This window comes from Oryzomicrobium terrae, assembly GCF_008274805.1.
Classification (GTDB): Bacteria; Pseudomonadota; Gammaproteobacteria; order Burkholderiales; family Rhodocyclaceae; genus Oryzomicrobium; species Oryzomicrobium terrae.
Window position 1 is genome coordinate 1 of record NZ_CP022579.1, and the last position, 228,584, is coordinate 228,584.

The 228,584-nt window shown below is 67.9% G+C and carries 199 protein-coding genes, 1 pseudogene and 2 riboswitches (1 of these 202 running past the window's edge); of the genes and pseudogenes, 128 read left to right on the forward strand and 72 right to left on the reverse strand.

What is annotated here, in order from left to right; translation table 11 throughout:
• From dnaA to OTERR_RS00025, 5 genes are all read left to right on the forward strand, one after another.
• Complete coding sequence (gene dnaA / locus OTERR_RS00005) at positions 1–1,428, forward strand: chromosomal replication initiator protein DnaA (RefSeq protein WP_149424479.1); 1,428 nt, start codon at positions 1–3, stop codon at positions 1,426–1,428.
• Between the two features lie 223 nt (positions 1,429–1,651).
• A complete protein-coding gene (gene dnaN, locus OTERR_RS00010; RefSeq protein ID WP_149424480.1) occupies positions 1,652–2,770 on the forward strand; it encodes a DNA polymerase III subunit beta in 1,119 nt (372 codons plus the stop codon).
• Positions 2,771–2,840: 70 nt separating this feature from the next.
• On the forward strand, positions 2,841–5,330 hold the full coding sequence (gyrB, locus tag OTERR_RS00015) for a DNA topoisomerase (ATP-hydrolyzing) subunit B (protein ID WP_149424481.1): 2,490 nt from the start codon (positions 2,841–2,843) through the stop codon (positions 5,328–5,330).
• Positions 5,331–5,452: 122 nt separating this feature from the next.
• On the forward strand, positions 5,453–6,043 hold the full coding sequence (locus tag OTERR_RS00020; protein ID WP_149424482.1) for an IMPACT family protein: 591 nt from the start codon (positions 5,453–5,455) through the stop codon (positions 6,041–6,043).
• Positions 6,044–6,320: 277 nt separating this feature from the next.
• The gene (locus OTERR_RS00025; protein ID WP_223115966.1) at positions 6,321–6,761 is read left to right on the forward strand and encodes a lytic transglycosylase domain-containing protein; all 441 of its coding nucleotides are present in this window, start codon (positions 6,321–6,323) and stop codon (positions 6,759–6,761) included.
• Between the two features lie 172 nt (positions 6,762–6,933).
• Here the strand turns inward: OTERR_RS00025 and OTERR_RS00030 are convergent, their stop codons facing one another.
• The 5 genes from OTERR_RS00030 to flgB form a co-directional block, all read right to left on the reverse strand.
• The gene (locus tag OTERR_RS00030; protein WP_223115967.1) at positions 6,934–7,905 is read right to left on the reverse strand and encodes an AraC family transcriptional regulator; all 972 of its coding nucleotides are present in this window, start codon (positions 7,903–7,905) and stop codon (positions 6,934–6,936) included.
• An 86-nt stretch (positions 7,906–7,991) separates the two neighbouring features.
• Positions 7,992–8,873, reverse strand: a complete 882-nt coding sequence (locus OTERR_RS00035) for a DMT family transporter (RefSeq protein ID WP_149424483.1) — start codon at positions 8,871–8,873, stop codon at positions 7,992–7,994.
• 5 nt (positions 8,874–8,878) lie between these two features.
• The gene (locus OTERR_RS00040; protein ID WP_223115968.1) at positions 8,879–10,018 is read right to left on the reverse strand and encodes a LysR family transcriptional regulator; all 1,140 of its coding nucleotides are present in this window, start codon (positions 10,016–10,018) and stop codon (positions 8,879–8,881) included.
• A 49-nt stretch (positions 10,019–10,067) separates the two neighbouring features.
• Positions 10,068–10,520 carry an OsmC family protein gene (locus tag OTERR_RS00045; protein ID WP_054619866.1) on the reverse strand — a complete coding sequence of 151 codons (453 nt, stop codon included), beginning with the start codon at positions 10,518–10,520 and terminating at the stop codon, positions 10,068–10,070.
• 275 nt (positions 10,521–10,795) lie between these two features.
• Entirely contained in the window at positions 10,796–11,242 is a 447-nt protein-coding gene (flgB, locus tag OTERR_RS00050) for a flagellar basal body rod protein FlgB (protein ID WP_054619865.1), read from the reverse strand.
• A 147-nt stretch (positions 11,243–11,389) separates the two neighbouring features.
• Between flgB and OTERR_RS00055 the strand changes: the two genes are divergently transcribed.
• A complete protein-coding gene (locus OTERR_RS00055; protein ID WP_149424484.1) occupies positions 11,390–12,091 on the forward strand; it encodes a pseudouridine synthase in 702 nt (233 codons plus the stop codon).
• A gap of 227 nt (positions 12,092–12,318) precedes the next feature.
• Here the strand turns inward: OTERR_RS00055 and OTERR_RS00060 are convergent, their stop codons facing one another.
• On the reverse strand, positions 12,319–13,263 hold the full coding sequence (locus OTERR_RS00060; protein ID WP_149424485.1) for a ZIP family metal transporter: 945 nt from the start codon (positions 13,261–13,263) through the stop codon (positions 12,319–12,321).
• 8 nt (positions 13,264–13,271) lie between these two features.
• Complete coding sequence (locus OTERR_RS16485) at positions 13,272–13,394, reverse strand: hypothetical protein (protein ID WP_281290339.1); 123 nt, start codon at positions 13,392–13,394, stop codon at positions 13,272–13,274.
• Between the two features lie 142 nt (positions 13,395–13,536).
• Here OTERR_RS16485 and OTERR_RS00065 point away from each other — a divergent pair, with 142 nt between their 5' ends.
• Entirely contained in the window at positions 13,537–14,496 is a 960-nt protein-coding gene (locus OTERR_RS00065) for a LysR substrate-binding domain-containing protein (RefSeq protein WP_054619863.1), read from the forward strand.
• 151 nt (positions 14,497–14,647) lie between these two features.
• Here the strand turns inward: OTERR_RS00065 and OTERR_RS00070 are convergent, their stop codons facing one another.
• The 4 genes from OTERR_RS00070 to OTERR_RS00085 form a co-directional block, all read right to left on the reverse strand.
• Positions 14,648–17,212 (reverse strand): DNA topoisomerase III, encoded by a 2,565-nt coding sequence (locus OTERR_RS00070; RefSeq protein WP_149424486.1) that lies wholly within the window; start codon positions 17,210–17,212, stop codon positions 14,648–14,650.
• A gap of 178 nt (positions 17,213–17,390) precedes the next feature.
• A complete protein-coding gene (locus OTERR_RS00075; protein WP_054619861.1) occupies positions 17,391–17,861 on the reverse strand; it encodes a Smg family protein in 471 nt (156 codons plus the stop codon).
• An 82-nt stretch (positions 17,862–17,943) separates the two neighbouring features.
• Entirely contained in the window at positions 17,944–19,068 is a 1,125-nt protein-coding gene (dprA, locus tag OTERR_RS00080) for a DNA-processing protein DprA (protein WP_054619860.1), read from the reverse strand.
• A 13-nt stretch (positions 19,069–19,081) separates the two neighbouring features.
• Positions 19,082–20,137, reverse strand: coding sequence for a LysM peptidoglycan-binding domain-containing protein (locus tag OTERR_RS00085; RefSeq protein ID WP_149424487.1), 1,056 nt, complete (start codon positions 20,135–20,137; stop codon positions 19,082–19,084).
• Positions 20,138–20,359: 222 nt separating this feature from the next.
• Between OTERR_RS00085 and def the strand changes: the two genes are divergently transcribed.
• From def to htpX, 3 genes are all read left to right on the forward strand, one after another.
• On the forward strand, positions 20,360–20,863 hold the full coding sequence (gene def / locus OTERR_RS00090) for a peptide deformylase (RefSeq protein WP_054619858.1): 504 nt from the start codon (positions 20,360–20,362) through the stop codon (positions 20,861–20,863).
• A 149-nt stretch (positions 20,864–21,012) separates the two neighbouring features.
• Complete coding sequence (gene fmt / locus OTERR_RS00095; protein WP_054619857.1) at positions 21,013–21,954, forward strand: methionyl-tRNA formyltransferase; 942 nt, start codon at positions 21,013–21,015, stop codon at positions 21,952–21,954.
• A gap of 69 nt (positions 21,955–22,023) precedes the next feature.
• The gene (gene htpX / locus OTERR_RS00100; protein ID WP_054619856.1) at positions 22,024–22,872 is read left to right on the forward strand and encodes a zinc metalloprotease HtpX; all 849 of its coding nucleotides are present in this window, start codon (positions 22,024–22,026) and stop codon (positions 22,870–22,872) included.
• A gap of 109 nt (positions 22,873–22,981) precedes the next feature.
• Here htpX and OTERR_RS00105 read toward each other — a convergent pair whose 3' ends face one another.
• Positions 22,982–23,821, reverse strand: coding sequence for a S1/P1 nuclease (locus tag OTERR_RS00105; protein WP_187775268.1), 840 nt, complete (start codon positions 23,819–23,821; stop codon positions 22,982–22,984).
• A gap of 213 nt (positions 23,822–24,034) precedes the next feature.
• Between OTERR_RS00105 and rsmB the strand changes: the two genes are divergently transcribed.
• From rsmB to OTERR_RS00150, 9 genes are all read left to right on the forward strand, one after another.
• Positions 24,035–25,444, forward strand: a complete 1,410-nt coding sequence (gene rsmB, locus OTERR_RS00110) for a 16S rRNA (cytosine(967)-C(5))-methyltransferase RsmB (RefSeq protein ID WP_082396521.1) — start codon at positions 24,035–24,037, stop codon at positions 25,442–25,444.
• A 76-nt stretch (positions 25,445–25,520) separates the two neighbouring features.
• Positions 25,521–26,072, forward strand: a complete 552-nt coding sequence (locus OTERR_RS00115) for a DUF4390 domain-containing protein (protein WP_425466018.1) — start codon at positions 25,521–25,523, stop codon at positions 26,070–26,072.
• Entirely contained in the window at positions 26,069–28,240 is a 2,172-nt protein-coding gene (locus OTERR_RS00120; protein WP_149424489.1) for a sensor histidine kinase, read from the forward strand. The genes OTERR_RS00115 and OTERR_RS00120 overlap by 4 nt, the downstream gene beginning before the upstream one ends.
• A 30-nt stretch (positions 28,241–28,270) precedes the next feature.
• Positions 28,271–29,533 carry a sigma-54-dependent transcriptional regulator gene (locus OTERR_RS00125; protein ID WP_054619852.1) on the forward strand — a complete coding sequence of 421 codons (1,263 nt, stop codon included), beginning with the start codon at positions 28,271–28,273 and terminating at the stop codon, positions 29,531–29,533.
• A 39-nt stretch (positions 29,534–29,572) separates the two neighbouring features.
• On the forward strand, positions 29,573–31,003 hold the full coding sequence (gene trkA, locus OTERR_RS00130) for a Trk system potassium transporter TrkA (RefSeq protein ID WP_149424490.1): 1,431 nt from the start codon (positions 29,573–29,575) through the stop codon (positions 31,001–31,003).
• Positions 31,004–31,158: 155 nt separating this feature from the next.
• Positions 31,159–32,613 carry a TrkH family potassium uptake protein gene (locus tag OTERR_RS00135; RefSeq protein WP_149426373.1) on the forward strand — a complete coding sequence of 485 codons (1,455 nt, stop codon included), beginning with the start codon at positions 31,159–31,161 and terminating at the stop codon, positions 32,611–32,613.
• A 323-nt stretch (positions 32,614–32,936) separates the two neighbouring features.
• On the forward strand, positions 32,937–34,019 hold the full coding sequence (gene hemE, locus OTERR_RS00140) for a uroporphyrinogen decarboxylase (RefSeq protein ID WP_149424491.1): 1,083 nt from the start codon (positions 32,937–32,939) through the stop codon (positions 34,017–34,019).
• A gap of 336 nt (positions 34,020–34,355) precedes the next feature.
• Positions 34,356–36,374, forward strand: a complete 2,019-nt coding sequence (locus OTERR_RS00145) for a primosomal protein N' (protein ID WP_149424492.1) — start codon at positions 34,356–34,358, stop codon at positions 36,372–36,374.
• A 57-nt stretch (positions 36,375–36,431) separates the two neighbouring features.
• Positions 36,432–37,634, forward strand: a complete 1,203-nt coding sequence (locus OTERR_RS00150) for a hypothetical protein (protein WP_149424493.1) — start codon at positions 36,432–36,434, stop codon at positions 37,632–37,634.
• Between the two features lie 128 nt (positions 37,635–37,762).
• Here OTERR_RS00150 and OTERR_RS00155 read toward each other — a convergent pair whose 3' ends face one another.
• From OTERR_RS00155 to can, 4 genes are all read right to left on the reverse strand, one after another.
• Entirely contained in the window at positions 37,763–38,530 is a 768-nt protein-coding gene (locus OTERR_RS00155) for an MOSC domain-containing protein (RefSeq protein WP_149424494.1), read from the reverse strand.
• Between the two features lie 38 nt (positions 38,531–38,568).
• Positions 38,569–39,498: an ROK family protein gene (locus OTERR_RS00160; RefSeq protein ID WP_149424495.1), complete on the reverse strand. Its 930-nt coding sequence runs from the start codon at positions 39,496–39,498 to the stop codon at positions 38,569–38,571.
• Between the two features lie 107 nt (positions 39,499–39,605).
• Positions 39,606–40,556: a CDF family Co(II)/Ni(II) efflux transporter DmeF gene (gene dmeF, locus OTERR_RS00165; RefSeq protein ID WP_149424496.1), complete on the reverse strand. Its 951-nt coding sequence runs from the start codon at positions 40,554–40,556 to the stop codon at positions 39,606–39,608.
• Positions 40,557–40,567: 11 nt separating this feature from the next.
• Positions 40,568–41,236 carry a carbonate dehydratase gene (can, locus tag OTERR_RS00170; protein ID WP_054619844.1) on the reverse strand — a complete coding sequence of 223 codons (669 nt, stop codon included), beginning with the start codon at positions 41,234–41,236 and terminating at the stop codon, positions 40,568–40,570.
• Between the two features lie 163 nt (positions 41,237–41,399).
• Here can and OTERR_RS00175 point away from each other — a divergent pair, with 163 nt between their 5' ends.
• Positions 41,400–41,750, forward strand: a complete 351-nt coding sequence (locus tag OTERR_RS00175) for a DUF1840 domain-containing protein (protein WP_149424497.1) — start codon at positions 41,400–41,402, stop codon at positions 41,748–41,750.
• Between the two features lie 16 nt (positions 41,751–41,766).
• On the opposite strand, the gene ptsP is transcribed toward OTERR_RS00175, so the two are convergent.
• The 7 genes from ptsP to gshA form a co-directional block, all read right to left on the reverse strand.
• Positions 41,767–43,509: a phosphoenolpyruvate--protein phosphotransferase gene (gene ptsP / locus OTERR_RS00180; RefSeq protein ID WP_149424498.1), complete on the reverse strand. Its 1,743-nt coding sequence runs from the start codon at positions 43,507–43,509 to the stop codon at positions 41,767–41,769.
• Positions 43,510–43,552: 43 nt separating this feature from the next.
• Positions 43,553–43,831, reverse strand: a complete 279-nt coding sequence (locus OTERR_RS00185) for an HPr family phosphocarrier protein (RefSeq protein WP_054619841.1) — start codon at positions 43,829–43,831, stop codon at positions 43,553–43,555.
• A 46-nt stretch (positions 43,832–43,877) separates the two neighbouring features.
• The gene (locus OTERR_RS15955; protein WP_054619840.1) at positions 43,878–44,291 is read right to left on the reverse strand and encodes a PTS sugar transporter subunit IIA; all 414 of its coding nucleotides are present in this window, start codon (positions 44,289–44,291) and stop codon (positions 43,878–43,880) included.
• 38 nt (positions 44,292–44,329) lie between these two features.
• Complete coding sequence (locus OTERR_RS00195; RefSeq protein ID WP_149424500.1) at positions 44,330–45,520, reverse strand: FAD:protein FMN transferase; 1,191 nt, start codon at positions 45,518–45,520, stop codon at positions 44,330–44,332.
• 83 nt (positions 45,521–45,603) lie between these two features.
• Positions 45,604–46,176, reverse strand: a complete 573-nt coding sequence (locus OTERR_RS00200) for a gamma-glutamylcyclotransferase family protein (RefSeq protein WP_187775269.1) — start codon at positions 46,174–46,176, stop codon at positions 45,604–45,606.
• Between the two features lie 13 nt (positions 46,177–46,189).
• The gene (locus OTERR_RS15960; protein ID WP_187775270.1) at positions 46,190–48,721 is read right to left on the reverse strand and encodes a tetratricopeptide repeat protein; all 2,532 of its coding nucleotides are present in this window, start codon (positions 48,719–48,721) and stop codon (positions 46,190–46,192) included.
• A gap of 404 nt (positions 48,722–49,125) precedes the next feature.
• Positions 49,126–50,421, reverse strand: coding sequence for a glutamate--cysteine ligase (gene gshA / locus OTERR_RS00205; protein WP_149424502.1), 1,296 nt, complete (start codon positions 50,419–50,421; stop codon positions 49,126–49,128).
• A gap of 223 nt (positions 50,422–50,644) precedes the next feature.
• Between gshA and OTERR_RS00210 the strand changes: the two genes are divergently transcribed.
• A complete protein-coding gene (locus OTERR_RS00210) occupies positions 50,645–51,115 on the forward strand; it encodes an Sbal_3080 family lipoprotein (protein ID WP_054619836.1) in 471 nt (156 codons plus the stop codon).
• Between the two features lie 154 nt (positions 51,116–51,269).
• The gene (gene ubiB, locus OTERR_RS00215) at positions 51,270–52,790 is read left to right on the forward strand and encodes a ubiquinone biosynthesis regulatory protein kinase UbiB (RefSeq protein WP_054619835.1); all 1,521 of its coding nucleotides are present in this window, start codon (positions 51,270–51,272) and stop codon (positions 52,788–52,790) included.
• A 189-nt stretch (positions 52,791–52,979) separates the two neighbouring features.
• Here ubiB and corA read toward each other — a convergent pair whose 3' ends face one another.
• Positions 52,980–53,942: a magnesium/cobalt transporter CorA gene (corA, locus tag OTERR_RS00220; RefSeq protein ID WP_054619834.1), complete on the reverse strand. Its 963-nt coding sequence runs from the start codon at positions 53,940–53,942 to the stop codon at positions 52,980–52,982.
• A 533-nt stretch (positions 53,943–54,475) separates the two neighbouring features.
• Positions 54,476–55,054, reverse strand: coding sequence for a TMEM165/GDT1 family protein (locus OTERR_RS00225; RefSeq protein WP_054619982.1), 579 nt, complete (start codon positions 55,052–55,054; stop codon positions 54,476–54,478).
• Between the two features lie 372 nt (positions 55,055–55,426).
• On the opposite strand from OTERR_RS00225, the gene rocD reads away from it, so the two are divergent.
• From rocD to OTERR_RS00275, 10 genes are all read left to right on the forward strand, one after another.
• A complete protein-coding gene (gene rocD / locus OTERR_RS16490) occupies positions 55,427–57,643 on the forward strand; it encodes an ornithine--oxo-acid transaminase (RefSeq protein ID WP_149424503.1) in 2,217 nt (738 codons plus the stop codon).
• Positions 57,640–59,118 carry an aldehyde dehydrogenase family protein gene (locus OTERR_RS00235; protein WP_149424504.1) on the forward strand — a complete coding sequence of 493 codons (1,479 nt, stop codon included), beginning with the start codon at positions 57,640–57,642 and terminating at the stop codon, positions 59,116–59,118. Before rocD ends, OTERR_RS00235 begins: the two co-directional genes overlap by 4 nt.
• 103 nt (positions 59,119–59,221) lie before the next feature.
• Complete coding sequence (locus tag OTERR_RS00240) at positions 59,222–61,144, forward strand: PrkA family serine protein kinase (protein ID WP_054619833.1); 1,923 nt, start codon at positions 59,222–59,224, stop codon at positions 61,142–61,144.
• 117 nt (positions 61,145–61,261) lie between these two features.
• Positions 61,262–62,539 (forward strand): YeaH/YhbH family protein, encoded by a 1,278-nt coding sequence (locus OTERR_RS00245; RefSeq protein WP_054619832.1) that lies wholly within the window; start codon positions 61,262–61,264, stop codon positions 62,537–62,539.
• A gap of 43 nt (positions 62,540–62,582) precedes the next feature.
• Positions 62,583–64,148 carry a SpoVR family protein gene (locus OTERR_RS00250; RefSeq protein ID WP_082396515.1) on the forward strand — a complete coding sequence of 522 codons (1,566 nt, stop codon included), beginning with the start codon at positions 62,583–62,585 and terminating at the stop codon, positions 64,146–64,148.
• A gap of 302 nt (positions 64,149–64,450) precedes the next feature.
• A complete protein-coding gene (locus OTERR_RS00255; protein ID WP_054619831.1) occupies positions 64,451–65,902 on the forward strand; it encodes a high affinity choline transporter 1 in 1,452 nt (483 codons plus the stop codon).
• A 55-nt stretch (positions 65,903–65,957) separates the two neighbouring features.
• Positions 65,958–67,055 (forward strand): VanZ family protein, encoded by a 1,098-nt coding sequence (locus OTERR_RS00260; protein ID WP_054619830.1) that lies wholly within the window; start codon positions 65,958–65,960, stop codon positions 67,053–67,055.
• 128 nt (positions 67,056–67,183) lie between these two features.
• The gene (locus OTERR_RS00265; protein ID WP_149424505.1) at positions 67,184–67,492 is read left to right on the forward strand and encodes a (2Fe-2S) ferredoxin domain-containing protein; all 309 of its coding nucleotides are present in this window, start codon (positions 67,184–67,186) and stop codon (positions 67,490–67,492) included.
• Positions 67,489–68,142: an alpha/beta hydrolase gene (locus OTERR_RS00270; protein ID WP_149424506.1), complete on the forward strand. Its 654-nt coding sequence runs from the start codon at positions 67,489–67,491 to the stop codon at positions 68,140–68,142. Before OTERR_RS00265 ends, OTERR_RS00270 begins: the two co-directional genes overlap by 4 nt.
• Before the next feature lie 4 nt (positions 68,143–68,146).
• On the forward strand, positions 68,147–69,115 hold the full coding sequence (locus OTERR_RS00275; protein ID WP_149424507.1) for an ATP-binding cassette domain-containing protein: 969 nt from the start codon (positions 68,147–68,149) through the stop codon (positions 69,113–69,115).
• 16 nt (positions 69,116–69,131) lie between these two features.
• On the opposite strand, the gene OTERR_RS00280 is transcribed toward OTERR_RS00275, so the two are convergent.
• Complete coding sequence (locus OTERR_RS00280; protein WP_149424508.1) at positions 69,132–69,593, reverse strand: MEKHLA domain-containing protein; 462 nt, start codon at positions 69,591–69,593, stop codon at positions 69,132–69,134.
• Between the two features lie 76 nt (positions 69,594–69,669).
• Here OTERR_RS00280 and OTERR_RS00285 point away from each other — a divergent pair, with 76 nt between their 5' ends.
• The 5 genes from OTERR_RS00285 to purU all read left to right on the forward strand — a co-directional run bounded on the left by OTERR_RS00285 (position 69,670) and on the right by purU (position 74,453).
• Positions 69,670–70,497 carry an ABC transporter permease gene (locus OTERR_RS00285; protein ID WP_149424509.1) on the forward strand — a complete coding sequence of 276 codons (828 nt, stop codon included), beginning with the start codon at positions 69,670–69,672 and terminating at the stop codon, positions 70,495–70,497.
• Between the two features lie 22 nt (positions 70,498–70,519).
• Positions 70,520–70,903: a divalent-cation tolerance protein CutA gene (cutA, locus tag OTERR_RS00290; protein ID WP_054619978.1), complete on the forward strand. Its 384-nt coding sequence runs from the start codon at positions 70,520–70,522 to the stop codon at positions 70,901–70,903.
• A 5-nt stretch (positions 70,904–70,908) separates the two neighbouring features.
• Positions 70,909–72,792 (forward strand): protein-disulfide reductase DsbD, encoded by a 1,884-nt coding sequence (gene dsbD / locus OTERR_RS00295; protein ID WP_149424510.1) that lies wholly within the window; start codon positions 70,909–70,911, stop codon positions 72,790–72,792.
• A gap of 101 nt (positions 72,793–72,893) precedes the next feature.
• On the forward strand, positions 72,894–73,502 hold the full coding sequence (gene thrH, locus OTERR_RS00300) for a bifunctional phosphoserine phosphatase/homoserine phosphotransferase ThrH (RefSeq protein ID WP_149424511.1): 609 nt from the start codon (positions 72,894–72,896) through the stop codon (positions 73,500–73,502).
• 78 nt (positions 73,503–73,580) lie between these two features.
• The gene (gene purU, locus OTERR_RS00305) at positions 73,581–74,453 is read left to right on the forward strand and encodes a formyltetrahydrofolate deformylase (protein WP_054619824.1); all 873 of its coding nucleotides are present in this window, start codon (positions 73,581–73,583) and stop codon (positions 74,451–74,453) included.
• 65 nt (positions 74,454–74,518) lie between these two features.
• Here the strand turns inward: purU and OTERR_RS00310 are convergent, their stop codons facing one another.
• The 4 genes from OTERR_RS00310 to OTERR_RS00325 all read right to left on the reverse strand — a co-directional run bounded on the left by OTERR_RS00310 (position 74,519) and on the right by OTERR_RS00325 (position 78,174).
• The gene (locus OTERR_RS00310) at positions 74,519–75,316 is read right to left on the reverse strand and encodes a phosphodiesterase (protein ID WP_149424512.1); all 798 of its coding nucleotides are present in this window, start codon (positions 75,314–75,316) and stop codon (positions 74,519–74,521) included.
• A gap of 103 nt (positions 75,317–75,419) precedes the next feature.
• Positions 75,420–76,937, reverse strand: a complete 1,518-nt coding sequence (locus OTERR_RS00315) for an ammonium transporter (RefSeq protein ID WP_149424513.1) — start codon at positions 76,935–76,937, stop codon at positions 75,420–75,422.
• Between the two features lie 16 nt (positions 76,938–76,953).
• A complete protein-coding gene (glnK, locus tag OTERR_RS00320) occupies positions 76,954–77,292 on the reverse strand; it encodes a P-II family nitrogen regulator (protein WP_054619821.1) in 339 nt (112 codons plus the stop codon).
• Positions 77,293–77,313: 21 nt separating this feature from the next.
• Positions 77,314–78,174 (reverse strand): TorF family putative porin, encoded by an 861-nt coding sequence (locus tag OTERR_RS00325; protein WP_054619820.1) that lies wholly within the window; start codon positions 78,172–78,174, stop codon positions 77,314–77,316.
• Positions 78,175–78,655: 481 nt separating this feature from the next.
• Between OTERR_RS00325 and OTERR_RS00330 the strand changes: the two genes are divergently transcribed.
• From OTERR_RS00330 to argC, 24 genes are all read left to right on the forward strand, one after another.
• Positions 78,656–78,901 carry an accessory factor UbiK family protein gene (locus OTERR_RS00330; protein ID WP_054619819.1) on the forward strand — a complete coding sequence of 82 codons (246 nt, stop codon included), beginning with the start codon at positions 78,656–78,658 and terminating at the stop codon, positions 78,899–78,901.
• Positions 78,902–78,967: 66 nt separating this feature from the next.
• The gene (locus tag OTERR_RS00335) at positions 78,968–79,528 is read left to right on the forward strand and encodes a YceI family protein (protein ID WP_223115969.1); all 561 of its coding nucleotides are present in this window, start codon (positions 78,968–78,970) and stop codon (positions 79,526–79,528) included.
• On the forward strand, positions 79,525–81,009 hold the full coding sequence (locus OTERR_RS00340; protein WP_054619817.1) for a YifB family Mg chelatase-like AAA ATPase: 1,485 nt from the start codon (positions 79,525–79,527) through the stop codon (positions 81,007–81,009). The genes OTERR_RS00335 and OTERR_RS00340 overlap by 4 nt, the downstream gene beginning before the upstream one ends.
• Positions 81,010–81,070: 61 nt before the next feature.
• Positions 81,071–82,279 carry a multidrug effflux MFS transporter gene (locus OTERR_RS00345; protein ID WP_054619816.1) on the forward strand — a complete coding sequence of 403 codons (1,209 nt, stop codon included), beginning with the start codon at positions 81,071–81,073 and terminating at the stop codon, positions 82,277–82,279.
• Positions 82,280–82,902: 623 nt separating this feature from the next.
• A complete protein-coding gene (locus OTERR_RS00350; protein WP_054619815.1) occupies positions 82,903–83,094 on the forward strand; it encodes a Flp family type IVb pilin in 192 nt (63 codons plus the stop codon).
• 103 nt (positions 83,095–83,197) lie between these two features.
• A complete protein-coding gene (locus tag OTERR_RS00355; protein ID WP_054619976.1) occupies positions 83,198–83,380 on the forward strand; it encodes a Flp family type IVb pilin in 183 nt (60 codons plus the stop codon).
• A 369-nt stretch (positions 83,381–83,749) separates the two neighbouring features.
• Entirely contained in the window at positions 83,750–84,349 is a 600-nt protein-coding gene (locus tag OTERR_RS00365; protein ID WP_054619813.1) for an A24 family peptidase, read from the forward strand.
• Between the two features lie 55 nt (positions 84,350–84,404).
• Positions 84,405–85,772 (forward strand): ATP-binding protein, encoded by a 1,368-nt coding sequence (locus tag OTERR_RS00370; protein WP_246154229.1) that lies wholly within the window; start codon positions 84,405–84,407, stop codon positions 85,770–85,772.
• Positions 85,773–85,857: 85 nt separating this feature from the next.
• Positions 85,858–86,694: a Flp pilus assembly protein CpaB gene (gene cpaB / locus OTERR_RS00375; protein WP_246154232.1), complete on the forward strand. Its 837-nt coding sequence runs from the start codon at positions 85,858–85,860 to the stop codon at positions 86,692–86,694.
• Positions 86,695–86,723: 29 nt separating this feature from the next.
• A complete protein-coding gene (locus OTERR_RS00380; RefSeq protein WP_082396511.1) occupies positions 86,724–88,400 on the forward strand; it encodes a type II and III secretion system protein family protein in 1,677 nt (558 codons plus the stop codon).
• Between the two features lie 10 nt (positions 88,401–88,410).
• Positions 88,411–88,704: a hypothetical protein gene (locus tag OTERR_RS00385; RefSeq protein ID WP_054619811.1), complete on the forward strand. Its 294-nt coding sequence runs from the start codon at positions 88,411–88,413 to the stop codon at positions 88,702–88,704.
• Positions 88,705–88,723: 19 nt separating this feature from the next.
• Positions 88,724–90,184: a pilus assembly protein TadG-related protein gene (locus tag OTERR_RS00390; RefSeq protein ID WP_054619810.1), complete on the forward strand. Its 1,461-nt coding sequence runs from the start codon at positions 88,724–88,726 to the stop codon at positions 90,182–90,184.
• A gap of 5 nt (positions 90,185–90,189) precedes the next feature.
• The gene (locus OTERR_RS00395) at positions 90,190–90,657 is read left to right on the forward strand and encodes a TadE/TadG family type IV pilus assembly protein (protein ID WP_149424516.1); all 468 of its coding nucleotides are present in this window, start codon (positions 90,190–90,192) and stop codon (positions 90,655–90,657) included.
• 8 nt (positions 90,658–90,665) lie between these two features.
• The gene (locus OTERR_RS00400; protein ID WP_082396510.1) at positions 90,666–91,232 is read left to right on the forward strand and encodes a TadE/TadG family type IV pilus assembly protein; all 567 of its coding nucleotides are present in this window, start codon (positions 90,666–90,668) and stop codon (positions 91,230–91,232) included.
• A 28-nt stretch (positions 91,233–91,260) separates the two neighbouring features.
• The gene (locus OTERR_RS00405) at positions 91,261–92,448 is read left to right on the forward strand and encodes a CpaE/TadZ family protein (RefSeq protein WP_223115971.1); all 1,188 of its coding nucleotides are present in this window, start codon (positions 91,261–91,263) and stop codon (positions 92,446–92,448) included.
• 23 nt (positions 92,449–92,471) lie between these two features.
• Positions 92,472–93,827: a TadA family conjugal transfer-associated ATPase gene (locus OTERR_RS00410; RefSeq protein WP_054619808.1), complete on the forward strand. Its 1,356-nt coding sequence runs from the start codon at positions 92,472–92,474 to the stop codon at positions 93,825–93,827.
• A 26-nt stretch (positions 93,828–93,853) separates the two neighbouring features.
• A complete protein-coding gene (locus OTERR_RS00415; protein ID WP_054619807.1) occupies positions 93,854–94,834 on the forward strand; it encodes a type II secretion system F family protein in 981 nt (326 codons plus the stop codon).
• 27 nt (positions 94,835–94,861) lie between these two features.
• Entirely contained in the window at positions 94,862–95,806 is a 945-nt protein-coding gene (locus OTERR_RS00420) for a type II secretion system F family protein (RefSeq protein WP_054619806.1), read from the forward strand.
• Between the two features lie 20 nt (positions 95,807–95,826).
• Entirely contained in the window at positions 95,827–97,122 is a 1,296-nt protein-coding gene (locus OTERR_RS00425) for a LytR C-terminal domain-containing protein (RefSeq protein WP_054619805.1), read from the forward strand.
• A 140-nt stretch (positions 97,123–97,262) separates the two neighbouring features.
• Positions 97,263–97,778 (forward strand): outer membrane protein assembly factor BamE domain-containing protein, encoded by a 516-nt coding sequence (bamE, locus tag OTERR_RS00430; RefSeq protein WP_054619972.1) that lies wholly within the window; start codon positions 97,263–97,265, stop codon positions 97,776–97,778.
• Between the two features lie 41 nt (positions 97,779–97,819).
• Positions 97,820–97,895: riboswitch (SAM riboswitch) on the forward strand.
• 74 nt (positions 97,896–97,969) lie between these two features.
• Positions 97,970–101,644 (forward strand): methionine synthase, encoded by a 3,675-nt coding sequence (metH, locus tag OTERR_RS00435; protein ID WP_054619971.1) that lies wholly within the window; start codon positions 97,970–97,972, stop codon positions 101,642–101,644.
• 219 nt (positions 101,645–101,863) lie between these two features.
• Positions 101,864–102,601: an acetoacetyl-CoA reductase gene (phbB, locus tag OTERR_RS00440; protein ID WP_054619970.1), complete on the forward strand. Its 738-nt coding sequence runs from the start codon at positions 101,864–101,866 to the stop codon at positions 102,599–102,601.
• A gap of 167 nt (positions 102,602–102,768) precedes the next feature.
• Positions 102,769–104,112: a ferredoxin reductase family protein gene (locus tag OTERR_RS00445; protein ID WP_054619804.1), complete on the forward strand. Its 1,344-nt coding sequence runs from the start codon at positions 102,769–102,771 to the stop codon at positions 104,110–104,112.
• A gap of 114 nt (positions 104,113–104,226) precedes the next feature.
• A complete protein-coding gene (gene argC, locus OTERR_RS00450) occupies positions 104,227–105,186 on the forward strand; it encodes an N-acetyl-gamma-glutamyl-phosphate reductase (protein ID WP_054619803.1) in 960 nt (319 codons plus the stop codon).
• A gap of 96 nt (positions 105,187–105,282) precedes the next feature.
• On the opposite strand, the gene OTERR_RS00455 is transcribed toward argC, so the two are convergent.
• The 3 genes from OTERR_RS00455 to OTERR_RS00465 are packed head-to-tail and all read right to left on the reverse strand — an operon-like array spanning position 105,283 to position 107,559.
• Positions 105,283–105,756 (reverse strand): GNAT family N-acetyltransferase, encoded by a 474-nt coding sequence (locus tag OTERR_RS00455; protein ID WP_054619802.1) that lies wholly within the window; start codon positions 105,754–105,756, stop codon positions 105,283–105,285.
• A 4-nt stretch (positions 105,757–105,760) separates the two neighbouring features.
• Complete coding sequence (locus OTERR_RS00460; RefSeq protein WP_054619801.1) at positions 105,761–106,969, reverse strand: exo-beta-N-acetylmuramidase NamZ family protein; 1,209 nt, start codon at positions 106,967–106,969, stop codon at positions 105,761–105,763.
• An 8-nt stretch (positions 106,970–106,977) separates the two neighbouring features.
• Positions 106,978–107,559 carry a DOMON-like domain-containing protein gene (locus OTERR_RS00465; RefSeq protein WP_054619800.1) on the reverse strand — a complete coding sequence of 194 codons (582 nt, stop codon included), beginning with the start codon at positions 107,557–107,559 and terminating at the stop codon, positions 106,978–106,980.
• Positions 107,560–107,673: 114 nt separating this feature from the next.
• Here OTERR_RS00465 and OTERR_RS00470 point away from each other — a divergent pair, with 114 nt between their 5' ends.
• From OTERR_RS00470 to murB, 4 genes are all read left to right on the forward strand, one after another.
• Positions 107,674–108,120, forward strand: a complete 447-nt coding sequence (locus OTERR_RS00470; RefSeq protein ID WP_149424518.1) for a hypothetical protein — start codon at positions 107,674–107,676, stop codon at positions 108,118–108,120.
• A 176-nt stretch (positions 108,121–108,296) separates the two neighbouring features.
• The gene (locus OTERR_RS00475) at positions 108,297–109,196 is read left to right on the forward strand and encodes a radical SAM protein (RefSeq protein WP_054619798.1); all 900 of its coding nucleotides are present in this window, start codon (positions 108,297–108,299) and stop codon (positions 109,194–109,196) included.
• A 2-nt stretch (positions 109,197–109,198) separates the two neighbouring features.
• Complete coding sequence (locus tag OTERR_RS00480) at positions 109,199–109,759, forward strand: PACE efflux transporter (protein ID WP_082396508.1); 561 nt, start codon at positions 109,199–109,201, stop codon at positions 109,757–109,759.
• Between the two features lie 14 nt (positions 109,760–109,773).
• Positions 109,774–110,841 carry a UDP-N-acetylmuramate dehydrogenase gene (gene murB / locus OTERR_RS00485; RefSeq protein WP_054619969.1) on the forward strand — a complete coding sequence of 356 codons (1,068 nt, stop codon included), beginning with the start codon at positions 109,774–109,776 and terminating at the stop codon, positions 110,839–110,841.
• Here murB and OTERR_RS00490 read toward each other — a convergent pair.
• Positions 110,838–111,533 carry a hypothetical protein gene (locus OTERR_RS00490; RefSeq protein WP_187775271.1) on the reverse strand — a complete coding sequence of 232 codons (696 nt, stop codon included), beginning with the start codon at positions 111,531–111,533 and terminating at the stop codon, positions 110,838–110,840. The two genes, murB and OTERR_RS00490, sit on opposite strands and share 4 nt — an antisense overlap.
• Before the next feature lie 100 nt (positions 111,534–111,633).
• Positions 111,634–112,491, reverse strand: a complete 858-nt coding sequence (locus OTERR_RS00495; protein ID WP_246154236.1) for an N-acetylmuramoyl-L-alanine amidase family protein — start codon at positions 112,489–112,491, stop codon at positions 111,634–111,636.
• Between the two features lie 118 nt (positions 112,492–112,609).
• On the opposite strand from OTERR_RS00495, the gene OTERR_RS00500 reads away from it, so the two are divergent.
• The 5 genes from OTERR_RS00500 (at position 112,610) to metW (ending at position 118,005) form a co-directional block, all read left to right on the forward strand.
• Complete coding sequence (locus OTERR_RS00500) at positions 112,610–114,442, forward strand: M61 family metallopeptidase (protein WP_149424519.1); 1,833 nt, start codon at positions 112,610–112,612, stop codon at positions 114,440–114,442.
• Entirely contained in the window at positions 114,439–115,083 is a 645-nt protein-coding gene (locus OTERR_RS00505) for a c-type cytochrome (protein ID WP_054619796.1), read from the forward strand. The genes OTERR_RS00500 and OTERR_RS00505 overlap by 4 nt, the downstream gene beginning before the upstream one ends.
• Positions 115,080–115,472, forward strand: a complete 393-nt coding sequence (locus OTERR_RS00510) for a cupin domain-containing protein (protein WP_054619795.1) — start codon at positions 115,080–115,082, stop codon at positions 115,470–115,472. The genes OTERR_RS00505 and OTERR_RS00510 overlap by 4 nt, the downstream gene beginning before the upstream one ends.
• A gap of 684 nt (positions 115,473–116,156) precedes the next feature.
• A complete protein-coding gene (gene metX, locus OTERR_RS00515; protein WP_149424520.1) occupies positions 116,157–117,323 on the forward strand; it encodes a homoserine O-succinyltransferase MetX in 1,167 nt (388 codons plus the stop codon).
• A 7-nt stretch (positions 117,324–117,330) separates the two neighbouring features.
• Complete coding sequence (metW, locus tag OTERR_RS00520) at positions 117,331–118,005, forward strand: methionine biosynthesis protein MetW (RefSeq protein WP_082396507.1); 675 nt, start codon at positions 117,331–117,333, stop codon at positions 118,003–118,005.
• Positions 118,006–118,130: 125 nt separating this feature from the next.
• Here the strand turns inward: metW and scpC are convergent, their stop codons facing one another.
• The gene (scpC, locus tag OTERR_RS00525; protein WP_054619966.1) at positions 118,131–119,681 is read right to left on the reverse strand and encodes a succinyl-CoA:acetate CoA-transferase ScpC; all 1,551 of its coding nucleotides are present in this window, start codon (positions 119,679–119,681) and stop codon (positions 118,131–118,133) included.
• Positions 119,682–120,134: 453 nt separating this feature from the next.
• Between scpC and OTERR_RS00530 the strand changes: the two genes are divergently transcribed.
• Both OTERR_RS00530 and OTERR_RS00535 read left to right on the forward strand, forming a co-directional pair.
• Complete coding sequence (locus OTERR_RS00530; protein WP_149424521.1) at positions 120,135–121,658, forward strand: AmpG family muropeptide MFS transporter; 1,524 nt, start codon at positions 120,135–120,137, stop codon at positions 121,656–121,658.
• A 20-nt stretch (positions 121,659–121,678) separates the two neighbouring features.
• Positions 121,679–122,398: a uracil-DNA glycosylase family protein gene (locus OTERR_RS00535; protein ID WP_149424522.1), complete on the forward strand. Its 720-nt coding sequence runs from the start codon at positions 121,679–121,681 to the stop codon at positions 122,396–122,398.
• 166 nt (positions 122,399–122,564) lie between these two features.
• Here OTERR_RS00535 and OTERR_RS00540 read toward each other — a convergent pair whose 3' ends face one another.
• The 4 genes from OTERR_RS00540 to OTERR_RS00555 all read right to left on the reverse strand — a co-directional run bounded on the left by OTERR_RS00540 (position 122,565) and on the right by OTERR_RS00555 (position 124,507).
• Positions 122,565–122,867 carry a YqjK-like family protein gene (locus tag OTERR_RS00540; RefSeq protein ID WP_054619791.1) on the reverse strand — a complete coding sequence of 101 codons (303 nt, stop codon included), beginning with the start codon at positions 122,865–122,867 and terminating at the stop codon, positions 122,565–122,567.
• A 10-nt stretch (positions 122,868–122,877) separates the two neighbouring features.
• Entirely contained in the window at positions 122,878–123,282 is a 405-nt protein-coding gene (locus tag OTERR_RS00545) for a phage holin family protein (RefSeq protein ID WP_149424523.1), read from the reverse strand.
• An 8-nt stretch (positions 123,283–123,290) separates the two neighbouring features.
• Entirely contained in the window at positions 123,291–123,602 is a 312-nt protein-coding gene (locus tag OTERR_RS00550; RefSeq protein ID WP_054619789.1) for an ElaB/YgaM/YqjD family protein, read from the reverse strand.
• Between the two features lie 113 nt (positions 123,603–123,715).
• The gene (locus OTERR_RS00555; RefSeq protein ID WP_149424524.1) at positions 123,716–124,507 is read right to left on the reverse strand and encodes an exodeoxyribonuclease III; all 792 of its coding nucleotides are present in this window, start codon (positions 124,505–124,507) and stop codon (positions 123,716–123,718) included.
• Positions 124,508–124,585: 78 nt separating this feature from the next.
• On the opposite strand from OTERR_RS00555, the gene pyrE reads away from it, so the two are divergent.
• On the forward strand, positions 124,586–125,230 hold the full coding sequence (gene pyrE / locus OTERR_RS00560; RefSeq protein ID WP_054619787.1) for an orotate phosphoribosyltransferase: 645 nt from the start codon (positions 124,586–124,588) through the stop codon (positions 125,228–125,230).
• A 16-nt stretch (positions 125,231–125,246) separates the two neighbouring features.
• Positions 125,247–125,909: a hypothetical protein gene (locus tag OTERR_RS00565; RefSeq protein ID WP_149424525.1), complete on the forward strand. Its 663-nt coding sequence runs from the start codon at positions 125,247–125,249 to the stop codon at positions 125,907–125,909.
• 75 nt (positions 125,910–125,984) lie between these two features.
• Here OTERR_RS00565 and gatB read toward each other — a convergent pair whose 3' ends face one another.
• Genes gatB through gatC form a run of 3 tightly spaced genes read right to left on the reverse strand, consistent with a single transcriptional unit; the run spans position 125,985 to position 129,200 of the window.
• Positions 125,985–127,442, reverse strand: a complete 1,458-nt coding sequence (gatB, locus tag OTERR_RS00570) for an Asp-tRNA(Asn)/Glu-tRNA(Gln) amidotransferase subunit GatB (RefSeq protein ID WP_054619785.1) — start codon at positions 127,440–127,442, stop codon at positions 125,985–125,987.
• Positions 127,443–128,909, reverse strand: coding sequence for an Asp-tRNA(Asn)/Glu-tRNA(Gln) amidotransferase subunit GatA (gatA, locus tag OTERR_RS00575; RefSeq protein ID WP_149424526.1), 1,467 nt, complete (start codon positions 128,907–128,909; stop codon positions 127,443–127,445).
• Between the two features lie 3 nt (positions 128,910–128,912).
• Complete coding sequence (gatC, locus tag OTERR_RS00580) at positions 128,913–129,200, reverse strand: Asp-tRNA(Asn)/Glu-tRNA(Gln) amidotransferase subunit GatC (protein WP_149424527.1); 288 nt, start codon at positions 129,198–129,200, stop codon at positions 128,913–128,915.
• A gap of 237 nt (positions 129,201–129,437) precedes the next feature.
• Between gatC and OTERR_RS00585 the strand changes: the two genes are divergently transcribed.
• From OTERR_RS00585 to OTERR_RS16495, 6 genes are all read left to right on the forward strand, one after another.
• Positions 129,438–130,481, forward strand: a complete 1,044-nt coding sequence (locus OTERR_RS00585; protein ID WP_054619782.1) for a rod shape-determining protein — start codon at positions 129,438–129,440, stop codon at positions 130,479–130,481.
• 142 nt (positions 130,482–130,623) lie between these two features.
• Complete coding sequence (gene mreC / locus OTERR_RS00590; protein WP_054619781.1) at positions 130,624–131,565, forward strand: rod shape-determining protein MreC; 942 nt, start codon at positions 130,624–130,626, stop codon at positions 131,563–131,565.
• 21 nt (positions 131,566–131,586) lie between these two features.
• Positions 131,587–132,108 carry a rod shape-determining protein MreD gene (gene mreD, locus OTERR_RS00595; RefSeq protein ID WP_054619780.1) on the forward strand — a complete coding sequence of 174 codons (522 nt, stop codon included), beginning with the start codon at positions 131,587–131,589 and terminating at the stop codon, positions 132,106–132,108.
• 33 nt (positions 132,109–132,141) lie between these two features.
• On the forward strand, positions 132,142–134,043 hold the full coding sequence (gene mrdA / locus OTERR_RS00600) for a penicillin-binding protein 2 (protein ID WP_054619779.1): 1,902 nt from the start codon (positions 132,142–132,144) through the stop codon (positions 134,041–134,043).
• Positions 134,027–135,130, forward strand: a complete 1,104-nt coding sequence (rodA, locus tag OTERR_RS00605) for a rod shape-determining protein RodA (protein WP_149424528.1) — start codon at positions 134,027–134,029, stop codon at positions 135,128–135,130. The genes mrdA and rodA overlap by 17 nt, the downstream gene beginning before the upstream one ends.
• Positions 135,127–136,158 carry a septal ring lytic transglycosylase RlpA family protein gene (locus OTERR_RS16495; protein WP_149424529.1) on the forward strand — a complete coding sequence of 344 codons (1,032 nt, stop codon included), beginning with the start codon at positions 135,127–135,129 and terminating at the stop codon, positions 136,156–136,158. The genes rodA and OTERR_RS16495 overlap by 4 nt, the downstream gene beginning before the upstream one ends.
• 209 nt (positions 136,159–136,367) lie before the next feature.
• Here the strand turns inward: OTERR_RS16495 and OTERR_RS00615 are convergent, their stop codons facing one another.
• The 4 genes from OTERR_RS00615 to OTERR_RS00630 are packed head-to-tail and all read right to left on the reverse strand — an operon-like array spanning position 136,368 to position 142,418.
• Positions 136,368–136,709 (reverse strand): P-II family nitrogen regulator, encoded by a 342-nt coding sequence (locus OTERR_RS00615; RefSeq protein WP_054619776.1) that lies wholly within the window; start codon positions 136,707–136,709, stop codon positions 136,368–136,370.
• Positions 136,706–139,816, reverse strand: a complete 3,111-nt coding sequence (locus OTERR_RS00620) for an efflux RND transporter permease subunit (protein ID WP_149424530.1) — start codon at positions 139,814–139,816, stop codon at positions 136,706–136,708. The genes OTERR_RS00615 and OTERR_RS00620 overlap by 4 nt, the downstream gene beginning before the upstream one ends.
• Before the next feature lie 3 nt (positions 139,817–139,819).
• Positions 139,820–140,995 carry an efflux RND transporter periplasmic adaptor subunit gene (locus OTERR_RS00625; RefSeq protein WP_149424531.1) on the reverse strand — a complete coding sequence of 392 codons (1,176 nt, stop codon included), beginning with the start codon at positions 140,993–140,995 and terminating at the stop codon, positions 139,820–139,822.
• A 4-nt stretch (positions 140,996–140,999) separates the two neighbouring features.
• Complete coding sequence (locus tag OTERR_RS00630) at positions 141,000–142,418, reverse strand: TolC family protein (protein ID WP_149424532.1); 1,419 nt, start codon at positions 142,416–142,418, stop codon at positions 141,000–141,002.
• Between the two features lie 580 nt (positions 142,419–142,998).
• Here OTERR_RS00630 and OTERR_RS00635 point away from each other — a divergent pair.
• From OTERR_RS00635 to lipA, 5 genes are all read left to right on the forward strand, one after another.
• On the forward strand, positions 142,999–144,090 hold the full coding sequence (locus OTERR_RS00635) for a D-alanyl-D-alanine carboxypeptidase family protein (protein ID WP_054619964.1): 1,092 nt from the start codon (positions 142,999–143,001) through the stop codon (positions 144,088–144,090).
• Positions 144,091–144,164: 74 nt separating this feature from the next.
• Positions 144,165–145,049 (forward strand): D-amino acid aminotransferase, encoded by an 885-nt coding sequence (locus OTERR_RS00640; RefSeq protein ID WP_149424533.1) that lies wholly within the window; start codon positions 144,165–144,167, stop codon positions 145,047–145,049.
• Positions 145,050–145,197: 148 nt separating this feature from the next.
• The gene (locus OTERR_RS00645; protein ID WP_223116022.1) at positions 145,198–145,410 is read left to right on the forward strand and encodes a YbeD family protein; all 213 of its coding nucleotides are present in this window, start codon (positions 145,198–145,200) and stop codon (positions 145,408–145,410) included.
• Between the two features lie 65 nt (positions 145,411–145,475).
• Positions 145,476–146,129: a lipoyl(octanoyl) transferase LipB gene (lipB, locus tag OTERR_RS00650; protein WP_246154539.1), complete on the forward strand. Its 654-nt coding sequence runs from the start codon at positions 145,476–145,478 to the stop codon at positions 146,127–146,129.
• Between the two features lie 68 nt (positions 146,130–146,197).
• Entirely contained in the window at positions 146,198–147,139 is a 942-nt protein-coding gene (gene lipA, locus OTERR_RS00655; RefSeq protein ID WP_054619771.1) for a lipoyl synthase, read from the forward strand.
• Between the two features lie 88 nt (positions 147,140–147,227).
• Here the strand turns inward: lipA and OTERR_RS00660 are convergent, their stop codons facing one another.
• On the reverse strand, positions 147,228–148,952 hold the full coding sequence (locus OTERR_RS00660; protein WP_187775272.1) for a patatin-like phospholipase family protein: 1,725 nt from the start codon (positions 148,950–148,952) through the stop codon (positions 147,228–147,230).
• Between the two features lie 219 nt (positions 148,953–149,171).
• Between OTERR_RS00660 and OTERR_RS00665 the strand changes: the two genes are divergently transcribed.
• On the forward strand, positions 149,172–150,488 hold the full coding sequence (locus tag OTERR_RS00665) for an enoyl ACP reductase FabMG family protein (RefSeq protein ID WP_149424536.1): 1,317 nt from the start codon (positions 149,172–149,174) through the stop codon (positions 150,486–150,488).
• Between the two features lie 106 nt (positions 150,489–150,594).
• On the opposite strand, the gene OTERR_RS00670 is transcribed toward OTERR_RS00665, so the two are convergent.
• Positions 150,595–151,539, reverse strand: coding sequence for a VTT domain-containing protein (locus tag OTERR_RS00670; RefSeq protein WP_149424537.1), 945 nt, complete (start codon positions 151,537–151,539; stop codon positions 150,595–150,597).
• Between the two features lie 414 nt (positions 151,540–151,953).
• Here OTERR_RS00670 and OTERR_RS00675 point away from each other — a divergent pair, with 414 nt between their 5' ends.
• Positions 151,954–152,298, forward strand: a complete 345-nt coding sequence (locus OTERR_RS00675; protein ID WP_149424538.1) for a carboxymuconolactone decarboxylase family protein — start codon at positions 151,954–151,956, stop codon at positions 152,296–152,298.
• 232 nt (positions 152,299–152,530) lie between these two features.
• Here OTERR_RS00675 and OTERR_RS00680 read toward each other — a convergent pair whose 3' ends face one another.
• Positions 152,531–153,685, reverse strand: a complete 1,155-nt coding sequence (locus OTERR_RS00680) for a methyltransferase (protein WP_149424539.1) — start codon at positions 153,683–153,685, stop codon at positions 152,531–152,533.
• 264 nt (positions 153,686–153,949) lie between these two features.
• On the opposite strand from OTERR_RS00680, the gene ahpC reads away from it, so the two are divergent.
• Together ahpC and ahpF are read left to right on the forward strand one after the other, a co-directional pair.
• Positions 153,950–154,519: an alkyl hydroperoxide reductase subunit C gene (gene ahpC, locus OTERR_RS00685; protein ID WP_054619765.1), complete on the forward strand. Its 570-nt coding sequence runs from the start codon at positions 153,950–153,952 to the stop codon at positions 154,517–154,519.
• Positions 154,520–154,707: 188 nt separating this feature from the next.
• Positions 154,708–156,270, forward strand: coding sequence for an alkyl hydroperoxide reductase subunit F (gene ahpF, locus OTERR_RS00690; protein WP_054619764.1), 1,563 nt, complete (start codon positions 154,708–154,710; stop codon positions 156,268–156,270).
• 1,386 nt (positions 156,271–157,656) lie between these two features.
• Here ahpF and OTERR_RS00695 read toward each other — a convergent pair.
• The 5 genes from OTERR_RS00695 to OTERR_RS00715 form a co-directional block, all read right to left on the reverse strand.
• Positions 157,657–158,046, reverse strand: coding sequence for a cysteine rich repeat-containing protein (locus OTERR_RS00695; RefSeq protein WP_149424540.1), 390 nt, complete (start codon positions 158,044–158,046; stop codon positions 157,657–157,659).
• Positions 158,047–158,128: 82 nt separating this feature from the next.
• Positions 158,129–158,728, reverse strand: a complete 600-nt coding sequence (locus tag OTERR_RS00700; protein ID WP_149424541.1) for a hypothetical protein — start codon at positions 158,726–158,728, stop codon at positions 158,129–158,131.
• A gap of 399 nt (positions 158,729–159,127) precedes the next feature.
• Positions 159,128–160,054 carry a ParB/RepB/Spo0J family partition protein gene (locus OTERR_RS00705; RefSeq protein ID WP_149424542.1) on the reverse strand — a complete coding sequence of 309 codons (927 nt, stop codon included), beginning with the start codon at positions 160,052–160,054 and terminating at the stop codon, positions 159,128–159,130.
• 203 nt (positions 160,055–160,257) lie between these two features.
• On the reverse strand, positions 160,258–161,466 hold the full coding sequence (locus OTERR_RS00710; protein ID WP_246154237.1) for a ribonucleotide-diphosphate reductase subunit beta: 1,209 nt from the start codon (positions 161,464–161,466) through the stop codon (positions 160,258–160,260).
• Positions 161,463–164,333 (reverse strand): ribonucleoside-diphosphate reductase subunit alpha, encoded by a 2,871-nt coding sequence (locus tag OTERR_RS00715; protein WP_149424543.1) that lies wholly within the window; start codon positions 164,331–164,333, stop codon positions 161,463–161,465. The genes OTERR_RS00710 and OTERR_RS00715 overlap by 4 nt, the downstream gene beginning before the upstream one ends.
• Before the next feature lie 189 nt (positions 164,334–164,522).
• Positions 164,523–164,776: riboswitch (cobalamin riboswitch) on the reverse strand.
• Positions 164,777–164,912: 136 nt separating this feature from the next.
• Between OTERR_RS00715 and OTERR_RS00720 the strand changes: the two genes are divergently transcribed.
• The 8 genes from OTERR_RS00720 (at position 164,913) to OTERR_RS00760 (ending at position 174,758) form a co-directional block, all read left to right on the forward strand.
• Positions 164,913–165,767, forward strand: coding sequence for a DNA ligase (locus OTERR_RS00720; protein ID WP_149424544.1), 855 nt, complete (start codon positions 164,913–164,915; stop codon positions 165,765–165,767).
• Positions 165,768–166,136: 369 nt separating this feature from the next.
• The gene (locus OTERR_RS00725) at positions 166,137–167,726 is read left to right on the forward strand and encodes a glycosyltransferase family 2 protein (protein WP_223115972.1); all 1,590 of its coding nucleotides are present in this window, start codon (positions 166,137–166,139) and stop codon (positions 167,724–167,726) included.
• A 5-nt stretch (positions 167,727–167,731) separates the two neighbouring features.
• Complete coding sequence (locus tag OTERR_RS00730; protein WP_149424545.1) at positions 167,732–168,811, forward strand: bactofilin family protein; 1,080 nt, start codon at positions 167,732–167,734, stop codon at positions 168,809–168,811.
• Entirely contained in the window at positions 168,808–169,812 is a 1,005-nt protein-coding gene (locus OTERR_RS00735) for a hypothetical protein (RefSeq protein WP_149424546.1), read from the forward strand. The genes OTERR_RS00730 and OTERR_RS00735 overlap by 4 nt, the downstream gene beginning before the upstream one ends.
• A complete protein-coding gene (locus OTERR_RS00740) occupies positions 169,797–171,665 on the forward strand; it encodes a polysaccharide deacetylase family protein (protein WP_149424547.1) in 1,869 nt (622 codons plus the stop codon). The genes OTERR_RS00735 and OTERR_RS00740 overlap by 16 nt, the downstream gene beginning before the upstream one ends.
• Positions 171,662–172,858, forward strand: coding sequence for a non-hydrolyzing UDP-N-acetylglucosamine 2-epimerase (gene wecB, locus OTERR_RS00745; protein ID WP_223115973.1), 1,197 nt, complete (start codon positions 171,662–171,664; stop codon positions 172,856–172,858). Before OTERR_RS00740 ends, wecB begins: the two co-directional genes overlap by 4 nt.
• Positions 172,828–173,922: a YaiO family outer membrane beta-barrel protein gene (locus OTERR_RS00755; protein WP_187775273.1), complete on the forward strand. Its 1,095-nt coding sequence runs from the start codon at positions 172,828–172,830 to the stop codon at positions 173,920–173,922. The genes wecB and OTERR_RS00755 overlap by 31 nt, the downstream gene beginning before the upstream one ends.
• 5 nt (positions 173,923–173,927) lie before the next feature.
• Positions 173,928–174,758 (forward strand): hypothetical protein, encoded by an 831-nt coding sequence (locus OTERR_RS00760; protein WP_149424549.1) that lies wholly within the window; start codon positions 173,928–173,930, stop codon positions 174,756–174,758.
• 38 nt (positions 174,759–174,796) lie between these two features.
• On the opposite strand, the gene OTERR_RS00765 is transcribed toward OTERR_RS00760, so the two are convergent.
• The 9 genes from OTERR_RS00765 to OTERR_RS00805 all read right to left on the reverse strand — a co-directional run bounded on the left by OTERR_RS00765 (position 174,797) and on the right by OTERR_RS00805 (position 182,392).
• Positions 174,797–176,428, reverse strand: coding sequence for a fatty acid--CoA ligase (locus OTERR_RS00765; protein WP_149424550.1), 1,632 nt, complete (start codon positions 176,426–176,428; stop codon positions 174,797–174,799).
• 62 nt (positions 176,429–176,490) lie between these two features.
• Positions 176,491–176,997 carry a CinA family protein gene (locus OTERR_RS00770; RefSeq protein WP_149424551.1) on the reverse strand — a complete coding sequence of 169 codons (507 nt, stop codon included), beginning with the start codon at positions 176,995–176,997 and terminating at the stop codon, positions 176,491–176,493.
• Positions 176,998–177,023: 26 nt separating this feature from the next.
• A complete protein-coding gene (locus OTERR_RS00775; protein ID WP_054619749.1) occupies positions 177,024–177,512 on the reverse strand; it encodes a phosphatidylglycerophosphatase A family protein in 489 nt (162 codons plus the stop codon).
• Positions 177,513–177,563: 51 nt separating this feature from the next.
• A complete protein-coding gene (gene thiL, locus OTERR_RS00780; RefSeq protein WP_149424552.1) occupies positions 177,564–178,565 on the reverse strand; it encodes a thiamine-phosphate kinase in 1,002 nt (333 codons plus the stop codon).
• Positions 178,566–178,613: 48 nt separating this feature from the next.
• Entirely contained in the window at positions 178,614–179,204 is a 591-nt protein-coding gene (gene nusB / locus OTERR_RS00785) for a transcription antitermination factor NusB (protein WP_149424553.1), read from the reverse strand.
• Positions 179,201–179,686, reverse strand: a complete 486-nt coding sequence (gene ribH / locus OTERR_RS00790) for a 6,7-dimethyl-8-ribityllumazine synthase (RefSeq protein ID WP_054619747.1) — start codon at positions 179,684–179,686, stop codon at positions 179,201–179,203. Before ribH ends, nusB begins: the two co-directional genes overlap by 4 nt.
• Positions 179,687–179,705: 19 nt before the next feature.
• On the reverse strand, positions 179,706–180,836 hold the full coding sequence (gene ribBA / locus OTERR_RS00795) for a bifunctional 3,4-dihydroxy-2-butanone-4-phosphate synthase/GTP cyclohydrolase II (RefSeq protein ID WP_054619746.1): 1,131 nt from the start codon (positions 180,834–180,836) through the stop codon (positions 179,706–179,708).
• Entirely contained in the window at positions 180,833–181,444 is a 612-nt protein-coding gene (locus tag OTERR_RS00800; protein WP_054619745.1) for a riboflavin synthase, read from the reverse strand. Before OTERR_RS00800 ends, ribBA begins: the two co-directional genes overlap by 4 nt.
• Positions 181,445–181,603: 159 nt before the next feature.
• A complete protein-coding gene (locus OTERR_RS00805) occupies positions 181,604–182,392 on the reverse strand; it encodes a hypothetical protein (protein WP_149424554.1) in 789 nt (262 codons plus the stop codon).
• Between the two features lie 131 nt (positions 182,393–182,523).
• Here OTERR_RS00805 and OTERR_RS00810 point away from each other — a divergent pair, with 131 nt between their 5' ends.
• Complete coding sequence (locus OTERR_RS00810; RefSeq protein ID WP_149424555.1) at positions 182,524–184,452, forward strand: ATP-binding cassette domain-containing protein; 1,929 nt, start codon at positions 182,524–182,526, stop codon at positions 184,450–184,452.
• A 488-nt stretch (positions 184,453–184,940) separates the two neighbouring features.
• Here OTERR_RS00810 and OTERR_RS00815 read toward each other — a convergent pair whose 3' ends face one another.
• Positions 184,941–186,563: an ABC-F family ATPase gene (locus OTERR_RS00815; RefSeq protein ID WP_054619742.1), complete on the reverse strand. Its 1,623-nt coding sequence runs from the start codon at positions 186,561–186,563 to the stop codon at positions 184,941–184,943.
• Positions 186,564–186,782: 219 nt separating this feature from the next.
• Here OTERR_RS00815 and argS point away from each other — a divergent pair, with 219 nt between their 5' ends.
• From argS to OTERR_RS00845, 7 genes and pseudogenes are all read left to right on the forward strand, one after another.
• Positions 186,783–188,519: an arginine--tRNA ligase gene (argS, locus tag OTERR_RS00820; protein WP_149424556.1), complete on the forward strand. Its 1,737-nt coding sequence runs from the start codon at positions 186,783–186,785 to the stop codon at positions 188,517–188,519.
• Positions 188,520–188,534: 15 nt separating this feature from the next.
• Positions 188,535–189,221: an SPOR domain-containing protein gene (locus OTERR_RS00825; RefSeq protein ID WP_149424557.1), complete on the forward strand. Its 687-nt coding sequence runs from the start codon at positions 188,535–188,537 to the stop codon at positions 189,219–189,221.
• 12 nt (positions 189,222–189,233) lie between these two features.
• Complete coding sequence (locus OTERR_RS00830; protein WP_054619739.1) at positions 189,234–189,899, forward strand: thiol:disulfide interchange protein DsbA/DsbL; 666 nt, start codon at positions 189,234–189,236, stop codon at positions 189,897–189,899.
• Positions 189,900–189,901: 2 nt separating this feature from the next.
• The gene (locus OTERR_RS00835; protein WP_246154239.1) at positions 189,902–190,735 is read left to right on the forward strand and encodes an SDR family oxidoreductase; all 834 of its coding nucleotides are present in this window, start codon (positions 189,902–189,904) and stop codon (positions 190,733–190,735) included.
• A 515-nt stretch (positions 190,736–191,250) separates the two neighbouring features.
• A pseudogene (locus OTERR_RS16665) lies at positions 191,251–191,565 on the forward strand (methyl-accepting chemotaxis protein); the annotation flags it as partial.
• A gap of 51 nt (positions 191,566–191,616) precedes the next feature.
• Positions 191,617–191,994, forward strand: coding sequence for a CZB domain-containing protein (locus OTERR_RS16670; protein WP_246154409.1), 378 nt, complete (start codon positions 191,617–191,619; stop codon positions 191,992–191,994).
• Between the two features lie 50 nt (positions 191,995–192,044).
• The gene (locus tag OTERR_RS00845) at positions 192,045–192,833 is read left to right on the forward strand and encodes a DUF2189 domain-containing protein (RefSeq protein WP_054619737.1); all 789 of its coding nucleotides are present in this window, start codon (positions 192,045–192,047) and stop codon (positions 192,831–192,833) included.
• A 42-nt stretch (positions 192,834–192,875) separates the two neighbouring features.
• Here OTERR_RS00845 and OTERR_RS00850 read toward each other — a convergent pair whose 3' ends face one another.
• Positions 192,876–193,613, reverse strand: coding sequence for an SDR family NAD(P)-dependent oxidoreductase (locus OTERR_RS00850; protein WP_149424559.1), 738 nt, complete (start codon positions 193,611–193,613; stop codon positions 192,876–192,878).
• A gap of 114 nt (positions 193,614–193,727) precedes the next feature.
• Here OTERR_RS00850 and OTERR_RS00855 point away from each other — a divergent pair, with 114 nt between their 5' ends.
• From OTERR_RS00855 to OTERR_RS00875, 5 genes are all read left to right on the forward strand, one after another.
• Positions 193,728–194,588 (forward strand): helical backbone metal receptor, encoded by an 861-nt coding sequence (locus OTERR_RS00855; RefSeq protein ID WP_149424560.1) that lies wholly within the window; start codon positions 193,728–193,730, stop codon positions 194,586–194,588.
• Between the two features lie 115 nt (positions 194,589–194,703).
• On the forward strand, positions 194,704–195,738 hold the full coding sequence (gene ubiU / locus OTERR_RS00860) for a ubiquinone anaerobic biosynthesis protein UbiU (RefSeq protein WP_149424561.1): 1,035 nt from the start codon (positions 194,704–194,706) through the stop codon (positions 195,736–195,738).
• A gap of 10 nt (positions 195,739–195,748) precedes the next feature.
• Entirely contained in the window at positions 195,749–196,696 is a 948-nt protein-coding gene (locus tag OTERR_RS00865) for a U32 family peptidase (protein ID WP_246154241.1), read from the forward strand.
• A gap of 14 nt (positions 196,697–196,710) precedes the next feature.
• Positions 196,711–197,193, forward strand: a complete 483-nt coding sequence (ubiT, locus tag OTERR_RS00870) for a ubiquinone anaerobic biosynthesis accessory factor UbiT (RefSeq protein WP_149424562.1) — start codon at positions 196,711–196,713, stop codon at positions 197,191–197,193.
• 232 nt (positions 197,194–197,425) lie between these two features.
• On the forward strand, positions 197,426–199,471 hold the full coding sequence (locus OTERR_RS00875; RefSeq protein ID WP_149424563.1) for a methyl-accepting chemotaxis protein: 2,046 nt from the start codon (positions 197,426–197,428) through the stop codon (positions 199,469–199,471).
• 309 nt (positions 199,472–199,780) lie between these two features.
• Here OTERR_RS00875 and OTERR_RS00880 read toward each other — a convergent pair whose 3' ends face one another.
• The 4 genes from OTERR_RS00880 to OTERR_RS00895 form a co-directional block, all read right to left on the reverse strand.
• Positions 199,781–201,808, reverse strand: a complete 2,028-nt coding sequence (locus OTERR_RS00880; RefSeq protein ID WP_187775274.1) for a methyl-accepting chemotaxis protein — start codon at positions 201,806–201,808, stop codon at positions 199,781–199,783.
• A 433-nt stretch (positions 201,809–202,241) separates the two neighbouring features.
• Complete coding sequence (locus OTERR_RS00885) at positions 202,242–204,275, reverse strand: methyl-accepting chemotaxis protein (RefSeq protein WP_149424565.1); 2,034 nt, start codon at positions 204,273–204,275, stop codon at positions 202,242–202,244.
• Positions 204,276–204,620: 345 nt separating this feature from the next.
• Positions 204,621–206,447 (reverse strand): PHA/PHB synthase family protein, encoded by a 1,827-nt coding sequence (locus OTERR_RS00890; protein WP_149424566.1) that lies wholly within the window; start codon positions 206,445–206,447, stop codon positions 204,621–204,623.
• A 67-nt stretch (positions 206,448–206,514) separates the two neighbouring features.
• Entirely contained in the window at positions 206,515–207,573 is a 1,059-nt protein-coding gene (locus tag OTERR_RS00895; RefSeq protein ID WP_149424567.1) for an MBL fold metallo-hydrolase, read from the reverse strand.
• Positions 207,574–207,788: 215 nt separating this feature from the next.
• Here OTERR_RS00895 and OTERR_RS00900 point away from each other — a divergent pair, with 215 nt between their 5' ends.
• From OTERR_RS00900 to phnE, 18 genes are all read left to right on the forward strand, one after another.
• Positions 207,789–208,217: a MerR family transcriptional regulator gene (locus OTERR_RS00900; RefSeq protein ID WP_054619727.1), complete on the forward strand. Its 429-nt coding sequence runs from the start codon at positions 207,789–207,791 to the stop codon at positions 208,215–208,217.
• A gap of 81 nt (positions 208,218–208,298) precedes the next feature.
• Positions 208,299–208,760, forward strand: coding sequence for a PaaI family thioesterase (locus tag OTERR_RS00905; RefSeq protein WP_054619726.1), 462 nt, complete (start codon positions 208,299–208,301; stop codon positions 208,758–208,760).
• Positions 208,761–208,832: 72 nt separating this feature from the next.
• On the forward strand, positions 208,833–210,005 hold the full coding sequence (locus tag OTERR_RS00910; RefSeq protein ID WP_054619725.1) for an isovaleryl-CoA dehydrogenase: 1,173 nt from the start codon (positions 208,833–208,835) through the stop codon (positions 210,003–210,005).
• 63 nt (positions 210,006–210,068) lie between these two features.
• Positions 210,069–211,250 carry an acetyl-CoA C-acetyltransferase gene (locus tag OTERR_RS00915; protein WP_054619724.1) on the forward strand — a complete coding sequence of 394 codons (1,182 nt, stop codon included), beginning with the start codon at positions 210,069–210,071 and terminating at the stop codon, positions 211,248–211,250.
• A 97-nt stretch (positions 211,251–211,347) separates the two neighbouring features.
• Positions 211,348–212,289 carry a DMT family transporter gene (locus OTERR_RS00920; RefSeq protein WP_187775275.1) on the forward strand — a complete coding sequence of 314 codons (942 nt, stop codon included), beginning with the start codon at positions 211,348–211,350 and terminating at the stop codon, positions 212,287–212,289.
• Positions 212,290–212,485: 196 nt separating this feature from the next.
• Entirely contained in the window at positions 212,486–213,094 is a 609-nt protein-coding gene (locus OTERR_RS00925; protein WP_149424569.1) for a 2-hydroxychromene-2-carboxylate isomerase, read from the forward strand.
• Between the two features lie 69 nt (positions 213,095–213,163).
• The gene (locus tag OTERR_RS00930) at positions 213,164–214,786 is read left to right on the forward strand and encodes a carboxyl transferase domain-containing protein (RefSeq protein ID WP_149424570.1); all 1,623 of its coding nucleotides are present in this window, start codon (positions 213,164–213,166) and stop codon (positions 214,784–214,786) included.
• A 19-nt stretch (positions 214,787–214,805) separates the two neighbouring features.
• On the forward strand, positions 214,806–215,597 hold the full coding sequence (locus OTERR_RS00935) for an enoyl-CoA hydratase/isomerase family protein (RefSeq protein ID WP_054619720.1): 792 nt from the start codon (positions 214,806–214,808) through the stop codon (positions 215,595–215,597).
• A gap of 76 nt (positions 215,598–215,673) precedes the next feature.
• Positions 215,674–217,719, forward strand: a complete 2,046-nt coding sequence (locus tag OTERR_RS00940) for an acetyl/propionyl/methylcrotonyl-CoA carboxylase subunit alpha (protein WP_149424571.1) — start codon at positions 215,674–215,676, stop codon at positions 217,717–217,719.
• Between the two features lie 88 nt (positions 217,720–217,807).
• Positions 217,808–218,713 (forward strand): hydroxymethylglutaryl-CoA lyase, encoded by a 906-nt coding sequence (locus OTERR_RS00945; RefSeq protein WP_187775335.1) that lies wholly within the window; start codon positions 217,808–217,810, stop codon positions 218,711–218,713.
• Positions 218,714–218,877: 164 nt separating this feature from the next.
• Positions 218,878–219,075 (forward strand): DUF1289 domain-containing protein, encoded by a 198-nt coding sequence (locus tag OTERR_RS00950; protein WP_149424573.1) that lies wholly within the window; start codon positions 218,878–218,880, stop codon positions 219,073–219,075.
• Positions 219,072–219,257 carry a DUF1289 domain-containing protein gene (locus tag OTERR_RS00955; protein ID WP_149424574.1) on the forward strand — a complete coding sequence of 62 codons (186 nt, stop codon included), beginning with the start codon at positions 219,072–219,074 and terminating at the stop codon, positions 219,255–219,257. Before OTERR_RS00950 ends, OTERR_RS00955 begins: the two co-directional genes overlap by 4 nt.
• Positions 219,257–220,189 carry an MBL fold metallo-hydrolase gene (locus OTERR_RS00960; protein WP_149424575.1) on the forward strand — a complete coding sequence of 311 codons (933 nt, stop codon included), beginning with the start codon at positions 219,257–219,259 and terminating at the stop codon, positions 220,187–220,189. The genes OTERR_RS00955 and OTERR_RS00960 overlap by 1 nt, the downstream gene beginning before the upstream one ends.
• 159 nt (positions 220,190–220,348) lie before the next feature.
• Positions 220,349–220,930 (forward strand): DJ-1/PfpI family protein, encoded by a 582-nt coding sequence (locus OTERR_RS00965; protein ID WP_149424576.1) that lies wholly within the window; start codon positions 220,349–220,351, stop codon positions 220,928–220,930.
• Positions 220,931–221,062: 132 nt separating this feature from the next.
• The gene (locus OTERR_RS00970) at positions 221,063–221,419 is read left to right on the forward strand and encodes a ribbon-helix-helix domain-containing protein (RefSeq protein ID WP_149424577.1); all 357 of its coding nucleotides are present in this window, start codon (positions 221,063–221,065) and stop codon (positions 221,417–221,419) included.
• 496 nt (positions 221,420–221,915) lie between these two features.
• A complete protein-coding gene (locus OTERR_RS00975; RefSeq protein WP_149424578.1) occupies positions 221,916–222,809 on the forward strand; it encodes a putative selenate ABC transporter substrate-binding protein in 894 nt (297 codons plus the stop codon).
• A 356-nt stretch (positions 222,810–223,165) separates the two neighbouring features.
• Positions 223,166–223,999, forward strand: coding sequence for a phosphonate ABC transporter ATP-binding protein (locus OTERR_RS00980; RefSeq protein ID WP_149424579.1), 834 nt, complete (start codon positions 223,166–223,168; stop codon positions 223,997–223,999).
• A gap of 2 nt (positions 224,000–224,001) precedes the next feature.
• Positions 224,002–225,717: a phosphonate ABC transporter, permease protein PhnE gene (phnE, locus tag OTERR_RS00985; protein ID WP_149424580.1), complete on the forward strand. Its 1,716-nt coding sequence runs from the start codon at positions 224,002–224,004 to the stop codon at positions 225,715–225,717.
• Between the two features lie 60 nt (positions 225,718–225,777).
• Here phnE and OTERR_RS00990 read toward each other — a convergent pair whose 3' ends face one another.
• Positions 225,778–227,541 (reverse strand): sensor domain-containing diguanylate cyclase, encoded by a 1,764-nt coding sequence (locus tag OTERR_RS00990; RefSeq protein WP_187775276.1) that lies wholly within the window; start codon positions 227,539–227,541, stop codon positions 225,778–225,780.
• 50 nt (positions 227,542–227,591) lie between these two features.
• Positions 227,592–228,584 carry the 3' portion of a M20 aminoacylase family protein gene (locus OTERR_RS00995; RefSeq protein WP_149424582.1) on the reverse strand. Its footprint extends 189 nt past the window's final position, so the window shows 993 of its 1,182 coding nt (coding positions 190–1,182); its start codon lies beyond the right edge, outside the window — the gene reads right to left on this strand; its stop codon occupies positions 227,592–227,594.

Sequence of the window (228,584 nt, forward strand, 5' to 3'; positions counted from 1 at the left end):
ATGAGCGAATTCTGGTCAAACTGCCTGTCCCGCCTGGAGCAAGAACTCCCGGCGCAGCAATTCAATACCTGGATCAAGCCGCTGCGGCTTGAGGGGAGCGCCAATCCCGAGGAAGGGCTGCGCCTGTTCGCACCCAACGGCTTCATTCTCAAGTGGGTGCGGGACCGCTACCTGAGCCGCATCGAGGAATTCGGTCGCGAGTTCTTCAATACCGAAATTTCGATCGACCTGACCATCGGCCAAGGCAGCACTCCGGTGGCCCGCCCTGCCCCGGTCGTCCCGCCGCTGAGTGGCAGCAATGGAGGCGGCAGTGATGCGGTGGCGCCGGGCGCCAGCGAATTGCCGGCCTCGGCATCCCGACCGGCTGCCGCGCTGAAAATGCCCTCCCGGGAAAAGACCGGCTACGAGAAAACCCGCCTCAACGCGGCGTTTACCTTCGACAACCTGGTCGTGGGCAAGGCCAACGACCTGGCCCGGGCCGCTGCCATGCGCGTCGCGGAAAACCCGGGTAGCGACTACAACCCCCTGTTCATCTACGGCGGCGCTGGTCTGGGCAAGACTCACCTGATCCACGCCATTGGCAACCGCATCCTGGCCGACCGGCCGGACAAGGTACTGCGCTACGTGCACGCCGAGGACTACTACCAGGACGTGGTGCGCGCCTATCAGCAGAAATCCTTCGACGTTTTCAAGCGCTACTACCGCTCGGTGGACGTGCTCTTGATCGACGACGTGCAGTTCCTGAACGGCAAGAACCGTACCCAGGAAGAATTCTTCTATGCCTTCAACGCCCTGATGGAGGCGAAGAAGCAGATCATCATCACCTGCGACACCTACCCCAAGGACATCACCGGCCTGGAAGACCGGCTGATCACCCGTTTCGACTGGGGTCTGACCGTACAGATCGAGCCGCCCGAGATGGAGATGCGGGTGGCCATCCTGGAAAAGAAGGCCGAGGCCGAAGGGGTGCGCCTGGACAAGGAAGTAGCGTTCTTCATCGCCAAACACCTCAAGTCCAACGTGCGCGAGCTGGAAGGGGCGTTGAAGAAGGTGCTGGCCTATTCCCAGTTCCACGGCCGGGCCATTGGTCTGGACATGGCCAAGGAAGCCCTGAAGGACGTGATCGGCGCTTACAATCGCCAAATCACGGTGGAAAACATCCAGAAGACGGTGGCCGAGTACTACAAGATCAAGGTCGCCGACCTCTACTCGAAGAAGCGCACCCGGATCATCGCCCGCCCCCGCCAGGTGGCGATGTGGCTGGCCAAGGACCTTACCCCGCACAGCTACCCGGCCATCGGCGATGCCTTCGGTGGACGCGACCACACTACGGTGCTCCATGCCGTTCGCACCATCGAAGATCTGAAAATGAAGGACAATCAGCTCAATCACGATCTGCACGTGCTCTTGCAAGTGCTCAAGGGCTAATTGCAGCTCCCAGGCAGGGGATAAGCAGGCGGGAAGCCTGTGGAAGAAATGGGGATTACTTCCCCTTTTTCCCCGTCGCAAAAGTTGTTCTACTTGGCTCCACAGCGTCGTACAGCCGTTATCCACGGTGTTTTTTTCGATCTAAGCCAAGGATAATCAAGCGGTTTTTTGTGTTATCCACAGAGTTGTCGTTCGGTTAACTAATCATTAGGGTTTTATTTATATGCTTCTCATAAAAGCGTCTCGCGAGACCTTCCTCGCGCCTCTGCAGTCGGTATCCGGCATCGTCGAGAAGCGGCACACCCTGCCGATCCTGTCCAACGTGCTGCTGGAAAAGCGCGGCGATCAGCTGACCTTGCTGGCCACCGACATCGAAATTCAGATCACCACCTCCACCGGCGGTGCCGAAGACGGAGCCGACGGCGCGGTGACCGTGGGGGCCAAGAAGCTGCAGGACATCCTGCGCTCCCTGCCCGAAGGCACCGATGTTTCCCTGGTGCTCGAAGACAAGCGCCTGACGGTGCGTGGCGGCAAGAGCCGCTTCGCCCTGCAGACCCTGCCGGCGGAAGATTTCCCGCGCATGGCCCTGTCTGAAGGCGACACCCGCACCTTCACCGTCACCCAGAAACAGTTCCGCCAACTGCTCGCCCAGACCCAGTACGCCATGGCTGCCCAGGACGTGCGCTACTACCTGAACGGCCTGCTGCTGCTGGTCGATGGCGGCGAGTTGCGCGCCGTAGCTACCGATGGCCACCGCCTGGCCTACGCCAGCATGGCCCTGGAAGGTGAAGGCGTCGCTGCCCTGCCCCGCCAGGAAATGATCCTGCCGCGCAAGACGGTGATCGAACTGAACCGTCTGCTTGCCGATTCCGACGAGCCCCTGGAACTGGCCCTGACCCCCAACCAGGTGCGCTTCACCTTCGGCAACGTGGTGCTGGTCTCCAAGCTGATCGACGGCAAGTTCCCCGATTACGAGCGGGTCATCCCCGCCCAGCTGCGCAACACCCTGACTCTGGAGCGCTCCACCCTGCTCTCCTCCCTGGTGCGGGTGAAGATCCTGACCAACGAAAAGTTCTCCGGTGTGCGCCTGGTGGCCGCCGATAACGCCCTCAAGCTCAACGCCGCCAACGCCGAGCAGGAAGAAGCCCAGGAAGAGCTGGAAGTGGCCTACAGCGGCGAGCCCCTGGATGTGGGTTTCAACGTCAACTACCTGCTCGATGTGCTCAACAACACCCATGCCGAGACCATCGAGTGGCATTTCAACGACGCCAACTCCAGCGCCCTGATCACCCTGCCGGGCAACGAGCGCTTCAAGTACGTCGTCATGCCGATGCGCATCTGATCCGGCGCGTGCAGCGATTTAAGGTCCGCCGCTCGGCGGGCCTTTTGCAGTTTTTAGTGGAACAGGAACAATGAGCGAAGAAAACCCGCAAATGAACAACCCGCAGGAAGCCTCACCGGCCTACGGCGAATCCAGCATCCAGATCCTTGAAGGCCTGGAGGCCGTGCGCAAGCGCCCGGGGATGTACATTGGCGACACTTCCGACGGCACGGGTCTGCACCATCTGGTCTTCGAGGTGGTGGATAACTCCATCGACGAAGCCCTGGCCGGTCATTGCGACGACATCGTCGTCACCATCCACGCCGACAACTCCATCTCCGTCACCGACAACGGCCGCGGCATCCCCACCGGGGTGAAGATGGACGACAAGCACGAGCCCAAGCGCTCCGCCGCCGAAATCGCCCTCACCGAACTGCACGCCGGCGGCAAGTTCAACCAGAACTCCTACAAGGTTTCCGGCGGTCTGCACGGCGTTGGCGTCTCCTGCGTGAACGCCCTCTCCAAGTGGCTGCGCCTCACCGTGCGCCGCGACGGCAAGCGCCACTTCATTGAATTCAACCGGGGTGTGCCGGTGGAACGGGTCATCGAAGTGCGCGACGGCTTCGAAGTCTCCCCCCTGAAGATTCTCGGCGACACCGACAAGCGCGGTACCGAAGTGCACTTCCTGGCCGACGACGAGATCTTCGGCAATGTGGAATTCCACTACGAAATCCTGGCCAAGCGCCTGCGCGAGCTGTCCTTCCTCAACAACGGCGTCAGCATCCGCCTGGTGGACCAGCGCAGCGGCAAGGAAGAGCTGTTCGCCTTTGCCGGCGGCGTGCAGAGCTTTGTCGAGTACATCAACCGCAACAAGTCCGTCCTGCACCCCAACATCTTCTACTCCGCCGGCGAAGCCAAGGTGGCCGACGGCGTCACCATCGGCGTCGAAGTGGCCATGCAGTGGAACGACACCTACCAGGAACAGGTGCTCTGCTTCACCAACAACATTCCCCAGTCCGACGGCGGCACCCACCTCACCGGTCTGCGGGCGGCGATGACCCGCATCATCAACAAGTACATCGAAGAGAACGAGATCGCCAAGAAGGCCAAGGTGGAAATCACCGGCGACGACATGCGCGAAGGCCTGGCCTGCGTCCTCTCGGTGAAGATGCCGGACCCCAAGTTCGCCTCCCAGACCAAGATGAAGCTGGTCTCCTCCGAAGCCCGCCCGGCGGTGGAAGAAGTGGTGGCGGCCAAGCTGGCCGAGTTTCTGCTGGAACGTCCGCTCGACGCCAAGACCATCACCGGCAAAATCGTCGAGGCCGCCCGCGCCCGCGACGCGGCGCGCAAGGCCCGGGAAATGACTCGGCGCAAGGGCGTGCTCGATGGCGTCGGCCTGCCCGGCAAACTGGCCGACTGCCAGGAGAAAGACCCCAGCCTGTGCGAGCTGTACCTGGTCGAGGGCGACTCCGCCGGCGGCTCCGCCAAGCAGGGCCGCGACCGTAAGTTCCAGGCCATCCTGCCCCTCAAGGGCAAGATCCTCAACGTGGAAAAGGCCCGTTTCGACAAGCTCATCTCCAGCCAGGAAATCGCCACCCTCATCACCGCCCTGGGCACCGGCATCGGCAAGGACGAGTACAAGCCCGAGAAGCTGCGCTATCACCGCATCATCATCATGACCGATGCCGACGTGGACGGCGCCCACATCCGCACCCTGCTGCTCACCTTCTTCTACCGGCAGATGCCCGAACTGGTGGAGCGCGGCCACATCTACATCGCCCAGCCGCCGCTGTACAAGGTCAAGCACGGCAAGACCGAGCGCTACCTCAAGGACGACCACGAGTACCACCAGTTCCTGCTCAAGATGGCCCTGGAAGAATCGCGGCTCATCCCCAAGGCCGGCGCCGAGCCCATCACCGGCGCGGCCCTGGAAGAGCTGGCGCGGGAATACCTGCTCTCCGAGGCGGTCATCAACCGCCTCTCCAACCTGATCAACCCCGAGGTGCTGCACGCCATCGTCGCCAAGGACCTGCAGGTGGACGTCTCCAGAGAGGCCGCCGCCCGTGCCTCCGCTGAGGCCCTGTCGGCCCACGTCAACCACGGCACCCAGATCGTCGCCCACTTCAACGAGGCCGACGAGCGCTGGCAGCTGCGCGTCGAGCGCATGCACCACGGCAACCTTAAGGTCGGCGTGATCGACGAGGACTTCGTTCGCTCCGGCGACTACACCCAGCTGCGCAAGGCCGCCACCCTGCTCTCTGGCATGTTCGGGCCTGGTGGCAGCATCGAACGCGGCGAGAAAAAGCAAGCGGTCGCCGACTTCGCCGAAGCCATGGCCTGGCTGCAGAACGAGGTGGAGCGCGGTATTTCCAAGCAGCGCTACAAGGGCCTGGGCGAAATGAACCCGGAGCAGCTGTGGGAAACCACCATGGACCCCACCGTGCGCCGCCTGCTTCGCGTGGGCATCGAAGATGCCATCAGCGCCGACGGCGTGTTTACCACCCTCATGGGCGAACTGGTGGAACCCCGCCGGGCGTTCATCGAAAGCAACGCGCTGTATGCCCGGAACATCGACGTTTGATGGTTGTAGGCACCCCGCGAATGCCTAGATCGTTCTCAAAACACTAGGCGTTGTAGGGCCCACTTGAAAATGGCCGCTCAGGATGAGCGGCCATTTTTCTCGATTACCCCCTTCTTTCCGCGATGCCCCAAACCCTTGCCGCTGCCGTCCACAGCGATCTGCTGATCAAGAAAAGCCGTTTCATCGGCTGCGTGCAGCCGGTGGCCGATCGGGCCACGGCGCAAGCTATGGTTGCCAGGTTGCGTGCCGAGCATGCGGGGGCGGCTCATGTCTGTTGGGCGCTGCTGGCCGGTGGGCAGTCGGCGGCGGTGGATGATGGGGAGCCCAGCGGCACGGCGGGGCGGCCGATGCTCGATGTGTTGCGCTACCAGAACCTGGAAGGCGTGCTGGCCACGGTGGTGCGTTACTACGGCGGCGTGAAGCTGGGGGCCGGCGGTTTGGTGCGGGCCTATACGGATTGCGTGGCCCAGGCGCTGCGCGGTGCCGAGAAGGTCGCCATCGTCCGGCAGCGGGACCTGCGCTGCCAGGTGCCCTATTCCCTCGAAGGTCTGCTGCGTCGGGAGCTGGAGGCCGCAGGGGCAACGCTGCACGCGGTACGGCATGGGGATCAGGTCGAATTCGCCTTCGCCATGGCCGAGACTTCGGCCGAAGCGTTTGTCGGGGCGCTCAGTGAGGCCGGTCAAGGGCGAATCGTCTGGCTGCCGGCGGCGTGACACTGCACCGCTGGCGTTGGCGGAGGGAGGCGTGCTGCCAAGGCGGGCTGGGGTGTACTGGAAAAATAGCGAACTTTCCAGTATTATCAATGGGTTGCCCCGGGACAATTCTCTTCCCTCAACCACCCCGGGCCAAACTCCCATGAAGGCCCACTGCGCATCCCCGAGATAGGTAAGAGTTCGCCCGCCCTGCGGTGACGACACCATGCCCGGCAAGTTTTACGACTTGCATCTTGCGCGGCCTGGGTTGTGACCAACACCTTGACGAGGAGCCCCCATGACCCCGCGCCAATGGTTTTTCCGGGTGATGCTTACCCTGTTCTGTTGCTTTCCCCTGGCGGCCCAGGCCTGCTTCGAAGAAGCAGCGGAACAACACGATGTGCCAGTCGATGTTCTCAAGGCCATCGCCAAAATCGAATCCGGCGGCAATCCGAACGCGGTGGCCCGCAGCAAGAACGGCACGATGTACATCGGCCTGATGCAGATCGGTACCGGCTGGCTGCCGACCCTGGCCAAGTTCGGGATCACCCGGGAAAAGCTCAAGGACCGCTGCACCAACGTCCAGACGGCAGCCTGGATTCTGGCCGGTTACGTGGCCCGCTATGGCGACCTCTGGGCGGCGGTGGAGGCCTACCACTCCGGCTTTCCGCGCAAAGCCCAGCTGTACAGTAAACGGGTGCAACGGCTGATGCCGCCCTCGGCACTGGCCCAGGAGTGATCCGGCCCTAGTCCGGTAGTCCTGCACCGGCCGTCGCCTTGGCCACTGCGCTCAACGAGCAGGGACAGGGGCAAAGTGCTGGGCAGCCCGTCAGCCGATCCGATTAACCACTGCCACAACGGCCACGCCTTGGCGTGGCCGTTGTCTTTTCATGGTCGCTTTCGCTTTAAAGCTACAGGGGCCGCACCGGCACGCACAGCTGGCATTCCATGACGCCGCTGACGGCATCGTAGTAGGCGTCGGCCGGGTAGTACTCGAAGAACGGCCGGCTGTCAGGCTGCATGCCGCTGCTGGGCAGCCAGCGGCGCAGCAGCTCGGTCCAGGCGCCGCCGATGGCCGGGCCGTCGCCACGGAAATCGGCCACGGCATAACGTCCCCCCGGCAGGGTAGCGATGCTGACGGGGGCGTGGGCGACGAAGTCCTCCGGGACCACCACGCAGGCATCGTAGCGGCACTTGCCGGGCGGGGTGACATCCGGGTCGTCGTAGCCGATGCCGTAGCAGGAGGCCCGCTCCAGCCCGTTGGCGTGGCGCCAGGGCAGGAACTGCTCTTGCCAGAAGCGGCTGATGCTCGGGCCGTAGGGGCCGATGTGGCGCATATAGGCGACCCGTACCGGGGACAGGGTGGCAATCGTGACGTTCATGATGGGCTCCTTGAAAAGGGGTTCGCCATCATGGCCGGTCCCCTCCCCCGGTACCTGATCGCGCTTGCTTTCCACCTGATCGAGATTGCGCCGCGCCGCCAGGCTGGCTTCCCGGCGGGCGGGGGCGCTCCTGCGCCAATCGCTCGGGGTCATGCCGAAATGCTGCTTGAAGGCCCGGGAAAAGGCCTCGCTAGAGCCAAAGCCCACATCCAGGGCGATGTTGAGCACCGGCGTGTGGCGCTGGTGGTTCAGCATCAGGGCTCCGGCTTCGAGGCGCCGCCGGCGCACGTAGTCGCCCAGGGTTTCGCCCATCCAGGCGAGGAACAGCCGGTGGAAGTGGTAAGGCGAAAAATTCGCCACGTCGGCGATGCTGGCCAGGTCCACCGTACCGGCCAGGTGCCGGTCGATGTGATCGATCACCCGGTTCATGCGCTGGGCGTACTCGCGCCACGAATGCCGCGAGTCGGCGCCGGAGGATGCGCCGTTGCTTTGGAAAGTCATGCTTGTCGCCTGGCCGTGAAAGGAAACACCGCCATGGCAATGGCGGCCCGGGCGGCGATTTTATTCCAACGGTGTGGAAACGGCCGTTACCGGCTGGCCCGGCGCGGGCTGCGGATCACCAGGGCGATGCCGCCCAGTACGGCGAGCGACGCCAGCATCAGCCGCAGGGTGATGGCCTCGCCGAGAAAGGCCGCCGCGCCCAAAGCGGCGAGCACCGGCACGCTCAGTTGCACCGTGGCGGCGCTGGTGGCGCGCAGCAGCGGCAGGGCCCCGTACCACAAGGCGTAGCCCAGGCCCGAGGCCAGGGCGCCGGAAGCCACGGCATAAGCGGCACCGGCGGCACCGGCGGCATCGACGCTGGCGCTGGAAAGCTGGGCCAGGCTCAGGGCCAGGGCGAAAGGCACGGCGCGCAGGAAGTTGCCGGCGGTGCTGGCGGCCGGGTTGGCGACGCCGCGGCCGCGCAGCGAATAGACCCCCCAGGCAACACCGCTGGCCAGCATCAGCACGGCACCCTGCAAGGGTGGGGCGGACAGCCCGGGCAGCAGCAATCCCACCAGACCGGCGGCAGCCAATGCCATGCCGGCGGATTGGCGGGCACCGAGGCGCTCGCCGCGCCACAGGCCGTAGCCGATCATGGTGGCCTGCACCGCGCCGAAGAGCAGCAGCGCTCCGGCCCCGGCGGGCAGGGTGCGGTAGGCGAAGGAGAAGGCGGCGGCGTAGGCGAACAGGGCCAGGGCCGAGGCCCAGCTGCCATGGGGCGGGTGATCAGCACTGCCGCCTGTATGGGCAGATCCGCCGCGCAGGCGCACCACCAGCCACAGCATGAGCGCGCCGGAAGCGAGGCGAATGGTGGTGAAGCTGGCGGCGTCGATGCCGGTTTCGCGCAGGGCCAGGCGGCAGAGCAGGGAATTGGCGGCGAAGGCCAGCATCGCCAACGTTGTCAGCAGGAGCACTCGGGCCAGGGACATGGCGCCTATTCCAGCACGGATTCGGTGGGGTGGAGGGAGGGGCCGGGAATGGTGGGCGCTGCCGTCGCGGGTGGAGCCTTGGCAGTGGCGGCTCCATCCCTTATGTCCGTCATTTCTGCCAGCAGCCAGGCGCGGAACGCGGCGACGATGGGCCGCTCCAGGGCGGCGGGCGGGCACACCAGATGGTAGGCGAGGGGCGCGTGGAGGGCCTGGGGAAAGGCCACGGCAAGCTTGCCGGCGTCGCGTTCGGCCTGGGTCAGGGTGGCGCTGGCGAGCAGCACGCCCTGAGCGGTGGCAGCGGCTTCCAGGGCGAGCAGGCCATTGCCGAAGCGCTGCTCGCGCAACGGCGCCACCAGAGGCACGCCGGCCTGGCACAGCCATTCGGACCAGCCGAAGCGCTCGGCCGAGCGCAGCAGGGTGCTGTCGCTCAACAGGGGCACGGCCAGCAAGTCGGCGGGAGTGGCCAGGCGCGGCAGCAGGGCCGGGGCGCAGAGGGGCACCAGGTCGAGATCGAGCAGGGGTGTGGCGTGCAGGTCGGCGTAGCGGCCGTAGCCGAGGCGTACCGACAGGTCGATGCCGGCGCGGCGGAAGCTGGCCGCGGTGACCGGGCCGCCGGGGGCGGAATCCACCGAACTCAGGCTGGCCTGCAGGCGCACCTCGGCCTCGGGGCAGCGGGCGTAGAAGCGGTGCAGCCGCGGCACCAGCCACTTGGTGGCGAACAGGGGTTCGGCGCAGACCGTGACCACGACCTGATCCTCATCGTGGGCGCGCAGTTGCTCCGCCGCCTCGGCCAGGGCGGCAAAGCCCTCCTGCAGGCGGGGCAGGACCGCTGCCGCTGCCCGGGTGAGGATCACCTTGCGGTGTTGGCGCACGAATAGCTCCACCCCCAGCTGGGTTTCCAGGGCCTTGACCTGGTGGCTGACGGCGGCGGGGGAGACGTGCAACTGCTTGGCCGCTTCGGCAAAGCTGCCGGTGCGGGCGGCGGCCTCGAAGTACGACAGGGCGATCAGGGGCGGCAGACGCCGCACCGTCGAGTTGCCGCGGGCCTGGAGTGGTCCGTCGTCCCGGCAGCCGGCACCGGTCGGCGGGGTGGTTTGCTCGGCGTCGGTCGGCATTGGAGGGGATGCGGGCGTGGGGCGTTCCATGGCGGCATCCTACGCGAGCCTGGCGGCGCCGGTTAAGCGCTCCTTAGGCTTAGGCTGCAGGGGTAACCGTGACCTGGGCGGTGATCGAGTGGGCGATGAAGCAGTTGCGGTGGGCCCCGTCGTGCAATTTGGCCAGGGCGGCGGCGTCGGGCTGCTTGTCGCCGCTGAAGCTCACCTGGGGCGCCAGCTCGATCCGGGTCACCGCCAGGCGGCCGGCCTCGTTCTTTTCCAGATGGGCCACCGGCGCATCCCGGTAGCTTTCGACCTGGTAGCCCTGGATGGCGGCGATGGCGAGAAAGGTGAGCATGTGGCAGCTGGCCAGGGCGGTCAGCAGCAGTTGTTCCGGGTCGGCGCAGGCGGGGTCGCCCTGGTACTCGGCAGAGGCGGAGACGTTCACCTGCTGGCCGCCGTTGAGGGTGGCCAGGTGGTTGCGGGAATAGGTGGCGGGGTCGGCGGCGTTGGCTGCGCGCTGCCACGCGATGCTGGTGCGGTGTTCGGACATGGGGACTCCTGGCAGGGCGAGGCGGGCGTCGGGGGACGGGCCTGGCCTGCGCTGACCCCTGTATCGTAGGTGCGCGGCGGTACGGCGTAAAACGATGTTTTCTAAGCGCCTGGCTTAGTTTTTCTCATGCGAAGCAGCGGCGGCAGCATCAAGGTCGGCGTCAGTCGTCGGGTTTGATGCGGCTGGGGCCGGGATTCATTAGTTTTTCTCGGCCACATCGGTGCGCTCCGTGCGGCATGGCCGGTGGCGGCCCGAGCCAGCGGGTGGCGGCGTGCTTAGGTCAGCGAGGTGAACATCTGGATCATTTCCTTGAACTCGCTGCCGACCTGCTGCACGGCGAATTCGTAGCGCACGGCGTTTTCCGAGAACTTGGAGCGTTCCACGTCCATTTCCACCGTGTTGCCGTCCACCGAGGCCTGGTAGGGCTGGTGGTAGCGCAAGGTGTCGGGGAACGGGGCAGTGTTGCCGTGGGCGGGGATGTGGCTGGCGGCGGTGAGGTTCAGCGCCACCGGGGTATGGTGGGCGTTGGCCAGGGCGTCGTGCAGGGCGCTGGCGAAATCGATGTCCACCGCCTTGTACTGGGGGGTGTCGGCGTTGGCGATGTTGGAGGCGATGATCGACTGGCGCTTGGCCAGGACGCCGAGGGCGGATTCCTGGAACCCCGGGTCGGCCTGCTTGCCGAGGGGGATGAAGGGGGAGCCCTTGAGCGGATCGAGCGACATGGCGCGAGACGGGCGGCGGCCCGGCGGATGGCAAAGAGTGGCGAGTGTAGCGAGGCAGCCTGTCAGCGCCCTGTCGGCGGGCACGCGGGTTCGTCGGCGCCCCCGCTTGTTGGTAAGCTTGCAGCCCGCAATGATTTTGGAGTCACCATGCAACTTGATCGCCTCTTGCAGAGCCAGGGGTTCGGCAGCCGCAAGGAATGCCGCCAGCTGGTGCGTAACGGCTGGCTGACGATCAACGGGGAGACGGTGGAAGACCCGTTTCGCGAGGTGGAGGCCGCGGGGTTCACCTACGAGGTGGACGGCGAACCCTGGGAATACCGGGAAACGGCCTACCTGATGCTCAACAAGCCGGCGGGCTACGAATGCTCCCGGGAGCCGATGCACAACAAGAGCGTTTTTGCCCTGCTGCCCGATCCCCTGGTGGGGCGCGGCGTGCAGCCGGTGGGCCGGCTCGACAGCGACACCACCGGGCTCTTGCTGCTGTCCGACAACGGCCAGTTCATCCACGCCCTGACCTCGCCCAAGCGCAAGGTGGCCAAGACCTACCGGGTCACCCTCAAGCACGCCGCCGATGCGGCCTTTACCCAGAAGCTGCTCGACGGCGTCTGGCTCAACGACGAGAGCGAGGCCACCCGGGCTGCCGGGGCCGAGCTGGCCGATCCCACCACCCTGCTGCTGACCATTACCGAGGGCAAGTACCATCAGGTGAAGCGCATGGTGGCCGCCGCCGGCAACCGGGTCGAGGCCCTGTGTCGCGTCGCCCTGGGCGGACTGGCCCTGCCCGCCGACCTGGCCGAAGGGGAATGGCGTTGGCTGAGCGAGGCCGAACTGGCCCAGCTGCAGGGGTGATCCGGGGCTGACCGAGGGGGGGAGCGGCGCCTCCCGCCCGCCGCGTTTTCCCCTCCAATCTTTAGTAACCCGGCCAAACCCCGCGCCCTGTCTTGTTCTCCAGGCAGCCACCTTGTAGAACAAGCATCCACGCGGGTTTCCCGAGATGCCGCGCCAGGATCGAGTCCTGGCGCGGCTTTTCATTGGGGGGCCGAAGCATTCGTCGACGCCACCATCCCCTGCCCCGTTCAGGAGCCCAGGGCGGTGTCGAGCAGCATCATCACCGCGAAGCCGCCCACCAGGCCCAGGGTAGCCAAGGTCTCCCGGCCGCGGCGGTGGGATTCGGGGATGATCTCGTGGCTGATCACGAACAGCATGGCGCCGCCGGCCAGGGCCAGGCCCCAGGGCAGGGCCTGCGCCGCGCTGCCCACCACGGCGGCGCCCACCGCCGCCATCACCGGCTCCACCAGGCCGCTGGCGATACCGGCCAGGGCGGCCCAGCCGCGGCTGACCCCGACGCTGGCCAGGGCCATGGCCACGACGAAGCCTTCCGGAATGTCCTGCAAGGCGATCCCCATGGCCAGGGCCGTGGCACCGGCCTCGCTGCCACCCTGGCCGACGCCGATGGCCAGGCCTTCGGGCAGGTTGTGCAGGGTCACTGCCAGGACGAACAGCATCACCCGCTGCAGTTGCGGATTGGCAAGGGTGGCGGCCCGGGGGCCATCCGCCTCTGCTTCGTCGAAGTGCACGTGGGGGATCAGCCGCTCCAGGACGAGCAGCAGCAGCGCGCCGCCGACCAGACCGAAGGCCACCAGGGTGCCGGCGCCCCAGGGACCGTGGCCGAGGGCCTTGGCCGATTCCAGGCCGGGCAGTACCAGGGAGAAGGCGGTGGCGCCGAGCATCACCCCGGCGCCGAAGCCGAGCAGGCCGTCGTGGGCCGCCTCCGGCAGGCGCCGGGCGAACAGCACCGGCAGGGTGCCGGCGGCGGTGGCCAGGGCCGCCAGGGCGCCGTCGCGCAGGGCGGCGCCAACCATGGGACGCTCGGCCAGCCAGGCCAGCAGCAAGTCGCCGCCCTGAGCGAGGAGCAGGCCGGTCCCGGCGATCCAGAGGGCGATACCGAGCAGCTGGCGCGGCTTGATCTCGATGGCGTCGCCGCTGGCCAGGGTGGCAATGGGGCTGGACAGGGTGGGCATGGCGGGCCTCAGTGCCGGATCAGGGTGAGGTAGGCTTGGGCGGCGCTGGGCGCGGGGGTATCGAGCCAGCGGCCGGCGAGGCGGTCGAGGGTGGCGAGTACGGCATTGGCGCGGCGGATCGGGTGGCTCATAGCGATGCTCCATCAATTTGTGAGCTTATGATAGGAACAGGCGATATATTGCTCAAATTGAACGTTGAGATAATTGCGATAGAATCAACCTATCAATAGCGGCTGTCCGGATGCCCCGGCCCGCCCCAGCAAAGGAACCGCCATGCTTACCCTGACCGACATGCGCTACCTGGTTGCCCTGGCCCGGGAACGCCACTTCGGCCGCGCCGCCGCGGCCTGCCGGGTGTCCCAGCCGACCCTGTCGGTGGCGATCAAGAAGGTGGAAGAGCGCCTCGGGGTGATGCTGTTCGAGCGCAACGTGCAGGAGATCCGCATCACCGAGGTGGGCCAGCGGCTGGTGGACCAGGCCGAGCGGGTGCTGGCCGAGGCCCTCAAGCTCGAAGAGCTGGCCAACCAGGGCAAGGACCCGCTCAAGGGCCCGCTGCGCCTGGGGGTGATCTACACCATCGCCCCCTACCTGCTGCCGCCCCTGATCCCCGCCCTGCACGAGCGGGCGCCGGAAATGCCCCTGTTCCTCAAGGAGGATTTCACCGGTCACCTGATTCCGGCCTTGAAGCGTGGCGAACTCGACGTGATCGTCATCGCCCTACCGGTGGGGGCGCCGTTCAACGAGCCGGGCCTGGTGGCCCAGCCGGTCTATGACGAGCCCTTCCGCGTGGTGGTGCCGGCCGGCCACCCCTGGGCCACGCGCGAATCGGTGGGCCGCGGCGAGCTGAGCGGCGAGCACCTGCTGCTGCTCGGCCAGGGCAACTGTTTCCGCGACCAGGTGCTTGAAGCCTGCCCGCACACCATGGGTGAAGGGGGCGAAGGCGGCACCCTGGAGGGCAGCTCCCTGGAAACCATCCGCCACATGGTGGCCTCCGGCGCCGGGGTGGCGGTGATGCCGTCCACCGCCGCCGACCCGTTGCGCGACAAGGAGCCCCTGGTGAAGGTGCTGCCCTTCAGTGAGGACGTGGCCGGCACGGGGGCTGAGGCCTTCCGCCGTGTCGGCCTGGTGTGGCGTGTCACCTTCCCTCGCCCGCCAGCCCTGGACGCGGTCAAGGCGGCCGTGCTGGCCTGTGTCAGCCAGGGACTGCCCGGCGCAGCGCCGGTGCGCCCCTAGGCGGTTGCCGGCCTTCCCGCGCCCCGCCAGGGTGGAGGGTTCCTTTGAAACCGACCCCTTGAAACGCCGCGCCCCGCTTCATTGAGCGGGGCGCGTGGCTGGAACTCCGCGACTGGCGCGGGGGTTCAGCGGGTGGGGCGGGAAAGCAGCGTCAGCCTTCGGCCTTGGCCGGGGCCTTCTTCGCTGCGCCCTTGGCGGGAGCCTTGGCGGCGCGGGGCGCCTTCTGCTCGAACTCGAAGCCCACCTTGCCGTCGTCGCCGACCTTGAGGAAGGCGGAGAACTTGCGCCGGGTACGGGCCGAGACGAAGTCCTTCAACAGGTCGGTCTTGCCCGTGGCGAGCAGCTTGTGCATCTGGTCCCGGTCCACCGGCTGTTGCAGGATGATCTTGCCGGAGCGGAAGTCGCAGGTGCGCTCCGGCCCGACGCTCTTCTCGCAGACGTAGGCGTTGCCGTGCTCGAACACCCGGCTCTTGCACTTGGGGCAGGCGCCCAGAGGTTCCTGGCCGGAGAAGTCCACCGGAGCGTCGCTGCCCTCTTCCCCCGCCGGGCCGTTGCCGAAGTCGAATTCCGGCTCCAGCTTGTCGTTGAGCTTGACCGCGGCGACGAAGGGCCGGCCCATCTTGTTGCGGAAGCCGATCAGCGGGCCGACCTCGCGCTTTTCCAGCAGGATCTCGATTTCGGCCGGTTCGAACTGGCGGCCGGCGACGATCTTCCACAGGGCGAAGTCGCAGGCGGTGCACTGGAACTTCTTGTAGGTCTCTTTCACCTTGCCGCCGCAGCGCGGGCAGGGGGTGGCCAGCTCGCCGAAATCGCCGGGGATGGTGTCCGCCTCGTAGGATTTGGCCCGTTCGACGATGCGCCGGGTCATCTCGGTGATTTCGTCCATGAACTCGGCCCGGGAGAGGTCGCCGCGCTCCATGCGCGCCAGCTTCCATTCCCATTCGCCGGTCAGTTCCGGCGCGGTGAGTTCGGCCACGCCCAGGCCGTTGAGCAGGGTGAACAGGGAGAAGGCCTTGGCGGTGGGCATCAGCACCCGGTCTTCGCGCAGCAGGTAGTTTTCGGCGATCAGGTTCTCAATGATCTGGGCGCGGGTGGCCGGGGTGCCCAGGCCGCGGCCGGCCATGGCGGCGCGCAGTTCCTCATCGTCCACCATCTTGCCGGCGCCTTCCATGGCCGACAGCAGGGTGGCTTCGGAATAACGCGCCGGTGGGCGGGTCTGGGTGGCCTTGATGCGCACTTCTTCGGCGGCCACCGTCTCGCCCGGGGTCACCGGCACCAGGGTGGCGTCGTCCTCGCCGGCCGCTTCCTTGCCGTAGATGGCCAGCCAGCCCGGCTGGGTGAGGATCTTGCCCTCGGTCTTGAAGGCGTGGGTGGCGCCGCCAGCGGTGACCCGGGTGATGCGGGTGGTGACCAGGTATTCGGCGGCGGGGAAGAACACCGCCAGGAAGCGCTTGACCACCAGGTCGTAGAGCTTCTGCTCGGGCTCGGACAGGTGCTTGGGGGCGGCCTGGGTGGGGATGATGGCGAAGTGGTCGGAGACCTTGGCGTTGTTGAAGATGCGCTTGTTCGGCTTGACCCAGTCGGCGTGCAGGATCTTGCGCGCGTGGGGGCTGAAGCGGTGAATCAGGGCCTCGTCGTGGCCCTTGCCCAGGTCGTCGCCGGTGAGCATGGCCAGGGTGGCCTTGACCGTGCCCAGGTAGTCCTCCGGCAGGTAGCGGGAGTCGGTCCGGGGATAGGTCAGCACCTTGTGCTTTTCGTAGAGGGCCTGGGCCAGGCCCAGGGTGGCCTTGGCCGAAAAGCCGAAGCGGCTGTTGGCCTCGCGCTGCAGGCTGGTCAGGTCGAAGAGCAGCGGCGAGAGGCGGGTCTCGGGCTTGGCCTCCTCGCTCACCTGGCCGGGTTTGCCCTGGCAGGCGGCGCGGATGGCTTCGGCCTGGGCGGCGTTCCAGATGCGGTCGGCGCGGGCGTGCTCGTCGTCCTGGTCCTTGCTCTTGAAGGTCTCGTCGAACCACTTGCCGGCGTAGCTGCCGGCCTGGGCGGCGAAGTCGGCGTCCACTTCCCAGTAGTCCCGGGGCTTGAAGGCGCGGATGGCCTTCTCGCGCTCGACCACGATGGCCAGGGTCGGGGTCTGCACCCGGCCGACGGTGGTGAGGTGGAAGCCGCCGGTCTTGGAGTTGAAGGCGGTCATCGCTCGGGTGCCGTTGATGCCCACCAGCCAGTCGGATTCGGAGCGGCACACGGCGGCATCGCGCAGGCCGTTCATCTCGCTGCCGGCGCGCAGCTTGGCGAAGCCGTCACGGATTGCCTGGGTGGTCATCGATTGCAGCCATAGCCGCTGCACCGGTTTGTCGGTCTTGGCGTGCCGGGCGATGTAGTTGAAGATCAATTCCCCTTCGCGCCCCGCGTCACAGGCGTTCACCAGGCCATCCACGTCCTTGCGTTTGATCAGCTTGGTGAGCAGCTTGAGGCGCGATTCGGTCTTCTCGATCGGCTTCAGTTCGAAATGGGGCGGAATCACCGGCAGGTTGGCGAAGGACCATTTGCCGCGCTTCACCTCGACCCCTTCGGGCAGGGTTAGTTCAAGCAGGTGGCCGATGGCCGACGAAATGACGAAATCCTCGGATTCGAAATAGTCGTCGTGCTTGGTGAACCCGCCCAACGCCTTGGCGATGTCGTTGGCGACGGAGGGTTTCTCGGCAATGATCAGCTTTTTGCCCATGGGGGACCTTCGGGTGCGGGCCGGGCCGGAAGGCCATGCCACATGAATTCGGAGAGACGGGAAATACGGAATTGCGGCCGATGATATGCGGCTGCCTGGGGGCTGGCAACCTGAACCGGCGACGCCGGGCGGGCGGAAAGAGGCTGGCGGGCGGCCCGAGGGGGCCACCCGGATGGGGTTAGTGCAGGACTTCGTCCTCGGGATCGGCCAGCAGCGCCTCGATCAGCAGGGTGTCGAGTTCCACCGACTGGCTCCACAGCACCATCAGCACGATCACCTTGAATTCGGGCAGCGACATACCCTCCTCGCCCTTGGCCAAGGCCGTCGCCCGTTCCAGGATGACTTCGCGCTGGGCGGGGGAAACGATGCGGGAGTTTTCCAGGAAGAGCAGAAAGCCCAGGCATTCGGCACCGAGCCGTTGTACTTCGTCGGCGGTGAAGATGCGCTGGCTGGCGATGCGGCCTTGGGGAGCATCGGCCGGCTCGGCGAGTTCGCCCTCTGCGTTGAGGCCGCCGAGCCAGGTCAGGGCTTCGTCGATTTCGCCCTGTTCGAACCCCACCGCCGAGAGTTTCTTGGCCAGGGTCCCCGGTTCGGGGCGGGCGCTGAACTCCATATAGTGTTGGAAGAGATAAACGAGGATATCGAACATGGCAGAGTCGGCTGAGGTGAAGCGAGAAATACTGAAGCGCTGAAGGCGTGGCCGCCGTACAAACCCGAGCCCTGGAGAAGGGTCAGGCGAGACGCTGGTAGCGTCCCCCGGGCAGCCGCGCGATGCGGCCTTCCAGTTCCAGCGTCCCCAGCATCGCAAGAACCCCCTCGCCCGTCAAGTTCGGGTCCTGTTCTGCGAGGCGGACGAACAATTCGTCCAGGGTTGCCGGCGCATGTCCCAGAGCGCTCAGCAGCGGCACTTCGGTGGTGCTGGTCGCGGGGGCGGTGAACAGATCCGGGGTTGCCGTGACGCTGCCCGAAGCGGTAGGCGCAGGGTGGGGCCAGCGCAGCTCTTCCATGATGTCGGCCGCGTCGTCCACCAGCTTGGCGCCGTCCTTGATCAAACGATGGCATCCCTTGGACAGGGGGGAATGGATCGAGCCGGGTACGGCAAATACGTCACGACCCAATTCACCGGCCAGCCGGGCGGTGATCAGGGAGCCACTTTCGAGAGCGGCCTCCACCACCAGGCAGCCAGCCGCCAAGCCGGCGATGAGGCGGTTGCGGCGGGGAAAGTTGTGCGCCAGGGGCGGCATGCCGAGGGGAAACTCGCTGATCACCACGCCCCGCTCGGCAATGGCCCGGGCCAGTTCCCGGTGTCGTGCCGGATAAATGCGGTCGGCACCGGTGCCGACCACGGCCACGGTGGGGCCATTGACCGCCAGGGCGCCGCGATGGGCGGCGCCATCGATACCCAGGGCCAGGCCGCTGACCACGGTGATGTTCTGGCCGGCCAGGTAGGCGGCGAAGGTTTCGGCATCGCGGATCCCCTGAGGGGTGGCGTTGCGTCCACCGACGATGGCGATGGCCGGGGTATTGAGCAGGGCGGCGTTGCCCTTTACGTAGAGTAAGGAAGGCGGATCTGGGGTATTCAGCAGGGCCCGGGGATAGTCGGCATCCGCCAGGGTGACCAGAGCATTGCCCGGTTGCTCGTGCCAGACCAGGGCCGCGTCGATGGCAGCCTGGGTATCGGTATCGAACAGATGCCGCGCCACCTGATCCCCGGCGATTCGGGCGATGGCACCGAAGCCGGCGTCAAACACCGCTTCGGGCAGGCCGAAGGCGGCGAGTAGGTCGCGTTGGGTCTTGGGACCGACCCCGGGTGCCAGGGTCAGCCGTAGCCATGCCGCCAGGGAAGGGTCGGCCATGGCGCCTCCTGGGTTAGGGATTGCGCAGGGTGTCGTTGGCCTCGACCGGCTGGGTGGCGTCGAGCACCAGTGCGTAGGCAACCCGGTCCATGACGCGGAAGACGAAGGCCAGGCCATTGCGGTACTCGGGCAGTTCCACCTGTTCCTTCTTGCCGTTCTCGGCGCGCTGTTTGACCAAGGCGGCGCTGCGGTAGATGGCCAGGATATGGCCCACTTCCAGACCGTCGTTGGTGCCCTTGTTGAGCACAAGCATCGAATAGCGACCCGCCTGCGCCAGGCCGCCATATATGGAGATCACTTTGGCCGAGACGGTGCCGGTGGGCGCGTGGGGGGCGTAGGTGATCAGTTCGGGCTGGGTGGCGGGGGTCAGCCGGTCGCCGCGACCGACCTCCTGGTTGGCGGTGATCACTTCCACCACGGCAGGTTCGCCTTCCTTGGCGACCCGGGCGGTACCGAGGTACTCGGCTTCGTAGCCGAGCAGTTCCTTGGTATCGGGGTCGATCAACTTTTTACCCGGACGGTAGAGCAGCCATTGGTGCTGCCCTTCGGGAATGCCGCTGACGAAGGCACGATCACCGCCGCCGAGCATGACCCGGCCTTCCTGGGTGGAGACGATGCGCGGCGAGGTCGCCAGGGTCTCGGCGCTGACGACCAGCGGCTTCGAAAGGAACGGCTCGATGTCCCGGGGCGAAATGCTGGGAATGGCGTCCTTTTCTTCGCTCTTGTAATTGGTTGGCGCGATCGTCTTGGTCTTGGTGCTGGAGCCGCCACTGGCGATCTTTCGGGCCAGGGTCAGCTGGGGGCGGCCATCGGCGCCCTTGATCAGCACGATCATGTCGCCCGGATAGATACGGTGGGGGTTCTTGACCTGCTCCCGGTTGAGCCGCCAGATTTCCGGCCAGCGCCAGGGTTGTTGCAGGAATTCCCCAGAAATCCCCCACAGGGTGTCGCCTTTCACCACCTCGTGGCGGTCCGGCGCGCCATCGGCCAGGGTCAGGGGCGCAGCCTCTTGCGCCGTGGCGGTGACCGCGATCATCCCCAGCGTCAGGGCGGCTATAATTCGTTTCATCGTGCGGTTCCTTGAGAACGGCGGATCTGGCCGAAAAGCGGGGCTTGGTGCAAAAGGGTGAAAGTCCTGGCTCAAGCGGCGATTCCCCGGAAAGTGCTCCGCGAGTCGGACGTAGGCATCATCCACGTCGTTCTCAGCCGCTAACCGTTGATTTTCCCCCTGGTATCGGGCGCCGAGTCTGTCTGGATTCTGCCCCCATTCCCAGTCCGGAGCAAGTTTGCCATGGCCCTGTTGCCCATTTTGCGGTTCCCCGATCCCCGTCTGACCAAAATCGCGACTCCCGTTCAGATTGTTGACGACGGCATCCGTCGCCTGGCGGCCGATATGGCGGAAACCATGTATGAAGCGCCCGGTATCGGCCTGGCTGCGACCCAGGTCAACGTGCACAAACGGGTCATTGTCATCGATATTTCTGAAACCCGCGATCAATTGCTTACCTTGATCAATCCCGAGTTGATCGCGAGCGACGGTCATCAGGTCTATGAAGAAGGCTGTCTGTCGGTGCCTGGCATCTACGACAAGGTCGACCGGGCGGCAACGGTGACCGTCCGTTATCTTGACCTGACCGGGCAGGAGCAGACGCTGGCCGCCGACGGGTTGCTGGCGGTGTGCGTGCAGCATGAAATCGATCATCTCAATGGCACGGTCTTCGTCGACCACCTTTCCCAGCTCAAGCAGGGGCGGATCAAGGCCAAGCTGGCCAAGCAGGCGCGCATTACCGCCTGAGCCTGCCTCGCTTCGCTCTGCGCGCCGCTAGCCATGACGCGCGGAGCCTCCGTCCGCGCAATGCGGCGGATACTTTTTGTCACAGCTTTTCCCCGACTTATTCACAAAACTATCCACAGGCGGAGGCCGGTGCCTTCGCGGGAGAGGTTATGCGCGTTGTCTTTGCCGGTACGCCGGAATTTGCCGCGGCAGCCCTGGAGGCGATTGTCGCCGCCGGGTTTGAAGTTCCCCTGGTGTTGACTCAGCCGGACCGCCCTGCAGGGCGCGGCATGGCCCTGCAACCTTCGCCGGTCAAGACGCTGGCCGAGACGCACGGACTGCCGGTTTTTCAGCCCGTCTCCCTCCGCGATGAAGCGGCGCAGGCCCGGATTGCCGCTGCCGCGCCGGACATCATGGTGGTGGCGGCCTATGGTCTGATCCTGCCCCAGGCTGTCCTGGATTTGCCGCGCTTAGGCTGCATCAACATTCACGCTTCCTTGCTGCCCCGCTGGCGCGGCGCGGCGCCGATTCATCGGGCCATTCTCGCCGGCGACGCCGAGACCGGCATCTGCATCATGCAGATGGAGGCCGGACTCGATACGGGGCCCGTGCTGGCTCGGGCCGTGCTGCCCATCGGAGAAGACGACAGCGCCGGCCGCCTCCATGACCGGTTGGCGGCCTTGGGGGCTGAGCTGGTGGTGACAACCCTGGGCAAACTCAGGGCAGGCCCGCTGCCGGCCACCCCCCAGCCCGAGGCGGGAGTGACCTACGCCGCAAAACTGGCGCGCAGTGAGGCCCCTTTGGATTTCACCAAGCCGGCAGCGGCACTGCTGCGTCAGGTGCGGGCCTTTGACCCCTTCCCCGGCTCCACTGCTGAGGTTGGTGGGGTGCTGGTGAAAGTGTGGGACGCCCAGGTGCGGCCCGTGCGTGGTGAGCCCGGGGAGGTGCTGGCCGCGGATCGGAACGGGATTCTAGTGGCTTGCGGCGAGCAGGGTTTGCTGCTCACAGAGTTGCAAAAGCCTGGCGGCAAGCGTTTGCCCGCAGGGCAGTTCCTGGCCGGATTCCGCATGGTGCCGGGCGACCGTTTTGCGCTCCCCCGGGCTGATGCTTGAAATTGCCGGCGCTAGCCCAATGTATCGTTTGATGGCCTGTTGGTCATCGCAACACGAAGGAGATTGCCCATGTTTACCAATTGGCTGAAAACCTCTGTCTTGATGGCGGCCATCATTGCTCTGTTCGGGGTGATCGGCGCACTGCTCGGTGGCAAGCAAGGCATGCTGCTGGCCCTGCTGTTCGGTGGCGCGATGAACCTGTTCTCCTACTGGTTCTCGGACAAGATGGTCTTGAAGATGTACAACGCCCAGGAAGTGGACGAGACCAGTAGTCCCTACCTCTACAACATGGTCAAGGAGCTGGCCGGCCGAGCTGGTTTGCCCATGCCCAAGGTTTACATCATCGATGAGGCCCAGCCGAACGCCTTTGCCACCGGTCGCAATCCGGAAAATGCCGCGGTGGCGGCGACGAGCGGCATCCTGCAAATGCTTTCGGCCCGGGAGCTACGCGGGGTGATGGCGCATGAGTTGGCCCACGTCCAACACCGTGACATTCTGATTTCGACGATTTCCGCCACCATGGCGGGTGCCATTTCTGCCCTGGCCAACTTCGCCATGTTTTTTGGCGGGCGTGACAGCGAGGGGCGGCCAACCAATCCGGTAGCCAGCATTGCCGTCGCCCTGCTCGCCCCAATCGCGGCATCCTTGATCCAGATGGCCATTTCCCGCGCCCGTGAGTTTGAAGCCGATCGTGGCGGCGCCGAGATCAGCGGTGATCCCCTGGCCTTGGCGGATGCCTTGGCCAAGATCGATGCCTACGCTCGGGGTATCCCCATGGCGACCGCCGAGTCCCATCCCGAAACTGCCCAGATGATGATCATGAATCCGCTTTCCGGCGACGGTATGGCTGGCCTGTTTCGGACCCACCCGGCTACCGCAGAGCGTATTGCTCGGCTGCATGCCTTGGCTGGGCGATGAGGGTCATCTGGCCACCCCGAACCAACCCCGGCCTTGCGCCGGGGTTTTTGTTTCACGTGAAACAAAAAGTCGGTCTCTTGCGTGATGTTTCACGTGAAACATTCTTTGGTTAGCGAATAGCGAGCAGCGCGCTGAGCCAGAATGCCAGACGTCGTCCAGCGGCGACGACCTGTCGGTCCGCAATGCGTTGTGCGTTGTCCCGGTACTCCGGGCTGAGGGTGATGGGCTGCGGCCCGGTAAGGTTGCGATAGACAACGGAACGGGCCAGGTGCTGGGCTTCGCGGATCCACTCCTGGGGGGTGCGCGGCGGAATGGGGGGCATGCCCAGATCGAGCTCCAGGGCCTGGGCTGTCAGCTTTTCCCCGTGCAGCCAGGGTGGTCCGGGGCGATCGTCCCACCAGGCGTGCAGGGACTGCTGCGTGAGCCGGGGATGGCTCGGGTCGTGGATCAGCAGGCCGTTGCCGCCGCTATCCGGGATGTCGCCCTGCAGACGGGTAACGGTATGCAGTGGTTGATGGGCATCGGCACACAGATGGATGAGCCAGACCAAAGCTTGTGCCCGGTGTTGGGCAGGCTGCGTGGTGTCGGCCAGGATTTTGGAAAGATCCTCCAGGGCGTTGTCCAGGTTGCCACCCAGGCGGTTGTTGCCTAATCGTCCTTCGCCGTCCAGGGGGCGGTTGAGGTAATGCCAGTCACTGTGCCGCTCGCCGTCGTCGAGTGTGAAGGGGCGTGTCGCTGCAGACGTTCGTTGCGAGTCGCGAAAGCGTGGGTCGCGCCGCAGTTCGTCAGCCCAGGTTGATGACGCAATGAAGGCTTCTTCGTTCGCGCTGGCGGGGGTGTCGTTGCGGCTGCGGGCGACCCAGCGTGGCCAGTCCGGGTGCTGGCGCAGCAGGGTCCCGATGCTGTCCTGGGTTTCGTTATCCAAGTGCCGCCAGGCAATGGCGGCCACCAAGCGATGTCCAGCATTGTTCCAAGCGTGGGCCGGTGCAACGAATACGCTTGCCAGGACGGCGGTGAGGAGAAGACGGCGAAGTGAAGTGCGGCGCATGGCCAGGGGTGATTTCCAGGGCGAAGGATAGGGGGCGGACGGGAGCGATTATCCGCCGTAAACCCCCGGCCGACAGGCCCGGGCCTGGGGTGGGGGCGTGCTAAACTGCCTGGCATGACTGATCGCTCCACCCGCTCGCCCCGTATTTCCCTTTCCCGCCCCAACACCGCGCCTCATTCGGGCAAGGTGCGTCATGGTGGTTCACATGCTGCTTCCGTGGAGCGCCACTTGCCCCCCTGGCCTAAGGCCGATGCCTTGGCCACGGCGTTCCTGCTGGCGGTGCCGGTGGTCGGTGGTGTGTTGGATGGCCGCAGCCTGGCGGAATTGCTCGGCCGTGGTGTGCCGGTGCCGCGCGGCCGCGAAGCGACAGGAACCGTGCGTGCCCAGGCGCAGGATATGGTGTATTGGACATTGCGCCGCTATGGGTTGGGCGACGCCATTCTGTCCCGCTTGCTTGAACGGCCTTTGCCCAGTGTGGAAATCCGCGCCTTGTTGCTGCTCGCCCTGTACCGTCTCGATGCCGAGCCGGACGACAGCCATACCACGGTGGACCAGGCAGTCGAGGCGGCGGGACATCTGGCGGGTGGGCGTTTCAAGGCGTTGGTCAATGCGGTGCTGCGTAACGCCTTGCGCCGGCGCGACAGCCTGGCTCAGGCCACGGCGGACGATGCGGATGCACAAACCTGGCATCCAGCCTGGTGGCGCGCAAAATTACAGCAGGCCTATCCGGATCGCTGGGTGGAGTTGCTGGCCGCAGCCAATCAGGCGCCGCCCATGGCGCTGCGCGTCAACCGCCGCCGGGCGAGCGTGGTGGAGATGGCACAACGACTGGTCGAGGTGGATTGCCCGACGGAGGCCTGTGGCGCGGACGGCCTGCGCCTGCTGAGGCCACGGCCGGTGAGCGACATTCCTGGTTTTGCGGAGGGGCTGGTTTCGGTTCAGGATCCGGGCGCCCAGCGGGCGGCCCACCTACTGGCGGCAGCGCCGGGCCAACGCGTGCTCGATGCCTGTGCCGCCCCGGGCGGCAAGGCCGCCCATATTCTCGAACTGGCCGATGCGCGCCTGCTCGCCCTCGATGTGTCGCCGGAACGCTGCCAACGCATCGAACAGAATCTGGAACGGCTCGGCCTGGCGGCGGCGGTCAAGGTCGCCGATTGCCGCGATGTGGCCCGTTGGTGGGATGGCAAGCCCTTCGACCGCATTCTTGCCGATGTGCCCTGTTCCGCTTCCGGTGTGGCCCGCCGCCACCCGGACAGCAAATGGCTGCGTCGCCCCGAGGACATTGCCTCGTTCGCCCGGACCCAGGGGGAAATTCTGCGGGCCCTATGGCCTACCCTCGCCCGTGGCGGAAAAATGCTCTATGCCACCTGCTCGGTTTTTCCGGAAGAAAACACCGAACAGATCGCCGCCTTCCTGGCGGACCCGGCGGTGCATGGCCAAGTTGAGTTGCTCGGCGAGGAAACCTTGCTCCCCTGCCCCGATCACGATGGCTTCTACTACGCTCTGCTGCAAAAAACCCTCTGAGGCTCCGCTGCGGTGGATGCCCGCGGCGAGCAGTCCGCGGTGCTCCCTGGCGCGACAGTGCTGGCGCGGCCTGCTTGTGCTGTTGGCGATCCTGTTGCTGGGCATGGTGCCGGCCGTTGCTGCTGAAATCGAGGTGCGTCAGCCGGTACTGGTTGCCGGCGACGATGGTTATGCGGTGTCAGCCGATTTTGTCTTCGACCTGCCTGCACGCTTGGAAGACGCGGTCACCCGAGGGGTGGTGCTGCCTTTCGTGATTGAATTCGAGATAACCCGGCGGCGCTGGTGGTGGCTCGATGAAAGCGTGGTCACGCGCAGCCAGACGGTGCGTCTGTCCTACCATGCCCTGACCCGCCAATACCGCTTGTCGGTCGGGGCATTGCATCAAAGCTTCTCTTCCCTGGAAGAAGCCCTGCGCCTACTGTCCCGGCTGCGTCACTGGACCGTGCTGGAGCGCTCCCAATTGCGCTCGGGCGATCCCTACGAAGCGGCATTGCGGCTGCGCCTCGATATCTCCCAGCTGCCCAAACCCTTCCAGATCAGTGCGTTGGCCAACCGGGACTGGACCTTGAGTTCGGACTGGGCGCGCTGGTCGTTCGTGCCCGCGTCCCTGCCGAGCGAGGCGCGATGAAGCTGCTGATCGCGGTAGCCGCTGCCCTGGGAGGCTTCCTCCTGCTGCTGCTGACCCTGGCGTCGGGCAATACCCCGCTGTTCACCCGCCAGTACCCCTGGCTACTGGTGGGCAACCTGGTGGTAGCGCTGAGCCTAGTCGGGCTGGTCGGCTGGCAGTTCGCCCTCCTCGCCCGGGAGCACCGGGCCAAGGTCTTCGGCTCCAAGTTGAAGCTGCGCCTAGTGTTGTTTTTTGGACTGATGGCGGTGGTTCCCGGGGCGCTGGTGTATGGGGTTTCGGTGCGTTTTGTGACCAAGAGCATCGAGAGCTGGTTTGACGTGCGGGTGGAGAAAGCCCTGGAGTCCGGCCTCAACCTCGGCCGTTCCGCCCTCGATACCCGGCTGGCGGAATTCACCGCCCGGGGACGGGCGGTGGCTCAAGAGCTGGCCGACCGTCCGGACGTGCAGCGCCGGGTGATGCTCAACCGCCTGCGCGAGCAGGCCGATGCCGAAACTGCCCTGCTCGTCACGGCCCAGGGCCAGCTGCTGGCCTCGGCTTCGGCCGGTCTGTCGAATCTGCTGCCGGCCCTGCCGACTACCAGCCAGTTGAAACAGGCCCGTCTCAACCGGGGGCTGGCCGAGGTCGAAGGGGAAGGGGGGCAGGATCTGACCCTGCGCGTGCTGCTGCCGATCAGCACCTTCAGCTTGGGCGAGGAGCCCCGCTACCTGCAGTTGTCCCAGCCCGTGCCCAAGGCCCTGGCGGCCAATGCCGAGGCGGTCCAGGCGGTGTATCGGGATTACCAGGAACTGGCCCTGGCCCGCTCCGGCCTGACCCGCTTGTACGCCCTGTCCCTGACCTTGACCCTGTTGCTCGCCCTGCTCGGCGCCATCGCCCTGGCCTTCGTTCTGGCCCGGCGCCTCTCGGCGCCCCTGTCGATCCTGGCCGAAGGTACCCAGGCGGTGGCTGCTGGCGACTTCACGCCGCGCCAGGCCATCTACAGCCGCGACGAGTTGGGGGTGCTGACCCAGTCGTTCTCGCGCATGACCCGCCAGCTCGACGATGCCCGGCGCGAGACCGAGCGGCACCGGGCCGAGCTTGAATCGGCCCGGGCCTATCTGGAAGAAATCCTCGGCAACTTGTCCGCCGGGGTGTTGGCCTTCGATCGTCGCTTCGTTCTGCACGCCGCCAACCAGGGGGCCGGCCACATCCTCGGCGACGATCTGACCGGTCTGATCGGCGAGCCGGCGGATAGCTGGCCGCGCCTGGCCGACTACGGCCGGGCGATTCGCGATGCCTTTGCCGATAACCCGGATGAGGACTGGCAGCGCGAGGTGGATCTGGTCGGCACCGACGGTGCCCACCGCATCCTGTTGGTGCGCGGCTCGACCCTGCCGGCCGCATCCGGCGGCGGCTTCGTCGTGGTCTTCGACGACGTCAGCCAACTCATCGCTGCCCAACGTGCCGCCGCCTGGGGCGAAGTGGCGCGTCGCCTGGCCCACGAGATCAAGAACCCTCTGACGCCGATCCAGCTGTCCGCCGAGCGTCTCCAGGTCAAGCTGGCTGACAAGCTGGCCAACGGCGACGCCGATCTTCTGCAACGCTCCACCACCACCATCATCAACCAGGTCCAGGCGATGAAACACATGGTGGACGATTTCCGCGACTACGCCCGCCTGCCGCCGCCGGAGCTGCGTCCCCTCGATCTGAATGCCCTGGTCGGCGAGGTGCTCGGGCTCTACGAAACCTCTCAGGTGCCGGTCGTGGCCGACCTGAGCCCCGATCTGCCGCCGGTACTGGGTGACGCCACCCAGTTGCGCCAGATCATCCACAACCTGTTGCGTAACGCCCAGGATGCGGTGGAGGGCCTGGGCGGCAGCGGTGTGGAGGAAGCAACCGGTCCCGCCCCGGCGCCGCGCATCGAACTCACCACGGCCCTGGCCGGCCGTTACGCCGAACTGCTGGTGGCCGACAATGGCTGCGGGTTTCCGGCGGAGGTGCTGGCCCGGGCCTTCGAACCCTACACCACCACCAAGGCCAAGGGCACCGGCCTCGGCCTGGCCATCGTGCGCAAGATCGCCGACGAACACGGCGGCGACGTCATCCTTTCCAACCGGGCACCCCGGGGTGCCCTGATCCGGGTGCGCATCCCCCTGGCTACGGCCCCCGCCGATGCCCGGCCTGTCGCCTGATCGCATGAAACACACGAATCGAGTATTGCCATGGCCCAGATCCTCGTAGTCGACGACGAAGTCGGCATTCGCGAGCTGCTCTCCGAAATCCTTGCCGACGAAGGCCACGCCGTGCTGCTGGCGGAAAACGCCGCCGCCGCCCGGCGCGTCCGGGCCGAGCGGCGCCCCGACCTGGTGCTGCTCGACATCTGGATGCCCGACACCGACGGCATCACCCTGCTCAAGGAATGGGCGGCGGCGGGCCAGCTGAACATGCCGGTGATCATGATGTCCGGCCACGGCACCATCGACACCGCAGTGGAAGCCACTCGCTTCGGCGCCGCCGATTTCCTGGAGAAGCCGATCGCCCTGCAGAAACTGCTGGCCACGGTGAAGCGCGTGCTCAAGCACGAAACCCCGGCGGCCAAGCCGGTGATGACCCTGGAAGCCTTTGCCCACGTCCCGCTCTTCAAGGACTTCCGCAAGCGTCTCGAACAAGCGGCGGCGCGCACCCCGGCAGTGCTGCTGCGCTGCCCCGCCGGTGGCCTGGCCGAAGCCTGCGCCCGCACCCTGCAGGCGCCACAGGCGCCCTGGCTCGACCTGTCCACCGAGGCCGGCCCCCTTACCCAGGAGCGCCTCCAGGAAGTGGCCGGCGGCGTGCTGTTCGTGCCCGAACTGCCCAGCCTGGGGCGGTTGCAGCAGATGAACCTGGCCTTTGCCCTGGAACGGCTGGAACGGCACAAGCTGATGCTGGTGGTGGCCAGCAGCAAGTCCGCCACCACCCTGCCCGACGCCGGCTGGGACCCGGCCCTGGTGAGCCGCCTGGCGGAAGTCCGCCTGGCCCTGCCGCCCCTTACCGACCGGGGCGACGAGGTGCCGGAAATCGCCGCCCTGCTGCTCACCCTGCTCGCCGAGCGCGGCGAGGTTCCGCACAAGCGCCTGGCCAGCGGCGCCCTCAACCTGCTGCGCCAGCAGCGCTGGCCGGGCGATGACGGCGGCTGGACGGCCCTCGCCGCGGCGGTCAAGAACCTGGCCCTGACCGCCCTCGATGATGAGATCAGCGCCGAGGAAGTGGCCCGCCTGCTCACCGCCGAAAGCGCGGCGGAAAACGGCCCGGGTCAGGCTCTCAGCGCCTTCTTCGGCGAGCCGCTGCGCGAGGCTCGGGAAGCCTTCGAGAAGGCCTACTTTGCCCACCACCTGGCGGTGGCCGGCGGCAACATGACCCGGGTGGCGGAGCAGACCGGACTGGAACGCACCCACCTTTACCGCAAGCTCAAGCAGCTTGGCCTGCCCGTCGGGCGCAGCAAGGAATAAGCGCGTCCCGCGGTTGCGGGCGCGCCAGAGGAGCAGCGGATGAAGATCCTCATTCTCGGCGCCGGCCAGGTCGGCGCCAGTCTGGCCGAACACCTGAGTTCGGAGGCCAACGACCTGACCGTGGTCGACATCGACCGGGAGCGGTTGGCCCTGTTGCAGGATCGCTTCGACCTGCGCACCCTGGTCGGCGACGCCTCCACCCCCGGGGTGCTGGAGGCTGCCGGTGCCGCCGATGCCGACCTGCTGGTGGCGGTCACGCGCAGCGACCCGGCCAACCTGGTGGCCTGCAAGCTGGCCCACAGCCGCTTCAACGTGCCGCGCCGGGTGGCCCGGCTGCGCAATGCCGACTTCTTCGCCGACCCGAGCCTGTTCGCCCCGGAGCACTTCGCCGTCAGCGAGGCCCTCTGCCCCGAGCAGGAGGTCACCGACACCATCGTCCGCCTGGTGGAATTCCCCCGCGCCCTGCAGGTGCTGGAGTTCGGCGGCGGTCGCCTCACCCTGGTGGGGGTGCGCGCCTACGAGGGCGGCCTGCTGGTCGGCCATCCGATCCGCGAGATGCGCCGCCACCTGCCCGAGGACATCGACGCCCGCATCGCCGCCCTGTACCGGCGTGACCGGCCGGTGCCGCCCACCGGCGAGACCCGCATCGAGGTGGGGGACGAGGTGTTCTTCATCGCCCCCAGCGAGCATCTGCCGGCGGTGCTGCGCGAATTGCGCCGCGAGGAGCAGCCGGTGCGCCGGGTGGTGGTGGCCGGCGCCGGCAACATCGGCGCCCGGGTGGCCGGCGCCTTGCAGCGACGCTGCCGGGTGACGGTGGTGGAAGCCAACCGGCTGCGCGCCGAGGATGTGGCCGCCCAGCTCGACGACGCCATGGTGCTGTGCGGCGGAGCCAGCGACGAGGACGTGCTCGATCAGGCCAACATCGGCGAATCTGACCTGTTCCTGGCCCTGACCAACGACGACGAGGACAACATCCTCGCCGCCAGCCTGGCCAAGCGCCTCGGCTGCCGCCGGGTGCTGGCCCTGATCAACCGCCGGGTTTATGCCGACATGGTCCAGGGCGGCCCCATCGACATCGCCCTGTCCCCGGCCGAAGTCTCCGCCGGGGCCTTTCTCGCCCACGTGCGCCAGGGCGACGTGGTCCAGGTGCACCGCCTGCGCCGCGGCGCCGCCGAGGCCCTGGAGCTGGTGGTGCACGGCGATGCCCGCACCTCCAAGGTGGTGGGCCGGCGCATCGCCGACCTGGACCTGCCCGCCGGGGCGTCGGTGGCCGCCCTGGTGCGGGCCATGGACGTCCCCCGGGTACTGGAGCACAGCGAGGCCGACGTGGAAACCCGCTACGGCGAGGTGATCATGGCCCATCACGACACGGTGATCGAGGCCGGCGACCACGTCATCTTGTTCTGCACGCGCAAGGAGCTGGTGCCCAAGGTGGTGCGCCTGTTCCAGGTCGCCGTCGGCTTCCTGTGAGCCCCGTGCTACCTCCGCCGGCGGCGCCGGCCTCGCCTTCCAACCCTGGCGCCGCACCCCGGGCCGAACCCGCTGCGGCGGGCCGGCGCCGCCGGGTACGTCGCCACCTGCGTCTGTTCTTTGCCGGCGAACTGCCGCTGCGCCCCAGCCGCGGGCTGCAGCCCTACCTGCCGGTGGTGCGGGTGTTCGCTCTGATCCTGTTCTTCTTCGGCGCCACCCTGCTGCTGCCCCTGCTCGTCGCCTGGGGGCTGGACGACGGCGCCGGCCCGGCCCTGGGCGCCAGTCTGGCCCTGACCCTGGGCAGCAGCGCCCTGCTGCTGCTCGCCACCCGGCGCGCCACCGGCGATCTGTCGATACGGGACGGTTTCCTGCTGGTGGTGCTGACCTGGGCGGTGCTGCCGGTGTTCGCCGCCCTGCCCCTGATGCTGCAATTGGGCACGAGCTTCACCGACGCCTACTTCGAGGCCGCCTCCGGCCTCACCACCACCTGCGCCACGGTGCTCACCGGGCTGGACGCCCTGCCGCCCTCGATCAACCTGTGGCGCTGCCAGCTGGCCTGGGTCGGCGGCATGGGCCTGATCGTGCTGGCGGTGGCGATCCTGCCCCTGCTCGGTATCGGTGGCCGGCAGATGTTCAAGGCCGAGACCCCGGGGCCGATGAAGGAGCGCAACCTGACGCCGCGCATCGCCGAGACGGCCAAGGGCCTGTGGGGCGTCTACGTGCTGCTTACCGCCCTGTGCGTAGGTGCCTACCGCTGGGCCGGCATGACCTGGCTGGACGCGGTGATGCACGGCTTTTCCACCCTCGGCCTGGGCGGCTATTCCAGCCACGACGCCAGCTACGGCTACTGGAACAGCCCGGCCATCGAGGCGGTGGCGGTGGTCTTCATGCTGGTGGCCGGCCTCAACTTCGCCACCCACTACCTGGCGCTGCGCCGCCTGTCGCTGCGCGCCTACCGCAACGATCCGGAGGCTGGCTGGTTCCTCTGGCTGATGCTCGGCAGCGTGGCCGGCATTACCGTCTATCTGGTGTCCCTGGGGGTCTATCCCGACCCGGCCAGCGCTTTCCGCCACGCGGCCTTCAACGTGGTGTCGGTGGCCACCACCACCGGTTTCGCCACCACCGACTACAGCCAGTGGCCGCCCTTCGCCACCCTGTGGATGCTGTTCCTGTCGAGCTTCGCTACCTGCGCCGGCTCCACCGGCGGCGGTATCAAGATGATCCGGGCGGTGATCCTCTATCAGCAGGTCAAGCGCGAGATCCTGCGCGCCCTCTACCCCAGCGCCGTGGTGCCGGTGCGCCTGGCCGGCGCGCCGGTGCCCTCCCCCATCCTGTTCGCCGTGCTTGCCTTCGCCTTCATGTACATGGCCAGCACCGCCCTGCTCACCATGATCCTGGTGGGGGTGGGCCTGGAGCCTCTGACCGCCTTCTCGGCGGTGGTGGCGATGATCAACAACACCGGCCCGGGGTTGAACGAGATCGGCCCGGCGGGCAACTTCGCCGGGCTGACCGACCTGCAGACCTGGATCTGCTCGTTCACCATGCTGCTCGGCCGGCTGGAAATCTTCACCCTGCTGGTGGTGTTTTCTCCGGCGTTCTGGCGGCGCTGAACCTGCAGGCCGGAAACCAAGGACTGGCGCGGGTCTCCACGTAGCCACCGCGGAATGCCGCGCCCTGTCTGGTTCTTGGCGGTTTCTCCTCGGAGAACAAGGACTGGCGCGGACTTTCAAGGTGGTCGCGTCGCGTCCATTGCCTGGCGCCCTTTTCCACGGAGCATGCCCGGAAAGCCACGCCAGGCGCGGGCTTTGCCCAGAGCGCCTGTCTGCCGCACCGCCGCCGGACAGGGCGGCCCACGCCTCTTTTTGACCCAATCGGTGTTTCGCCCCGGCGGTTTTGGGATAATCCCCCTTTTGCCTCTTTTCGGAGTGCCGCCATGGCCCGCCCGCAGAACGACACCTTCCTCCGCGCCCTGCTGCGTGAGCCCACCGACTACACCCCGGTCTGGCTGATGCGCCAGGCCGGCCGCTACCTGCCCGAGTACTGCGCCACGCGCAAGCAGGCCGGCAGCTTCCTCAACCTGTGCAAAAACCCCCGGGCGGCCTGCGAGGTGACCCTGCAGCCCCTGGAGCGCTACGACCTGGATGCGGCCATCCTCTTCTCCGACATCCTCACCGTGCCCGACGCCATGGGTCTGGGGCTGTACTTCGCCGAGGGCGAGGGGCCGCGCTTCGAGCGCCCCCTGGCCGACGAGGCGGCGATCAAGGCCCTCAAGGTGCCGGACCCCTACGGCGAACTGAAGTACGTCATGGACGCGGTATCCGAGATCCGCGGTGCGCTGAACAACCGGGTGCCCCTGATCGGCTTCTCCGGCAGCCCCTACACCCTGGCCTGCTACATGGTCGAAGGCGGTTCCAGCGACGACTACCGCAAGATCAAGACCATGCTGTACTCCCGCCCCGACCTGCTGCACCACATCCTGGCGGTGACGGCGGATGCGGTGACCGCCTACCTGAACGCCCAGATCGATTCCGGCGCCCAGGCAGTGATGATCTTCGACTCCTGGGGCGGCGGCCTGTCGGCGGCGGCCTACCAGGAATTCTCGCTGCGCTACATGGAGCGCATCGTCGCCGGGCTGAAGCGCGAGAAGGACGGCGAGAAAGTGCCGGTGATCGTATTCACCAAGGGCGGCGGCCTGTGGCTCGAATCCATCGCCGCCATCGGCACCGACGCCGTCGGTCTGGACTGGACCATCGACCTGGGCGAGGCCCGCCGCCGCGTCGGCGACAAGGTTGCCCTGCAGGGCAACCTGGACCCCTCCGTGCTGTTCGCCCCGGCCGAGGTGGTGGCAGCCGAGGCCGTCAAGGTGCTGGCCTCCTTCGATCGCCCGGGGCCGAGCAACACCGGCCACGTCTTCAACCTGGGCCACGGCATCTCCCAGTTCACCCCGCCGGACGTGGTCAAGACCCTGGTGGACACGGTCCACGCCGAAAGCCGTCGGCGCCGTCAGGCTGCCTAAGCCCATCTGCCCTGCTTGGGTGTCCGTCCGGGCACCAAAGCAGGGCGAAATCCCCGGCGTAGGCTTGACTTATGCACAGCGCCGCGTTCTCTGCCCCGCCCCGGTGCGGTGGGCGTGAGAATATGACAAGGCAGCGACGGTGTTGTTCAGGGCATTGAAAACAAAAGAATTTTTATTTGCCGATTTTTTCGGCAATATGACAGAAAGCCTTGATCCATCGGCCTCGTGCCGATTTTTGGGCCCGTTCCCCACAGAGTTATCCACAGGTTCTGTGCACAACCTCCGATTCGCCAGTACTGGCGGCCCTTGCCGAGTTTTCTCTGTCGGGAGACTGACGTGCCGGTAGTCAGTGTCGCCCTCGACGTTCCCCTGCACCGCAGTTTCGATTACCTGGCCGACGATGCCACGGCCGACGACATCGGCCGCCGGGTCAAGGTGCCCTTCGGGCGCGGCCGTAAGGTCGGCATCGTCATCGCCGTCGGTGAAGCCAGCGAGCTGCCGCAGCATCAGCTGAAGACGGTGGAGGAGATCCTGCGCGACCTGCCGCCCCTGCCCGAGGACTGGTTCCGCCTGTGCGAGTTCGCCGCCGCCTACTATCAGGCGCCCCTCGGCGAGGTGATGCTGCAGACCCTGCCCGGCGCCCTGCGCCGGCCCGATCCGCCCAAGGCCCGGGCGATCAAGCCGAAGCTGGCCAAGGGGGCGGTTGTCCCCGCCCTGCCGGCGCTTACCGCCGATCAGGAGGCGGCCCTCGCCGCCATCCGTGCCGCGCCGCCGGGCTTTGCCGGCTGGCTGCTGCACGGCATCACCGGCAGCGGCAAGACCGAGGTGTACCTGCGCCTCATCGCCGACGCCCTGGCGCGCGGCCAGCAGGCCTTGCTGCTGGTGCCGGAGATCAACCTCACGCCCCAGCTGGAAGCGCGCATCGCTGCCCGTTTTCCCGGCATCGAGCTGGTCAGCCTGCACTCGGAGCTGACCGAGGCGGCCCGCCTGCGCCACTGGAAGGCAGCCTTCGCCGGCCGGGCGCGCATCGTCGTCGGTACCCGCCTGGCGGTGTTCACTCCGATGCCCGAACTGGGGCTGATCGTGGTGGACGAGGAGCACGACGCCTCCTTCAAGCAGCAGGACGGCATGCGCTACTCGGCTCGGGACGTGGCGGTGGTGCGCGCCCGGGGGCTGCGCATCCCGGTGCTACTCGGCTCGGCCACTCCCTCCCTGGAATCCTGGGCCAACGCCCAGCCCGGCCCGCAGCAGCGCTACCGCCTGCTCACCCTGGGCGAGCGTGCCGTGGCCGGCGCCCGGTTGCCCGATATCCGCCTGGTGGACACCCGCCGCGAGACCCTGGACGATGGCCTCTCGCCGGCCCTGCTGGCCGCCCTGGAGGCGCGCCTGGCCCGGGGCGAGCAGAGCCTGGTCTTCCTCAACCGGCGCGGCTATGCCCCGGTGCTGGCCTGTCCCTCCTGCGGCTGGGTGTCGCGCTGCAAGCGCTGTGCCGCCAACCTGGTGCTGCACCTCAAGGACCGGCGCCTGCGCTGCCACCACTGCGGCTTCGAGGCCGGCATCCCGCGGGCCTGTCCGTCCTGCGGCAACCAGGACATCCACCCCTTCGGCCGGGGCACCCAGCGCCTCGAAGAGCGGCTCAAGGCGCGCTTTCCCGACGCCCGCATCCTGCGCGTGGACCGGGACGCGGCGCGCAGCCGCAAGCAGTGGGAAGCCCTGCTCGAACAGATCCACCCGGACGAGGCCGCCGGCACGCCCCGGGCCGACATCCTGGTGGGCACCCAGATGCTGGCCAAGGGCCACGACTTCCCCCACCTCACCTTCGTCGGCGTGGTGGGGGCCGACTCCGGCCTGTTCGCTGCCGACTTCCGCGCCCCGGAGCGGCTCTTCGCCATGCTCATGCAGGTGGCCGGCCGAGCCGGCCGGGCCGAGCTGGCCGGCGAGGTGCTGATCCAGACCGAGCAGCCCGGCCATCCCCTGTTCGCCGCCCTGCTCGCCCACGACTACCCGGCCTTCGCCGCCCGGGAGCTGGAGGAGCGCCGCCAGGCCGGCTTCCCGCCCTACACCTACCAGGCCATGCTGCGCGCCGAAGCGCCGGACATGGCCGACTCCCTGGCCTTCCTCAAGGCGGCAAAGGCCCTGCCCATCCTGGCCGCCCATCCGGCGGTTTTTGCCTACGACCCGGTACCGATGCGCATGGCCCGGCTGGCCAACCTGGAGCGGGGCCAGCTCCTTTTCGAATGCGGCGCCCGCCCTGCCCTGCAGGCCTTCTTGAGTGATTTTGGCCCGGCCCTGGCGGGCATCGCCGCCCCCAGCCGGCTGCGCTGGCACCTGGAGGTGGACCCCCTGGAGTGCTGATTTGGGCGGGTTGGCACGGCGGTTGCACTGGGAAGCCTCCGTTACCAGGAGCCGCCCATGAAAATCGTCGATACCACCCTGCAGCAAACGTCGGCCCACCGGGAAGAGTCCCGCACCGATCTGGCCCACGAAAGCCGCATCACCGCCGTCAGCGGTGGCCTGTTCGGTGCCCTGATGGCCCAGGCGCGCTCCGGTGCTGCCCCGGGGAGCAGCGATACGGTCAGCAACGTGGCCTCCGCCAGCGGCAGTGGCGACAGCAGCGCGCCGCCCTTGCCGCCGGGCTTTCTCGCCATCGACTGGAACGCCCTGAGCAGCGAAGCGCCCTCCCAAACCGACCATCTGCGCCTGCAAAAAACCCTGGAGCGCCTGCTCGCCGACCTGCTGGCCATCCTGCGTGGCGAGCCGGCGGATGGCTCGGCGCCCCTGTCCCTGTCAGACCTGTTGCCAGCCACGAAGGCGGTGAGCGACGGCGCAGCGGACACCGATCCGGCCGTGGCCGCCAGCAATCGGCGCCCGGCCGTGGCGGTAACCTGGCAGAGCACCACCACCACGGCCCATTACGAAAGCGAAGCGGTCAGCTATTGCGCCAAGGGCCAGGTGTGCACCGCCGATGGCCGGCAGATCGACGTTTCCCTCGACTTCGCCCTGGCCCGGGAAAGCCTGGCGGTGAGCCGGGTCGAGCAAAGCGGCAAGGCCTACTACTTCAAGGACCCGCTGGTGGTCAGCCTGCCCGGCGGCACCGCCAATCTGGACGGGCCGGGGCTGTCCTTCGACCTGGACGCCGACGGCACGGCCGAAGCCATCCCCTTCACCGGCCGGGGCAGCGCCCTGCTCGCCTGGGACCGCAACGGCAACGGCAGCATCGACGACGGGCGCGAACTGTTCGGCGCCCTGAGCGGTGACGGCTTTGCCGACCTGGCGGCCCTCGATAGCGACCACAACGGCTGGATCGACGAGGCCGACCCGGTGTGGAGTCATCTGGTGCTATGGCAGCGCCAGATGACCGAGGCCGCCGCCCCATCCTCCACCTCCTCTGCCTCTGCTGCCGGGACGCCGCCCGCCGTGACGGACCGGTTGATCAGCCTCAAGGAAGCGGGCATCGGCGCGCTGTCGGTCAGCGGGGTGAGTACCCCGTTTCTCTACAAGCGCCAGCAGGACGATGGCAGCAGCGACGTGCAGGGCATGCTGCGGGCTTCCGGCGTGTATCTGATGGAAGACGGTCGGCCCGGGGCCCTGCAGCAGGTGGATCTGGCCGTGTGAGCGCGGCCGACTGTGGTGGGAAGGCTGCGCCGACGTTACTCGGCCCGCGTCACTGAGGAGCCGAGCCGTCGCCAAGGCCGCTGGCGCAGCCCGGGTGACGTTTCCATGGGGTGGCGTGGGGGGGCGCTCTAGCCCGCTGGCCGATCGTGCCATAGCGGCGCCGCCGGGGCGGTGGCGCCGTTAGCGTTGGCGGCGCTCCCGGGCCGGTTGGCCTCCAGCCAGGCAGCCCGCTCGCTGAGCTTCTTCTGCCAGCTGGCCGGCAGGGCCGGCACCGTGGCCAGCAGGTGGCGCAGCCAGGCCGGCGACGGATCGGCGGTGCCGGCCGGCAGGCAGTGCCAGCCGTTCCACAGGGCGGCCAGGCTGAGCCGTCCGGCACCCTCTTCCACCTGTACCAGGGCATCGCCCGGGCGCACCGTGCCGGCTTCCACCACCCGGTAGTACCAGCCGGTCAGGCCGTGCTGGGCTATGTAGTAGGCCAGGCCGGAGCGACCCGAGGCGATGCCGAAGCGGGCGTCGATCTTCCAGCACGGCGAGCGGGGCTGACTCACTTCGAGCAGCGCCGTGCCCAGGCGGAAGCGGTCGCCGATGCACACCGTGGCCTCGTCCAGGCCCGCCACCGACAGGTTCTCGCCCATGCTGCCCGGGACGAAGGGCGCCTCGGCCCGGGGAAAAGCGGTGGCCAGTCGGGGGTAGTGGTCGGCACAGTACTGATGCACCGCCTTGTCCGGCCCACCATGCACGCGCAGATCGGCCTGCTGGTCGCCGGCGATGCCCAGGGGGCCGACGGACGCCGCTTCGACCAGGGGCTCCTTGAAGATGCCCGTGGATTGGCCTTCCGGCGGCAGGGGCTTGATGGAACCAATGAAGATGCGGGTTTCCAGGGGGGAGGTGTTCATGGTCTTCCTTGGTGCGGGGGGGCAAACGTTACGGACGCTCAGTCGGCCAGGGGCCACAGCCAGGCGGCACCGCGCACCCCGGACGAATCGCCGTGCACTGGCGGAACGAGGCGGGTCACTACCCGGTTGGAAAAGACGTGGGGCAGCCACTGCCGCGGCACGTTCTCGTACAGCCGGGCAATCGCCGATAGGCCGCCACCGAGGACGATCACCTCCGGGTCGAGCAGGTTGATCACCTGGGCCAGACCCCGGGCGAGGCGCTCCTCGTAGCGGGCCAGGGTGGCGGCGCAGGCCGGATCGGCGGTGACGCCGTCGGTTGGGGATGCCCGGGCGACGATGGACGGGGCGTCCAGCACCGGGCCGGGAGGACGAGGCGTGTGGCGCCGGTGGTCGGCAGCCAGGCCCGGTCCGGACAGGTAGGTCTCGATGCAGCCGGCGCGGCCGCAGTAGCAGGGGGGCAAGGGCAGATCGTCGCCGCCGGGCAGTGGCAGGGGCATGTGGCCCCATTCCCCAGCGATGCCGTTGGCGCCCACCAGCGGCTCACCGTTGATGACGATGCCACCGCCCACGCCGGTGCCGAGGATCACCCCGAACACGCTGGTGGCACCCTGTCCGGCGCCATCCACCGCTTCCGACAGGGCGAAACAGTTGGCGTCGTTGGCCAGGCGCACCTCGCGCTGCAGCAGGGTCTGCAGGTCGCGCTGCAAGGGGTGGCCGATCAGGCAGGTGGAGTTGGCATTCTTGATCAGGCCCCGGTGGTCCAGGGCGCCCGGATGGCCGACCCCGACCGTGGCCCGGGCGTGGCAATGGGCCTCGATGTCCTCCACCAGGGCGGCCACCGCGCCCACCGTGGCCGGGTAGTCGCCCTGGGGCGTGGCAATGCGCCGGCGCGCCAGAACCTGGCCGTCCGGGGCCAGGGCGATGGCTTCGATCTTGGTACCGCCGAGGTCGATTCCGATACGCAGCATGAGGTGATGCCAAGGATGGAGGGACGGCAATTAAAAGCCGTCCGGGGCGACGAGGCAATGGGGGCGCGGTGAACCACCCGGGAGTGGCCTGAACCCCGCGGTCCGACCTAGGCGGTGCGGTGGGTGACTTCGACGGTGATGTGGGCCAGTTCGCTATGCCTGCCCAGGCGGTGCCGGTAGTAGTCGGGGCCGGCCCGGGAGGCGGTGGTCAGGGCGACGATCGCCGCGTAGCGGCCCCGGCCGACCCGCCACACGTGCAGATCGGTCAGTTCTGCCGGATGCTCGTTCTCGCGGCGGATGTCGTCGAGGATCTCCGCCACCACCGGCGCGTCCATTTCCGCGTCGAGCAGCACCCGCCCGGTGTCGCGCACCAGGCCGATGGCCCAGACGGTGATGATGGCCGAACCGACCAGGCCCATCAGCGGATCGAGCCAGCTCCAGCCGAACATCAGGCCGCCGAGCAGGGCGACGATGGCCAGCACCGAGGTGGCGGCGTCGGCCACCACGTGCAGATAGGCGGCGCGCAGGTTGAGGTCGTGGTGATGGTCGTGACCGGCGTGGTGATGGTCGTGATCATGATGGGCATGGCCATGGTCGTGGCCGCCGCCGTGCAGTAGCCAGGCGCTGCCGAGATTGACCAGCAGGCCCACCACCGCCACCACCAGGGCTTCCCCATAGCTGACGGGCAGCGGGGTGCGCAGCCGTTCCACCGATTCCCAGACCATGGTGGCCGCCACCACGAGCAGGAACAGGGCGCTGGTATAGCCCCCCAGCACCTCGATCTTCCAGGTGCCGAAGGCGAAGCGCGGATTGTCGCGATGGCGCCGCGCCAGGGCATAGGCCAGGGCCGCCAGGCCGAGCGCGAAGGCGTGGGTACCCATGTGCCAGCCGTCGGCGAGCAGGGCCATGGACTGGCTCAGGTAGCCGGCGGCGATCTCCACCACCATGGTGACCAGGGTGAGCAGGGTCACCCAGCGGGTACGCCGCTCCGCCGCGCCGGCTTCGACGAAGAAGGCGTGGGAATGGGCGCAGCCAGGCGCAATGGGGGGCGGAGCCATGGTGGAAGGTGTTATTCGCCGGTGACCGAGGGCGCCGTGGTCAGACGCGCCAACGCGGTCGCGTAGGCGCCGTGCACCTCGTCGTGGTGGGCAACGGAAATGGCCATGTCGTGGGCCAGACCGTTTTCCAGGCTGTAGACCCAGCCGTGCACCGTCAGATCCTGTCCCCGGTCCCAGGCGTCGCGGACGATCGTGGTGTGGCTGACGTTGAACACCTGCTCGATCACGTTCAGTTCGCACAGGCGGTCGTGGCGCAGGTCCGGGTCGGCGATGCCGTCGATCATGGCGGCGTGTTTCTGGCGCACGTCCTGGATGTGGCGCAACCAGTTATCCACCAGGCCGACGCGCAGGCCGTGCAGGGCGGCCTTGACCCCGCCGCAGCCGTAGTGGCCGACCACCAGCACGTGTTTGACGCGCAGCACGTCCACCGCGTACTGCAGCACCGACAGGCAGTTCAGGTCGGAATGGACCACCACGTTGCCGACGTTGCGGTGCACGAACACCTCGCCGGGGTCCAGGCCGGTGATCTGGTTGGCCGGGACGCGGGAGTCGGAACAGCCGATCCACAGGTATTCGGGGGCCTGGATCTTGGCCAGGCGATCGAAGAACTCCGGGTCCTCGGCGCGGATCTTCTCCGCCCAGCTGCGGTTGTTTTCAAACAGGTGATCGAGGTGGGGCATGATGAGGCGGATCTCCGTAGCACGCACCGGCGGCGGGGAGGCGGAAGGCCTCCCGGAAGCGGCGCGGTGGGGATGGAACGACGGCTAGTTTACCCCAGCGGGCCGGCTCGGTCGGACAGCCGCCGGTCAGGTAGAATGGAACGACTATTCAGGAGAAAGCGTCATGATCGTCAAGTTTTTTTGCAAGAATGCGGCTGATCTGATCATGTTCGACGACGTTGCCCGCAAGCTTCTCACAGTGCTGGGCAAGGAACCGACGGCTCGCGGCATCATCCTTGCCGAAGAAGTGGCCGAAGCCTTGGATCGCCTGGCTGCCGTGGTCGCCCACGACAAGGCGCTCAAGGAAGAGGGACAGGGCGCCACCGTGGAAGTACCCGAGGTGGGCGTGGAGCCCCACGAACTGGTCGGCCTGGGCACCCGGGCCCAGCCGCTGATCCAGATGCTCGGCCGGGCCCGGGAGAAGAACGAACCGGTGCTGTGGGAAGCGGCGAAGGATTTCTACCCGCCGCGCTAGCCCCGGGGCGGGCCGTTTAATTGACCGTGGGCGGGGCGTTGAGGCGTTCCACCGCCTCGCGGATCTTGCCCGGCTCCTCGAGGCGCAGGATGCGCCGCACGAGCGGGGTCAGTTCGCTGACGTCGGACTTGAGCACCTGCTGCTTTACTTCCAGGATCTGGGCAGGGTGCATGGAGAACTGGCGCAAGCCCATGCCCAGCAGCAGGCGGGTCAGGGACGAATCGCCGGCTAGTTCGCCGCACACCGACACCGGTACTCCGGCCTTTTCTCCGGAGGCCAGGGTGTGGGCCATCAGCATGGTTACCGCCGGGTGGAGCGGGTCGTAGAGGTGGGAGACCTCCTCGTCGGCCCGGTCGATGGCCAGGGTGTACTGGATCAGGTCGTTGGTGCCGATGGAGAGGAAGTCGAGGCGCTTCAGGAACATGTTGATGGCCAGCGCTGCGGCGGGGATTTCGATCATGCCGCCGATGGCCACCGCTTCGTCGAACGGGATCTTCTTCTCGCGCAGGCTGGCCTTGGCCTGGGCCAGGGCGGCCAGGGTGGCGTCGATCTCGCTGGCGTGGGCCAGCATCGGCACCAGGATCTTCAGCCGGCCGTAGCGCGAAGCGCGCAACAGGGCGCGCAACTGCACCTGGAACATCTTCGGCTCGGACAGGGACAGGCGGATGGCGCGCCGGCCGAGGGCCGGGTTGGTCGAATGGCGCGAGGTGTCGAGGGCCTTGTCGGCCCCCAGGTCGAAGGTGCGGATGGTCACCGGGCGGCCGTCCATGCCCTTCAGCACCTTGCGGTAGGCCTCGAACTGCTCGTCCTCGTCGGGCATGTCGCCCCGGTTGAGGAAGAGAAACTCGGTACGGAACAGCCCTACCCCCTGGGCGCCCGCCTCCAGGGCGGCGTCCACGTCCTCGGGCAGTTCGATGTTGGCCAGCAGCTCGATCTTCACCCCGTCCAGGGTCTCGGACTCGGCGGTCTTCAGGCGCTTCAGCTTGGAGCGCTCGATCTCCCGCTCCGACTTGCGCAGCCGGTACTCTTCCAGCACCCGGGGGTCCGGATTGACGATCACCACGCCGCGGGTGCCGTCGATGATCACCAGCTCGTTGTCGCGGATCACCGAGCGTGCGTCGCGCAGGCCGACGATGGCCGGGATGGCCATGCTGCGCGACAGGATTGCGGTGTGGGAGGTGGCCCCGCCCACGTCGGTGATGAACGAGGCGAAGCGGTGTTCCTTGAAGGTGATGACGTCGGCCGGCGACAGGTCGTGGGCGACGATGATCTGGTCCTCCTCGCGCATCCCCTTGGCCGACTTCATCGACTGGCGCCCCGGGCGGCCCATCAGCTCCTTGATCACCCGCTCCACCACCTGGCGCACGTCAGCGCGGCGCTCGCGCAGGTAGGGGTCTTCGATGGCGTCGAACTGTTCGACCAGGGCTTCCATCTGCTGCACCATCGCCCACTCGGCGTTGCAGCGCCGTTCGCGGATGATGGCCAGGGGCACTTCGGACAGCTCCGGATCGGCCAGCAGCAGGGCATGGATGTCCACGAAGGCCTGCAACTCCGGGGCGGTGTTGGCGGTTTCCTGGCGCAACTCCTCCAGTTCGCTGTGCACCGCGCCGATGGCCGCCTGCAGGCGCGCCACTTCCTTTTCCACCATGCGCGGCGAAATGGTCAGCTGCGCCACCTCCAGGGTGGCGTGGGACATGAGCTGGGCGTAGCCGATGGCGATGCCGCCGGACACCCCCAGGCCGTGCAGGGTGAAGCTCATCTCGGAGGCGGCGGAACGCGCCGGGGCGGCGGGGGCGGGCAGCTTATTCTCCTTCGCCGAACTTGTCGGCAATCAGCGCCAGCAGGGCCTCCATGGCCTGGGGTGCGTCGCCGCCGATGGTTTCCAGGGTGACCTTGGAGCCCTTGCCGGCGGCCAGCATCATCACCCCCATGATGCTCTTGGCGTTGATGCGCTTGCCGCCCTTTTCCATCCACACCTCGCACTGAAAGCGGCCGGCGGTCTGGGTCAGCTTGGCCGAGGCGCGGGCGTGCAGGCCGAGTTTATTGACGATTTCCGTTTCGCTGCGGACCGTCTGGGTCATGGTCGAATTCCTGTTGCGAGTGGCGATATTGTTATTGAAACAGTGCTTACGGCTGGTCCGCTGCCGGCTCCGCCGCCGGAACCGACACGGTGCATTCCACGGCGGCCGCCTGAACCCGTTCCACCAGGGTGGCCAGGGGCTGGTCGCGGAAGCGCACGGCGCGCAGCACCATGGGCAGGTTCACCCCGGACAGGGCGGCTACCTTGCCCGGTACGAGCAGTTCCCGTACCAGGTTGCAGGGGGTGGCGCCGAACAGGTCGGTGAGCACCAGCACGCCGGCCCCGTCGTCGAGGCGGGCGAGCTCGTCGTGGAGGCGGCTGAGCATCGCATCGCGGGGCTCGTCCTGGCCGGCGGAGACGGCCGCCAGCCGTTCCGGCGGAGTGCCATAGACGTGGGTGGCGCAGTCGATCAGGGCACGTCCCTGGTCGCCGTGGGCAACAATCAAGATTCCAGCAGTCATTCCATTTTCATGCAACATCGTGGGGCCCATGCCCCGGTTTAGTTCGCGGCCGGGGGCGAAGGTTGCGTCGCCGCCGGCAGGTCCACTTCGGTGTAGGCCGGCAGGGTCTTGCCGTCGGCCCCCGGCACCCACTGCACGCGGGAGGCCAGGGCCCGGCTGACCTCGATCCGGCCATCCTGGCCGACACGCAGCACCTGGTTCAGGCCGAAGCTGGCGGCCTGGGCGCGCCATTGCTTCGGTCCGGCGATGAAGATCGGCTTGGAGGCAGCGTCCGACAGGGCGCCGACCCCGGCGGGCAATCCCGGCCCCGGGCTGACCAGTACGGTTACCGCCTGGGTGTGGGTCACCGGCTGGCCGGTGCGCGGGTCGAGGAGGTGACTATACCGGCGCCCGTCCACTTCGAAGAAGCGCTGGTAGTCGCCGGAAGTGCCGATGGCCTCGCCGTCCTTGAGGGTCAGGGCGGCCAGGGGGCCGGGCTGGCGTGGGTGCTGGATACCTACCTTCCACGGCTGGCCGAACTTGTCGCCCAGGGCCATGACGTTGCCGCCGATATTGATCAGGGCGTGGCTGATGCCGCGCTGGCGCAGGATGGCGGCGGCCCGGTCGAGGGCGACGCCCTTCAGGTAGCCGCCGAAATCCAGGGCGACGCTGCCCTTGCGGCTGCGCGCCTCGAACCCGCCGCCGGCGGTGGGGCTGACGGTGACGTCGGCGATCGACGGGCGCGAGGCCAGCCAGCCGGCCACCTTGCCCGGGTCGGGCAGGCGCGGCGCGAAGGTGTCGGAATGGAAGCCCCACAGGGCCACCAGTTGGCCGATGCCCGGGTCGAACAGGCCGTTGCCGAGGGCGGTGAGGCGCTGGGCTTCCTGGATGAAACCGGCCAGTTCGGCGCTGACCGGCACCACCCGGTTGGCGGCGAAGGCCCGGTTCAGTTCGGTAAGGGGCGATTCCTGCCAGGCGTGGTAGGTACGGTGCAGCCGGTCGAACTCGGCCAGCACGGCGGCGACGGCGTCTTCGGCATCGCCCTTGGAGACGGCCGGTTCGGCCACCAGCACCTCGACCCGGGTGCCGAAGACGAAGGCTTCGCGCTGCACTGGGGTCGGGGCGCCGCAGGCGCTCACCAGGGCGCCCAGGGCCAGGCCGAGCACGGCGCTGCGCAAGGCGCGCCAGGTGCGCCCGATGACCGGGGGGCGGTGCGGGGCGGGACGGAAAGCGGGGGAAGGATGCTGCATGGGGCGGACGGTGGGCCGGCCGGCGCCGGCGGGAAAGGCGTAAGCCGCCAGTGTAGCGCCCCCTGAGGGGCGTGGGGGGCGACTCAGGTCAAACTGCGCTGCACCGGATCGACGAAACGGTAGGCGCCGGGCACCCGGGGCAGCTGGGCCGCTGGCGTCCGGGTGGTGGCCCGGTAGCGGGCGAGAAAGGCCTCGCCCAAGGGCGCGCAGGCGCTCAGCACCTTGGCTTCGTAGGCCTCGAGAAAGATGCAGTCGGCACCGTCGCCCAGGCCGCGCCGGTCGATGAAGGTCCATACCGGTTCGGCCGCGGCAAAGCCCAGGGCCGGGCCCACGTCCACCGCGGCATAGCCTTTCTCCCGGGCGGCCAGACGGGCCAGCTCGGCGCCGCTGACGGTGTATAGCATGCCGTTCACCGTTTCGCCGGGGGCCTCGGCCAGGTTGAGAAAGGCGGCATCGCTCTCACGCCCCAGCTGCTCGCTGAACACCCGGTGGCGCGAATCCCATACCCGCACGTAGCCGGGCAGCTCCACCGCCTGGACCTCGTGGGCGGTCAGGGGGCGTTGCAGGGCCCGCTCGGCGCTGGCCGGGTTCATCAGGGAGCCGTAGGCGAAGACGCGCAAGCGCGGGGAAGAGGGGGCGAGCGGAGGCGGGGTCATGGAGGCCTTGCGGTCAGGTGAGTAGTTCCAGCTGGAGCACCCGTCGGCCCAGCTCGTCCAGGGCCTGGCGGCGGGCCGCTTCGTCGCCGGCGGCGGCGAGCAGCTCCCGGGCGCGCCGTTCCGCCGGGGCCAGGGCATTGGCGGGCAGCTCCGCCAGGGCGGCCAGCACGGACGCATCGGTTGCGGCGCCGGCGGCGTGGTCGGCGAGCAGGGTTTCCAGCAGCAGGGCGCCGCGCTTCTTGTCCGAATCGATCTTGTCCAGCCAGGCCAGCCCTTCCCGGGCGGCGCTGGCAGCCGCGGTCAGGGCGGCGGCGCGGGACGGCGCGGCGGCATCGTCGAGCACGGCGCGGCAGTAGTGCGACACGGCCAGGTTGTGCAGGGCGACCGGCAGTTCGTCCTCGTCGCCGAGGCGCTCCTTCAGGTCGGCGGCCAGGGTGGCGGCGGTGACCGCATCGTCGAGGCGGGCGCGGCAGACGGCTGGGTCGCCGGCGGACGACAGGGCGGCCTTGCGCGCCACGTAGGCGATGTTGCTCAGGGTACCGCTGTACCACTTGCCGCTCACCCCGGGGATGGCCAGGGCGCGGCGGTGCTCGTCCAGGGCGGCCGGGTAGTCGCCGGCCCAGTCCAGGTAGAGGGCCAGGTAGTTGTGGTAGCGCCAGTAGGCGATGGCCGTGGCGGCGCTCCCCCCCTGGCTGCCGGCTTCCGGCGGGCTGGCCAGGAGCCAGCGGCGGGCGGCGTCGAGGCGCTGGCGGCCCTCGTCGCGGCGGGCCTCGTCGAGCACCGAGTAGATGATCCAGGCCCCTTCCAGGTAGGCCTCGGCGCGCAGCAGGGGCGGCACCGCCAGGGCGGCGCCAGAGCCGCTGTCCGATGCAGCGTCGAGCTCGGCGAGCAGGGGGTCGATGGCCTGGGCGGCGGCGTGGGGGTCGCCGCTGCGCTCTTCGAGGCGGGCCAGGCGGATGCGGGCCCGGGTCGGGTCCAGGGGGGCCAGCTTGGTCCAGATGGCGATGGCTTCCGGGTAGGCGCCGACCACTTCGAACAGGCGGCCGAGGCGGGCCAGGGTGTCGTAGCCGAAGGCGTTGAAACGGGCGGTTTCGGCCAGCTCTTGGGTGAAGGCGGCCGTGCCCACGCTGGCGCCCGCGTCCACTACCCGGGGCAGGTAGCGGCCCAGGTCCTGCAGGTTGCGCCGGCCGGAACCGGCCATGACCCGTTTCATCAGGTCGTAGCGCTCGCTCTTTTCGACCGCGGCGATGAAGCCGCCGACCACCTCCAGCAATTGCTGGGCGAGGCGGCGGCGGGTGCCGGCGGCGGAGGCCGGCAGGTCGTGCAGCACGGCGCACAGGGCGGCGCTGACTACCAGGTGGGTCAGGGGGTCGTCCGCCTCGACGAAGGTCTGGGCATTGGCGCTCAGGCCGTGGAACAGGGCGGCCCACAGGGCGCCGTCCCGGGCCGTGGGCTGGTCGGCCGTGTTGCTCCCTTCGGCCAGGAACCACAGGCCGCTGTCCGGATCGTCGCGCAGCAGGCCGTAGTCGTTCAGGCAGCGGTTGAGGAAGCGGCTTGCCTGGGCCCGGGTGATGCCGTTGCCGGCCAGGGGCAGCAGGCGGTGGAAGGCGTTCTCGCTGAAGATCCGGGCGCCGCTGGCCGGGGCCAGGGGGGTGAGGGCCTCCGGGTCGAAGGCGGCCAGGGCGAGCAGCGGCAGCCAGGCCTGCTCGGTGGCCGGAATCAGGTCGATGAGAGTGGATGGGGCGTTGCCGCTGGGGGCGGGGCGCGGGTCCGCCGCCACGTCTACCGCCAGGCCGGGCAGGGCTTGGGCGGCGGCACGTACCTCGGTCACTTCATCCTGGCGGATGTGCAGCACCAGGGCGCAGTCGGGGCGGCTGACGTCGCCCAGGGCCGGCAGCAGGATGCTCCAGGCCAGGGGATCGGCCGGGGCGGCGCCGTGGCTGGCACTGGCGGCAGCGCCCGGGGTGCTCTGGGGGTTCCACACCTCGATGCGGGCCACCTGGTCGGCGCCCAGGCGCTTCAAGCGCTGGCGCAGGCGGCGGCGTTGGCGGCGCTTGCTGTTGAGGAAGTCCTCCACCACCAGGCGCACGGTGTGGCCGACGCTTTCCAGGTTCTCCTCGAACAGGGGCAGGCGGCGGAACAGGCGCACCGCCACCATGCCGGCGAAGAACAGCAGGGTGGAGAGGAGCAACAGGCGCCCTTCGCGGATCGCGTCGTCGTGGCTGGCGCCCTCCTCGTACACCCACTCGCCGATCACGTGGTGCAGCGAGTTGCCGAAGATGTCGAGGATGCCCAGGGTGAGCAGGAACACCAGGCTGGTCAGGAGCATGCCGGACAGCTCGACGAACCCGGCCCCCAGCCGGCCGCTGCCGCCGTGGGCATGGCGGGCCTGGTCGAGGCCGCGCAGCAGCGCCACCGGGGTGAGCCCCTCGCGGCAGATCAGGTGCAGGGTGTCGCCGTCGCGCAGGGCCACCTGGTCGGTGGCGGGGGCGTGGCGGAAGGTGCCGGGCAGGACGGTCAGGGAGCGGGGAGCAGGCGAGGTCATCGGCGGAAGGACAGGACCGGGCGGAGGGTGGGCAAGCAGGTTGCCAGCGCGGGCAGGGCCGGATGGCGGGTAGGGGGCGCCCGTCGCCGGGCAAAACGCGCCGGGGCCGCACCGGGCGCCGATCTTACCGCGTTGGCATGACAGTTCCCAGCGCCGCCGGCCACGGCCGGAAGCGCGGGGGCTGGCCTGCCGACATGGCTGGAAAGCCGCGTCCCTGGCCGATCTTCACAGGGTATGCCTGAAAAGCCGCGCCCCGCCTTGCTCTCCGGGCAGGATAGCTGGAGAACAAGGCGGGGCGCGGTGATTGGCGATATGGGGTCGGAGACGGGGTGCGATGCCAGGGGTGCTACGGGACTGCACCGGTCACGACGCCGCCGGCCCGATTACTGGCCGCAGTGCCGGATTCAGGCGGCGACCAGGGAATCCGCCGGGGCGGTCCGTTCCAGCTCCAGGGAGGCGGCCAGCAGGGCCAGCCGGGCCACCACGCCGTAGGCGTAGAAGCGGTTGGGCGGCGCGTCCGGGTTGCCGCCGTACTCGGGCTGGTTGCAGCAGGTGTCGAAGGCCAGCGGGGTGAAGTGCATGCCCGGGGCGTTGAGGTTCTCGTCCTTGCCGCGGCCGCCGTGGACCCGGTAGAAGCCGCCGACCACGTAGCGGTCGATCATGTACACCACCGGCTCGGCCACCTGCTCCTCGACCCGCTCCACGGTGTGCACCCCTTCCTGGATCAGCACCGACGAGACTTCCAGGCCCTCCTTGATGACGCTCATCTTGTTGCGCTGCTTGCGGTTGAGGCCCACCACCTCGGAGGCGTCGTGCACCGTCATCACCCCCATGCCATAGGTGCCGGCGTCGGCCTTGACCACCACGTAGGGCTTCTCGTCGATGCCGTACTCCTGGTACTTGGCGCGGATGCGCGCCAGCATCATGTCCACGTTGCCGGCCAGGCAGTCCTCGCCGGTGCGCTCGTGGAAGTTGATCTGCTCGCACACCGCGAAGTAGGGGTTGAGGCGCCACGGATCGAGGCCGAGCAGTGCGGCGAACTCGTTGGCCACGTCGTCGTAGGCGGCGAAGTGCTGCGACTTGCGCCGGGTGGACCAGCCGGCGTGCAGCGGCGGCAGCAGCCACTGCTCGTGCAGGTCGGTGAGAATCTCCGGAATGCCCGCCGACAGGTCGTTGTTGAGCAGCACCACGCAGGGGTCGAAGCCCTCCAGGCCGAGGCGGCGGCCGTTGCGCTTCAGGGGTTCGAGCAGCAGGGCGTGGCCGTTGTGCAGGTCGATGGGCGTGGGTTCGGTGATCTCCAGGTTGAGGGAGCCGATGCGCACGTTCAGCCCGGCATGCTTGAGGATGCCGGCGAGTTGGGCGACGTTCTGCAGGTAGAACAGGTTGCGGGTGTGGTTCTCCGGCACCAGCAGCAGGTTGCGCGCCTCGGGGCAGAGCTTTTCCACCGCCCCCTGGGCGGCCTGGACGCACAGCGGATGGAAGGCGGCGGTGAGGTTGTTGAAACCGCCGGGGAAGAGGTTGGTATCCACCGGGGCAAGCTTGAAGCCGGCATTGCGCAGGTCCACCGAACCGTAGAAGGGCGGGGTGTGATCCTGCCACTTGCTGCGCAGCCATTGTTCGATGCGGGCGCTCTCGTCGAGGAAACGCTGCTCCAGTTCGAGGATCGGGCCGGTCAGCGCGGTGGTGAGGTGAGGAACCATGGTGTCTCCGGGGCGGCGGTGCGGGGAGGTAGAACCGGGGCCGCCCGTTGGGGAAGTCGAGTGAGGGCCAGATGTTACCCCGAGCGCCGCGGCGATAGAACTTCGCAGAGGCGCCGTCCATATAACCTCGCGCACCCTTGCCAATGGGCGCCTACCCGACCATCATGCCGCCCCGCCTGGCGGCATCTGTGCTGGGCGCCATAACAATTTTAAGGAGTTTGGGATGTTCCACTGCCGTTTTGTTCCGCTAACTGCTGTGGCCCTGCTGGCCAGCGCCTGTTCCATTAGCACTACTGTCAAACCCGTGGAAAAGCCGCTGACCAGCCTGTGCCTGCACTACAACAACGATGTGTTGATGGATGGCTTCCATCCCGAACTGGAGGCCCAGATCCAGAGCGCCGGCATCCGTACTCAGACCTACAAAGGGCCCCGGCCTGCCGACTGCGAAACCTATGTCGAATACACCGCCTCGTGGCGCTGGGACTTGGCCATGTTTCTGCGTTATGCCCAGCTGCGCGTGTTCGAGAGCAACCGGTTGATCGGCGAGGCCACCTACGACGCGCGCTACGGCGGCGGCCGGCCGGACAAGTTCGGTCCCACTGCCGGCAAGCTGCGCAAGCTGACCGATCCCCTGTTCGCCGCCAGCCGCGTGGCCGCCGGCCTGCCCGCCACCACCGTGGCCGAGGCCGAGTAAGGCCGGGCCCGGGGCACCGGGACGCGCCCCGTCCAAGCGTTCCGGGGCGCTTGAGCGGGGGAGCGCCGATCCCGGTAAACTCCGGCCTTTCCCCCGGCGCAGGCAGGGCCGCGCCGGGCTGCTTTCTTACCTCCTTCGATTGCCGATTGCGCCCATGCGCCTCTTCCGTCTCGCCCGTATCGTTTCCGTCGCGCTTCGCCATGGCCTGGACGGCATGCTCATCGAAGCCGAGCCCACCGGCCGGGCTGCCCGCTGGCTGGCGCCGCTGCTGCGCTGGCGGCGTTTTTCCCAGCCCCGGGCGGTGCGCCTGCGCCTCGCCCTGGAGGCCCTCGGGCCGATCTTCGTCAAGTTCGGCCAGGTGCTGTCCACCCGTCGCGACCTGCTGCCGCCGGACGTGGCCGAGGAACTGGCCAAGTTGCAGGACCGGGTGCCGCCCTTCCCCTCCGAGCAGGCGGTGGCCGAGATCGAGGCCGCCTTCGGCCGGCCGCTCCACGAGGTCTTTCCCGAATTCGACCGTACCCCGGTAGCCTCGGCCTCGGTGGCCCAGGTGCACTTCGCCAAGCTGCCGGACGGCCGCGAGGTGGCGGTCAAGGTGCTGCGCCCGGGCATGCGCCCGGTGATCGCCCACGACCTGGCGCTGATGGACACCCTGGCCCGGCTGGTGGAGGCCGTCTCGGTGGATGGCCGGCGTTTGAAGCCCCGGGAGGTGGTGGCCGAGTTCGCCAAGTACCTCTACGACGAGCTGGACCTGATGCACGAGGCGGCCAACTGCTCGCAGCTGCGGCGCAACTTCGAGCATTCGCCGCTCTTGGTGGTGCCCGAGGTGTACTGGGACTACTGCGCCACCGCGGTGATGACCATGGAGCGCATGCACGGCACGCCGATTTCCCAGACCCAGGTGCTGGCGGCCAAGGGTATCGACCTGAAGGCCCTGTCCCGGGCCGGGGTGGAGATCTTCTTCACTCAGGTGTTCCGCGACGGCTTCTTCCACGCCGACATGCACCCGGGCAACATCCTGGTGGCCGATGACGGCCGCTACATCGCCCTCGATTTCGGCATCGTCGGCACCTTGAACGAAGTCGACAAGAACTACCTGGCGCAGAACTTCCTGGCCTTCTTCCGCCGCGACTACAAGCGGGTGGCGGAAGCCCACATCGAATCCGGCTGGGCCCCGGCGGAAACCCGGGTGGACGAGCTGGAGGCGGCGGTACGCACCGTCTGCGAGCCGATCTTCGACCGGCCGCTGAAGGACATCTCCTTCGGCAAGCTCTTGCTGCGCCTGTTCCAGACCAGTCGCCGCTTCAACGTGGAAATCCAGCCCCAGCTGGTGATGTTGCAGAAGACCCTGCTCAACATCGAGGGCCTGGGCCGCCAGCTCGATCCGGAACTGGACCTGTGGAAGACCGCCAAGCCCTTCCTGGAGCGGTGGATGAGCCGCCAGATCGGCTGGCGTGCCCTGCTCGAAGGGGCCAAGCACGAGGCCCCCTACTGGGCCAAGGAGCTGCCCCAGCTGCCGCGCCTGATTTACCGGCGCCTGGCCGAGGAGCCCCGCCGCGACGACGAACTCCTCAAGCAGCTCCTGGCCGAGCAGCGCCGCCAGCGCCACACCCTGTTGCTGATCGCCCTGGCGGCCGTGGCCGTCCTGGCCCTGGAAGCGGGCCGCCTGCTGGGCTGATCCCGGGCCGGCGGCGTAGCGCCGCCGGCCGCTGCTCCGCCAGTCCCGCCCCGCCAAACCCAAGACAGGGCGCCCTTCTCCACGGGGTATGCCCGGAAAATAAGACGGGGCGCGGCGTTTCCGCCGCACCCCGTGAAGATGCCCGACTGGCGCGGGGTTTGAGGCCCCGCCTACGCCTTCTGCCCGCCCTTACTTCAGCCAGCCGCGGCGGCGGAAGTAGATGAACGGCGCCATCACCGACAGCACCATCAGCCCGATCGAGAACGGGTAGCCGTACTCCCAGTGCAACTCGGGCATGTGCTCGTAGTTCATGCCGTACACGCTGGCGATCAGGGTCGGCGGCAGCAGGGCCACCGAGGCCACCGAGAAGATCTTGATGATCTTGTTCTGGTTGATGTTGATGAAGCCGACGGTGGCGTCCATCAGGAAGTTGATCTTGTCGAACAGGAAGGTGGTGTGGCCGTCCAGGGAGTCGATGTCGCGCAGAATCTGGCGCGCCTCCTCGAACTGCTCGTTGGTCAGGCGCTTGCCGCGCATCAGGAAAGAGACGGCGCGGCGCGTATCCATCACGTTGCGGCGGATCCGGCCGTTGGTGTCCTCTTCCTTGGCGATGGCCGACAGCACCTCGCCAGCGGCTTCGTCGGTGAGCTGGTTGCCGAGCACCCGGTGGCTCACCTCGTCGAGGGCGGCGTAGATCTCTTCCAGGGCATCGGCCGAGTACTCCACGTCGGTGGCGTACAGGTCGAGCAGCACGTCCATGGCGTCGGCCACGTGGCCCGGCTGGGTGCGGGCGCGCATGCGCGACAGGCGGAACACCGGCAGGTCGTCGTCGCGGATCGAGAACAACAGCCCGCCGCGCAGCACGAAGCGCACCGGCACGTTGTGGTCGTCGTCGTTCTTGTCGAGGAGAAAGTCCGAGCGCAGGTGCAGGGCCCCGTCGTCGGTCTCGTAGAAACGCGCCGACGCCTCGATGTCGGTCAGATCCTCCGGCGTCTCCAGGTCCAGGCCCCACTGTTCGTGGGCCCAGGCGGATTCCTCCTCGGTCGGCTCGACGATGTCGATCCAGATCGGCGTCTTGCCGGCCAGATCGCCGCGACGGACGGCCTGGGACTGGCGCAGGCGGCCATTTTGCAGTTCGAAGATATTGATCATGCTCGTGCCTTACCGAATGGAACGGGGCACGGCGGCACGCGCTCGGCGCTGACTGACAAACCGGCAACGGTCACGCCGCCGCACGGCCGAAGGGCCGCGTCAGCGGATGAACAAGCGGATTTTGATTGTCCCCCAGGACGGGGGACAGGCGGGCGGGGCGGCGGCGCGCGTGGCGCGGCCTAACCCCGGGACGCGGTCACCCCGTCGTGGCGGTCAGCGGGAGCGGCGTTTTGGCGGGGCAACAACTGCCACCGTCCGAGCCACCCTGGCAACTGCCCACGTCGGAATCTCCGGAGATGAAAACGGGCGCGAGGTTAGCACGCTTGCTGCACTGCGCCAATAGCTGTTTTTTCATCCGGCGCCCCGCGCCAATCCACGTCGCATCGGGGCCTTTCGGCCAGGTCCGCCGGGCCTTGTCCAGGGGGCGAAACCCGGCACTCGGAAGGGCGCGCGGGGACGCGCCGCCAGGGGGGCTAGCGGCCAGGCGGGCGCGGTGGCCGCCCGGCCCGTCGGCCCCCGCAGCAGTGCCAGGATCAGCCCAGCCAGCCGGCGAAGTCGACACCGGCCAGGGCGGCCACGCCGAGGGCGGCGAAGATCGCGGCGCAGGCCACGTGGATGGCCTTGACCGGCAGCTTGTGGGCCAGCTTGTCGCCCACCAGCACCGCCGGCACGTTGGCCAGCATCATGCCGAAGGTGGTGCCCAGCACCACCGCCGCCAGGGAGTCGAAGCGCGCTGCCAGGGCCACCGTGGCCACCTGGGTTTTGTCGCCCATTTCGGCGAGGAAGAAGGCGATCAGGGTGGTGGCGAAAGCACCGTAGCGGGCTTGCGGCGCCTCGTCGTCGTCGAGCTTGTCCGGCACCAGAATCCAGCCGGCCATGGCCAGGAACGACAGGCCGAGCACCCAGCGCATCACGTCGGGGCCGACCAGATGGGTGATCCAGGCCCCCACCGCGCCGGCGGCGGCGTGGTTGAAGACGGTGGCGACGAAGATGCCGGCGACGATCGGCCAGGGGCGCTTGAAGCGGGCGGCCAGGACGAAGGAGAGCAACTGGGTTTTGTCGCCGATTTCAGCGAGGGCGACGATGCCGGTGGAGACGAGAAAGGCTTCCATGAGGGTCGGTGCGGGGGCCGGTAACAGGGTCGGGCGATCGGGACGCAAGGACGCCACGGCCACCGGCTCCCCGGGTTTCCCTGGAAAAAAGGCCGCGTCGTCCCTGGTCTCGCCAGACCGGGCGGCGACGCTGTTGTCGTCCGACCAGGCCCGCGCCGGCCAGGAAGGGCGCCGTTGCGGCAGCGTGCTTCCAGTATGTTGACCGACGCCCCCACCGTTGCGGCGGGGCGGCTACTCCCCAAAGAGCGGGCGCATTATAGCCCAGGCAATCCCGTTTGCCGCACTGCCATGCCGTTGGCGAGGCCGTCGAACGGGTGGCGGTTCGCTCTGTCCAACGGCTAACAACGGCTGCGTCCCGCTCGGAGGTGTGCCATGAACGACCGTCTCAAGGCGACTGCACCCACGTCGCCGACCCAGGGCGCCGCACCTGCCGCCACAAGCGTGCAGACGACGGTGCAGGTTGCCGCTTCTCCTTCTCCCCCGTCTTCCCCTCCCCGTGCCGAGCCGCCGGCGGTGGCCCTGATCGGCGCCGCCTGCAACCTGGGCGGGCCGGCCACGGCCAACGTCTGCAGCAGCGCCGGGCCGGCCGCCCTGGCCCGCCTCGGCGTGGCCGGGGCGGTGCGCCGCGCCGGGGGCGAGCCCCGTTCCCTGGAGCTGCTCGAACCGATCCCGGCCCAGGACCCGGCCGAAGGGCGGCTGGCCCAGCTCGGCCGCTATCTGCCCCGCCTGGCCCACGCCGTGGCGGCGGCCATCGACCGGGGCGACACGCCGGTGGTGCTCGGCGGCGACCACAGCATCGCCGCCGGCACCTGGCGCGGCATCGGCCAGGCCCTGGGCGCTGCCCCCGGGCTGGTGTGGATCGATGCCCACCTGGATGCCCACGTGGCCGAGTCCTCCCCCACCGGCAACCCCCACGGCATGCCCCTGGCCGCCCTGCTCGGCCTGGGTAGCCCGGAACTGGCCTGGCAGGACGGCCCGGTGCTCGATCCGCAGCGGGTGACGGTGATCGGCGCACGCAGCTTCGAGGCCGCCGAACTGCGCCATCTGGTGCGCCTCGGGGTGAAAATCGTCGCTCCGGACGACCTGGCCCACCACGGCTTCGCCAAGGTCCTGGCTGACGCTGTGGCGCGGGCGAGTCACCAGGGGAGCGCGCCCTTCGGTGTGACCATCGACCTCGACGTGTTCGACCCGAGCGACGCCCCGGCCACCGCCGTGCCGGTGCGCCATGGCCTGACCGCCAAGGAGGTGCTGCCGGCTCTGCGCGGCCTGCTGCGCCGCCCCGGGTGCGTCGCCCTGGAGATCGTCGAATACTGCCCCGAGCGCGACCCGGACCTACGCACCGGCCGCCTGGCGGTGGACCTGGTGGAAGCCGCCCTGGCCCCGGACGCGGCCACCTTAACGGACTGGGAGCTGCGCTACGGCGCCCACAACTACGCCCCCCTGCCCCTGGTGGCCTGCCGCGGCGAAGGTGCCTTCCTCTTCGATACCGCCGGGCGGCGCTACATCGACATGATGGCTGCCTACTCGGCGGTGTCCTTCGGCCACAGCCACCCGCGCCTGGTGGCGGCGCTGACCGCCCAGGCCCAGCGCCTGGCGGTGACTTCCCGGGCCTTCTCCAACGACCGCCTGCCCGTGTTGTTGAAGCGCCTCACCGAGCTCACCGGCTTCGACCTGGCCCTGCCGGCCAATACCGGGCTGGAAGCGGTGGAAACCGCCCTCAAGGTGGCGCGCAAGTGGGCCCATGCGGTCAAGGGCGTGCCCGACGAACAGGCCGAGATCATCGCCTGCGCCGGCAACTTCCACGGCCGCTCCATCGCCATCGTCGGCCTGTCCACCGAGGACCAGTACCGGGCCGGCTTCGGCCCCTTCCCCGGCGGCCTGCTGACCATTCCCTACGGCGACGCGGCGGCCCTGGAGGCGGCCATCACCCCCAACACCGCCGCCTTCCTGGTGGAGCCGATCCAGGGCGAGGGCGGTATCGTCGTGCCGCCGCCGGGCTACCTGGCGACCTGCGCTGCCATCTGCCGGCGCCACAACGTGCTGCTCATCGCCGACGAGGTACAGACCGGCCTGGGCCGTACCGGGCGGCTGCTCGCCAGCCAGCACGAAGGCGTGCAGCCCGATGGCCTGTGTCTGGGCAAGGCCCTGGGCGGCGGGCTGCTGCCGGTGTCGGCCTTCCTCGCCCGGCGCGAGGTGCTGGGGGTGCTCAAGCCCGGCGACCACGGCTCCACCTTCGGCGGCAACCCCCTGGCCGCCACGGTGGCCCTGGAGGCCCTGGAACTGCTGCTCGACGAGGACCTGCCGGCCCGCTCAGCCCGGCTCGGCGCCTGGCTGCTGGAACGCCTGCGCGGTATCGCCTCGCCCCTGATCAAGGAAGTTCGCGGCCGGGGCCTGTTCGTCGGTGTCGAGGTCCAGGGCGTGAGCGCCCGGGCGGTGGTGGACGGTCTGCTCGCCGCCGGAGTGGTGACCAAGGACACCCACGGCACGGTGATCCGCCTGGCGCCGCCCCTGACCATCGACGAGGCCACCTTGGCCGCGGCGGCGGATGCTCTGGAGCGGGTGCTGGCCGGGCTGGAGCGGCGGTCATGAACGGCACCGGGGCGCTTCTGCCGCGCCAACTGGTGTCGGTCAATCCGGCCAGCGGCCACGAACTGGGTCGGGTGGCGGTGACCTCGGCGGAGGAGGCTGCCGACCAGGTGGCGGTTAGCGCTGCCGCCTTCCGCCGCTGGCGCGAGGTGCCGGCGCCGCGCCGGGGGCTGCTGGTGCGCGCCATCGCCGACGCCCTGCGCCGCGACAAGGCGCGCCTGGCGGCCCTGGTGAGCGCCGAGGTGGGCAAGATCCGCAGCGAGGCCGAGGGCGAGATCCAGGAAATGATCGACATGGCCGACTACGCCGTAGGCCTGTCGCGCCAGTTGCACGGCCTGACCCTGCCCTCGGAGCGACCCGGCCATCGGCTGCTCGAACAGTGGCATCCCCTGGGGGCGGTGCTGGTCATCACCGCCTTCAATTTTCCCGCCGCGGTGTGGGCGTGGAACGCCTTCGTCGCCGCCGTGTGTGGCGACACGGTGGTGTGGAAGCCCAGCTCCAAGGCGCCCCTGACCGCCCAGGCGATCAGCCAGCTGGTCGAGGCGGTGGTCAGTGAGCGCCTGGCCGAGGTGGATGGCCGGGGCGTGTTTGCCACGGTCTATTCCGACGAGCCGGCCACCCTGGACGGCCTGGTGGGCGATGGGCGCCTGCCCCTGGTGTCATTCACCGGTTCCTCGGCCACCGGCCGCCGCGTCGCCGTGGCGGTGGCCCGGCGCCTGGGGCGCAGCCTGCTCGAATGCAGCGGCAACAACGCCATGATCGTGGACGAGACCGCCGACCTGGAACTGGCCGCCCAGGCCCTCTTCTTCGGTGCCATGGGCACCGCCGGGCAGCGCTGCACCAGCACCCGGCGGGCCTTCGTGCACCGCGCCGTGCTGCCCGCCCTGGAAGCGCGCCTGGCGGCGGCCTGTAAGGCGGCGCCGGTGGGCGATCCCACCGATCCGGCCACCCTGGTGGGGCCCCTCATCGACGAGGCGGCGCGGCAGCGCTTCCTCGCCGCCGTGGCGGCCCGGGAGGCGGCCGGCGAAACGCGCCTGGCCGGCGGCCGGGCCCTGCCCGGCCCGGGCCACTTCGTCACCCCGGCCCTGTTCCGGGCCGAGGCCATGGCGCCGCGGCATCGGGAGGAGGTGTTCGGCCCCCTGCTCACCCTCTTCCCCTACGACGACTTCGCCGCCGCCATTGCTGCCCACAACGACGTGCCCCAGGGCTTGTCGGGGGCCCTGTTCACCCGGGACCTGGGCCGGGCCGAGCGCTTCCTCTCGGCGGCCGGGGCCGACACCGGCCTGGCCAACGTCAATACCGGTACCTCCGGCGCCGAGATCGGTGCGGCCTTCGGTGGCGAGAAGGACACCGGCGGCGGCCGGGAGGCGGGTTCCGATAGCTGGAAGGCCTACATGCGCCGCCAGACCAATGTAATCAACGACGGCGCAGCCCTGCCGCTTGCCCAAGGTGTGCGCTTTTCCCTACCCGGAGCGTGATTTCCCGATCCGCCGATAAAACTTTTTCCACGAGGGGCAGCCCAATCCTTCAAGCGATTCCGGGAAAGAGCAAACGGGACCGCGCACCGCACAGGAGGCCATCATGTCCATCTTCGCCAAGTACCAGAGTCGTTACGAGGCGGCGCAGGAAGAGGAAATGTCGCTCCAGGAGTACCTGGAGTTGTGCCGCAACGACCGCTCCGCCTATGCCAGCATCGCCGAACGGATGCTGATGGCCATCGGCGATCCCGAAGTCATCGATACCCGCCAAGACCCGCGCCTGTCGCGGCTCTTCGCCAACAAGCTGATCCGCATCTACCCGGCTTTCCGCGAGTTCTACGGCATGGAGGAGGTGATCGAATCGATCGTCGCCTACTTCCGCCACGCCGCCCAGGGGCTGGAGGAAAAGAAGCAGATCCTCTACCTGCTCGGCCCGGTGGGCGGCGGCAAATCGAGCCTGGCCGAACGTCTCAAGCAGCTGGTGGAGAAGGTGCCGTTCTACTCGGTCAAGGGCAGCCCGGTGCACGAGTCGCCCCTGGCCCTGTTCGACCTGGAGGAGGACGGGCCGATCCTGGAGGAGGACTACGGTATTCCGCGCCGCTACCTCAACAGCATCATGAGCCCCTGGGCGGTGAAGCGCCTGCACGAGTTCGGCGGCGACATCACCAAGTTCCGGGTGGTCAAGCTGCGCCCCTCGGTGCTGTCCCAGATCGCCATCGCCAAGACCGAGCCGGGGGACGAGAACAACCAGGACATCTCGTCCCTGGTGGGCAAGATCGACATCCGCAAGCTGGAGAACTACTCCCAGGACGACCCGGATGCCTACAGCTACTCCGGCGGCCTGTGCCTGGCCAACCGGGGCATCCTCGAATTCGTCGAGATGTTCAAGGCGCCGATCAAGGTCTTGCACCCCCTGCTTACCGCCACCCAGGAGGGGAACTACAAGGGCACCGAGGGCTTCGGCGCGATCCCCTTCGACGGCCAGATCCTGGCCCACTCCAACGAAGCGGAATGGACCGCCTTCAAGAACAACCGCAACAACGAGGCGTTCCTCGACCGCATCTACATCGTCAAGGTGCCCTACTGCTTGCGCGTCAGCGAGGAGGTGAAGATTTACGACAAGCTGATCGCCAACTCGTCGCTCGCCAAGTCGCCCTGCGCGCCGGACACCCTGCGCATGATGGCCCAGTTCTCGGTGCTGTCGCGCCTCAAGGACCCGGAGAATTCCAGCATCTACAGCAAGATGCGGGTCTATGACGGCGAGAACTTGAAGGACACCGACCCCAAGGCCAAGAGCTACCAGGAGTACCGTGACTACGCCGGGGTGGACGAGGGCATGACCGGGCTTTCCACCCGCTTCGCCTTCAAGATCCTGTCCAAGGTGTTCAACTTCGAGCACAAGGAGATCGCTGCCAACCCGGTACACCTGATGTACGTGCTGGAGCAGCAGATCGCCCAGGAGCAGTACCCCCCCGAGGTGGAAGAGAAGTACCTGCGCTACCTCAAGGAGTACCTGGCGCCGCGCTACGCCGAGTTCATCGGCAAGGAGATCCAGACCGCCTACCTGGAGAGCTACTCCGAGTACGGCCAGAACATCTTCGACCGCTACGTCACCTACGCCGACTTCTGGATCCAGGACCAGGAATTCCGCGACCCCAACACCGGCGAGATCCTCGACCGGGGGGCGCTCAACGAGGAACTGGAGAAGATCGAGAAACCGGCGGGCATCAGCAATCCCAAGGACTTCCGCAACGAGGTGGTGAACTTCGTGCTGCGCGCCCGCGCCAAGCACGACGGCCGCAACCCGGCCTGGACCTCCTACGAGAAGCTGCGCGCGGTGATCGAGAAGAAGATGTTCTCCAACACCGAGGAGTTGCTGCCGGTGATCTCCTTCAACACCAAGGGCAGCACCGACGAGCACAAGAAGCATCAGGACTTCGTCAATCGCATGATGGAGAAAGGCTATACCGAGCGTCAGGTGCGGCTGCTCACCGAGTGGTACCTGCGGGTGCGCAAGTCGGCGTGAACACCGTCTGTCGCTCCCCGGTGTGGCGCGCCCGCTCGCGCCACGCACCGCCCGGACCGCCGGAAGGGCCCAACCCTTCCGGCCCTGGCGACGCCTAGAACAGCCCAAGGAGGCACCATGACCGTCCGCATCATCGATCGGCGGTTCGACAGCAAGAACAAGAGCGCGGTCAATCGCCAGCGCTTCATCCGCCGCTTCAAGGGGCAGATCCGCAAGGCGGTGGCCGACGCCATCTCCCGCCGCGGCATCACCGACATCGATTCGGGCGAGAGCATCTCGATCCCGGGCAAGGACATTTCCGAACCCCAGTTTCACCACGGCCAGGGTGGCGTGTGGGAAGGGGTGCAGCCGGGCAACGACCGCTTCCACTCCGGCGACGAGATCGAGCGCCCCGCGGGCGGGGGCGGCGGCAAGGGCGGCGGTGGCGGGGCGAGCAACGAAGGCGAGCATCTCGACGACTTCGTGTTCACCCTGTCCCGGGACGAGTTTCTCGACATCTTCTTCGACGACCTGGCCCTGCCCAACCTGGTCAAGCGCCAACTCGCCCAACTCGAGGAGTTCAAGCGGGTGCGCGCCGGCTTCACCCACAGCGGTGTGCCCACCAACATCAACATCGTGCGCACCCTGCGCGATGCCACCGGCCGGCGCATCGCCGCCAGCGCCCCCTACCGGGCCAAGATCCGCGAGTTACAGGCGCGCCTCGACGAACTGCTACGCGACGACCGCACCGAGATCGATCCCGAGGTGGTGGCCCTGCGCAAGGAGATCGCCCGGCTCAAACTGCGCATCGAGGCCATCCCCTTCATCGACGACTTCGACCTGCGCTACAACAACCGCATCCGCATCCCCCAACCCTCAACCCAGGCGGTGATGTTCTGTCTGATGGACGTATCCGGCTCCATGGACGAGCAGAAGAAGCAGACCGCCAAGCGCTTTTTCATGCTGCTCTACCTGTTCCTGAAGCGCAGCTACGAGAAGATCGAACTGGTCTTCATCCGTCACCACACCACCGCCACCGAAGTGAACGAGGACGACTTCTTCCACTCTCGGGAATCCGGCGGCACCGTGGTGTCGAGCGCCCTCGACCTGATGCAGAAAATCATGGCCGAGCGCTACTCGTCGGCCCTGTGGAACATCTATGCCGCCCAGGCCTCCGACGGCGACAACTGGGAAAACGATTCGCCCCACTGCGCCGAGCTGCTGGCCGAACGCATCCTGCCCGGGGTGCAGTACTTCGCCTACATCGAGATCACCCCCGGCGAGCCGCAGAACCTGTGGAAGGAGTACCTGGCCCTGGAGCCCCGCTTTCCCGGCCGTTTCGCCATGCAGCGTATCGAGGGGCTGGCAGACATCTACCCCGTGTTCCGCGAACTGTTCAAGAAGAAACTGGCCTAGCCGGACCGCCACCGCGGCACCCACGCATCCCGAGGAAGTCGCCATGGACATTCCCCTCCTCTCCCCGCCTCCCGAGACACCGCCCCTGGCGCCGCCCCAGGAGGGCCACCCCCTGCCCGACGGTTCGGAATGGACCGAGGAACTGCTCACCCTCTACGACACGGAGATCGGCCGGGTGGCCGCAGGCTACGGCCTGGATTGCTATCCGCACCAGATCGAGGTGATCACCGCCGAGCAGATGATGGACGCCTATGCCTCCATCGGCATGCCCGTGTTCTACCACCACTGGTCCTTCGGCAAGCAGTTCCTGGCCACCGAGCGGCGCTACAAGCGCGGCCAGATGGGGCTGGCCTACGAGATCGTGATCAACTCCGATCCTTGCATCGCCTACCTCATGGAAGAAAATACCCTGACCATGCAGGCCCTGGTGATCGCTCATGCCGCCTACGGCCACAACAGCTTCTTCAAGGGCAACTACCTGTTCCGCCAGTGGACCAGCCCGGACGCCATCATCGACTACCTGGTGTTCGCCCGGCACTACATCGCCGAGTGCGAGGAGCGCTACGGCGCCGACGAGGTGGAGCAGCTGCTCGACGCCTGCCACGCCCTGATGAACGTGGGGGTGGACCGCTACCGACGTCCGCCCAAGCTGTCCACCGACCAGGAGCGGGCGCGCATCCGCGAACGGGCCGACTACCTGCAGCAGCAGGTCAACGACCTGTGGCGCACCCTGCCGGCCAAGAGCGGCGACCGGGTCGCCGAAGCGCCGCGGCGCTTTCCCGAGGAGCCGGAGGAAAACCTGCTCTATTTCATCGAGAAGCACGCGCCCCTGCTGGAACCCTGGCAACGCGAGATCGTGCGCATCGTGCGCAAGATCGCCCAGTACTTCTACCCGCAGCGCCAGACCCAGGTAATGAACGAGGGCTGGGCCTGCTTCTGGCACTACACCCTGCTCAACACCCTGTACGACCAGGGGCGCCTGTCCGACGGCTTCATGCTCGAATTCCTCCAGCACCACAGCAACGTGGTGCTGCAGCCGCCCTACCACCACCCCTGGTACTCCGGCATCAACCCCTACGCCCTGGGCTTTGCCCTGTGGCGCGACCTGCGCCGCATCTGCGAGGAGCCGGACGACGAGGACCGCCAGTGGTTCCCCGAGATCGCCGGGTCCGACTGGCGCGCCACCTTCGACTTCGCCATGCGCAACTACAAGGACGAGAGCTTCATCGCCCAGTTCCTCTCCCCCCGGCTGATGCGCGAGTTCCGCCTGTTCACCCTGATCGACGACGACCGGCAGGAGAACCTGGCGGTGGGGCCGATCCACGACGAGCAGGGCTATCGCCAGCTGCGCCAGACCCTGGCAGACCAGTACAACGTCCATTCCCGGGAACCCAACATCCAGGTGTGGGATGTGAACCTGCGGGGTGATCGTTCCCTGACCCTGCGCCACTTCCAGTACCGGCGCCGGCCCCTCGCCGTGGATGCGGCCGAGGCGGTGCTGTCCCACGTGGCCACCCTGTGGGGCTTCCCGGTCACCCTGGAAACCCAGGGCGAGGATGGCAGCGTCACCCGGGTGGCGGAGTGCTGCCGGGAGCGGCGGCAGGCCTGAGCGATACGGCGGCACTGCCGGATGGGGCCGTGGCCAGCCCCCTATCGGGGTGCCGTGGTGAAAAAGGGGCGGGAAACGAGGATTTCGCACCCCTTGCCCCGGCCGCCGCCGCCCTGTGCGAGGCGGCCGGAACCCGTCCTGGCGCGGGCTTCCCCCGGTTTTTCGGGGTATGGCTATAATCCGACGTTTCCACCGCTCGACGCCACGATCCCCGGCCTCTTTTCGGGGAGATAACCGCCGCCCGACGGGGCGGCCGCGTCGTTTCTCCATCTTCCTGCCCTGCCGCCGAGGCCCCCTGGATCATGCTCGTCTGGTTCGTCGGACTCTATCTGCTCGTCACCATTTCCATCGGCCTCTACGCCGCCTCCAAGGTGAAGAATGCCGCGGACTTCGTGGTGGCCGGGCGCCACCTACCCCTGCCGGTGATCGTGGCCACCGTGTTCGCCACCTGGTTTGGCTCGGAAACGGTGCTCGGCATCCCCGCCGCCTTCGTCAAGGACGGCCTGCGCGGCGTGGTGGCCGACCCCTTCGGCTCATCGATGTGCCTGATCCTGGTCGGCCTGTTTTTCGCCCGGCCCCTCTACCGCCTCAAGCTGCTGACCATCGGCGACTTCTTCCGCGGCCGCTACAACCGCAGCGTCGAACTGATCACCGCCATCGCCATCGTCATTTCCTACCTGGGCTGGGTATCGGCCCAGATCAAGGCCATGGGCCTGGTCTTCTCGGTGGTCACCCAGGGGGCGGTGACGCCCGAGCAGGGCATGTTCATCGGCATCGCCATCGTGCTGGTCTACACCCTGATGGGCGGCATGTGGGCGGTGGCCATGACCGACGCCTTCCAGATGACCGTGGTCATCGGTGGCCTGCTCTTCATCGCCTGGATCGTCGCCGGCCTGGCCGGCGGCGTGGGCACCGTGGTGGCCCACGCCGAGGCCGCCGGCAAGCTCGACTTCCTGCCCCGCTTCGAGGCCCGCGACATGGTGGCTTTCATCGCCGCCCTGGTCACCATGGGCTTCGGCTCGATCCCCCAGCAGGACGTGTTCCAGCGCGTCTCCTCGGCCAAGAGCGAGAACGTCGGCGCCCTGGGCTCGGTGCTGGGCGGCAGCATCTACTTCGTGTTCGCCTTCGTGCCCATGTTCCTGGTCTATTCGGCGACCCTGATCGATCCCCAGCTGGTGGCCCGCTACCTGGAGACCGACGCCCAGTTCATCCTGCCCCAGCTGATCATCCAGCACACCCCCTTCGTCGCCCAGGTGTTGTTCTTCGGCGCCCTGCTGGCGGCGATCATGAGCTGTTCCTCGGCCACCCTGCTGGCCCCCTCGGTGACCTTCACCGAGAACATCCTGCGCCCCTTCCTGCCCGACATCACCGACGGTCAGCTGCTGCGCGCCATGCGTATCGTCGTCTTCGTCTTCGGTTTGGCGGTACTGGCCTTCGCCCTGTCGTCCTCCGAATCGATCTTCGAAATGGTCGAGAACGCCTACAAGGTGACCCTGGTGGCTGCCTTCGTGCCCCTCGCCGCCGGGGTGTACTGGTCCCGGGCCACCACCCAGGGTGCCCTGTTTTCCATCGCCGCCGGTGTCGGGCTCTGGCTCAGCGGCGAGGTGCTGGCCCCGGAAGGCTATCTGGACGGCTTCCTGCCGGTGCAGTTCGCCGGTCTGCTCGGCGCGATCGCCGGCATGGTGGTCGGCTCCCTGCTGCCCCAGTGGTTCGGCCGTTTTTCCGCGCAAGCGGCGCGCAGCCATGTCTATTGAGCCCTTCTCCGTGCGTACCCCGAGCGGGCCACGGCTGGGCTGAGCGTCCGGGACCATGAGCCAAGCTACCGCGCCCGCCCGCCCCCTGCCGTCGCCCCGCGACGGTCACAAGCTGGCCGTGCCTCTGGCCCTGGCTTATGTTGCCCTGGTCATCTACGCCAGCCTGCACCCCTTCTCCGGCTGGACCGACCGGGGCCTGCCGCCCCTGGCCTTTCTTCATGCCGCCTGGCCGCGTTACTGGACCGGTTTCGACGTGGCGATTAATGTGGCCGCCTACGTGCCCCTCGGCCTGCTGCTGACCCTGGCCCTGGACCGCTTGCCCACCCGGGTGCTGCCGGCGGTGCTGGCGGTGCTGCTGGCCAGCGGCCTGTCCCTGGGGGTGGAGGTGCTGCAGAACTGGCTGCCGACCCGGGTGCCGTCCAACGTGGACTGGGCCACCAACAGCCTGGGTGGGCTGGTCGGTGCGCTCATCGGCTTGCTCACCGGCCCCCACTGGCTGATCGCCCTGGCGCGCTTCCGCAACCGGCTGCTGGCGCCGGTACCCCACGCCGAGATCGGCCTGACCCTGCTGCTGGTGTGGTGCGTCACCCAGCTCTCGCCGGAATACACCCTGTTCGCCACCGGCGACCTGCGTGCCTTCCTGCCCCTGCCGCCGGGGCTGCCCTTCGACGTGCCCCTGTTCCGCGTGCTGGAGTCGGTGATCACCGGGCTCAACCTGGTGGCAGTGGGCCTGTTCGCCCGCACCCTGTTCGGCGGGCCGCGTCTGCCCTGGTGGGGCGGGCCCGTGGCGGTGGTGCTGTTCCTCGCCTGCGGCCTGCTCGCCCGGTCCCTGGCCACCGTGCTGTTCCTTTCCCCCGACGAGGCCTTTGCCTGGGCGACGCCGGGGGCCCTGGAGGGGCTGGAGTGGGGCAGCATCGCCCTGTGCGTGCTGATCTGGCTGCCGCCGGTGCCCCGGGCCATCCTGGCCGCCTTCCTGCTCATGGCGGCGGTGGCCCTGGTCAACATTACCCCGGAGAATCCCTATTCACCGGTGGCCTTGAACATCTGGCGCCAGGGCCACTTCCTCAATTTCAACGGCCTGACCCGCCTGGCCGGGGGGCTGTGGCCCTTCATCGCCGTGCCCTTCCTGATGGTGGCCGGGCGCAAACTTTAGGCGCTGGCGCCGGTCTCTCGTCCGACGGCCGCCCGCCCCGGGGGGGCCAGGGGCGCCGCCCTCGGGCCGGCCCCGTATAATTCCCGGGCTCGGCCTTCGCGCCGTCGCCCCACTTCAGGAGTCTTTCGGTGAGCTATTTCAAGCACCACGTCTTTTTCTGCTGCAACCAGCGCGGCCCCGGTGAAACCTGCTGCAACAACCACGGCGCTTCCGACCTGCAGACCTACGCCAAGGAGCGGGTCGCCGAGCTGAAACTGAAGGGGCCGGGCAAGGTACGCATCAACAAGGCCGGCTGCCTCGACCGCTGCGACCAGGGGCCGGTGATGGTGGTGTACCCGGAAGCGGTCTGGTACACCTACGTCGATAAATCCGATATCGACGAGATCATCGAAGAACACCTGAAGAACGGCCGGGTGGTGGAGCGCCTCAAGGTATGAGCCCGACCGCTGCCAGCGCCGTGCTGATTCCCGGTCCGGCCGGGGACATCGATACCCTGGTGGACCTGCCCAGGGGCGAGGTGCGCGGCATCGCCCTGGTGGGCCATCCCCACCCCCTGTTCGGCGGCGCCAATACCAACAAGGTGGCCCAGACCCTGGCGCGCACTTTCGTCCAGCTCGGCTATGCGGCCCTGCGCCCCAACTTCCGCGGTGTCGGCAAGAGCGCCGGCAGCCATGACCACGGCCAGGGCGAGAGCGACGACATGCTGGCCGTGCTGGCCTGGGCCCGGGGCCAGTTCGACCCGGCCGGCACCCTGCCGGTCTACCTCGGCGGCTTTTCCTTCGGCGCCTACGTCCAGGCCAAGGTGGCCGCCCGTCTCAAGGCCGCCGGCACCCCGGCGCGGCGCCTGGTGCTGGTGGGCACGGCGTCCGGCCACGTCGAGGGTGCCCGCCACTACGAGACCGACGCGGTCGCTCCCGACACCATCGTCATCCACGGCTCGGCCGACGAGACCGTGCCGCTGGCCAACGTCTTCGCCTGGGCCGAACCCCTGGAGCTGCCGGTGGTGGTGGTGCCGGGCGCCGACCACTTCTTCCACCGCCGCCTGCACATCCTCAAGGACATCATCGTCCAGGCGTGGAAGGACTGAGGCCATGGTGACTGCCGCTCCCTGGGCGCCTGACCGCGCCATCGACCTGGACGATGCGCCGCCCCTGTCTGTCGCCAACCTGGTCAAGCGCTTCGGCGACCAGGTGGTGGTGCGGGGCCTGTCCTTCGCCGTGCCCAAGGGCACCTGCTTCGGCCTGCTCGGCCCCAATGGCGCCGGCAAGACCACCACCCTGCGCTGCTGCCTGGGGCTCACCGCCCCGGACGGCGGCGAGGTGCGCCTGGCCGGCCTGCCGGTGCCCGAAGCGGCGCGCCAGGCGCGCATCCGGGTCGGCGTGGTGCCCCAGTTCGACAACCTGGACCCGGACTTCACCGTGGCCGAAAACCTGCTGGTGTACGGCCGCTACTTCGGCCTGGGCGACAAGGCGGTGCGCGCCGAAATCCCGCGCCTGCTCGACTTCGCCGGCCTGGCGGGCAAGGAGGACGCGCGTATCCAGGCCCTTTCCGGCGGCATGAAGCGGCGCCTGACCCTGGCCCGGGCCCTGGTCAACGACCCGGACGTGGTGTTCCTCGACGAGCCCACCACCGGCCTCGATCCCCAGGCCCGCCACCTGATCTGGGAGCGCCTCAAGCAGTTGAAGGCCGCCGGCAAGACCCTGATCCTGACCACCCACTTCATGGACGAGGCGGAACGCCTGTGCGACCGCCTGGCCATCGTCGATCACGGCACCCTGGTGGCCGAGGACACGCCCCGGGGGCTGATCGCCAGCCATATCGAGCCCCAGGTGGTGGAAGTGTTCGCCGAGGCCGACCACGGCCTGACCGCCTGGGCCGAGGCCCGGCGCGGCCTGGCCAGCCGGCTGGAGATCGCCGGGGAGACCGCCTTCTTCTACTGCCAGGACCCGCGCGCCCTGCTGGCCGAACTGGAGCAGGCGCCCCAGTTGCGCTACCTGCACCGGGCCGCCAACCTGGAAGACGTGTTCCTCAAATTGACCGGCCGGGACCTGCGCGACTGAGGCCAGTCCGGCCGCGTCAGTCCGGCAACAGCTCCCAGCGCGGCAGGCGGGCGGCCTGGCCGTGACAGGCGCCGGTCTCGTCCACCAGGTTCCACACCGTGGCGCCGCTGACGCGGAAGCGCTGGCCGGTGCGGGCGATGCGGATGCCCTGGTAGTCGGCGATGTAGCCGTGGTCGGTGACCCGCTGTAGCAGGCGGGCCCGCTCTTCCCGGTTGGGTGCCTCGGCCGAGTAGCGCGACGGCAGGGCGGTGAAGGTCGGCCAGTCCATGGCGAACAAGGCCAGGGCCGCCGGATTGGCGAAGTTGAAGATCGGGTCGTCCCGGGTGTCGTGGGACACCAGGGCGTAGGGCGCGGTCAGCAGCGCTTCCAGGGCGGCCGCCGGGGACAAGTGGGGCGCTACCAGGTCGGTGCCGGTGAGGCGGCGGTAGCTGGTGCGCAGCAGCGCCGCGTGGTCGATCAGCCAGGAGCGGTCGGGCATGGGGTGTGGCTCACGGTGAAAAGGTCGTAACAAGCGCGCAAGCGCCGCAGCAACGCACAGAAAAGAGGTTGTCAGTATGCCGTTCGAATCACGCGCCGCCAATGCGGCACCGTCGCGCCAGACCGGCCTGGATTGGGGCCCGCCGCGCTTTTCGCTACGCTTCGTCCCGGTGTGGCGGCGCAACTTCCTGGTGTGGAAGAAGCTGGCCTTCACCTCGGTGCTCGGCAATCTGGCCGACCCGCTCATCTACATGCTCGGCCTGGGTTACGGCCTGGGACGCCTGCTGCCGCAGATCGAGGGCCAGCCCTACGTGATGTTCCTGGCCGCCGGCACGGTGTGTGCCTCGACCATGAACGCCGCCACCTTCGAGGCCCTCTACTCGGCCTTTTCGCGCATGCACGTGCAGAAGACCTGGGAGGCGATCCTCAACACCCCCCTGGCCCTGGACGACGTGCTCACCGCCGAGCTGGTCTGGGCGGCGTGCAAGAGCCTGCTCTCCGGCGTGGCGATCCTGGTGGTGGCCACCGCGCTCGGCCTGATCACCTCGCCCCTGGCCCTGCTGGCGGTGCCGGTGATCTTCCTCACCGGCCTGGCCTTTTCCGCCCTGGGATTGATCTGGAACGCCCTGGCCAAGGGCTACGACTTCTTCATGTACTACTTCACCCTGTTCGTCACGCCGATGACCCTGATCTCCGGGGTGTTCTTCCCTGCCGCCGAGCTGCCCCCGGTGGTGGCGGCGGTGGGCGAGGTGCTGCCCCTGTCCCACGCCGTCAAGCTGATCCGTCCCCTGCTCGCCGGGCAGTGGCCGGCGGCGGCCTTCGCCCACCTGGCGGCGCTGCTGGCGATCACCGGCGCGGCCTTCTGGGTGGCCACGGTTTTGACCCGGCGCAGGTTGCTCAAGTAAGGCGGGCCGTACAATGGCGCCCATGACTGACGTTTCCGACGTTTCCGCTCCCGCCGACGCATTCCTGCTGGTCCTGACCAACTGCCCGGACGCGGCCTGCGCCGAGGCCATCGCCACCCGGCTGATTGAGACGCGCCTGGCCGCCTGCGTCAATGTGCTCGCCCCGTGCCGCTCGGTGTACCGCTGGCAGGGCGCGGTGGAGCGGGCCGACGAGGTGCCGTTGCTGATCAAGACCACCGCCGCTGCCTACCCGGCCCTGGAGGCAGCCCTGCGCACCGCCCACCCCTACGAGGTGCCCGAGATCGTCGCCGTGCCGATCGACCGGGGCCTGCCCGATTACCTGGCCTGGCTGGCGGCGGAAGTCGCCCCTGCGTCCGGTGCCTCCGGCGCTACTTTTTCCTGCTGATGCCCATGCTCGCCCGTCTCGTCGCCCTGTTTGTCCTGGCCTTTGCCCTGGCGGCTCCCGCCGCCGCCCAGGAATTCCTCGATCCCAAGGTCGCCTTCCAGCCCAGTGCCAGCAAGGTGGATGCGGCCAGTGTCGAGGTGCGCTTCACCATCGCCAAGGGCTATTACCTGTACCGGGACAAGTTCCGCTTCGCGGCCCCGGGCGCCACCTTTGGCACGCCGGTCTTCCCCAAGGGCAAGATGAAGAAGGACGACCTGTTCGGCGATGTGGAGGTGTTCTACGACCAGGTGGCGATCCGCCTGCCGGTGCAGGGGACGCTGCCGGCCACGATCACCGTCACTTCCCAGGGCTGCGCCGAGGGCGGCATCTGCTACCCGCCCCAGGAGATGGACGTGACGGTGGCCCAGGCCGGAGGTCAAGGACTGGCGGCCTTCGCCAAGGGGGCAGGCTCGAACGCCGCGCCAGACGCGGCATCCGGCATGAGCACCCCGGAGAGTGGCGCCAATGCTGGGCCTGCGGCCGATGCCCCGGCGACGCCGGAAAAAAGCACGGCCGCCGCCGCCGCGGACGGCGACGAGAGCGGCGCCATCGCCCGTATGCTGCGCCACGCCGGCTTCTGGGCCAACCTGGCGGCCTTCTTCGTGGCCGGCCTGGGGCTGTCGCTGACCCCCTGCATGCTGCCCATGGTGCCGATCCTGTCCGGCATCATCGTCGGCTCTGGCAAGGTCAAGCCGGCCCGGGGCCGGGCCACTGCCCTGGCCGTAGCCTACGTGCTGGGCATGGCGGTGACCTACGCCCTGGCCGGGGTGGCCGCCGGCCTCACCGGCACCCTGCTCTCGGCCCTGATGCAGAACCCCTGGGTGCTCGGCTTCTTCGCCCTGGTGTTCATCGCCCTGTCCCTGGCCATGTTCGGTTTCTACGAACTGCAGATGCCGGCCTTCCTGCAAAGCAAGGTGTCGGAGGAGGCCTCCCACCTCAAGGGCGGCTCCCTGCCCGGGGTGGCAGCCATGGGGGTGCTGTCGGCCCTGATCGTCGGCCCCTGCGTCGCCGCGCCCCTGGCCGGCGCCCTGCTCTACATCGGCCAGACCCGGGATGCTCTGCTCGGCGGCGCCGCCCTGTTCGCCCTGGCTCTGGGCATGGGCGCCCCCCTGATCGCCCTGGGCGCTTCCGCCGGCACCCTGCTGGTCAAGGCCGGCCCGTGGATGGCCCGGGTCAACCAGACCTTCGGCGTGCTGCTGCTGGCCACCGCCCTGTGGCTGGTGGGACCGGTGCTGCCCGAGGCTCTGGTGATGATCGGCTGGGGCCTGCTCGCCCTGGTGCCGGCCATCTACCTGCACGCCCTCGACCCCCTGCCCGCCGGCGCCCGCCCCTGGCAGCGCTTCTGGAAGGGCCTGGGGGTGGTGCTGTTGCTCTACGGCGCGGCAGTGCTGCTCGGCACCCTGGCCGGCGGGCGCGACCCGCTCCAACCCCTCAAGCCCTTCGTCGCCCAGGCGGGAAGTGTCGGCACTGCCCAGGCCGCCGCCAGCGAAGGGCCGCGCTTCGAGCGGGTGGCCAGCCTGGCCGAACTGGATGCCCGGCTGCGCACCACCGACCGGCCGGTGATGCTCGACTTCTATGCCGACTGGTGCGTCAGCTGCAAGGAGATGGAGCGCTTCACCTTTGCCGATCCCAAGGTGCGCGCGCGCCTCGACCAGTTCCTCCTGCTCCAGGCCGACGTCACCGCCAACGCTGCGGCGGACAAGGCCCTGCTCGCCCGCTTCAACCTGTTCGGCCCGCCGGGTATCCTGTTCTTCGACGCTGAGGGCAGCGAGGTGCGCGGCCACAAGGTGGTGGGTTTCCAGAACGCCGAGAAATTCGCCGCCACCCTGGACCGGGTCCTGGCCAACTGACGATTCTTTCGGCCCCGTTCCCCCGGGCGGGGGAAGTGGCGCTGCCGATGCTAAAATCCTTGTTTTTTCGCCCACGGGCGCAGCTAAACAGGGAGTGTTTCGTGCAAATCGTCTGTCTTGACCTGGAAGGTGTCCTGATCCCCGAAATCTGGGTCGAATTCGCCGCCCGTACCGGCATCCCCGAACTCAAGCGCACCACCCGGGACGAGCCCAACTACGACGTGCTGATGCAGTACCGCCTGGGCATCCTCAAGCAGCACGGCCTGGGCCTGCCGGACATCCAGAAGGTCATCGCCGAAATGGGCCCCCTGCCCGGCGCCAAGGAATTCATCGAGTGGCTGCGCCCGCGCTTCCAGGTGGTGATCCTGTCCGACACCTTCTACGAATTCGCCATGCCCCTGATGGAGCAGCTCGGCTTCCCCACCCTGTTCTGCCACAAGCTCGAAGCCGACGCCCAGGGCTTCCTGGTGAACTACCACCTGCGCATGCCCAACCAGAAGCAGGAGGCGGTGAAGCGCTTTAAGGAGCTGAACTTCAAGGTGATCGCCTCCGGCGACTCCTACAACGACACCACCATGCTCGGCGAAGCCCACGCCGGCATCCTCTTCTGCCCGCCGGACAACGTCATCCGCGAGTTCCCCCAGTACCCGGTGGTGCTCGACTACGCCCAGCTGCAGGACGAAATCCTCAAGGCCAGCGCCCGCATCTGAGCGTGACCCACCCGGTGGCGGCGGCAGTGCTCCGGCGCGCCGCCCCGCCCCGCCTCGTTTTTCCCATTGCCCACCGCCATGCACCGCGAACGCTTCTATACCCTTACCGCCTCCTGTCCCGACCGGGTCGGCATCGTCGCCCAGGTGTCCGGCTTCTTTGCCCAGCACAAGGGCTGGATCCTGGAAACGTCGCTCCACGCCGAGCCGGATTCGGACAGCGCGCCGGGGCGCTACTTCATGCGCCTGGAAGTGAAGGCCGATTCCCTGCCCTTCATGCTCGCCGAACTGCGCGAGCGCTTCGCCCCTCTGGCCGCCGAGTTGAACATGGACTGGCGCATCACCGACAGCGCGGTGAAGAAGCGGGTGGTGCTGCTGGTGTCGAAGCAGGAGCATTGCCTGTACGACCTGCTGGCCCGCTGGCAGGCCAAGGAGCTGGATGTGGAGATTCCCTGCATCATCTCCAACCACGACACCTTCAAGGGCTTCGTCGAGTGGCACGGCATCCCCTTCCACCACATTCCGGTGACGGCGGACAACAAGGTTGCCGCCTTCAAGGAGATCCAGCGCATCTTCGAAGAGGTGAAGGGCGACACCATGGTGCTGGCGCGCTACATGCAGATCCTCTCGCCGGAGCTGTGCGCCGCCTACCCGGGGCGCATCATCAACATCCACCACAGCTTCCTGCCCAGCTTCGTCGGCGCCAAGCCCTACCACCAGGCCTACACCAAGGGGGTGAAGCTGATCGGCGCCACCTGCCACTACGTCACCGCCGACCTGGACCAGGGGCCGATCATCGAGCAGGACGTGATCCGGGTGGACCATTCCGACACCCCGGACGACCTGGTGCGCTACGGCAAGGACATCGAAAAGACCGTGCTCGCCCGGGGCCTGCGCTACCACCTGGAAGACCGGGTGCTGACCCACGGCAACAAGACCATCGTCTTCCGCTGAGCCGTCAGCCACGGCCAGCCGGCGGGGGGGCACACGGGAAAGGGGCGCTGCGGCGCCCCTTTTCATTACCCGCCCAGATCCGCGTAGCGGTAGGTCGGCGCCGGGGTGTTGGGCACGTAATGGGTGACCAGGGGTTGCCCTGCACGCCACAGATGCAGCAGGAAGCCGCCGGGTTCCAGGGTGAAGGCCAGGTCGCCGGGTGTTCCCTCCAGCGCCAGGGCAATCTGGTGGGCCGGCGAAGGGGCGGTGATGGCCGGGCGACCCGCGAAGACGGTACTGACGAAGCGGTGCACGTGGCCGCACAGCAGCGCTTCAACGTTGTCGTGGCGTGCCAGCCAGGCAGCCAGGGCCGCCTCGCCGCGACAGGCGATGGCATCCATACCTGGAATACCGATGGCGAAGGGCGGGTGGTGCATGACCAGAAGCGCCCGGCCGGTGGTCGGACAGGCGGATTCGAGCCAGGCCAGGGCGGCCGCGTCGACCCGGCCGTATTCCTCACCGGGGACCAGGGTGTCGAGCAGCAGCAGGGCGCCTTCCGGCGTGTCGAGACGGCGGTGACAGGGAGCATCGATATCGCCGCCCCAGTGCTGCTCGGGGAAGGCGGTACGCAGGGCGGCACGCCGGTCGTGGTTGCCCGGCATGAGCGCCACCGGGCAGGGCAGGCTGGCCAGGGCGCGGGCGAGCCAGTCGTATTCGACGGCGCTGCCCCGGTCGGCCAGGTCGCCGCTCAACAGCACCAGGTCGGGAGCCAGGGTGGCGATGCGCGCCAGGGCCGCCGTCAGGCAGGCGGCCGTATCCACCCGGCCGTAGAGCAGGCTCGGGGGCGGCTGGAGATGGAGGTCGCTGAGTTGAACGATGCGCATGGTTTCAGCATAGCAGCGCCACCTGGCCACGCGTCATCCCGGTGCGTCAGAAACGACAACGGGCGCCCGAAGGCGCCCGTTGCGTTGCGGGAGGTCCCGCGCCTTACATGTGGTAAGCGGACTCGCCGTGGGAGGTGATGTCCAGGCCTTCCCGTTCTTCCTCCTCGGGGACCCGCAGGCCGATGAACATGTCCACCAGCTTGTAGGCCACCAGGGCGACCACTCCGGACCAGACCAGGGTGACGCCGACGCCGGTCAGCTGGGCGATCACCTGGTCGGCGATGGAGTAGCTGTCGGCGACCTTGTTAGCCACGTAGTCGTAGATGCCGGCCCCGCCCAGGGCGGGGTCGGCGAACACGCCGGTGAGGATCGCCCCCATGATGCCGCCCACGCCGTGGACACCGAACACGTCCAGGGAGTCGTCGGCGCCGAGCAGGCGCTTCAGGCCATTGACGCCCCACAGGCAGACCACGCCCGCCAGCAGACCCATGATGATCGAGCCGACGAAGCCGACGAAGCCGGCGGCCGGGGTGATCGCCACCAGGCCGGCGACGGCGCCGGAGGCGGCACCCAGCATGGAAGGCTTGCCCTTGATCATCCACTCGGCGAAGACCCAGGAGAGGGCTGCGCAGGCGGTGGCCACCCAGGTGTTGAGGAAGGCCAGGGCGGCGGAGCCGTTGGCTTCCAGGGCGGAACCGGCGTTGAAACCGTACCAGCCCACCCACAGCAGGGAGGCGCCGATCATGGTCATGGTCAGGCTGTGCGGGGCCATGGATTCACGGCCGTAGCCAACCCGCTTGCCCACCAGGAAGGCCCCCACCAGGCCGGCCACGGCGGCGTTGATGTGCACCACGGTGCCGCCGGCGAAGTCCAGCGCGCCCTTCTGGAAGAGGAAGCCGGCGGTGGCGTTGAGCTTGTCCGCCGAGGCGGCGTCGAGGTAGCCGTCCGGACCCGCCCAGTACCACACCATGTGCGCCATCGGCAGGTAGGCCAGGGTGAACCAGATCACCATGAACAGCAGCACCGCGGAGAACTTGATGCGCTCGGCGAAGGCGCCGACGATCAGGCCGCAGGTGATGCAGGCGAAGGCCCCCTGGAAGGCGATGTACACCATCTCGGGGATGGCCACGCCCTTGCTGAAGGTGGCGGCCAGGCTATCCGGGGTGACGCCCTTGAGGAACAGCTTGTCGAGGCTGCCGAAGAAGGCGTTGCCCTCGGTAAAGGCGATCGAGTAGCCGTAGATCACCCACAGCACAGTGATCAGCGAGAAGACCATGAACACCTGCATGAGCACGGAGAGCATGTTCTTCGAGCGCACCAGGCCGCCGTAGAAGAGGGCCAGGCCGGGGATCGACATCAGCATCACCAGGGCGGTGCAGACCATCACCCAGGCGGTGTCGCCTTTGTTCACCGTGGGGGCCGGTGCGGCCTCTGCGGCGGGGGCTTCCGCCGCCGGAGCGGCGGCAGGTGCGGGAGCCGCCGCGGCCGGTGCCGCTGCTGCGGGAGCGGTGACGGCCGGGGTGGCGGAGGCCGGCTTGTCGTCGGCGAAGGCCGGAGCGGTGAACGCCACCGTTCCGACCAGGGCCAGGGCGAGGCCGAGACGTGCAAAGAGCCGTTTCATCATGGGACTCCCTCGGTTAGAGCGCGTCTTCACCGGTTTCACCGGTGCGGATGCGGATCACTTGTTCAAGCGGGAAGACGAAGATCTTGCCGTCGCCGATCTTGCCGGTGCAGGCAGACTTCTCGATGGCTTCCACCACCTGGTCGAGGATCTCGTCGCGCACGGCGGCTTCGATCTTGACCTTGGGCAGGAAATCGACCACGTACTCGGCACCCCGGTACAGCTCGGTGTGCCCCTTTTGCCGGCCGAAGCCTTTGACCTCGGTCACGGTGATGCCCTGCACGCCGACGGCGGCGAGGGCTTCCCGGACCTCGTCAAGCTTGAACGGCTTGATGATGGCGGTGACCAGTTTCATGTCGTGCCTCTGCGGAGAAAGTTAGAACGTACGGGAAACGGACAGGACGGCGATGCCCTTGCCGGCGTTGTGCTTGCTGGAGCTCACGTTGCCGTCGGTATCGATGCTCTTGGCGAAGCAGTAGGGATTCACGCCGACACCGGAGCAGCTGCCCTTGGCGTTGGTGCCGACGTAGGAGGCACCCACCACCCAGCCGCTGAGATCCTTGGTCACGCCGACCTTCCAGTCGGTGTAGTCGCCGTTGTGCACATTCTTGAAGTACAGCTGGCCGACGTGGGCGTTGACGCCCCAGCCGTCGCCCAGGTCGTAGTTGGCCGACAGGTCGAGGTACGACGTGCCGGCAGTGCTACGGCCGGTGGCGGCGCCGCTGGCGTTGATGCCCTTGGCAGCGAAGTAGTCGTCGATGGCGTAGGAGTACTTCAATGTCACGAACTTCCAGGAGCCGGCCACGTACAGTTCCTTGTTGGTGACGGTTTCACCACCGGTTTTGCCGACCAGGGGGCCTTTGCCGGAGCCCGGGTAGTAGTACAGCAGGGCGCCCAGGTCGACGCCGAAGTCGCCAAAGGTTTGCTTCCAGCCGCCGTAGAAGTCCATTTCCAGATTGCCGCCGGGGAAGCCGGCGCCGGAGGCGACGTTGGAGTTCCAGTTACCCACGTAGAAGCCGCTGGCATGGGAGTAGTCGAAACCGCCTTGCAGCGCCGGCTGGCCGTAGGTCTGATCGATGCCGCGGAACCGGTAGCTGGAGAACAGGCCGACGTTGGCGGTCAGGGTGTGCGGGCTGGCGGGCTCGGCGCTGGCCTCGGGAGCGGCGGATTGGGCGAAGGCCGGCAGGGCGCTCAGGCCGAGGGAGGCGACGGCGATGGCAAGAAGGGTTTTACGCATGTTGGACTCCTTTGTCTCAGCAAATGAAAAAACTACATCGCCGTAAAAGCAGCCACCGTGCCAACCAAAAATATATCTAATAATTAAATGGTTACAAGGTTGCATTGCTGGTGCAAGAAAGGATTCGCACCGTTGCAGCGCGAACATATTGGCATACGCACCATCCCGGTGCGAGTGCTTTATGGCGCAGATGAATAACGCTGCACGGGAAAAGCACGATGCGGGGGATGGGTATGCTGAACCTCTGTGACGGGAGCAATCCGCAACCGGCACCATTCAATTCGGCAGGGTCGGGGTGAATGCTGGCAGGCGCAGGAGATAGTCGCCCAGGACGCGTAAAAGAGAGATCAAGATCCGACGGGTCGCTATCAACACAACGTTATGGCGAAGCACCGGCCAAGGCGGGGTGTGGCCGAGACGGCAAGGCCCCTGTGCTACACTCGATCGGAGATAGGCTACAGCTCATTTCAAGGACATCGTCATGATTGACCCGAAGGCTTTCGAAGAGTTCTCCAACCGCATGAGTGCCCTGTTGGCGGCCTCGCCCGCTGCGGATATTGAAAAGAACGTGCGCAGCATGATGAGTGGCTTCTTTGCCAAGCTGGATCTGGTGACCCGGGAGGAATTCGATATCCAGACCCAGGTGCTGGCCAAGACCCGGGAAAAGCTTGAGACCCTGGAAGCCCGGGTCGGCGAGCTGGAAAAGCAGCTGGGCGGCAAGAGCTGAGGTGATGTGATGAGACCGGGGCACGCGTCGGGCTGTGTGCGCCAGACAGGCCGCTGGCCCGGCGTCGTGCTCGCCTTGCTCCTGCCTGGGGCATTGCCCGCCGTCGCGGCACCGGAGCGCTTCACCGTCGATCCGACCCACACCTTTCCCCAATTCGAAGTCAGTCACCTGGGCTTTTCCCTGCAACGCGGGCGCTTCAACCAGACCCGGGGCAGCGTACTGCTCGACCGGGAGGCCCGGCGGGGCGAGGTGGCGATCACGATCGACGCGGCTAGCGTCGATACCGGGCTGGAGGCCCTGGAAAAGGTGCTGCGCGGCGACGACTTCTTCCAGGTCGAGCGCTACCCCACCCTGACCTTCCGCAGCCGTCAGCTCTATTTCCGCGACGACCTGCCGGTGGGCTTGGAAGGGGATCTGACCCTGCGTGGCGTGACCCGCCCCGTCTCCCTGATCATTACCCAGTTCCGCTGCGGCACCCAGCCGCTCACCCGTCAGACGGTTTGCGGCGCCAATGTTCGAGGCAGTCTGCGCCGCTCCGATTTCGGCATGAATGCCTTTCTCCCCTTCGTGGGTGACGAGGTGGCGCTCGAAATCCAGATCGAAGCCACCCGCGATCCGGCGCCATGAGCCTGGCCCAGGTCCACAGTCGCGCCTTGGCCGGCGTGGCCGCCCCGCCCGTGATGGTGGAAGTCCACGTGGCCAACGGCCTACCCGCCTTCTCCCTGGTCGGCCTGCCTGAAGCCGAGGTCCGCGAAGCTCGGGACCGGGTCCGCGCCGCCCTGCTGACGGCCGGTTTCGATTTTCCCGCCCGTCGGCTCACCGTGAATCTGGCGCCTGCCGACCTGCCCAAGGATTCCGGCCGCTTCGACCTGCCGATTGCCATTGGCCTGCTGGCGGCCACCGGACAATTGCCCACCACCGCCCTGGCCGGGGTGGAACTGGCCGGTGAGCTTTCTCTTTCCGGCGAATTGCGCCCGGTGCGCGGCGGCCTGTCGATGGCTCTGGCGGCCCGTGATGCCGGCCGGGCATTGATCCTGCCCAGTGCGTCGGCGACGGAGGCGGCGCTCGCACCCAAGGGGAATGTGCTGGGTGCCACGACGCTGGCGGCGGTATGCGCCCATCTGACCGGGCAGACGCCCCTGGCCGCACCCGCGGTGGAGGCCATCCCGACCCCTGGCTATCCCGATTTATCCGATGTGAAAGGGCAGGCCGGCGCCCGCCGGGCGCTGGAAATCGCTGCCGCTGGTGCCCATGCGTTGCTGCTGGTCGGGCCGCCGGGTACCGGCAAGTCGATGTTGGCCGCCCGGCTGCAGGGCATCCTGCCGCCCTTGAGCGAAGAGGAGGCCCTCGAATCGGCCGCCCTGCTTTCGGTCGCCGGCCTGTTCGATCCAGCCGCCTTCGGTCGGCGTGTCCAGCGTAGCCCGCACCATTCCGCTTCGGCGCCGGCCCTGGTCGGGGGGGGCAATGACGCCCGCCCCGGGGAAATCTCCCTGGCCCATGCCGGCGTGCTGTTTCTCGACGAGTTGCCGGAATTCGACCGGCGCGTCCTCGAATCCCTGCGCGAGCCCTTGGAATCCGGGCGTATCCAGGTTTCCCGGGTCGGTCGGCGGGCCGATTACCCCGCCCGTTTTCGCCTGGTGGCGGCCATGAATCCCTGCCCCTGCGGCTACTTGGGGCACCCGCAGCGGCCCTGCCGCTGCACGCCCGATCAGGTCGCCCGCTACCGGGGACGGTTGTCCGGCCCCTTGCTCGATCGGCTCGACCTGCAGGTCGAGGTGCCGGCCCTGTCCGCCACCGAGTTGGCCAACGCTCGGCCGGGCGAGAGCAGTGCCGCGGTTGCCGGCCGGGTGGCCCAGGCCCACCAGCGGGCCCTGGATCGCCAGGGGTGCGTCAATGCGCGCCTCGAGGGCGCGGCCCTGGAGCAGCATGCCCGGCCAGATGCCGCCGGCGCCGCGCTGCTGGCCCAGGCGGTGGAGCGGCTCGCCCTGTCCCCCCGGGCCTACCACCGGGTGCTGCGGGTTGCGCGTACCATTGCCGACTTGGCCGGGTCTCGGACCCTGGCCCCCGGCCACCTCGCCGAAGCCCTCGCTTTGCGCCCGGGCGGCTGACGCCGTCTCCCTGTCTTCTTCTATGCCGCAGCGGTTTCATGCCGTTCCGGATCGACTACCTATGCCGTCTTCACCTTCCGTGACACCGCCTCGGGGGCTGGCCCTGCTGCTGGCAGCCATGGCCGCCCTCGGCCCGTTTTCCATCGACGCCTACCTGCCGTCGTTCCATGCCATTGGGAGCGAGTTGGGCGCCGGTGAGCTGGCGGTACAGCAGACGCTGACCTACTACCTGGCGCCTTTTGCCCTGATGACCCTGTGGCACGGCGCCTTGTCCGACGCCTATGGGCGCAAGCGGGTGGTACTCGCCGGCTTCGCCCTGTTTGCCCTGGCCTCGGTGCTCTGCGCCCTGGCGCCCCGCATCGAGGTGCTGTGGCTGGGACGCTTGCTGCAGGGCGTGACGGCGGGAGCCGGCATCGTCATCTCCCGGGCGCTGATCCGGGATCTCTTCGATGGGGCTCAGGCCCAGAAGCTGATGGCCCACGTGGCCATCATGTTCGCCCTGGCGCCGGCGGTGGCCCCGGTGATCGGCGGCTGGCTCGAAACCCTGCTGGGCTGGCGGGCGGTCTTCGTCTTCCTCGCCGGCTTTGCCCTGGCGCTGCTGGTGCTGTGCTGGCGCTACCTGCCCGAAACCCTGCCGCACCATCAGCGTCAGCCGTTCTCCGCCGGCTATTTGCTCCGCGCCTATCGACAGGCTTTTACCCAGCCGGCGTTCATGAGCGCATGCCTGGGGATTGGTTTCTTCTTCATGGGCTTCTTCGTCTATGTGCTCTCCGCCCCGGTGTTCCTGATGCAGCACCTGGGGTTGGGCGAGACCCAGTTCTACTGGCTGTTTGGCCCGGGCATGGGGGGCTTAATGATCGGGTCGTGGCTATCCGGTCGCCTGGCCGGGCGGCGCAGCCCGCGCCAGTTGCTGACCCTGGCCATGACGGTGATGGGGGCCGCCACCCTGCTCAATCTGGCCGTCTGTCTGTGGTTGCCGCCTGGTGTCCCGCAGAACGTGCTGGCGATCGGCCTCTATACGGTGGGCATGTCGGTGTCGATGCCGGTGCTGACCCTGCTTGCCCTGGATATCTTTCCGACCCAGCGTGGCCTGGCGGCGTCGGTCCAGTCCTTCGTCCAGTCGGCCATCAACTCCCTGGCCTCCATCGCCTTCGTGCCCTTCCTCTGGGCCGCCCCGCTCCACCTGACGTGGGGCCAGGGGACCATGTTCCTGGCGGGGGGGCTGATGGTGGCCCTGTACTTCCGCCATGAGCGTCGGCAGGCGGCATAGCCCGCAGCCGCCTCTGTTCGTGCGCTGATCTCCTCGTTCGCACACTCTGTCACGGCATACCGCGTCCCGAAGGCAGGGGGGACTATCCCATTTGGGCACGCTGCTACCGTTTAGTCGGTAAACCTGCACGCCTGTCGCCTTGACGAAACGCCCCCCTACCCCCTGCCTCTAACTGAACACAGACCCTTCGCCAGATGGGGTTATTTGCTGGCGTGTGACGCATTTGGGGCGTGCGCTGGGGAGAGGACAAAAGCATCAAAACGAACAACATGTTGATGACCTTGCTGGCCGTGATGCGTTTTAAATTGGCTGGCGGGTACGAACGTAAAAATTAATTGTTGTATTTGCTAACGATATGAATTTGAACGGATAGTTCATGTTTGTACGTTGATTTGCGTTGTTTTTGCGTTTTTGCTATAGAACAGCTTATTTCTTTTAAGTAATTAGCAGTTCAAGACCGTTAAAAATTTCCTTGTCGATGATTTTTGCCGATCTATAAAAGAAATACGGGAGTCTGCTGATGTTTTTTGCATTCCCCGGTGTCATCCGTGATGCATACAAGCTCGGGGATGAACAGCTCTCTCATAGCTTTGTTGCTCTGTCATCTGTTCAAGGAGTCGGTCATGAAAAAGTTTGCCTACGAATTTCAGCGCTTCCTGCGTGACGAAGAAGGTGTCACCGCCATTGAATACGGCTTGATCGCAGCCCTGATCGCCATCGCGATCATCGTTGGGGCCTCGCTGGCGGGGACCAACCTCAATAACTTGTTCTCACGGATCGGTCGCTGCCTGGCCAACCCCAGCGCGGCTTGCTGAGCGCGATGCAACCGGTGCCGTGGAGCATTCCGTGGCACCGGGTTGCGGGGGTGAAGTCGATCTACGCACTAGTTGAGATGGGAGGTCAGTCATGAACGGGTTTATGCACACCAGACTCCAGGACTTCCTGCGAGATGAAGAAGGGGTGACGGCCATCGAGTACGGTCTGATCGCTGCCTTGATCGCCATCGCCATTATCGTCGGCGCATCCTTGGCGGGGACGAACCTCAATGCTCTCTTCAACCGCATCGGGGCGTGTTTGTCCAATCCGTCGAGCGCTTGCTGAGTTCGTGCCAGGGGTATGAATGCGGCACCTCCCAGTGCCGCAGAAAGCGGGGGAGTCATGGGGGTCTCTTGCGGAGGAGCGTTGCGACGGTTCCGTGACCTGCTCGTGGAAGAACAAGGCGTCACCGGGACCGAGTACGCACTGGTGGCTTGGTTGATCGCCATTGCTCTAATCGTTGCCCTGCTCTTTGCCGGGGGGTCCGTCGCAACCTTGTGGACCAACTTGGGCAACTGCGTGGCCTCGTTCGGCACAAGCTGCTCGCTCTAAAAACCATATCGCCATTACACCGACGGCAGCGATGAGCCGGGGAGGGGAAGTTGCGCCCGGAAATTCCTGCAGCCGCTGCTAGATGTGCAGGGGGAGAAAAAAATGGCGCACCCGCTCTTCATCCAGGACGGCTTCCTGGTCGTTGCCGACGGCGCCTGGTTTATCGAGTTTCGCCTGGTGCTCCTGGCCGGTTTCGTGCTGGCCGCCGCCGTGGGCGACCTGCACCGTCGGCGCATTTCCAACCGTCTGATCCTGTGCGGTTTGGCCGTGGCCTTCCTCTGGCACCTTTTCTATCCCTATGACCTGGGCTGGCTGCGTGGTCTGGCCGGACTGGCGGCCGGCATCGGGATATTGCTGCCCTTCTTTCTGCTCCGCGGCATGGCCGCCGGCGATGTCAAGTTGATGGGGCTGGTCGGAGCATTTGTCGGCCCGTGGGGAGTCGTCTGGGTCACGTTGCTGACCTTCCTCCTGGGCGGAATCTGGGTCGTCGCGTGGCTGACGGCAAAGCGGGCCTGGCCTCAGGTCATGGCCAACTTGTGGGTGATGTGGCAGACCCTGGGCCTGACGCGGGCGCCTGCCTTGGCGCGGGCCGGGGAGGATGGGGGCCTGCCCTCCGTGGGCGCAATTCCCTACGGCGTGGCGATTGCTGCAGGGGCGTTGCTTCTGGTGGCCCTGTTCAAACAGGGATGGGTGCTGATGTGAGTCGTGGCGGCGGGTACAACGCTGCCCGCGCCGGTCCTCAACGAAGGAGAGCGCGATGTTGATGTCGGATTCAGCGATCGGCCTGCCGCGTGCCGATTCCGAGGGGTTCATCGTGGAGCGGCGCAAGTCGCCACCGGGCGCCCATGACCAGGTCGCTTCCCTGATGCCGCGGCGGCCCGCAACGGTCGAGGCCACCGGCCTTGAACCGTTGTTCATTGCCGACCTGCTGGCAAAGACCCTGTTCCTGCGCGGCAAGCTTTCCTTGGCCGAACTGTCGGCCCATGTCCGCCTGTCCCGGGGAGTGCTGGATGCGGTGCTGGTTTTTCTGCGCAACGAACGCCTGATCGAGGTGGCGCGGCGTGGCAGCAACGAAGGTGACGTGGAGTACCAACTCACCGAGGAAGGCCGGCGCCGGGCCATCGAGAAGTTGGAACGCTGCCAGTACGCCGGGCCAGCGCCCGTGACCCTGGCGGACTATACCCGGGTCGTCGAACAGCACTCCATCAGCCGGGGCCACGTGAGCCGGGATGAAGTGGAGCACGCCTTTGCCGACGTGATCGTGCCCGACGGCATGCTGGATCGCTTCGGGCCGGCCATGAACTCGGGGCGGGCCATGTTCGTGTATGGCCCGGCGGGCAGCGGCAAGACCTATCTGGCCGAGCGCCTCTGCCGCCTGCTTGGTGGGGCGGTGCCGGTGCCCCACGCCGTGCTGGTGGATGGGGAAGTCATCCAGGTGCTGGATCCGTTGGTGCACAAGCCGGTACCGATTCCCGAGCGCCCCGGCGGGTTGATCGACCGGCGCGAGATGGTGGATCAGCGCTGGGTGTTGTGTGAGCGCCCCGTGGTGCTGACCGGCGGCGAATTGAGCCTGCCGATGCTGGATCTGCATTTCGACGAGAGCAGTCGCTTCTACCAGGCGCCGCCGCACTTCAAGGCCAACAACGGCATCTTCATCGTGGACGACCTGGGGCGCCAGCTGGTGGCCCCCCGGGATCTGATGAACCGCTGGATCGTCCCGCTGGATCGGCGCTGTGACTACCTGGCGCTTCACACCGGTTACAAATTCCGGGTGCCCTTCGACGTGGTGGTGGTGTTCTCAACCAACCTAAATCCGAGCGATTTGGCCGACGAAGCTTTTTTGCGACGCCTGGGCTACAAGATCCGCATCGGTTCGCTGTCCGTGGATGATTATCGAAAAATTTTCGAGAAATATTGCACGGAGCAGAAAATAACTTTCAAAGAAGACGTTTTTGACTACCTCGTTCGGGAACTACATGGGCATTTTAACCGTCCATTACTTGCATGCTATCCGCGTGACTTGTTGGGACAGGTGCGTGATCTGGCGATCTACAACAACGAGCCGCCAGAGCTGACAAAAACAGCCATAAGGCATGCGTGGGAAACCTACTTCGTAACGGAGTAAGCAGGGTGGCCCGCGGTACGTCGAACTCGCCGTGCAGCGGGGCCCGCGATTGGGGGTTGAAATGAAAAACACAAGAGCGTTGGTCATGTTCGCGGTATCGCTGGTGGCGGGGGTGCTGGCTGTCGTCGCCGCGGCGCGCTGGGTCAATCAGCAGGCCACCGGCAATACCAATCGGCTCGCGGTGGCGAGCGTGGACCTCCAATTGGGGCAGCCCCTCAATCCTGAAATGGTCAAGCTGGTGGATTGGCCCCGGGACAGCATGCCGCCGGGCGCCTTTACCGAAGCCAAGGACCTGGGCAGCCGGGTGACCCGGGTGGCTATCCAGCGCGGGGAGCCGATCCTGGAATCCAAGTTAGCACCGGTGGGCAGCAAGGCTGGCCTGTCCGCCGTGATCGCCTCAGGGCGGCGTGCCATGACGGTCAAGGTCAACGAAGTGGTCGGAGTGGCGGGCTTCGCCCTTCCCGGCAACTACGTGGACATCATGGTCAACACCCAGGAAGAGGGAGCCAATCAGAGCAACCAGGACCGGCAGATATCCAAGATCGTGCTGGAGCGCATCCTGGTGCTTGCCGTGGCCCAAGAGGCAAGCAGGGACGAAGCAAAGCCCAAGGTGGTGAATGCCGTGACCCTGGAAGTCTCGCCTGAAGAGGCCGAGAAGCTCGACCTGGCCCGCAGCGTTGGCACGTTGTCCCTGGTGCTGCGCAATCAGGTGGAAACCCAGGATGCCAAGACCGCTGGGGCAACCAAGCAGACCCTGCTGGTGGCCCAGGCGGCCCGGACCGCTCCGGCACCGGCAGGGGCGCCGGCCAGCAAGCCGGAACCGGTGAAGAAAGCGGTGAGGCCGGCAGCCGGGAGGTCAGCCGGAGGCGGCAACTGCGTGAAGGTGCTCACAGGTACGCAAACCTCTCAGGAATGTTTCTGACCTCAGTGCGGGGGCAAGGAGAAAAAATCATGGCACACCATGGCACGACACTACGCAACCGTTCCAGCCGCCCGAGCGGCTGGGCCTTGGGCCTGTTGTTGGCCCTGGGGGGTGGGGGGGCGCTGGCTCAGACGGCAGTGGAATACAGCAACGTGGCCGCCTCCCAGGGCGCAGCCAGCAGCGCTGGGGCGATGAAGGTAGCCAAGGCCGCTCCCGGGGCGGGGCAGACCCAGTCGGCCGGCGCTCCGGCGGCGCCGAGCCGGGGCGATGGCCCCAACTGTAGCGGCGAGGTGACCCAGCCGACCATGGTCAATGTAGCGACGGGAAAATCCACCCTGCTGCGGCTGCCCGAGCCGATCATCCGGCGCAGCCTGGGCAATCCCAAGGTGGTCGAGGCCCGTCTGGTCTCGCCGCAGTTGCTCTACGTGCTGGGCATGGACAACGGCGCGACCAACATGATCCTGCAGGGCAAGAGTGGCAAGTGCGTGGTGGTGGATGTGGTGGTCGGCTTCGACACCGCCGGACTGCGCGCCAAGATCGCCGAACTCTTGCCCGATGAAACCGGCGTCAAGGTCAGTTCCGCAGCAGACAGCCTGGTCCTTTCCGGCACCGTGTCCGATGCCCTGAACGCCAACCAGATCGTGACCCTGGCCAACGCCTATGTGCGTACCGGACCTCCGGGCAGCAACCAGTCGGGCGGCGGAGCTGCAAACATGGCTTCCCCGACGACCCAGAACCTGTTGTCGCCCCGGGTAGTGAACATGATGGCCGTAGCCGCGCCGCAGCAGGTGTTGCTGGAAGTGAAGGTGGCGGAGGTCAATAAGACCCTGCTTGAGCAGATGGGCGCTGGTTTCAATTTCCAGTTGCCAGGTATCGGCTTCATCCGCCAGTTTCAATCAGCCTTTCCCATTAATGGCAGTGGCAGCAGTAGCAAAGGCGTACTGGCTTTGTTTACATCGAAAAAAACCCAGGCACTACTCGAGGGCCAGGATCAGAACGATCTGTTGAAGATTCTCGCCGAGCCGAACCTGATCGCCATCAGCGGCCAGGAAGGCAGCTTCCTGGCCGGCGGCAAGATTTTCATCCCGGTCTCCCAGACCGGCACCCTGGGGGGGGCCAGTACGATCACCCTGGAGGAAAAGGAGTTCGGGGTAGGGCTGCGCTTCACTCCCACCGTGCTCTCCGGTGGCCGGATCAACCTGAAGGTGGCGCCCGAAGTGTCGGACGTCAATCCGGAAGGCATCGGTGTTTCTCTGGCCGGTAGTTCAGGTGGCACCTCGATCCTGCCCTCGATCCTTACGCGGCGGGCTTCCACCACGGTGCAGTTGATGGATGGCCAGAGCTTTGCCATCGGTGGCCTGATCAGCAACAACGTGCGCCACAACATCACGAAATTTCCCTTCCTTGGCGACGTGCCGATCCTGGGCACCTTGTTCCGCAGCGACAGCTTCAAGAACGAACGGACCGAGCTGCTGTTCGTCGTCACGGTCCACCTGATCAAGCCCCTGCCGGCCGACTACGCTTTGCCGACGGATTCCTATACCCCGCCGGGGCGTGCGCGGCGACTGCTCTTCGGTCGGATGGAAGGTGCGGCTCCCGACAAGCCGGGGGCTCCGGATCAGGATAACGACGACGACCAGGCACAGGCCGCACCTCCGCCCGAGGCACCCCGCGCCAAGCCTGCCAGTGGATTCGAAGTGAAGTGAGGAGACGGCCATGAGCACGTTGCGACATACCCCAAAGGCCATCGGCGGTGGCCTCCTGCTAGCCCTGCTGCTGGGTGGCTGCTCCAACACCCCCTACTGGGACGCTCACTTCGGCGAGGCGGTCGAACTCGCCAAGGCACAGCAGATCCTCAACCCCGATGCCGGCAAGAACCCGGATCCGGTCGCGGGCATCGATGGCCGGGCAGCGCGAGAAGGCATTGAGGCGTACCAAAAATCCTTCCGCACGCCGGAGACGCCCGCCAGTCCCTTCAGCATAGGCATCAGTGGCAGTAGCGGCCGCTAAGCGCAAATGGAGCAGTGCCATGAAAACCGGGTGTGGAGTCGGCAAGAAGCAAGGGGGGGCGGTCGCCATCATGGTCGGCCTCCTGTCCTTCTTCATGCTTATCGGCATGTTGGGTATCGCCGTCGACCTGTCCCAACTCTATTCGCGCAAAACGGAGTTGCAGAACGCCGCTGATGCTGCGGCCCTTAGCGGGGCCAAGGATTTGAACCAGACCGCCGCGGGGGTGGCCAAGGCCATCAACGATGCGATCGCCACCTTTGCCCAGAATTCGGGTAGCAATCTGATTGGCGGTATCGCCATCACGGCGGCCAACATCCGCGTCGGCAGCTGCCCCAACCCGAGCGACCGGCTGCCCCTGCGCAATCCCAACTGCTCCTTCGTCGCCGCCAGCAGTGTCACCAGCGACGCCCTGGCGGCGGGCATGACCTTTATCGAGGTCGATACCGGTAACCACAGCAACGCCACCTACTTCATGCCGACCCATCTCCTGCAAGGGACGGCTACAACGGGGGTGGGGACGTATGGCTACGCGGTGGCCGGACGCTTCGTCCAGAACGTGACGCCGATTGCCGTCTGCGCCATCACCAAAACCAAATACATCGACTACCCGACAGGGGAACGTCTCGAATACGGCTTCCGGCGCGGAGTCAGCTACAACATCATCGACCTCGATCCCCTGGGCGGAAGCCCCAACAAATTCCTGCTCAATCCGGTGGATGTGCCGCCGGGAGCTTGCAACCCGAGCCATGCCAGTGCCAGTTTCACCAATCCGTTTCTCTGCATGGGCAACAGCGCCGTGGCCTCCAACATCGCCACCAGCCCCACGGTGTATGTGAATACGGGTTTCTCGTCGTCGGCGGACGCACAACTCAACTCCCGTTTCGATGTCTTCGGCGGTGCGTCCAAGTGCGATCCGGCCACGGCGCCACCGGATACCAATATCAAGCAGTACACCCACGGCGCCAATGCGCCCTGGATGGCGCCTGACACGACCACACAAGATTTCGTGGGTCAGACGAACCATATTCCCGATTACTTCAACATCGCCAACCCGACCGTACCGAAGGCGATGACCTACACAAACTACGGTGTGCTGTCGTCCTATACCCAGGCGCTCAAGTCCGACGGCTCCAACTTTGCCGCTACCAATATCAACTGGAATCAGCTCTACAGCGCGCCACTCGGGGCCACGCCGCCCACCAGCTATCCAAGCCCGTCGCCCTATCTGTCGGGACTCAGCGCCTACAGCCAGAAACCCTCGGGGGCGAACGGCACGGGGGTTGCCGGGCGGCGCATGTTGAACCTGGTCATCGTCGATTGCACGACCCTGAGCGGCAGCGGATCGTGCGCCACGATCAAGGCGTTGGGGATCGGCCGCTTCTTCATGACGCAAAGGGCCAATCTGCCGGGGTCGATCATCACCGAGTACGCCGGCCTGATCAGCCCGGTGCCCGAGGCCGACATCAAGCTCTACCGGTGAATGCCATGAAATCCATCGCACTTCGCTTCCAACAACGCGGTGTGGCTGCCGTCGAACTGGGCCTAACACTGGTCTTCCTGCTGCTGATCGCTGCCGGCATCTTCGAGTTCGGTCGGGCCTTCTGGCATTACAACGCCCTGGCCAAGGCGACCCGGGATGGGGCGCGCCTGATGTCGGTGAATGCCAAGACGAACATTGCCTCGGTTGGCATAGCTGCCGCCAAGAGCCTGGTGGTGCAGGAGGTCAACGGCGCCAACCTGACGCCGCAGATCACCACCGCCAACGTGGTCGTCACCTGCTCACCAAGCTGCACCGATGGTACGGCGCCGAACAGCGTCACGGTCCAGATCAGCGGCTACACGCTCAACATCGGCGGGGTGTTTCCTTTCTTCAATCCCAACACCCTGAGCACCTCGAACATTCCGGGGATTGCCCTGGCGCCCTACACCACCATGCCCTACATGGCCAATTGAGGCTCGCCATGATCCGATCCCATACCCCCACCCAACAACGCCAGCGCGGCGTCGCCGCGGTGGAATTCGCCCTGGTGTCGATCTTCTTCCTCACCCTGGTACTCGGCATCATCGAACTCGGCCGCCTCATGTACGTGTGGAACACGGTGCAGGAAGTGACGCGGCATGCCGCACGGGAAGCCGTGGTGCGCGACTTCACCACCGATGTCGATGCGATAACCCGTGAGGCGGTCTTCGGCGGCGGCACGACGGGGCTGGCCTACATGCCGGGCAGCCCGGAAGTGACCAACAGCACGGTGCGGCTGACGTACCTGGATATCAACCAGAACCCCGTCAATCCGGCGCCGGCCGACCCGGCGGACAACATGTCGGCCTGCGGCGATATCACCCGCACCACCAGCTGCATCCGCTACGTGCGGGCCGAGGTGTGTGACACGACCAACTGCGGTGGGGTGTTCTACCAGCCATTGATCGGCTTTCTGCTCGGCATGTCGGGAATCGACTGGGCAATACGCATTCCGATATCGCCGGTGGTGATGCCTGCCGAAAGCCTGGGGTTTGTCGCCTCCTCCTAGGCGACGTGACGTTTGTGGGTTGCGAATCATGAAAATCAACGGGGAGAAGATCATGAACCTGGTCGTCGTCTCGCCTCAGCGGCAGCGGCTCAAGGACATCACGTCGATGCTCCAGGGCATGGAAGGCCAGGTTGCCGTTACCGGTGTCGAAGGGGGGCTGGACCGTCTGGCCTCGATCCCGGTGCACGATGAGCCCGACGTGCTCATCCTGGACAGCGCGGACAACGAGATGGCGCACCTCGACAAGATCGAGCGGCTCAACCACCTCTATCCCGAGATGGCTTGCATCGTCCTGTCCGACAGCCAGTCGCCCGAATTCCTGCTGCGTGCCATGCAAGCCGGGGTGCGGGAAGTGCTGCCCCATCCGGTGTCGCCGCCGGTGCTGACCGCGTCGATGGCCCGGCTGATCAAGAAGGCCAATGGCAGTACGCCGCGCCACGGCACCATCCTCGCCTTCGTCGGCTGCAAGGGGGGCTGTGGCACCACCTTCGTTGCCGCCAATCTGGCCTATGCCCTGGCCCAGGAAGAGTCGACCAAGGTGCTGCTGGTAGACCTGAACTTGCAGTTTGGCGATGCCTTGCTATTCATTTCCGACCATAAGGCAAGCACCACCCTGGCCGATGTGGCCGAGCAGATCGACCGGGTCGATGCCTCGTTCCTGGCGTCGTGCCTGGTCAGCATCACGCCCAACCTGGGGGTTCTGGCCGCCCCGGAAGACCCGGCCCGGGCCTTGGCCGTCAAGCCGGAGCACGTGGATACCTTGCTGCGCCTGGCCCGCAACAACTACGACTTCATTGTCGTCGATGCCGGCCGGGGCTTGGATCCGGTGAGCGTGCGCGCCATGGATCACGCCGACGTGATCTTCCCGGTGCTGCAGCTGACCCTGCCGTTCATCCGCGACGGCAAGCGGCTGATGGAGGCCTTCCGCTCCCTTGGCTATGCCAAGAGCAAAGTTCGGCTCCTGGTTAACCGCTATCAGAAGGGCGGCATCCTCGGCCTGGCCGACATCAGCCGGGCCCTGGGTCAGGAGGTGGAGTGCGTGGTGCCCAACAACTTCGAAGCGGTGGCGGCATCGGTCAATCAGGGGGTTCCGATTCTCAAACTGGCGGCGGCCAGCAATGTGTCGAAATCCTTGCAGGAAGTGGCCCAGTCCCTGGTGGCGAAACCCAAGGAGGAGACCGGCGGTTGGTTTGCCCGGGTCTTCCATCGCGCCTGACCCGTTCATCGAGGAGAATCATCATGTCATTGCGCGACCGGCTCAACGAAACGGATAGCGAGTCCCTGCGCGGCCTCGATCCGCGCGGCTATGGCTTGGGTAGCCAACAGGCCTACCAGGAACTGAAGACCCGCCTGCATCAGAACCTGCTTGAGCGGGTGGACCTGGAGCGCATGCAGCGCCTCAGCGAGGAGCAACTGCGCGAGGAACTGAAGAACCTGGTGGAGCGCATGCTGGTGGAAGGCGGCGTGGTCCTCAACGACGCCGAACGGCGCAACCTGGTGCGCGACATCCAGTACGAGATGCTCGGCCTGGGGCCGCTGGAGCCGCTGCTCACCGATCCCACCATCTCGGACATCCTGGTCAACACCTATAAGCAGGTGTACGTGGAACGGCGGGGCAAACTGGAGCTGACCAACGTCACCTTCCACGACGACGCCCACCTGCTGAAGATCATCGACAAGATCGTCTCCCGGGTGGGGCGGCGCATCGACGAGTCGAGCCCGATGGTGGATGCCCGTCTGGCCGATGGCTCCCGGGTCAACGCCATCATTCCGCCCCTGGCCATCGACGGGCCGATCCTGTCGATCCGGCGCTTCGCCGTGGTGCCCCTGACCATGGCCGACATCCTGGAATTCAAGACCTTGACCGGTCCCATGGCCGAGGTGCTGGAAGGCCTGGCTACCGCCAAGGTGAACGTCCTCATCTCCGGCGGTACCGGCAGCGGCAAGACCACCCTGCTCAATATCCTGTCCGGATTCATTCCGAGCAGCGAGCGCATCGTCACCATCGAGGATGCGGCCGAGTTGCAACTACAGCAGCCACATGTGGTGCGCCTGGAAACTCGGCCGGCCAACATCGAGGGCAAGGGCGAGGTATCCCAGCGCGCCCTGGTGCGCAACGCCCTGCGCATGCGCCCGGATCGCATCATCCTCGGCGAGGTGCGTGGTGCCGAGGCCCTGGACATGCTGCAGGCCATGAACACCGGTCACGAGGGCTCCATGGCCACCATCCACGCCAACACCCCCCGGGATGCCATCAGCCGCCTGGAGAACATGATCGGCATGGCCGGCCTCAACCTGCCGCCTCGGGTGATTCGCCAGCAGATCAGCTCGGCCATCGCCGTGGTGCTGCAGGCATCGCGGCTCACCGACGGCAAGCGCAAGATCGTCAGCATCCAGGAAGTCACCGGGATGGAGGGGGACATCATCACCATGCAGGAGGTCTTCACCTTCCGCCAGGAAGGGATCGGCCAGGACGGCAAGGTGATTGGCCACTTCGCCGCCACCGGCGTACGGCCGCGCTTCGTCGAGCGGCTGCGCACCCACGGCATCAGCCTGAACGACAACCTGTTCGACCCGAGCCGGCACTTCGAATAACGGCCGACCCGCATGGGAGCTCCACCATGGACTACCTCTACTACTTTTTCCTGCTGTTCCTCTTCCTGGCGGTCACCCTTCTCCTCGAAGGGGCGCTGACCTGGTGGAATACCACCCGGGGCACCGAGGCGCAGCGCATCTCGAAGCGGGTGCGGCTGATGTCGGCAGGGGCCCACGCCGGGACCGGCGATGACCTGTCGATTCTGAAGAAGCGCCTGCTGGCCGAGGCGCCGGGACTGGCCAAACTGCTGTTGCAGATTCCTCGGGTGCACCAGATTGACCGGTTGCTCGAACAGTCCGGCCTGCCGTGGACGGTAAGCCGTTTCCTCGGCTATTCCCTGCTGTGGGTGGCGATCGGCCTGGCTATCGGCTGGGCACTGCACCTGCCGATGCTGCTGTGGCTCGGTGTGGGGGTGGCCTGCGGCTTTGTGCCGTTGATGCACGTGCTGCGCCGGCGCGACAAGCGTATCCAGCGTATAGAGGAACAACTGCCCGACGCCCTCGACCTGATCGGCCGGGCCCTGCGCGCTGGCCATGCCTTCCCCAGTGCGCTGAAGATGGTCGGGGAGGAGATGCCCGATCCCATCGCCGGTGAGTTCCGCACCACCTTCGACGAGGTCAATTACGGCTTCTCGATGCAGGTCGCCCTGACCAACCTGGCGACCCGGGTGCCGAACATGGATCTGCGCTACTTCGTCATCGCGGTACTGATCCAGCGCGAGACCGGCGGCAACCTGGCCGAACTGCTGGGCAACATCAGCACCATCATCCGCGACCGCCTCAAGCTCCTCGGCAAGATCCGCGTGCTTTCTGCCGAAGGGCGACTGTCGGCCTGGATTCTGGGCCTGCTGCCCTTTGTCACCGCCGCCATCATCAATTTCGTCAACCCGGACTTTCTCAAGGTCCTGTGGACCGATCCCACCGGCCTGAAGCTCGTCGGCATGGCCGCCGTGATGATCGTTTTCGGCATCGTCTGGATGCGCAAGATCATCCACATCCACGTCTAAGCCCGAGATAAAAAAAGAGGGGGCGCCATGAATGCCGTACAGCTGATTTTCCTCGTCCTGGTCTTCGTCGCCGTGTTTGCGGTGGCGATGGCCGCCATGTGGCTGTTCTCGCCCAACCCGCTGCGCCAGCGCCTGCAAGGCGTGCTGGGCGCAACCGTAAGCGATGACGTCTCGCCCCAAAGCAAATGGGTCGAGACCATCGTCAGGGCGGCCACGCCCCTGGCCAAGCTGCGCCTGCCCGACCCGGGCTGGGAAGGTTCGGCGCTGCGCATCCGCTTCATGAACGCCGGCTTCCGCGACCCCATGGCACCGGTGCTGTTCTTTGCCGCCAAGGTGGTGCTGGCAGTGGGGCTGCCGCTCCTGTTGTTCTTCTACCTGACCCTGAGCGGGGCGACGGCCCGTCCCGAGATGGTCTTTGCCCTGCTCTTCCTGTGCTGCGGCATTGGCTACTACCTGCCTAACCTGGTGCTCCGCCACATCACCAACCGGCGTAAGCGGGACATCTTCGAGGCGTTTCCGGACGCCCTCGACCTGCTTACCGTCTGCGTCGAGGCTGGCCTGGGTCTGGACGCCGCCTTGCAGCGGGTGGCCGAGGAAATCCGCCTGACCAGCCCGGCCCTGTCGGACGAATTGACCCTGGTCACCCTCGAACTGCGCGCCGGCAGTGCCAAGGAGGCGGCCCTGCGCAACCTGGCGCTGCGCACCGGCGTGGAAGAGGTGGATACCCTGGTGGCCATGCTCATCCAGGCCGAGCGCTTCGGTACCAGTACCGCCGACTCCCTGCGGGTGCACGCCGACACCTTGCGCACCAAGCGGCGCCTGCGGGCCGAGGAGCTGGCGGCCAAGGTGGCCCTGAAACTGCTCTTTCCGCTCATCTTCTGCATCTTTCCCACCCTGATGCTGGTGCTGCTCGGTCCGGCCTTCATCCAGATCAGTCGCATCCTCCTGCCGACCATGACCGGCGGGCAATAACGGCTAGCGAAGGAAATGCCATGAAAAAGACGATCACCGTAGCGATCCAGGCCGCCCTGGCCGCCGTGACGCTGGCCAGTTGCGCGAATACCGCTCCGGGGCCGATGACGAAGATCCAGCCGGTACTGCGCATGAGCAATCAGGTCGGTCCCGACGCCTGGTACCAGCTGGGGCGCTACTACCAAGGGCAGAACCGCCATGAGCGGGCCGAACTGGCGTTCCGTCGCGCCTTGCAACTCGACGACCACCATGCCGAAGCCCACAACGCCCTGGGCGCCACCCTGGCGGCCCAAGGCCGTCTCGACGAAGCCGCCCAAGCCTTTCTGGCCGGGGTGAATGCTGCGCCCCGGGCGGCCCATATTCGCAGCAACCTGGGGCGGGTCTATCTGCTCCAGGGGCGGCGCGACGAAGCGATTGCCATGCTGCAAGAAGCCCTGAGCCTCGATCCGGCCAACGGGGGCGCCCGGGAAAACCTGGCCCTGGCCCAGGCGCCCGGCGGAGCGCAAAGCGGGGTGGCTCGCGCCGAACCCGCCGCCACACCGGCTCCGTTGGCGCCCAAGCCCGCCGCGGCCGCCGTGGCGAATACGGCCACCGTCGAGGCCGGAGGCGGCATCACGATCATTACAGCCGTGCCCCTGGGGGACGCCCGGGCTACGGTGCAGGAGGTGGCCGCCAATGCACCCCCCGTCGCACTCCAGGCGATGGTGCCGCAACACGATGCGACGGCGTTGGTCGTCCTGGCTGCCGCTAGCCCGGAGACGCCTCGACAGGTGGATATCGGTCGGATCACGCCGGTGGATGTCACCAGAGTCACCGATCTTCCTTCCCGGATGACGCCCCCTGCCGTGGCACCAGAAGCTGCCGCCATGGCGGCAGCCGCGGTGGAGCCCACGGCACCGCTCCAGACGGCTGCCATCACCCCGGAGGCTGGGGCGGTACCGGCAGCGGGGGGCTCCTCCCGCGCCCGCTTCCGTCTGGAAGTGGCCAACGGCAACGGTATCACCGGCCTGGCCCGGCGGGTCAGCCGCAGCCTGGAGGCCTACGGCTTTCCCCTGGGCCGGTTGACCAACCAGAAGCCCTACCAGCAGGCGGTCACCCAGATCCAGTACCGGGCTGGCTTCGAGCAACAGGCCCAGACCCTGGGCGCCAGCTTTCCCCAGCGCTCCGTCGTCATCGCCCGGGGGGACATGGATGCCCGGGCCGATGTGCGTATCGTGCTCGGCCACGACCTGCCCCGTGACTTCACCCTCAACCTCAACCCGGCGGCGGCACCGCTGCGCCTGGCGGCGGCCGCTGCGGACCTGAACAACGAATGACGATGGCGAGACGGGCAGGCGGCAGTTGGCGCCCGTTCCGTTGAGCCGCTGGGTGGCAATGCTGTCCGGGTGAGGCCGAACGCCGGTACGATAACGGGGTCGGCACCCGCGGCGGTGCCATGTCCTTTTCGGGATCGTTCATGTCCTTTTCCTGGCCCCGTTTCGATTTGTCGTCCTGGTCCACCCGCTGGCGGCCCATGCTCCTCGGTGCCCTGGCCCTGGTCGGTTGCGATACCGCCAAGCTCGATGCCACGGTGCCCGGCCAATCCACCAGTGCCGACGTGATCAAGCACTGGGGTGAGCCGCCGGGGCGCTGGGAGAACGACGATGGCAGCATCACCTGGGAATACCCGCGGGGCCCCATGGGCACTGCCACCTACCTGATCACTCTGGGGCCGGACGGTATCGTGCAACGGGTCGAGCAGGCCCTGACCGAGACCAACTACGCCCGCGTCCGCCCGGGCATGAGCCGGGACGAAGTGCGCCACATTCTGGGCAGCCCGGCGGGCACCACGGTGTTCGAGCGCCAGCAGGAGGAAGTATGGGACTGGCGCATCGCCGGCGACCTGCCGTGGGAAGAGTGGCACTTCTACGTCAATTTCGACCTTGATGGCCGCGTCAAAACGACCTCCAAGGCAATGATTCAAAAAGGATAAGCGCCGCTCTGCCTTGACAGCGACGGCACCGCCCCCTACCCTCCTGCCTTCGCGCCGATTTGAGCTCAGCTTGCGGGCGCGTTACAAATTCCGCTAAAGCGACGTGCCAACCCGCTCGCCGCCACGCTGAGCGGGTTTTTGCTTTTGGAGCCTCCATGTCCGCGCCCCACGTTTCCCTGTCCGCCCCCGCCCTGCAACCCGACCGCACCGCCGAACTGACGGCCCTGATGCAAGAGCGCATCCTGGTCCTCGACGGCGCCATGGGCACCATGATCCAGCGCCATAGCCTGGGCGAGGCCGACTACCGGGGCGAGCGCTTCCGCGACCATCCCAAGGACTTGAAGGGCAACAATGACCTGCTGCTGCTGACCAAGCCCGAGGTCATCCGCGGCATCCATGCCGAGTACCTGGCGGCCGGCGCCGACATTCTCGAAACCAACACCTTCAACGCCACGTCCCTGTCCCAGGCCGATTACGGGCTGGAAGCCATCGTCTACGAGCTGAACGTGGCCGGCGCCCGCCTGGCGCGCCAGGTGGCCGACGAATTCACCGCCACCAACCCGACCAAGCCGCGCTTCGTCGCCGGGGTGGTGGGGCCCACCTCGCGCACCGCGTCGATCTCGCCGGACGTGAACGACCCGGGCTACCGCAACGTCACCTTCGACGAACTGGTGGAAAGCTACACCGAGGCCGTGCGCGGCCTCACCGACGGCGGCGCCGACATCCTGTTGGTGGAAACGGTGTTCGACACCCTCAACGCCAAGGCCGCCCTGTTCGCCATCGAGCAGTTCTTCGACAACGTCGGCCGGCGCTGGCCGATCATGATCTCGGGCACCATCACCGACGCCTCCGGCCGCACCCTGTCGGGCCAGACCGCCGAGGCCTTCTGGAACTCCCTGTCCCATTCCCGCCCCCTGTCCTTCGGCCTCAACTGCGCCCTGGGAGCCAAGGAATTGCGCCAGTACGTGGAAGAGCTGTCCCGCGTCTGCGACTGCTTCGTTTCGGCCCACCCCAACGCCGGCCTGCCCAACGCCTTCGGCGGCTACGACGAGACGCCGGAGCAGCTGGCCGAGGAAATTGCCGACTGGGCCCGCCACGGCTTCGTGAATATCGTCGGTGGCTGCTGCGGCACCAGCCCGGACCATATCGGCGCCATCGCCAAGGCGGTGGCCGGCATCGCCCCCCGCATCATTCCGCAAATCGAGCCCCAGCTGCGCCTCTCCGGCCTGGAGCCCTTCAACGTCGGGCCCCAGAGCCTCTACGTGAACGTGGGCGAGCGCACCAACGTCACCGGATCGAAAGCCTTCGCCCGCATGATTCTGGAAGGCCGCTACGACGACGCCCTGGCGGTGGCCCGCCAGCAGGTGGAAAACGGCGCCCAGGTGATCGACATCAACATGGACGAGGCCATGCTGGACTCCGTGGCCGCCATGGAGAAATTCCTCAAGCTCATTGCCTCGGAACCGGACATCTCCCGGGTGCCGATCATGCTCGACTCCTCCAAGTGGGAGGTGATCGAAGCCGGCCTCAAGTGCATCCAGGGCAAGGGCATCGTCAACTCCATCTCCATGAAGGAGGGGGAGGCCAAGTTCCTGGAACAGGCCAAGCTGGCCCGCCGCTACGGCGCCGCCGTCATCGTCATGGCCTTCGACGAGACGGGCCAGGCCGACACCTACGCGCGCAAGATCGAGATCTGCAAGCGGGCCTACGACCTGCTGGTGAGCATTGGCTTTCCGGCCCAGGACATCATCTTCGACCCGAACATCTTCGCCATCGCCACGGGTATCGAGGAGCACGACAACTACGCGGTGGATTTCATCAACGCCACCCGCTGGATTCGTGAAAATCTGCCCCACGCCCAGATTTCCGGCGGCGTTTCCAACGTCTCGTTCAGCTTCCGCGGCAACGACCCGGTGCGCGAGGCGATCCACACCGTGTTCCTCTACCACGCCATCCAGGCCGGCATGACCATGGGCATCGTCAACGCCGGCATGCTCGGCGTGTACGACGATCTGGCGCCGGAACTGCGGCAGAAGGTGGAAGACGTGGTCTTGAACCGCCACCCGGGCGCCGGCGAAGCCCTGGTGGAGTTCGCCCAGACGGTGAAGGAAGGCAAGGCCAAGGACACCGGGCCCGACCTGACCTGGCGCACCCTGCCCGTGGAAAAGCGCCTGGAGCATGCCCTGATCAAGGGCATCACCGACTTCGTGGTGGCCGATACCGAGGAAGTGCGCGCCGCCCTGGCCGCCGCCGGCAAGCCGCCCCTGGCGGTGATCGAAGGGCCGCTGATGAACGGCATGAACACCGTGGGCGACCTGTTCGGCGCCGGCAAGATGTTCCTGCCCCAGGTGGTCAAATCCGCCCGGGTGATGAAGCAGGCGGTGGCCCACCTGATCCCCTACATCGAGGAAGAGAAGGCCCGCACCGGCGCTTCCTCCAAGGGCAAGATCGTCATCGCCACGGTCAAGGGCGACGTGCACGACATCGGCAAGAACATCGTCGGCGTGGTGCTCGGCTGCAACGGCTACGAGGTGGTGGACCTGGGCGTCATGGTGCCCGCCGACAAGATCCTGCACGCCGCCAAGGAGCACGGCGCCCAGGCCATCGGCCTGTCCGGCCTGATCACCCCGTCTCTCGAAGAAATGAGCCACGTGGCCGCCGAGATGGAGCGCCAGGGCTTCGCCGTGCCGCTGCTGATCGGCGGCGCCACCACCAGCCGGGCCCACACCGCCATCAAGATCGCCCCCAACTACAGCAAACCGGTGGTGTACGTGCCGGACGCCTCCCGGGCCGTGGGCGTGGTCACCAGCCTGCTGTCGGAAACCCAGTCCGCCGACTACCAGGCCCAGGTGGCCGCCGAGTACGAAAAGCTGCGGGAGTTGCACGGCAAGAAGAAGGGCATTCCCCTGGTGTCCCTGGAGGCCGCCCGGGCCAATCCGATCAAGCTCGACTACGCCCCGGTGGTGCCCAAGAAGCTCGGCGTCACCGCCCTGCGCGACGTGGATCTGGCCACCCTGGCCAAGTACATCGACTGGGGCCCCTTCTTCCAGACCTGGGACCTGGCCGGCGCCTTCCCCAAGATTCTCGACGACGCGGTGGTGGGCGAGACCGCCCGCCAGGTGTACGCCGACGGTCAGGCCATGCTGGAGAAGATCATCGCCGAGAAGTGGCTCACTGCCCACGCCGTGTTCGGCCTGTTCCCGGCCAACGCGGTGGGGGACGACATCGCTTTCTATGCCGACGAAACCCGCGCCGCCCCGGTGTTCACCTGGCACGGCCTGCGCCAGCAGCAGGAGCGCCCGGACGGCAAGCCCCAGCAGTGCCTGGCCGACTTCGTCGCGCCTGCGCAAAGCGGCATCAAGGATTACGCCGGCGCCTTCGCCGTCACCGCCGGCCTGGGCATCGAGGCCAAGCTGGCCGAGTTCGAGGCCGGCCACGACGATTACCACGCCATCATGCTCAAGTCCCTGGCCGACCGCCTCGCCGAGGCCTGCGCCGAATGGCTGCACGAGCGGGTACGCAAGGAGTACTGGGGCTACGCCGGTGGCGAGACCCTGTCCAACGACCAGCTGGTGCGCGAGGAATACCAGGGCATCCGCCCGGCCCCCGGCTACCCGGCCTGCCCGGACCACACCGCCAAGGGCGGCCTGTTCGACCTGCTCGACGCGCCGCGCAATGCCGACATGGGTCTCACCGAGTCCTACGCCATGACTCCGGCAGCGGCGGTGTCCGGCTTCTACCTGGCCCACCCGGACGCCCACTACTTCGCCGTGAGCAAGATCGGCCGCGACCAGCTCGAAGACTGGGCCCGGCGCGCCGGTTTCAGCGTGGACGAAGCCGCCCGCTGGCTCGCCCCCCTCCTCTAAGGGTATCCCCGCTGCCCGGACGGGCACGGCGGCACCGTTCATCGTGCCGCCGTGCCTGCTGTCGGAATCCCTCCCGTCTTTGCTGCGGTGCCAGAACCACGCTTTCACCCTGGTGCCATAATGGTTTTGCCATAGCGCTCCATGGGGCGCCAGGCGACCTTGCCGGCCGAGGCCGTTGATCGGTTGTCTGCCGGCCTCAAAAAGAACGAGGAGGCTGAAATGAGTCAAAAAGTGGCTTACGTCACGGGGGGAATGGGCGGTATCGGTACCGCCATCTGTCAGCGGCTGCACAAGGATGGCTTCAAGGTCATCGCCGGTTGCGGCCCCACCCGCAATTACGAGGAATGGCTGAGCGAGCAGAAGGCCTTGGGCTACACCTTCTACGCCAGTGCCGGCAACGTCGGTGATTGGGATTCCACGGTGGAAGCCTTCGCCAAGGTCAAGGCCGAGCACGGCCCGGTGGCCGTGCTGGTGAACAACGCCGGCATCACCAAGGACGGCCAATTCCGCAAGATGAGCAAGGCGGACTGGGACGCAGTGCTGTCCACCAACCTGGACAGCCTGTTCAACGTCACCAAGCAGGTCATCGACGACATGATCGAGGCCAACTACGGCCGCATCATCAACATCTCGTCGGTGAACGGCCAGAAGGGCCAGTTCGGCCAGGTGAACTACTCCACTGCCAAGGCCGGGATTCACGGCTTCACCATGGCTCTGGCCCAGGAAGTGGCGGGCAAGGGCGTCACGGTGAACACCGTCAGTCCGGGCTACATCGGTACCGACATGGTCCGTGCCATCCGTCCCGACGTGCTGGAGAAGATCGTCGCCACGGTGCCGGTCAAGCGCCTGGGTGAACCGTCCGAAATCGCCTCCATGGTGGCCTGGCTGGCCTCTGCCGAAGGCGGCTACGCCACCGGTGCCGATTTCTCGGTCAACGGCGGCCTGCACATGGGCTGACCGCCGGCCCTGCCACGCCTCGGCAACACCGGCCCGCTCTCCAACCGAGGCGGGCCGGTCTTTTTTTACGGGTAGGACTGCGCCGCGCCGGGGATTTTTCGGATTTGCCATGGACGCCCCGGGCACCGGGTGGTTTCATAGCTCCAGACAATGCTGTCGAGATCATCATGAAGAACATCAAACTGGCCCTCTGGGGCCTGCTGCTGATCCTGACCGGGCTGTGGTTGTTGGCCGATACCCTGGTTCCCACCCCGTTCACCTACTTCACCTTGCGCGGCGTGCTGGTACAACTTACCGGCGTGCTGGCCTTCGGCGCCATGAGCGCGGCCATGGTGCTGGCCACCCGGCCGACCTGGCTGGAGCCCCGCCTGCGCGGGCTGGACAAGATGTACCGCCTGCACCAGTGGCTGGGCATCGGTGCCCTGGTGGCCGCCGTGATCCACTGGTGGTGGGCCCAGGGCACCAAGTGGATGGTGGGCTGGGGCTGGCTGGTCAAGCCGGGGCGTAAGGGCGGTGGCCCCGGTCCCGATCTGGGCACCCTGGAAGGCTGGTTGCGCAGCCAGCGAGGCCTGGCCGAATCCCTGGGCGAATGGGCGTTCTATGCTGCCGTGGTGCTGATCGTGCTCGCCCTGGTCAAGCGCTTTCCTTACCACCTGTTCGCCAAGACCCACACGCTGCTGGCGCCGATCTACCTGGTGCTGGCCTACCACACCGTGGTGCTGACCAAGGTCGAGTATTGGCGCCAGCCCGTCGGTTGGGCTCTGGCGCTGTTGCTGCTCGGTGGCCTGGCATCGGCCCTGCTGGTGCTGGCTGGCCGGGTTGGCGCCCGCCGCAAGGTGGGGGGCACCATTGCCGCGATCACCCACTACCCGGAATTGCAGGTACTGGAAACCACCCTCACCCTGGCACCCGGCTGGCCCGGCCATGCCGCCGGGCAGTTCGCCTTCGTCACTTCGGACAAGCGCGAGGGCGCCCACCCCTACACCATCGCCTCGGCGTGGCGGCCCGGCGACAACCGCATCACCTTCATCACCAAAGCCCTGGGCGACCACACCGGCCGGCTGCGCGACCGGCTCAAGGTCGGGGCGGCGGTGATCGTGGAAGGCCCCTACGGCTGCTTTACCTTCGCCGATGCGCCACCCAAGCCGCGCCAGATCTGGATCGGCGCCGGCATCGGCATCACCCCCTTCGTTGCACGCATGAAGCAACTGGCCGGCACCCCGGGAACCCAGGCAATCGACCTGTTCCACCCCACGGCCGAATACGCCCAGGCGGCCATCGACAAGCTCACTGCCGATGCCCATGCCGCCAAGGTGCATCTGCACCTGCTGGTCAGCCCCCGGGACGGCGTGTTCGACGGCCCGGGCATCCGTGCCGCCGTGCCCGACTGGCGTAACGCCAGCATCTGGTTCTGCGGCCCGCCGGGCTTCGGCCAGGCGCTGCGCGCCGATTTCCTGGCCCAGGGCCTGGCGCCCGAGGACTTCCACCAGGAGTTGTTCCAGATGCGCTAGGCGGGCCGTACCTAGCCCCTGGGAGACAATTTGCGCCGAGAAGATCGAAATCTCGCCCCGGGCTGCCTACAATAACGATTTGCTCCCCGCACCTACACGGACTCCGGAACTCTCATGACTTTCAAGGTATTCATCGACGGCCGCCACGGCACCACCGGTCTCAAGATCGACGAACGGCTGTCGATCCGCCCGGAAATCGAAATCCTCACCATCCCCGAGGACAAGCGCAAAGACCCGGCGGTCAAGGCCGAGTACATCAACAACGCCGACGTGGTGTTCCTCTGCCTGCCCGATGCGGCTTCCAAGGAATCCGTGGCCCTGCTCAAGCCGGGCAACACCAAGACCCGTTTCCTCGACGCCTCCACCGCCCACCGCACCCACCCGGACTGGGTGTATGGCCTGCCCGAACTCAACGGCGGCCAGCGCGAGCGCGTCAAGAACGCCCAGAAGGTGGCCGTGCCCGGCTGTCACGCCAGCGGCTTCATCATGCTCATGGCCCCCCTGGTGGCCGGCGGCATCGTGCCCAAGGACTACCCGGTCAGCACCTACTCGATCACCGGCTACAGCGGCGGCGGCAAGGAAATGATCGCCAGCTACGAAGAGCCGGCGACCCTGCCCGAGTCCATGAAGAGCCCGCGTTTCTACGCCCTCGGCCTGGCCCACAAACACCTGCCGGAAATGCAGGCCCAGACTGGCCTGGCGCACCAGCCCCTGTTCACCCCCATCGTCGGCAACTTCGCCCAGGGGATGGTGGTGGCGGTGCCCCTGCTGCCGCGCCTGCTGCCCAAGAAGGTCACCCCGGCCGATATCCAGGCCTACTTCGCCGAGTACTACGCCGGCGAGGTGTTCGTGAAGGTGATGCCCCTGGATGCCGCCCCGGTGCTCGACAACGGCTTCCTGCCGGCCACCGCCTGCAACGACACCAACCGGGCGGAAATCTTCGTCTTCGGCCACGGCGACCAGATCCTGCTCGCCTCCCGCTTCGACAACCTGGGCAAGGGCGCTTCCGGCGCCGCCATCCAGTGCATGAACATCATGCTGGGGGTGGATGAGACGACCGGGCTGGCGGTGTAACAGCTGCCTAGTCCGGCACAGCAAAAGGCCGAAGCGGCATGCCCGCTTCGGCCTTTTGTTTTCATCCCGCTTCGCCCGGGGAGCGTGGCCAGGCCATCAATTCAGCTGCAGGGACATCACCGCATTTTCCAGGGCCACGCCGCGCACCACCGGGTACTGGACCTGCTCCACGACAAAGCCGAAACGGCGGAAGAACGGCTGGGCGGTCAGGCTGACGTGGGAATGGAGCCGCGTCAGCCCCTGGGCGCGGGCCGTATCGAGCAGATGGCGCATCAGCATGCTGCCCACACCCTGGCCGGCGTAATCGGCGGCGACGAAAAACTGGTCGATGTAGCCCGTGGGCTGCAGGTCGGCAAAGCCCGCTGGCACCCCCTCCACCTCGGCCACGTAGGGGCGGTTGGCCTGGATGCGGGCGATCCACTGGTCCTCGTAGTCGGCATCGACCGTGCGCGGCGCCCAAGCGTCCAGCTGGGCCGGCGTGTAATCCCGCGCCGCCAGGCCATGGACCGAGGCGCGGAAGACGCCGAGCAAGGTCAGCGCTTCGCCGGGGAGCAGGGGGCGGATGCGCATCGCTTCAGTAGAGCAAGAAGGGCGTCCGCTCGGCTTCCCAGGCCGCCTCGTCCGGCCGTGCCAGGGCATCGAAATCCCCAGGCATCGCCTCGGCGTCATCCACCCAGTCCCGCAGCAGCGGGCTGCCGTTGATCAGGTCGATGGCCAGGCGGTCCCGTTCGTATTCGTAGGGAAAGTCGCGCCAGATCGGGTAGTCGGGCTGCAGGCGGCGCAGGGCCTTGAAGGCCAGGGTCTGCAGGCGCCAGGGCTGGAAGGCGGCATGGTCGTAGTGGGCCGGGTCTTCCACGTGGATCTGCACGCCGTGGCACAGCTTGCCGGCGTGCTTGTGGAAGGTGGGCTCGAACCAGCATTCCCGCAGCACGCAGCCCTTGAGCCATTCAGGGGCAAGGGCGCGCATCTCGGTGATGATCGCCCGGGCGTCGATGTCCGGGGCACCGAAGAGTTCCAGGGGGCGGGTGGTGCCCCGGCCTTCGGAAAGGGTTGTGCCTTCCAGCATCACCGTACCGGCGTAGGCCCGGGCCATGGAGAGATTGGGGGCGTTGGGGCTGGGGTTCACCCAGCTGCGCTCGCCCAGGGGCCAGCCGTAGCCGGGGCCGGCTTCGGGCTGCCAGCCGGCCATGGTGATGACCTGGCAATCCACGTCCAGCTTGAGGGTGGCGATGAACCAGTGGGCCAGTTCGCCCATGGTGAGGCCGTGGCGCATGGGTAAAGGTCCGGCACCGACGAAGCTCTCCCAGCCCTGGCGCAGCAAGAGGCCTTCCACCGGGCGGCCGGCGGGGTTGGGACGGTCCAGCACCCAGACGCTCTTGCCGTGCTTGGCGGCGGCTTCGAGCACGTAGCGCAGGGTGGTGATGAAGGTGTAGATGCGGCAGCCCAGGTCCTGCAGATCGACGAGCAGCACATCGAAGCTGTCCATCATGGCGTCCGTGGGCCGGCGCACTTCGCCGTAGAGGCTGAAGACGGGAATGCCGTGCAGGGGGTCCACGTAGTCCGGGGACTCCACCATGTTGTCCTGCTTGTCGCCACGCAGGCCGTGCTGGGGGCCGAAGGCGGCGGAAAGCTTGAGGTCGGGCAGGGCCGCCAGGGCGTCCAGGGAATGGGTCAGGTCCCGGGTGACGGAGGCCGGATGGGCGAGGAGGGCAACCCGCTTGCCCGCCAGGGGGCGGCGCAGGGCGGGGTCGGCGAGCAGGCGGTCGAGGCCAAACTGGATCATGGGATGTCCTACAGGTCGGGCAGGGCGAGGGGAACGGCAAGCGCGAAACCGTCCCGGTGGTGAAAGTCGGGTTTGCCGGCGGGGTGGGCCAGGGCCCAGTAGGAAAGCGGGCCGTCGGCACGCTCGACCACCGTGGTCAGGGCCAGGCGGAGCGGGCCTTCTCCCTGGGGCAGGGCGGTGGCGGGCAGGGTTGCCCTCAGGGCGAGTACCCCTGCTTCCCGATCTGCTTCCCGATGCCAGGCCAGGGTGGGGGCGGGCAGGGCGAGCGCCCCGTCGCGCTGCCGGTAGTCGGCAAAGGCGTAGGCTGCCCACTGGCCGGACGGTGAGAAGTTGTATTCCCGGTAGGCCGGCTGGTCGCCCCGGGCAAGGAAGACCTCGAAGCAGGTGTGGGCCCACAGCCGGTCCGGGTCCAGCGGCGTGGCCGGGGAGGCGATGCGCAGGGCCGCCAGATCGCCTTGCAGCCGATAGTCCAGGGCCAGGCCACCGTCCCGGGTCGGGCCTGCGGTCACGGCGATGCCGGTCACGGCCGGGGCGGGAAAATCCGGGTGGGCCGCCAGGGCGGCGCTGAGCGGGGGCGGGGTGGTTATCATGGTTGAGGCGGATTCTAGCCTCCTTCCCGGGGCCGCACCCAGGCGGGCGGTGGTGAAACGCGCCCGCGTCGTCTATTCCTAGAAGTGTGCTGTTCCCATTTTCAGGAGTCCGTCATGAATCCTCCCTCCATCCCTCCGGCGACGTGTCGGCACCGTTTGTCTCACGCGGGGTGGCCGCACCTCGGCGCTACCCTGGGCCTGCTGCTCGGCCTGCTGGCGCCCCTGGCCGCCCAGGCCAAGCCCCCGTCCGTGACCCTGGCCTGCGGCGGTATCGGCGAGGAAGAGTCGAATCCGATGCTGACCGACGCCGCCAACCATGCCCTCACCATCATCTTCGCCGGCAGTGGCGGCGCCTACCTGTCCGGGGTGCAGACCCAGGTCAGTGGCCCCCCGGGCGTCAGCGCCAAGGACGACAGTTGCGGCCCCATCGGCCAGGTGGACGTGAGTCGGGCCGGGCGCTACACGGTGCAGGCCACCTATGCCGGCAAGCGCCAGGACAAGACCCTCAACCTGGCCCCAAAGGGCGGCGGGCGCCTAGTGCTGCGCTGGCCGGAGGACTGAGCGGGGCAGCAGCGGGCCGCGATGGGCAACGGAAGGCCGGATTAGGAGGGGGCGCGGCCCATCCCCTAAAATCCGGGTATCCGCCGCTCCAAGTCTCTGCGGGCCGAGTCCCCGGCCACCCCGGGAGGGGCGCCGCTGCCGGTGCGCCCCGCCGTTTGCCCCCTAGCCAAGGTTTCATGTCCGCCGCCTTCCCCCTCCGTTACGTCGAGCCCGTGTTCCGTCCGCCCAGCGAGGCGGACTCCCTGATCCTGCCCCTCACCGACGGCTGCTCGTGGAACCAGTGCACCTACTGCGAGATGTACACCGCCCCGCAGAAGCGCTTCCGCGCCCGGGACGAGGACGAGGTGATCGACGGCATCCGCCGCCTGGGGGAGTTGTACGGCGACCGGCTGCGCCGCGTCTTTCTCGCCGACGGCGATGCCCTGGTGCTGCCCACCCGGCGCCTGCTCGCCTACCTGGAGGCGATCCGCGCCCACCTGCCCGGGGTGCGCCGCGTTTCCAGCTACTGCCTGCCGCGCAACCTGCGCAAAAAGAGCGTGGACGAGCTGCGCGCCCTGCGCGAGGCCGGCCTGACCCTGGCCTACGTGGGCGCCGAATCCGGCGACGACACGGTACTGGCCCGGGTGAACAAGGGCGAAACCTTCGAGACCACCCGGGAGGCCCTGGACAAGCTCGGCACGGCCGGCATCACCCGCTCGGTGATGCTGCTCAACGGCCTGGGCGGTACTGCCTACTGGCAGCAGCACGCCGACAACTCGGCCCGGCTGATCAACGCCACCCAGCCCGAATTCCTGGCCACCTTGGTGGTGAGCTTTCCCAAGGGCGAGGAGCGCTTCCGTGCCGGCTTCCCCGAATGGCAGCCCCTGGACCTGTCCGGTCTGCTGGCGGAAATGGAGCGCCTGCTGGCGGGGCTGGAGCTCAAACGCACCGTCTTCCGCAGCGATCATGCCTCCAACTGGCTGGTATTGAAGGGCAACTTGCCGGTCGACAAGGCGCGGCTCCTCGCCCAGGTATGCAACGCCCTGGCCGCGCCGCAAGACGCACCGCTGCGCCCCGCCTGGGCCCGGGGGCTGTGACGATGGGCGCCCCCACGACCGGCAACGTCGCCGAGGCCGACCCGGCTACCCGTGCCGCGCCGCTGCGCTCCCTGGCCGACCGGGTGCGTCAGGTGGCCCTGTTCGAAGTCTTCGGCCTGGTGCTCATCACCCCGGGTTTTTCCTGGGCCAGCGGCACGCCGCTGCTCGACTCGATCGGCCTGCTTGCCGTGCTCGCCCTGGTGGCGGCCCTGTGGAACGGCCTCTACTGCACCGCCTTCGACCGGCTCGAATGGCGCCTGGCCCGCCGCCAGGCCGACCGGCGCCCGGCCCTGTGGCGCCTCGTCCATGCCCTGGGCTTCGAGGGCGGCCTGCTCGTCCTTACCCTGCCGATCATCGTCGCCTGGACCGGCCTCGCCTGGTGGCCCGCCCTGGTGGCCGACATCGGCCTGGCCCTTACCTACACGGCCTACGCCTACCTGTTCAACCTGGCCTACGACCGGGTCTTCCCCATTCCCGCGCCCCGAGCCGCCGCCACGGCGACGCCAGGGCTTCTGGCGGACACTAACACCGCGCCGGCTACCTCCGCTTCGGACACCCCATGACCGCCTCCCTCCCCATGCCCTCCGCCGCCGCGCTGGGCGTCATCGGCACCCTGCACGCCGCTGCCGACCTGTCCCGCCTCAACACCCTGGCCCTGCCGGCCATGGCCGCCCACCTGCTGACGGTGACCGAACCGGCCCAGTTGCAGGCCCTGCATCGCGCCCTGGCCGCCGACCCCGCCTTGGCCGCCCTGCCCCGCTTCGTCCTCGGCGGCGGCAGCAACCTGGTGCTCACCGGCGACTTCCCCGGCCTGGTGCTGAAGATGGCCATCCCCGGCCGCGAACTGGTGAGTGAGGATGCAGACGCCTGGTACGTGGCCGGCGGCGCCGGCGAGAACTGGCACGACTTTGTGTTGTGGACCCTGCAAGCCGGCTACCCGGGGCTGGAAAACCTGGCCCTCATCCCCGGCACCGTGGGCGCCGCCCCCATCCAGAACATCGGCGCCTACGGCCTGGAAGTGGCCGAGCGCCTGCACCGGGTCGAGGCCATCGACCTCGAAACCGGCGAGGAGCGCACCTTCACCCGCGACGACTGCCGCTTCGCCTATCGGGACAGCCTGTTCAAGCAGCAGGGTTGGCACCTCACCGGGCACATCGCCATCACCCGGGTTGTGTTCCGCCTGCCCAAGGCCTGGCAACCCATCGTCCGCTACGCCGACCTGGCCCGCTGGCTCGAAGAGCGGGGCCAATTCACCCCCACGCCCACCCAGGTGGCCGAGGCCGTCATGGCCATCCGCCGCGCCAAGCTGCCCGACCCGATGGCGGTTCCCAACGCCGGCAGCTTCTTCCACAACCCGGTGGTGGATGCCGCCACCGCCGAGCGCCTGGCCGCCGCCCACCCGGGCCTGCCCCGCTACCCCCAGCCCGACGGCCGCATCAAGCTCGCCGCCGGCTGGCTGATCGAACAATCCGGCTGGAAAGGCAAACGCCTCGGCCCCGCCGGCATGTACGAAAAACAGGCCCTGGTACTGGTGAATCTGGGCGGGGCGAAGGGCGCCGACGTGGCGGCGGTGATGCGGGCCGTGCAGGCGGATGTGGCGGCGAAGTTTGGCGTGACCCTCACTCCAGAGCCGATTTTCGTTTAATACAATTTGTACTTGGATGGAGTGTTGCTTTCTTCTTTTAGAAACGCCTCCAGTTTTGATGGTCTGGTGCTGCTAATGTTCTTGTCTGTCGTAGCCTTGGTGGCTAAGTGTTTGAACTTGAGTTTTATCATTGGTCGTTCGTCAATACGTCCAATCTTCCAGGAATAGGCGCCAAAACCCAGGGTTGGGGTGGAGGTCGCATTGTGGGAAAGAACCTCCACGTCCTTGGGTACATAAACTTCCAGTGTGCCATTAATCGTTAGTCCAAGGCTTGCCCATTCTTTTTTTTCTTTGTCCTTCAACTCGATGGACGAAATGGTCATCACCCCGGTCTTGTCCGTTTGCACAGAGAATGCTTCCATAACCTTGAGGGGTTGGCCTGCCAATTTCTCTTGCTCAATCTCTAGCTCGTAGCGGCCATTGCCTTTGTGGATAGCTTTGCGTATTTCCTTGTTCTTCCTGAAGTTGTTGGCGTCTGTTTCCAAGTTCTTCATGTCTTTTTCCGAAAGTTTCCCGCCGTGGGAAATGTGGGCTGCAACTAATGCATTCACAGCCGTTCCGGAATAGTTAAATGAATAGGCGCCATCTGGTTTTACATCTACTTTAGCCGTGAATTTCTCTGGAACTAAACATCCTGCAAGTGCTGTGATACAGGCGGCAAAAAAGGTATTTCGAAAAATTTTCTTGTTCATATAAACCCTATTTGTGCTTTGCGCTTAAATTAAGCTGCCCCGTGCGATATGGAGCATGCTTGAATTGTACGGTTTGAATATATTGTGTTCGTGTATTTTTTTACTCGGACAAACAGGTTGCCACTCCTTCCGCCAATCCCTCCGCCATCAACCCCTGTCTCCCCCGATCCCGCAACAGCAACTCCTCCTCCCGATTCTTCAACATCCCCGCTTCGAACAGCGCCGCCGGCATCGGGCTGTGGGAGATGACGTAGAGCGTGTCGTAGAAGCGCACGCCGTTTTCCTCGTCGGCCCAGGGGCGGGGCGTGCCGGCGGGGGTGGTGCCGTGGTGGGTGGCGGGGGCGAAGCCGCGTTGGCGCAGGGCGCGGCCCATGGCCGAGGCGCAGGCCAGGCTTTTTTCCAGTTGCGGGTTGCGGTGGGAGACGAAGAAGACGAAGCCCCGGTATTCGTCGGAGTAATCCAGTTGTCGGCCTTTCCAGGTCCAGGGGATGAGCTTGGAGGGCTGCACCGAGTCGTGGTGGATCGAGAGCAGGAAGGCGCTGCCGGCGGCGGCATCGACCCGGGCTTGCAGGCCGTTGCCGTTGCCGCTGGTGCCGCCATTGGTGGCGCCGTTGTCGCTGGGCACGTCGATCAGGCCGTCGAAATTGACCGGCTGCACGGCGATGCCCCGGCTTTCCAAGGCGGGGCGCAGCACCTGGGCCAGGTTCAGGTTGAAGTCGAACTCGCTGATGCCCCGGGCGCTGGTGGCGCCGGAAGCCGACAGGGAATGGCCCACGTCCACCGCCACCCGCAGCGGGGTGGCGGCCTCGGTGGGGCGTGCAGGGGCGGGGATTGGCGCCGTCGGCTGCTGGGGCGCGGGGGGCTGCCCGGTGCAGGCCGCCAGGCCCGCCAGGAGTGAGCCCAGCAGCACCAGGGCTACAATAGGGGACCGGCGCAGTCGGGTCGGGTCGCGTTCCATCTCCTTCCGGATCGCCGCGTTTGGTGCTGCAATCGCTGCGTAATGCGCGCCAAATCCCCGACGTTCGCCCTGCCTTTGGTCTTCGCTCTTATCCACGTTCTGCCCTGCCTCCCGCCCCATGTCCGCCACCGCTCCGCTCCGTTACGTCGTCACCCCCATCGACCCCACCGGCCACTACTTCGAGGTCAGTTGCACCCTACCCGACCCCAAGGTCCAGGGCCAGCGGTTTAGCCTGCCGGCATGGATTCCCGGCAGCTACATGATTCGGGAATTCGCACGCAACGTGGTCGAAATCTCTGCATCGTCGGATAACGTGCCGGTCACACTGACCAAGATCGACAAGCACACCTGGCGCGCCGGCCGGGTGCCCGCCGGCCAGTCCCTCACCGTCACTGCCCGCATCTACGCCTGGGACCTGTCGGTGCGCGCCGCCCACCTGGACGAGACCCACGGCTTCTTCAACGGCACCAGCCTGTTCCTGCTGCCCGAGGGCCATGCCGAACGGCCCTGCCAGGTGGAGCTGCGCCGGCCGGCGGGGGAGGCCTACGCCGCCTGGCGGGTGGCGACCACCCTGCCTCGGGCGAAGAATGCGGCGAATGGCGCCCAACCCTACGGCTTCGGCGGCTATGAGGCGGCCAACTACGACGAACTGGTGGATCACCCGGTGGAAATGGGCACCTTCACCCTGGCCACCTTCACCGCCGGCGGCGCGCCTCACGACATCGCCATCACCGGCCGCCACGCCATGAGCGCGGCGGACCTGGAGCGCTTGTGCGCCGACCTGGCCCGCGTCTGCCAGTGGCAGATCGACCTGTTCGGCGGCGCGCCCGGCAGTGCCGCCCCGGTGGAGCGCTACCAGTTCCTGGTGATGGCCGTGGGCGACGGTTACGGCGGCCTGGAGCACCGGGCCTCCACCGCCCTGATCGCCAGCCGCGACGACCTGCCCCACGGCCTGCCCGCGACCGGCGCCCTGCCCGAGGGTTACCTGCGCTTTCTCGGCCTGTGCAGCCACGAGTATTTCCACACCTGGAACGTCAAGCGCATCAAGCCCGCCGCCTTCACCCCCTACGACCTGGCGGTGGAGAACTACACCCGCCTGCTGTGGGCCTTCGAGGGCTTCACCAGCTACTACGACGACCTGGCCCTGGTGCGCAGCGGCCTCATCGACGAGGCCGCCTACCTGGCCCTGGCGGCCAAGAACCTCACCCAGGTGCAGAAGGGCTCGGGGCGGCTGCGCCAGAGCGTGGCTGAATCGTCCTTCGATGCCTGGATCAAGTACTACCGGCCCGATGAGAACAGCGCCAACGCCGTGGTCAGCTACTACGCCAAGGGCGCCGCCATCGCCCTGGGGCTGGACCTCAAGCTGCGCCAGACGAGCGGCGGCGCCGTCAGCCTGGACGACGTGCTGCGCCTGCTGTGGCGCCGCCACGGCCAGACCGGGGTCGGCGTGGCCGAGGACGGCATCTTCGCCGCCGTGGCCGAGGTGGGCGGGGCCGGCGTGGCACGCTGGCTGCGTGCCCGGGTCGAGGCCGCCGAAGAGCTGGATTTGGCGCCCCTGTTCAAGGCCATGGGCGTGGAATTGACCTGGGACACGCCGGCCAAGGCCCCCACCCTGGGGATCAAGCTGGAGAGCGGCGCCGCCGGGGGCGAGGCCAAGATCGCCGCCGTTTACGCCGACGGCCCGGCCCACGCCGCCGGGCTGTCCGCCGGCGACACCCTGGTGGCCTGGAACGGCCTGCGCGTCACTGCCGCCAACCTGGACAAGCACCTGGCCCGCCACCGGGCCGGCGACGCGGTGGCCCTGCACCTGTTCCGCCGTGACGAGCTGTTGGAAAAAACCGTCACCCTGGCCGCCCCGGCCGCCGACACCGCCCAGCTCAAACCTGCCCGCCGCGCCGCCCCGGCCGCCCACCTGCGCCGTGCCGACTGGCTGCAAGGGAGCGACGCATGAGCGCCCCCTGCACCCGGGGCGCCGCGCCCCAGCGCAGCACCCCCCACGGCCGCTCCGGCGCCCCAGGTCCGGGCCTCGGCATGGCCGGCCTGACCCTGCTGGCCGGCTTGCTCGGCGGCGGCCTGGCCGAAGCCGAGGACGCGCGGCGCGACAAACGCCCGGCGGCCCTCCAGGCCCAGGCCGGGCTGGCGGGATCGGCGGGGGCTGATCGAGCGGAGGAACGGGACGGCGCCGCCGTCTACGCCCAGGTCTGCGCCGCCTGCCACGGCGACGGCACCCTGGGCGCTCCCCGCTTCGGCGATGTCCGGCGCTGGCGTGGCCTGATCAAGGAAGGGCTGGACGACCTGGTGCCCTCGGCCCTGGCCGGCATCCGCGCCATGCCGCCCCGGGGCGGCGACGCCACCCTGACCGACCGGGACGTGGCCCGGGCGGTGATCCACATGACCAACGCCGCCGGCGCCCGCTTTGCCGAGCCCAGCGCCGCCCAGCTCGACCGTTGGGCGGCTAAGGCCGAGCGCCGCCTCCGCAAGGCGGCGACCAAGGCCGGCGGAGCGCCTGCCGCCGTCGCCAGCCCGGCTACCTCCGCCAACTCCGCCAACTCCGCCAACGCGGCCTCTCCGGCCCGCCAGAACACGCCATGACCGCCGCTTCCCCCTGCCCGCCCGCCCTGATCGCCTTCGCCGACCCCCTGCCCGCCCCCACCACCGACCGGCCCGCCCCGGAGCGGGTAGTGGGCCCGGCCCCGGCGCCCCTGCGCACCACCCGGGAGGCCTACAGCGCCGAGGACGGCGCCATCTCCATGGGCGAGTGGTGCTGTGAGCCTGGGGCGTGGAAGATCGCCTTCCACGCCGGCCGGCACGAGTTCTTCCACGTCCTGGAAGGGCGGCTGCGCCTGCTCGACGAGGCCGGCCATGCCCGGGAATTCGGCCCCGGCGACGCCTGCATCATCCCCGCCGGCTTCCGCGGCGAGTTCCACGTGCTGGAACCGGTGCGCAAGCGCTACGTGATGATTGACCGACCGGTGGGTTGAAGGTGGCACGGTGCCAGTGCCAGTCCGGCTGCCGGGCGTGCTGGCGGTAGCGGTGCCAACGGGGTAGTGCACCAGGCCATCGGCCGGAAACCTAGGCTGGACGCGGACCTTCGTGGCATGGCCTCGAAGAACCGCATCCAGCCTTGTTCTCCACGATGCCTGCCTGGAGATTCCCGACTGGCGCGGAGTTTGGCGATGGGGGCGTTGCCCTCTCTGCGGGGACCTCCGTGGCGGACGGGGCCGCTCCCGCTGGGCGCTTACGAGGCCGTTGGGACACGCGCGTCAGATCGCGCGGCGTCCTGCCGAGGAATTTCCGCCCCACTGGCCCGGCGCCCGAGCCGCCGCATGGGGGCATGGGCGGTGCCTGGCGGCCTGTCGTACCGCCACCTTGGCTTTGTGATCCCGGTTCGGTAGGCGCCGCAGCGCTCCTGCGCTCCTGCCGCCGCGGCTTCCCGCGCGGCCGGGGAGGCGGCCTGCCCGATCCCGGGGGCTGGCCGCATTGGTGACGCGTTGCCCACGCATTGACAGCGCGCATTTGACAGCGTTTTCCCCCGGGGAGTAAGGTTCGTCCCTCAGCGCCGATTTGATTTCAGCTTGCGGGCGCTCAATAAATACGGCTAAAGCGGGACGCGAAGAAACCCAGTCCTGGCTTGGCCGACTGGGTTTTTTGCTTTACGGGACACCATGAGCACCACGACACCTCAATCCCCTGCCGCCCCGGCCGCCACGGCGCCCGGTTCGGTGGGCGTGGTCACGCCGCAGAAGGCGGTGTTCGACGCGCCGATCACCCTGTCCGCCGGGGTCACCCTGCCCCGCTTCGAACTGGTCTATGAGACCTACGGCACCCTCAACGCCACGGCCTCCAACGCCGTGCTGGTGTGCCACGCCCTGTCCGGCAGCCACCACGTGGCCGGCGTCTATGCCGACGATCCCAAGAGCCTGGGCTGGTGGGACAACCTGGTGGGCCCGGGCAAGCCTCTCGACACCGACAAGTTCTTCGTCGTCGGGGTGAACAACCTGGGGGGCTGCTACGGCTCCACCGGCCCGATGAGCACCAACCCGGCCACCGGCAAGCCCTACGGCGCCGATTTTCCGGTGGTGACGGTGGAGGACTGGGTCGAGGCCCAGGCGCGCCTGGCCGACCGGCTCGGCATCGGCACCTGGGCGGCCGTCGTCGGCGGCAGCCTGGGGGGCATGCAGGCCCTGCACTGGACCGTGGCCCACCCGGAGCGGGTGCGCCACGCCCTGGTGATTGCCTCGGCGCCCCAGCTATCCACCCAGAACATCGCCTTCAACGAGGTGGCCCGCCAGGCCATCCTCACCGATCCGGATTTCCACGGCGGCCACTACTACGAGCACGGCGTGGTGCCGGTGCGCGGCCTGCGCCTGGCGCGCATGGTGGGGCACATCACCTACCTGTCCGACGACCAGATGGGCGAGAAATTCGGCCGCGAACTGAAGAATGGCGAGCTGCAATACAGCTACGACGCCGAGTTCCAGATCGAGTCCTACCTGCGCTACCAGGGTGACAAGTTCACCCGCTACTTCGACGCCAATACCTACCTGATCACCACCAAGGCCCTCGACTACTTCGACCCGGCGCGCAATTGCGGCGGCGACCTGCGCGCTGCCCTGGCCCCGGCCAAGGCGGGCTTCCTGGTGGTGTCGTTCACCACCGACTGGCGCTTCTCGCCGGAGCGCAGCCGGGAGATCGTCTACGCCCTGGTGCACAACGACCGGGACGTGACCTACGCCGAGGTGGACTGCAACTTCGGCCACGACTCCTTCCTTCTCGACGACCCCCAGTACCACGACGTGGTGCGGGCCTACGTCGACAACATCGCGGTGTGAGGCGGCCATGACTGCAAGCAACTCCCCCCTTTCCAGCCCTGCCGCCCAGCGCCCGGCCCCGGCCGCCGATCCCTACGCCCTGGCCGGCGGCTCCCGCTTCGACTTCGACGTGATCACCGCCTGGGTGGCCGAAGGCGCCCGGGTCCTCGACCTGGGCTGCGGCGACGGCAGCCTGTTGAAGCACCTGCGCGCGGCGCGCCGGGTGCGCGGCTACGGCGTGGAGATCGCCCCGGCCCAGGTGACCGCCTGCATCCGCAACGGCATCAACGTCATCCAGACCGACCTGGAGCGGGGCCTGGCCGGCTTCGAGGACGACTTCTTCGACCACGTCATCATGTCCCTGTCGTTGCAGACGGTGCACCACACCGAGCAGATGCTGCGCGAGATGCTGCGCGTCGGCCGGGAGGCGGTGGTGTCGATCCCCAACTTCGGCTACCACCAGAACCGGGCGGCCATCGCCGCCGGGCGCATGCCGGTGTCCGACTACCTGCCCTACCAGTGGTACGACTCGCCCAACGTGCGCTTCTTCACCATCGCCGACTTCGAGGCCCTGTGCGACAAGCTGGGCATCGCCGTGCGCGAGCGGCGCGCCTTCGCCGCCGGCCAGCCGGTAGCCGACGATCCCAACCTCAACGCCGACGTGGCCCTGTACCGCCTGGGCCGTCTCAACTGGGCGGTGTAGGTGGCGCGTTCAGGTCCTCTGCGTTACCGCATCCGCCCACTGCGGACGTGAAAAAGCCGGCCCGCAGGCCGGCTTTTTCGTTGCACGGGCCGCAAGCGCCCGGTGGGGCGCCGCGGGCCGCGGCCTCAGGCCACCTTGAGGGTGCGCTTGGTGGCGTGCATGGTGCCGGTGTCCCGGGCGCGGGTGTGCCAGGACAGGGCCTCTTCGAGAATATGCGGGGTGTGGCCGCCGCGCAGGCAGGCCCGCTCGAAGTAATCCGACAGGGCGTCGCGGAAGTCCGGATGCACACAGTTGGCGATGATGGTGCGGGCCCGTTCCCGGGGCGCCAGACCGCGCAGGTCGGCCAGGCCCTGTTCGGTGACCAGGATGTCCACGTCGTGCTCGGTGTGGTCCACGTGGCTGACCATGGGCACCAGGCTGGACAGCTCGCCGTTCTTGGCCACCGACTTGGTGGCGAAGATCGACAGGTAGCCGTTGCGGGCGAAATCGCCGGAGCCGCCGATGCCGTTCATCATGTGGGTGCCATAGACGTGGGTGGAATTCACGTTGCCGTAGATGTCGGCTTCCAGGGCGGTGTTGAGACAGATCAGGCCGAGGCGGCGCACCACTTCGGGGTGGTTGCTGACTTCCTGGGGACGCAGCACCAGCTTGTCGCGGTAGCGCTCCAGGTTGGCGAACACCTCCTTGCCCCGGGCGGCGGACAGGGTGATCGAGGAGCCCGAGGCGAAGTCCAGCTTGCCGGCGTCGAACAGGTCGAAGGTGGAGTCCTGCAGCACCTCCGAGTACATGGTCAGGCCGTGGAAGGGGCTGTCGGCAAAGCCCGCCAGCACGGCGTTGGCGATGGTGCCGATGCCGGCCTGGAGCGGCTGCAGCGAGGGCGTCAGGCGGCCGTGGCGCACTTCGTTGGCGAAGAAGTCGATCAGGTGGCCGGCGATGGCGGCGGTTTCCTCGTCCGGCGGCAGGATGTTGGCCGGGCTGTCGCCCTTGTCGCTGATGACGATGGCGACGATCTTCTCCGGCGGGATGGCGATGGCCGTGCTGCCGATGCGGTCCGACACCGAGGTCAGAGGCAGCGGGTCGCGATGGGGGCGGCGGCCGGGAATCCAGATGTCGTGCAGGCCTTCCAGGGCTAGGGGCTGGCTGACGTTGATCTCGACGATCACCTTCTCGGCCAGGATGGCGAAGCTGGCGGAGTTGCCCACCGAGGTGGTGGGGACGATGGCGCCGTCTTCGGTGATGGCGGCGGCTTCGACGATGGCCAGGTCGATCGGGCCCATCTGGCCGGTGCGCAGCAGCTCGACGGTTTCCGAGAGGTGCTGGTCCACGAACATCACCTCGCCCCGGTTGATCGCGCCGCGCAGGGTGGCGTCGGACTGGAAGGGGATGCGCCGGGCCAGGGCGCCGGCTTCGGTGAGGATCTTGTCCAGATCGTTGCCCAGGGAGGCGCCGGTGATCAGGTCGATCTTCAGCGGCGACTGGCGGGCCCGCTCGGCGATGGCCACGGGCACCACCTTGGCGTCGCCGGACCGGGTGAAGCCGCTCATGCCCACGGTCATGCCGTCTTTGACCCAGGCCGCGGCGGCTTCCGGGGTGGTGATCCGCTCACGCAGGCGCGGCAGGCGAATGCGGGCGTTGAGAACGTCCTCGGCAAGGGTCGGGGGCAGGGCTTGGGGCATCGCGGTTTCCTCCATCGTGGCCCGGGGGTCAGGGGTTGAAACTAAACGTAATCCATAATTACAACATAAGCTAAGTACTTAAGAAAACAGGTCTTATATATTACCCAATAGTAAATCGTTTGATTATGAGAGTTTTCTTATGAGCCCGCCGCCAGGCCAGGCCCAGCAAGGGGTGGCGCAACTGATGCGTCATGGCGGATGAATGGCGGCCCTTTCCCTCCCCGGCCCGATATGCGACCCTCTCGGGCGCTCGGGGCCGCGTTCTGCCCGGGCGGCCGGCTGGCCCCGTTCCCATGCCGCCGGATCGATGCCCCATAAAACCTCCCGCTGCCAGTTTCCCGCCCCCGTCGTGATTTCGCCCGCCGCCTTCGCCCCGCTCGCCCCCCCGCCACTGCCGCTTGCCCGCTCTGTCAGCTCTGCCCGCGTTGCCCGCCGTTTGCCGGAGGGCGCGCCATGGTGAGCCGTCACCACGTCGGCCGCGCCTGGCGGCTGCTGGCCATCCTCATCCTCGGCTTCGCCTCCGGGTTGCCCCTGGCGCTTACCGGCCAGGCCATGCAGGCCTGGCTGACGGTGGATGGGGTCGATCTGGCCACCATCGGCTTCTTCGGCCTGGTGGGCATCCCCTACACCTTCAAATTTCTCTGGGCGCCCCTGATGGACCGCTTCGAGCTGCCCTGGCTGGGGCGGCGGCGCGGCTGGCTGGCCCTGACCCAGTTCGCCCTGGCCGGGCTGCTGTGGTGGATGGCGACCCTGTCGCCCAGCGCCACGCCCCAGCTGTTCGCCCTGGCGGCGGTGCTGGTGGCCTTTCTCTCGGCCTCCCAGGACGTGGTGGTGGATGCCTACCGCACCGACCTGTTGCCGGAAGAGGAGCGGGGCCTGGGGGCCTCGGTGCACGTCTTTGCCTACCGGCTGGCGATGATTCTGTCCGGCGGCATCGCCCTCATCTGGGCCGGCCAGTGGCACTCCTGGCCGCGGGTCTATGGCGTGATGGCGACCATCCTGCTGGTCTGCGGCGTGCTATCCCTGGTATTGCTGCCCCGGGTGGCCTCGGCCTCGAAGCCTCTCGATTCGGACCCGCGTCGCGAACTGCTCGGTTTTGCCGCCATGATCGCCGGGGTGGTGGTGGGCTACGCCCTGGCCCGCCAGGCCCTGGTGCTGGCGGGCCTCAACCCGAACGATGCGAACAAGTGGATCCAGCTGCTGTTCGTACTGGTGGAGATCGCCGCGGCCCTGCCGCTGGCCTACTGGCTGGCCAAGCGCACCGGCTTCGAGACCCTGAACCGTTCCCTGACCAGCTACTTCGCCCAGAACGGGGCGGCGGCCTTCTTGCTGCTGATCATCCTCTACAAGCTCGGCGATGCCTTCGCCGGCAGCCTGACCACGCCGTTCCTGATCAAGGGCATGGGTTTCCTGCAGGAAGAGGTGGGCATCGCCAACAAGGTCATCGGCATCTGGCTGACCATCCTCGGCGCTTTCGTCGGCGGCCTGATCATGACCCGCCTGAGCCTGTACCGGGCGCTGCTGGTGTTCGGCGTGCTGCAACTGGTGTCCAATTTTGGCTTCTACGTGCTGGCCCTGCTCGGCAAGGGCGCCTGGGGCGCGGTGCAGGTGCCGGCCTTCGACTGGGGCTTCGTCTCGCTGCACACCCCGGCGGCCCTGGATTGGTTGCTGCTCACCGTGATCGCCGGCGAGAACATCACCGGCGGCATGGGCACCGTGGCCTTCGTCGCTCTGCTGATGGCCCTGTGCAACCAGCGCTTCTCGGCCACCCACTACGCCCTGTTGTCGGCCTTCGCCGCGGTGGGGCGGATCTACGTCAGCCCCCTGTCCGGGGTGCTGTCGGAATCGATCGGCTGGCCGGCCTTCTTCCTCTTCTCCCTCGTCATCGCCGCCCCCGGCGTGTTCATGGTCTGGTGGATGCGCCACGCCCTGGCCGCCCTGGGCCGCCCGCCGGTTCCGGTGGGCGCCGACGACTGATTCTTTCCCTGCTTTCGCCTATGTCCGCTGCCACCCTCATCACCGCCGCCCGGGATCTGTCCGCCGCCCTGGCACCGCTCACCTTCGCCCCGCCGGTGACCCACGTCTACAACCCCCTGGAGTACGCCTGGGCGCCCCACGAGGCCTACCTGCGGCGCTACGGCGAAGGGAGCAAGCGCGTCGTCTTTCTTGGCATGAACCCGGGGCCCTTCGGCATGGCCCAGATCGGCGTGCCCTTCGGCGAGATCGCTGCGGTGCGCGACTGGCTGGGCATCACCGCTCCGGTGGGCAAGCCGGCCCAGGAGAACCCGAAGAAACCGGTGGAGGGGTTTGCCTGCAAGCGTTCCGAAGTCAGCGGCGCCCGGCTGTGGAGCCTGTTCCGCGAGCGCTTCGGTACCCCCGAGGTTTTCTTCGCCACGCACTTCGTCGCCAATTACTGCCCCCTGGCCTTCTTTGCCGAGGGCAAGAACCTCACTCCGGACAAGCTGCCGGCAGCCGAAGTGGCCCCGGTGATCGCCGCCTGCGATGCCCATCTGCGTACCGTGGTCGAGACCACCGGGGCCGAATGGGTGATCGGTATCGGCGCCTACGCCGAAGCCCAGGCGGTGCGCGCCCTGGCAGGGATGGCGGTGAAGACCGGGCGCATCCTGCACCCCAGCCCGGCCTCGCCGGCGGCCAATCGGGGCTGGGCACCCCAGGCAGTGGCCGAGCTGGTGCGTCAGGGCGTCTGGCCGGCCTGAACGGTCCCAGCGCGCTCCGGGCCGGGGCAAGACGGTCAGTTCGGATCAGGATGGGATAGGCACCACGTCGGCGCGCAGCCAGGGGTCGGCGGCCGCAACCCGACCGAGGGCCGGTCTTGGCCAGGAGGCAGGCGGCTACCGCACGGGTGCGGCACAATGCGCAGGATCAGGAGCGGGCGAGAAAGTCGGCCAGGCGGCCGCGCAGGCTGCGCCCCAGGGTCCACAGGGCCAGGCCGCGCTTGCCCCAGCGCCACAGGCGGCGGGGGCGCAGGATGACCAGGGCGGCCACGGCGGCGCCGATCAGGCCGGGGTGCTCGCGCAGACGGCGCACCCGGTCGGCCAGGCCATCCACCTTGCCCAGGGTCTGGGCCAGGGGTTGGGCCTGGGCGGCGATACGGCGGCGCTGCAGGTCGATTTCCGACTGCAGCCAGCCACGCCGCATGGCCAGTTCGAGGCGTCGTTCGTTCATGGTCGGGGGATCACTCGCGGCCGCGCAGGCGGCGCAAGTCTTCGCGCAGTTCGGCCAGGCTGTGGGCGAACAGGGGCGAACCCCGCTTGGCAACCTGCTGGAAGCGCCGGGCAAGCAGGACGAAGGCGGCGAAGGACAACACCGTCAGTCCGCTGAGTACGGCGATGCGGTTGTCCCAGAAGGCGGCCACTACAAGGGCGATCGCCAGTACCACCCCGAGCAACAGGGTGAACACCGCGGCGACGATCAGGGTGAGCAGGGAGAACACGCGCAGCTTCTCCTCTTCCACTTCGGTGGCGAGGAGTTCGAGGCGCGTATGGGCGGTGGCGACGAAGGTCGCCAGCAGCCCCTTGAGCGAATGAAACAGCCCGGAATCGGCCGGGGTGGCCTCCTCCGGGCGGGCGTTTTCACCCATGGTGCGGCTTAGCGGCGGCCGATCAGAACGCCGATCACCAGCCCCACGGCGGCGGCGACGCCGACGGCCTTCCAGGGATGGTCATGGACGAAATCATCGGTGGCGCGGGCGGCTGCCTTGGTGGTGTCGATCAGGGCGGCTTCGGCGTCGGCCAGGCGCACCTTGGCATCGCGCAGGCGATCCTGGATGCGGCTGCGCAGCTCGGCGGCCTTTTCACCGGCCTGGCTGGCGGTGGCCTTGAGCAGTTCTTCGGCATCGGCGACCACGACCTTGAGGTCGGAAACCAGCTTGTCTTTGGAGAGGGCGGCGTCTTGCGGCATGGCAAACCTCGTTATGATGGGGTCAAGTCGAGTGTTGACGTTAATCCGTCCCTAGGCGAATTGCAACGCGAAACCGTAGCAACAGGTGACGGTTGATGACGGCGTGGCCGTGTTCACGCCAGGGTGAAGTCGTAGTCCAGGGTGAGCGGGGCGTGGTCGGAAAAACGGCTGTCCACCCAGATTTCGGCGTGGCGGGCCGCGTCGGCCAGCCCCGGCGTGGCGATCTGGTAATCGATCCGCCAGCCCACGTTCTTGGCCCAGGCTTGGCCCCGGTTCGACCACCAGGTGTAGCGCTCGGCGCGGTCGTCGACCCGGCGGAAGGCGTCCACCCAGCCGCCCTGCTCGAACAGGTTGGACAGCCAGGCCCGTTCCTCAGGCAGAAAGCCGGAGTTCTTCTGGTTCGACTTCCAGTTCTTCAGGTCGATTTCCTTGTGAGCGATGTTCCAGTCGCCGCACACCACCACTTCCCGGCCGTCGCGCTTGGCCTCGGCCATCAGGTCGGCCAGCACCGGGGCGAATTCGGCCATGAAGGCGAACTTGGCTTGCTGTCGTTCCTCCGAACTGGAGCCCGAGGGCAGGTACAGGGACACTACCGTGAGCTTGCCGAAGTCGGCGCGCAGGTAGCGGCCCTCGGCGTCGAAGCCCGGGTGGCCAATGCCTTCCACCACCCGGTCCGGTTCATGCCGGCTCCACAGGCCGACGCCACTGTAGCCGCGCTTTTCGGCGCAGTGGTAGTAGGCGTGGTAACCCGGCGGGGCGACCATGTCCGGGGACAGGTCGGGAATCTGGGCCTTCAATTCCTGAAAGCAGAAGATGTCGGCCCCGTGGCTGGCGACCCAGTCGGGGAAACCCTTGTTCCAGGCGGAGCGGATGCCGTTGAGATTCAGTGAGACGATGCGTAACATGGCGTGATTGGTGGTTTTTGAGCAATTTTCCCCGTTCCGGCCGGTTTTTTGCGTCGGTGGGGCTGAATGGAGCGGTACATGCAGGATTTTCGCCAGGAATTCATCGCCTACGCCGTTGCACGCAACGTGCTGCGTTTTGGTGAATTCAAGACCAAGGCCGGGCGGCTGTCGCCCTACTTCTTCAACGCCGGGCTGTTCAACGACGGCGAAGCGCTGGCGAAACTGGCCCAATTCTACGCCCAGGCCATCGGCGCCTCGGGCTTGCAATGCGACGTGCTGTTCGGACCGGCCTACAAGGGTATTCCCCTGGTGTCGGCGATCTCGGTGGTCCTCGCCCAGCAGGGTCAGAATTTCCCCTACGCCTACAACCGCAAGGAAGCCAAGGACCACGGCGAGGGCGGCGTGCTGGTGGGCGCTCCCCTGGCCGGCCGGGTGCTGATCATCGACGACGTGATCTCGGCCGGAACCTCGGTGCGCGAGTCGGTGGAACTGATCCGCCAGGCCGGCGCCACCCCGGCTGGCGTGCTGATCGCCCTGGACCGCATGGAACGCGGCCAGGGCGATCTCTCCGCAGTCCAGGAAGTGACGCGCGACTACGGCATCCCGGTGGTCGCCGTCGCCACCCTGGACGACCTGATGGCCTACTTGGCCGACCACGCCGAGTTGGCTGCCCACGCCGACGCCGTGGCCCGTTACCGGACCCAGTACGGTGTGCCCCGTTAACCAGCCGCGTTGGCCCATGGCGCCGGCCGCGCTGCTGGCGCTGGCCTGCCTGTCGCCCCTGGCGGCCGCACCGGCCATGGCCGGCACCCGGCTGATCTGTTGTGAGGATCCGGCCAACGGCCGCTCGGTGTGCATGGATTCGATGCCGCCCCAGTGCGTCGGCCGCGCCTGGCGCGAGCTGGACGAGCGCGGCAACGTGGTGAAGCGGGTCGAGGGGCCGATCTCCGCCGATCTGCGCGCCCAGCGCGAAGCCGAGGCGCGGCGCAAGAAGGAAGAAGAAGCGGCACTGCGTGAGCAGCGGCGCAAGGATCAGGCCCTGCTCGACACCTATCCCGGTGGCGAGAAAGACATCGATTTCCTTCAGGCCCGCTGGGAGCGGGACGTGCAGGAATCGATCAAGCGCGCCGAAACCCGTCTGGCTGATGCGCAGAAGCAGCAGAAGCGCTACCAGGAAGAGGCCGAGTTCTACAAGAAGAAGCCCCTGCCCGAGGAGTTGCGCCGCAACCTGGGTGAAGCCGACGCCGAGATCAAGTCGCAACAGGAAATTCTGCTGGCGAAACGCAAGGAGCTGGATTCGGTGCGCGCCAAGTTCGACGATGATCGCCGCCGTTATCGCGATCTGACGGCCCGGCCGCTGCCCCAGGGTGGCCCTGGGGTCGATCGCGGCCGCCCGCGCTAGCCGCGCTCTGCCGCGCTGAAAACGACAACGCCAGCCCGAGGGCTGGCGTTGTCGTTTGGGCGGCGGGGATTGCGATCAGCCGGCCAGCTTGGCTTTCAGTAGGTCGTTGACCTGCTGCGGGTTGGCCTTGCCCTTGGCCGCCTTCATCACCTGGCCGACCAAGGCGTTGAAGGCCTTCTCCTTGCCGGCCTTGTACTCGGCCACGTTGCCCGGGTTGGCCGCCAGCACTTCGTCCACCAGCTTCTCGATGGCGCCGCTGTCGGTGATCTGCTTGAGGCCTTGCTTGTCGATGATCTCGTCGGCGGACTGGCCGTCGCCGTTCCACAGGGCCTCGAACACCTTCTTGGCGATGGCGTTGGAGATGGTGTTGTCGCCGATGCGTGCCACCAGGCCGGCCAGCTGGGTGGCAGACACGGGCGACTCGCCGATGTCGCGGCCATCCTTGTTGAGCCGGGCGGACAGTTCGCCCATCACCCAGTTGGCCACGGTCTTGGCCTGGGCCTTGCCGGCGGCACCCAGGGCGACCACGGCGGCGTCGAAGTAGTCGGCCACTTCCAGGGAGGCGGTCAGGGTCGCCGCATCGTAGGCGGACAGGCCGTACTCGGCTTCCAGGCGGGCGCGCTTCTCACCGGGCAGTTCGGGCATGGCTGCTTTGACCTCGGCCTTCCAGGCGTCGGAAATCACCAGGGGCAGCAGGTCCGGGTCCGGGAAGTAGCGGTAGTCCTGGGCATCTTCCTTGCTGCGCATGGCCCGGGTCTCGCCCGTGTCCGGGTCGAACAGCACGGTGGCCTGCTCGATCTTGCCGCCGTCCTCCAGGGTCTCGATCTGCCAGCGCACCTCGTAGTCGATGGCCTGCTGCAGGAAGCGGAAGGAGTTGAGGTTCTTGATTTCGCGGCGAGTGCCCAGGGGCCCGCCGGGGCGGCGCACCGAGACGTTGGCGTCGCAGCGGAACGAGCCTTCCTGCATGTTGCCGTCGCAGATGCCGATCCAGCGCACCAGGGCGTGCAGGGTCTTGGCGTAGGCCACGGCTTCGGCGGAGGAGCGCATGTCGGGCTCGGAGACGATCTCCAGCAGCGGCGTGCCGGCCCGGTTGAGGTCGATGCCGGTCTTGCCGTGGAAGTCCTCGTGCAGGGACTTGCCGGCGTCTTCCTCAAGGTGGGCCCGGGTCAGGCGCACGGTCTTCTCGTAGGCGTTTTCCCCTTGCCCGACTTGCAGCACCAGGTTGCCGCCGACCACTACCGGCAGCTCGAACTGGCTGATCTGGTAGCCCTTGGGCAGGTCCGGGTAAAAGTAGTTTTTACGGGCGAACACCGAGCGCGGCGACACTTCGGCGCCTACCGCCAGGCCGAACTTGATGGCGCATTCGACGGCCTTGCGGTTGAGCACCGGCAGCACACCGGGCAGGGCCAGGTCGATGGCCGAGGCCTGGGTGTTGGGATCGGCGCCGAAAGCGGTGGAACTGCCGGAGAAAATCTTGGAGACGGTCGAGAGCTGGGCGTGGGTCTCGAGCCCGATGACAACTTCCCACTGCATTTACAGGCCCTCCGGCATCTGCTGGTGCCAGTCGGTGGCACGCTGGTACTGGTGGGCGACGTTCAGCAGGCGGGCCTCGCTGAAGTAGTCGCCGATCAATTGCAGCCCCACCGGCAGGCGTTTGCCGTCGCGCTGGGCGAAGCCGCAGGGCAGGGACATGCCGGGCAGGCCGGCCAGGTTGACGGCGATGGTGTAGATGTCTGAGAGGTACATCTGCACCGGGTCGGCCGCCTTCTCGCCGGCGCGGAAGGCCACGTCCGGGCTGGTCGGGCCGAGGATCACGTCGCACTGGGCGAAGGCCGCGGCGAAGTCCTGGGCGATCAGCCGGCGCACCTTCTGGGCCTGCAGGTAGTAGGCGTCGTAGTAGCCGTGGGAGAGCACGTAGGTGCCGATCAGGATGCGGCGCTTCACTTCGGCGCCGAAGCCTTCGGCACGGCTCTTCTTGTACAGCGAGGTGAGGTCGGTGTACTCGGCGGCGCGGTGGCCGTAGCGCACCCCGTCGAAGCGCGACAGGTTTGAGCTGGCCTCGGCCGGCGCGATCACGTAGTAGGCCGGCACCGACAACTTCATGTTGGGCAGCGACACCTCCACGATCTCGGCGCCCAGCTTGCGGTATTCAGCGATGGCTTCATCGACTGCCTTGGCCACGTCGGCGTCCATGCCGTCGGCGAAGAACTCCTTGGGCAGGCCGATCTTCAGGCCGGCCAGGGGCTGCTCCAGGTCGCGGGCGTAGTCCTCGACCGGGCGCTCCAGGCTGGTGGAGTCCTTGGGATCGAAACCGGCCATGGCGGAGAGCAGCAGGGCGCAGTCTTCGGCACTCTTGCCCATGGGGCCGGCCTGGTCCAGGGACGAGGCGAAGGCGATCATGCCCCAGCGCGACACCACGCCGTAAGTGGGCTTGAGGCCGGTCAGGTTGCATAGGGCGGCGGGCTGGCGGATCGAACCGCCGGTGTCGGTGCCGGTGGCGATCGGCGCCAGGCGGGCGGCCACCGCCGCGGCAGAACCGCCGGACGAGCCGCCGGGCACCCGGCTGCGGTCCCAGGGGTTCTGCACCGGGCCGTAGTAGGAGGTTTCGTTGGACGAGCCCATGGCGAACTCGTCCATGTTGGTCTTGCCCAGGGACACCATGCCGGCGTCTTTTTCCAGGCGGGTGACCACGTGGGCATCGTAGGGCGAGACGAAGGTCTCGAGCATCTTCGAGCCGCAGGTGGTGCGCCAGCCTTCGGCGCAGAAGATGTCCTTCTGAGCCAGGGGCACCCCGGTCAGGGCATGGGCGTTGCCGGCGGCGCGGCGGGCGTCGGCGGCCTTGGCCGCGGCCAGGGACCTCTCGGCGTCCACGGTGATGTAGGCGTTGAGGTCCGGGTTGAGCCGGGCGATGCGGTCCAGGTAGAGCTGGGTCAGCTCGGTGCTGGAGATGCGCTTGTCGGCCAGGGCGGCCGACAGTTCCTTGAGGGAGGCGTTGATCATGGCTTACTCGATCACCTTGGGCACGAGGTACAGGCCGGCCTCGGTTTCCGGGGCCACGGCCTGGTAGGCGGCACGGCGGTCGACTTCGCTGACGGCGTCGTCGCGCAGGCGCTGGGCCAGATCCTGGGCGTGGGCCATGGGCGCCACGCCGGCAGTGTCGATGGACTGAAGTTCGTCGATCATGGCGAGAATGCCGTTCAATTTGTCGCGAACGGCATCGCTTTCGGCGGGCGTCACCTCAAGGCGGGCGAGGTGGGCGATCCGGGCGACCTGGTCGAGGGTCAGGGACATGGGAGAAACACCCGTAAAGTCTTATACTGGAAAGCTTTATAAGGTATCATAAAAGCTTTATTCGCCGCAGCCCGCAGGGGTTCCGGCGCCCCGGAGCGAGCGGTGTGGGCCTGGGCGGAAAACCCTTCCGAACCTGCCTTCGTCAGCCCCCGGCATAGCTAAAAATTCAGGATTTAAGACGTACGGACTGTTGGGGAGCAGTCCGGCGGATTTCAAAGCTCAAGGATTCAATCGCAAATGTTCGGCTTTCTGCGCAGTTACTTTTCCAACGACCTGGCCATCGACCTGGGTACGGCCAATACCCTGATCTACGTGCGTGGCAAGGGCATCGTTCTGGATGAACCGTCGGTAGTGGCGATCCGCCTCGAGGGCGGCCCCAATGCCAAGAAGACCATCCAGGCGGTGGGCAAGGAAGCCAAGCTGATGCTGGGCAAGACGCCGGGCACCATCACCGCCATCCGCCCGATGAAGGACGGCGTGATCGCCGACTTCACCGTCACCGAGCAGATGCTCAAGCAGTTCATCAAGAAGGTGCACGACTCCAAGCTGCTGTCGCCCTCGCCGCGCATCATCATCTGCGTGCCCTGCGGTTCGACCCAGGTGGAACGGCGCGCTATCCGCGAATCCGCCATCGGCGCCGGCGCCTCCCAGGTGTACCTGATCGAGGAACCCATGGCCGCGGCCATCGGCGCCGGCCTGCCCGTGGCCGATGCTACCGGCTCAATGGTGGTGGACATCGGTGGCGGCACCACCGAAGTGGGCGTGATTTCCCTGGGCGGCATGGTCTATTCCACCTCTGTGCGCGTCGGCGGCGACAAGTTCGACGAGTCGATCATCAACTACATCCGCCGCAACTACGGCATGCTGATCGGCGAAACCACCGCCGAGAACATCAAGAAGGAAATCGGCTCCGCCTTCCCGGGTTCCGAAGTCAAGGAAATGGAAGTGAAGGGCCGCAACCTGGCCGAGGGCATCCCCCGCGCCTTCACCATTTCCTCCAACGAGATCCTCGAGGCCCTCACCGAGCCGCTCAACCAGATCGTTTCCGCGGTCAAGTCGGCCCTGGAGCAGACCCCGCCCGAACTCGGCGCCGACATCGCCGAGCGCGGCATGGTGCTCACCGGCGGCGGCGCCCTGCTGCGCGACCTGGATCGGCTGCTGATGGAAGAGACCGGCCTGCCCGTGGTGGTCGGCGAAGATCCGCTGACCTGCGTGGTGCGCGGTTCCGGCCTGGCCCTGGAAAAGATGGACAAGCTCGGCAGCATCTTCGCCAACGAGTGATCCGGCGTATCGAGTACCGCGCGAGCACACCGTGATTCCCTGGGGCGGTACCCCGTGGGCCGGGACGATTCAGTCGCCCGGCCCGCGTTGTTTGGGCCCCCGCTTCGTTTTCTTCCCCTTTCCCGCCTCTCCCTGACCGCCGATGGACCATCAGCCGCCCCCGTTCTTCAAGCGCGGCCCGGCGCCCCTGGCGCTCTTGTCGATCTATTTCGGCCTGTCCGTGTCGCTGCTGGTCCTCGACCACCGCTTCCATTACCTGGAACTGCTGCGCAAAGGCATCGCCACCGTGGTGCTGCCGGTGCAGCAGGCGGTGCAGACGCCGCTGCGCGCCATGACCGGCGTGGGCAGCTATTTCTATACGGTGGATGCCCTCAAGGGCGAAAACCAGGATCTGCAGCGCCGCCACCTCGAAGACGCCGCCGCCCTTTCCCGCGTCCAGCAGCTTGAGGCGGAGAACCAGCGCCTGCGTCGCCTGCTGGAAATGCGCGAGCGGCTCGCCACAGGGGGCAAGGCCGCCCAGATCCTCTACGGCAACCGGGATCCGTTCACCCGCCGCGTGGTGGTGGACAAGGGCAGCCAGGCCGGCCTGACCCCGGGCCAGCCGGTCATCGACGACATCGGCGTGATCGGCCAGGTGACCCGTACCTACCCGTTCCTCGCCGAAGTCACCCTGATCACCGACAAGGACCAGGCGGTGCCCGTCCAGGTGGTGCGCAACGGCCTGCGTTCGGTGGTTTTCGGCCTGGGCAACGGCGCCCTGGAGCTGCGCTACATGCCGGCCAACGCCGACGTGCAGAACGGCGACGTGCTGGTCACCTCGGGCCTCGACGGCGTCTTCCCGGCCGGCTTCCCGGTAGCCAAGGTGGTGCGCATCGAGCGCGACGCCTCCTACTCCTTCGCCCGCATCATCTGCGCCCCGCTGGCCGGCGTGGAGCAGCATGGCGACGTGCTGGTGATCAATTCCGCCCCGGCCGTGCCGGCACGGCCCGAGCCCGAAGCCAAAGCCGAGAACGAGGACAAGGCCGGCGACCGGGCCACCAACAAGTCCAACAAGCTGAAGAAGGCCCGCCAGGGGCGCAACTGACCGGAATAGGCGCGACACCCCATGCAACCGACCTTCTCCTCCTCCCGCATCCTGCTGCCGGCCCGTCCCTGGTTCGTGCACCTGACGCTGCTGCTGGCCTTCGTGCTCAACTGCCTGCCCAGCCGTGCCTGGCCGGGGGTGCCCGACTGGGTGGCCCTGGTGCTGTGCTTCTGGAGCGTGCGTGAATTCCGCCTGGTCGGCATGGGCTGGGGCTTCGTCCTCGGCCTGGCGATGGACGTGGCCGACGGCAGCCTGATGGGGCAGCACGCTCTGGCCTACGTGCTGCTTGCCTACGGGGCCGCTGCCCTGGCGCGCCGCGTGCTGTGGTTCCCCCTGCTGACCCAGGCGCTGCACGTGTTGCCCCTGCTGTTCGGCATCCAGGTGCTGCAATTGGCGATCCGCACCTGGTCCGGGGCCGAATTCCCCGGCCTCGCCTACCTGCTCTCGCCCCTGGTGGAAACCCTGTTGTGGGTGCCGGCCACCTACCTGCTGTTGCTGCCCCAGTACCAGCCGGTGGAACGGGACGCCAACCGGCCCATCTGACGCCGGCCCTCCACTCCCCGACGACTGCCTGCCATGCCTCATGACTTCGCCAGCCAGGACCGGGAACAGTCCCAGTTTCGCTTTCGCCTCGGCTTTGCCGGGGTGGCCGTGCTGCTCTGCTTCACCCTCCTGTTCATCCGCTTCTTCTACCTGCAGGTACTGCAGCACGACTACTATGCCACCCGGGCCGAGGACAACCGCATCTCCCTGATTCCGATCATGCCCAACCGGGGCCTGATCCTGGATGCCAACGGGGTGGTGATGGCGCGCAACTATTCGGCCTTCACCCTGGAGATCATCCCCTCTAAGAGCGGCGATCTGGACGAGACCATCGACGCCCTGGCCGCCATCATCGACATCCAGCCGCGGGACCGGCGCCGCTTCAAGAAACTGCTCGATGAGAGCAAGAACTTCGAGTCGATCCCGATCCGCACCAAGCTCACCGACGAGGAAGTGGCGCGCTTCGCCGCCAACCGCTACCGCTTCCCCGGGGTCGAGGTGAAGGCGCGCCTGTTCCGCCAGTATCCCCAGGGCCCCCTGGGGGCCCACGCCATCGGCTACATCAACCGCATCAACGCCAAGGATGTGGACTGGATCGAAGAGAACGAACAAAGCGCCAACTACAAGGGCACCGAGCACATCGGCAAGACCGGTCTGGAGCAGCACTACGAGTTCGACCTGCACGGCGTGACCGGTTACGAGCAGGTCGAGGTCGATGCCGGCGGCCGGGCCATCCGCACCTTGGCGCGCACGGCACCGATTCCCGGCAACAACCTGACCCTGACCCTGGATGCCAAACTCCAGGAGGTGGCGGAAAAGGCCTTCGGCAACCGGCGCGGTTCCCTGGTGGCGATCGAACCGTCCACCGGCGGCATCCTTGCCCTGGTGTCCACCCCCACTTTCGACCCCAACCTGTTCGTGGACGGCATCGACCCGCAGAGCTGGAAGGAACTCAACGAGTCCCTGGACAAGCCGATGGTGAACCGGGCCTTGAACGGTGCCTATCCGCCCGGCTCCACCTTCAAGCCGTTCATGGCCCTGGCTGCCCTGGAAACGGGCAAGCGCACCCCGGGGCAGGCCATCGCCGACCCGGGCTTCTTCAACTTCGGCGGCCACCAGTTCCGTGACGACAAGAAGGGCGGGCACGGCATGGTGGACATGTACAAGTCGATCACCCAGTCCTGCGATACCTACTACTACATGCTGGCCAACGACATGGGCATCGACAACATCGCGGCCTTCATGAAGCAACTGGGCTTGGGCCAGGCCACCGGCATCGACATCGCCGGTGAGTCGGTGGGGGTGCTGCCGTCGCCGGAATGGAAGAAGCGCCGCTTCAAACGCCCCGAGCAGCAAAAATGGTTCGCCGGTGAAACCATCTCGATCGGCATCGGCCAGGGCTACAACGCCTACACCCCGTTGCAGCTGGCCCTGGCCACCGCCACCCTGGCCAACAACGGCGTGATGTACAAGCCGCACCTGGTCAAGTACATCACCGACACCCGCACCGGCGAGAAGCGCCTGATCGAACCCAAGCCCCTGCGCACCCTGCCTTTCAAGCAGCAGAACATCGACACCATCAAGCACGCCATGGTCGGGGTAAACAAGGAGGGCACCGGCGCCCGGGCCTTCGCCGGGGCCGCCTACGAGTCCGGCGGCAAGACCGGTACGGCCCAGGTGTTCTCGCTCAAGGGCGGCAACTACAAGGAATCGGCCACCCACGAACGGCTGCGCGACCACGCCTTGTTCATTGCCTTCGCCCCCGCCGACAAGCCCAGGATCGCCCTGGTGGTGCTGGTGGAAAACGGCGGTTTCGGCGCCCAGTCGGCGGCACCGATCGCCCGTCAGGTGCTCGACTACTACCTGGTCGGCAAGGAGGCCAAGGGGCCGGCTGCCGAAGACGCTTCCGGAGAAGAAAGTGCCGACGTTCATTAACCGCTTTCTCAACCGGCTGACCGACCACCTGGACGGCCCCCTGCTGGTGATCGCCGGCTTGCTGCTGCTGATCGGCACGGCCACGGTCTATTCGGCCACCTACACCACCCTGTCCCGGGTGCCCAGCCAGATCCTCAACATTGCCACCGCCTTCGCCGTGATGTGGGTGGTGGCCCGCACCCAGCCCACCACCCTGATGCGCTTTGCCGTGCCGCTCTACGTGATCGGCCTAGTGCTGCTGGTGCTGGTCTTCCTCTTCGGCGTCAAGGTCAATGGCGCGCGGCGCTGGCTGTCGATCGGCTTCACTCGCATCCAGCCCTCCGAGATCATGAAGATCGCCATGCCGCTGATGCTCGCCTGGTACTTCCACAAGCACGAGGCGGCGCTGCGCTTCAAGCACTACGTGGTGGCGGCCCTGATCCTGATCGTGCCGTTCGGCCTGATCGCCAAGCAGCCCGACTTGGGTACGGCCATCCTGGTCGGTGCCGCCGGCTTCTTCGTCATCTTCTTCGCCGGCCTGTCGTGGAAGGTACTGGTGGGCCTGCTGGTCGCCGGCGGCTCGGCCCTGCCTTTCCTCTGGAACGTGCTGCACGACTACCAGCGCAAGCGCATCCTGACCCTGCTCGACCCCAGCTCCGACCCCCTCGGCGCTGGTTACCACATCATCCAGTCCACCATCGCCATCGGCTCCGGCGGCCCCCTGGGCAAGGGCTGGCTGAACGGCACCCAGACCCACCTGGAATTCATCCCGGAGCGGCACACCGACTTCATCTTCGCCGTGTTCTCCGAAGAATGGGGCCTGCTCGGCAACATCGTGCTGCTGGTGCTCTACTTCTTCCTCGTCGGCCGCGGCCTGGTCATCGCCACCAACGCGCCAACCCTGTTCTCGCGCCTGCTGGCGGCCGCCGTCACCGGCCTGTTCTTCACCTGCGCCTTCGTCAACATGGGCATGGTGGCGGGCATCCTGCCGGTGGTGGGGGTTCCCCTGCCGTTCATGTCCTACGGCGGCACCGCCCTGGTGACCTTCGCCCTGGGCCTGGGTATCCTGATGAGCATCCAGAGCCATCGCATGCTGGTGAAGAAATGAGCATTCCCCACCGCGCCGTTCCCGGCTGGCTGACCCTGTGCGCCATCTCCGCCCTGGCGGCGGCGCTGGCCGCCTGTGGCAGCGCGCCGTCCCGCGCCCCGGGCGGGGCCGAGGTGAAGACCCCGGCCAAGAGCGCCAAGCGCATGGTGCCGGCGCGCAAGGGCGGCGGCTACTACCAGGACGACGGCCCCGGCGACGAGATTCCCGCCGATCTGGACGATGTTCCCGACGCGGTGCCGCGCCTCGAGCCCCTGCACCGCTTCGCCAACCGGCCCTACGTGGTGCTGGGCAAGGAATACGTGCCCAACACCAGCATCCAGCCTTATCGCGCCAAGGGCATCGGCAGCTGGTATGGCAAGAAATTTCACGGCCAGAAGACCTCCATCGGCGAACCCTACGACATGTTCGCCATGACCGCCGCCCACCCGACCCTGGCGATTCCCTCCTACGTGCGGGTGACCAACCCGGCCAACGGCCGCTCGGTGGTGGTACGGGTCACCGACCGGGGCCCGTTCCACGCCGACCGTGTGATCGACCTGTCGTACACCGCTGCCTACAAGCTCGGCTACATCAACAGCGGCAGCGCCCCGGTGGAGGTGGAAGCCATCATCCCGGACGGCACCAACGTCTCCTACGCCCAGGTGGCGCCGCCGCCGGTCCGCCCCGTGCCGGCTGGAACCCCGGCGCCGGCCCCGGTCGAGGCGCCCCGCCCCGATCTGGGCGCCACCGCCCAGGCCGAGTTGGACCAGCTGGAAAAGAACCTGAGCCGGGCGGAAACCCCGGCCCGGGGCACGGTCATGGGCAACCTGTTCATCCAGCTCGGCGCCTTCGCCAACGCCGACAACGCCGAGTCGCTGCGGGCGCGCCTGTCGCGGGAGCTGGACTGGCTCGACCGCCTCGGCGTGTTCGCCGCCGGCGGCATCCATCGCGTCCAGGCCGGACCCTTCGCCAGCCGCAGCGAGGCCGACCGGGTAGCGGAGAAAATCCGCGGCGCCCTGGGCTTCAAGCCCACCATCGTCAGCCGCTGAGCCCGGCCGCCCCGGTCCGCCATCCACCCGGCGTCGGCGGGGCTCCACCAGAGCCCACCAGGCCAAACTCCGCGCCCTGCCTTGTTCTCCAGACAGGGGTCTTGGAGATCCGCAAAAACAAAGGCGCTTGGAGCGGCATGCTCCAAGCGCCTTTATCCATGCGGGGTTCCGCAGAGGCCCCGCACCGGACTGGCCGCGTCGCCGGCGGATCAGCCGAGGCCGCTGCCGTCGGTGGTCTTGTAGATGAACGCAGCCCGGGTGATGTCGGTCATCCACACCAGGCCGTCGCCGATCTGGCCGGTCTGGCTGATCTTGACGATGCAGTCGACGATGGCCTCGGCCACGTCGTCCGGGGCGACGATCTCGATGCGCACCTTGGGCGTGTAGTCGGTCAACTCCTCCTTGATCGACGAGGGCGGCGCCTGCCGGGTCGGGGCGCTGCAGCCCTCGGCCTTGCTCACCGTCATGCCGGGAAAGCCGGGCAGGTCGCGCAGGGCGGCGCGCAGGGCGGTGAGCTTGTTGGGGCGGATGATGGCCTTGATTTCCTTCATGCTTCTACCTCTTCTTCGTCGAACCAGCGGTACAGGGTGGGCACCACCACCAGGGTGAGCAGGGTCGAGGTGATCAAGCCGCCGATCACCACGATGGCCAGGGGGCGCTGCACTTCCGAGCCCGGCCCGCTGGCGAACAGGAACGGGATCAGGCCGAGCATGGCCACCGTGGCGGTCATCATCACCGGGCGGAAGCGCAGGGTGGCGCCCTGCACCACCGCCTCGGTCAGGCTCATGCCCTCGCGGCGCAGGCCGCGGATGTAGGACACCAGCACCACCCCGTTGAGCACGGCGATGCCCCACAGGGCGATGAAGCCCACCGAGGCCGGCACCGACAGGTATTCGCCGCTGACCGCCAGGCCGACGATGCCGCCGATGGAGGCGAAGGGCAGCACCAGGATGATCAGGGTGGCGTAGCGCAACGAGCTGAACAGCAGGAAGAGCAGGAAGAAGATCGCCGCCACGGTGATCGGGATGATCACCATCAGGTGCGACAGGGCCCGTTCCATGTTCTGGAACTGGCCACCCCACTCCAGGTAGTAGCCTTCCGGCAGCTTCATCTTTTCCGCCACCTTCTGCTGCAGCTCGGCGACGAAGCCGCCCAGGTCGCGGTCGCGCACGTTCACGCCGACGACGATGCGCCGCTTGGCGGTCTCGCGGCTGATCTGGGCCGGGCCGTCGGACAAGCGGATCTCGGCGACATCCTCCAGGGGCACCTGGGCGCCGCCCGGGGTGGAAATGAGGATGTGGCGGATCACCTCGACGTTGTTGCGGAAGCGCTCGGGCAGGCGCACCACGGTGGAGAAGCGCCGCTCGCCCTCGTAGATGTCGGTGGCCACCTTGCCGCCGATCGAGGTTTCGATCACGTCGTGCACGTCGGAAGCGTTGAGGCCGTGGCGGGCGATGGCCTGACGGTCGATCTCGATCATCAGGTACTGCTGGCCGGTGACCCGCTCGACGCGCAGATCCTGGGCGCCGGGGATGGCCTGGGCGATCTTGGCGATGGCTTCGGCGGTCTTGCGCAGCTGATCGATGTCGTCGCCGAACACCTTCACGGCAATGTCCGAGCGCACCCCGGTGACCATCTCGTCCACCCGGTCCGAGATCGGCTGGGCCATCACCACCTGGACCCCGGGCAGCACCTTGAGCTTGTCGCGGATGGCGCTGTCGATGTCGTCCTGGGTCCAGCCGGCGGGCCACTCGCTGCGCGGCTTGAGGCTGACGATGGGGGTCGATTCGTTGGGCCCCTGGGGGTCCGCCGGCGATTCGCCGCGGCCCACGCCGGACACCGCCGACTTCACCCCGGGCACTTCCATCACCAGGCGCATCGCCTCCATCTCCATCTTGATCGACTCGTCGAGGGAGATGTTCGGCACCCGGTTGATGCCCGGCACCACCGAGCCTTCCTTCATCTCGGGGATGAAGGCGGTGCCGAGCAGGGGGATCAGCAGCAGGGAGGCGACGAAGGCGGCCACGGCGGCCCCCACCGTCTTGCGCCCGTGGGCCAGGGCCCAGTGCAGCATCTTCAGGTAGGGTGCCTTCAGCTTGGCGATCAGCCAGGTGTCGTGCTCGCCCTGGCCCGCCGGCACCTTGAGCAGGTAGGAGGAGAGGACCGGCGACAGGGTCAGGGACAGCACCAGGGACACCGCCAGGGCGATGGCGATGGTGAAGGCCAGGGGTGCGAACATCTTGCCTTCCATGCCCTCCAGGGTCATCAGCGGCAGGAACACCAGGATGATGATGCCGACGCCGAAGATCACCGGGGTGGCCACCTCGGTCACCGCGTTGAACAGGATGCGGATGCGGCTCTCCCCCGAATCGTTGGGCCGCCCCAGGTGGGCGAAGGCGTTTTCCACCACCACCACCGAACCGTCCACCATCAGGCCGATGGCGATGGCCAGGCCGCCCAGGGACATCAGGTTGGCCGACAGTCCGGCCTTGTTCATGGCGAAGAAGGTGAGCAGCGGGGTGAGCACCAGGGTGGCGACCACGATCAGGGACGAGCGCACGTCGCCGAGGAAGAGCAGCAGTACCACCACCACCAGCACCACCCCTTCGAGCAGCACCTTGGTGACGGTCCACAGGGCCGCGTCTACCAGTTCGGAGCGGTCGTAGTAGGGCACGATCTTGAGACCGCCGGGGAGCATGTCCTTGTCGTTGATCTCCTGCACCCGTTCCTTGATGCGGCTGACGATCTGCTTGGCGTTCCCGCCGGCGGTCATCATCACGATGCCGCCCACGGCTTCGGTGACGCCGTTCTTGACCAGGGCGCCCTGGCGCACCTCGTGGCCGATCTCGACGCTGGCCACGTCGCGCAGGTACACCGGCACCCCGTCTTTTTCCTTGAGCACGATGGCGCGCAGGTCGTCCTCGTCCTTGGCCAGGCCGACGCCGCGGATCAGGTACTGCTCGGCGTAGTGGGGCAGCACCCCGCCGCCGGAGTTGGCGTTGTTGCGCGCCACCGCCTGGTACACCTCGGCCACGGTCAGGCCGTAGTGGCGCAGCCGGTTGGGGTCCACCAGCACCTGGTACTGCTTGACGTAGCCGCCCTGGGAGTTGATTTCGGCCACCCCGGGGATCGAGCGCAGCATCGGCCGCACCACCCAGTCCTGGGCGATGCGCCGCATCATCAGCTCCTCCTCGGTCAGGGCGCGATCGCCGTCGTCGGGCCGGTCCAGGGTGTACTGGTAGATCTCGCCCAGGCCGGTGGATACCGGGCCGAGCACCGGAGTGATGCCGGCGGGCAGGCGCGAGCCCACTTCGAGCATGCGCTCCATGACCAGCTGGCGGGCGAAATAGACGCTGGTCTGGTCGGTGAACACCAGGGTGATGAGGGAGAGGCCCGGCTTGTTCAGGGAGCGCATCTCGGTCAGCCCGGGCAGGCCGGTCATGGCGATTTCCAGGGGCACCGTGGCGAAGCGCTCCACTTCTTCGGGGGAACGGCCCGGGGCTTCGGTGGCGATCTGCACCTGGACGTTGGTGACGTCGGGGAAGGCATCCACCGACAGCTTGCGCGCCGCGTCCAGGCCGAAGGCGAGCAGGATCACCGCCAGCACGACGACGATCAGGCGCTGCTTGAGCGAGGCGCGGATGAGGGACTCGATCACGGCTTACGCCCCTTCCAGTTCGGCGCGCTTGCGCTCGTTGTTGAGGTGGAAGGCGCCGTCCACCACGATCTTCTGTCCTTCCTTGAGGCCGGACATGAGTACCCGCACGCCGCCGCTGTCCGGGCCGAGGGTGACCGGGGTGAGGCGGAACTGGCCGGCCGCCACCTCGACGAAGACGTGGTCCTTGTTGTCCTCGCGCACCACCGCGGCCGCGGGCACCGTCAAGCGCGGCTCGGGGCGGGCGGCGATGACCATGGTGGCGAGCATGGCCGGCTTGAGGCGGCGCTCCCGGTTGTCCAGCTCGGTGCGCACCAGCACCGTGCGGGTCTCCGGATTGACCGTGTCGCTGATGTAGATGAGCTTGCCGGTCAGGCTGGCATCGCCCAGGGCGGGCACTTCCATCTTCACCTGCTGGCCGACCTTGACCAGGGCCGCCTGCTGTTCCGGCACATCGGCCACCGCCCACAGCCGGGACAGGTCGGCCACGGTGAACAGGGCGTCGGCGGGTTGCACCACCTGGCCCTGGGTGACCTTGCGTTCGACCACGGTGCCGGCCACGGTGGACACCACCGGCGAGAAGGAGTCGATGGCGCCGCTGGCGGCCAGGCGCTCGATGCTGCCGCTGGACATGCCGAGGATGCGCAACTGGTCGGCGGCGGCCCGGGTCTCGGCCTGGGCCGTGCTGTATTCGTTCTCGCGCCGTTGCAGTTCGGCCGAAGCGATCACCCCGGCTTCGTGCAAGGTACGGGCCCGCTCCACGCTGCGCCGGGCCAGTTCCGAGGCGGCGCGGCTCTTCAGGTATTGCAGCTGGGCCTGGCCTAGTTCGGTGGAGTTGATGCGCGCCAGCATCTCGCCGGGCTTGACCGCCTGGCCCAGGGTGGCGCGGATTTCCGAGACCCGGCCGGTGATCGGCGCGCCGATGCGCGCCAGGCGCTGCTCGTCGAAATCGAGACGGCCGGCGACGCGCAGGGTTTCGGCCACCGGGGTCAGGCTGACGGTGGCTACCTTGAGGCTTTGCAGCAGGGCCGGCTGGGGGGTTACCAGCGCTGGGTCCGCGGCGGCGGCCGCTGCCGGCTTGGCCTCTTCCTTGCCGCAGCCGGCAAGGGCCGTCAGAACGGCCAGGGAAACCAGGGTGATGGCGGCCAGGCGCCGGGGTGAGCGGGAGGTGTGCGGAGTCATCGTGTCAGTGCCCGGAGGTGGCGGGAAGAGGGGAAGTGGCAGGGGCGGCGGCTGGAGCAGCAGGGGCGGTGACCGGGGCGGCCGCCGACGGCGACAGCAGCGAGGCGGTGCGCAGCCGGTCGAGCTCGACCACCGCGGCCGCCAGCTCGAAGCGGGCGGTGATCAGCTCGTTGCGCGCGGCCCGATAGACGCGCTGGGCGTCCAGGTAATCGAGGATGCCGCGCTCGCCGTAGCGGTAGGCGGCCTCAGCCACCTTCAGGGCGTTCTCCGCCTGGCGGACGATGCCCGCCTCCAGGGCGGCCACCTGGCTGGTGGCGATCTCGTACTGGTGGTAGGCCCCTTCCAAGGACTGGAGCAGGGTGAAGCGCTGCTGCTCCAGGGCGTAACGGGCGCGCCGGGCCTGGGCGCCAGCCTCGGCCACCGGGCCGCCGCGCCGGTCCCACAGGGGAATGGTCACGACCACGCCGATCTTGTCGTTGCGCACGTCCGGGTCGTTGTCCCGGGTGGCCTTGAGGGCCACCGCCGGGGTGCGCAGGTTGCGCTCCAGGGACAGCTTGGCCTCGGCCTGCTCGGCCTCCTGGCGGCTGCGCGCCAGTTCCGGGTTGCGCTCCAGGATTTCCTCGCGCAGGCGCGGCAGGGGCGCCACCGCCAGGCTGGTGGGCAGGGTGCCCAGCAGGCTGAACTCGACCGGCAGCTGGCTGCCGACAAACTGGCGCAGGGCGGCCTTGGCCTGGGTGACGCGGAAGTGGGCGCTCTTGGCCCGGTTTTGGGCGGAGAGCATCTCGGCGTCGGCCTTGATCAGCTCGTAGCGTGCCGATTCGCCGGTATTGACCAGCAGGGCGATGCGACCGCGGATGTCTTCCATCAGCTTCTGGTCTTCCTCGGCGGCGCGCAGTTCGGCCTCGCGGCGCAACACCTCGTAGTAATGCAGCTTGACCCGGGCTTCCACGTCGGCGAGAAAGCCCCGGTATTCGGCCTCGGCCACGCGCAGTCCGGCCTCCGCCGTGCCGATGCGCGCCGAGCGCACCCAGGGCAGGTCGAGGGGTTGGGTCACGCCGACGGTATAGGAATTGCCGCTGCTGCCGCCGGGGACGTTGGGCCGGACGTTGCCCGCCACGTATTCCACTTCCGGGTTGGGAAAGGCCCGGGCGGTGCGAATGCCGGCCTCGGCCGCCTCGCGCTGGGCGCGGGCCGCCTCGGTTGCCGGGGTGGCCGACAGGGCCAGGGCCACCAGCTGCTCCAGGGAATGGCCGCCGACGGGCGTGGCAGCACCCGCCAGGGGCGGGCGGGCAGGTTTGGCGGCGGGGGTGTCGGCCGCTCCCGCCAGGGGGGTGGCCAGGGTCAGCAGCAGCGCGGCGAGCAGGGCGGCCGGACTGGGGCCGTCAGGAAGCGGTGGAAAGCCGGGGGGGCGATGGGGGAACATGGGAGCGCAAGGAGAAGAAAACGGGGCGCTCCCAGGAGAACGGGGGCGCAACGGGCAGAGGCGTAGGGGCCAGGGCGTGGGGGCGTCGTTGAAGGTGTCGTGGAAAAAACGGCGGTCTGTCGGTGCCCGCGGTGCAGGGTGGCATCGCTCGGCGAAACTGACGGAATGCTGACAGTGAGTTGATTTTAGATGACATCGGGGCGGCGCTTCCGTAACAGTCAGTAATTCGTCAGTTTTCTGACTAATGACGGACCCGGCGTGCAGGCAAGACCACGGCGCGGCATCCGTAAGAATCGGTAAAACCCTTGGCCGGCGCGGCTCGGCACGGGTCGGCCCTGTGCTATGATCGTTTGCTTCCTGTCAGCTCCGCGGCCTGCCGGACTGCCTCCGTCGGCCTCCACAGCGCCTGCGCCGCCCGGAAATCCCCGTCCGTCTTCACTCTTCAGGTAGCCCCATGTTTTCTGTCTCCCGGTCCCCCCTCGCCTGTTCCGCCCCCGCCTCGTTCATCGCCCGCCCGGCCGCCCTGGTGTTGTCCGCCGCGCTCCTCGCCGCTGCTGTGCCTGCCCAGGCACAGCAGCAGATGCCGGCGCCGGTGCTCGATGCCAAGGCCTGGCTGCTGGTGGAATTCGGCTCCGGCCAGACCCTGGCGTCCCAGAACGCCGACCAGAAGATCGAGCCGGCGTCCCTGACCAAGCTGATGACCGCCTATCTGACCTTCTCGGCCCTGCGTCAGCGCGTGCTCACCCTGGACCAGACCGTGCAGGTATCCGAAGCCGCCTGGCGTGCCCAGGGCTCGCGCATGTTCATCGACATGAAGCGCCCGGTGACTGTGGAAGAACTGATCAAGGGGATGATCGTCCAGTCCGGTAATGACGCTTGCATCGCTTTGGCCGAAGCCATCGCCGGCGGCGAAGTGCAGTTCGCCGATCTGATGAACAAGGAAGCGGCCCGTCTGGGCATGACCAACACCCACTTCATGAACGCCACGGGCCTGCCCGACCCGCAGCACATGACCACCGCCACCGACCTGGCCAAGCTGGCCACGGCGCTGATCCGCGATTTCCCCGCCGAGTACGGCAAGTACTACTCGATGAAGGAATTCCGCTACAACAACATCACCCAGCCCAACCGCAACCGCCTGCTGTTCATCGACCCGAGCGTGGACGGGGTCAAGACCGGCCACACCGACGCCGCCGGCTACTGCCTGATCTCCTCGGCCAAGCGCGGCGAGCGGCGCCTGCTGTCGGTGGTGCTGGGCACGCCGAGCGACGGCGCCCGGGCCCAGGAATCCCTCAAGCTGCTCAACTACGGCTACCAGTACTACGACGCGGTCAAGCTCTACGCCGCCGGCCAGCCCGCCTCCAAGATGCGGGTGTGGAAGGGTAAAGAGAGCACCGTGGGGGCCGGCTTCCTCAACGACTTCGTGATCGCCGTGCCCAAGGGCGCCGTGTCCGGCGCCCTCAACCAGGGCGCCTCGGGCAAGCTGGCGGTGAGCCTGGAATCGAAGCAGCCCCTGGTGGCGCCGATCAACAAGGGCGACGTGGTCGGCACCCTGAAGATCACCCTGGAAGGCAAGCCCTACGGCGAGTATCCGGTGGTGGCCACCGAGGCTGTGCCGGTGGCCGGCTGGTTCGGCCGCCTGTGGGACACCATCCGCATGTGGTTCGCCTGAGCCTCTGACCCGGGCGGCCCGCTTCCGCGGGCCGCCCCTTGCCCATCGTTGTTGCCGTCACCGGGAGCCTCTTCATGATCGCCGACATCGTCTACCTCAACGGCCAGTTCCTGCCCCTGGCGGAAGCCAAGGTGTCGCCTCTGGACCGGGGCTTCCTGTTCGCCGACGGGGTCTATGAAGTGATCCCGGTGTACTCGCGCCAGACCTTCCGCCTCGACGAGCACCTGCGGCGCCTGCAGGCCAGCCTGGACGGCATCCGCCTGGCCAACCCCCTGAGCACCGCCCAGTGGCAGGCGCGGGTGCGCGAGATGATCGGCCACTCCCCCTTCGACGATGCCCAGATCTACCTGCAGGTGACCCGGGGCGCCGACGACAAGCGCGACCATGCCTTTCCCACCGGCGTCGCGCCGACCGTCTTCATGTTTGCCAGCCCCCTGGTGACGCCGGACGAAAACCTGCGCCGCCTGGGCGTGGGTGCGGTGACGGCGGTGGATAACCGCTGGCTGCGCTGCGACCTGAAGACCCTGGCTTTGCTGGCCAACGTGCTGTTGCGCCAGCAGGCGGTGGACCACGGCTGCGCCGAAACCATTCTGGTACGCGACGGTTTCGTCACCGAGGGCTCGGCCTCCAACCTCTTCCTGGTCAAGAACGGCGTGCTGGTCACCCCGCCGAAGAGCCACCTGATGCTGCCCGGCGTGACCTACGATGTGGTGCTCGACCTGGCCGTCCGCCACGGCGTGCCCACCGAGGTGCGCGAGATCCTCGCCGACGAACTGCTCGACGCGGACGAGCTGTGGATGACCTCTTCCACCAAGGAAGTGCTCGCCATTACCCGCCTCGACGGCCGCCTGGTCGGCCACGGCGAGGGTGCCGGCAAGCCCGGCCCCCTGGGCGAACAGATGTGGCGCTGGTACCAGCAGTTCAAGAACGACGTGATGCGCGCCGGGCGCGACGCCTGAACGTGCCGCCGGGCTTGAAAACGGGGCGGGCCGCCACTATCTAGTAGTGGATTTCGGCCCCGCGCCGACGCTTTGCAAAGGCTTTTTCGTGACTCCCACTCCCCGCGACACCCTCCTCGAATTTCCCTGCGCCTTCCCCCTCAAGATCATGGGGCGGCGCGAGGACGCCTTTGCTCAGGCGGTGCTGGACGTGGTGTTGCGCCACGATCCGGAATTCGACGGGGCCACCATGGAAATGCGGCCGAGCAAGGCCGGCAACTACCTGGCCCTGACCGTCACCGTCACCGCCGTCTCCCAGGCCCAGCTCGACGCCCTGTACATGGAGCTGACCGGCCATCCCCTGGTGCTGATGGTGCTGTGACCTCCCCCGTCGCCACGTTGCCCGGTAGCTGCAACCCCCCATCCCCGGCAGCGGCAACCCCCGCCATCGTCCTGCGCCGCCTCGGCCGGGCCGAGTACGAACCCACCTGGCAGGCCATGCAGGCCTTTACCGCCGGGCGCGATGCCGCTACCCCCGACGAGTTGTGGCTGGTGGAGCATCCGCCGGTATTCACCCTGGGCCAGGCGGGCAAGGCCGAACACCTGCTGCGCGACGTCGGCATCGCCACGGTGAAGATCGACCGGGGCGGCCAGGTCACCTACCACGGCCCCGGCCAGGTGGTGATCTATACCTTGATCGACCTGCACCGGCGGGGCCTCAAGGTGCGCGAACTGGTCAGCCGCATCGAGCAGGCGGTGATCGACCTGCTCGCCGAGTTGGGCATCGCCGCTCGCCGCGAGGACGGCGCCCCGGGGGTCTATGTGGACATCCCCGGCGCTGTTCTCGGCCCCATGGGGGCCAAAATCGCTGCCCTCGGCCTACGCATTCGCAACGGCTGTTCCTACCACGGTGTGTCCCTCAACGTGGCCATGGACCTGGCCCCCTTTGCCGCCATTAACCCTTGCGGCTACGAGGGTTTGGCGGTGACACAGACCTCCGACTTGGGGGTATCCTTGAGCCCCCCGGAAGTGGCCGAGGCCCTGGCCCGCCACCTGGTCGCCCAGCTCGAGCGCGGCGGCCGGTCCACCCCCGACCTGTAATACCCGAACGACCCATGCGCCTCCCCGCCGCCACAAGCGGGCCGGGGAGCCCAGCGCGGAGATTTTTCATGGCTGAAGCCGGCGTTAAGCAAAAGGGCGAACTGAAGACCGCCCGCATCCCCATCAAGATCGTGCCCCAGGCGCCCCAGCGCAAGCCCGAGTGGATCCGCGTCAAGGCCGGCAACCCGGACGGCCGCTTCGGCGAGATCAAGCAGATGCTGCGCGAGCAGAAGCTGCACACCGTGTGTGAGGAAGCCGCCTGCCCCAACATCGGCGAATGCTTCGGCCGCGGCACCGCCACCTTCATGATCCTGGGCGACATCTGCACCCGCCGCTGCCCCTTCTGCGACGTCGGCCACGGCAAGCCCCTGCCCCCGGACCCGGACGAGCCCGCCCACCTGGCCGACTCGGTGGCCCGCCTCAAGCTGCGCTACGTGGTCATCACCAGCGTGGACCGGGACGACCTGCGCGACGGCGGCGCCCGCCACTTCGTGGACGTCATCCGCGCCGTACGCGAAAAATCCCCCAGCACCACCATCGAAACCCTGGTGCCCGACTTCCGCGGCCGCATGGACACCGCCCTGGACGTCTTTGGCGAAGGCCTGCCGGACATCCTCAACCACAACATGGAAACCGTGCCGCGCCTGTACAAGGCGGCCCGGCCCGGGGCCGACTACCAGCACTCCCTGACCTTCATGCAGGAGTTCAAGCGCCGCTACCCGAACGTGCCGACCAAGTCCGGCCTGATGGTCGGCCTGGGCGAAACCGACGACGAAATCCTCGACGTGATGCGCGACCTGCGCGCCCACGGCGTGGAAATGCTTACCATCGGTCAGTACCTGGCACCCTCCAACCACCACCTGCCGGTACAGCGCTACGTCCATCCCGACGTGTTCAAGATGTACGAGGAAAAAGCCAAGGAAATGGGTTTTTCCGGTGCTGCCTGCGGCCCCATGGTACGTAGTTCGTATTGGGCAGATCAGCAGGCCCATGGGGCGGGAGTGGTGTAAATCTGGGCTCTGGGCTACGCCTCGCAAGCGAAAACGGCTACCGGATACGGTAGCCGTTTTTCATTCAATCACGCCGTTTCAGGCCAGCTTATAAGCCCCGGTTGCCGAGTTCCTGATCGATTCTGTGTAGAGCCCAATCCGTGATCTTGCGCCGAACCTGGAATGCCCAGAGCAAGCAGCCGATACCGAACTTGAAGCCGCCGCTCAACTTGGCGTCCTTCAGCGCGGAGAGTACGGCGCCTACCCGCTCAGACATCGGGCTGCGGATGGATTCAACGTTGAATTGACCGACAGGCCAGGCTGGGACGGCCTCTTGGTTAGCGCCTGGGTCGTTGATGCCGGGCATCAACGGGATGAGCGGCAGTTCGGCGGCAGTACCGCTGCCGATCAGGTAGGGGCTCCGGTCCGTTGGCATGCGCCCTGCGAACAGCGGGTTGTCGGCAGGCAGGCTGAAGTGTCGGGCCAGGAACTGCTGGCAGTTGCGTCGGCCGAGCAGATAGTCGTGCAGACGGTAGCTGCGGTGCAGGAAGCCAGAGAAACCGCCCAGGGCGCCGCTGGCCAGGGCATATCCCTTGCTGATGGCGCTGTCCTGTCCCCGGCTGGGGGAAACCAGAAAGCGGCTGAACACATTGGGTGCCAGGGCCAGGGCCACGTCTTCCGGCTTGAAGCGGGCCTGCTCCTTCCAGGCGGTGGTGAGGCCAAGGCCGGCGCGGACCAGATCCACCGGTGCATCAGGGCCTAACTGGGCGGGGTCGGGGAACGGGTCCACCATGATGATGGCTCGTGTGGCCGTCAGCCCGTCCCGGGGGTTGTGTCCCAGTTCCCCGGCGAGTTCCTTGCGTGCCAGGTCCAGGGGTTCGTTGTTCATGACGCCACCATCGACATTGAGGAAGGTATAGGTGGGTGATGGCGGTGGGTTTTTCCAAGTCGGCTTGATCTGGATGAAACCCGGAGGTTGTCCGCCTTCGCCGGGCACCATCACGTAGCGGTAGTCGTAGTCGCTGGTCTTGCGCGTGAACAGGCGGGGCAGGAGACCGATGGGGAAGGCGGCGGAAGCCAGGGCGGCAGTGCCCAGGTCCTGCCAGACCTGCACATTCCAGCTGTTGGGGTAGGCGAGCAGCGTTTCGTCGGGACAGATCGACGGGCTGTCGCGGGCGTCGCTGCTGTAGGCCACGGCAAAGCGCAGCCAGTCGGCGTGCATGGTCATTTCGTGCCCATTGGCACTGTTGCCCTTCATGGCGATCGAGTAGGGAACGCCACACAGATTGGTGACGGTGAAGATGAGCTTGAGAGGATCGGCCACGTAGGGGCGGTCGGCCAGGGGCGCGTTGCTGTAGCTGATGGCATCGGCGGCAATGCGTGTCAGGCAACTGGCGTCGAGCAGGCTTTGCGGCAGCGCGTTACGGGTGAGGTCGCCGGTTTCGAGCAGTTTGGTGATATCGATATCCTCGACCCAGGCCTTGAACAGTGGGTTCGTCGGGTCGAGCTTTTTGGCCGTGCAGTGGGGAAAGCGGTAGCGCAGCGCCGTGGCGGCGATGGCACCGCTGATCGCTCCGGCCGAAGCCCCGGTGATCACGCGGATCCTGACCTCGTGACGGGGCACGTCCCGGCCCGCGGCCTTGGCGTCCTGCCAGGCCTCGAGGGCCTCGAAGAGAAAATCGAGCACCCCGGCCGTGTAGGCACCGGCCGAGACGGCGCCGGCGAGCACGAGGCCAATCTCGAACGTTCCTTCCGGCGGCGCGGGTGGGGCCAGGGGGCGGCCTGCTGTCAGCTCCTGGGGATATGCATCCTGCGTGACGATTTCGCTAGCCATGGCGTACCTCCTGAGCGGTTGTCGATGGACTGACTCCCAGGTGTTGAGGGGAGCTTCCAGCTTAGAAGGTCGTACGGAAAATCCCATTTGAATTTCGCGGATGGCGGGCAGCCTGCTGTCAGGCTGGCGGAAGACAAGGTGCGTGGGGATTAGGGTTACGCTCCGGTCAGCCTGCTGCGGTAAAATCCTTGCCCCAACTGAACAAGTAAGGACCAAATCGTGAGCGCTCCCGTCGCCCTGAGAAACCTGAGCAACCAGACCCTGTTCCGCCAGGGGGACGTGTTCGTCCTGTTTGGCGAACTGTTCGGCCGCGGCTACGCCAACGGCCTGGTGAACCAGGCTCGGGAAGCAGGCATGACCCTGATCGGCATGACCGTGGGCCGGCGCGAAGCCGACGGTTCCCTGCGTCGCCTCACCGATGACGAGCTGGCCGCCGCCGAAGCCAACCTGGGGGGCAAGATCATCAACGTGCCGCTGATGGCCGGCTTCGACATGGACGCCCCGGCCGGCACCCCGACCCCCACCGAGATGGTCGGCGGCATGGGCCTCAAGACCTGGCAGGACGACAAGCTCGACTGGGCCCAGGTGGAAGCCTGCCGCGCCGTCGGCGTGGCCCGCTTCAAGGCCGGGGTGGCCGAGGCCATGGCCCAGCTGGACGGGATGATTCCCGATGGCGCCCGGGTTTTCTTCGCCCACACCATGGCCGGCGGCCTGGTCAAGGCCAAGGTCTTCCTGGCCATCGCCAACCGCATCTACAAGGGCCGCGGCGAGCGCTTCATGTCGTCCCGCGCCCTGCTCGATTCCGATCTGGGCAAGCTCAACCTGATGAACTTCGACGAGGTCACGGCCAATACCTTCGGCTACCTCATCGAGGGTAGCGCCGCCCTGCGCGAGCGCATCGAGAAGACCGGTGGCAGCACCCGCTACACCGCTTACGGCTACCACGGCACCGAGATCCTGATCGACGGCCAGTACCAGTGGCAGACCTACACCAACTACACCCAGGGCTACGCCAAGAAGCGCCTGGAGGACATCGCCCGGGCCGCCTGGGACAAGGGCGTCAAGGCCACCGTCTTCAACTGCCCGGAAATCCGCACCAATTCCTCCGACATCTTCGTCGGCGTGGAACTCTCCCTGGTGCCCCTGCTCAACGCCCTCAAGCGCGAAGGCTGCGGTGCCTGGGGCGAGGCCCAATGGGCGGCCTGCCAAGCCCTGCTCAAGGACGGCACCACCCTGGCCGAGGTGCTCGCCACCCTGGACCGCTACAACGTGGACCCGGTCATGGTCGGCTTCCGCAACTTCGACGCCTGGCCCATGGACAACACCCCGGAGCTGGCCGAGTGCATGATCGGCACCGCCGAGGGCATCACCGCCCTGCACAAGGAGCGCACCGCTCTGATCACCGACCACCTGAGCGCCTTGGTGATCGAGGCCACCGGTCCGTTGATGTTTAACGAGGCCGCCCAGCCGAGCGGCCCGGTGCTGTGGCTCAACCACGACGTCATCGCCAAGCAGCTGGCCGCCCTGCACGCCTAAGGCGGATACCTGCAGCAGATGTGCGAAGAGCCGGCCTAGCCGGCTCTTCTGCTTTGTGGGGGGGGCGGCGTCGGTGCGCCGGCGCCGTGGTGCGGGCCGGGTCCCGCTAGCGCGCGCTCCCTGCTCCGTTTGCCCCGTTCACCGCGGCCCGCCAGGCCTCGTAGCCGCCCTTGAGCGGATGCACCGAGGAATAGCCCCGCTGCAGCAGCTCCTGGGCTACCTTGACCGCGGTGGCGTCCTCCGGACAGGCGCACAGGGTGACGATGCACTGGTCCTTGGGCCAGGCCGCCGCGGCCTGCTCCAGGGCCTCGGCGGCCACCACCGTGGCGCCGGGGATCGGGCCGGTTTCGGCGATCATCGCCGCACCGCGCAGGTCGAGCAGCAGGGGCGGTTGGTCCGAGGCCAGGGCGTCGAGCAGTTCGCCCGGGGAAATGTGCGGAATGGCGGCCAGCCGCTCGAAGCGGTACTTCTGCCAGAACTTCCAGCCCAGCCACAGCACCAGGATGGCCAGTACCCCGCCCACCACCAGGCCGCCGTTGGCGCTCAGGGCGGCGATGGCCTCCTGGACCTGCTCGCGCAGCAGCCAGCCGGCCAGGATGGCGCCACCGGCCCACAGGGCTGCCCCCGCCCCGGCGGCGGCAAGAAAGCTCGGCAATGCCATGCGCAGGGCGCCGGCAATGGGCGGCGCCACGGTGGAAAACCCCGGGACGAACTTGGCCACCACCAGGGACCACACGCCCCAGCGGATGAAGCGCCCCTCGGTCTCGGTGACGCAGGACCCCGGGTTGATCGACAGCCGGCATAGGCCGCTCAGCACCCGGTAGCCGAAGGCCCGCCCGGCCAGGTACCACAGCCAGTCGGCGATCACCGAGGCCAGCACGGCGGCGGCGAGCATCTGGCCGGCCTGGCCGTAGCCCAGGGCCAGGCTGCCGGCCACCAGCAGGGTGGGCACCGCCGGCACCGGCAGGCCGACCTGCTGCATCAGCACGTTGATGAACACGACCCATACGGCATCGCGTTGCAGGGCGCTGGTGATCTGGCTGATATCCATCGGGTCTCTCGCGGGCGCCGCGCGGCGGGGCCTCGGGTGGTGGGGATGACAGGATAGCGGAAGCAGCGCGCCGTCCGACAGGGCGCCGGAGCAGCGGCGGATTGTGGCTCGGGCACGGCGGCGCAAGGGCGCGCATTACGGGGCGCATGTCATTATGGACCTCGACCAAACCCCGCGTGGATACTCGATCTTGGCGACATGGCCTTGGAGAACCGCGCCAATGCTTGTTCTCCAAGGTGGCATCGTGAAGAACAAGGCGGGGCGAGGGTTTTGGCCGGGGTGTCGTTGGCGCAACAAGGCGGAATCGCCCCCGGGCCTGCCACTCCCGTGCCGGTTGCCCCGACACCGTCCCCGGCGCATGCTGGCCCTTTACCCTTGGGACGTTCCGTCCCGCTCACGACGAGGAGTGCTGTCATGCTCGACTGGAAAACCTACCGCAAGCAGTTGGTCACCCGCATCGGCGAGATCGCCGGCCTCAGCCCGGACACGGTCAAGGGCTACCAGACCCTGAGCAACGCCGGCAAGGCCACCAACCACCTGGACGCCAAGACCCGGGAGCTGATCGCCCTGGCGGTGGTGGTGACCACCCGCTGCGACGGCTGCATCGCCGTGCATTCGGCGGCGGCGCTCAAGGCGGGGGCCAGCCGGGAGGAAATCGCCGAAGCCCTGGGCGTGGCGGTGGCCCTCAATGCCGGTGCTGCCCTGGTCTATTCGTCCCGGGTGATGGACGCCATCGCCCCGGACGAGGGCCAGGGTTAAGCCGATCGCGGGGCCGGCGCGGCCAAAACGCGTCGGCCGGCGCCTGCCTTGAGCGCCGACGGCAACAGCCGGTGCTGGCGGGGCGCTAAGGAAGGGAATGTGACGCCAGGGGCCGCCATGCCGGCCCGTTCGTCCCGTCTCTGCCCAGGCCACGCTGCGGCAAATCCGATGCCGCGCAGCAGCGGCGGCGCCACTCAATACGGGCGATGGGTTCAGCCCGGAAAACGCCGTCTCAGGCGGCGCCGAGGCGCCACAGGGAGGTCACTTCCTTGCTGCGCGCCGCGTGCAGCGGGTCGTCCGGGTCGCCGGCCTTGGGGTGGCGCGGGCGGATGTCGTGGCGGCCGAGCACGGCCAGCCCGGCCGCGTCGATCCACGCCAGCAATTCTTCCCGGGACCGCAGCCCCAGGTGCTCGGCCAGGTCCGAGATGATCAGCCAGCCCTCGCCGCCCGGGGCCAGATGGGCCGCCAGGCCGGCGAGAAAGCCGCGCAGCATGCGGCTGTCCGGGTCGTACACCGCGTATTCGATGGCCGAGCTGGGCCGCGCCGGCACCCAGGGCGGGTTGCACACCACCAGGGGCGCCCGGCCGTCCGGGAACAGGTCGGCCTCGACCACCTCCACGTGTTTATCCACCCCCAGCCGCGCCAGGTTCTCCCCGGCGCAGGCCAGGGCGCGCGGGTCCTGGTCGGTGGCGACGATCTTGGCGACGCCGCGCTTGGCCAGCACCGCCGCCAGCACGCCGGAACCGGTGCCGATGTCGAAGGCCAGGGCCGGCGCCGGGCGGGGTAGGGGCGTGCTGGCCACCAGGTCCACGTATTCGCCGCGCACCGGCGAGAACACCCCGTAGTGCGGATGAATGCGTCCGCCCAAGGCGGCAATCTCCACCCCCTTCTTGCGCCATTCGTGGGCGCCCACCCGGCCGAGCAGTTCGCGCAGCGACACCACCGAGGGGCCGTCGGCCGGGCCGTAGGCTTCCAGGCAGGCGGCGGCCACGTCCGGCGCCCGGCGCAGGGGGATGGCGTAGTCGGCATCGAGGGGAATCAGCACCATCCCCAGCACCCGGGCGCGCTGCCCCTGGGCCTGGCGGTGCAGGTGGAAGGCCTCGGCCGGGGTGCGGCTGGGCGGTGCCGCCTTGGCCTTCTTGCGTGCCGCCGGGCTGGGCTTGTCGGCGCGCCGGGCCAGGGCCTGCAACAGCTGCCGGGCGTTGTGGAAGTCGCCGCGCCAGAGCAGGGCGGTTCCTTCGCAGGCCAGCCGGTAGGCGGTATCGGCGTTCAGGGTGTCGTCGGCGAGCAGCACCTTCTTGGGCGGCGGCGTGCCGTTTTCCGAGCGCCAGCGGGCGGCCCGGGGCGTGTCGCCGTCGGTCCAGTGAAGTTGGGGGATGTCGCTCATGGGGAGGGCCGGGCTCGGTGGGACGGGGCGGATGCCCCGGGAGCGGCGATTGTAGAGAGGCCCCGAGCCTGGGGCAACGCGGTGAGGCGGCCGGCCTGGGCCGGGAGGCTGCCCGGTAGGGGCGCGGGGAGTGTGTTGATAGTTTGTTGCTATTCACAGTATCAAAACAATTGACTGGAATAACTGGCGGCCGGGCCCTAAGATGCATCCATCGCAGCACCCAACCTCAACCGATTTGCCACAACCTACCAAGGAGAATCACCGATGAGCACCTCCCTGATCAACACCGAAATCAAGCCGTTCAACGCCACCGCCTTCCACGCCGGCAAGTTCGTTCCCGTTTCCGACGCCGACCTGAAGGGCAAGTGGTCCGTGGTCTTCTTCTACCCCGCCGACTTCACCTTCGTCTGCCCGACCGAGCTGGGCGATCTGGCCGACAACTACGCCGAGTTCCAGAAGCTGGGCGTGGAAATCTACTCCGTCTCCACCGACACCCACTTCACCCATAAGGCCTGGCACGACAGCTCCGAGACCATCGGCAAGATCAACTACCCGATGATCGGCGACCCCACCGGCGTCATCACCCGCAACTTCGGCGTGATGATCGAAGAAGCCGGCCTGGCCGAGCGCGGCACCTTCGTGATCGACCCCCAGGGCAAGATCCAGATCATCGAGATCAACGCCGGCGGCATCGGCCGCGACGCTGCCGAGCTGCTGCGCAAGGTGAAGGCGGCCCAGTACGTGGCCTCCCACCCGGGCGAAGTCTGCCCCGCCAAGTGGAAGGAAGGCGAGGCCACCCTGGCCCCCTCCCTGGACCTGGTCGGCAAGATCTAAGTCCCTGACTCCCGCCGCGTTCTCGTAACGCCACGCAGGAAACTCCCCCGGGCCCCGGCCCGGGGGCCGGGAGCGGTTTGCACCCGGCCCCCGGATTCCAGCGGCAAGGCGCCTGCCCCAGGCCCAGACACCTTCCCTCTGCAATCCCCTTCCAGATTTCACCAATTCAGCTTCCTCGGGAGACCCCCATGCTCGACGCCAACATCAAGACCCAGCTCAAGGCCTACCTGGAAAAGCTCGTCCAGCCCATCGAACTGGTGGCCTCCCTGGACGATTCCGCCAAGGCCCAGGAAATGCGCGGCCTGCTGGTGGACATCGCCGAACTCTCGCCCAAGGTGACCCTGCGCGAGAACGGTACCGCCGCCCGCCGTCCGTCGTTTGCCATCGCCAAGGCCGGCGAGACCCCGCGCATCCACTTCGCCGGCATCCCCATGGGCCACGAGTTCACCTCCCTGGTGCTCGCCCTGCTGCAAAGCGGCGGCCACCCGCCCAAGATCGAGGCCGATGTGATCGAACAGATCAAGGGCCTGGACGGCCAGTTCAGCTTCGAGACCTTCGTCTCCCTGTCCTGCCATAACTGCCCGGACGTGGTGCAGGCCCTCAACACCCTGGCCGTGCTCAACCCCGGCGTCGAAGCGGTGATGATCGACGGCGGCATGTTCCAGCAGGAAGTGGAAGATCGCCAGATCATGGGCGTGCCCGCCGTCTATCTCAACGGCGAACTGTTCGGCCAGGGCCGCATGGAACTGGGCGAGATCATCGCCAAGCTCGACACCGGCGCCGCCGCCCGGGCCGCCGAGAAGATCGCCCAGAAGGACGTGTTCGACGTGCTGGTGGTGGGCGGTGGCCCGGCCGGCGCGGCGGCCGCCATCTACGCCGCCCGCAAGGGCATCCGTACCGGCGTGGCGGCCGAGCGTTTCGGCGGCCAGGTGCTCGACACCCTGGGCATCGAGAACTTCATCTCGGTGAAGGAGACCGAAGGCCCCAAGCTGGCCATGGCCCTGGAACAGCACGTCCGCGACTACGACGTGGACATCATGAACCTGCAGCGCGCCGTGGGCCTCAAGCCCGCCGCCGACGGCAAGCCCGCCGAGGTCACCCTGGCCAACGGCGCGGTGTTGAAGAGCAAGACGGTGATCCTTTCCACCGGCGCCCGCTGGCGCGAGATGGGCGTGCCCGGCGAAGCCGAGTACCGCACCAAGGGCGTGGCCTACTGCCCCCACTGCGACGGTCCCCTGTTCAAGGGCAAGCGCGTGGCGGTGATCGGCGGAGGCAACTCCGGTGTGGAAGCAGCCATCGACCTGGCCGGCATCGTCGCCCACGTCACCCTGCTGGAATTCGGCAGTGAGTTGCGCGCCGACGCCGTGCTGCAAAAGAAGCTCCACAGCCTGCCCAACGTCACCGTCATCACCCAGGCCCAGACCACCGAAGTCACCGGCGACGGCCAGAAGGTGAACGGCCTGGTGTACAAGGACCGGGCGAGCGGTGAAACGAAGAAGGTGGAGCTGGAAGGCATCTTCGTCCAGATCGGCCTGCTGCCCAACACCGATTGGCTCAAGGGCACGGTGGAACTGTCCAGCCGCGGCGAGATCATCATCGACGACAAGGGCCAGACCACGGTCCCCGGCGTCTTCGCCGCCGGCGACTGCACCACGGTGCCCTACAAGCAGATCATCATCGCCATGGGCGAGGGCGCCAAGGCCAGCCTGGCCGCCTTCGACCACCTGATCCGCACGTCGGTGACGGCGTAAGTTTTACTGCCCCACAAACAAAAAGCCCGCCCCGGGGAACCGGGGCGGGCTTTTTGTTTGTGGGTGGGTGATAGACCGGATGGGGGCATGAAACTCAGAGAGTTTTCAGCAACACAAGGCGTGAGAAACAGGTGTCCTACTTGCAGAGTAGAGATCGTTTGCTATATCGACAATGCTTTTGACATTTCATTGATTGCTCAATAGCATAAAGAATATGAGAGACGCTTATGTGAGAATGTCTGATGATTGCTGTGGTGCGTCTAAACAGGAGATTAACTGGCTCTATATGAAAAATGGCACGGGCCGATAAATTAAAATCAGGTTGAAATGCCGTGATTAAACTTCTGAGAATATCTTCTTTCCTATGCGTAGGTAGTACATGTGTGTGCCTGGGATTGGCAATTTGGCAGCCAACGGGTTATTCGTCTCTATTGAATATCGGATTAGCTTTGTTGGTGTTCGCATTATTTTTTTTGGTTTGGCGTCACTACCTTCTGCATTCGCCGGTTCCTACGCGTTATGGCCGTCAAATTACTATTGATCGACATCCTGTTGCCTACAGGTTATGGTTTGTTCTGATTTCGTTGTTTTGTGGGTTCGTCCTCTACGTTCTTCTACGCGCCGGGTTATAACTACCTACCCATCTGACAATGGAATCAAGGTGCGCAGAGATGTCTGATGCGCTAGTTCCATTTGCTTGCAACGCTAGGCGCCTTGCTGATGATTCGTTGGTCCATTAATCTTATCTACGGCTCTGTCACCGTGAGATTTGAAAGCCAATATTCAATTTATGAGTCGGTTTCTAGACTGGTTGCTTTTGTTAAACCATAAATTATCGGCTCATTTTCTAGGCAATATGCTGTCAGTAATGTTGCCGAGAAGAATGTGTCTATTCGACGCATATTGCCCTTTATCCGCAATTCCTGGGGGTGATTTTTATCGGTTCTTTTGAACCGCTTGGCGCCAAGTCTGTACTCAAAGGTGAGTTTAGATTCTCAAACTGGACAAGGATATCCATGTCCATTTAGTCCGGGTTTATCGCCTTCAGGACCGTACGTGCTACCGTGGCAGTCCTTGTCAATGCTTCTGCCGACCCATGGCTCCCGTTATTTGGCGTAGGGATGTTTACCATGGGGGTCGCATTGGTTCGTAGTGGAAAATGGTTTGCCAGAAATGACGTTGCCTGGCTTACTCAAGTCATTTCTGGTGCGCTCTGCTCAGATGGTGCCCAACAGCCCGGTTCAGGGGACGGTGAGCGAGCTTCTCCCTATAAATGAAGCTGTACACGCAAAGTGTGCATTCGAAAGCTAACCCCATCAGTGCTTACGCCGATGGGGTTAGTTTTTTAGAGAAGGCTCCGAACACCCTCGATAAAACACTCCCCAATCACGGCCGCTTGTTCCCCCGCTCCATCCGCTTCGCCAGCATGGCGTAGCACCCATCCGATACCTCCTTCTGGTGGTCCAGCAGGCAGTTCACGAGGCGGCCGCCGCCGGGCTGGACGCCTTGGCAGAGGCGGCTCACATCCTGTTTGCAGGCGGCCAGGCCGTGCTGGTTGTCCAGGCGTTGCTTGAGGGCGTTGTAGCAGCCGTCGGAGATGTCCTGCTGGTGGTCGAGTAGGCAGTTCTGGGCGGGGCCGGCGCCGGGGCAGAATTTCTGGACGTCGGCCTGGCAGGCGGAGGGGGTCTGAGCCTGGGCGAGGGCGGGCAGGCCGGCGAGGGTGAGGAGCAGGGGTAGAGCGAGGCGGAAAGCGGGGCGGAGGATGTGGCGGAACATGGCGTCACCTGGGGGCCGAAGATGAAAAACGGCCCCGGGGGCGTGAACCTTCCGGGGCCGGTGTGGTGCTGCAGGGGCGGGCTCAGCCCCGGTGCGGACGGGCGGCGCGGACGTCGTGGCGGCGTTCCGCCCGGTCGGCGTTCAGGTCGCGGCGCTCGGTGTTGCGCTCGTGCAGATCCTGGCGGCGGTCGGCCCGGTCGCCGGCCAGGTCGCGGCGGTCCTGGCGGATGTCGCGCCGGTCGTTGCCGATGTCGCGACGATCCTGCTGCACGGCCCGGTTGTCCTGGCGCAGGGTGGAATCGTCGCGGCGCAGGTTCTGGCGATCCTGGGCGAGGGCGGCGGTGTTGCCGCTCTGCCGGTCGTTGCGCAGGGTGTTGAGGTCCTGGCGGCGCTGGGCGGCGGCCTGTTGGTCGGCGCTGCGGGCCTGGTTGAGCTGGCTCCGGTCCTGGCGCAGGTCGGCGCGGTCGGTGTTCAGGTCGCGGCGATCCTGGCGGATGTCCCGGTTGTCTTGACGCAGGTCGGTCCGCTCCTGGCGTAGATCGCGCCGGTCCTGACGAATGTCGCGGGTGTCCTGGCGGACCTGGGGGCTGGCGGGGGGCGTGCCGTCGGTGCTTTGGGCAAAGGCGGCGGAGGCACTACAGGCGGTGCAGACGGCAAGGGCGATAAGCGTGTGGCGGACCATGGCGATCTCCTCGTGAGGTGCGTTGGCTAGGTTGTCAGGGGGGCTCTCGGGTACTGCGGTAAAGCCGGTCTGCAGGGGCGTGTTGCTTGTTTTGGGCAGTGCCGACCGGCAGGGACTGCCCGGTGGCGATGCCACCGTTCTGCCGGGCGCACTTGCAAGGTAGCGGCGCAGATTGACGCGGGTCTGACCTGAAGCCTCCGCCGGTGGTAAGGAAATGTAAGTTCGTCGGCAAACGTAAGCGCGCCTCGGCGGGCAGGCCCGGTTGGCAAGCCAGGGGAGATGGCACGCGGAAGGGGGCGTGCCCCGCCCGGCGCGGGCTGGCCGATGGTGGCGGGGCTGGGGTATGGGCACCGGGGACCCGGCGCCGGGGAAGGGGAAGGAGGCGGTGGGAAAGGCGTCTCAGAACGGCGGGTTGTTCTCGCCCTTGAGGGCCAGGAATTCGTCGATCAGCCGGGCCAGCACTTCGTCCTCGTCGCCTTCGGCCACGCCGAGCAGTTGGGCGACCCGCTTCATCTTGCTCGGGCTGACTTTGCGCGGCGCCGGGGCGGCCACCGTGGCCGGAGCTGGGGCCGTCGTTGCTGCGCCTGCCGGTGCGGGGGGCGGGGCCACGCTCGGCGCGGGCGCTTCGCTGGCCGGGGCGGCTGCCGACGGTACAACTGCGTCGGCGGTCGCCTTCTTCTTGCTGCGCTTCAGCCCTTCCGCCGTCAGGGCGCTTTCCACCGCCTGCTTGGGCAGCTTTTCGCCGTCTTGCACCTGCTCGATCAGGGTGTCGACCCGGGCCTCGTTCTTCTGCGCCAGCTTCTCCAGCTGGATGGCGGTGGTGGTGCTGGAAATCTTGCCCGAGTCGAGCAGGGCGCTGACCTTGGGCGACAGGTTGGCAGCGGCGGTGGCCTGGTTGAGCCAGGACTGGGGCCGGCCGAAGTGCTCGGCGGCGGCCTCCCGGCTGTCGAAGCGCTGGGCGATGGCCTGGATGGCGTTGGCCATCTCCCGGGTCTCCAGGGGGGCCCGCACGCCCTGGCCCAGGTTCTCGAAGACCTGGATCTCCAGGGCCTCCTCCGGGGCGCAGGGGCGCACCAGGGCGGGCACCTTGGTTTCGCCGGCGAGCATGGCGGCGCGCCAGCGGCGTTCGCCGACGATCAGCTTGTGCCGCCCGTCGGCCCCGGCGGGCTGGACGATCAGGGGCTGGATCAGCCCCTTGGCCTGGATCGAGGCCACCAGGGCCTTCAGCCCGGCGGTATCGACCTGCTTGCGCGGGTGCTCCGGGTCCGGGTCGATCAACGCCAGGTCGATCAGCTTGAAATCGGGATGGGTGTCTTTGAAGGCCATGGCCGCTCCGCAGGGGTAAGGCGACGTTCGCCGCCGTGACGGCCACGGCGGCGAACGAAAAAAGGGGGCGGCATGGTGCGACTTTTCGCGGTGGTTTTCAACTCCCCCGAATGGGTGGCGCCAGGGTGCGTACGCGGGCCTACACCCAGGCGTCCTGGCGCTCCGACGTCACGACCCGCCTTATCCCAACCCCGCCTCCCGCCTCACTCCCAGGTCAGCGCCCCGCCGGTCTGGTACTCGGTGACCCGGGTCTCGAAGAAGTTCTTCTCCTTGCGCAGGTTGGCCTGCTCGTCGAGCCAGGGCAGCACGTTCTCGGCGCCGGGGAAAGGCTCGGCCAGGCCCAGCTGGCGGGCGCGGCGGTTGGCGATGAAGCGGAACTGGCCCCGGTGCAGGTCGGCGTTGTAGCCGAGGATGGGCTCCCGCAGGATGTAGCCGGCGTAGGCCGATTCGGCGGCCTCGGCCTCGTCCCACATCCGGCGCAGGGCGGCCGGGTCCAGGGTCAGGTTCTCTTCCTGCAACAGCTGGCGCACCACCCGGATGCCGAAGGCACAGTGCAGCACTTCGTCGCGCATGATGTATTGCAGTTGCTCGGCGGCGCCCTTCATCAGGCCCCGGCGTTGCAGGGCGAAGATGGGGGTGAAGCCGTTGTAGAACCAGCAGCCCTCGAATACCCCGGCGAAGAACAGGTAGGCCAGGGCGAATTCGTGCAGGGCGTCCCGGTCGGTCAGGTCCTTGCCCGATTCGAGCACGGCGTTGAGGCGCCGGTTGGCCAGGGCGATCTTGCCGTGGATCTGCGGCACCACCCGGTAGCGGTTGTAGATCTCCTGCTGGTTGAGGCCCAGGCTCTCGATGCAGTGCTGGTAGGTCCAGGTGTGCAGGGCTTCCTCGTAGACCTGGCGGGCCTGGTAGATCTGCAATTCCGGGGCGCTCATCTTTTCCATCACCGCCAGGCCGATGTTGCGCATGGCCAGGATGTCGGAGGTGGTGAGGTAGGACAGCACGTTCTCGAAGACGTGACGCTCGGCCGGCGTCAGCTTGTGGTTGTAGTCGTGCACGTCCTGGGCCATGGAGATTTCCAGGGGCGTCCAGTGGTTGCGGTTGGCGTTGAGGAAGAACTCCCAGGCCCAGGGGTACTTGAAGGGGGCGAGTTGGTTGATGTCGGCCTTGCCGTTCACCACCCGCTTGTCCTCCGGGTTGATCGGGGCGAGGGAGAGGCCCGCCGTGGGCTGGGCCAAAGTCCGCGCCAGTGCTTGTTCTCCGGCCGGCATGGTCGAAGAACCAATAGGGGCGCGGCTTTCCAAGATGCCTGCCTGGAGATCGGCCATGGGCGCGGGGCTTGGCGCAGGGGCCTGGGCGGGCGGGGTCGCGACGGCGGGGCCGTCGTCCCAGTCGTTGAGCAGGAAGGCGGTCATTGGCAGGCCTCGCAATCCGGGTTGTCGATGGCGCAGAACTTGGGTTCGGCCGGGGCTGCGGGCACGGCCGTCCGGTCGATCGGCGCGCCGGTCTTTTCCATGGCGGTGGCGCCCAGGGTGCGCAGGTAGTAGGTGGTCTTCAGGCCCCGCGTCCAGGCCAGCTTGTAGATTTCGTCGAGCTTCTTGCCCGAGGCCACGGCCACGTACAGGTTGAGGGACTGGGCCTGGTCGATCCACTTCTGGCGCCGCGCCGCGGCCTCGATCAGCCACACCGGGTCGATCTCGAAGGCGGTGGCGTAGCGGGCCTTGAGTTCGGCCGGGATGCGGTCGATGGGGGCCAGGGAGCCGTCGAAGTACTTGAGGTCGGCCACCATCACCTCGTCCCACAGCCCCAGGGCCTTCAGGTCGCGTACCAGGGCGTCGTTCACCACGGTGAATTCGCCGGACAGGTTCGATTTGACGTAGAGGTTCTGGTACTCGGGTTCGATTGAGGCCGAGAGGCCGACGATGTTGGAGATGGTGGCGGTGGGGGCGATGGCCACGCAGTTGGAATTGCGCATGCCCACCTGGGCGATGCGCTGGCGCAGGGCCTCCCAGTCCTGGGTGGCGCCGCGGTCCACCTCGACGAACCCGCCCCGGGCGTCTTCCAGCAGTTGCAGGGAGTCCAGGGGCAGGATGCCCTGGTCCCACAGGCTGCCGGTGAAGCTGGAGTAGCGGCCCCGTTCCTCGGCCAGGTCGGTGGAGGCCCAGTAGGCGTGGTAGCACACCGCTTCCATGGAACGGTCGGCGAAGACCACCGCCTCGTCCGAGGCGTAGGGCAGGCCCATGGCCTGGAGGCAGTTGGAGAAGCCCATGATGCCCAGGCCCACCGGGCGGTGCCGCACGTTGGCGTTGCGCGCCTTGGGGGTGGCGTAGAAGTTGATGTCCACCACGTTGTCGAGCAGGCGCATGGCGGTGCGGATGGTGCGCTTGAGCTTGGCCTGGTCCAGGGTCCACTGGCCGTCCACCTGCACCAGGTGGGCCGGCAGGTTCACCGAGCCCAGGTTACACACGGCGGTCTCGGTGTCGGAGGTGTTGAGGGTGATCTCGGTGCACAGGTTGGAGCTGTGCACCGTGCCCACGTGCTGCTGGGGCGAGCGCAGGTTGCAGGCGTCCTTGAAGGTGATCCAGGGATGGCCGGTCTCGAACAGCATGGTCAGCATCTTGCGCCACAGCTGCACGGCGGGAATGCGCTTGAACAGCTTGATCTCGCCCCGCTCGGCCCGGGCCTCGTAGGCGGTGTAGGCGGCCGCGAAGGCCTTGCCGTACTTGTCGTGCAGGTCGGGCACGTCGCTGGGGGAGAACAGGGTCCAGTCCTGGTTGTTCATCACCCGCTGCATGAACAGGTCGGGAATCCAGTTGGCCGTGTTCATATCGTGGGTGCGGCGGCGCTCGTCGCCGGTGTTCTTGCGCAGTTCGAGGAATTCCTCGATGTCCAGGTGCCAGCTCTCCAGATAGGCGCACACCGCCCCCTTGCGCTTGCCGCCCTGGTTCACCGCCACGGCGGTGTCGTTGACCACCTTGAGGAAGGGAATCACCCCCTGGCTCTTGCCGTTGGTGCCCTTGATGCGGCTGCCCAGGGCGCGCACCGGGGTCCAGTCGTTGCCCAGGCCGCCGGCGTACTTTTGCAGCAGGGCGTTTTCCTTGACCGACTGGTAGATGCCTTCCAGGTCGTCGGAGACGGTGGTCAGGTAGCAGGACGACAGCTGGGAATGGCGGGTGCCGCTGTTGAACAGGGTCGGCGTGCTGCTCATGAAATCGAAGGACGAGAGCAGGTTGTAGAACTCGATGGCCCGGGCTTCCCGGTCGATCTCGTTGAGGGCCAGGCCCATCGCCACGCGCATGAAGAAGGTTTGCGGCAGCTCGATGCGCTGCTCATCCACGTGCAGGAAGTAGCGGTCGTAGAGGGTTTGGAGGCCCAGGTAGTCGAACTGCAGGTCCCGGTCGGCCACCAGGGCGCGGCCCAGCACCTCCAGGTCGAACTCGGCCAGGCGCGGGTCGAGCAGTTCGGCGGCGATGCCGCGGCGGATCGCCCGGGGGAAGTACTCGGCGTAGCCGGCGGTCATGGCGCCGTGGGCGGTGGGCTGGCCGAGCACCTCGACGCGGATCGAATCGAGCAGCAGCCGGGCGGAAACCTTGCTGTAGGCCGGTTCCCGCTCGATCAGGGTGCGGGCGGCCAGCACCAGGGACTGGCGCACCGCCACCACCGGCACCCCGTCGTAGAGGTTGTGCAGGGCGTGTTCCAGCACGGTGTCCGCAGAAACGTCGGCCAGGCCGGCGCAGGCTTCGCGCACTGTGGCCAGCAGGGCGGCCCGGTCCAGGGGGCGGCGGATGTCGCCATCCACCACGTGCAGCACCGGCGCGTCGCTGGCCGGCGCGGCGGCGGCCTGGGCGGCCCGCTCGGCAGCGCGCTTTTCGCGGTAGAGCACGTAGGCCCGGGCCACGTCGTGGGAGCCGGAGCGCATCAGGGCCAGTTCTACCTGGTCCTGGATGTCCTCGATGTGCACCGTGCCGCCGCCGGGCAGGCGCCGGGTCAGGGCGTTGACCACGGTGGCGGTGAGTTCGCCGACCACATCGCGGATGCGGGCCGAGGTGGCGCCCTGGTGGCCTTCCACCGCCAGGAAGGCCTTGGTCAGGGCCACGGCGATCTTGTCCGGGTTGAAGGCCACCACCGCGCCGTTGCGGCGGATCACCTCGAAGCTGCGGGCGCTGACACTGACGCCGAGGCCGGTGTTGAAGGCGGTGTCGGTCAGGTCGGGGCCGGCGGCGTGGGACAGGGCGGTGGCCGGAGCGGGGCTCCGCTCGGCGGTGATGGCAGGGTGGTGCATGCAGGTAACTCCCCGTGGCGGGAGGGGAGCGACCGGAAGCGGAGGGGCGGGGCACCGCGGCGCCGGGCCAGGGGCCGGCCGTCGTCGTTGCACCCGGGCGGCCCGGGGCGGACCGCCACTCCTTCCCGGGGGCACCCCGCCCCAAGTCAGAACGCAGAACGCGCCGGCCAGGCCCGGATGGGCGCACAGCACGGCGCTGCGGCGATGGCCGGTCTCCTGGCTCGCGGGTCGTGGCGTTGGCAGCGTGGCGGCACGGTGGTGTTGCGTGCATCCACTCCGGCCCCGGCCTTCCCGGACGGCGTGGCGTCCAGTGGCGGATGGGGCGCGCTCACCGCTTACAGTTGCGGGGGCAGCTTCGGCTTGGGCGGTTGCGGGCAAACGCCCCGCCGCACCGAATTCCAGTTTCATCCCCTAAAGGGGAAACCATCGTGGCCGGGAATGTACCGGAGAGGGAAAAGCCGCGTCAAGAAAAAACCACTAGATGTAGTGCTTGTGTTTAGTTTTTTGACTACATGTTGTGGTCGTGGTGGCGGTTAAATGCGTATGGCATTGTGGCGTATCCCCTTTCCTGGAGCGGCCATGCGCGCCCTGATCCTTGCCCTCGGCCTGATGCTGCTGCCCGTCGGCGTCCTTGCCGACCCAGCCCTGCTGCTGGCCCGGACCTACCGGCCCGGCACCGGGGTGGACCTGGGCGCCTACTGGGTCAGCGAAAAATACGACGGGGTGCGCGGCTACTGGGACGGCCGGCAGCTGTGGAGCCGGGGCGGGGAACCGATCGCCGCTCCGGCCTGGTTCACCGCCGGCTGGCCGGCCACGCCCCTGGATGGCGAGCTGTGGGCCGGTCGGGGCGGTTTTGCCCGGGCGGCGGGGACGGTGCGTCAGCAGGTGGCGGTAGAGGCGGACTGGCGTCAGTTGCGGTACCTGGTGTTCGACCTGCCGGCCCATTCGGGCACTTTCGATGAACGCCTGGTGGCCCTGGAGGTGGCGGTGGCGGCCATCGGCCAGCCCTGGGTGCAGGCGGTGGTCCAGTTCCGCGTCGCCAGCGAGGGGGAATTGCGCCGCCGTCTGGCGGCGGTGGTGGCCGACGGCGGCGAAGGCCTGATGCTGCACCGCGGCGATTCCCGCTACCAGGCCGGGCGCAGCGACGACCTGCTCAAGGTGAAGCCCTACGACGACGGCGAAGCCCGGGTGGTGGGCTATCTGCCGGGCAAGGGCAAGTACCGGGGCCAACTGGGGGCCCTGCTGGTGGAAACCCCGGAAGGGCGCCGCTTCGGCCTGGGCAGTGGCCTGGACGATGCCGCCCGGCGCAATCCGCCCCCCGTGGGGACCTGGGTCACCTACCGCCACAACGGCCTCACCGAGCATGGCCTGCCGCGCTTTCCCCGCTACCTGCGGGTGCGGGCGGACTGGAGCGCCGGCACGGCGGCCCGCTAAGCGCGGCGTGGGGAGGCAGGGGCTCGGGGCCAACCACCGACCCTGTCCGCCTGGGACGCTGGACCGGGCGCCACCGGGCTATGGGTGTCCCCAACGGGATTCGTTGGTGCGGCACAGGCGGAACGGGGCGGGGCGGCGTCGGCCTTGATGCCAAATGGGCATGACAAAAGAACCGAAATGAACGATTTGTTTTCTGACAAAAGCTGACAAAAACTGGCTTTCCCTGGTTTTTTACTGGGTTTTTAGTGACAAAACGCACGTTCGGCAGGCTTTTGCTGGAAATATTTCGTGCAGTGCAAAATATTTCATTCCGCCGAGCCAATTGGAGTCGTAAGCTGCGGCCTCGTTATTCGTCCGCTCCTTGCGCCCATGTCCATCCTCCCCAAAATTATCCGCCCGGTAGGCCGTCTGGCCGCGTGCCTGATGGGGGGATGGCTGCTGTGCGCGGCTACCGCGCCGCACGCCGCCGATGCGATGCCGTCGCCCCCGTCGCCCGCCGTGGCGCCGGCTGAAGCGCCGACCTATTACGGCGCCGAGGTGCCCCCCACGTCCGTGCTGCGCTTCAAGCCGATCCAGGCCTGGCAGGCCCTGCCTCCGGACACGGGGTTCGTCCGCTCGCGCTTGTCGATGATCTCCAACGAGACGGCGGTGATCGCCCAGATGCTGCTGTTTGCCGTGCTCGGGCTGATCGTTATCTATACCGTCCGCCACTACTACTTCGCCTTCAACCGTCTGTTCGGCCGGCAGCGCCACCCCTACGTGGATATCGACACGGCGGTCTGGCCGACGGTGACCGTGTTCATCGCCGCCCACAACGAGGAGGCGGTGATCGCCAACTCCCTGGAGGCCCTGCTCGACGTGGACTACCCGCCCGAGCGCATCCGCCTGATGCCGGTGAACGACCGTTCCACCGACCGCACCAAGGAAATCATCGACAGCTACGTGGCCCGCTTTCCCGGGCGCATCACGCCGTTCCACCGCACCGGCGGCAAGCCGGGCAAGTCGGCGGCGCTGAAGGACGCCACCGAACTGGTGGACAGCGACATCATCATCATCTTCGATGCCGACTACGTGCCCGGCAAGGGCCTGATCAAGCAGCTGGTGGCCCCCTTCCTCGACCCGGAAAACGGCGCGGTGATGGGCCGGGTGGTGCCGCTCAACACCGGCAGCAACCTCCTTACCCGCCTGCTCGACCTGGAGCGGTCCGGCGGCTACCAGGTGGACCAGCAGGCGCGCATGAACCTGCGCATGGTGCCCCAGTACGGAGGCACCGTGGGCGGGGTACGCCGCGCCGCCCTGGAAAGCATTGGCGGCTGGCGCGACGACGCCCTGGCCGAGGATACCGACCTGACCTACCGCCTGCTCCTGGCCGGCTGGAAGACGGTCTACCAGAACCGCTCCGAGTGCTACGAGGAAGTGCCGGAAAGCTGGCCGGTGCGGGTGCGCCAGATCATGCGCTGGGCCAAGGGCCACAACCAGGCCGCGCTGCGCTACGCCGGGCGCCTGCTGTTCTGCCGTGGCGTGAGCTTCGCCGAGCGGGTGGACGGCCTGCTGCTGCTCGGGGTGTATGCCATGTCGCCGCTGCTGCTGTTCGGCTGGATCCTGGCCATCTTCCTGTTCTACTGCACCACCAACCAGTGGCTGTCCGGCGCCCTGGCCATGTTCGCCCTGATGGGCTACGGCGCCCTGGGCAACTTCGCCGCCTACTTCGAGATCTCGGCGGCGGTGCATCTGGACGGCAACCGTAACCGCATCCGCCTGCTGCCCCTCAACCTGTTCGGTTTCCTGATCAGCCTGCTGGCCATCGCCCGGGCCACCTGGAACCAGTTCTTCTTCGACTGGCTGCTGCGCCGCAACCTGGTGTGGGACAAGACCGTACGCTACCGCCAACCGGGCGCACCGCACGTGGCGCTGCCTTCCGGGTCGACGCCCCACCACCAGATCGGCGCGCTGCGGTGAGCATGATGGGACTCCTGCTCCTGGCACTGAGCTGCGCCGTGCTCTTCCTCCTGCCTCTCGTTCCCGCCGCGCTGGAATGGTGGCGCCCCAGCGACAACGCGCCGCTGCGGGTGGTGCGCGAGTACGACGGCAGCATCAGTCATTTCGCCGCCAGCTTCCAGCGCTTCGTCGATGCCCAGCTGCGCCCCTACCTGGAGCAGGCACGCAGCAGCGCTGGCCAGGTGGAAGGGGCCCTGGCCAACGGCACCCGCATCATCGCCGTGGCCCCCGGTCAGCCACTGCACCTCGATGACGAGGAGGAAAAACGGCGGGAATGCGAGCGCCTGATCCTCTCCCCGGGCGACCTCACCCTGCCCGGCGAACGCATCTACTCCGGCGAGATCTTCGCCCAGGGCGCGATCCACGGCGGCCCCGGCCTGGTGCTGCGGGCGGCCCTGGCCAAGGGCGACATCGATCTGGCGGCAGAAAGCTACGTCATGCGCTGGATCCACGCCGAAGGCGAGGCCGTGGTGGGTGTCCGCTCGCGCCTCTACGGCCGGGCCTCGGCCGTGCGTCGTCTGGCCGTGGGGCCGGGCAGCCAGTTCGGGCGCATCTTCGCCCCCCGCATCGAATTCACCCCGGTGGCCCCCCCTGCCCGCCCGGCCCGCCTGGTGCTGCAACGCCGGCCTGCCCTGGCGCTGCCGTCCCGCGTACAGGCCAACGACGTCGGCCGCTGGCTGGTGCGCGGCGACCTCGCCGTCCAGCCCCAGTGCTGGCACCGCGGTCACCTGATCGCCGCCGCCGGGCTGCAGGTCGGCGAAGGCGCTTTCGTCGCCGGTTCGGTCAAGGGCAACCGGGACGTTACCCTGGCGGCCGGCAGCTGCGTGCTGGGCAGCGTGGTGGCCGCCGGCAGCGTGTTCCTGGCCCAGGACAGCCGCGCCCTGGGCCCGATCGTCGCCGAGGATGTGGTGGAAATCGGGCCGGGTTGCGTGGTGGGCACGCCGGAGCATCCCACCACCATCACCGCGCCGCACATCCGCGTTGCCCCCGGCGCCCTGGTCCATGGTTCGGTCTGGGCCCGGGAAGGCGGCGAGGTGCTGGCATGAGCCCGGTCAAACGCCTGCTCGCTCGGCTCGCCCTGGGCCTCAGCCTGGCCGTTTCGCCCTGGCTGGCCCAGGCGGCGGATCTCGATCTGGTGGGTTACCAGCGGGCCGACGGCGCCATCACGGTCCACCGCAACGGCGATTTCGTCGATCCCTACTTTGCCCTGAAGGCCTTGCTGGCGGCCCGGGAACTGGGTCTGGACGTCACCGGCCCGGCCCGGCGCTGGATCGACTGGATGCTGGCGCGGCCGACCCGGGACGGCCTGTTCGGCCGCTACTGCGCCGACTCCGAGGGCGCCTGGAGCCAGTGCCAGGAGGCCGACGCCGACGATTCCCTGCTCGCCCTGTGGCTGGAGCTGCTCTATGTCACGGCCCCCGACAGCGGTCTGCCGCCGGCCTGGCAGGACAGCGCCGCGCGCAGCCGTGCCGCCCTGGACAAGCTCTACGATCCGCGCCTGGGCGGCTACGTGATCTCCCCGACGCTCCACGTCGCCCTGCTCATGGACAACTGCGAGGTGGTCGGCGCCCTGCGCACCGTGGCGGCCCGCCTCCAGTCCATGGGCGATGTGGCCGGAGCACGCCGCCTGCGGCGCCAGACCGACCAGGCCGAACGGCGCCTGACGTGGCTGTTTCCCGCCAAGGCCGACGGCCTGCTGCGCCATACCAGCGAGGCGGAGGGGCCCGATGCCTTCTATCCCCACCTGGTCGCCCAACTTTATCCCGCCCTGCACGGCCTGCCCACCCTGCTGAAAAAACCAGCCATCGGCTACCGCGAGTGGATGCGCCGTTACCGCCACGCCTGGCTGACCCTGGCGGTGGACGACTATCCCTGGGGGCTGGTGGCCCAGGTGGCCCAGCAGCAGGGCGATACCGCCACGGTGGCGTGCTGGGTGCGCCAGACCGCCCCGTTGCGCCACGGCGCCCGCTGGCATGTCCTTGAAGAGGCCTTGTGGCAGGGCCTTTCCACCCACGTCGATCCCGATACCCCATGTTCGCTGCACTGAAACGCTTTCTCGTCGCCGTTCTGCCCTGGGGGCTGCTGTTCGCCGGGCTGGCGGCCCTGTACGTCTGGTGGGGCGAGCGCGACGACGCCGCCCTGGCCGAGCACGCCGTGTACCTGATCCTGCCCGAAGGCCAGAACCCGGCCGACCCGGCGGTGACCATTTGGCTCGATGCAGCCCGGGAAGAAGGAATCCCGATGCGCACCATCAGCGATTCGGACTTCCTGCAGCGCCCGGGGGAGAGCGACCGGCGCACGGCGGCGATCCTGCCCGATGGCCTGCACCGGGACATCACCCCGGTCTTTGTCGGCCGCCTCGAACAGTTCGTCGCCCGGGGCGGCCAGCTGATGCTGGTCTATGACGGCGGCACGATCATCAGCAGCGACGCACCGGCCGGTGGCGCCTCGCCCCTGTCGAACCTGGTCGGGCTGCGCTATGGCCCGGATCGGGAGCGTTTTGGCCAGGGGGGCGTCGAGCGCGGCCCGCTGCTGACGACGGAAACGGGTGTGCGCCTGTTGCAGCTGCCCCCGGGCAAGACCGTCGCCATGGAGGCGCCGGCGGCGCAAGCCCTGCTCGGCGGCAAGACATTCGCCATTACCGGCTACCAGTACGGCGCCCTGCTCTACCCGATCCTGCCCACGCGCGGCGCCTATGCCGGCGAGGCATTGCTCGCCAGCGAATCCGGCGGGCTGGCGGCCGGCTACCGCAAGGTGGGCCAGGGCGGCGTGCTGTTCGTCAACACCCCCATCGGCTACCTCAAGGGCCAGACCGACGGGACGCTGCTGCACACCTTCCTGCACCACCTGGTGTTCGACCGGCTCGGCCTGCCGGTGCTGAAGGCCACCGCCGACGGCATCGGCGGCCTGGTGTTCAACTGGCACGTGGACTCCAACGCCTCGACCCCCGAGTTCGAGCGCCTGGAAAGCTTCGGCGCCCTGGACCAGGGGCCGTTCTCGATCCACTTCACCGCCGGTCCGGACATGGCCGTCTTCGGCGACAAGCAGGGCCTCGACCTGGAGCACAACGCCCAGGTGCGCAAGTGGGTGAACCGCTTCCGCGAGCGGGGGGACGCTCTGGGGGACCACGGCGGCTGGATCCACAACTACTTCGGCGGCCGGGTGAACGACACCAACAGGGACGAGATGGTCCAGTACCTGGAGATGAACGAGAAGGCGGTCGCGGCCATTGCCGGGCAGCCGTCCCGGGAATATTCGGCGCCCATGGGCAATCAGCCGGAGTGGGTGACCGAATGGCTGGAGGCCCACAACATGGTGGCCTACTACTTCACCGGCAACACCGGCATGGCCCCCACCCGCAGCTATCGCAACGGTCGCCTCAACGCCAAGCGCATCTGGTCCTTCCCGGTGCTCATCCTGGGCAACATGGCCGCCTTCGAGGAATTCGATGAAGAGGACCTGAGCGACGACGAGGTCAAGGGCTGGCTCACCGCCGCCGCCGATTTCGCCGCCGACACGGGCACCCTGCGCACCATCTATTCCCACCCCCACGGCTTCCACCGCTTTCCCGAGGCCCTGCGTGCGCTGTTCGCGCACACCCGGGAGCTTGCCGCCGCCGGCCGTTTCCGCTGGACCACCATGGCCGGAGCGGCGGATTTCCTCAACCGGCGCGAACAGGCGACCTGGGCCTACAGCGGGCGCGGCGACCGCCTGGTAATGAACGCCAGCCATCCTACCGATTTGAGCGGCCTGGCCTGGGAAGTCCCCAAGCAGGCTGGTGCGGCTCCCCGCATCGTCGGCGGCGCAGGCCGGGTCGAGGACATCGGCCGCGCCTGGCGCGTGGTCGCGGGCCACGGTCGCACCTTCGCATTCGAATTCACCCGTAAGGCACTGCCATGACTCTTTCCAGTTCCATTCTCCTGTGCATGGGCACCCGGCCCGAGATCATCAAGATGGCGCCGGTCTACCACGCCTTGAAGGCGGCCAACCTGCGTCCCCTGGTGCTGCATACCGGCCAGCATCGCGAGATGGCCAACCCGATGTACGAATTCTTCGGCATGCAGCCGGCCCTCAGCCTGGAGCTGGAGCGGCGCCGCGAGTCCCTCTCCCACCTGTCGTCGCTGATGGTCGACAAGATCGGGAAAATCCTCGAAGACAGCGCGCCGTCGGCGGTGCTGGTGCACGGCGACACCTCCAGTGCCCTGATGGCCGCCCTGGCTGCCTTCTACCAGCAGATCCCGGTGGGGCACGTGGAGGCCGGGCTGCGCTCCCACTGCGCCTACGATCCCTTCCCCGAAGAGAAGAACCGGGAACTGATCGGGCGCCTCGCCAGCTGGCACTTCGCCCCCACGGCCCAGGCCCGCGCTAACCTGCTGCGCGAAGGCATCGCCGCCGAGACCATCCACACCGTGGGCAACACCATCGTCGATGCGGTGCACCTGGCCGGCCAGATGGACGGCGCCAAGGAAGCGGCCATCCCCGAGCTGCAGCGGGATCTGGCCCGCCTGCCGGCGCTGCTGCCGGGGCGCCGCCTGATGCTGGTCACCTCGCACCGCCGGGAGAATCTGGATGGCCCCCTGGCCAATATCGCCGGCGCCGTGCGCGACCTGCTGCTGGAATCCCCCGACCTGCTGGTGGTCTGGCCGGTCCATGCCAATCCCCGGGTCAAGGAGACGGTCCATGCCGTTCTCGACGAGCTGCCGGCGGAAGCGGCCGAGCGCCTGTTCCTCACCCAGCCCATGGGCTATGCGGCCCTGATGTGGCTGCTGCACCGGGCCTGGCTGGTGCTGACCGATTCCGGCGGCATACAGGAAGAGGCCGCTGCGGTGCATACTCCGATCCTGGTGCTGCGCGAGACCACCGAGCGCCCCGAACTGATCGAGGCCGGCGCCGGCCGGTTGGTGGGGACCGACCGCCAGACCATCGTCACTGCAGTACGCGAGCTGGCGACCCGGCCCGAAACCGCGGCGGCCATGCGCAACGCCATCAACCCCTTCGGCGACGGCCATGCCGGCCAGCGCATCGCCCAGGTCCTGTCCACCAACCTTGCCCCCCAATTCCCATGGCTTTCCGCTTCTCCCGTCTCGGCCTGACCCTGCTGCTCGGCCTGACCTCGAGCGCCTGGGGGGCGGACCAAGCCGCCGCGGGGGGCCCGCTGGACGTGGTGGCCAATGCCCCCGCTGCCCCGGTCAATGCCAGTACCGATGCTCCTTTCATGGCCCCGCCCCCGCCGGCTGCCGTGCCGCCCGCCAGCGGCAAAGCGGCGGAACCCCAAGGCCAGCCGGCAGATGCCGGCGCAGACGACGATCTGCCGGGCCCCCCCGGACCGCCGGGGCCTCCCGGGCCTCCCGGGCCTCCCGGACCCCCGGGGGAACCTGGCGAACCCGGGGAGCCGGGTGAGCCTGAGCCCGAGGTGCCCGGTCCGCCCGGGGAGCCCGAGCCTTTCGTGCCCCATGGCAGCATCGACGTCGGCTTCGGTTTCAGTGCCCTGACCGCCGGTTATCAGAACTGGAATGGCCAGTTCGTGCGGGGGGTGCTGGCTTCGGACCCGAACAACACCTGGGCGGCGGAAGTGGCCAACCTGAGCCAGTTCGGCGCCGGCGGCATCCTGTTCGCCCTGGGGAACACCCACGTCATCAACGACGACTGGTACGTGTCCACCGCGGTGAGCAGCAGCGACGGCGGCTTCTTCCTGCCCCGGGCCCGCGGCGACGTGGTGCTCAACCGCAAGTTCCTCGAGGCGCGCAACCTGGTGATCGGTGTCGGCGTTTCCGCCATCAAGGCCAAGGACGTGCACCGGGATCTGGCCCTGACCCTCGGCGCCGCCTACTACTTCGATGCCCCCTGGGTGATCGAGGGCGGCGTGCGCATCAACCGCAGCAACCCGGGCAGCGTGATCACCGACTACTACAACGTGGCGGTCACCTACGGCCGCGACAAGGAGCGCTTCATTTCCCTGCGCTTCGCCCACGGCCAGGAGGGTTACCAGGTGGTGGGGGACACCACCGCCCTGAGCAACTTCTCCAGTCGCGACACCATGCTGACCTGGCGCGAGTGGGTGCAGCGCGATTGGGGCGTGCAGATGCGCGTGGGCGAGTACCGCAACCCCTACTATCAGCGCATCGGCGGCGAGTTCAGCCTGTTCTGGGATTTCTGAGCGCCATGGATTCCTCCCTCGACCTGCAGAAGCGCCTCGACAAGATCCGCTCCCACGGCCACGGCGGGCGGCAGATCCGCCTGCACCGGGCGATCTACCAGGTGTCGCTGCACAAGGGCAACCTGCTGATCGCCCTGCTGCTGCCCCTGGTGTTCAACCTGGCCCTGCTGTTCGCCATCGAACGCATCGTGCCCTTCTGGTTCGCCGTGCTGAAGTTCTGGTTTGCCGCCACCGATCTGCCGGGCACCCTGATCGCCGCGCCCTTCGATCTGGTGGTGGCCACGGTCTGGTTGCCGCGCATCGACCTCTACGCCGGGGCTCCCAGCCAGCTGCAATGGTGGATCAGCGCCCTGAGCTGCGTGGTGCTGTGGATCGGCACCCGTTTCATCCCGCCTACCCGCATGCTGCCCCTGATCTACGCGGTGCGCGCGGTGGTGCTCATCCAGATCAGCGCCCTGGTCTACTTTGCCCTGGTGCCGGCCTCGTTCCCCCATGGCCTGGGCTCGTACCTGTTCAGCGGCCTGTCGATGGGGCTGATCCTGATGTTCCTGGCACCGTGGATCCTCGGCTTTACCTACTACGTGTTCAACTTCCCGCTGCATCAGAAGGTGGCGCTGACGCTCCTGGTGCTGGCCTATTTCGCCCTGGCCCTGCCCTTCCAGTTCGCCTTGCACACCGTGCTGCTGTGGCATCTCAGCCTGCTCTTCCTGCCCCTCTTCTACCTGCTCTTCGGTAGCTTCCTCGACGTGATGATGTTCATCGCCTTCTACGCCTGGGGAATGAGCTGGGATTGGCCGCCCCTGACCTGGCGGCGCCACGCTGACGAAACTGCCTGACCCGGTCCCCCGGCCCGGTGGCGGGCCGGGGGAGTGCATCAGCCTGCTGCGTACTGCTCGCGCAGGGCGCGTTTGTTGAGTTTGCCGACGCTGGTCTTGGCCAGTTCGCTGACGAAGACGATGCGCTCCGGCACGCCGTAGCGGGAGATTACCCCCTGGTCGGCGTAGCCCTTGAGATGGGTGCGCAGGGCGTCGGCATCGAGGGACTGGCCGGCCCTGAGCACCACCAGGGCCAGGGGCCGCTCGCCCCATTTTTCGTCGGGCACGCCGATCACCGCCACCTCGCCCACCGCCGGATGACGGGCGATCAGGTCTTCCAGTTCCAGGGACGAGATCCACTCGCCGCCGGTCTTGATCACGTCCTTGATGCGGTCGGTAACCTGCAGGTAACCGCGGGCGTCGATGTGGCCGATGTCCTGGGTATGTAGCCAGCCGCCGGCCCACAGGGTTTCCGACGACGCCGGATTATGCAGGTAGCCCTGGGTCAGCCAGGGGGTGCGCGCCACCACTTCGCCGACGCTCTTGCCGTCCCGGGGGGTGGGGTTGAGCTCCCCGTCGGCGGTCATCAGGTTCACCAGGGGTACGGGGCGGCCGGTCTTGGTGCGCAGGGGCAGGTCGGCCTCCCCCAGGTCGGCGTCGTCGATCTGGGCCAGGGTCAGGATCGGGCAGGTCTCGGACATGCCGTAGCCGGTGAACACGTCGATGCCCCGCTCCCGGGCCTGGCGGGCCAGGCCGGCGGTCATGGCCGAGCCGCCGATGATCAGCTTCCAGCGCGACAGGTCGATGGCCTTGCCCTCGGGGGCGAGCAGCAGCATGTGCAGGATGGTCGGCACGCAGTGGGAGAAGGTGACCTGCTCCTGTTCCACCAATTGCAGGATGGTGGCCGGCACGTAGCGGCCCGGGTACACCTGCTTCACCCCGAGCAGGGTGGCAATGTAGGGCAGGCCCCAGGCGTGTACGTGGAACATCGGCGTCAGCGGCATGTACACGTCGTCACGGTGCAGGCTGCCCTGGCGCGGCGCCGCGGCCAGCCCCAGGCCCACCGCCAGGGTGTGCAGCACCAACTGGCGGTGGCTGAAATAGACGCCCTTGGGCAGGCCGGTGGTGCCGGTGGTGTAGAAGGTGGTGGCCCGGGCGTTCTCGTCGAAGTCGGGGAAGTCGTAGTCCGGGGCGGCGGCAGCCAGCAGGGCCTCGTACTCACCGGCAAAGCCCGGTGGTACGGGCTGGCCGTCGTCGCTGATGAAAAGGGCCGTCTTGACCGTTTCCAGCTGGCTGCGGATTGCCTCGAAGACCGGCAGGAACTCGGCGTTGACGATCACCACGTCGGCCCGGGCGTGGTTCAGGGTGTAGAGAATCTGTTCGGGGGAGAGGCGGATGTTCACCGTCTGCAGCACCGCCCCCATCATCGGCACGGCGAAGAAGCATTCCAGGTAACGGTGGCTGTCCCAGTCCATCATCGCCACCGTGCTGCCCGGGGCGATGCCCTGGCCGGCCAGGGCGTTGGCCAGGCGGCCGATGCGCGTGGCCAGGTCCCGGTAGGTATGGCGCACCTGGCCCCGATAGACGATCTCCTGGTCCGGGGCGGTGGCCAGGGGCGTGTGCAGCAGCTGCTTGATCAGCAGCGGGTAGGCGTAGGCCGAGGGGGTGCGTTCGATCAGGGGCGGGTTCATGGTGCTGTCTCCTTAAGGCTGTTGGACTTGTTGTTACCGCGAAACCAGATGATCGGGGAGGGCTAGGCGCTGCCGGTGGCCCCCTCCAGCCGGGTGATGAGGTGGGACAGGGCCAGGGCGGCGGTGGCGGCGCGCACCGCCTCCCGGTCGCCGGGGAAGTGGCGGGTGACGGCCTCGACCCCGTCCGGGCCGGCCCAGGCAAAGCATACCGTGCCCACCGGTTTCTCCGCGCTGCCGCCGCTGGGGCCGGCGATGCCGCTCACCGCTACGGCCCACTGGGCGCGGCTTTTGGCGATGGCCCCTTCGGCCATGGCGCGGGCCGTGGCTTCCGAGACGGCCCCCGTGGAAATCAAGGTCTGGTGCGGCACGCCGAGCATCTCTTCCTTGGCTGCATTGGAATAGGTGACGAAGCCCCGGTCGAACCAGGCCGAACTGCCGGCAATTGCCGTGACCGCCTGGGCGATCCAGCCGCCGGTGCAGGATTCGGCCGTGGCCAACCAGTCGCCCCGGGCCAGCAGCAGGTTACCGGCCCGCTCGGCGAGGGCTTCCAGGTCGCGTTGGGTGGGCATGGCGCAGGCTCCGCAGAGGTGGGGGGTCAGCCGACGATGAACTTGGCGATGGCCAGCACCAGGATGGTGTAGGCCCCGGCGAACACATCGTCGGTCATCACGCCGAAACCGTTTTTCACCTTCTCGTCGAAGTAGTTGGCCGGGAACGGTTTGACGATGTCGAAGACGCGAAAGAGGAAGAAGGCGGCGGTCTGCCACAGCCAGCCGGCCGGGCAGAACAGCAGCACCAGCCAGAAGGGCACGATCTCGTCCCAGACGATGGCGCCGTGGTCCACCACCCCCAGGTCGCGGCCGGTGCGCTGGGCGGCCACCACGCCGCCGACGAAGCACACCAGCAAAAAGACGAGCAGGGGCAGGTCGGCTGGGAAGGTGTGGCGCAGCACCGGGAAGGTGGCCCAGGCGAACAGGGTGCCGACGGTGCCCGGGGCGAAGGGCGACAGGCCGGAGCCGAGGCCGCAGGCGACGAAGTGGGCGGGGTGGGAAAAGAGGAATTTCAGGCCGGGGCGGGTGCTCATGGGGCGGAATGTTGTTGCGGGGGGTGGGGCGCCGCCGAATGCTGGCGCCGGTCAGTGGGAGAAATGGTCGTAGCCGCGTCGCGCTACCGGGAACGGCTGGCCGGCGGCGTCGAGGACCAGCACGGTGCCGGCCGGGGCGCTATCCGGAGCGGCCAGCACGCCGCAGCAGGTCAGCGGCAGGGCCAGGGCGCGGCCCAGGGCGGCGATGGCTTCCCGGGCCGCGGCGGGAGCGGCGAAGATCAGTTCGTAGTCGTCGCCGCCGGCCAGTTGCGCGTCCCGGGCGATGGTCGCGGCGACCCCGGCGGGCAGGGCCGGCAGGCGCTCGGGCCAGACCGTGGCGACCAGGCCGGAGCGCCGGGCGATGTGGCCCAGGTCCTGGAGCAGACCGTCGGAAACGTCGATGGCGGCGTGGGCCAACCCCCGTTCCTGCAAGGCCAGGCCGAGGGCGACCCGGGGCTGGGGGCGGGTCAGGGCGGCGAGGCAGGCGTCGCGCAGCGGCGCTTCATCCGCGACCGGCGCCGCGGGCAGGTCGAGACCGCCTTGCAGGTGGCGCAGGCCCAGGTTGGCCAGGCCGGGGCGGCCGGAGACCCACAGGTCGTCCCCGGGCCTGGCGCCGTCGCGGCGCAGGGCGCGGCCCGGCGGCACCTCGCCCAGGGCGGTGACGCACAGGTTGAGCGGACCCCGGGTGGTATCGCCGCCGATGATGTCCACGCCGAAGGCGCCGGCGCAGGCGAAGAAGCCCCGGGAAAACGCGGCAATCCAGGCTTCGTCGGCCGCCGGCAGGGCGCCGGCGAGCAAGGCCCAGCGTGGCCGGGCCCCCATGGCGGCGAGATCCGAGACGTTCACCGCCAGGGTTTTCCAGCCCAGGCCTTCCGGATCGGTGTCGGCGAAAAAGTGGGTGCCGGCCACCAGCATGTCGGTGGTGGCGGCCAATTGCATTCCCGGCGTCGGCGTGACCAGGGCGCAGTCGTCCCCCGGCCCCAGCTCCGCCCCGGGGGTGGGGCGGGCGAAGTAGCGGTCGATCAGGTCGAATTCACTGGAGGGGCCGGGCATGGCTGGAGCGGAAAGGGGCTGCGGGGGCCGCCAGGCGGCCCCGCGCGGTCAAGCGCTGGGCGGAGGAGCGGCCTTGCGCGCTTCCACTTCCACCGGGCGCAGCCGGGCGGCCAGTTTGTCGAGCACGCCGTTCACGTACTTGTGCCCGTCGGTGCCACCGAAGGACTTGGCCAGTTCGATGGCCTCGTTGAGGATGACCTTGTAGGGGGTCTCCGGGTGGTGCTTGAACTCGAAAGTGCCGAGCAGCAGCACACCGGCTTCGATCGGCGACAGCTCGTCGAAGGGCCGGTCCAGGCAGGGGGCGATTTCCGCCGCCAGGGCCTCGTGCTGGGCGAGCACGCCGCGCAGCAGGGCGAGGAAGAAGTTGCGGTCGATGGGCGGCTCCTTGGCCGTGGTCTCGGGCGCCGCATCCGGGTTGGCGGCAGCGAACTCGGCGGCCTCTTCGGCCTCGATCGCCTTGGCAGCGATCACCAGGGATTCCAGGGTGGCCTCGATGGCCGCCTCGTCGTTACCGCCGACGCGCCACTGGTAGAGGCCCTGGATCACGTATTCCCGGGCCAGGCGGCGGGGGGATTTCTCCCGGGGCTTCCAGGGCTTGCCGACCTGGTGGCGCAGGACCTTGCCGTCGTTCTTGCTCATACCCCCTCCCGAACGGCGATCGCCGCGTGCAGGTTGGCCATTTCCACGGCGGCCTTGGCGCAGTCGCTGCCCTTTTCGTGCATGCGGGCCAGGGCCTGGTCGTCGTCCTCGCAGGTGAGCACGCCGTTGGCGATGGGCACGCCGGTGTCGAGCTGCACTTCCATGATGGCGCGGCAGGCGTCGTTGGACACCACTTCGAAGTGGTAGGTCTCGCCGCGGATCACCGCGCCCAGGGCGATCAGGGCGTTGTAGCGGTTGGTTAGGGCGAGGCGCTGCAGCACCGGCGGGATTTCCAGGGCGCCGGGCACGGTGGCGACGGTGATGTCGGCATCGGCCACACCCAGCTGCTTGAGCTGGGTGACGCAGGCCGAGAGCAGGCCTTCGCACACGTCCTGGTTGAAGCGGCTCATCACCACGCCGACCTTGAGGCCGGCGCCGGCGAGATTCTCGTCGTATTCGAAAACGTTGTTGAAACGGGCCATGGCAGGCTCCAGAAAGGCGTTAGAGGGCGGCGGCGTCGGCCGGCGAGGCCACGTAACCGGTGACCTCCAGGTCGAAGCCGGTCATCGAGGGCATGCGCCGCGGGCTGCCCAGCAGCTTCATCTTGCGTACCTTGAGGTCGCGCAGGATCTGGGCGCCGATGCCGTAGGAACGGGGGTCCCACTTGCGCGGCACGGGCTTGGCAGCGGGGGATGCGGTGAGGGCTTCCTTGAGGTCGGCGCCGCTTTCGGGACGGTGCAGCAGAACGATCACGCCGGTGCCGTGCCGGGCCACCGCCTGCTGGCACTGGTCCAGGGAGAAGGCGTGACGGCCGCTGTTGGGGTCGAGGAAGTCGAGGATGGAAACCGGCTCGTGCACCCGCACCAGGGTTTCGGTGTCCGGGCCCGGGGCGCCCTTGACCAGGGCCAGATGCACCTCTTCGGCCACCCGGTCGGCGTAGGCGATCAGCTGGAACTCGCCGTGGGGCGTGCTCACGGTGCGCTCGGCAACACGGGAGACCAGGGTCTCGACCCGGCTGCGGTAGTGGATCAGGTCGGCGATGGTGCCGATCTTCAGGCCGTGCTCTTGGGCGAACTCGATCAGGTCCGGCAGGCGGGCCATCGTGCCGTCGTCCTTGAGGATCTCGCAGATTACCGAGGCCGGTTCCAGCCCCGCCAGGGCGGCGAAGTCGCAGCCCGCCTCGGTGTGGCCGGCGCGCACCAGCACGCCGCCGGGCTGGGCGCGCAGGGGGAAGATGTGGCCGGGCTGGACGATGTCGTCCGGGCCGGCGTCCTTGGCCACGGCGGCCTGCACGGTGCGGGCGCGGTCGTGGGCGGAGATGCCGGTGGTGACGCCCTCGGCGGCCTCGATCGAGACGGTGAAGGCGGTGCCGTGGGGCGTCTTGTTGTCGCGCACCATCTGCTCCAGGCCGAGCTGGCGGCAGCGCGCGTCGGTCAGGGTCAGACAGATCAGGCCACGGCCGAACTTGGCCATGAAGTTGATCGCTTCGGGGGTGACGAATTCGGCGGCGAGCACCAGGTCGCCTTCGTTTTCCCGGTCTTCCTCGTCCACCAGGATGACCATCTTGCCGGCACGGATGTCGGCGATGATGTCCTGGACGGGAGCAATGGCGGAGGCTTGCACGGGGTTCATGCGGTTACCTCGCTGTCAGTGGCGTCGGCTTTGATCATGCGTTCGGCGTAGCGGGCGATCAGGTCCACCTCCAGGTTCACCTTGGCGCCGGGCGCCAGCAGGTGCAGGGTGGTGTTGTCCAGGGTGTGGGGGATCAGGTTGATGGCGAAGTCGCAGCCATCCACCGTGTTGGTGGTCAGCGACACGCCATTGACGGTGATCGAGCCCTTGCGGGCGATATAGCGGGCCAGTTCCCGGGGGGCGCGGATGACCAGGCGGCGGTTGTCGCCGACGGCATCGAAGGCGAGCACCTCGCCCACCCCGTCCACGTGGCCGGACACCAGGTGGCCGCCGAGGCGGTCGGCCAGGCGCAGGGCCTTCTCCAGGTTGAGGGGGCCGGAACCGTCGAGGCCGACGGTGCACGACAGGGATTCGGGGGAAACGTCCACCTTGAAGTCCCGGGGGCCGAGTTCGACCACGGTGAGGCAGACGCCGTTGCAGGCGATGGAGTCGCCCAGGGCGACGTCGCTGAGGTCCAGGCTGCCGGCGTCGATGCTCAGGCGCACGCCGGCTTCGCGGGGGGTGCGCTGGGTGATGTGGCCGACGGCGGCAATGATTCCGGTAAACATGGGAAATCCCGCGCAAGCGGTGAGGGGAGGAAAGGGGCGGATTTTACCACGGGGCCGCGCCGCCCCCGGCGGTGCCTGGCGGCGACCTGTGGGCGGCAGGGCGGGGCGCTGGCGGCCCCCGCGGTGCCCGGCGCAGAACCGGGCGTGGCGGGAGGGCGCCTAGGGCTTCTTCGGGATGATGCCGTCGGCCTCGGCCTTGGCCCGCTCCGCGGCGCGCTGCTTTTCCTTGGCTTCGCGCTCGGCCTTCTTCTCCGCCACCTTGGCGTCGCGCTCGGCCATGCGCTGGCGGGATTCGAGCACGCTGGCGCGCTGGTCCTCGGCGCGCTGGGCGGCTTCGACGCCCTGGGCCGCCTTGTCGGCGCGCTTGGCGGACAGCCGCGCGGCGGTTTCGCGGCGCTCGGCGGCGGCCTGGGCGTTGCCGGTTTCCACCGCCTTGGCCTTCTCGGCCTGGCGCTGTTCCCGCTCCGCGTCCTGGCGCGCCTTGTCGGCACGGAATTCCTCGCTTTGCCGCTCCTGGCTGGCGGCGCGGCGGGGCGCTTCCTCCCGGGCCCGGGCGTCGCGGCTGGCCACGTCCCGGGTGCGGATTTCCAGTTCCAGTTCCCGGGCCTCGGCGTCCACCTTGCGCGCTTCCAGCTCGGCGGCGGTCTTGGCCTTCTTGGCATCGCCCTGGCAGGCGTAGACGCGGAAGCGCTGGTAGCAGGCGGTGAATTCGGCCTCGTACTTGGCCCGGGATTCGTCGCGCATCGCCCGGGCGTGGGCGCGCAGGGCTTCGGCCCGCTCCACCAGTTGGCTGCGTTCGGCGTCGCTGCTCCAGACCTGCTGGTTCGGCCCCGCGGCCTGGGCCAGGGCGGGGCCGGCCGGCAGGGCGGCGAGGCAGAGGGCGATCAGGGCGGCGCCCAGGGGGCGGATGGCGGGGGAAAACGGGAAAACGGTGGTGCGCATGGCCATGGGGGAAAATCCGAATCCCCGTAAAATAGGGGATTTCCCCGTTTTCCGAAACCCGCAGGCCGTCGGCCGGGGTGGAAAACGCACCGTTTCGACCCCGTTTCACCCTCGCCACTCTAGCCGCTGGATTTGCCATGATCGTTCTTCGCCGTTTGACCTTCGCCCGGGCGGGCCACCCCCTGGTGCGCGACGCCTCGCTACAGATCGCCCCGGGTTGGCGCGTCGGTCTGGTGGGGGGCAACGGCAGCGGCAAGTCCACCTTCTTCGCCCTGTTCAACGGCGGCTTGCACCCGGAATCCGGCGATCTGGAGTGGCCCGAGCGCTGGGTGATGGCCCACGTCGCCCAGGAGACCCCGGCCCTGCCCTCGCCGGCCCTGGACTTCGTTCTCGACGGCGATGATGAGTTGCGCCGCCTGGAGGCCGACCTGGCTCGGGCCGAGGCCAGCCACGACGGCGAAGCCATCGGCACCATCCACGCCCGCCTGGGCGAGATCGGCGGCTACGGCGCCCGGGCCCGGGCGGCGGAACTGCTGCACGGCCTGGGCTTCCACGACCCGGATTTTTCCCGCCCGGTGGCCGAGTTCTCCGGCGGCTGGCGCATGCGCCTCAACCTGGCCCGGGCCCTGATGTGCCGCTCCGACCTGCTGCTGCTCGACGAACCGACCAACCACCTGGACCTGGATGCGGTGTTGTGGCTGGAGACCTGGCTGAAGAGCTATCGGGGCACCCTGCTGCTGATCTCCCACGACCGGGATTTTCTCGACGCGGTGTGCGGCAACGTGCTGGCCATCGAACAGCAGGCCATGACCCTGTACAAGGGCGGCTACTCCGACTTCGAGACCCAGCGCGCCGCCCAACTGGCCCAGCAGCAGTCCCTGTTCGAGAAGCAGCAGCGCGAGGTGGCCCACCTGCAGGCCTACATCGACCGCTTCCGCGCCAAGGCCACCAAAGCCCGCCAGGCCCAGAGCCGCATCAAGGCCCTGGCGCGCATGGAGACGGTGGCGGCGGCTCACGTGGATACCCCGTTCACCTTCAGCTTCCGCGAGCCCGAAGCCCTGCCCGACCCCTTGCTCAGCCTGGACAAGATCCAGGCCGGCTATCGCAGCGGCGCGGGTGAGAACACCATCGAGCGCACCATCCTGTCCCACGTGCGCCTGACCATCCGCCCCGGCGACCGCATCGGCTTGCTCGGCATGAACGGCGCCGGCAAATCGACCCTGATCAAGCTGCTGGCCGGCGTTCATCCGCCCCTGGCCGGCGAGCGCCAGGAGGCCAAGGCCCTCAAGATCGGCTACTTCGCCCAGCACCAGGTGGAAGCCCTGCGCCCGGAAGGCTCGGCCCTGGACCACCTGCGCTGGCTCGACCCGGATACCCCGGAACAGCAGCACCGGGACTACCTGGGCGGCTTCGACTTCCGCGGCGACGCCGCCACCCGGCCGGTGGGCCCCTTCTCCGGCGGCGAGAAATCGCGCCTGGCCCTGGCCCTGCTGATCTGGCAGCGCCCCAACCTGCTGCTGCTCGACGAACCCACCAACCACCTGGACCTGGAGATGCGCGAGGCCCTGGCCTTCGCCCTGCAGGGCTTCGAGGGCGGCGTGGTGCTGGTCTCCCACGACCGGCACCTGGTCAAGACCACCGCCGACACCCTGCTGCTGGTGGCCGACGGACAGGTGGCGCCCTTCGACGGCGACCTGGACGACTACGCCGCCTGGCTGGCCCAGGCGCGCAACGCCGCCCGGCCGGTGGATGTGGAGGCCAAGGAAGCCAAGGCCGAGCGCGCCGCCAGCCGGGAAGCCGACGCCGCGGCGCGCAAGGAGCTGCTGGCCAAGCGCCGGCCCCTCCTCAAGGAAAGCGAGCAGCTGGAGAAGAAGCTGCAGGGCTGGCAGGGGGAGAAGAAGCTCTTGGAGGAGCGCCTCGCCGATTCCAGCCTGTACACCAGCCCGCCCCACCCCCAGCTGGCCGGCCTGCTCAAGCGCCAGGGCGAACTGGCGGCGATGATCGAGGACGGCGAGATGCGCTGGCTGGAAGTGCAGGAAGCCCTGGAAGCCCTGCCCGAGGCCTGAGCCCGCATCAGGCTGTGCCTGGCCGTGGCCGGGGGGGCAAGAAAAAGGCTGACGCCCTGAACCCTAGGACTGGCGCCGATCTCCACGGGGTATGCCTGGAGATCGAGCATTGGCGCGGGTTGTAGCGATGCCTGCCTGGAGATGCCCGACTGGCGCGGGGTTTCAGAGGGCGGCCCAAGCGTCCATGAAACAGGGACCCTATCGATGGCGCGCTAAACCGCGTTGAACGCAGCGCCCGCAGAAGCGCAGGGAACGCGGAGGAAAGCGAGAAAAATTGCCCAACTCAGGGCCTGTTTCGGCCATTGCGTTCCGGTGGTTCTCTGCATACGTTGCGTCCCGTGCGGTTCGCTTTCCCCCGGGCAGCAAGTCGAATAGGTAATTCCCATGAAAAAGCCCGAGATGGCAGCGCCTCCCGGGCTTTTTTGCCGCCGTCCGCAAGCGGGGCGGCGGACTGACGTACGGCGTACTGCGGTACTTGCCGAGGCCGCTTACTCGACGCCCTGGCTGGCCAGATAGTCCTCGTAGCTGCCCTGGTAATTGACCACGGTGCCGTCGCCCTTCACCTCGATGATGCGGTTGGCGATGGTCGACACGAATTCCCGGTCGTGGGAAACGAAGATCAGGGTGCCCTTGAACTTGTCCAGGGCGGTGTTGAGGGACTCGATCGACTCCATGTCCAGGTGGTTGGTCGGTTCGTCCATCACCAGCACGTTGGGCTTTTCCAGCATCAGCCGGCCGAAGATCATGCGGCCCTGTTCGCCCCCGGAGATGACGTTGGTCGGCTTCTTCTGCTCGTCGCCGGAGAAGAGCAGCCGGCCCAGGGTGCCGCGGATCAGGGTTTCCAGGTCGCCGCCGTCGGCGATGGTGGCCCGGGCGTAGGGCGCCACCCAGTCGGTCAGGCTGACCGGGTTGGCGAACTCGGCGGCGTGGTCCTGGGCGTAGTAGCCAAGCTTGGCCTTGTCGGCCCACTTCAGGCTGCCGTGGTTGGGGGTCAGCTCGCCCATCAGGAGCTTCAACAGGGTGGTCTTACCGGCACCGTTCTCGCCGATCACCGCCACCCGGTCGCCGGCTTCCACGGCGAAGGTCAGGTTGTTGAAGATCGGCCGCTCGCCGCCCGGGTAGGTGAAGGACAGGTTTTCCACTTCCACCGCCAGGCGGTGCAGCTTGTCCTTGTCGTCGTACTCGAAGCGGATCCACGGGTATTGGCGGGACGAGGGTTTCACGTCCTCGGGCTTGATCTTGTCGATCAGCTTGAGGCGGGAGGTGGCCTGCTTGGCCTTGGACTTGTTGGCGGAGAAGCGGCGCACGAATTCCTGAAGCTCGGCGACCCGTTCCTTGGCCTTGGCGTTGGCGTTCTGCTGACGTTCCCGGGCCTGGGTCGAGGCTTCCATGAAGTCGTCGTAGGTGCCCGGGTAGACCGTGATCTTGCCGTAGTCCAGGTCGGCCATGTGGGTGCAGACCTGGTTGAGGAAGTGGCGGTCGTGGGAAATGATGATCATGGTGGATTCGCGCTCGTTGAGCACGTTCTCCAGCCAGCGGATGGTGTTGATGTCCAGGTTGTTGGTCGGTTCGTCGAGCAGCAGGATGTCCGGGTTGGCGAACAGGGCCTGGGCCAGCAGCACCCGCAGCTTCCAGCCCGGAGCCACCTCGCGCATCGGGCCGAAGTGCTTGTCGGTGGGGATGCCCACGCCGAGCAGCAGCTCGCCGGCGCGCGACTCGGCGGTGTAGCCGTCGTACTCGGCGAACTTGCCTTCCAGCTCGGCCGCCTTCATGTAGTCGTCTTCGGTGGCTTCCGGGTTGGCGTAGATGGCGTCCTTCTCCTGCATGCACGCCCACATCTCTTCGTGGCCCATCAGCACCACGTCGATCACCCGCTGGTCCTCGTAGGCGAACTGGTCCTGGCGCAGGTAGGCCATGCGCTCGTGCACGTCCTTGCTGACGTTGCCGGCGGAGGGGTCGAGGTCGCCGCAGAGGATCTTCATGAAGGTGGACTTGCCCGCCCCGTTGGCGCCGATCAGGCCATAGCGGTAGCCCTCGCCGAACTTGACGGAGACGTTTTCGAACAGGGGCTTGGCCCCGAATTGCATGGTGATGTTGTTGGCGACGAGCACGGCGAATCCTGTGGCGGGTTGAACCCGCGTAAAAGCAAAACCCTGAATTATACCCGACGGCGATTGCCCCTTTTTTCCACGCACCGCCGGCCCCCTCCCGGGGGGCGCGCGCAGGCCGGCGCCGGGGCGGCAGACCGCCGGCCGCCGCCGTCCGGGCGACGGCACATGAGAACCGGGTCCGGGCACGTATAATCGCGCTTTTGCAATTTTCGTCCGGCGATGACCCACGATATCCGTTCCCATCTCACCAGCCTGCTGCAGGCCGCCCTGGCCAGCGTCGCCCCCGGCGCCGAGGCCACCGCTGAAATCCACCTGGAGCGCCCCAAGCAGGAGTCCCACGGCGACTTCGCCACCAACCTGGCGATGCAGCTGGCGCGGGCCCTGAAGAAGAACCCCCGGGAAATCGCCCAACAACTGATCAGCGAACTGCCCCGCTCCGAGTGGGTCGAGAAAGTGGATCTGGCCGGCGCCGGCTTCATCAACTTCACCCTCAAGGCCGCCGCCAAGCTGGCGGTGGTGCGCGCCGTGCTCGATGCCGGCGCCGATTACGGCCGCGCCAACGTCGGCGGCCAGCAGAAGCTGCAGGTCGAATTCGTCTCCGCCAACCCCACCGGGCCGCTCCACGTCGGCCACGGCCGCGGCGCCGCCTACGGTGCCTCCCTGTCCGACCTGCTCGCCTTCGCCGGCTGGGACGTGACCCGGGAGTACTACGTGAACGACGCCGGTCGGCAGATGGACATCCTCGGGGTGTCCACCTGGCTGCGCTACCTGGAGCGCCACGGCGTGGCCGTGCCCTTCCCGCCCAACGGCTACCAGGGCGACTACGTGCGCGACATGGGCGAGCAGATCGACGCCGCCCACGGGGCCAAGTACGTCCGTGCCGCCGCCGAGATCCTGGCCGACGTGCCCGACGTGGAGGCCGACAAGGAAGCCCACCTGGACGGCCTGATCGCCAACGCCAAGCGCCTGCTCGGCCCTGACTGGGCCTACATCCACCAGCATGCCCTGTCAGAGCAGCTGGCCGACGGCCGCGACGATCTGGAAGAGTTCGGCGTGCGCTTCGACGTGTGGTTCTCGGAAAAGTCCCTGTTCGACACCGGCCTGGTCAAGCGCTGCGTGGACCGTCTGGAAGCCGCCGGCCACCTGTACGTGCAGGACGGTGCCAAGTGGTTCCGCTCCACCGCCTTCGGCGACGAGAAGGACCGGGTGGTGCAGCGCGAGAACGGCCTGTACACCTACTTCGCCTCGGACATCGCCTACCACCTCAACAAGTACGAGCGCGGCTTCGACAAGATCATCAACATCTGGGGGGCCGACCACCACGGCTACATTCCCCGGGTGAAGGGCGCCCTGCAGGCCCTGGAGTTGGACGAGGCCAAGCTGCAGGTGGCCCTGGTGCAGTTCGCCGTGCTCTACAAGGACGGTCAGAAGGCCTCCATGTCCACCCGCTCGGGCGAATTCGTCACCCTGCGCGAGCTGCGCCGCGAGGTGGGCAACGACGCCTGCCGTTTCTTCTACGTGCTGCGCAAGTCCGACCAGCATCTGGACTTCGACCTGGACCTGGCCAAGAGCCAGAGCAACGAGAACCCGGTCTACTACATCCAGTACGCCCACGCCCGGGTGTGCTCGGTGGTCAACCAATGGGGCGGCGAGGTCGCCGACCTGGCCAAGGCCGACCTGGGGCTGCTCACCAACCCGCGGGAACTGGCCCTGGCCGCCCGCCTGGCCGCCTTCCCCGAGGTGATCGAAGCCGCCGCCCGGGATCTGGCGCCGCACATGGTGGCCTTTTACCTGAAGGATCTGGCCGGCGACTTCCACGCCTGGTACAACGCCGAGCGCATGCTGGTGGACGATGCCGCCCTGCGCGATGCCCGCGTCGCCCTGGCCCTGGCCACCCGCCAGGTGATCCGCAACGGCATGGCGCTGCTCGGCGTCTCCTGCCCCGACTCGATGTAATTCCGGAAATCCCTTATGAGCCGTGACCTGAAGCGTCCCCAAAGCCCCGCCGGCAAACGTTCCCCGGGCAACAAGTCCCGGGGCGGCACCCTGATCGGCATCATCATCGGCCTGGTGCTCGGCGTTTGCGCCGCCCTGGCGGTGGTGTTGTACATCAACAAGGCGCCGATGCCGTTCGTGGACAAGACCCAGCCGCCGCCCAAGGACGCCAAGGAAGCCGCCGGCAACCTGGCCAACACCAAGCCCGGCGCAGCTGGTGCTGCGACAGCGGCCGCGGCGCCCCAGGCGGCCGTGCCGGTGCCCCTGCCCGGCAAGCCCGGCGATCCGGTGCCGGAAAAACGCTTCCAGTTCTACGACATCCTGCCCGGCAAGGCCGAGCCCAAGAGCGAGCCCGCCGACAAGCCGGCCGCCAAGGACGGCAAGGAAACCAAGGAGGCCGCCAAGGAGGCCAAGGAGCCGGTCAAGGAAACCGCCCTCTACCTTCAGGCCGGCTCCTTCCAGAGGCCGGGCGATGCCGACAACCAGAAAGCCAACCTGGCCATGCTCGGCATGGAAGCGACGGTGCAGCAGGTAATGGTCGGCGACAAGGTGTGGTACCGGGTCCGTCTCGGACCCTATGGCAAGATGGACGAGGTGAACCGTGCCCGTTCCGAACTGGCCAAGGCCGGCATCGAGGCCAGCCTGGCCAAGAACAAGGACTGATGGAGATTCCCCATGGTGAAGACTGATCGTTCCCGTCGTGATTTCGTCCTGGCTGCCGGTGCGGCGGCCACCCTGGCGGCGTTTGCGCCCCTCTCGGCCCTGGCTGCCCCGGCGGTGCGCGGGCGCGACTACCAGCCCATCGATCCGCCCCAGCCGACCGAATCCGGCGGCAAGATCGAGGTGATCGAGTTCTTCTCCTATGGCTGCCCCCACTGCAACGACTTCCACAAGCCCCTCGACGCCTGGGTCGCCAAGCTGCCCGCCGACGTGGCGTTCAAGCGCGTGCCGGCCGCCTGGAACGGTGCCTGGGCCAACCTGGCCAAGCTCTACTACGCCCTGGAAGTGACCGGCGACGTGGCCCGCCTGGACGGCGCCATCTTCGCCGCCATCCACGAACAGGGGGTGCGCATGCCGATTCCCGACGTGATGCAGGAATGGGTGGAAAAGCAGGGGGTGGACGGGCGCAAGTTCGCCGACGCCTACAAGTCCTTCGGCGTTGCCAGCAAGATCAACCGGGCCAACCAGATGGTCCAGTCCTACCGCATCGGCGGTGTGCCCGCCCTGGCCGTCGAAGGCCGTTACCTGGTCAGCACCGAAGGGGTGAAGAGCCTCGGCGAGGTGCTCACCCGGGCCGACGCGGTAATCGCCCAGGCCCGTAGCGACAAGGCGCGTAAGTAAGCGTGGTCTCTGGCCTGCCCGTGCCCGCCGGCGCGCCGACGCAGCCCTCGCCGGGGCTGCCGCGGCGCGTTTTCATTACCGGCGCCAGTTCCGGCCTGGGTGAAGCCCTGGCGCGCCAGTACCTGGCCTTGGGCTGGCAGGTCGGCCTGGCCGCGCGCCGCGCCGCCCGGCTCGATGCCCTGGCCGCGGAACTGGGGGCTGGCGTGCTCGCCACCTATCCCCTCGACGTTACCGACAGCGCCGCCCTGGCCGCGGCGGCAGCCGACTTCTGCGCCCGCTTCGGCGCGCCCCACGTGGTGATCGCCAACGCCGGCATCTCGGTGGGCACCCTCACCGAGGAAAGCGAGGACCTGTCCGCCTTCCGCCGGGTGATGGAGGTCAACGTCTTCGGCATGGCCGCCACCTTCGCGCCCTTCCTGCCGGCCATGAAGGGCTTGCGCGACGGGGTGCCGCGCCGGGTGGTGGGCATTGCCTCGGTGGCTGGCATCCGCGGCCTGCCGGGGGCCGAGGCCTACTCGGCCTCCAAGGCCGCCGCCATCGCCTACCTGGAATCCCTGCGCCTGGAGCTGGCCCCTTCCGGCATCCGCGCCGTGACCATCTGTCCCGGCTACGTCGAGACGCCGATGACGGCGGTCAATCCCTACCCGATGCCCTTCCTGCTGCCGGCCGCCGAGGCCGCCCGGCGCATGGCCCGGGTGATCGAGGCCGGCGCCAGCTACGCGGTGGTGCCCTGGCAGATGGGGGTGGTGGCCAAGCTGCTGCGCCTGCTGCCCAACCCCGTCTACGACCGCCTCTTCGGCCACGCGCCGCGCAAGCCTCGGGGCTTGCCGCTGTAGCCCGTCGGCATGAGCCCTGGCAATTCTTTTGTCATCGCTCGGCGATTCCCCGCAAAGCCGCATAAACCCTATATCCGCAAGGGATTTAGGGGTGTTACAAAACAGTTCTGGCGCCCTGTTGGCGAGCGGTTCATCATGGCGCCTTTCCCCCTAGGAGAGGCGCCGTGTTTTTCTCGTCGACCAAGGAGACGCTGGCCCGCGTCGAGAACGAGCGTAGTGCGTTGAGCGCCGACAATGCTCGCCTGGAGGCGCGCATCGCCACCCTGGAAGCGGAACGGGCCGCCCTGTCCGATGAACTGACCCAACTGCACCAGCGCCAGGCCCTGCTCGATGGCGTGTTCACCAGCCTGGGGCGCTTCGGCGATTCGCTGACCGGCCTGCAGGGCTCCTTCCTTGGCCTCACCACCACTCTGCAGGGGGGCAAGGAATCGGCCACCACGGCAGCCGCGGAATCGGAAACCAACCGGGCCGCTTTCCAGACCATCGCCGCCAACCTGACCGACATGGTGGGACGCATGACCGAGGCCTCTGGCAGCGTCGAAAGCCTGTCCAAGCGGGTCACCGACATCGCCGGCTTCGTCAGCCTGATCAAGGAAATCGCCGACCAGACCAACCTGCTGGCCCTCAACGCCGCCATCGAGGCGGCCCGGGCCGGCGAGGCCGGGCGCGGCTTCGCCATCGTCGCCGACGAGGTGCGCAAGCTGGCCGAGCGCACCACCAAGGCCACGGTTGAAATCTCCGGCCTGGTCGGCACCATCCAGGGCGATACCCAGCAGGCGCGCAGCGTCATGTCCCTGGGGGCGGCCGATGCGGCCCGTTATTCCGCCGAGAGCGAAGCCGCCACCCACAGCATGGGGCGGCTGCTCGACCTGTCCCAGACCATGGAGCGGGCGGTGTCGTCCTCGTCGCTGCTGGCCAACGTGGAATTGGCCAACATCGACGAACTGGCCTTGAAACTGGAGGTGTACAAGGTCTTCCTCGGCCTCTCCCACCTGCGCCCCGAGGAACTGCCGGACGAAACCCAGTGCCGCCTCGGCCGCTGGTACTACGAAGGCGAGGGCAAGGCCCACTTCGCCCGGTTGCCCGGCTACACCGAGATGGAAACCCCGCACAAGGCGGTGCACGACCACGCCCGCCGGGCGGTGGAACGCTTCTACGCCGGCGATGCGGACGGTGCCCTGGCCGCCCTGGCGGCCATGGAGCAGGCCAACCTGACGGTGATGGCGGGCATGGGGCGCATGCTCGGCGGATTGAACTAACGCCGCCGGCGGCGGCCCCATGGGTAGGTTTTCTGCCCGTGGAGGTTGCCATGCCGATCACCGACGAAAAAAGCCTGACCTTCGATCTGGTTGCCGCCATCCGGCCGGTGGCGGTGGGCGCGCCTTGGCAGTGGCTGCGCGCCGGCTGGGGCGATCTGCGCGCCCATCCCCTGCCCAGCCTGGCCTACGGGGCCGTCTTCGCCCTGTGCGGCTGGCTGTTCGCCATCACCCTGGACCATGCCGCGGCGCTGTTGAGCGCCCTGGTCACCGGCATGCTATTGGTGGGGCCGTTCCTCGCCCTGGGCCTCTACGATCTGTCCCGTCGCCGCGAGCGTGGCGAACCGGTGCAACTGCTCGCCTCGGCTCTGGCCTGGCGCCACAATCTCTCCAACATCGGCCTGTTTGCCGCCGTGCTGGCGATCGTGCTGATGGTCTGGGCGCGGGCGTCGATGGTCATCTTCGCCGTCTTCTACGAAGGCGACATGCCTTCCTTCGCCGGTTTTCTGCGGGCCTTTTCCGCCCTCGACAACCTGGAGTTCGTCGTCTTCTACCTGGCCGTGGGCGGTTTCTTCGCCACCCTGGTGTTCGCCGTCTCGGTGATCGCCGTGCCCCTGATGCTCGACCGCAGGATCGACGCCATCAACGCCGCCATCGCCAGTGCCACCGCCCTGGCGCGCAATCCGGCGGCGATGCTGCTGTGGGCGGTGCTGATCGTTGCCCTCACCGTGCTCGGCTTCGCCACCGGCTTTCTCGGCCTGGTGGTGACCATGCCCCTGGTGGGGCACGCCACCTGGCACGCTTACCGGGCGTTGATGCCGGAGCCGCCGGCGGGGGCGTGAGCGTGGGTGATTCCGCCAGCGGCGCTAGGCGTCGCGTCCGGCTTACCAGGGGATCGGTTGGCCGTCGCGGAAGAAGCCGCCGGTAGGGCCGTCGTCGGGCAGCAGGGCGGCCCAGACGATCGATGCGGCGCCGTCGGCGGGGCTGCGCGGGGCATCGCCGCCGCCCATGTCGGTGCGGCACCAGCCGGGGCAGACCGCGTTCACCTTGACGTTCTGGGAGGTGGCGTCGATCAGTACCTCCAGGGCGGTGGTGCGGGTCAGGGAGTTCAACGCCGTCTTCGAGACACGGTAGGCCGGCCAGTAAGGGGCCGATTCGGCCAGGGAGCCCATGCCCGAGGAGACATTGACCACCCGGCCGTAGTAGCGCGCCACCATGCCCGGCAAAAAGGTCTGGATCATGCGCAGCGGGCCGAGCACGTTGACCGCGAAGGTCTGGGTCAGCACCGCCGGGTCGGCCGCATACACGCCCTGGCTGGCCGGGTCGGCCGGATTCTTCGGATCGAGGAAGACGCCGGCGTTGTTGACCAGGATGTCGGCGCCGCCGTAGGTGCTTTGTACCCAGCTGCCCAGGGCGGCCACCGAGGCGGCATCGGTCACGTCGGCCGCCTGGCCGACCACGTCTAGGCCTTCGGCGGTCAGGGTGGCGACCGCCGTAGCCAGGGCCGTGGCATCCCGCGCCACCATCACCACCTTGCAGTCGGCCTGGCCGAGTTGCCGGCAGACCTCCAGGCCCAGGCCCCGGCTAGCGCCGGTCACGACCGCGGTTTTTTTGGTTAGCATCGCATTCTCCTTTTGTCTCGATCAGTACGCGCCGCGCTGCAGCGTGGCTCGGGCCGGGCCGATGGCGCCCGCTTGGTCGGCAACCGTAATTTGGCGCGATCGTTTCTTTCTAGCATGGATTTTTTCATTGGCACGGATGACGCTGCGCTGAACGGGGCGATCCCCGCCGATGCCCGGGGCGTCCACCATCCCCCGGCCGGTCCCGGGGCGCGCATCGTCTCCCTGGTTCCGTCGATCACCGAACTGCTGATAGACCTGGGCCTGACACCCCTGCTGGTGGGGCGCACCGGCTTTTGCATCCATCCCCGCGAGGCGGTGCGGCGCATTCCCAAGGTGGGCGGCACCAAGGGCTTCGACCTGGCCAAGCTGCGCGCCCTGGCACCGACCCACGTCATCGCCAACATGGACGAGAACCGGGTCGAGGAGATCGAGGCCCTGGCGGACTTCGTCCCCCACGTGGTGATCACCCACCCCAATGCTCCGGGGGATAACCGGAGCCTCTACGCCCTGCTCGGCGCCTTGTTCGACCGGCGTCCCCAGGCTGCGGCCCTGACGGCGCAACTGGAGGGAGCCCTGGCCGATCTGGCCGGTCTGGCCCTGCCCCGGGAACGGGTGCTCTACCTGATCTGGCGCGACCCCTGGCTGACCGTGGCGCGCAATACCTATATCGGCGCCACCCTGGCCGCCGCCGGCTGGGACACGGTGCCGGCGTGCCAGGGCGGCGCGACCGGCGCCGACCGCTACCCGGCGGTGGATCTGGCGGCAGCGGCGGCCCAGGCCGAGCGCATCCTGTTACCGTCCGAACCCTACCACTTCGGCGCCGCGGAGCAGGACGAACTGCAGCAGCGCTTTCCCCAGGTGGCGGTGACCCGGATCGATGGCGAGATGGTGTCCTGGTACGGCAGCCGGGCGCCCCGGGGGCTGACCTATCTGGCCCAGCTGCGCCGCGCCCTGGCGCTACCGGCCCGCGCCTGAGCGGTGGGCCCGGGCTCGTGGGGGGGCGCCCCGCCGGCCTCTTTGACCGAGGTCAAGGGGTTGCTAGCGGGGGGCGCCTAGACTGTGCCTTTTCCATTTCCAGCGTCGCGCCATCATGGTGAGCAGCTCCACGACGACGAACCTTCCCGCCCCGCGCATCCCCCACCTGGTCTGCCCCGCCGGCAGCCTGCCGGCCCTCAAGGCGGCGGTGGACAACGGTGCCGACGCGGTCTACCTCGGTTTCAAGAATTCCACCAACGCCCGCAACTTCGCCGGGCTCAACTTCGACGACAAGGGCCTGCGCGAGGGCCTGCGCTACGCCCGGGACCGGGGCCGCGAAGTGCTGGTGGCGATCAACACCTATCCCCAGGCCGGGCGCCTGCCTGAATGGCACGGGGCGGTGGATGCCGCCGCCGACCTGGGCGCCACCGCCGTCATCCTGGCCGACGTGGGCCTGCTCGCCTACGCCGCCGAGCGCCACCCGGACCTGCACCGCCACCTGTCGGTGCAGGGCTCGGCCACCAGCTACGAGGCGATCAACTTCGCCCAGGACGCCTTCGGCGTGCGCCGCGCCGTGCTGCCCCGGGTGCTGACCCTGGCCCAGGTGGAGAACGTGGTGCGCCACACCACGGTGGAAATCGAGGTGTTCGGCTTTGGCAGCCTGTGCGTCATGAACGAGGGGCGCTGCTGGCTTTCTTCCTATGCCACCGGCGAGTCGCCCAATACCGTCGGTGCCTGTTCCCCGGCCAAGTACGTGCGCTGGGAGCAGGACGGAAAGAGCATGAACGCCCGGCTCAACGGCATCCTCATCGACACCTACGGCGAAGGCGAGCCGGCCGGCTACCCGACCCTGTGCAAGGGCCGCTTCGAGGTGGCCGGCGAGACCGGCTACGCCCTGGAAGAGCCCACCAGCCTGAACGTGGTCGAGCTGCTGCCGCAGATCGCCGCCGCCGGTGTGGCCGCCATCAAGGTCGAGGGGCGCCAGCGCAGCCCGGCTTACGTCGGCCAGGTGACCCGGGTGTTGCGCCAGGCCATCGACGCCCTGAAAGCCCCGGGTTTCGCCGTCAAGCCGGCCTGGCAAAGCGAACTGGCCAAGGTGGCCGAAGGCACCCAGGTCACCCTGGGCGCCTACGACCGGCCCTGGCGCTGAGGAGCCGTCCATGCCCAATCCGATCAAGCTCGCCATCGGCCCGATCCTGTTCTACTGGAGCAAGGACGAGGTCCAGAACTTCTACCTGCAGGCCAGCGATTCGCCGGCCGACATCGTCTATGTCGGCGAGAGCGTCTGCTCGCGCCGCTGCCAGCTGCGCACCGCCGACTGGATTGGCCTGGCCCGAGACCTGGCCGACGCTGGCAAGGAGGTGGTGCTGTCGGCCCTGGCCCTGGCCGAATCCGAGGGCGACCTGATCGCCCTGCGCAAGCTGGTGGCCGCCTGCGCCGAGAGCGGCGGGCGCATCCGCCTCGAAGCCAACGACCTGGGCGCCGTCAAGGTGGCTGCCGAGGCCGGCGTGCCTTTCGTCTGCGGCCCCCACCTCAACGTCTACAACGAAGCGACTCTGGCCTGGTTCGCCGCCAAGGGCGCCACCGCCTGGGTGCCGCCCCTGGAGGCGCCGCGCAGCCTGATCGAGCCGCTCCACGCCAGCCGCCCGGCGGGCATGGCCACCGAGGTGTTCGCCTGGGGCAAGATCCCGCTCGCTTTCTCGGCGCGCTGCTTCACTGCCCGCCACTACGGGCTGAAGAAGGACGACTGCCAGTTCCGCTGCCTGGATCACGCCGACGGCCTGACCCTGGCCACCCGGGAAGGCCAGTCCTTCCTGACCATGAACGGCATCCAGACCATGTCGGCCCAGCACTACTCACTGCTCGCCGAACTGCCCGTGCTGCGGCAACTGGGCATCGACGCCCTGCGTCTGTCGCCCCAGTCGAAGGATTTCTTCGCCGTACTGGCCGCCTTCGACGCCGCGCGGCGCGATCCCGCAGCCACGCCGTCCTTGCCGCCGGGGTGTACCGAACATGGCCTGTGCGACGGCTACTGGCACGGCCAGGCAGGGATTGCCAAGGTCAGTGCCGAGGACGACACTCTCGCTACTGCCGCCTGCGGCGCGTAACCCACGATTCCACCATGACCGCACCCTTTTCCCTGCCCGGACTGCCGGGCCTCAACCTGCAGGTGCCGACCTTCCGCCTGCCCGCCTTCGTCACCCGCCTCGGCCAGCGTCTGCCCCAGTGGCCCCACACCCTGGGCCTGGTGGGGGGGCTGAACGGCCTGCTGCTGATGAAGCTGCTCGATACCGAAACCCTGGAGCCCCTGACCGGCCGGGTTTTCGCCGTGGAGGTCGAGGACACCGGCGCCGCCGCCCGCTTCACCTTCGACGGGCTGCGCTTCGTGCCCCTGCTGGCCGCCGACGGTCCGGCGCCGGACCTGCGTTTTTGCGCCACCCTGTCGGCCTACCTGCAGCTGCTGGCACGCCAGGAAGACCCGGACACCCTGTTCTTCCAGCGCCGCCTGGTGATCGAGGGCGATACCGAACTGGGCTTGCTGGTGAAGAACCTGCTCGACGCGGTGGAATGGCCGCGCCTGCCCTTCCGGACCGCCCGGTCGTAAGGGCGCGCCAGCGGACGGGCACCACGAATTTGAAGCGGGGATTGGTGAGAGCCCCCCGGGGAGGAAGACCGGCACCCGACCAGGGAAAGTCGGCATAACAAGAGATGGGGGCGCCTGCGGGTGCCCCCGTTTCATTTGTACCGTTTCATTTCTGTTTCTTTTTCATTTCATTTTCTTGCAATCTGCGCTGGTTAGGATCGGCCCGTCTCCACTACCCGTGAGTAGGTCCGGCATGAACCGCCCTGCGTCCTCCGCCCGCGCCCCCTCGTCGGGGTTGTTGCGTCGCTTGTTCTTCCTGGCCCGCCGGGTCTCCGGCAACCTGCGCTTCCGTGCCAAGTTCGCCCTCACCGGGGTGATGTTCTTCGTCCCCCTCGGACTGCTCGCCGGCCTGCTCGCCTACGCCCTGCACCAGGACGTGCACCGCCTGGAAACCGAGCGCCGTGGCCTGGCCGTGCTGGCCCCCAGCCTGACCCTGGTGCTCGACCTGCAACGCCTGGCCGGCGCCCGCGCCGCGGCCGCCGAAGGCGGCGACGACGCCGTCTTCGCCCCCCTGGCGCAACAAGCCGGCCAGGACGCCGTCGCGGCCCTGGCCCAACTGCGCAGCCGCCTGCCCGCCGCCACCCCGGCCGTGCGCGAGGCCGGCGAAACCCTGACGGCCCTGTGGCAGAACGGGGCCCTGCCGGAAGCGGTCGAGGACGAGGCGATCCAGGGCAGCGCCAACCTGGTCACCCTGGCGGCCGAGGACAGCGGCCTGGTGCGCGACAGCGACGCCCTCGGCCACGTCCTGCACGGGCTGCTCGCCGAGCGCCTGCCGGCCCTGGCCGCCTCCCTGGCCGATGCCCGGGACGGCGGCGTGGTGGCGGTGATCAAAACCCGCCTGCCGGCGGCCAAGCGCGGCCAATTGCTGGCCGCCCGGGGCGGGTTGGATACCTGGACCGCCGCCCTGGTGGCGGCCACCCAGCGCCTGGGGCGCCATGACGCCGCCCAGGCCGAGGCGATCCAGGCCGACGTGGACGACCTGGTCCAGGCCGTGGCGGCCCTGCAGGAAAGCCTCACCACCAAGGTTCTCGATACCAGCGATTTCGATATTCCGCCCGGCGACTACTTCGCCCGGGGCGACGCCGCGGTGACTCGCCTGGCCGCCCTGGCCGCGCGCCTGCAAGGCGCCGCCGACGACGGTCTGGCCGGTCGCCTCAACGCCGCCCGCACCCAGCGCAACCTGGCCCTGGGCGGCGTGCTGCTGGTGCTGCTGGTGCTCGGCTACAGCTTCTTCGGCGCCTACCAGTCGATCCAGGATGAGATCGATGGCCTGCGCACCGTCACCCAGGCCCTGGCCGCCGGCGACCTGCGCCCCCGGGTGGCGCCGGCCTCCAAGGACGAACTGGCCGACGTGGGGCGGCGCTTCAACGCCATGGCCGATTCCTTCGCCGGGCTGATCGGCCGGGTCGGTTCCGCCTCCCACTCGCTGCAGGGCGCCGCCACCTCGGTGGCCGCCGGCAGCAGCGAGGTGCGCCTGGCCTCGGAACAGCAGCGCGAAGGCGCCAGCCAGGTGGCGGCGGCGGTGCAGGGGCTGGCCGTGAGCATCGGCGAAGTGGCCGCCCACGCCCGGGAAACTGCCCAGGTGGCGGCCCAGGCCCGAGACGCGGCGGACGCCGGCGAAACCTTGTCGCGCCAGGCCGCCGCCGATATGGAAGGGCTGGTGACGGTGGTCGAGGACACGGTGCGCCGGCTCGACGTGCTCGACGCCCGTTCCCGGGAAATCGGCGCCGTCATCGCCACGATCCGCGACATTGCCGACCAGACCAACCTGCTGGCCCTCAACGCCGCCATCGAGGCGGCCCGGGCCGGTGAAGCCGGGCGCGGCTTCGCCGTGGTGGCCGACGAAGTGCGCAAGCTGGCCGACCGCACCGCCACCGCCACCCGGGAAATCGGCAGCACCATCGCCGCCATGCAGGCCGAGGTGGACGGGGTGGCCGGGGCGATGCGCGCCAACGCTGCCCAGGTGGCCGGCGGCGCCGACCAGGTGCGGGCCGTGGCCGAACGGCTGGTGACCATACGCGGCGCGGTGGAAACGGCGACCCGCCACGTGCACGACATCGTCAGCGCCACCGAGGACCAGAACCAGGCCGGCGCCGACATGGCCCGCCACGTCCAGGTCATCGCCGACAGCGCCGAGGACAACCACTCCCGGGTGGCCACCGTGGCCGAGCACGCCCAGGATCTGGAAACCCTGGCCCGGGACCTGGCCGGCGCGGTGAGCGGCCTACGGGTGGCGTAAGGCAGGGGATTTTTAGGCGGGGTGGCCAAACCCCGCATGGATAAACGATTTTCACGGCATGCCCGTGGAGATCGGCCAGGGGCGCGGCGTTCCACCGTGCCTGCCCGGAGAGCCTCGTCCTTTCTAGAGTTTGGCGCGGTGGTGTGCAGGAATGTGCGCGAATGGCCGGCGGCAGGAGTGGCTGCGGCGCGGGCCGCCGGGAGCGCCGGACGAAAAAACGCCCGGCGCGGGCCGGGCAGGCATGAGCGGTGTGCCGGGGCCGGGCGCCCCCGCCCGCGATCCGGGGGGAGCATCCGGCGGCCGTCGGTCTTACAAGCGGAAGCGACTGGTATCCGTCTCCAGGCTGGTCGCGGCGCCGAGCAGGGTGGTGGCCCGTTCCCGGTTGGTCTGGGCGGTGCGGCCGGTCTGCTCGGCCATCACCGCCACCTGCTCGACCTGACGGGCGATGCTCTGGGCGGCACCGGCCTGTTCCTGGGTGGCGCCGGCGATGTCCTCGATGGCATCCACCACCTGGGCCGAACGGTCGGCCACTTCGCCCAGGGCCACTTCGAGCTGGCGCGAGGCGGCCACCGAACGGGCCACCTGGTCCACCGCGCAGCCGATGGTCTCGCGCACCGAGCCGACCCCGGCCTGAACCTGGGAGAGGATGGCGGAGATTTCCTGGGCCGACTTGCCCGACTGCTCGGCCAGCTTCCTCACCTCGTCGGCCACCACGGCAAAGCCGCGCCCGGCCTCGCCGGCCCGGGCCGCCTCGATGGCGGCGTTGAGGGCCAGCAGGTTGGTCTGCTCGGCGATGCCCTTGATGGCGGACAGGACGTGCTCGATCTCCTGGGAGCGACGGCCCAACTCGCTGACCTGCTCGGCGGATTGCTGCACCGCCTGGGACGAATCCTCCATGGCGGCAATGGCTTCACCCACGGTCACCTGGCCGGTGGCCACCACGCTGCCGGCTTCCCGGGTCAGGTCGAGGGCCGAGCGGGCGCCGTCGGCGACCTGGTCGATACTGGTGGACAGCTGCTCGGCCGAGGCCGACATGGAGGCGGCGGCCTCGCTCTGGGAGGCGGTGGCCTGATCCAGGTCGGCGGAGGCGGTGGACAGCTCCTGGGCGGTGCTGCCCAGGGCGCCGCTGGTGTCCTTGAGGCGGGCGATCAACTCCCGGGTGGCGGCCATGGCCTGGCCGAGGGAGCGGGACAGCACGTCCACTTCGTTGCGGCTGGCCGGGTCGCCGTGCAGGGCCACCGACAGGTCACCGGCGCCGAGGCGTTCGGTGGCCTGGACCAGCCCGGACACCGGCTTCAGGCGCCAGGCGGCGAAGGCGGACAGGGCGGCCACCAGGGCCAGGCCGAGCAGCACCGAGAGGCCGATCATCTTGTTGCGCAGGGCCAGGGTGTCGTCGGTGAATTCCGAGGTCCACGAGCCGACGGCGACGATCCAGTGCAGTTCGGGCATTTCCCGCACCACCACCACCTTGTCGCGCATCTTGCCTTCGGCATCGGCCCAGGGGTATTCGAGCATGCCGGTCTTGATCTTGAAGATCTGCTCGCCCACCGAGGCTGCCGCCGGGCCCGCATCGGCCAGCTTCTTGCCTTCGAGCTTGGGGTGGATGACGTACATGCCTTCCTTCTGGTCGCCGTGGGGTTCGGACAGCACGTAGGGGTAGCCGCTCTTGCCGACCTTCATGGCCAGCAGCTTTTCCTTGAGCAGGGCAACGTTGCTCTCGGCGTCGAGACGCATGGTGATGGCCCCGACGGTCTGGCCCGCCTCGTCCTTCACCGGGCTGACGGCGATGGCGTACATCTTGCCGCTGCGCTGGATGGTGCCGACGTAGGGCTCGCCCTTGAGGATCGCCGGCATGTAGTTTTCCTTCTCCGGCACCGCCTCGCCGATCCGCGACACGCCGCCGGCATCCTTGAGCAGGGTGTCGGCCCGGTAGAAGCGCTCGCCCTGGCGCACCAGGAAGGCGGCTTCGCGGCCGTTGTTCTGCTTGCCGAACTGCTCGAGGAAATCCCGGTTGCCGCTCAGCACCAGATTGCCGGCCACCAGCTCGGGCAGGTCGGTCTTGCCGGTGTGGACGGTCCGCCCCGACAGGCGCACCGGGCCGGGCAGGGTGCGCTCGAAGGCCTTGAGGTTCTCCATGGCCCGGGCCTTGAGCGAGTCCTGGGCGAATTCCAGGGTGGCGGTGATCAGCGCCGCCTGCTCGTTGAGCACGGTCTCGGTGCGGGCCAGGGCGCTCTCCCGGGCCAGATAGGCAATGACGCTGCTTTGCACCACGATCATCAGGAGAGTGGCTAGGGCGGCCACGGCGAGGATTTGCTTGGAGAGTGGCAGGTGTCTCATGGGCGCTTGTGGTTGTTGTGTTTGCAGTGACGGGGCATGGCATCCCCCGGAGAGGCGCACTTCTTTGGTGCGTCTAGTCCGATTGTAGGGGAAATACCACTTTTGTAATGTGGTCTTAATCCACAGGGCCATAAAAAAGGCCTGGCGGAGAGCCAGGCCTGGTGCGGTGCTTGCCGGTGAGGGCGGGGAAAAGCGTGGCTTTATGGCGGATTTCGTCGTTATCTCTCGCGAAATTCCCATTTTCTTAGGGTGCCGCAAGCCGGTTTCGGGCCCCTCGCGGCGTGGTCGCCGTTGTCAATGTGGAGTTTTGTCGGCTGTTGAGGGCGGTACCGTGGGAAATGGCGGCTACCCGCGCCTGCTTTTCCGGTGAGTTGGGTGCCGCCGACGGAAGTGCCCGCGATAGGCCTCCAGCGGCGCCCCTGGTCGGGTACCGTCAAACCTTGAAGCGGCTGGTATCGGACGACAGGGTCTCGGCGGACTGGAGCAGGGAATCGGAGCGCTCCCGGTTGGTCTGGGCCGAGCGGCCGGTCTGCTCGGCCATCACCGCCACCTGCTCGACCTGACGGGCGATGCTCTGGGCGGCGCTGGCCTGTTCGTGGGTGGCCCCGGCGATGTCCTCGATGGCCTCGGCCAGTTGCCCGGAGTGCTCGGCTACCTGGCCGAGGGCGCTTTCCAGTTGGCGCGAGGCATCCACCGAGCGGGCCACCTGGTCCACCGCGCAGCCAATGGTCTCGCGCACCGAGCCGACCCCGGCCTGGACCTGGGAGAGGATGGTGGAGATTTCCTGGGCCGACTTGCCCGATTGCTCGGCCAGCTTGCGCACCTCGTCGGCCACCACGGCAAAACCGCGCCCGGCTTCGCCGGCCCGGGCGGCTTCGATGGCGGCGTTGAGGGCCAGCAGGTTGGTCTGCTCGGCGATGCCCTTGATGGCGGTCAGGACGTGTTCGATCTCCTGGGAGCGACGGCCCAGCTCGCCCACCTGGTCGGCGGACTGCTGCACCGCCTGGGCCGTTTCCTCCATGGCGGCGATGGCCTGGCCGACGGTGCTCTGGCCGGTTTCCACCACGCTCTTGGCTTCCTGGGTCAGGGCCAGGGCCGAGCGGGCGCCCTCGGCGACCTGGTCGATGCTCACCGAGAGCTGCTCGGACGAGGCCGACATGGAGGCGGCGGCCTCGCTCTGGGCGGCGGTGGCCTGGTCCAGGTCGGCGGAGGAGGCGGACAGCTCCTGGGCGGTGCTGCCCAAGGCGCCGCTGGTGTGCTTGAGGCCGGCGATCAGGTCGCGGATCGAGGCGATGGCCTGGCCGAGGGAGCGGGACAACACGTCCACCTCGTTGCGGCTGGTCGGGTCGCCGCTCAAGGGCGCCGAGAAATCCCCGGCGCCGAGGCGCTCGGTGGCCTGGACCAGCCCGGACACCGGCTTCAGGCGCCAGGCGGCGAAGGCCGCCAGGGCTACCACCAGGGCCAGGCCGAGCAGCACCGAGACGCCGATCACCTTGTTGCGCAAGGCCCGGGTGCCACCGGTGAATTCATCGGTCCACGACCCGACCCCGACCTTCCAGTGCAGCTCGGGCAGGTCGCGCACGACGATCACCTTCTCGCGCTGGTTACCGTCGGCGTCGGGCCATTCGTAGCTGAGCAGCCCTTCCTTGTGCTGCAGAATGGCCTCGCCCACCTTGGCGCCCTGCGCGCCCAGTTCGGAGAACTTCTTGCCCTCCATGGTGGGGTGGATCATGTACATGCCTTCCTTCAGGTCGCCGAAGGGCTCGGCCAGGACGAAGGGGTAGCCGGTCTGGGCGATGCGCGTCTCGTGCAGTTTCTTCTTCAGCAGGGCCACGTTGCTTTCCGCATCCATGCGCATGGCGACCCCGGAAATCACCTTGCCGCTGTCGTCGGTGATCGGGAACACGGCAATGGCGTTCATCTTGCCGCCCCGTTGCACCGTGCCCAGGTAGGGCTTGTTGGCCAGGATGTCCGGCGTGTATGAGCCGGGGGCGTTGGCGGGCATTTCCTCGCCGTTGCGGTATTGGCCATTGGCCCGCTTGACCAGGGTGGCGATGCGGTACAGCTTGCCCTCATGGGCTACCAGCCAACCCACCTCGCGTCCCTGGTTGGCCTTGGCGAAAGCTTCGAGAAAGGCGGAGTTGTTGTTGAGCACCAGGTTGCCAGCGGCCACTTCAGGCAGTTCGATGTCCCCGGTCTTGATCATGCGCCCGGTCAGGTGCACCGGGCCGGGCAGGCTGCGTTGGTAGTCGGCCAGGGCGCTGCGGGCCTGTTCCTTGAGCGACGACTGGGCGTATTCGAGGGTGGTGACGATCAGGGCGGCCTGCTCGTTGAGGGCGGCCTCGGTCTGGGCGATGGCACTGTGCCGGGCCAGGTAGGCGACCACGCTGTTCTGGACGAGCACCATGATCAGGGTGGCGAGGGCGGCGATGACGAGGATTTGTTTGGAGAGGGAGAGTCGTTTCATGGCTTGAGTGGGGTGGGCTCCGTTTAGCGTACCAACTATGCCTAACGGGTATGCCAGGATTTATTTTTTGTATGCACGGCCGATTCTACTGCGAACGTCATAGGACGCATAGATGGGTAATGCGTTGCGCTTACCGTAACGCCAATACTGGCGCGGGGTTCCGGGCGATTCGGCGTCGTGGCGCTGGTGATGAAACGCTGGGGCCAGGGCCGTCACCCGGCGTCGGCGGCATTGCACCGCCAGGGGGAGTCTGGCCCCCGCCGGGGCTTGCGGGGGCGGCAGGGGCGTAGAAACGCCAACGGGGGCCGAAGCCCCCGTTGGTCGTTAGCGCTGTTACCGCGGCGTTCAGTCCGCCGTCGCCGTGTCCAGGCGGAACTTGACGAAGGCGCCGGGGGCCGGCTCCAGGGCTTTCAGGCCGCCCTTGCCTGGAACCCGGGCGGGGACGGTCTTGCCGCCGTTGAGCTCGCTCACCCAGGTCTGCCAGTCGGTCCACCAGGAACCGGGGTTCTGGGTGGCGCCGGCGAGGAAGTCGTCGCTGGTTTCCGGCAGGGTGGCGGCCGGGTTGGTCCAGTAGCCGTACTTGTTGGCCACCGGCGGGTTCACCACCCCGGCGATGTGACCGGAGCCGCCCAGCACGAACTTGACCGGCCCCTTGAACAGCCGGGCGCCCAGGTAGGTGCTCTTCCACGGGGCGATGTGGTCCTCGACGGTGGAAATGAAGTAGGACGGCGTGGTGATCTTGGAGACGTCGATCTTGACCCCGTCGATGGTGATGCCGCCCGGGTCCTTCAGCTTGTTGGCCATGTACATGTTGCGCAGGTAGAAGCTGTGCATGGCCGCGGGCATGCGGGTGGAGTCGGAGTTCCAGTAGAGCAGGTCGAAGGGGAAGGGGTCCTTGCCCATCAGGTAGTTGTTCACCACGAACGACCAGATCAGGTCGTTGGCGCGCAGCATGTTGAAGGTCATGGCCATCTCGGAGCCTTCGAGGAAGCCGCGCTCGTTCATCTTCTTTTCCAGGGACGACACCTGGTCCTCATCGATGAACACCCCCAGTTCGCCCGGGATGGAGAAATCGATCATGGAGGTGAAGAAGGTGGCCGAGGCGACCCGCTTGTCCTTCTTGGCCGCCATGTAGGCCAGGGTGGTGGCCAGCAGGGTGCCGCCCAGACAGTAGCCGGCCATGTTCACTTCCTTCTCGCCGGTAGCCTGGCAGACCGCCTCGATGGCGGCCAGGGAGCCTTCGAGCAGGTAGTCCTCGAAGCTCTTCTGCGCTAGATGGGCATCCGGGTTGACCCAGCTCATGATGAAGGTGGTGTGGCCCTGATCGGTGGCCCACTTCACGAAGGAGTTCTTCTCGCGCAGGTCGAGGATGTAGTACTTGTTGATCCAGGGCGGAATGATCAGCAAGGGGGTCTTGTTCTGCTCCTTGGTGGTCGGCTCGTACTGGATCAGCTGGAACAGGTCGTTCTGGAACACCACCTTGCCCGGGGTGGCGGCCACGTTCTTGCCCGGCTCGAAAGCGCTGGTGTCGGTCATGCGGATGCGCAGCTGGCCGTCCCCCGCCTCGATGTCGTGGAGCAGGTTGTTGAGGCCCTTGACCAGGTTCTGGCCGTGGGTCTTGACCGTCTCGCGGAACACTTCAGGGTTGGTGAAGGCGAAATTCGACGGCGACAGGGCGTCGATGTACTGGCGGGTGTAGAAATTGACCTTCTTCTGGGTGTTGTCGTCCAGGCCTTCGACGCAGCACACGGTATCGTGGATGTTGCGGGCGGCGATCAGGTAGGACTGTTTGACGAAGTCGAACAGGAAATGCTGTTCCCAGTCCTCGTCGCGGAAGCGGTTGTCGCCCTTGGCCGGCGTGGCCACCGGCTGGGCATTGACCCCCATCATGCGCAGCATGGAGCCCTGCCACAGGGAGAAGTAGTCCCACATCATGCCCATCTGGGCCTGGGCCAGCTTGTAGGGGTTGGCCATCAGCCGGGCCGACAGATCCATGAAGGCCCGGGCGATGCCCAGTTCATCGGAGGGGGGGGCGACCCCTTCCTTGGCCTTCTTCTCGATGAAATGGGTCAGCAAGCGGGAGGCCCGCTGGGCCACTTCGGCGTAGGACTTGGCCATTTCGGCCGGATTGGGCAGGGGGGCGCCGGTTTCGTTCTCGACTTGCTGCGACATCGGTGTCTCCTTGTGGTGAATCAGGTCATACGGCACTGCGCTGGTACGGATCGCCCCCGGCTCAGGGTCAGGGGCGGCGGAAGCGGATCACGCCGTCGCTGCCGGTTTCCCGGTGCAAGCGTCTGGCGTGTTCCAGAAAATTGAGGTGGGCGATGGCCTCGCTCATGGCGAACATCACCTGATGCGCATCCAGCTCGCGCTTGAACAGCACCGGCAGCAGGTCACCGGCGCTCTGCGCCTCGGCGCAGGCGGCCTCCACGTCGGCCAGGCGCTCGTCGTGGTGGGCGGCCAGCGCCGCCACCCGCTCGCCCAGACCGTGGAACGGCCGGCCGTGGGAAGGCAGCACAAGCGGGTCGTCGCCCAGGGCGCCGTAGCGGGCCACCGATTCCAGGTAATGAGACAGGGAATCGGCGCGGGGCGTGGCGGCGAAGACGCTGACGTTGGTGGTGATACGCGGCAGGACCATATCCCCGGAAATTAATACGTCATGCTTACAGGAAAATAACGCCGCGTGTTCAGGTGCATGACCGTAGCCGGTGATCACCTGCCAGTCGGCGTCGCCGATGCGGATCGTGTCGCCGTTGATGAGGCGGTCGTAGCGCCGCGGCAGCTCGGGCACGCCCTTGCGGTAGGTGCCGTCGCGGGCGGCCAGTCGGGCGCAGCGTTCGGCGTCCAGGCCGTGCTGGCGAAAGAAATCCACCATGTCCTCGGTGCCGTGGCCGGCACTCTGATGCCACACCGCGTGGGCGGTCAGGTACTCGCCAGCGGTCATGGCCAGGGGCGCGCCGGTGCGTGCCATCAGCCAGGTCGCCAGGCCCAGGTGGTCCGGGTGGAAGTGGGTGACGACGATGCGCTCCACCGGCTTGTCCAGCCCGGCCAGGACGGTTTCCCAGGCCGCCTGCACCTCGGGGCTGGCGATGCCGGTATCGACGATGGTCCAGCCGGTGGGGGATTCGAGCAGCCACAGGTTGATGTGGTCGAGGACGAAGGGCAGGGGCATGCGCAGCCACCAGACGCCGGGTGCCACTTCGATACGCTCACCCGGGGCGGGCAGGTCGGGGAAGGGATAGCGGGGCTGGCCGGCGAGGTCGCCGGGGGCGGCGGCAGCGGGTGCAACGGTGGTCATGAAACGTCCGTGAATTGATAGGGGTTGGGGAAACTGACTACACTGGGGGGCTGTGGCGTCGCGTTTTGCGCCGCCCATCCCTCTGGGATATGCCGCGGTGTTTCGGCCTATCCACACTCCGGGACTCCCGGAGGCGTGTTGTCTCTTTTCTTCGACTATAGCCCTCCAGCCCCCGGGCTGACCACCCGGTCCCGTTTTCCGGCCCTCGATACTCCATGCCCACTACCCGTACCTACACCATTTCCGAGCTTGCCCGGGAGTTCGACATCACCCCCCGGACGATCCGCTACTACGAGGATCAGGGCCTGATCGCGCCGAGCCGGGAGGGACGCAACCGGGTCTATTCGCGGCGCGACCGCATCCGCCTCAAACTGGCCCTGCGCGGCAAGCGACTGGGCATTTCCCTGGCCGAGATCCGCGAGATGATCGACATGTACGACATCGGCCGCGGCGACGAAGTGCACCAACTGGCGCGTTTTCTCGACGTGCTGCAAAAGCGCCGGGCCGCCTTGCTGCAACAGCGCGAGGACATCGAGGCGGTGCTCGGTGAGATCGATACCTTCGAAGCGCAGTGCCGGCAGATGCTGGCCAGCCAGGGCGATACCCTGGCTGCCGGTGTGGAGCGGGTCCGCGCCAAGGCCTGAGCGCTTTGCGCGGGCGTATGTTGACGTTTACGTCAACGTCACGTAAAAAACTCCCTGTCCACCCGCCCCCTGGAGCCGTCGATGCCAGCCCACCGTTCCGCCTTCTACCCCGCCGACGCCGAGTTCGCCGATCGCGTGCGCGCCAGCTTCGACCGGCAGAAGGCCATGGCTCACCTGGGCGCCAGCCTGGCCGACGTGGACGCCGGGCGCTGCGTCATCCAGCTGCCTCACCACGACGCGGTGACCCAGCAGCATGGCTACATCCATGGCGGGGTGGTGGGCGCCATCGCCGATTCCGCCGCCGGCTACGCGGCCATGACCCTGACCCCGGCGGACAGCAGCGTGCTGACCGTTTCCTACACCCTGAACCTGATGGCGCCGGCCGCCGGCGACCACATCGAGGCCCATGGCGAGGTGGTGCGCGCCGGGCGCACCCTGGTCGTCACCCGGGCCGACGTGTTCGCCTACAAGGATGGCCAGGCCAGCTTGTGCGCCACCCTGCAGCAGACCATCATGGTTCTCGCCAACCGGCCGGAACGCTAGGCTGGCGCAGCATCGGGCCGAAATCGCAGTACCCCCAGTACCCCATATAAAACGACAATCCGGAGACAAACCATGCACATCCCTTCCCTCGATTTCGGCCTGGGCGAAACCCTGGACATGTTGCGCGACACGATCCGCGATTTCGCCGAAAAGGAGATCGCCCCCCGGGCCGCCGAGATCGACCGTAACAACGAATTTCCCGCCGACTTGTGGAAGAAATTCGGCGACCTGGGCCTGCTCGGCATGACCGCCGAGGAGGAGTACGGCGGCACCGGCCTGGGCTACCTGGCCCACATCATCGCCATGGAGGAGCTGTCCCGCGCCTCCGCCTCGGTGGGCCTGTCCTACGGCGCCCACTCCAACCTGTGCGTGAACCAGATCCGCCGCAACGGCAACGCCGCGCAGAAGGCCAAGTACCTGCCCAAGCTGATCTCCGGCGACCACGTCGGCGCCCTGGCCATGTCCGAGCCCAACGCCGGCTCCGACGTGGTGTCGATGAAGCTCAAGGCCGAGAAGAAGGGTGACCGCTACGTCCTCAACGGCTCCAAGATGTGGATCACCAACGGCGGCGACGCCGACACCCTGGTGGTGTACGCCAAGACCGACGTGAACGCCGGCGCAAAGGGCATGACCGCCTTCATCGTCGAAAAGGGGTTCAAGGGCTTCACCCACGGCACCCACCTGGACAAGCTGGGCATGCGCGGCTCCAACACCTACCCCCTATTCTTCGACGACTGCGAAGTGCCCGAGGAAAACGTGCTGGGCGGCGTCGGCAACGGCACCAAGGTGCTGATGTCCGGCCTCGACTACGAGCGTGCCGTGCTGTCCGGCGGCCCCCTGGGCATCATGGCCGCCTGCATGGACGCGGTGGTGCCCTACCTGCACGAGCGCAAGCAGTTCGGCCAGAGCATCGGCGAATTCCAGCTGATGCAGGGCAAGGTCGCCGACATGTACTCGGTGTGGTCCGCCGCCCGCGCCTACGCCTACGCCGTCGGCCGCGCCTGCGACAACGCCGACCACGCCCGCAGCCTGCGCAAGGATGCCGCCGGGGTGATCCTGTACACCGCCGAGAAGGCCACCTGGATGGCCGGCGAGGCCATCCAGACCCTGGGCGGCGTCGGCTACACCAACGAATATCCCACCGGCCGCCTGTGGCGCGATGCCAAGCTCTACGAGATCGGCGCCGGTACCAGCGAGATCCGTCGCATGCTGATCGGCCGCGAGCTGTTCGCCGAGACCGCATGAGCAAGAATCCGCCCGGGGGCTGCAAAGCCTCCGGGCCGGAGCATTTCAACCTAGGAGAGCACTATGTCTGACCCCATCGTCATCGTTTCCGTTGCCCGCACCCCCATGGGTGGCTTCCAGGGCGACTTCAACAGCCTGACCGCACCCCAGCTCGGCGCCACGGCCATCAAGGCCGCCGTGGAACGGGCCGGCATCAAGCCGGAACAGGTGGAAGAGGTGGTGTTCGGCAACGTGCTGCAAGCCGGCGTCGGCCAGGCCCCGGCCCGCCAGGCCGCCCTGGGCGCCGGTCTGCCCCTGTCCGCCGGCTGCACCACCATCCACAAGGTATGCGGCTCCGCCCTCAAGTCGGTCATGATGGTCCATGACAGCCTGCTGGCCGGCTCCTACGAGATCGGCGTCGCCGGCGGCCAGGAGTCCATGTCCAACGCCCCCTACCTGCTGCCCAAGGCCCGCGGCGGCTATCGCCTGGGCCACGGCCAGCTGCTCGACCACATGTTCTTCGACGGCCTCGAAGACGCCTATCAGAAGGGCCGCCTGATGGGCACCTTCGCCGAAGAGTGTGCCGAGTCCTACGGCTTCACCCGCGAAGCCCAGGACGAATGGGCCATCCAGTCCACCGTGCGCGCCCAGAAGGCCATCAAGGAAGGCCTGTTCAAGTGGGAAATCGCTCCGGTGACCATCGCCGGCAAGAAGGGCGATACCGTGGTGGACCAGGACGAGCAGCCCCTGAAGGCCCAGGTCGAGAAGATCCCCGCCCTCAAGCCGGCCTTCAAGAAGGACGGCACCGTCACCGCCGCCAACTCCTCGTCGATTTCCGACGGCGCCGCTGCCGTGGTGCTGATGAAGGAATCCAAGGCCAAGGCCCTGGGGCTGACGCCCATCGCCAAGATCGTCGGCCACACCACCCACGCCCAGGAACCCAACCTGTTCACCACCGCCCCGGTCTTCGCCATGGAAAAGCTGCTGAAGAAGAACGGCTGGAGTGTGGCCGACGTTGACCTGTGGGAGATCAACGAAGCCTTCGCCGTGGTCACCATGGCCGCCATCAAGGATCTCAAGCTGGATCCGGCCAAGGTCAACGTGCACGGCGGCGCCTGCGCCCTGGGTCACCCGATCGGCGCCTCCGGCGCTCGCATCCTGGTGACCCTGATCGGCGCCCTCAAGCAGTACGGCAAGAAGAAGGGCGTTGCTTCCCTGTGCATCGGCGGCGGCGAGGCCGTGGCTGTCGGCGTGGAGATGCTGTAACGTGCGGACGGCCGGCGCACTCCCCATGGCGCACCCTGCGGTGCGCGGCATGGCGGGCGCCGGCCGTCCTCCCGTCCGTCCCGCGAAAGCCCCCGTCTTGAATTCCCCGTCCGCCACTGCCGAAGCCGCCGGAATCGCCCGGCTTACCCCGGCCATCCTCGCCAAGCTCGTCGTCACCATGTTCTTCTGGGGCGGCACCTGGATCGCCGGCCGCGTCGTGGTCCAGGAAGTCCCGCCCCTGGCCGCCGCCTTCTGGCGTTTCCTCACCGCCGGCCTGGCCCTGGCCGCCGTGGCCGTGGTCAGCGAAGGCGGCCTGCCCAAACTGTCGCGCCAGGAGTGGCTGACCGTCACCCTGCTCGGCCTGTCCGGCATTGCCCTCTACAACTTCTGCTTCCTGTTCGGCCTGAAGCACATTGCCGCCGGCCGGGGCGCCCTAGTGGTGGCCCTCAATCCCGCCGTGGTGGCCCTGTCCGCCTGGTTGTTCTTCGGCGACCGGATGACCCCGCCCAAGGCCCTGGGCATCGTCCTGGCCATGGCCGGCTGCCTGTTGGTGATCGCCAACGGCCACCCCACCCGCCTGTTCGCCGGCGCCATCGGCCTGGGCGAAGTGCTGATTCTCGGCTGCGTCGTCTTCTGGGCCATCTACACCTTCATCGGCCGGCGCGCCACCGCCACCATGAGCGCCCTGGCCGCCACCGCCTACGCCAGCCTGATCGGCTGCGCCATGCTCGGCGCCGCAGCCGCCGTCAACGGCGACCTGGGCGTCCCCGACTACAGCCCGACCGCCTGGTCGGCGATCCTTTTTCTTGGCCTGCTCGGCACCGCCCTGTCCTTCACCTGGTACGCCGACAGCGTGCAGCGGGTGGGGCCGGCGCGCACCGCGGCCTTCATCAACCTGGTGCCCCTGTTCGCCGTATTGCAGGGGGCCTGGCTGCTCGGCGAGCGGCTGTCCACCGCCGCCTACCTGGGCGGCGCCCTGACCATCGTCGGCGTGATGTTCACCACCGGCGTCCTGGGAGGCCGTCGCTTGTCGCAGTAAGCAATCGAACCGGCGCCCCGCCACCACCATAAAACAACCGGGACGGGGCGCCGGACAACACAACGGGAGCGGCCTGCCCATGACCATGGGCGGCGCTCCGTGGAGATGAGAACGTGGAGGAGACACCCATGCTTCGCAACCACCTGCCCGGCGGCCGTACTGCCCGGAGCGCCGGTTCGCCCGTCCGGAGTGCGTCATGAGCGCGCCCCTGGACTTCTACTTCGACTTTTCCTCGCCCTACGGCTACCTGGCGGCGGAACGGATCGACGACCTGGCGGCACGCTACGGCCGCACCGTGACCTGGCACCCGGTCCTGCTCGGGGTGATCTTCCAGAAGACCGGCGCCGTGCCCCTCACCCAGGCTCCCCTCAAGGGCGACTACGTCGCTCGGGACTTTGCCCGCTCGGCCCGCTTCATGGGCCTGCCCTACCGGGCGCCGAGCCGCTTCCCCATCCCCACCCAGGTCGCTGCCCGGGCCTTCTACTGGCTGTGGGACCAGGACCCCGACCAGGCGCGCAGCTTCGGCCGCGCCCTGTATCGCGCCCTGTTCGTGGACGATCGGGACATCTCTGCCCCGGACACCGTGCTCGACCTGGCCGCAGCCCAGGGCATCGACCGTGCCGCCCTGGCCGACGCCCTGGCCGCGCCGGCCCTCAAGGAACGCCTCAAGCAGGAAGTCGAGGCGGCCCTGGGGCGCGGCGTATGCGGCTCCCCCTACATCGTCGTCGACGGCGAACCCTTTCTCGGCGCCGACCGGCTGCCCCAGCTCGAACGCTGGCTGGCCGCCGGCCCCGGCGGCTTCTGACGGCCCCGCGCCATCCCGATCGTTTCGCGCCCCACTCCAACCGCACCGCGCCCTTCCGCAAGTGACGCCATGACCATTCTGACAACCCAGCTCAATCCCCGCTCCCTGGACTTCCAGGCCAACGCCGAAGCCATGGGCACCCTGGTGTCCCACCTCCAGGACACCGTCAACCGCATCGCCCTGGGCGGCTCCGAATCCGCCCGGCAAAAGCACCTGGCTCGGGGCAAGCTGCTGCCCCGGGAACGGGTGAACACCCTGGTGGATCCGGGCTCTCCCTTCCTGGAGATCGGCCAGCTGGCGGCCTACGGCATGTACGGTGCCCCTGGCGACAACTACGAGGTGCCGGCCGCCTCGATGATTGCCGGCATCGGCCGCATCGAGGGCGTCGAGTCCATGATCGTTGCCAACGACGCCACGGTGAAGGGCGGCACCTACTATCCCCTCACCGTGAAGAAGCACCTGCGCGCCCAAGAAATCGCCGAGCAGAACCACCTGCCCTGCGTCTACCTGGTGGATTCCGGCGGTGCCTTCTTGCCCCTGCAGGACGAGGTCTTCCCCGACCGGGACCACTTCGGCCGCATCTTCTACAACCAGGCCAACCTGTCGGCCAAGGGCATTCCCCAAGTCGCCGTGGTGATGGGCTCCTGCACCGCCGGCGGCGCCTACGTGCCGGCCATGAGCGATGAATCGGTGATCGTGCGCGAGCAGGGCACCATCTTCCTCGGCGGTCCGCCCCTGGTGAAGGCCGCCACCGGCGAAGTGGTGTCCGCCGAAGACCTGGGGGGCGCCGACGTGCACACCCGGGTTTCCGGCGTGGCCGACCACTTCGCCGAGAACGACGCCCACGCCCTGGCCATCGCCCGGCGCATCGTGCGCGACCTGAACTGGAAGAAGCAGCCGCCAGTGACCCTGCTGCCGCCGCGCCCGCCCCTCTACGACGCCCGGGAGCTGTACGGGGTGATTCCCACCGACACCAAGAAACCCTTCGACGTGCGCGAGATCATCGCCCGCATCGTGGACGGCTCCGAGTTCGACGAATTCAAGGCCCGCTACGGCACCACCATCGTCTGCGGCTTTGCACGCATCTTCGGCTACCCGGTGGGTATCGTCGCCAACAACGGCATCCTCTTCTCGGAATCGGCCCTCAAGGCCGCCCACTTCATCGAACTGTGCGCCCAGCGCGGCATCCCCCTGGTGTTCCTGCAGAACATCACCGGCTTCATGGTCGGGCGCAAGTACGAAAACGGCGGCATCGCCCGGGACGGGGCCAAGATGGTCACCGCCGTGGCCACCGCCAAAGTGCCCAAGTTCACCGTGGTCATCGGCGGGTCGTTCGGCGCCGGCAACTATGGCATGTGCGGCCGAGCCTACTCGCCCCGCTTCCTGTGGATGTGGCCCAACGCCCGCATCTCGGTGATGGGCGGCGAGCAGGCCGCCGGTGTGCTGGCCACGGTCAAACGCGACGGCCTGGAAGCCGCCGGCAAAACCTGGAGCGCCGAGGAAGAGGCCGCCTTCAAGGCGCCGATCCGCGACCAGTACGAAACCCAGGGCCACCCCTACTACGCCAGCGCCCGCCTGTGGGACGATGGGGTGATCGACCCGGCCGACACCCGCCGGGTCCTCGGCCTGGGCCTGTCGGCCGCCTTCAACGCCCCGGCGGAAGAAACCAAGTTCGGCATCTTCCGCATGTGACCTCCGCACGGATACGACCATGACCACCTACAACGCCATCCTGCTCGAAGTCGACGGCCCCGTCGGCATCCTCACCCTCAACCGGGGCGACCGCCACAACGCCTTCGACGAAACCCTGATCGCCGAGATCACCGCCGGCCTCAAGGACCTGGAAGCCAACCCCGCCGTGCGCGTGGTGGTGCTTTCCTCCACCGGCAAGAGCTTCTGTGCCGGGGCCGATCTCAACTGGATGCAGCGCGCCGCCGGCTACAGCCCGGAAGAGAACCTGCGCGACGCCCGCAACCTGGCCGAGCTGCTGCGCACCCTCAACGAGCTGGCCAAGCCCACCGTGGCCCGGGTCCAGGGCCCGGCCTACGGCGGCGGCGTCGGCCTGGTGTCGGCCTGCGACGTGGCCATTGCCACCTTCGACGCCCAGTTCGCCCTGACCGAGGTCAAGCTCGGCCTGATCCCGGCGGTCATCAGCCCCTACGTCATCCAGGCCCTGGGCCCCCGGGCGGCGCGCCGCTACATGCTCAGCGCCGAGCGCTTCTCCGCCGCCGAGGCCTACCGCCTTGGCCTGGTGCACGAGATCGTGCCCGACGAGGCGGCCCTGGACGACGCCGTCGGCGAAATCGTCGATGCCCTGCTCAAGAACGGTCCCAACGCCCAGGGCGAATGCAAGGCCCTGATCGCCGCCGTGGCCGAGCGGCCCATCGACGCCAACCTGATCGAGGACACCGCCCAGCGCATCACCCGGGTGCGGGCCTCGGCCGAAGGCCGCGAAGGCATCGGCGCCTTCCTCGACAAGCGCAAGCCCGCCTGGCTGGCGTAAGCCCATTCCGCACCATTCCGCCCGGAGCCGTGGCCGCACTGATGTGCCGCCCTGCTCCGCGCCTCAAGGGGAACCCATGTTCAGCAAAATTCTCATCGCCAACCGCGGCGAAATCGCCTGCCGCGTCATCAAGACCGCCCGCCGCCTGGGCGTGCGCACTGTCGCCGTCTACTCCGAAGCCGACGCCGGCGCCCGCCACGTGCGCCTGGCCGACGAGGCCGTGTGCATCGGCCCCGCCGCCGCCCGGGAATCCTATCTGGTGGCCGAGCGCATTCTCGCCGCTGCCCGCGCCACCGGCGCCCAGGCCATCCACCCGGGCTACGGTTTCCTCTCCGAGAACGCCGAGTTCGCCGACGCCTGCGCCGCCGCCGGGGTGGTGTTCATCGGCCCGCCGGCCGCCAGCATCCGCGCCATGGGCAGCAAGTCCGCCGCCAAGGCCCTCATGGAAAAGGCCGCGGTGCCCCTCACTCCGGGCTACCACGGCGACAACCAGGACCCGGAGTTCCTCAAGCAGCAGGCCGACGCCATCGGCTACCCGGTGCTGATCAAGGCCGCCGCCGGGGGAGGCGGCAAGGGCATGCGCCTGGTGGAAAAGGGCGACGACTTCATCGCCGCCCTGGCCTCGTGCAAGCGCGAGGCCAGCTCCTCCTTCGGCAACGACCACGTGCTGGTCGAGAAGTACATCACCCGGCCGCGCCACATCGAAATCCAGGTGTTCGGCGATACCCACGGCAACTGCGTGTACCTGTTCGAGCGCGACTGCTCGGTGCAGCGCCGCCACCAGAAGGTGCTGGAAGAGGCCCCCGCCCCGGGCATGACCCCGGAGCGCCGCCGCCAGATGGGCGAGGCCGCCGTGGCCGCCGCCCAGGCCGTGGGCTACGTCGGCGCCGGCACGGTGGAATTCATCGCCAACCAGGACGGCTCGTTCTACTTCATGGAAATGAACACCCGCCTCCAGGTGGAGCACCCGGTCACCGAGATGATCACCGGCCAGGACCTGGTCGAGTGGCAGTTGCGCGTCGCCTCCGGCGAACCCCTGCCCCTCAAGCAAGCCGACCTGGCGATCCACGGCCACGCCCTGGAAGCGCGCATCTACGCCGAGGATGCCGACCGGGGCTTCCTGCCCTCCACCGGCCGCTTGCTGCGCCTTGCACCGCCGGCGGAAAGCCTCTACGTGCGCGTCGATACCGGGGTGGAAGAGGGCGACGAGATCACTCCCCACTACGACCCGATGGTGGCCAAGCTGATCGTCTGGGATGAGAACCGGGACGCCGCCCTGGCCCGCATGCGCCAGGCCCTGGCCGACTACCGGGTGGTCGGGGTGACCAGCAACATCCCCTTCCTCTCCCGCCTGGTGGCCTGCCCGGCCTTCGCCGGGGCCGACCTGGATACCGGCCTGATCGAGCGCCAGCGCGACTACCTGTTCCCCGGCGACGCCCCGCTGCCGGCGGCGGCCCTGTTGGTGGCCTCGGTGGCCGAGCTGCTGCGCGAGCAGGCCCAGGCCGAGCAGGCGGCCCGCACCAGCGCCGACCCCTGGTCGCCCTGGGCGAGCCGGGACGGCTGGCGCATGAACCTGACCGGCCGGCGCACCCTGACCTGGAAGTCCGGCGAACTCGAAACCACCGTCGAGGTGGCCTACGGCGCCGACGGCAGCGACAGCTGGACCCTGGTCCTGGCCGGTGATGCGGGAGCCGGCAACGGGAGTGGCAGCCAGGTGCTGGCCCGGGGCAAGTGCCTGGGCGGCGACCGCCTGGCGGTGGAGCTGGACGACCGGCGCCTGCTCGCCAGCGTGGTGGCGGTCAACGACGCCCAGAGCGAGCGGCGTCACGTCTTCCTCAACGGCAGCACTTTCATCCTGGAGCGCCACGACCCCCTGCACAAGGTGGAGGCCGGTGGCCATCAGGGTGGCGGCCTGACCGCGCCGATGCCGGGCAAAGTGGTGGCCCTGATCGCCACGCCGGGTCAGAAGGTCGAGGCCGGCGCGCCGCTGCTGATCCTGGAAGCGATGAAGATGGAGCACACCATCACCGCCCCCAAGGCCGGGGTGGTGAAGGCCTTCCGCTACGCCGCCGGCGACCAGGTCAGCGACGGCGCCGAGCTGGTGGATTTCGAGGCGGCCTGAGCGCCCGACTTACACGATGGCCGGCGGGGCGGGATGTCCCGTCCGCCGGCCACGTCCTGCTAAGGAATACGACATGTCCCTCCCCCCGATGAATCTGCCCCAGCGCGTCAAGCTGGTGGACGTGGGCCCCCGCGACGGCCTGCAGAACGAGAAGCAGGTGGTCCCCACCGCGATCAAGGTGGAACTGATCGAGCGCCTGGCCGCCGCCGGGGTGCCGGCGGTGGAGGCCACCTCCTTCGTCTCGCCCAAGTGGGTGCCGCAGATGGCCGACAACGCCGCGGTGATGGGCGCCATCCGCAAGCAGCCCGGGGTTGCCTACCCGGTGCTCACCCCCAACCTGCAAGGCTTCGACGCGGCGGTGGAGGCGGGCGCCCAGGAAGTGGCGATCTTTGGCGCCGCCTCCGAATCCTTCTCGCAGAAGAACATCAACTGTTCTATCGCCGAGAGCCTGAAACGCTTCGAGCCGGTGGTGGCCGCCGCCAGCGCCCTGGACATCCCGGTGCGCGGCTACGTCTCCTGCGTGGTCGGCTGCCCCTACGAGGGCGCCATTGCCCCAGAGGCGGCGGCCCGGGTCGCCCGCACCCTGTTCGAGATGGGCTGCTATGAGGTTTCCCTGGGCGACACCATCGGCGTCGGCACCCCCCTGGCGGTGGCGCGCATGATCGAGGCCTGCGCCGCCCACGTGCCGGTGGAAAAGCTGGCCGGCCACTACCACGACACCTACGGCATGGCCGTGGCCAACATCCTGGCCTCGCTGCAACTGGGCATGAGCGTCTTCGACGCCTCGGTGGCCGGCCTGGGCGGCTGCCCCTACGCCAAGGGCGCCTCCGGCAACGTCGCCAGCGAGGACGTGGTCTACCTGCTGCACGGCCTGGGCATCGAAACCGGCATCGACCTAGACAAACTGGTGGATGCCGGTGCCTTCATCTCGGCGGCCCTGGGCCGCGAGAGCGGTTCCAAGGTGGCCCGGGCGATCCTCGCCAAGCGCAGCTGAGGTCGCGGGAGGAAAATCGGGCACCCCGCGGAACCCCGCGCCAGTCGTGGCCTCCAAAGGGGTCTGCCTGAAGATCGGCCACTGGTGCGGCTCTCCAGGCAGGGGGCATGAAGATGCCCGTCACGCCTGGGCCTTGGCCCCTCCCTGTTTTTTGCACTGCTCAAATGACCGTACCTTCCCCCTGCATCAACGTCTGCGTCATGGACAAGGCCAGCGGCCTTTGCCAGGGCTGTCTGCGCACCCTGGACGAGATCACTGCCTGGGGCCGCGCCAGCGACCCCCAGCGCCTGGCCATCCTCGACGCCGTGGCGGCGCGCCGCGCCCTCCAATCCAACGACTCCAACGCCCGGAGCCCGCAATGAGCAGCGATGACCTGTGCGTCGGCATCTGCATGATCGATCCGGACACCGGCGTGTGCGAAGGCTGCGGCCGCACCTCGGACGAGATCTTCGGCATTCCCACGCCGCCGCCACCTTCCGAGCCGGACAAGACCGTGCCCCTGCCGGCCAATGTCCAGGCCGAAGTCGGCGCCGGGAGCGACTGATGGGGGCCGCCGAGCGCATCGCCGCGGTTCTGCCCGATTCGCTGCAACTGCTGGAGCGGGGCTGGCTGTCGTCCAACAACATCCTGGCCTTCGACGGCGAGGCCGCCTCCCTGATCGACAGCGGCTACGTCACCCACGCCGCCCAGACCGTGGCCCTGGTCGAGCGGGCCCTGGCCGGCCGCACCCTGACCCGGGTGATCAACACCCACTCCCACTCCGACCACATCGGCGGCAACGCCGCCCTCAACGCCGCCTTCGGCTGCCAACTGGTGGTGCCGGAAGGCCTGGCCGCCACCATCGCCGAGTGGGACGAGGACGCCCTGCTGCTCTCGCCCCTGGGCCAGTCCGCCGCCCGCTTCCAGCACCACGCCACCTACGGCGTGGGGGATCGCTTCGTCCTCGGCGGCCTGGAATGGCAGGCCCTGGCCGTGCCCGGCCACGATATGGACGCCCTGGCCCTGTACAACCCGGACGAGCGCCTGCTCATCTCCGGCGATGCCCTGTGGGAGGACGGCTTCGGCGTGATCTTCGCCGAGGTGCTCGGCACCGCCGACGGCCTGGCCGCCACCCGCGCCACCCTGGACATGCTCGGGCGCCTGTCCATCGACGCCGTGCTGCCCGGCCACGGCCCGGCCTTCGGCGCGGTGGACGCGGCCCTGGAACGGGCCTACCGCAAGCTCGCCGGCTTCGAGGCCAGCCTGGACCGGCTGGCGCGCCACGCCATCAAGGTCATCGTCGCCTTCGTCATGCTCGAAAAGCGCCGCATCAAACGCGCCGACCTCGCCGAATTCCTCGCCAGCCTGTCCTTCGTCACCAGCGTCAACGCCCGCTACCTGGGCCTGGACGACGAGGCCCTGGCCGACTGGCTGGTGCGCGACCTGACCCGGGCCGGGGCGCTGCGCGAGGACGAGGGCTGGCTGACGGCGGGCTAGGGCCAACCCGCGTCTCCCGTAGCAGCCCGGTGCTACCCGGCGCCGCCGTCCCCGTGGAGAATGACCGGACGGGCCGGCTCGGTTGACCCTGCCGGCCCCCATCCCCCGGCGCCCGTCATGGGCGCTCCCGCGAGGACACGAGGACACAAGGAGACATCGATGGCTGCCAAGAAAATCCTGATGCTGGTCGGCGATTACGCCGAAGACTACGAGACCATGGTGCCCTTCCAGGCCCTCACCATGGTCGGCCACACGGTCCATGCCGCCTGCCCGGGCAAGAAGGCCGGCGAGAGCGTGCGCACCGCCATCCACGACTTCGAGGGCGACCAGACCTACAGCGAGAAGCCGGGCCACAACTTCACCCTCAACGCCACCTTCGACGCCCTGCGCGCCGAGGACTACGACGCCCTGCTGATCCCGGGTGGCCGGGCGCCGGAATACCTGCGCCTCAACCCCCGGGTGATCACCGCCGTGCAGCACTTCGCCCAGGCCAACAAGCCCATCGCCGCGGTCTGCCACGGCGCCCAGCTGCTCGCCGCCGCCGGGGTCATCCAGGGCCGCACTTGTAGCGCCTATCCGGCCTGCGGGCCGGAAGTGCGTCTGGCCGGCGGCACCTACGCCGATATCCCGGTGGACCAGGCCCACACCGACGGCAACCTGGTCACCGCCCCCGCCTGGCCCGCCCATCCGGCTTGGCTGGCTCAGTTCCTCGCCGTACTCGGCACGCGCATCACCCTGTAAACGCCAGACAGCACGGGCCGGCCGGGCGAACCACGCCGCCGGCCCGCGGTCTGTACGGACTGGCCGCCGGGGCGATCATCCGCCCCGGCCCCCTGTTCCCTCTCCCCTTTTTTCGCCGCCCCGGAGCCGCCCATGTGCGAGGTCTATGTCAAAGCCGACCCGATCCTCTACGAGTCCCGCTCCCGTTCCCTGCGCATTCACGGTGTGGTGACCACCCTGCGTCTGGAGAACCTGTTCTGGGACACCCTGGCGGAAATGGCCGCCGGGGAGGGCGTCTCCACCAACCAGCTGATCGCCACCCTGCACGACGAGATCGTGGCCTTTCGCGGCGAGGTGGATAACTTCGCCTCGTTCCTGCGTGTCACCTGCATGCGCTACCGCCAGTTGCAGGCTCAGCCAAGCGAGCAGCGGACGACTCCGGCCGGTGCAGCGGAAGGCGGGGGTGGCGTGGGCGGCGGCTTGGCCCTGGTCGGTGGCGCGGCGCGCTAGCCGTTGAGCTGTATTAGGGCCTGCTTAGGGCCTGCCCGGACGCTTTGCTCGGTGCCCCGCCGCCGTGGGCCGGCCGGCGGTGGCTGCTCTGGAATGACGGCTTTGCCGTGGGGTGTTGTGCCCCATCGGGGGCGGCCCCTTTACCTTGCCCCTTCGCCCGTCCCGCATCCCTGCCCTCACGCGGTGTCGTACCGGCTTTTTGCAGGCATCCGTTACGCTCATTTGTAGCCTCGACGTCGGGGCGCTCCCTCCGCCTGAACGGCTGCCTTGGCCGGGACTGACGCTCCGCCCATGCCCGGCGACTTGCCGCATCCCGCCCCCCCTTCCGTATAATTCCCCTGCGGTCTGCGTACCGCCCTTTTTCGTTTTATGCCCGTGTCACGGGCGTTGGCCGGTGAGTGGGTATTTACCTTCCGCCTGGGTCGATGCGCCGGACGGGCCGTTTAAGCCCCCGCGTCACCCGCACGGGGGCGGCTGAGTTTTATCGGGAGCCCCCATGTCCATCCGTTCCGCCCGTCCTTTCCTGGCGGCGCGCCGTCGCGCCGTCGCCGGCCTGTCCGCTGCCCTGCTGCTGTCCGCCGGTTTCGCCCTGCCGGCCCACGCCGAAACCGTGTTGCGCGTCTCCGCCATCCCCGACGAGGCGCCCACCGAGCTGCAGCGCAAGTTCGCACCCCTGGGCAAGTACCTGGAAAAAGAGCTGGGCATGAAGGTGAGCTTCGTGCCGGTGTCCGACTACGCCGCCGTGGTCGAGTCCCTGGCTACCAGGAAGCTCGACCTGGCCTGGCTGGGGGGCTTCACCTTCGTCCAGGCCAAGATCCGCACCCACGGCACCGCCATCCCCATCGTGCAGCGGGAAGAGGACGCCACCTTCACCTCCAAGTTCGTCACCGCCGATCCGGCGATCAAGTCCCTGGCCGACCTGAAGGGCAAGACCTTCGCCTTCGGCGCCCCGTCGTCCACCTCGGGCAGCCTGATGCCGCGCTACTTCCTGCTGCAGGCCGGCATCAACCCGGAGAAGGATTTCAAGACCGTGGCCTTCTCCGGCGCCCACGACGCCACCGTGGCCTTCGTTGCCGCCGGCAAGGCCGAGGCCGGGGTGCTCAACGCCTCGGTGTGGGACAAGCTGGTGGAATCCGGCAAGGTCGATCCGGCCAAGGTGCATGTGTTCGCCACCACCCCGACCTACTACGACTACAACTGGACCGTGCGCGGCGACCTGGATCCGGCCGTGGTGAAGAAGCTCACCGCCGCCTTCCTCAAGCTCGACCCGAAGAACCCGGAACACGCCGAGATTCTCAAGCTGCAGCGGGCCAGCAAGTTCATCCCGACCAAGGCCGAGAACTACGCCGGCATCGAGCAGGCGGGCAAGGCCGCCGGGCTGCTCAAGTAAGCGGGCGGGGCGCCGGGGTCGCTGCTTTTGGCCCGGGCGCCCCTGCCTGGTGGGCCGCCTTGGCCGTTCCTGTCGTGACCACTGCCTGAAAACCGAGTACTGGTGCGGACCTTCACGGGGTATGCCTGAAGACCCGCGCCAGTACTTGTTCTCCAGGCAGGCATCGTGAAACTCCGCGCCCTGCCTTGGGTTTGAGCCGGTGCCACGCAGACGGCCTAGCCTTCAGCCCCACTCCGGCCCCGCTCTGGCCCTGCATTTAGTCCTACGTTTAGCCCCGTTTTCCGCCGGGTTGCTCCCGGCATCGCCGCCCGACGCCCTCGCCACCCCGCCACCCCGCCACCCGCCGCCCCGTCACCATGTCCTTCGCCCTCCATCGGGTTTCCGTCCATTACCCCGCCGGCCGTGCCGCCACCGCGGCTGCCCTCGACGACGTCACCCTGACCGCTGCGCCGGGGGAGCGCATCGCCCTGATCGGCCCTTCCGGCGCCGGCAAGACCACCCTGCTGTCGGTGCTCGGCACCGTGCTGGCGCCCACCGTGGGCAGCGTCGAGCTGCTCGGCGCGGCGCCCTGGCGCCTTTCCGCCCGGGGGCTCAAGCAGCTGCGCGGGCGCATCGGCACCGCCTACCAGGCGCCGCCCATCCCGCCGCGCCAGCGGGCGGTCACCGCCGTGCTGGCCGGGCGCCTCGGCCAGTGGTCCGCACTCCAGGCCCTGGCCTCCCTCATCTATCCCCGGGACATCCCCGGCGCCCGGGCGGCCCTGGCCCGGCTCAATCTGGACGAGCGCCTGTTCGACCGCTGCGACCGCCTCTCCGGCGGCCAACTGCAACGGGTCGGTATCGCCCGCCTGCTCTATCAGGAGGCCGGGTTGATGCTCGCCGACGAGCCGGTCTCGGCCCTCGATCCGGCCCTGGCACGCACTACCCTGGAGGTGCTCAACGCCGACGCCCAGGCCCGCGGGGCCACCCTGGTGGTCAGCCTGCATGCGGTGGACCTGGCCCTGGAATGCTTCCCCCGGGTGGTGGGGGTGCGCGCCGGGCGCATCGCCTTCGACCTGCCGGCCGCCGACGTCAGCGATGACCTGCTGCACGCCCTCTATGCCCAGGAGGGCGGCGGCCTGCCGCGCTTTGCCGACGAGGCCGACCAGGTCGCACTCCGGCCAGCGGCGCCCGTCGTCATCGGGTGCTGCTGATCATGGCCGGCGCGCGCGCAGCGGCATCCCTGCACCACGGCGTCCGGCCGGACCGGGACCCGGCCGCCCGAAGGCGAGCCACCGCCACCCTGGTGGCCGTGGTGGCGCTCTGGCCCCTGCTGCACCTGGCCGGCTTCACCCCGGCCGGGCTGGCCACCCTGTTCGATCCGGCCAACGTCGCCACCCTGGGCCGTTTCCTCGCCGCCTTCCTGCCGCCGGAGATCGGCGCCGAGTTCCTCGCCCTGCTCGCCAAGGCGGCGGTGGAGACCGTGGCCATGGCCAGCGCCGGCATCGCCCTGGCCTTCGTCCTGGCCGTGCCCCTGGCCCTGGGCGTGACCCGGGTGCTGGCGGTGGCCGAGCTAGGTGGTCGGGCCGGTGGCCAGGGCGCCGCCCCGAGGCAGCGCCAGTGGGCCGCCAGGGCCCGCCGCGCCTCGCTGCGCGGCGTGATGATGGTGCTGCGTGGCGTGCCCGAGCTGGTCTGGGCGCTCCTTTTCGTGCGCGTCTTCGGCCTGGGGCCGGCCGCCGCGGTGCTGGCCCTGGGGCTCACCTACGGCGGCATGCTGGCCAAGGTCTATGCGGAAATTCTCGAATCCGGCGACCCGCGCCCGGCCCGGGCCCTGCTTGCCGCCGGCAGCGGCCGGCTGGCCGCCCTGGCCTACGGCCTGCTGCCGGTGAATGCCCGGGAGCTGACCTCGTACACGGTCTACCGCTGGGAATGCGCGGTGCGCGCCTCGGTTGTGATGGGCTTCGTCGGCGCCGGCGGCCTGGGCCAGCTGATGGACCAGGCGATGAAGATGCTCAACGGCGGCGAGGCAGCCTCGATCCTCGCCGCCTTCCTCGCCCTGGTGCTGCTCGCCGACGGGGTGTCGGCCCTGCTGCGCCGCCGCCTGGAAGCCGCGGGGGAGCGGACCGACAACGCCCGCGCCGGCCGCCCCGGCGCAGCGCCCCGCGCCGCCGGCGTGGGGCCGGTGGGGGCCTTGCTGGCACTCCTCCTGATTGGCCTGGTGGCAGGCAGCTTTGCCTATCTCGACCTGGGGCTGGCGGGCCTGTTCACCGCCGACGCGGCGGCCGGCGTGGTCGATTTCCTCGCCCAGTTCCTGCGCCCCGAGGTGTCCCCGGAATGGTTGGCCAAGGTGGGCTGGGGCGCCCTGGAGACTCTCGCCATCTCCGCCTGCGGCAGCCTGCTGGCGGCCCTGGCCGGGGCCGTGCTGGCCCTGCCGGCGGCGGGCCGCTTCGGCGCCACCGCCAAGGCCCTGGCCCGCTTCTGCCTGAACGTACTGCGCGCCGTGCCGGAACTGGTGTGGGCCACCCTCACCGCCCTGGCCGCCGGCCTCGGCCCCCTGGCCGGCGCCCTGGCTCTGGCCGTGCACACCGCCGGGGTGCTCGGCCGCCTCTACGGCGAGGCCCTGGAAAACGCCCCGGCGGCGCCGGCCCAGGCCCTGCGCCTGGCCGGTGCCGGGCCATTGGCGGCGTTCTGCTATGGCACCCTGCCCCAGGTAGCGCCCCAGTGGCTGGCCTACGGGCTGTACCGCTGGGAGATCAACATCCGCATGGCGGCGGTGCTCGGTTTCGTCGGCGCCGGGGGGCTGGGCCAGGCCCTGTATTTTTCCCTCTCCCTGTTCCACTACGCCGAGGCGGCTACCCTGATCGCCGCCATGCTCGCTCTGTCCGTGGCGGTGGACGCCGCCAGCGGGGCGCTGCGCCGGCGTCTGGGGTAGGCGCCGCGCTCTCCGGCTGGAGGCCGGAGGCGGCGGTGCGGTGGCGCGGTGGCGCGGGCTTTAGCGCGCCTGCCAGGCCGGCGGGCGGTAGCCTTCCTCGCCCATGGCCGCGGCCAGTTCGTAGCGGTTGCGTCCTTCGGACTTGGCCACGTACATGGCCAGGTCGGCCTGTTCCAGCAGGCCTTCCACCTGGTCTGCATCCCCAGGCATGAACGCCACGCCGACGCTGGCGGTGAGTTGCACCGTGCCGCCGGGAACCGGGCTGCCCACGGGAATCGGCAGGGCGACCTGGTCGATCAGCTTGTCGGCCAGCTGGGCGCCGTCGCTGTGGCTGAACATGCCGGGCAGGCCGATGATGAATTCATCGTTGCCGGGCCGGGCGATGAAGTCGGTGGTGCGGATGCAGGCCTTGAGGCGGCGCGCCACTTCCCGCAGCACCAGGTCGCCGGTCTTGTGGCCGTAGCGGTCGTTGAGCTGCTTGAAGCCGTCCAGGTCGAGGACCATCAGCGTCAGCTCCTCGTTGCGCCGCTGCCCGGCATGGCTGAAGCGGGCGAGGCGCCGTTCCAGGCCGTGACGGTTGAGCAGGCCGGTGAGGGGGTCGTGCAGGGCCAGATCCAGAGCGGCGTGGCGTTCGCGGCGCAGCAGGTAGATGCGGTAGGCGAGTGCGATCGAGAACAGCAGCATCTCCAGGGAAGTGGCGAGCTGGAAGCTGTGGTTGAGCAGGGTGCTGGGGGTCATGTAGCCCAGGTTGCGCATCACGAGCAGGAAACTGCCGGCCATGGGGGTTAGCTGGGCAAGGAGAAAGATGCGGGCCGGCCGGTGGCCGCGCGCCACGCAGAAGATGCTGGCGAGGAGGGTGAGCACGATGGTGATCGCCGCCAGGTACATGGTCAGCTGGTTGCCGAGGCCGTAGAAGCCGATCAGGCTGAACAGGATCAGGGCGATGGCGGCGGCGATGATCGCCAGCAGCGGCCGGACGATCCACGGCACGGTCTGGCGCAGGTTGAGGAAGGCCTGTTGCCACAACACCAGGGACGTGACGTAGATGCAGGGGATCAGGTTGTGCTGCTGGTCCGCCAGCCAGGGGAAATTCGGCCACAGGTATTGCAGGGTGTGGCCGTTCAGCTCGGCGACGATGAGCAGGGCGAAGAACGAGCAGGCCACGTAGTAGTAGAAGGTGCGGTCGCGCAGCAGGGTGCCGACGAAGGCGTTGTAGAACAGCATCGCCAGCATCAGGCCGTAGTACAGACCGAACAGCAGGGCTTCTTCCCGGGCGTAGAGCTGGAAAGCCTCCTCTTCCCAGACCACCAGGGGCACCGACAGGCTGTCGCCGGTGGCGACGCGCAGGTACAGGGTGTGGGTGCCGTGGCCCGGCGGCAGGGTCAGGGGAAAGAGGAAATTGCGGTAGGGCAGGGGCCAGCTGGCAAAGGGCATGTGGTCGCCGGCACGCTGCTCGGACATGCTGCCGTCGGAGCGGGGCGTGTACAGGCGCACATCGTCCAGGTAGGGGTAGGGCAGTTCGAGCAGCCAGGAGCGGGGCAGGCTGTCCTGGGTCAGGGTGAAGCGCAGCCAATAGACGTCGCTGCTGTAGCCGAACGAGGCACTGCTGGTCAGGGGGGTGAAACGCTCCGACTGGGCCCGGGCCTCCTGGGCACTGAGCCGGCCGGTCGGGTCCACCAGCACGCTCACGTGGCCGATCAGGGATTGCCCGTGGGGCGCATATTCGAGGGCCAGGTCGGCCCGGGCCGCGGTGGCGGCGAACAGGCAGCAGAGGGCCAGCAGCAGGGTGACGAAGATGCCGCGGCGGGAGTCCGTTGTCCCCAACGTTCCGGCCAGGCGGAGTAACGGCCCGGTGGCCGGGCGGGCAGCCCCGCTCACCGCGCCAAAGCCTGTTCCGCCAGGCGCACCCAGTAGGTCACGCCCAGGGCCAGGATGTCGTCGTTGAAGTCGTAGTGGGGGCTGTGCAGGGTGCACGCCCCGGCGCCGGTGCCGTGGGGGTCGCCGGCACTGCCGTTGCCCAGCCAGACATAGCAACCGGGCTTGACCGCCAGCATGTAGGCGAAGTCCTCGGCGCCCATCGAGGGCAGCGAATCGGTGATGACGTTGCCCGCGCCGAGCAGCCCGGCGGCCACGTCGCGGCACAGGGCGGCCTCGGCGGCGCTGTTGACCGTGGGCGGGTAGCGGTGGTCGTACCAGGTCTGGATCTGGGCGCCGTGGGCGGCGGCGATGCCCTTGCACAGGCGGTTGATGGCCGTCTCGATCTGTTCCTGCACCGCCGGCTTGAAGCTGCGGATGGTGCCGCGCAGGACCACTTCTTCAGGGATCACGTTCCAGGCCTCGCCGGCGTGAATCTGGGTCACCGACACCACCCCGGCGTCGCAGGGGTGCAGGGTGCGCGACACCACGGTCTGCAGGGCTTGCACCAATTCGGCGGCGACGACGATCGAATCGACCCCCAGGTTGGGCATGGCGGCGTGGCAGCCGTGGCCGCGCACCTTGATCTCGAAGGCGCAGGTGCCGGCCATTACCGGGCCGGGCATCACCGCCATCTGCCCGGCAGGAATGCCGGGCCAGTTGTGCAGGCCGAACACCGCCTCCATGGGGAACTGTTCGAACAGTCCGTCCTCCACCATCACCTTGGCGCCGCCCTCGGATTCCTCGGCGGGCTGGAAGATGCAATACACGGTGCCGTCGAAGTTGCGGTGCTCGGCCAGCCAGCGGGCGGCGCCGAGCAGCATGGCGGTGTGGCCGTCGTGGCCGCAGGCGTGCATCTTGCCCGGGTACTGGGAGCGGTGGCCGAATTCGTTGAGCTCCTGCAAGGGCAGGGCGTCCATGTCGGCGCGCAGGCCGATGGCCCGGTCCGAAGT

Coding starts and splice junctions, on each gene's coding strand:
- OTERR_RS00460 (WP_054619801.1), bottom strand. CDS start 106,969: ATGATCCAGTTTGGCCTCGACCGCCTGCTCGCCGACCCCGCCCTGCGC.
- OTERR_RS00385 (WP_054619811.1), top strand. CDS start 88,411: ATGAGCACGTTGCGACATACCCCAAAGGCCATCGGCGGTGGCCTCCTG.
- OTERR_RS00765 (WP_149424550.1), bottom strand. CDS start 176,428: ATGAACCCGCCCCTGATCGAACGCACCCCCTCGGCCTACGCCTACCCG.
- trkA (WP_149424490.1), top strand. CDS start 29,573: ATGAAGATCCTCATTCTCGGCGCCGGCCAGGTCGGCGCCAGTCTGGCC.
- dnaA (WP_149424479.1), top strand. CDS start 1: ATGAGCGAATTCTGGTCAAACTGCCTGTCCCGCCTGGAGCAAGAACTC.
- OTERR_RS00445 (WP_054619804.1), top strand. CDS start 102,769: ATGAAGAACATCAAACTGGCCCTCTGGGGCCTGCTGCTGATCCTGACC.
- metW (WP_082396507.1), top strand. CDS start 117,331: ATGACTGCAAGCAACTCCCCCCTTTCCAGCCCTGCCGCCCAGCGCCCG.
- OTERR_RS00270 (WP_149424506.1), top strand. CDS start 67,489: ATGAGCCCGACCGCTGCCAGCGCCGTGCTGATTCCCGGTCCGGCCGGG.
- OTERR_RS00425 (WP_054619805.1), top strand. CDS start 95,827: ATGAAAAAGACGATCACCGTAGCGATCCAGGCCGCCCTGGCCGCCGTG.
- flgB (WP_054619865.1), bottom strand. CDS start 11,242: ATGTCGCTCGATCCGCTCAAGGGCTCCCCCTTCATCCCCCTCGGCAAG.
- OTERR_RS00885 (WP_149424565.1), bottom strand. CDS start 204,275: ATGAAACGACTCTCCCTCTCCAAACAAATCCTCGTCATCGCCGCCCTC.
- ribBA (WP_054619746.1), bottom strand. CDS start 180,836: ATGAACCCCGTGCAAGCCTCCGCCATTGCTCCCGTCCAGGACATCATC.
- hemE (WP_149424491.1), top strand. CDS start 32,937: ATGGCCCGCCCGCAGAACGACACCTTCCTCCGCGCCCTGCTGCGTGAG.
- OTERR_RS00200 (WP_187775269.1), bottom strand. CDS start 46,176: ATGACCCCGCCTCCGCTCGCCCCCTCTTCCCCGCGCTTGCGCGTCTTC.
- OTERR_RS00630 (WP_149424532.1), bottom strand. CDS start 142,418: ATGTTCCCCCATCGCCCCCCCGGCTTTCCACCGCTTCCTGACGGCCCC.
- OTERR_RS00845 (WP_054619737.1), top strand. CDS start 192,045: ATGCCGATCACCGACGAAAAAAGCCTGACCTTCGATCTGGTTGCCGCC.
- OTERR_RS00075 (WP_054619861.1), bottom strand. CDS start 17,861: ATGTTCGATATCCTCGTTTATCTCTTCCAACACTATATGGAGTTCAGC.
- OTERR_RS00915 (WP_054619724.1), top strand. CDS start 210,069: ATGTCTGACCCCATCGTCATCGTTTCCGTTGCCCGCACCCCCATGGGT.
- OTERR_RS00880 (WP_187775274.1), bottom strand. CDS start 201,808: ATGAGACACCTGCCACTCTCCAAGCAAATCCTCGCCGTGGCCGCCCTA.
- OTERR_RS00395 (WP_149424516.1), top strand. CDS start 90,190: ATGAAATCCATCGCACTTCGCTTCCAACAACGCGGTGTGGCTGCCGTC.
- OTERR_RS00625 (WP_149424531.1), bottom strand. CDS start 140,995: ATGACTCCGCACACCTCCCGCTCACCCCGGCGCCTGGCCGCCATCACC.
- OTERR_RS00700 (WP_149424541.1), bottom strand. CDS start 158,728: ATGGTCCGCCACACGCTTATCGCCCTTGCCGTCTGCACCGCCTGTAGT.
- OTERR_RS00940 (WP_149424571.1), top strand. CDS start 215,674: ATGTTCAGCAAAATTCTCATCGCCAACCGCGGCGAAATCGCCTGCCGC.
- OTERR_RS00890 (WP_149424566.1), bottom strand. CDS start 206,447: ATGTCGCAGCAAGTCGAGAACGAAACCGGCGCCCCCCTGCCCAATCCG.
- OTERR_RS00740 (WP_149424547.1), top strand. CDS start 169,797: ATGTTCGCTGCACTGAAACGCTTTCTCGTCGCCGTTCTGCCCTGGGGG.
- murB (WP_054619969.1), top strand. CDS start 109,774: ATGCCCTCCGCCGCCGCGCTGGGCGTCATCGGCACCCTGCACGCCGCT.
- OTERR_RS00930 (WP_149424570.1), top strand. CDS start 213,164: ATGACCATTCTGACAACCCAGCTCAATCCCCGCTCCCTGGACTTCCAG.
- corA (WP_054619834.1), bottom strand. CDS start 53,942: ATGATCAATATCTTCGAACTGCAAAATGGCCGCCTGCGCCAGTCCCAG.
- OTERR_RS00415 (WP_054619807.1), top strand. CDS start 93,854: ATGGACTACCTCTACTACTTTTTCCTGCTGTTCCTCTTCCTGGCGGTC.
- OTERR_RS00340 (WP_054619817.1), top strand. CDS start 79,525: ATGAGCCTGGCCCAGGTCCACAGTCGCGCCTTGGCCGGCGTGGCCGCC.
- OTERR_RS00480 (WP_082396508.1), top strand. CDS start 109,199: ATGGGCGCCCCCACGACCGGCAACGTCGCCGAGGCCGACCCGGCTACC.
- argS (WP_149424556.1), top strand. CDS start 186,783: ATGACCCACGATATCCGTTCCCATCTCACCAGCCTGCTGCAGGCCGCC.
- OTERR_RS00195 (WP_149424500.1), bottom strand. CDS start 45,520: ATGCAGCATCCTTCCCCCGCTTTCCGTCCCGCCCCGCACCGCCCCCCG.
- OTERR_RS00500 (WP_149424519.1), top strand. CDS start 112,610: ATGTCCGCCACCGCTCCGCTCCGTTACGTCGTCACCCCCATCGACCCC.
- OTERR_RS00800 (WP_054619745.1), bottom strand. CDS start 181,444: ATGTTTACCGGAATCATTGCCGCCGTCGGCCACATCACCCAGCGCACC.
- OTERR_RS00905 (WP_054619726.1), top strand. CDS start 208,299: ATGCCAGCCCACCGTTCCGCCTTCTACCCCGCCGACGCCGAGTTCGCC.
- OTERR_RS00490 (WP_187775271.1), bottom strand. CDS start 111,533: ATGAACAAGAAAATTTTTCGAAATACCTTTTTTGCCGCCTGTATCACA.
- OTERR_RS00965 (WP_149424576.1), top strand. CDS start 220,349: ATGGCTGCCAAGAAAATCCTGATGCTGGTCGGCGATTACGCCGAAGAC.
- OTERR_RS00255 (WP_054619831.1), top strand. CDS start 64,451: ATGCTCGTCTGGTTCGTCGGACTCTATCTGCTCGTCACCATTTCCATC.
- rocD (WP_149424503.1), top strand. CDS start 55,427: ATGAACGACCGTCTCAAGGCGACTGCACCCACGTCGCCGACCCAGGGC.
- OTERR_RS00410 (WP_054619808.1), top strand. CDS start 92,472: ATGTCATTGCGCGACCGGCTCAACGAAACGGATAGCGAGTCCCTGCGC.
- OTERR_RS15955 (WP_054619840.1), bottom strand. CDS start 44,291: ATGACTGCTGGAATCTTGATTGTTGCCCACGGCGACCAGGGACGTGCC.
- OTERR_RS00810 (WP_149424555.1), top strand. CDS start 182,524: ATGATCGTTCTTCGCCGTTTGACCTTCGCCCGGGCGGGCCACCCCCTG.
- def (WP_054619858.1), top strand. CDS start 20,360: ATGGCCCTGTTGCCCATTTTGCGGTTCCCCGATCCCCGTCTGACCAAA.
- mreC (WP_054619781.1), top strand. CDS start 130,624: ATGGACCATCAGCCGCCCCCGTTCTTCAAGCGCGGCCCGGCGCCCCTG.
- OTERR_RS00945 (WP_187775335.1), top strand. CDS start 217,808: ATGAATCTGCCCCAGCGCGTCAAGCTGGTGGACGTGGGCCCCCGCGAC.
- OTERR_RS00725 (WP_223115972.1), top strand. CDS start 166,137: ATGTCCATCCTCCCCAAAATTATCCGCCCGGTAGGCCGTCTGGCCGCG.
- phnE (WP_149424580.1), top strand. CDS start 224,002: ATGGCCGGCGCGCGCGCAGCGGCATCCCTGCACCACGGCGTCCGGCCG.
- OTERR_RS00465 (WP_054619800.1), bottom strand. CDS start 107,559: ATGATAACCACCCCGCCCCCGCTCAGCGCCGCCCTGGCGGCCCACCCG.
- gshA (WP_149424502.1), bottom strand. CDS start 50,421: ATGGTTCCTCACCTCACCACCGCGCTGACCGGCCCGATCCTCGAACTG.
- OTERR_RS00350 (WP_054619815.1), top strand. CDS start 82,903: ATGAAAAAGTTTGCCTACGAATTTCAGCGCTTCCTGCGTGACGAAGAA.
- OTERR_RS00875 (WP_149424563.1), top strand. CDS start 197,426: ATGAACCGCCCTGCGTCCTCCGCCCGCGCCCCCTCGTCGGGGTTGTTG.
- OTERR_RS00275 (WP_149424507.1), top strand. CDS start 68,147: ATGGTGACTGCCGCTCCCTGGGCGCCTGACCGCGCCATCGACCTGGAC.
- OTERR_RS00760 (WP_149424549.1), top strand. CDS start 173,928: ATGGATTCCTCCCTCGACCTGCAGAAGCGCCTCGACAAGATCCGCTCC.
- OTERR_RS00280 (WP_149424508.1), bottom strand. CDS start 69,593: ATGCCCGACCGCTCCTGGCTGATCGACCACGCGGCGCTGCTGCGCACC.
- OTERR_RS00505 (WP_054619796.1), top strand. CDS start 114,439: ATGAGCGCCCCCTGCACCCGGGGCGCCGCGCCCCAGCGCAGCACCCCC.
- OTERR_RS00935 (WP_054619720.1), top strand. CDS start 214,806: ATGACCACCTACAACGCCATCCTGCTCGAAGTCGACGGCCCCGTCGGC.
- OTERR_RS00060 (WP_149424485.1), bottom strand. CDS start 13,263: ATGCCCACCCTGTCCAGCCCCATTGCCACCCTGGCCAGCGGCGACGCC.
- OTERR_RS00670 (WP_149424537.1), bottom strand. CDS start 151,539: ATGGATATCAGCCAGATCACCAGCGCCCTGCAACGCGATGCCGTATGG.
- OTERR_RS00045 (WP_054619866.1), bottom strand. CDS start 10,520: ATGTCCGAACACCGCACCAGCATCGCGTGGCAGCGCGCAGCCAACGCC.
- OTERR_RS00390 (WP_054619810.1), top strand. CDS start 88,724: ATGAAAACCGGGTGTGGAGTCGGCAAGAAGCAAGGGGGGGCGGTCGCC.
- OTERR_RS00910 (WP_054619725.1), top strand. CDS start 208,833: ATGCACATCCCTTCCCTCGATTTCGGCCTGGGCGAAACCCTGGACATG.
- OTERR_RS00495 (WP_246154236.1), bottom strand. CDS start 112,491: ATGGAACGCGACCCGACCCGACTGCGCCGGTCCCCTATTGTAGCCCTG.
- cpaB (WP_246154232.1), top strand. CDS start 85,858: ATGTTCGCGGTATCGCTGGTGGCGGGGGTGCTGGCTGTCGTCGCCGCG.
- OTERR_RS00540 (WP_054619791.1), bottom strand. CDS start 122,867: ATGAACGAACGACGCCTCGAACTGGCCATGCGGCGTGGCTGGCTGCAG.
- OTERR_RS00355 (WP_054619976.1), top strand. CDS start 83,198: ATGCACACCAGACTCCAGGACTTCCTGCGAGATGAAGAAGGGGTGACG.
- OTERR_RS00055 (WP_149424484.1), top strand. CDS start 11,390: ATGCAACTTGATCGCCTCTTGCAGAGCCAGGGGTTCGGCAGCCGCAAG.
- OTERR_RS00775 (WP_054619749.1), bottom strand. CDS start 177,512: ATGAGCACCCGCCCCGGCCTGAAATTCCTCTTTTCCCACCCCGCCCAC.
- OTERR_RS00380 (WP_082396511.1), top strand. CDS start 86,724: ATGGCACACCATGGCACGACACTACGCAACCGTTCCAGCCGCCCGAGC.
- mreD (WP_054619780.1), top strand. CDS start 131,587: ATGCAACCGACCTTCTCCTCCTCCCGCATCCTGCTGCCGGCCCGTCCC.
- OTERR_RS00850 (WP_149424559.1), bottom strand. CDS start 193,613: ATGCTAACCAAAAAAACCGCGGTCGTGACCGGCGCTAGCCGGGGCCTG.
- OTERR_RS00260 (WP_054619830.1), top strand. CDS start 65,958: ATGAGCCAAGCTACCGCGCCCGCCCGCCCCCTGCCGTCGCCCCGCGAC.
- OTERR_RS00675 (WP_149424538.1), top strand. CDS start 151,954: ATGCTCGACTGGAAAACCTACCGCAAGCAGTTGGTCACCCGCATCGGC.
- nusB (WP_149424553.1), bottom strand. CDS start 179,204: ATGAGCAAGAACGACGGCAAGGTCCTGCGCCACCAGGTCGGCAAGCCC.
- OTERR_RS00680 (WP_149424539.1), bottom strand. CDS start 153,685: ATGAGCGACATCCCCCAACTTCACTGGACCGACGGCGACACGCCCCGG.
- OTERR_RS00585 (WP_054619782.1), top strand. CDS start 129,438: ATGTTCGGCTTTCTGCGCAGTTACTTTTCCAACGACCTGGCCATCGAC.
- can (WP_054619844.1), bottom strand. CDS start 41,236: ATGCCCCACCTCGATCACCTGTTTGAAAACAACCGCAGCTGGGCGGAG.
- OTERR_RS00645 (WP_223116022.1), top strand. CDS start 145,198: ATGGGGCGGCGCGAGGACGCCTTTGCTCAGGCGGTGCTGGACGTGGTG.
- dsbD (WP_149424510.1), top strand. CDS start 70,909: ATGCTCGCCCGTCTCGTCGCCCTGTTTGTCCTGGCCTTTGCCCTGGCG.
- OTERR_RS00755 (WP_187775273.1), top strand. CDS start 172,828: ATGGCTTTCCGCTTCTCCCGTCTCGGCCTGACCCTGCTGCTCGGCCTG.
- OTERR_RS00895 (WP_149424567.1), bottom strand. CDS start 207,573: ATGACCACCGTTGCACCCGCTGCCGCCGCCCCCGGCGACCTCGCCGGC.
- OTERR_RS00455 (WP_054619802.1), bottom strand. CDS start 105,756: ATGCGCATCCGCCCCCTGCTCCCCGGCGAAGCGCTGACCTTGCTCGGC.
- OTERR_RS00160 (WP_149424495.1), bottom strand. CDS start 39,498: ATGCTGCGTATCGGAATCGACCTCGGCGGTACCAAGATCGAAGCCATC.
- OTERR_RS00155 (WP_149424494.1), bottom strand. CDS start 38,530: ATGAACACCTCCCCCCTGGAAACCCGCATCTTCATTGGTTCCATCAAG.
- OTERR_RS00150 (WP_149424493.1), top strand. CDS start 36,432: ATGAAAATCGTCGATACCACCCTGCAGCAAACGTCGGCCCACCGGGAA.
- OTERR_RS00120 (WP_149424489.1), top strand. CDS start 26,069: ATGAAGCTGCTGATCGCGGTAGCCGCTGCCCTGGGAGGCTTCCTCCTG.
- ubiU (WP_149424561.1), top strand. CDS start 194,704: ATGGTGAGCAGCTCCACGACGACGAACCTTCCCGCCCCGCGCATCCCC.
- OTERR_RS00545 (WP_149424523.1), bottom strand. CDS start 123,282: ATGGGTGAAAACGCCCGCCCGGAGGAGGCCACCCCGGCCGATTCCGGG.
- OTERR_RS00615 (WP_054619776.1), bottom strand. CDS start 136,709: ATGAAGGAAATCAAGGCCATCATCCGCCCCAACAAGCTCACCGCCCTG.
- OTERR_RS00855 (WP_149424560.1), top strand. CDS start 193,728: ATGGATTTTTTCATTGGCACGGATGACGCTGCGCTGAACGGGGCGATC.
- OTERR_RS00245 (WP_054619832.1), top strand. CDS start 61,262: ATGACCGTCCGCATCATCGATCGGCGGTTCGACAGCAAGAACAAGAGC.
- OTERR_RS00705 (WP_149424542.1), bottom strand. CDS start 160,054: ATGGCCTTCAAAGACACCCATCCCGATTTCAAGCTGATCGACCTGGCG.
- OTERR_RS00235 (WP_149424504.1), top strand. CDS start 57,640: ATGAACGGCACCGGGGCGCTTCTGCCGCGCCAACTGGTGTCGGTCAAT.
- OTERR_RS00960 (WP_149424575.1), top strand. CDS start 219,257: ATGGGGGCCGCCGAGCGCATCGCCGCGGTTCTGCCCGATTCGCTGCAA.
- OTERR_RS15960 (WP_187775270.1), bottom strand. CDS start 48,721: ATGACCTCGCCTGCTCCCCGCTCCCTGACCGTCCTGCCCGGCACCTTC.
- mrdA (WP_054619779.1), top strand. CDS start 132,142: ATGCCTCATGACTTCGCCAGCCAGGACCGGGAACAGTCCCAGTTTCGC.
- OTERR_RS00555 (WP_149424524.1), bottom strand. CDS start 124,507: ATGTTACGCATCGTCTCACTGAATCTCAACGGCATCCGCTCCGCCTGG.
- OTERR_RS00345 (WP_054619816.1), top strand. CDS start 81,071: ATGCCGTCTTCACCTTCCGTGACACCGCCTCGGGGGCTGGCCCTGCTG.
- OTERR_RS00635 (WP_054619964.1), top strand. CDS start 142,999: ATGCCGGCGCCGGTGCTCGATGCCAAGGCCTGGCTGCTGGTGGAATTC.
- OTERR_RS00370 (WP_246154229.1), top strand. CDS start 84,405: ATGTTGATGTCGGATTCAGCGATCGGCCTGCCGCGTGCCGATTCCGAG.
- OTERR_RS00925 (WP_149424569.1), top strand. CDS start 212,486: ATGAGCGCGCCCCTGGACTTCTACTTCGACTTTTCCTCGCCCTACGGC.
- OTERR_RS00565 (WP_149424525.1), top strand. CDS start 125,247: ATGGCGCCGGCCGCGCTGCTGGCGCTGGCCTGCCTGTCGCCCCTGGCG.
- dprA (WP_054619860.1), bottom strand. CDS start 19,068: ATGGCCGACCCTTCCCTGGCGGCATGGCTACGGCTGACCCTGGCACCC.
- OTERR_RS00400 (WP_082396510.1), top strand. CDS start 90,666: ATGATCCGATCCCATACCCCCACCCAACAACGCCAGCGCGGCGTCGCC.
- OTERR_RS00955 (WP_149424574.1), top strand. CDS start 219,072: ATGAGCAGCGATGACCTGTGCGTCGGCATCTGCATGATCGATCCGGAC.
- gatB (WP_054619785.1), bottom strand. CDS start 127,442: ATGCAGTGGGAAGTTGTCATCGGGCTCGAGACCCACGCCCAGCTCTCG.
- purU (WP_054619824.1), top strand. CDS start 73,581: ATGCACCGCGAACGCTTCTATACCCTTACCGCCTCCTGTCCCGACCGG.
- phbB (WP_054619970.1), top strand. CDS start 101,864: ATGAGTCAAAAAGTGGCTTACGTCACGGGGGGAATGGGCGGTATCGGT.
- OTERR_RS00710 (WP_246154237.1), bottom strand. CDS start 161,466: ATGACCGCCTTCCTGCTCAACGACTGGGACGACGGCCCCGCCGTCGCG.
- OTERR_RS00185 (WP_054619841.1), bottom strand. CDS start 43,831: ATGACCCAGACGGTCCGCAGCGAAACGGAAATCGTCAATAAACTCGGC.
- cutA (WP_054619978.1), top strand. CDS start 70,520: ATGACTGACGTTTCCGACGTTTCCGCTCCCGCCGACGCATTCCTGCTG.
- OTERR_RS00285 (WP_149424509.1), top strand. CDS start 69,670: ATGCCGTTCGAATCACGCGCCGCCAATGCGGCACCGTCGCGCCAGACC.
- OTERR_RS16670 (WP_246154409.1), top strand. CDS start 191,617: ATGGAGCGGGCGGTGTCGTCCTCGTCGCTGCTGGCCAACGTGGAATTG.
- OTERR_RS00830 (WP_054619739.1), top strand. CDS start 189,234: ATGGTGAAGACTGATCGTTCCCGTCGTGATTTCGTCCTGGCTGCCGGT.
- OTERR_RS00535 (WP_149424522.1), top strand. CDS start 121,679: ATGTCCGCTGCCACCCTCATCACCGCCGCCCGGGATCTGTCCGCCGCC.
- OTERR_RS00825 (WP_149424557.1), top strand. CDS start 188,535: ATGAGCCGTGACCTGAAGCGTCCCCAAAGCCCCGCCGGCAAACGTTCC.
- argC (WP_054619803.1), top strand. CDS start 104,227: ATGACTTTCAAGGTATTCATCGACGGCCGCCACGGCACCACCGGTCTC.
- ribH (WP_054619747.1), bottom strand. CDS start 179,686: ATGGCCCGTTTCAACAACGTTTTCGAATACGACGAGAATCTCGCCGGC.
- gatC (WP_149424527.1), bottom strand. CDS start 129,200: ATGTCCCTGACCCTCGACCAGGTCGCCCGGATCGCCCACCTCGCCCGC.
- OTERR_RS00315 (WP_149424513.1), bottom strand. CDS start 76,937: ATGAAACGGCTCTTTGCACGTCTCGGCCTCGCCCTGGCCCTGGTCGGA.
- rsmB (WP_082396521.1), top strand. CDS start 24,035: ATGACTGATCGCTCCACCCGCTCGCCCCGTATTTCCCTTTCCCGCCCC.
- OTERR_RS16485 (WP_281290339.1), bottom strand. CDS start 13,394: ATGAGCCACCCGATCCGCCGCGCCAATGCCGTACTCGCCACCCTCGAC.
- OTERR_RS00040 (WP_223115968.1), bottom strand. CDS start 10,018: ATGGAACGCCCCACGCCCGCATCCCCTCCAATGCCGACCGACGCCGAG.
- OTERR_RS00250 (WP_082396515.1), top strand. CDS start 62,583: ATGGACATTCCCCTCCTCTCCCCGCCTCCCGAGACACCGCCCCTGGCG.
- ahpF (WP_054619764.1), top strand. CDS start 154,708: ATGCTCGACGCCAACATCAAGACCCAGCTCAAGGCCTACCTGGAAAAG.
- wecB (WP_223115973.1), top strand. CDS start 171,662: ATGACTCTTTCCAGTTCCATTCTCCTGTGCATGGGCACCCGGCCCGAG.
- htpX (WP_054619856.1), top strand. CDS start 22,024: ATGTTTACCAATTGGCTGAAAACCTCTGTCTTGATGGCGGCCATCATT.
- OTERR_RS00175 (WP_149424497.1), top strand. CDS start 41,400: ATGATCGTCAAGTTTTTTTGCAAGAATGCGGCTGATCTGATCATGTTC.
- OTERR_RS00865 (WP_246154241.1), top strand. CDS start 195,749: ATGCCCAATCCGATCAAGCTCGCCATCGGCCCGATCCTGTTCTACTGG.
- OTERR_RS00730 (WP_149424545.1), top strand. CDS start 167,732: ATGGGACTCCTGCTCCTGGCACTGAGCTGCGCCGTGCTCTTCCTCCTG.
- OTERR_RS00025 (WP_223115966.1), top strand. CDS start 6,321: ATGACCCCGCGCCAATGGTTTTTCCGGGTGATGCTTACCCTGTTCTGT.
- OTERR_RS00030 (WP_223115967.1), bottom strand. CDS start 7,905: ATGACTTTCCAAAGCAACGGCGCATCCTCCGGCGCCGACTCGCGGCAT.
- OTERR_RS00365 (WP_054619813.1), top strand. CDS start 83,750: ATGGCGCACCCGCTCTTCATCCAGGACGGCTTCCTGGTCGTTGCCGAC.
- OTERR_RS00020 (WP_149424482.1), top strand. CDS start 5,453: ATGCCCCAAACCCTTGCCGCTGCCGTCCACAGCGATCTGCTGATCAAG.
- metX (WP_149424520.1), top strand. CDS start 116,157: ATGAGCACCACGACACCTCAATCCCCTGCCGCCCCGGCCGCCACGGCG.
- gatA (WP_149424526.1), bottom strand. CDS start 128,909: ATGATCAACGCCTCCCTCAAGGAACTGTCGGCCGCCCTGGCCGACAAG.
- thiL (WP_149424552.1), bottom strand. CDS start 178,565: ATGCCCGGCCCCTCCAGTGAATTCGACCTGATCGACCGCTACTTCGCC.
- OTERR_RS00070 (WP_149424486.1), bottom strand. CDS start 17,212: ATGGGCAAAAAGCTGATCATTGCCGAGAAACCCTCCGTCGCCAACGAC.
- OTERR_RS00475 (WP_054619798.1), top strand. CDS start 108,297: ATGTCCGCCGCCTTCCCCCTCCGTTACGTCGAGCCCGTGTTCCGTCCG.
- OTERR_RS00330 (WP_054619819.1), top strand. CDS start 78,656: ATGATTGACCCGAAGGCTTTCGAAGAGTTCTCCAACCGCATGAGTGCC.
- OTERR_RS00695 (WP_149424540.1), bottom strand. CDS start 158,046: ATGTTCCGCCACATCCTCCGCCCCGCTTTCCGCCTCGCTCTACCCCTG.
- fmt (WP_054619857.1), top strand. CDS start 21,013: ATGCGCGTTGTCTTTGCCGGTACGCCGGAATTTGCCGCGGCAGCCCTG.
- ahpC (WP_054619765.1), top strand. CDS start 153,950: ATGAGCACCTCCCTGATCAACACCGAAATCAAGCCGTTCAACGCCACC.
- OTERR_RS16495 (WP_149424529.1), top strand. CDS start 135,127: ATGAGCATTCCCCACCGCGCCGTTCCCGGCTGGCTGACCCTGTGCGCC.
- OTERR_RS00805 (WP_149424554.1), bottom strand. CDS start 182,392: ATGGCCATGCGCACCACCGTTTTCCCGTTTTCCCCCGCCATCCGCCCC.
- OTERR_RS00240 (WP_054619833.1), top strand. CDS start 59,222: ATGTCCATCTTCGCCAAGTACCAGAGTCGTTACGAGGCGGCGCAGGAA.
- OTERR_RS00225 (WP_054619982.1), bottom strand. CDS start 55,054: ATGGAAGCCTTTCTCGTCTCCACCGGCATCGTCGCCCTCGCTGAAATC.
- scpC (WP_054619966.1), bottom strand. CDS start 119,681: ATGCCCCAAGCCCTGCCCCCGACCCTTGCCGAGGACGTTCTCAACGCC.
- OTERR_RS00310 (WP_149424512.1), bottom strand. CDS start 75,316: ATGCGCATCGTTCAACTCAGCGACCTCCATCTCCAGCCGCCCCCGAGC.
- OTERR_RS00325 (WP_054619820.1), bottom strand. CDS start 78,174: ATGCGTAAAACCCTTCTTGCCATCGCCGTCGCCTCCCTCGGCCTGAGC.
- ubiB (WP_054619835.1), top strand. CDS start 51,270: ATGCGCCTCTTCCGTCTCGCCCGTATCGTTTCCGTCGCGCTTCGCCAT.
- OTERR_RS00980 (WP_149424579.1), top strand. CDS start 223,166: ATGTCCTTCGCCCTCCATCGGGTTTCCGTCCATTACCCCGCCGGCCGT.
- OTERR_RS00715 (WP_149424543.1), bottom strand. CDS start 164,333: ATGCACCACCCTGCCATCACCGCCGAGCGGAGCCCCGCTCCGGCCACC.
- dnaN (WP_149424480.1), top strand. CDS start 1,652: ATGCTTCTCATAAAAGCGTCTCGCGAGACCTTCCTCGCGCCTCTGCAG.
- OTERR_RS00970 (WP_149424577.1), top strand. CDS start 221,063: ATGTGCGAGGTCTATGTCAAAGCCGACCCGATCCTCTACGAGTCCCGC.
- OTERR_RS00420 (WP_054619806.1), top strand. CDS start 94,862: ATGAATGCCGTACAGCTGATTTTCCTCGTCCTGGTCTTCGTCGCCGTG.
- OTERR_RS00640 (WP_149424533.1), top strand. CDS start 144,165: ATGATCGCCGACATCGTCTACCTCAACGGCCAGTTCCTGCCCCTGGCG.
- gyrB (WP_149424481.1), top strand. CDS start 2,841: ATGAGCGAAGAAAACCCGCAAATGAACAACCCGCAGGAAGCCTCACCG.
- OTERR_RS00510 (WP_054619795.1), top strand. CDS start 115,080: ATGACCGCCGCTTCCCCCTGCCCGCCCGCCCTGATCGCCTTCGCCGAC.
- dmeF (WP_149424496.1), bottom strand. CDS start 40,556: ATGGCTCCGCCCCCCATTGCGCCTGGCTGCGCCCATTCCCACGCCTTC.
- OTERR_RS00530 (WP_149424521.1), top strand. CDS start 120,135: ATGGTGAGCCGTCACCACGTCGGCCGCGCCTGGCGGCTGCTGGCCATC.
- pyrE (WP_054619787.1), top strand. CDS start 124,586: ATGCAGGATTTTCGCCAGGAATTCATCGCCTACGCCGTTGCACGCAAC.
- glnK (WP_054619821.1), bottom strand. CDS start 77,292: ATGAAACTGGTCACCGCCATCATCAAGCCGTTCAAGCTTGACGAGGTC.
- OTERR_RS00405 (WP_223115971.1), top strand. CDS start 91,261: ATGAAAATCAACGGGGAGAAGATCATGAACCTGGTCGTCGTCTCGCCT.
- OTERR_RS00770 (WP_149424551.1), bottom strand. CDS start 176,997: ATGCCCACCCAACGCGACCTGGAAGCCCTCGCCGAGCGGGCCGGTAAC.
- OTERR_RS00950 (WP_149424573.1), top strand. CDS start 218,878: ATGACCGTACCTTCCCCCTGCATCAACGTCTGCGTCATGGACAAGGCC.
- OTERR_RS00660 (WP_187775272.1), bottom strand. CDS start 148,952: ATGGCTAGCGAAATCGTCACGCAGGATGCATATCCCCAGGAGCTGACA.
- OTERR_RS00550 (WP_054619789.1), bottom strand. CDS start 123,602: ATGCCGCAAGACGCCGCCCTCTCCAAAGACAAGCTGGTTTCCGACCTC.
- OTERR_RS00470 (WP_149424518.1), top strand. CDS start 107,674: ATGAATCCTCCCTCCATCCCTCCGGCGACGTGTCGGCACCGTTTGTCT.
- OTERR_RS00900 (WP_054619727.1), top strand. CDS start 207,789: ATGCCCACTACCCGTACCTACACCATTTCCGAGCTTGCCCGGGAGTTC.
- ubiT (WP_149424562.1), top strand. CDS start 196,711: ATGACCGCACCCTTTTCCCTGCCCGGACTGCCGGGCCTCAACCTGCAG.
- bamE (WP_054619972.1), top strand. CDS start 97,263: ATGTCCTTTTCCTGGCCCCGTTTCGATTTGTCGTCCTGGTCCACCCGC.
- lipA (WP_054619771.1), top strand. CDS start 146,198: ATGGCTGAAGCCGGCGTTAAGCAAAAGGGCGAACTGAAGACCGCCCGC.
- OTERR_RS00065 (WP_054619863.1), top strand. CDS start 13,537: ATGCTTACCCTGACCGACATGCGCTACCTGGTTGCCCTGGCCCGGGAA.
- ptsP (WP_149424498.1), bottom strand. CDS start 43,509: ATGAGCTTCACCCTGCACGGCCTGGGGGTGTCCGGCGGCATCGCCATC.
- OTERR_RS00210 (WP_054619836.1), top strand. CDS start 50,645: ATGTTCCACTGCCGTTTTGTTCCGCTAACTGCTGTGGCCCTGCTGGCC.
- OTERR_RS00720 (WP_149424544.1), top strand. CDS start 164,913: ATGCGCGCCCTGATCCTTGCCCTCGGCCTGATGCTGCTGCCCGTCGGC.
- OTERR_RS00125 (WP_054619852.1), top strand. CDS start 28,271: ATGGCCCAGATCCTCGTAGTCGACGACGAAGTCGGCATTCGCGAGCTG.
- OTERR_RS00085 (WP_149424487.1), bottom strand. CDS start 20,137: ATGAAACGAATTATAGCCGCCCTGACGCTGGGGATGATCGCGGTCACC.
- OTERR_RS00975 (WP_149424578.1), top strand. CDS start 221,916: ATGTCCATCCGTTCCGCCCGTCCTTTCCTGGCGGCGCGCCGTCGCGCC.
- OTERR_RS00035 (WP_149424483.1), bottom strand. CDS start 8,873: ATGTCCCTGGCCCGAGTGCTCCTGCTGACAACGTTGGCGATGCTGGCC.
- OTERR_RS00735 (WP_149424546.1), top strand. CDS start 168,808: ATGAGCCCGGTCAAACGCCTGCTCGCTCGGCTCGCCCTGGGCCTCAGC.